Annotated in this window: 203 protein-coding genes, 4 tRNA genes and 4 pseudogenes (1 of these 211 cut by a window edge); 129 read left to right on the top strand and 82 right to left on the bottom strand. The window is 52.0% G+C overall.

The window, feature by feature from the left end:
- The 3 genes from METMA_RS0104785 to METMA_RS0104775 all read right to left on the bottom strand — a co-directional run.
- Nucleotides 1-97, bottom strand: partial view of a complement resistance protein TraT gene (locus METMA_RS0104785; protein WP_020157931.1) — the 5' end (the start) only. The gene continues 668 nt to the left of window position 1, outside the view; 97 of the gene's 765 nt are visible here — the first part of the coding sequence; the start codon lies at nt 95-97; the stop codon falls past the left edge of the window.
- 230 nt (nt 98-327) lie between these two features.
- Nucleotides 328-666 (bottom strand): hypothetical protein, encoded by a 339-nt coding sequence (locus METMA_RS23955; protein ID WP_020157930.1) that lies wholly within the window; start codon nt 664-666, stop codon nt 328-330.
- Nucleotides 667-1,146: 480 nt separating this feature from the next.
- Entirely contained in the window at nt 1,147-1,443 is a 297-nt protein-coding gene (locus METMA_RS0104775) for a DUF2288 domain-containing protein (protein WP_020157929.1), read from the bottom strand.
- A gap of 126 nt (nt 1,444-1,569) precedes the next feature.
- On the opposite strand from METMA_RS0104775, the gene METMA_RS23950 reads away from it, so the two are divergent.
- Nucleotides 1,570-2,355 carry a Tom20 family protein gene (locus METMA_RS23950; protein ID WP_020157928.1) on the top strand — a complete coding sequence of 262 codons (786 nt, stop codon included), beginning with the start codon at nt 1,570-1,572 and terminating at the stop codon, nt 2,353-2,355.
- 78 nt (nt 2,356-2,433) lie between these two features.
- On the opposite strand, the gene METMA_RS0104765 is transcribed toward METMA_RS23950, so the two are convergent.
- Nucleotides 2,434-2,994: a DUF1415 domain-containing protein gene (locus METMA_RS0104765; RefSeq protein WP_020157927.1), complete on the bottom strand. Its 561-nt coding sequence runs from the start codon at nt 2,992-2,994 to the stop codon at nt 2,434-2,436.
- Between the two features lie 319 nt (nt 2,995-3,313).
- Here METMA_RS0104765 and adk point away from each other — a divergent pair, with 319 nt between their 5' ends.
- From adk to METMA_RS0104735, 6 genes are all read left to right on the top strand, one after another.
- Nucleotides 3,314-3,952 carry an adenylate kinase gene (gene adk / locus METMA_RS0104760; RefSeq protein ID WP_027147044.1) on the top strand — a complete coding sequence of 213 codons (639 nt, stop codon included), beginning with the start codon at nt 3,314-3,316 and terminating at the stop codon, nt 3,950-3,952.
- Between the two features lie 63 nt (nt 3,953-4,015).
- Nucleotides 4,016-5,428: a 3-isopropylmalate dehydratase large subunit gene (gene leuC, locus METMA_RS0104755; RefSeq protein ID WP_020157925.1), complete on the top strand. Its 1,413-nt coding sequence runs from the start codon at nt 4,016-4,018 to the stop codon at nt 5,426-5,428.
- A 1-nt stretch (nt 5,429) separates the two neighbouring features.
- Complete coding sequence (leuD, locus tag METMA_RS0104750) at nt 5,430-6,065, top strand: 3-isopropylmalate dehydratase small subunit (protein ID WP_020157924.1); 636 nt, start codon at nt 5,430-5,432, stop codon at nt 6,063-6,065.
- A 34-nt stretch (nt 6,066-6,099) separates the two neighbouring features.
- Complete coding sequence (gene leuB / locus METMA_RS0104745) at nt 6,100-7,185, top strand: 3-isopropylmalate dehydrogenase (protein WP_020157923.1); 1,086 nt, start codon at nt 6,100-6,102, stop codon at nt 7,183-7,185.
- A complete protein-coding gene (locus tag METMA_RS0104740) occupies nt 7,186-8,208 on the top strand; it encodes an aspartate-semialdehyde dehydrogenase (RefSeq protein WP_020157922.1) in 1,023 nt (340 codons plus the stop codon).
- A gap of 68 nt (nt 8,209-8,276) precedes the next feature.
- Complete coding sequence (locus METMA_RS0104735) at nt 8,277-11,165, top strand: FimV/HubP family polar landmark protein (protein WP_232216324.1); 2,889 nt, start codon at nt 8,277-8,279, stop codon at nt 11,163-11,165.
- 307 nt (nt 11,166-11,472) lie between these two features.
- Here METMA_RS0104735 and METMA_RS0104730 read toward each other — a convergent pair whose 3' ends face one another.
- The 8 genes from METMA_RS0104730 to METMA_RS0104695 all read right to left on the bottom strand — a co-directional run bounded on the left by METMA_RS0104730 (nt 11,473) and on the right by METMA_RS0104695 (nt 20,921).
- On the bottom strand, nt 11,473-14,727 hold the full coding sequence (locus METMA_RS0104730; protein WP_020157920.1) for an efflux RND transporter permease subunit: 3,255 nt from the start codon (nt 14,725-14,727) through the stop codon (nt 11,473-11,475).
- A complete protein-coding gene (locus METMA_RS0104725) occupies nt 14,721-16,247 on the bottom strand; it encodes an efflux RND transporter periplasmic adaptor subunit (protein WP_020157919.1) in 1,527 nt (508 codons plus the stop codon). Before METMA_RS0104725 ends, METMA_RS0104730 begins: the two co-directional genes overlap by 7 nt.
- A gap of 2 nt (nt 16,248-16,249) precedes the next feature.
- Nucleotides 16,250-17,617 carry a TolC family protein gene (locus tag METMA_RS23945; protein WP_051114327.1) on the bottom strand — a complete coding sequence of 456 codons (1,368 nt, stop codon included), beginning with the start codon at nt 17,615-17,617 and terminating at the stop codon, nt 16,250-16,252.
- Between the two features lie 196 nt (nt 17,618-17,813).
- Nucleotides 17,814-18,257 (bottom strand): hypothetical protein, encoded by a 444-nt coding sequence (locus tag METMA_RS23940; protein WP_020157917.1) that lies wholly within the window; start codon nt 18,255-18,257, stop codon nt 17,814-17,816.
- Nucleotides 18,258-18,585: 328 nt separating this feature from the next.
- On the bottom strand, nt 18,586-18,786 hold the full coding sequence (locus METMA_RS27410) for a hypothetical protein (RefSeq protein WP_027147041.1): 201 nt from the start codon (nt 18,784-18,786) through the stop codon (nt 18,586-18,588).
- A gap of 646 nt (nt 18,787-19,432) precedes the next feature.
- A complete protein-coding gene (locus METMA_RS0104705) occupies nt 19,433-19,831 on the bottom strand; it encodes an acyl-CoA thioesterase (RefSeq protein WP_020157916.1) in 399 nt (132 codons plus the stop codon).
- A 100-nt stretch (nt 19,832-19,931) separates the two neighbouring features.
- The gene (grxC, locus tag METMA_RS0104700; RefSeq protein WP_020157915.1) at nt 19,932-20,192 is read right to left on the bottom strand and encodes a glutaredoxin 3; all 261 of its coding nucleotides are present in this window, start codon (nt 20,190-20,192) and stop codon (nt 19,932-19,934) included.
- Between the two features lie 36 nt (nt 20,193-20,228).
- Nucleotides 20,229-20,921, bottom strand: coding sequence for a class II aldolase/adducin family protein (locus METMA_RS0104695; RefSeq protein ID WP_232216323.1), 693 nt, complete (start codon nt 20,919-20,921; stop codon nt 20,229-20,231).
- Nucleotides 20,922-21,056: 135 nt separating this feature from the next.
- Here METMA_RS0104695 and nrdR point away from each other — a divergent pair, with 135 nt between their 5' ends.
- The 21 genes from nrdR (at nt 21,057) to zapE (ending at nt 40,900) form a co-directional block, all read left to right on the top strand.
- The gene (gene nrdR / locus METMA_RS0104690) at nt 21,057-21,509 is read left to right on the top strand and encodes a transcriptional regulator NrdR (protein ID WP_020157913.1); all 453 of its coding nucleotides are present in this window, start codon (nt 21,057-21,059) and stop codon (nt 21,507-21,509) included.
- Between the two features lie 3 nt (nt 21,510-21,512).
- Complete coding sequence (gene ribD / locus METMA_RS0104685) at nt 21,513-22,601, top strand: bifunctional diaminohydroxyphosphoribosylaminopyrimidine deaminase/5-amino-6-(5-phosphoribosylamino)uracil reductase RibD (protein WP_036297206.1); 1,089 nt, start codon at nt 21,513-21,515, stop codon at nt 22,599-22,601.
- 15 nt (nt 22,602-22,616) lie between these two features.
- The gene (locus METMA_RS0104680; protein ID WP_020157911.1) at nt 22,617-23,273 is read left to right on the top strand and encodes a riboflavin synthase; all 657 of its coding nucleotides are present in this window, start codon (nt 22,617-22,619) and stop codon (nt 23,271-23,273) included.
- A gap of 8 nt (nt 23,274-23,281) precedes the next feature.
- Entirely contained in the window at nt 23,282-24,397 is a 1,116-nt protein-coding gene (gene ribBA / locus METMA_RS0104675) for a bifunctional 3,4-dihydroxy-2-butanone-4-phosphate synthase/GTP cyclohydrolase II (protein ID WP_020157910.1), read from the top strand.
- Nucleotides 24,398-24,445: 48 nt separating this feature from the next.
- Nucleotides 24,446-24,922 carry a 6,7-dimethyl-8-ribityllumazine synthase gene (ribH, locus tag METMA_RS0104670; RefSeq protein WP_020157909.1) on the top strand — a complete coding sequence of 159 codons (477 nt, stop codon included), beginning with the start codon at nt 24,446-24,448 and terminating at the stop codon, nt 24,920-24,922.
- Nucleotides 24,922-25,365: a transcription antitermination factor NusB gene (nusB, locus tag METMA_RS0104665; protein ID WP_020157908.1), complete on the top strand. Its 444-nt coding sequence runs from the start codon at nt 24,922-24,924 to the stop codon at nt 25,363-25,365. The genes ribH and nusB overlap by 1 nt, the downstream gene beginning before the upstream one ends.
- A gap of 89 nt (nt 25,366-25,454) precedes the next feature.
- Nucleotides 25,455-26,396: a thiamine-phosphate kinase gene (thiL, locus tag METMA_RS0104660; RefSeq protein WP_020157907.1), complete on the top strand. Its 942-nt coding sequence runs from the start codon at nt 25,455-25,457 to the stop codon at nt 26,394-26,396.
- Nucleotides 26,380-26,892: a phosphatidylglycerophosphatase A family protein gene (locus METMA_RS0104655; RefSeq protein ID WP_020157906.1), complete on the top strand. Its 513-nt coding sequence runs from the start codon at nt 26,380-26,382 to the stop codon at nt 26,890-26,892. Before thiL ends, METMA_RS0104655 begins: the two co-directional genes overlap by 17 nt.
- Nucleotides 26,893-27,008: 116 nt before the next feature.
- Nucleotides 27,009-27,085 (top strand) — tRNA-Met (locus METMA_RS0104650).
- Nucleotides 27,086-27,211: 126 nt separating this feature from the next.
- Nucleotides 27,212-27,697, top strand: coding sequence for a ribosome maturation factor RimP (rimP, locus tag METMA_RS0104645; protein WP_027147039.1), 486 nt, complete (start codon nt 27,212-27,214; stop codon nt 27,695-27,697).
- Complete coding sequence (gene nusA / locus METMA_RS0104640; protein WP_020157904.1) at nt 27,687-29,204, top strand: transcription termination factor NusA; 1,518 nt, start codon at nt 27,687-27,689, stop codon at nt 29,202-29,204. The genes rimP and nusA overlap by 11 nt, the downstream gene beginning before the upstream one ends.
- 14 nt (nt 29,205-29,218) lie before the next feature.
- Complete coding sequence (gene infB, locus METMA_RS0104635; protein WP_020157903.1) at nt 29,219-31,885, top strand: translation initiation factor IF-2; 2,667 nt, start codon at nt 29,219-29,221, stop codon at nt 31,883-31,885.
- Between the two features lie 5 nt (nt 31,886-31,890).
- Nucleotides 31,891-32,253 carry a 30S ribosome-binding factor RbfA gene (gene rbfA / locus METMA_RS0104630; RefSeq protein WP_027147038.1) on the top strand — a complete coding sequence of 121 codons (363 nt, stop codon included), beginning with the start codon at nt 31,891-31,893 and terminating at the stop codon, nt 32,251-32,253.
- 6 nt (nt 32,254-32,259) lie between these two features.
- The gene (gene truB, locus METMA_RS0104625; protein ID WP_020157901.1) at nt 32,260-33,171 is read left to right on the top strand and encodes a tRNA pseudouridine(55) synthase TruB; all 912 of its coding nucleotides are present in this window, start codon (nt 32,260-32,262) and stop codon (nt 33,169-33,171) included.
- A gap of 119 nt (nt 33,172-33,290) precedes the next feature.
- Nucleotides 33,291-33,560: a 30S ribosomal protein S15 gene (gene rpsO, locus METMA_RS0104620; RefSeq protein WP_020157900.1), complete on the top strand. Its 270-nt coding sequence runs from the start codon at nt 33,291-33,293 to the stop codon at nt 33,558-33,560.
- 99 nt (nt 33,561-33,659) lie between these two features.
- The gene (gene pnp / locus METMA_RS0104615) at nt 33,660-35,738 is read left to right on the top strand and encodes a polyribonucleotide nucleotidyltransferase (RefSeq protein WP_027147037.1); all 2,079 of its coding nucleotides are present in this window, start codon (nt 33,660-33,662) and stop codon (nt 35,736-35,738) included.
- A gap of 47 nt (nt 35,739-35,785) precedes the next feature.
- Nucleotides 35,786-36,430: a uracil-DNA glycosylase gene (locus METMA_RS0104610; protein WP_020157898.1), complete on the top strand. Its 645-nt coding sequence runs from the start codon at nt 35,786-35,788 to the stop codon at nt 36,428-36,430.
- Nucleotides 36,427-38,268 (top strand): excinuclease ABC subunit UvrC, encoded by a 1,842-nt coding sequence (uvrC, locus tag METMA_RS0104605; RefSeq protein WP_020157897.1) that lies wholly within the window; start codon nt 36,427-36,429, stop codon nt 38,266-38,268. The genes METMA_RS0104610 and uvrC overlap by 4 nt, the downstream gene beginning before the upstream one ends.
- Nucleotides 38,258-38,821, top strand: a complete 564-nt coding sequence (gene pgsA, locus METMA_RS0104600; RefSeq protein WP_027147036.1) for a CDP-diacylglycerol--glycerol-3-phosphate 3-phosphatidyltransferase — start codon at nt 38,258-38,260, stop codon at nt 38,819-38,821. Before uvrC ends, pgsA begins: the two co-directional genes overlap by 11 nt.
- 81 nt (nt 38,822-38,902) lie before the next feature.
- Nucleotides 38,903-39,502 carry a TetR/AcrR family transcriptional regulator gene (locus tag METMA_RS0104595; protein ID WP_020157895.1) on the top strand — a complete coding sequence of 200 codons (600 nt, stop codon included), beginning with the start codon at nt 38,903-38,905 and terminating at the stop codon, nt 39,500-39,502.
- Nucleotides 39,503-39,775: 273 nt separating this feature from the next.
- Complete coding sequence (gene zapE / locus METMA_RS0104585) at nt 39,776-40,900, top strand: cell division protein ZapE (protein ID WP_232216322.1); 1,125 nt, start codon at nt 39,776-39,778, stop codon at nt 40,898-40,900.
- Between the two features lie 326 nt (nt 40,901-41,226).
- Here zapE and METMA_RS23935 read toward each other — a convergent pair.
- The 3 genes and pseudogenes from METMA_RS23935 to METMA_RS0104570 all read right to left on the bottom strand — a co-directional run bounded on the left by METMA_RS23935 (nt 41,227) and on the right by METMA_RS0104570 (nt 50,263).
- Nucleotides 41,227-42,730, bottom strand: a pseudogene (locus tag METMA_RS23935) (IS1182 family transposase).
- A gap of 222 nt (nt 42,731-42,952) precedes the next feature.
- Nucleotides 42,953-44,698, bottom strand: coding sequence for a sulfite reductase subunit alpha (locus tag METMA_RS0104575; protein WP_020157891.1), 1,746 nt, complete (start codon nt 44,696-44,698; stop codon nt 42,953-42,955).
- A gap of 81 nt (nt 44,699-44,779) precedes the next feature.
- The gene (locus METMA_RS0104570) at nt 44,780-50,263 is read right to left on the bottom strand and encodes a glutamate synthase-related protein (RefSeq protein ID WP_020157890.1); all 5,484 of its coding nucleotides are present in this window, start codon (nt 50,261-50,263) and stop codon (nt 44,780-44,782) included.
- Nucleotides 50,264-50,514: 251 nt separating this feature from the next.
- On the opposite strand from METMA_RS0104570, the gene METMA_RS0104565 reads away from it, so the two are divergent.
- Nucleotides 50,515-51,741, top strand: coding sequence for an FAD-dependent monooxygenase (locus METMA_RS0104565; RefSeq protein ID WP_020157889.1), 1,227 nt, complete (start codon nt 50,515-50,517; stop codon nt 51,739-51,741).
- Between the two features lie 261 nt (nt 51,742-52,002).
- A complete protein-coding gene (locus METMA_RS0104560; protein ID WP_020157888.1) occupies nt 52,003-52,395 on the top strand; it encodes a hypothetical protein in 393 nt (130 codons plus the stop codon).
- Between the two features lie 17 nt (nt 52,396-52,412).
- On the opposite strand, the gene glnD is transcribed toward METMA_RS0104560, so the two are convergent.
- Nucleotides 52,413-55,058: a [protein-PII] uridylyltransferase gene (glnD, locus tag METMA_RS0104555; RefSeq protein ID WP_020157887.1), complete on the bottom strand. Its 2,646-nt coding sequence runs from the start codon at nt 55,056-55,058 to the stop codon at nt 52,413-52,415.
- On the bottom strand, nt 55,055-55,819 hold the full coding sequence (gene map, locus METMA_RS0104550) for a type I methionyl aminopeptidase (protein WP_020157886.1): 765 nt from the start codon (nt 55,817-55,819) through the stop codon (nt 55,055-55,057). Before map ends, glnD begins: the two co-directional genes overlap by 4 nt.
- A gap of 293 nt (nt 55,820-56,112) precedes the next feature.
- On the opposite strand from map, the gene rpsB reads away from it, so the two are divergent.
- The 9 genes from rpsB to METMA_RS0104505 all read left to right on the top strand — a co-directional run bounded on the left by rpsB (nt 56,113) and on the right by METMA_RS0104505 (nt 64,318).
- Nucleotides 56,113-56,856 carry a 30S ribosomal protein S2 gene (gene rpsB / locus METMA_RS0104545; RefSeq protein WP_027147035.1) on the top strand — a complete coding sequence of 248 codons (744 nt, stop codon included), beginning with the start codon at nt 56,113-56,115 and terminating at the stop codon, nt 56,854-56,856.
- Nucleotides 56,857-56,969: 113 nt separating this feature from the next.
- A complete protein-coding gene (tsf, locus tag METMA_RS0104540; protein ID WP_027147034.1) occupies nt 56,970-57,851 on the top strand; it encodes a translation elongation factor Ts in 882 nt (293 codons plus the stop codon).
- A 62-nt stretch (nt 57,852-57,913) separates the two neighbouring features.
- Nucleotides 57,914-58,645 (top strand): UMP kinase, encoded by a 732-nt coding sequence (pyrH, locus tag METMA_RS0104535; protein ID WP_027147033.1) that lies wholly within the window; start codon nt 57,914-57,916, stop codon nt 58,643-58,645.
- Nucleotides 58,638-59,195 (top strand): ribosome recycling factor, encoded by a 558-nt coding sequence (frr, locus tag METMA_RS0104530; RefSeq protein WP_020157882.1) that lies wholly within the window; start codon nt 58,638-58,640, stop codon nt 59,193-59,195. The genes pyrH and frr overlap by 8 nt, the downstream gene beginning before the upstream one ends.
- 13 nt (nt 59,196-59,208) lie before the next feature.
- A complete protein-coding gene (locus METMA_RS0104525) occupies nt 59,209-59,976 on the top strand; it encodes an isoprenyl transferase (protein WP_020157881.1) in 768 nt (255 codons plus the stop codon).
- A gap of 28 nt (nt 59,977-60,004) precedes the next feature.
- Entirely contained in the window at nt 60,005-60,877 is an 873-nt protein-coding gene (locus METMA_RS0104520; RefSeq protein ID WP_027147032.1) for a phosphatidate cytidylyltransferase, read from the top strand.
- On the top strand, nt 60,874-62,061 hold the full coding sequence (gene ispC, locus METMA_RS0104515; RefSeq protein WP_020157879.1) for a 1-deoxy-D-xylulose-5-phosphate reductoisomerase: 1,188 nt from the start codon (nt 60,874-60,876) through the stop codon (nt 62,059-62,061). The genes METMA_RS0104520 and ispC overlap by 4 nt, the downstream gene beginning before the upstream one ends.
- A gap of 8 nt (nt 62,062-62,069) precedes the next feature.
- Nucleotides 62,070-63,425, top strand: coding sequence for an RIP metalloprotease RseP (gene rseP, locus METMA_RS0104510; protein WP_020157878.1), 1,356 nt, complete (start codon nt 62,070-62,072; stop codon nt 63,423-63,425).
- Between the two features lie 170 nt (nt 63,426-63,595).
- Nucleotides 63,596-64,318 carry a DsbC family protein gene (locus METMA_RS0104505; RefSeq protein ID WP_027147031.1) on the top strand — a complete coding sequence of 241 codons (723 nt, stop codon included), beginning with the start codon at nt 63,596-63,598 and terminating at the stop codon, nt 64,316-64,318.
- Nucleotides 64,319-64,692: 374 nt separating this feature from the next.
- Here METMA_RS0104505 and mutS read toward each other — a convergent pair whose 3' ends face one another.
- Nucleotides 64,693-67,260, bottom strand: coding sequence for a DNA mismatch repair protein MutS (gene mutS / locus METMA_RS0104500; protein WP_027147030.1), 2,568 nt, complete (start codon nt 67,258-67,260; stop codon nt 64,693-64,695).
- 36 nt (nt 67,261-67,296) lie between these two features.
- On the opposite strand from mutS, the gene METMA_RS0104495 reads away from it, so the two are divergent.
- Nucleotides 67,297-67,773 carry a CinA family protein gene (locus METMA_RS0104495; RefSeq protein ID WP_027147029.1) on the top strand — a complete coding sequence of 159 codons (477 nt, stop codon included), beginning with the start codon at nt 67,297-67,299 and terminating at the stop codon, nt 67,771-67,773.
- Nucleotides 67,774-67,815: 42 nt separating this feature from the next.
- On the opposite strand, the gene METMA_RS0104490 is transcribed toward METMA_RS0104495, so the two are convergent.
- Entirely contained in the window at nt 67,816-69,324 is a 1,509-nt protein-coding gene (locus METMA_RS0104490; protein WP_198014462.1) for a hypothetical protein, read from the bottom strand.
- Nucleotides 69,325-69,552: 228 nt separating this feature from the next.
- Nucleotides 69,553-70,317 (bottom strand): annotated as a pseudogene (locus tag METMA_RS28310) (IS982 family transposase); the annotation flags it as partial.
- 888 nt (nt 70,318-71,205) lie between these two features.
- Between METMA_RS28310 and METMA_RS28180 the strand changes: the two are divergent.
- Both METMA_RS28180 and METMA_RS26265 read left to right on the top strand, forming a co-directional pair.
- Nucleotides 71,206-71,352, top strand: a pseudogene (locus tag METMA_RS28180) (DapH/DapD/GlmU-related protein); the annotation flags it as partial.
- A 17-nt stretch (nt 71,353-71,369) separates the two neighbouring features.
- The gene (locus METMA_RS26265) at nt 71,370-72,281 is read left to right on the top strand and encodes a lysylphosphatidylglycerol synthase transmembrane domain-containing protein (RefSeq protein WP_084254085.1); all 912 of its coding nucleotides are present in this window, start codon (nt 71,370-71,372) and stop codon (nt 72,279-72,281) included.
- A 9-nt stretch (nt 72,282-72,290) separates the two neighbouring features.
- On the opposite strand, the gene METMA_RS0104470 is transcribed toward METMA_RS26265, so the two are convergent.
- From METMA_RS0104470 to METMA_RS26260, 3 genes are read right to left on the bottom strand one after another with little or no spacing between them, the layout of a single operon-like run.
- The gene (locus tag METMA_RS0104470) at nt 72,291-73,379 is read right to left on the bottom strand and encodes a radical SAM/SPASM domain-containing protein (RefSeq protein WP_084254084.1); all 1,089 of its coding nucleotides are present in this window, start codon (nt 73,377-73,379) and stop codon (nt 72,291-72,293) included.
- Nucleotides 73,380-73,386: 7 nt separating this feature from the next.
- Nucleotides 73,387-74,142: a class I SAM-dependent methyltransferase gene (locus METMA_RS23925; protein WP_051114326.1), complete on the bottom strand. Its 756-nt coding sequence runs from the start codon at nt 74,140-74,142 to the stop codon at nt 73,387-73,389.
- A 2-nt stretch (nt 74,143-74,144) separates the two neighbouring features.
- Nucleotides 74,145-75,275 (bottom strand): asparagine synthetase B family protein, encoded by a 1,131-nt coding sequence (locus METMA_RS26260; RefSeq protein ID WP_269634232.1) that lies wholly within the window; start codon nt 75,273-75,275, stop codon nt 74,145-74,147.
- A gap of 168 nt (nt 75,276-75,443) precedes the next feature.
- Between METMA_RS26260 and METMA_RS0104455 the strand changes: the two genes are divergently transcribed.
- Nucleotides 75,444-76,939, top strand: a protein-coding gene (locus METMA_RS0104455) for an ISNCY family transposase (RefSeq protein WP_156830454.1) whose coding sequence is annotated in 2 segments (ribosomal slippage) — nt 75,444-75,921 and nt 75,921-76,939 — 1,497 coding nt in all. Because the reading frame shifts where the segments join, the coding sequence is not laid out codon by codon here.
- Between the two features lie 171 nt (nt 76,940-77,110).
- Here the strand turns inward: METMA_RS0104455 and METMA_RS26255 are convergent.
- From METMA_RS26255 to METMA_RS0104415, 8 genes are all read right to left on the bottom strand, one after another.
- Complete coding sequence (locus METMA_RS26255) at nt 77,111-77,839, bottom strand: class II glutamine amidotransferase domain-containing protein (protein ID WP_040590978.1); 729 nt, start codon at nt 77,837-77,839, stop codon at nt 77,111-77,113.
- On the bottom strand, nt 77,839-78,522 hold the full coding sequence (locus tag METMA_RS26250) for a glycosyltransferase family 4 protein (RefSeq protein WP_198014461.1): 684 nt from the start codon (nt 78,520-78,522) through the stop codon (nt 77,839-77,841). Before METMA_RS26250 ends, METMA_RS26255 begins: the two co-directional genes overlap by 1 nt.
- 35 nt (nt 78,523-78,557) lie before the next feature.
- The gene (locus tag METMA_RS26895; protein WP_156830453.1) at nt 78,558-79,025 is read right to left on the bottom strand and encodes a glycosyltransferase family protein; all 468 of its coding nucleotides are present in this window, start codon (nt 79,023-79,025) and stop codon (nt 78,558-78,560) included.
- 3 nt (nt 79,026-79,028) lie between these two features.
- On the bottom strand, nt 79,029-79,757 hold the full coding sequence (locus METMA_RS26245) for a class I SAM-dependent methyltransferase (RefSeq protein WP_084254081.1): 729 nt from the start codon (nt 79,755-79,757) through the stop codon (nt 79,029-79,031).
- A 188-nt stretch (nt 79,758-79,945) separates the two neighbouring features.
- Nucleotides 79,946-80,827, bottom strand: a complete 882-nt coding sequence (locus tag METMA_RS0104430; protein WP_020157865.1) for a glycosyltransferase family 2 protein — start codon at nt 80,825-80,827, stop codon at nt 79,946-79,948.
- A 57-nt stretch (nt 80,828-80,884) separates the two neighbouring features.
- The gene (locus METMA_RS0104425; protein WP_020157864.1) at nt 80,885-82,948 is read right to left on the bottom strand and encodes a tetratricopeptide repeat protein; all 2,064 of its coding nucleotides are present in this window, start codon (nt 82,946-82,948) and stop codon (nt 80,885-80,887) included.
- Between the two features lie 332 nt (nt 82,949-83,280).
- Nucleotides 83,281-83,733, bottom strand: a complete 453-nt coding sequence (locus METMA_RS0104420; protein WP_020157863.1) for a pilin — start codon at nt 83,731-83,733, stop codon at nt 83,281-83,283.
- Between the two features lie 447 nt (nt 83,734-84,180).
- Nucleotides 84,181-84,552: a DUF1264 domain-containing protein gene (locus METMA_RS0104415; RefSeq protein ID WP_020157862.1), complete on the bottom strand. Its 372-nt coding sequence runs from the start codon at nt 84,550-84,552 to the stop codon at nt 84,181-84,183.
- A 353-nt stretch (nt 84,553-84,905) separates the two neighbouring features.
- Between METMA_RS0104415 and METMA_RS0104410 the strand changes: the two genes are divergently transcribed.
- A complete protein-coding gene (locus METMA_RS0104410) occupies nt 84,906-85,343 on the top strand; it encodes a hypothetical protein (protein ID WP_020157861.1) in 438 nt (145 codons plus the stop codon).
- A 435-nt stretch (nt 85,344-85,778) separates the two neighbouring features.
- Here the strand turns inward: METMA_RS0104410 and METMA_RS0104405 are convergent, their stop codons facing one another.
- The gene (locus tag METMA_RS0104405) at nt 85,779-86,327 is read right to left on the bottom strand and encodes a hypothetical protein (protein WP_036297235.1); all 549 of its coding nucleotides are present in this window, start codon (nt 86,325-86,327) and stop codon (nt 85,779-85,781) included.
- Between the two features lie 168 nt (nt 86,328-86,495).
- Between METMA_RS0104405 and METMA_RS0104400 the strand changes: the two genes are divergently transcribed.
- The 6 genes from METMA_RS0104400 to METMA_RS0104375 all read left to right on the top strand — a co-directional run bounded on the left by METMA_RS0104400 (nt 86,496) and on the right by METMA_RS0104375 (nt 93,368).
- Nucleotides 86,496-86,687, top strand: a complete 192-nt coding sequence (locus METMA_RS0104400) for a hypothetical protein (RefSeq protein WP_020157859.1) — start codon at nt 86,496-86,498, stop codon at nt 86,685-86,687.
- Nucleotides 86,688-87,386, top strand: coding sequence for an ABC transporter ATP-binding protein (locus METMA_RS0104395; protein ID WP_020157858.1), 699 nt, complete (start codon nt 86,688-86,690; stop codon nt 87,384-87,386). It abuts the gene before it with no gap.
- Nucleotides 87,370-89,901: an FtsX-like permease family protein gene (locus METMA_RS0104390; RefSeq protein ID WP_020157857.1), complete on the top strand. Its 2,532-nt coding sequence runs from the start codon at nt 87,370-87,372 to the stop codon at nt 89,899-89,901. The genes METMA_RS0104395 and METMA_RS0104390 overlap by 17 nt, the downstream gene beginning before the upstream one ends.
- Nucleotides 89,901-91,082 (top strand): lipocalin-like domain-containing protein, encoded by a 1,182-nt coding sequence (locus METMA_RS0104385; RefSeq protein ID WP_020157856.1) that lies wholly within the window; start codon nt 89,901-89,903, stop codon nt 91,080-91,082. Before METMA_RS0104390 ends, METMA_RS0104385 begins: the two co-directional genes overlap by 1 nt.
- A 95-nt stretch (nt 91,083-91,177) precedes the next feature.
- Nucleotides 91,178-92,134, top strand: coding sequence for an L-threonine 3-dehydrogenase (locus tag METMA_RS0104380; protein ID WP_020157855.1), 957 nt, complete (start codon nt 91,178-91,180; stop codon nt 92,132-92,134).
- A 10-nt stretch (nt 92,135-92,144) separates the two neighbouring features.
- On the top strand, nt 92,145-93,368 hold the full coding sequence (locus METMA_RS0104375; RefSeq protein ID WP_020157854.1) for an aminotransferase class I/II-fold pyridoxal phosphate-dependent enzyme: 1,224 nt from the start codon (nt 92,145-92,147) through the stop codon (nt 93,366-93,368).
- A gap of 124 nt (nt 93,369-93,492) precedes the next feature.
- Here the strand turns inward: METMA_RS0104375 and METMA_RS0104370 are convergent, their stop codons facing one another.
- Together METMA_RS0104370 and METMA_RS0104365 are read right to left on the bottom strand one after the other, a co-directional pair.
- Entirely contained in the window at nt 93,493-93,888 is a 396-nt protein-coding gene (locus tag METMA_RS0104370) for a cupin domain-containing protein (protein WP_020157853.1), read from the bottom strand.
- A gap of 64 nt (nt 93,889-93,952) precedes the next feature.
- Nucleotides 93,953-94,216 (bottom strand): PilZ domain-containing protein, encoded by a 264-nt coding sequence (locus METMA_RS0104365; RefSeq protein WP_020157852.1) that lies wholly within the window; start codon nt 94,214-94,216, stop codon nt 93,953-93,955.
- Nucleotides 94,217-94,783: 567 nt separating this feature from the next.
- Between METMA_RS0104365 and METMA_RS0104360 the strand changes: the two genes are divergently transcribed.
- Nucleotides 94,784-95,428, top strand: a complete 645-nt coding sequence (locus METMA_RS0104360) for a response regulator (RefSeq protein WP_020157851.1) — start codon at nt 94,784-94,786, stop codon at nt 95,426-95,428.
- A 67-nt stretch (nt 95,429-95,495) separates the two neighbouring features.
- On the opposite strand, the gene METMA_RS0104355 is transcribed toward METMA_RS0104360, so the two are convergent.
- Together METMA_RS0104355 and METMA_RS0104350 are read right to left on the bottom strand one after the other, a co-directional pair.
- On the bottom strand, nt 95,496-96,401 hold the full coding sequence (locus METMA_RS0104355; RefSeq protein WP_020157850.1) for an NAD(P)-dependent methylenetetrahydromethanopterin dehydrogenase: 906 nt from the start codon (nt 96,399-96,401) through the stop codon (nt 95,496-95,498).
- 50 nt (nt 96,402-96,451) lie between these two features.
- Nucleotides 96,452-97,360 carry an NAD(P)-dependent methylenetetrahydromethanopterin dehydrogenase gene (locus METMA_RS0104350; protein ID WP_020157849.1) on the bottom strand — a complete coding sequence of 303 codons (909 nt, stop codon included), beginning with the start codon at nt 97,358-97,360 and terminating at the stop codon, nt 96,452-96,454.
- Between the two features lie 136 nt (nt 97,361-97,496).
- Between METMA_RS0104350 and METMA_RS0104345 the strand changes: the two genes are divergently transcribed.
- From METMA_RS0104345 to METMA_RS0104250, 18 genes are all read left to right on the top strand, one after another.
- The gene (locus METMA_RS0104345) at nt 97,497-98,507 is read left to right on the top strand and encodes an isocitrate/isopropylmalate dehydrogenase family protein (protein WP_020157848.1); all 1,011 of its coding nucleotides are present in this window, start codon (nt 97,497-97,499) and stop codon (nt 98,505-98,507) included.
- A 52-nt stretch (nt 98,508-98,559) separates the two neighbouring features.
- The gene (locus METMA_RS0104340; protein ID WP_020157847.1) at nt 98,560-99,168 is read left to right on the top strand and encodes a 5-formyltetrahydrofolate cyclo-ligase; all 609 of its coding nucleotides are present in this window, start codon (nt 98,560-98,562) and stop codon (nt 99,166-99,168) included.
- Complete coding sequence (locus tag METMA_RS0104335; RefSeq protein ID WP_020157846.1) at nt 99,168-100,322, top strand: type III PLP-dependent enzyme domain-containing protein; 1,155 nt, start codon at nt 99,168-99,170, stop codon at nt 100,320-100,322. The genes METMA_RS0104340 and METMA_RS0104335 overlap by 1 nt, the downstream gene beginning before the upstream one ends.
- Before the next feature lie 107 nt (nt 100,323-100,429).
- Nucleotides 100,430-101,422 carry a zinc-dependent alcohol dehydrogenase family protein gene (locus METMA_RS0104330; protein ID WP_027147025.1) on the top strand — a complete coding sequence of 331 codons (993 nt, stop codon included), beginning with the start codon at nt 100,430-100,432 and terminating at the stop codon, nt 101,420-101,422.
- Between the two features lie 299 nt (nt 101,423-101,721).
- A complete protein-coding gene (locus METMA_RS0104320) occupies nt 101,722-103,536 on the top strand; it encodes an EAL domain-containing protein (RefSeq protein WP_020157843.1) in 1,815 nt (604 codons plus the stop codon).
- A 296-nt stretch (nt 103,537-103,832) separates the two neighbouring features.
- Nucleotides 103,833-106,169: a penicillin-binding protein 1B gene (mrcB, locus tag METMA_RS0104315; RefSeq protein WP_020157842.1), complete on the top strand. Its 2,337-nt coding sequence runs from the start codon at nt 103,833-103,835 to the stop codon at nt 106,167-106,169.
- A 12-nt stretch (nt 106,170-106,181) separates the two neighbouring features.
- Complete coding sequence (lolA, locus tag METMA_RS0104310; protein ID WP_020157841.1) at nt 106,182-106,811, top strand: outer membrane lipoprotein chaperone LolA; 630 nt, start codon at nt 106,182-106,184, stop codon at nt 106,809-106,811.
- A gap of 162 nt (nt 106,812-106,973) precedes the next feature.
- Nucleotides 106,974-108,278, top strand: a complete 1,305-nt coding sequence (locus METMA_RS0104305) for a replication-associated recombination protein A (RefSeq protein ID WP_020157840.1) — start codon at nt 106,974-106,976, stop codon at nt 108,276-108,278.
- A gap of 501 nt (nt 108,279-108,779) precedes the next feature.
- Nucleotides 108,780-109,745 carry an acetyl-CoA carboxylase carboxyl transferase subunit alpha gene (gene accA, locus METMA_RS0104300; RefSeq protein ID WP_020157839.1) on the top strand — a complete coding sequence of 322 codons (966 nt, stop codon included), beginning with the start codon at nt 108,780-108,782 and terminating at the stop codon, nt 109,743-109,745.
- A gap of 81 nt (nt 109,746-109,826) precedes the next feature.
- On the top strand, nt 109,827-111,146 hold the full coding sequence (gene tilS, locus METMA_RS0104295) for a tRNA lysidine(34) synthetase TilS (RefSeq protein ID WP_020157838.1): 1,320 nt from the start codon (nt 109,827-109,829) through the stop codon (nt 111,144-111,146).
- A gap of 259 nt (nt 111,147-111,405) precedes the next feature.
- Nucleotides 111,406-113,037, top strand: coding sequence for a CTP synthase (locus tag METMA_RS0104285; protein ID WP_020157836.1), 1,632 nt, complete (start codon nt 111,406-111,408; stop codon nt 113,035-113,037).
- Entirely contained in the window at nt 113,037-113,870 is an 834-nt protein-coding gene (gene kdsA, locus METMA_RS0104280) for a 3-deoxy-8-phosphooctulonate synthase (protein ID WP_020157835.1), read from the top strand. The genes METMA_RS0104285 and kdsA overlap by 1 nt, the downstream gene beginning before the upstream one ends.
- A gap of 23 nt (nt 113,871-113,893) precedes the next feature.
- A complete protein-coding gene (gene eno, locus METMA_RS0104275) occupies nt 113,894-115,174 on the top strand; it encodes a phosphopyruvate hydratase (RefSeq protein WP_020157834.1) in 1,281 nt (426 codons plus the stop codon).
- A 75-nt stretch (nt 115,175-115,249) separates the two neighbouring features.
- The gene (gene ftsB, locus METMA_RS0104270) at nt 115,250-115,519 is read left to right on the top strand and encodes a cell division protein FtsB (RefSeq protein ID WP_027147024.1); all 270 of its coding nucleotides are present in this window, start codon (nt 115,250-115,252) and stop codon (nt 115,517-115,519) included.
- A 136-nt stretch (nt 115,520-115,655) separates the two neighbouring features.
- Nucleotides 115,656-116,348, top strand: a complete 693-nt coding sequence (gene ispD, locus METMA_RS0104265; RefSeq protein WP_020157832.1) for a 2-C-methyl-D-erythritol 4-phosphate cytidylyltransferase — start codon at nt 115,656-115,658, stop codon at nt 116,346-116,348.
- Nucleotides 116,345-116,818, top strand: coding sequence for a 2-C-methyl-D-erythritol 2,4-cyclodiphosphate synthase (ispF, locus tag METMA_RS0104260; protein ID WP_020157831.1), 474 nt, complete (start codon nt 116,345-116,347; stop codon nt 116,816-116,818). The genes ispD and ispF overlap by 4 nt, the downstream gene beginning before the upstream one ends.
- 204 nt (nt 116,819-117,022) lie before the next feature.
- Nucleotides 117,023-118,048: a tRNA pseudouridine(13) synthase TruD gene (truD, locus tag METMA_RS0104255; protein ID WP_152565006.1), complete on the top strand. Its 1,026-nt coding sequence runs from the start codon at nt 117,023-117,025 to the stop codon at nt 118,046-118,048.
- 16 nt (nt 118,049-118,064) lie between these two features.
- Entirely contained in the window at nt 118,065-118,892 is an 828-nt protein-coding gene (locus METMA_RS0104250; protein WP_020157829.1) for an undecaprenyl-diphosphate phosphatase, read from the top strand.
- Here the strand turns inward: METMA_RS0104250 and METMA_RS0104245 are convergent.
- Nucleotides 118,889-119,455: a Smr/MutS family protein gene (locus METMA_RS0104245; protein ID WP_020157828.1), complete on the bottom strand. Its 567-nt coding sequence runs from the start codon at nt 119,453-119,455 to the stop codon at nt 118,889-118,891. The genes METMA_RS0104250 and METMA_RS0104245 overlap by 4 nt on opposite strands.
- 74 nt (nt 119,456-119,529) lie before the next feature.
- Here METMA_RS0104245 and surE point away from each other — a divergent pair, with 74 nt between their 5' ends.
- Genes surE through METMA_RS0104230 form a run of 3 tightly spaced genes read left to right on the top strand, consistent with a single transcriptional unit; the run spans nt 119,530 to nt 121,528 of the window.
- On the top strand, nt 119,530-120,285 hold the full coding sequence (gene surE, locus METMA_RS0104240; RefSeq protein WP_027147023.1) for a 5'/3'-nucleotidase SurE: 756 nt from the start codon (nt 119,530-119,532) through the stop codon (nt 120,283-120,285).
- Complete coding sequence (locus tag METMA_RS0104235) at nt 120,282-120,944, top strand: protein-L-isoaspartate(D-aspartate) O-methyltransferase (RefSeq protein WP_020157826.1); 663 nt, start codon at nt 120,282-120,284, stop codon at nt 120,942-120,944. The genes surE and METMA_RS0104235 overlap by 4 nt, the downstream gene beginning before the upstream one ends.
- Nucleotides 120,941-121,528 (top strand): YqaA family protein, encoded by a 588-nt coding sequence (locus tag METMA_RS0104230; protein ID WP_020157825.1) that lies wholly within the window; start codon nt 120,941-120,943, stop codon nt 121,526-121,528. The genes METMA_RS0104235 and METMA_RS0104230 overlap by 4 nt, the downstream gene beginning before the upstream one ends.
- Nucleotides 121,529-121,997: 469 nt before the next feature.
- Here METMA_RS0104230 and METMA_RS28175 read toward each other — a convergent pair whose 3' ends face one another.
- Nucleotides 121,998-122,219, bottom strand: coding sequence for a tyrosine-type recombinase/integrase (locus METMA_RS28175; protein WP_408605829.1), 222 nt, complete (start codon nt 122,217-122,219; stop codon nt 121,998-122,000).
- A gap of 53 nt (nt 122,220-122,272) precedes the next feature.
- A complete protein-coding gene (locus tag METMA_RS27395) occupies nt 122,273-122,428 on the bottom strand; it encodes a hypothetical protein (RefSeq protein WP_020157822.1) in 156 nt (51 codons plus the stop codon).
- On the opposite strand from METMA_RS27395, the gene METMA_RS23905 reads away from it, so the two are divergent.
- Nucleotides 122,427-122,816, top strand: coding sequence for a GNAT family N-acetyltransferase (locus tag METMA_RS23905; RefSeq protein ID WP_020157821.1), 390 nt, complete (start codon nt 122,427-122,429; stop codon nt 122,814-122,816). The two genes, METMA_RS27395 and METMA_RS23905, sit on opposite strands and share 2 nt — an antisense overlap.
- Nucleotides 122,817-123,069: 253 nt before the next feature.
- On the opposite strand, the pseudogene METMA_RS0104205 reads toward METMA_RS23905, so the two are convergent.
- From METMA_RS0104205 to glgB, 4 genes and pseudogenes are all read right to left on the bottom strand, one after another.
- Nucleotides 123,070-123,354: pseudogene (locus METMA_RS0104205) on the bottom strand (transposase); the annotation flags it as partial.
- Between the two features lie 201 nt (nt 123,355-123,555).
- Nucleotides 123,556-124,365, bottom strand: coding sequence for a hypothetical protein (locus tag METMA_RS0104200; RefSeq protein ID WP_232216321.1), 810 nt, complete (start codon nt 124,363-124,365; stop codon nt 123,556-123,558).
- Nucleotides 124,366-124,428: 63 nt separating this feature from the next.
- Nucleotides 124,429-125,862, bottom strand: coding sequence for a glycogen synthase GlgA (gene glgA, locus METMA_RS0104195; RefSeq protein ID WP_020157818.1), 1,434 nt, complete (start codon nt 125,860-125,862; stop codon nt 124,429-124,431).
- A 19-nt stretch (nt 125,863-125,881) separates the two neighbouring features.
- On the bottom strand, nt 125,882-128,056 hold the full coding sequence (gene glgB, locus METMA_RS0104190) for a 1,4-alpha-glucan branching protein GlgB (protein ID WP_020157817.1): 2,175 nt from the start codon (nt 128,054-128,056) through the stop codon (nt 125,882-125,884).
- A gap of 92 nt (nt 128,057-128,148) precedes the next feature.
- Here glgB and glgC point away from each other — a divergent pair, with 92 nt between their 5' ends.
- The 3 genes from glgC to malQ all read left to right on the top strand — a co-directional run bounded on the left by glgC (nt 128,149) and on the right by malQ (nt 132,707).
- Nucleotides 128,149-129,429 (top strand): glucose-1-phosphate adenylyltransferase, encoded by a 1,281-nt coding sequence (glgC, locus tag METMA_RS0104185; protein ID WP_027147022.1) that lies wholly within the window; start codon nt 128,149-128,151, stop codon nt 129,427-129,429.
- A gap of 98 nt (nt 129,430-129,527) precedes the next feature.
- Nucleotides 129,528-131,219: a glycoside hydrolase family 57 protein gene (locus METMA_RS0104180; RefSeq protein ID WP_036248948.1), complete on the top strand. Its 1,692-nt coding sequence runs from the start codon at nt 129,528-129,530 to the stop codon at nt 131,217-131,219.
- 18 nt (nt 131,220-131,237) lie between these two features.
- On the top strand, nt 131,238-132,707 hold the full coding sequence (gene malQ / locus METMA_RS0104175) for a 4-alpha-glucanotransferase (protein ID WP_020157814.1): 1,470 nt from the start codon (nt 131,238-131,240) through the stop codon (nt 132,705-132,707).
- A 50-nt stretch (nt 132,708-132,757) separates the two neighbouring features.
- Here malQ and METMA_RS0104170 read toward each other — a convergent pair whose 3' ends face one another.
- The 5 genes from METMA_RS0104170 to METMA_RS0104150 form a co-directional block, all read right to left on the bottom strand.
- On the bottom strand, nt 132,758-133,627 hold the full coding sequence (locus METMA_RS0104170) for a quinoprotein dehydrogenase-associated putative ABC transporter substrate-binding protein (protein WP_020157813.1): 870 nt from the start codon (nt 133,625-133,627) through the stop codon (nt 132,758-132,760).
- Between the two features lie 75 nt (nt 133,628-133,702).
- The gene (locus METMA_RS0104165; RefSeq protein WP_198014458.1) at nt 133,703-134,167 is read right to left on the bottom strand and encodes a tellurite resistance TerB family protein; all 465 of its coding nucleotides are present in this window, start codon (nt 134,165-134,167) and stop codon (nt 133,703-133,705) included.
- A gap of 181 nt (nt 134,168-134,348) precedes the next feature.
- Nucleotides 134,349-136,202, bottom strand: coding sequence for a methanol/ethanol family PQQ-dependent dehydrogenase (locus tag METMA_RS0104160; RefSeq protein WP_027147021.1), 1,854 nt, complete (start codon nt 136,200-136,202; stop codon nt 134,349-134,351).
- A 470-nt stretch (nt 136,203-136,672) separates the two neighbouring features.
- Nucleotides 136,673-137,398: a UDP-2,3-diacylglucosamine diphosphatase gene (lpxH, locus tag METMA_RS0104155; RefSeq protein ID WP_020157810.1), complete on the bottom strand. Its 726-nt coding sequence runs from the start codon at nt 137,396-137,398 to the stop codon at nt 136,673-136,675.
- A gap of 90 nt (nt 137,399-137,488) precedes the next feature.
- Nucleotides 137,489-138,070 (bottom strand): peptidylprolyl isomerase, encoded by a 582-nt coding sequence (locus METMA_RS0104150; RefSeq protein WP_020157809.1) that lies wholly within the window; start codon nt 138,068-138,070, stop codon nt 137,489-137,491.
- A gap of 199 nt (nt 138,071-138,269) precedes the next feature.
- Here METMA_RS0104150 and cysS point away from each other — a divergent pair, with 199 nt between their 5' ends.
- From cysS to METMA_RS0104125, 5 genes are all read left to right on the top strand, one after another.
- Nucleotides 138,270-139,667 (top strand): cysteine--tRNA ligase, encoded by a 1,398-nt coding sequence (gene cysS, locus METMA_RS0104145; protein WP_020157808.1) that lies wholly within the window; start codon nt 138,270-138,272, stop codon nt 139,665-139,667.
- A gap of 113 nt (nt 139,668-139,780) precedes the next feature.
- Nucleotides 139,781-140,410: a methenyltetrahydrofolate cyclohydrolase gene (gene fchA, locus METMA_RS0104140; protein ID WP_020157807.1), complete on the top strand. Its 630-nt coding sequence runs from the start codon at nt 139,781-139,783 to the stop codon at nt 140,408-140,410.
- A gap of 204 nt (nt 140,411-140,614) precedes the next feature.
- Nucleotides 140,615-140,691: transfer RNA gene (locus METMA_RS0104135), tRNA-Pro, on the top strand.
- A 4-nt stretch (nt 140,692-140,695) separates the two neighbouring features.
- A tRNA-Arg gene (locus METMA_RS0104130) sits at nt 140,696-140,772 on the top strand.
- A 23-nt stretch (nt 140,773-140,795) separates the two neighbouring features.
- Nucleotides 140,796-140,871, top strand: a tRNA-His gene (locus METMA_RS0104125).
- A 185-nt stretch (nt 140,872-141,056) separates the two neighbouring features.
- On the opposite strand, the gene trxC is transcribed toward METMA_RS0104125, so the two are convergent.
- Nucleotides 141,057-141,488 (bottom strand): thioredoxin TrxC, encoded by a 432-nt coding sequence (trxC, locus tag METMA_RS0104120; protein WP_020157806.1) that lies wholly within the window; start codon nt 141,486-141,488, stop codon nt 141,057-141,059.
- A gap of 57 nt (nt 141,489-141,545) precedes the next feature.
- Nucleotides 141,546-142,067 (bottom strand): HugZ family pyridoxamine 5'-phosphate oxidase, encoded by a 522-nt coding sequence (locus tag METMA_RS23900; protein ID WP_020157805.1) that lies wholly within the window; start codon nt 142,065-142,067, stop codon nt 141,546-141,548.
- 253 nt (nt 142,068-142,320) lie between these two features.
- On the opposite strand from METMA_RS23900, the gene trhA reads away from it, so the two are divergent.
- From trhA to METMA_RS0104100, 3 genes are all read left to right on the top strand, one after another.
- A complete protein-coding gene (trhA, locus tag METMA_RS0104110; RefSeq protein WP_020157804.1) occupies nt 142,321-142,938 on the top strand; it encodes a PAQR family membrane homeostasis protein TrhA in 618 nt (205 codons plus the stop codon).
- 211 nt (nt 142,939-143,149) lie between these two features.
- A complete protein-coding gene (locus METMA_RS0104105) occupies nt 143,150-143,656 on the top strand; it encodes a C40 family peptidase (protein WP_020157803.1) in 507 nt (168 codons plus the stop codon).
- Nucleotides 143,657-143,686: 30 nt separating this feature from the next.
- Nucleotides 143,687-144,982 (top strand): dicarboxylate/amino acid:cation symporter, encoded by a 1,296-nt coding sequence (locus METMA_RS0104100; RefSeq protein WP_020157802.1) that lies wholly within the window; start codon nt 143,687-143,689, stop codon nt 144,980-144,982.
- Between the two features lie 34 nt (nt 144,983-145,016).
- On the opposite strand, the gene METMA_RS0104095 is transcribed toward METMA_RS0104100, so the two are convergent.
- Nucleotides 145,017-146,177, bottom strand: coding sequence for a PQQ-dependent sugar dehydrogenase (locus tag METMA_RS0104095; RefSeq protein WP_020157801.1), 1,161 nt, complete (start codon nt 146,175-146,177; stop codon nt 145,017-145,019).
- A 138-nt stretch (nt 146,178-146,315) separates the two neighbouring features.
- On the opposite strand from METMA_RS0104095, the gene METMA_RS0104085 reads away from it, so the two are divergent.
- The 4 genes from METMA_RS0104085 (at nt 146,316) to METMA_RS0104065 (ending at nt 149,142) form a co-directional block, all read left to right on the top strand.
- Nucleotides 146,316-146,759, top strand: a complete 444-nt coding sequence (locus METMA_RS0104085; RefSeq protein WP_027147020.1) for a ferritin-like domain-containing protein — start codon at nt 146,316-146,318, stop codon at nt 146,757-146,759.
- Between the two features lie 66 nt (nt 146,760-146,825).
- Complete coding sequence (locus METMA_RS0104080) at nt 146,826-147,134, top strand: (2Fe-2S) ferredoxin domain-containing protein (protein WP_020157798.1); 309 nt, start codon at nt 146,826-146,828, stop codon at nt 147,132-147,134.
- Nucleotides 147,135-147,377: 243 nt separating this feature from the next.
- The gene (gene efpL / locus METMA_RS0104070) at nt 147,378-147,944 is read left to right on the top strand and encodes an elongation factor P-like protein EfpL (RefSeq protein WP_020157796.1); all 567 of its coding nucleotides are present in this window, start codon (nt 147,378-147,380) and stop codon (nt 147,942-147,944) included.
- A 40-nt stretch (nt 147,945-147,984) separates the two neighbouring features.
- Nucleotides 147,985-149,142, top strand: coding sequence for a methyltransferase (locus METMA_RS0104065; RefSeq protein ID WP_020157795.1), 1,158 nt, complete (start codon nt 147,985-147,987; stop codon nt 149,140-149,142).
- Between the two features lie 911 nt (nt 149,143-150,053).
- Here the strand turns inward: METMA_RS0104065 and METMA_RS0104055 are convergent.
- A complete protein-coding gene (locus METMA_RS0104055) occupies nt 150,054-150,461 on the bottom strand; it encodes a CoA-binding protein (protein WP_081917772.1) in 408 nt (135 codons plus the stop codon).
- A 113-nt stretch (nt 150,462-150,574) separates the two neighbouring features.
- Here METMA_RS0104055 and METMA_RS0104050 point away from each other — a divergent pair, with 113 nt between their 5' ends.
- Nucleotides 150,575-151,270, top strand: coding sequence for a metal-dependent hydrolase (locus METMA_RS0104050; protein WP_020157792.1), 696 nt, complete (start codon nt 150,575-150,577; stop codon nt 151,268-151,270).
- A gap of 293 nt (nt 151,271-151,563) precedes the next feature.
- The gene (locus METMA_RS0104045; protein WP_020157791.1) at nt 151,564-152,079 is read left to right on the top strand and encodes a YcbK family protein; all 516 of its coding nucleotides are present in this window, start codon (nt 151,564-151,566) and stop codon (nt 152,077-152,079) included.
- 21 nt (nt 152,080-152,100) lie between these two features.
- Here METMA_RS0104045 and METMA_RS23895 read toward each other — a convergent pair whose 3' ends face one another.
- The 8 genes from METMA_RS23895 to gdhA all read right to left on the bottom strand — a co-directional run bounded on the left by METMA_RS23895 (nt 152,101) and on the right by gdhA (nt 161,088).
- On the bottom strand, nt 152,101-153,768 hold the full coding sequence (locus METMA_RS23895; protein ID WP_198014457.1) for a L,D-transpeptidase family protein: 1,668 nt from the start codon (nt 153,766-153,768) through the stop codon (nt 152,101-152,103).
- Between the two features lie 177 nt (nt 153,769-153,945).
- Nucleotides 153,946-154,275, bottom strand: coding sequence for an ASCH domain-containing protein (locus METMA_RS0104035; RefSeq protein WP_020157789.1), 330 nt, complete (start codon nt 154,273-154,275; stop codon nt 153,946-153,948).
- A 137-nt stretch (nt 154,276-154,412) separates the two neighbouring features.
- Nucleotides 154,413-154,796, bottom strand: coding sequence for a hypothetical protein (locus tag METMA_RS27390; RefSeq protein WP_020157788.1), 384 nt, complete (start codon nt 154,794-154,796; stop codon nt 154,413-154,415).
- A gap of 112 nt (nt 154,797-154,908) precedes the next feature.
- Nucleotides 154,909-155,565, bottom strand: a complete 657-nt coding sequence (locus METMA_RS0104025; protein ID WP_020157787.1) for a pyridoxamine 5'-phosphate oxidase family protein — start codon at nt 155,563-155,565, stop codon at nt 154,909-154,911.
- 335 nt (nt 155,566-155,900) lie between these two features.
- Nucleotides 155,901-156,659, bottom strand: coding sequence for a DUF4410 domain-containing protein (locus METMA_RS0104020; protein WP_020157786.1), 759 nt, complete (start codon nt 156,657-156,659; stop codon nt 155,901-155,903).
- Nucleotides 156,660-156,882: 223 nt separating this feature from the next.
- Complete coding sequence (locus METMA_RS0104015; protein WP_020157785.1) at nt 156,883-157,644, bottom strand: glycerophosphodiester phosphodiesterase; 762 nt, start codon at nt 157,642-157,644, stop codon at nt 156,883-156,885.
- A gap of 107 nt (nt 157,645-157,751) precedes the next feature.
- Nucleotides 157,752-159,302, bottom strand: coding sequence for a coiled-coil domain-containing protein (locus METMA_RS0104010; protein ID WP_020157784.1), 1,551 nt, complete (start codon nt 159,300-159,302; stop codon nt 157,752-157,754).
- Between the two features lie 442 nt (nt 159,303-159,744).
- Nucleotides 159,745-161,088: an NADP-specific glutamate dehydrogenase gene (gene gdhA, locus METMA_RS0104005; RefSeq protein ID WP_020157783.1), complete on the bottom strand. Its 1,344-nt coding sequence runs from the start codon at nt 161,086-161,088 to the stop codon at nt 159,745-159,747.
- Between the two features lie 37 nt (nt 161,089-161,125).
- Here gdhA and METMA_RS27710 point away from each other — a divergent pair, with 37 nt between their 5' ends.
- Together METMA_RS27710 and METMA_RS0103995 are read left to right on the top strand one after the other, a co-directional pair.
- Nucleotides 161,126-161,566, top strand: coding sequence for a DUF504 domain-containing protein (locus METMA_RS27710; RefSeq protein WP_020157782.1), 441 nt, complete (start codon nt 161,126-161,128; stop codon nt 161,564-161,566).
- Nucleotides 161,563-162,540, top strand: coding sequence for a hypothetical protein (locus tag METMA_RS0103995; protein WP_020157781.1), 978 nt, complete (start codon nt 161,563-161,565; stop codon nt 162,538-162,540). The genes METMA_RS27710 and METMA_RS0103995 overlap by 4 nt, the downstream gene beginning before the upstream one ends.
- An 81-nt stretch (nt 162,541-162,621) precedes the next feature.
- Here METMA_RS0103995 and METMA_RS0103990 read toward each other — a convergent pair whose 3' ends face one another.
- Nucleotides 162,622-163,068, bottom strand: coding sequence for a PA2169 family four-helix-bundle protein (locus tag METMA_RS0103990; RefSeq protein WP_020157780.1), 447 nt, complete (start codon nt 163,066-163,068; stop codon nt 162,622-162,624).
- Nucleotides 163,069-163,301: 233 nt separating this feature from the next.
- Between METMA_RS0103990 and METMA_RS0103985 the strand changes: the two genes are divergently transcribed.
- A complete protein-coding gene (locus METMA_RS0103985; RefSeq protein WP_020157779.1) occupies nt 163,302-163,766 on the top strand; it encodes a CreA family protein in 465 nt (154 codons plus the stop codon).
- Between the two features lie 9 nt (nt 163,767-163,775).
- Here METMA_RS0103985 and METMA_RS0103980 read toward each other — a convergent pair whose 3' ends face one another.
- Complete coding sequence (locus tag METMA_RS0103980; protein ID WP_020157778.1) at nt 163,776-164,144, bottom strand: DUF4870 family protein; 369 nt, start codon at nt 164,142-164,144, stop codon at nt 163,776-163,778.
- Between the two features lie 194 nt (nt 164,145-164,338).
- On the opposite strand from METMA_RS0103980, the gene METMA_RS0103975 reads away from it, so the two are divergent.
- The 5 genes from METMA_RS0103975 (at nt 164,339) to METMA_RS25675 (ending at nt 170,428) form a co-directional block, all read left to right on the top strand.
- Entirely contained in the window at nt 164,339-164,665 is a 327-nt protein-coding gene (locus METMA_RS0103975) for a DUF1840 domain-containing protein (RefSeq protein ID WP_332248850.1), read from the top strand.
- Between the two features lie 92 nt (nt 164,666-164,757).
- Nucleotides 164,758-165,390, top strand: a complete 633-nt coding sequence (locus METMA_RS0103970) for a LemA family protein (protein ID WP_027147015.1) — start codon at nt 164,758-164,760, stop codon at nt 165,388-165,390.
- A gap of 4 nt (nt 165,391-165,394) precedes the next feature.
- Nucleotides 165,395-166,333: a TPM domain-containing protein gene (locus tag METMA_RS27980; protein WP_269634172.1), complete on the top strand. Its 939-nt coding sequence runs from the start codon at nt 165,395-165,397 to the stop codon at nt 166,331-166,333.
- Nucleotides 166,323-166,820, top strand: coding sequence for a TPM domain-containing protein (locus tag METMA_RS0103960; RefSeq protein WP_020157774.1), 498 nt, complete (start codon nt 166,323-166,325; stop codon nt 166,818-166,820). Before METMA_RS27980 ends, METMA_RS0103960 begins: the two co-directional genes overlap by 11 nt.
- Nucleotides 166,821-167,056: 236 nt before the next feature.
- Nucleotides 167,057-170,428, top strand: coding sequence for a hybrid sensor histidine kinase/response regulator (locus METMA_RS25675; RefSeq protein ID WP_156830451.1), 3,372 nt, complete (start codon nt 167,057-167,059; stop codon nt 170,426-170,428).
- A gap of 119 nt (nt 170,429-170,547) precedes the next feature.
- Here the strand turns inward: METMA_RS25675 and METMA_RS0103950 are convergent, their stop codons facing one another.
- Nucleotides 170,548-170,754, bottom strand: a complete 207-nt coding sequence (locus METMA_RS0103950) for a cold-shock protein (RefSeq protein ID WP_020157772.1) — start codon at nt 170,752-170,754, stop codon at nt 170,548-170,550.
- Nucleotides 170,755-171,102: 348 nt separating this feature from the next.
- Between METMA_RS0103950 and rpiA the strand changes: the two genes are divergently transcribed.
- The 4 genes from rpiA (at nt 171,103) to METMA_RS0103930 (ending at nt 174,669) form a co-directional block, all read left to right on the top strand.
- Nucleotides 171,103-171,789 (top strand): ribose-5-phosphate isomerase RpiA, encoded by a 687-nt coding sequence (gene rpiA, locus METMA_RS0103945; RefSeq protein WP_020157771.1) that lies wholly within the window; start codon nt 171,103-171,105, stop codon nt 171,787-171,789.
- A gap of 54 nt (nt 171,790-171,843) precedes the next feature.
- Entirely contained in the window at nt 171,844-172,338 is a 495-nt protein-coding gene (locus METMA_RS0103940; protein ID WP_020157770.1) for a peroxiredoxin, read from the top strand.
- Between the two features lie 277 nt (nt 172,339-172,615).
- Nucleotides 172,616-173,899 carry a serine hydroxymethyltransferase gene (gene glyA, locus METMA_RS0103935; RefSeq protein WP_020157769.1) on the top strand — a complete coding sequence of 428 codons (1,284 nt, stop codon included), beginning with the start codon at nt 172,616-172,618 and terminating at the stop codon, nt 173,897-173,899.
- A 143-nt stretch (nt 173,900-174,042) separates the two neighbouring features.
- The gene (locus METMA_RS0103930) at nt 174,043-174,669 is read left to right on the top strand and encodes an SGNH/GDSL hydrolase family protein (RefSeq protein WP_020157768.1); all 627 of its coding nucleotides are present in this window, start codon (nt 174,043-174,045) and stop codon (nt 174,667-174,669) included.
- Nucleotides 174,670-174,708: 39 nt separating this feature from the next.
- Here METMA_RS0103930 and METMA_RS0103925 read toward each other — a convergent pair whose 3' ends face one another.
- Nucleotides 174,709-175,335, bottom strand: a complete 627-nt coding sequence (locus METMA_RS0103925) for a hypothetical protein (RefSeq protein WP_020157767.1) — start codon at nt 175,333-175,335, stop codon at nt 174,709-174,711.
- 99 nt (nt 175,336-175,434) lie between these two features.
- On the opposite strand from METMA_RS0103925, the gene tnpA (METMA_RS0103920) reads away from it, so the two are divergent.
- The 5 genes from tnpA (METMA_RS0103920) (at nt 175,435) to METMA_RS23885 (ending at nt 182,721) form a co-directional block, all read left to right on the top strand.
- Nucleotides 175,435-175,866 carry an IS200/IS605 family transposase gene (gene tnpA / locus METMA_RS0103920; protein WP_020157762.1) on the top strand — a complete coding sequence of 144 codons (432 nt, stop codon included), beginning with the start codon at nt 175,435-175,437 and terminating at the stop codon, nt 175,864-175,866.
- A 242-nt stretch (nt 175,867-176,108) separates the two neighbouring features.
- The gene (ppnN, locus tag METMA_RS0103915; RefSeq protein ID WP_020157766.1) at nt 176,109-177,479 is read left to right on the top strand and encodes a nucleotide 5'-monophosphate nucleosidase PpnN; all 1,371 of its coding nucleotides are present in this window, start codon (nt 176,109-176,111) and stop codon (nt 177,477-177,479) included.
- A 47-nt stretch (nt 177,480-177,526) separates the two neighbouring features.
- Nucleotides 177,527-179,860: a type IA DNA topoisomerase gene (locus tag METMA_RS0103910; protein ID WP_020157765.1), complete on the top strand. Its 2,334-nt coding sequence runs from the start codon at nt 177,527-177,529 to the stop codon at nt 179,858-179,860.
- Between the two features lie 43 nt (nt 179,861-179,903).
- Complete coding sequence (locus tag METMA_RS0103905; RefSeq protein WP_020157764.1) at nt 179,904-180,362, top strand: single-stranded DNA-binding protein; 459 nt, start codon at nt 179,904-179,906, stop codon at nt 180,360-180,362.
- Nucleotides 180,363-180,885: 523 nt separating this feature from the next.
- Complete coding sequence (locus METMA_RS23885) at nt 180,886-182,721, top strand: ABC transporter ATP-binding protein (protein ID WP_020157763.1); 1,836 nt, start codon at nt 180,886-180,888, stop codon at nt 182,719-182,721.
- A gap of 281 nt (nt 182,722-183,002) precedes the next feature.
- On the opposite strand, the gene tnpA (METMA_RS0103895) is transcribed toward METMA_RS23885, so the two are convergent.
- From tnpA (METMA_RS0103895) to METMA_RS0103880, 4 genes are all read right to left on the bottom strand, one after another.
- On the bottom strand, nt 183,003-183,434 hold the full coding sequence (gene tnpA, locus METMA_RS0103895) for an IS200/IS605 family transposase (protein WP_020157762.1): 432 nt from the start codon (nt 183,432-183,434) through the stop codon (nt 183,003-183,005).
- Nucleotides 183,435-183,526: 92 nt separating this feature from the next.
- Nucleotides 183,527-184,249: a M23 family metallopeptidase gene (locus tag METMA_RS23880; RefSeq protein ID WP_020157761.1), complete on the bottom strand. Its 723-nt coding sequence runs from the start codon at nt 184,247-184,249 to the stop codon at nt 183,527-183,529.
- 319 nt (nt 184,250-184,568) lie between these two features.
- Nucleotides 184,569-185,882: a hypothetical protein gene (locus METMA_RS0103885; RefSeq protein ID WP_020157760.1), complete on the bottom strand. Its 1,314-nt coding sequence runs from the start codon at nt 185,880-185,882 to the stop codon at nt 184,569-184,571.
- A gap of 414 nt (nt 185,883-186,296) precedes the next feature.
- A complete protein-coding gene (locus METMA_RS0103880; protein ID WP_020157759.1) occupies nt 186,297-186,965 on the bottom strand; it encodes an NUDIX hydrolase in 669 nt (222 codons plus the stop codon).
- Between the two features lie 155 nt (nt 186,966-187,120).
- Between METMA_RS0103880 and METMA_RS0103875 the strand changes: the two genes are divergently transcribed.
- From METMA_RS0103875 to METMA_RS0103810, 15 genes are all read left to right on the top strand, one after another.
- Nucleotides 187,121-187,981, top strand: coding sequence for a cysteine hydrolase family protein (locus tag METMA_RS0103875; RefSeq protein WP_020157758.1), 861 nt, complete (start codon nt 187,121-187,123; stop codon nt 187,979-187,981).
- A 20-nt stretch (nt 187,982-188,001) separates the two neighbouring features.
- The gene (pncB, locus tag METMA_RS0103870; protein WP_020157757.1) at nt 188,002-189,177 is read left to right on the top strand and encodes a nicotinate phosphoribosyltransferase; all 1,176 of its coding nucleotides are present in this window, start codon (nt 188,002-188,004) and stop codon (nt 189,175-189,177) included.
- Between the two features lie 15 nt (nt 189,178-189,192).
- Nucleotides 189,193-190,872 (top strand): NAD+ synthase, encoded by a 1,680-nt coding sequence (locus tag METMA_RS0103865; RefSeq protein WP_020157756.1) that lies wholly within the window; start codon nt 189,193-189,195, stop codon nt 190,870-190,872.
- Nucleotides 190,873-190,890: 18 nt separating this feature from the next.
- On the top strand, nt 190,891-191,922 hold the full coding sequence (locus tag METMA_RS0103860) for an NUDIX domain-containing protein (protein WP_020157755.1): 1,032 nt from the start codon (nt 190,891-190,893) through the stop codon (nt 191,920-191,922).
- 355 nt (nt 191,923-192,277) lie between these two features.
- Entirely contained in the window at nt 192,278-192,577 is a 300-nt protein-coding gene (locus METMA_RS0103855) for a DUF3144 domain-containing protein (RefSeq protein WP_020157754.1), read from the top strand.
- Nucleotides 192,578-192,650: 73 nt separating this feature from the next.
- Nucleotides 192,651-193,451: a helix-turn-helix domain-containing protein gene (locus tag METMA_RS23875; protein ID WP_084254079.1), complete on the top strand. Its 801-nt coding sequence runs from the start codon at nt 192,651-192,653 to the stop codon at nt 193,449-193,451.
- A gap of 48 nt (nt 193,452-193,499) precedes the next feature.
- A complete protein-coding gene (gene fabA, locus METMA_RS0103850) occupies nt 193,500-193,988 on the top strand; it encodes a bifunctional 3-hydroxydecanoyl-ACP dehydratase/trans-2-decenoyl-ACP isomerase (protein ID WP_020157752.1) in 489 nt (162 codons plus the stop codon).
- Between the two features lie 299 nt (nt 193,989-194,287).
- A complete protein-coding gene (locus METMA_RS0103845; RefSeq protein ID WP_156830450.1) occupies nt 194,288-194,812 on the top strand; it encodes a DUF6985 domain-containing protein in 525 nt (174 codons plus the stop codon).
- A 120-nt stretch (nt 194,813-194,932) separates the two neighbouring features.
- Nucleotides 194,933-195,355, top strand: coding sequence for a Tse2 family ADP-ribosyltransferase toxin (locus tag METMA_RS0103840; protein WP_020157750.1), 423 nt, complete (start codon nt 194,933-194,935; stop codon nt 195,353-195,355).
- A gap of 264 nt (nt 195,356-195,619) precedes the next feature.
- A complete protein-coding gene (locus tag METMA_RS0103830; protein WP_020157748.1) occupies nt 195,620-196,042 on the top strand; it encodes a DUF4442 domain-containing protein in 423 nt (140 codons plus the stop codon).
- 74 nt (nt 196,043-196,116) lie between these two features.
- Nucleotides 196,117-196,458: a YciI family protein gene (locus METMA_RS0103825; RefSeq protein ID WP_020157747.1), complete on the top strand. Its 342-nt coding sequence runs from the start codon at nt 196,117-196,119 to the stop codon at nt 196,456-196,458.
- 68 nt (nt 196,459-196,526) lie between these two features.
- On the top strand, nt 196,527-196,979 hold the full coding sequence (locus METMA_RS0103820; protein WP_020157746.1) for a YybH family protein: 453 nt from the start codon (nt 196,527-196,529) through the stop codon (nt 196,977-196,979).
- A gap of 673 nt (nt 196,980-197,652) precedes the next feature.
- Nucleotides 197,653-197,862: a type II toxin-antitoxin system HicB family antitoxin gene (locus tag METMA_RS0103815; protein ID WP_020157745.1), complete on the top strand. Its 210-nt coding sequence runs from the start codon at nt 197,653-197,655 to the stop codon at nt 197,860-197,862.
- A 2-nt stretch (nt 197,863-197,864) separates the two neighbouring features.
- Nucleotides 197,865-198,092: a type II toxin-antitoxin system HicA family toxin gene (locus METMA_RS26235; protein WP_084254078.1), complete on the top strand. Its 228-nt coding sequence runs from the start codon at nt 197,865-197,867 to the stop codon at nt 198,090-198,092.
- Nucleotides 198,093-198,201: 109 nt separating this feature from the next.
- On the top strand, nt 198,202-198,570 hold the full coding sequence (locus tag METMA_RS0103810; protein ID WP_020157744.1) for a calcium-binding protein: 369 nt from the start codon (nt 198,202-198,204) through the stop codon (nt 198,568-198,570).
- 471 nt (nt 198,571-199,041) lie between these two features.
- Here the strand turns inward: METMA_RS0103810 and METMA_RS0103800 are convergent, their stop codons facing one another.
- The 3 genes from METMA_RS0103800 to METMA_RS23870 form a co-directional block, all read right to left on the bottom strand.
- On the bottom strand, nt 199,042-200,667 hold the full coding sequence (locus METMA_RS0103800) for a DHA2 family efflux MFS transporter permease subunit (protein WP_020157742.1): 1,626 nt from the start codon (nt 200,665-200,667) through the stop codon (nt 199,042-199,044).
- A gap of 6 nt (nt 200,668-200,673) precedes the next feature.
- Entirely contained in the window at nt 200,674-201,627 is a 954-nt protein-coding gene (locus tag METMA_RS0103795) for an HlyD family secretion protein (protein ID WP_020157741.1), read from the bottom strand.
- A 454-nt stretch (nt 201,628-202,081) separates the two neighbouring features.
- Nucleotides 202,082-203,062 (bottom strand): hypothetical protein, encoded by a 981-nt coding sequence (locus METMA_RS23870; RefSeq protein ID WP_020157740.1) that lies wholly within the window; start codon nt 203,060-203,062, stop codon nt 202,082-202,084.
- A gap of 900 nt (nt 203,063-203,962) precedes the next feature.
- On the opposite strand from METMA_RS23870, the gene METMA_RS0103780 reads away from it, so the two are divergent.
- The 6 genes from METMA_RS0103780 (at nt 203,963) to METMA_RS0103755 (ending at nt 215,609) form a co-directional block, all read left to right on the top strand.
- The gene (locus METMA_RS0103780; protein WP_198014456.1) at nt 203,963-205,552 is read left to right on the top strand and encodes a fatty acid--CoA ligase; all 1,590 of its coding nucleotides are present in this window, start codon (nt 203,963-203,965) and stop codon (nt 205,550-205,552) included.
- 167 nt (nt 205,553-205,719) lie between these two features.
- Nucleotides 205,720-206,622 (top strand): TauD/TfdA dioxygenase family protein, encoded by a 903-nt coding sequence (locus METMA_RS0103775; protein ID WP_020157738.1) that lies wholly within the window; start codon nt 205,720-205,722, stop codon nt 206,620-206,622.
- Entirely contained in the window at nt 206,622-207,164 is a 543-nt protein-coding gene (locus METMA_RS0103770) for an FcoT family thioesterase (RefSeq protein WP_027147012.1), read from the top strand. The genes METMA_RS0103775 and METMA_RS0103770 overlap by 1 nt, the downstream gene beginning before the upstream one ends.
- A 258-nt stretch (nt 207,165-207,422) precedes the next feature.
- A complete protein-coding gene (locus METMA_RS0103765) occupies nt 207,423-213,242 on the top strand; it encodes a non-ribosomal peptide synthetase (protein ID WP_198014455.1) in 5,820 nt (1,939 codons plus the stop codon).
- Nucleotides 213,232-214,674 carry an efflux transporter outer membrane subunit gene (locus tag METMA_RS0103760; RefSeq protein WP_020157735.1) on the top strand — a complete coding sequence of 481 codons (1,443 nt, stop codon included), beginning with the start codon at nt 213,232-213,234 and terminating at the stop codon, nt 214,672-214,674. The genes METMA_RS0103765 and METMA_RS0103760 overlap by 11 nt, the downstream gene beginning before the upstream one ends.
- Before the next feature lie 494 nt (nt 214,675-215,168).
- Nucleotides 215,169-215,609, top strand: coding sequence for a hypothetical protein (locus tag METMA_RS0103755; RefSeq protein WP_020157734.1), 441 nt, complete (start codon nt 215,169-215,171; stop codon nt 215,607-215,609).
- 67 nt (nt 215,610-215,676) lie between these two features.
- On the opposite strand, the gene METMA_RS0103750 is transcribed toward METMA_RS0103755, so the two are convergent.
- From METMA_RS0103750 to METMA_RS0103690, 11 genes are all read right to left on the bottom strand, one after another.
- Nucleotides 215,677-216,429 (bottom strand): type II secretion system protein, encoded by a 753-nt coding sequence (locus METMA_RS0103750; protein ID WP_036297354.1) that lies wholly within the window; start codon nt 216,427-216,429, stop codon nt 215,677-215,679.
- 287 nt (nt 216,430-216,716) lie between these two features.
- Nucleotides 216,717-217,148, bottom strand: a complete 432-nt coding sequence (locus tag METMA_RS0103745; protein ID WP_020157732.1) for an REP-associated tyrosine transposase — start codon at nt 217,146-217,148, stop codon at nt 216,717-216,719.
- A 149-nt stretch (nt 217,149-217,297) separates the two neighbouring features.
- Nucleotides 217,298-218,758, bottom strand: a complete 1,461-nt coding sequence (locus METMA_RS26230; RefSeq protein WP_036297355.1) for a prepilin-type N-terminal cleavage/methylation domain-containing protein — start codon at nt 218,756-218,758, stop codon at nt 217,298-217,300.
- A 38-nt stretch (nt 218,759-218,796) separates the two neighbouring features.
- On the bottom strand, nt 218,797-219,966 hold the full coding sequence (locus METMA_RS23865; protein WP_020157730.1) for a hypothetical protein: 1,170 nt from the start codon (nt 219,964-219,966) through the stop codon (nt 218,797-218,799).
- 24 nt (nt 219,967-219,990) lie between these two features.
- Nucleotides 219,991-222,351 carry a DUF3438 family protein gene (locus tag METMA_RS0103730; protein ID WP_020157729.1) on the bottom strand — a complete coding sequence of 787 codons (2,361 nt, stop codon included), beginning with the start codon at nt 222,349-222,351 and terminating at the stop codon, nt 219,991-219,993.
- Nucleotides 222,352-222,419: 68 nt separating this feature from the next.
- The gene (locus tag METMA_RS0103725) at nt 222,420-222,944 is read right to left on the bottom strand and encodes a hypothetical protein (RefSeq protein WP_020157728.1); all 525 of its coding nucleotides are present in this window, start codon (nt 222,942-222,944) and stop codon (nt 222,420-222,422) included.
- Nucleotides 222,941-224,161 (bottom strand): type II secretion system F family protein, encoded by a 1,221-nt coding sequence (locus tag METMA_RS0103720; RefSeq protein WP_020157727.1) that lies wholly within the window; start codon nt 224,159-224,161, stop codon nt 222,941-222,943. Before METMA_RS0103720 ends, METMA_RS0103725 begins: the two co-directional genes overlap by 4 nt.
- 49 nt (nt 224,162-224,210) lie before the next feature.
- Nucleotides 224,211-225,998 (bottom strand): ATPase, T2SS/T4P/T4SS family, encoded by a 1,788-nt coding sequence (locus METMA_RS25670; protein ID WP_020157726.1) that lies wholly within the window; start codon nt 225,996-225,998, stop codon nt 224,211-224,213.
- Between the two features lie 217 nt (nt 225,999-226,215).
- Nucleotides 226,216-226,908, bottom strand: a complete 693-nt coding sequence (locus METMA_RS0103710) for a hypothetical protein (RefSeq protein WP_020157725.1) — start codon at nt 226,906-226,908, stop codon at nt 226,216-226,218.
- Nucleotides 226,909-226,940: 32 nt separating this feature from the next.
- On the bottom strand, nt 226,941-228,326 hold the full coding sequence (locus METMA_RS0103705) for a hypothetical protein (protein ID WP_020157724.1): 1,386 nt from the start codon (nt 228,324-228,326) through the stop codon (nt 226,941-226,943).
- A gap of 441 nt (nt 228,327-228,767) precedes the next feature.
- The gene (locus METMA_RS0103690) at nt 228,768-229,664 is read right to left on the bottom strand and encodes a type II secretion system protein (RefSeq protein WP_020157721.1); all 897 of its coding nucleotides are present in this window, start codon (nt 229,662-229,664) and stop codon (nt 228,768-228,770) included.
- 766 nt (nt 229,665-230,430) lie between these two features.
- Between METMA_RS0103690 and METMA_RS23855 the strand changes: the two genes are divergently transcribed.
- The coding region (locus METMA_RS23855; protein ID WP_040590364.1) for a transposase at nt 230,431-230,686 on the top strand (256 nt) is incomplete at its 3' end.

Raw genomic sequence — 230,686 nt, 5'->3', positions numbered from 1 at the left:
CAATTGATGTATGCACGGCGGAACACCCGTTTAATAAGCCCAGGAGCGCTACCACCGCAGTAAGTTTGGTAATGGTTCTGCCTTGAATATTTTCCATTTATTTCCCCCCAATTTTTGATATTTTTAAATGACTGTAAAAAATCCGGATCGCGCGGTAATGGACTCGATAAAAATTATTTTTTTTAGATTTTAAAATCCATAGGTTCGAGCGGGCACGGAATAATTGATGGTTAAGTTGATACGGTAAGAAAGCCTCTTAAAGAATAGTATTGTTTTTATTATGTTCTGATTCTATTTTTGAAAATACCGGACAAGGCCGATCGAATTTTAGAAAGGCCAATAACGCCCGTAATAACGGTAGTAATAGCTGCAATCGCGATAGTCGAGCCACGAATATCTTCTTAAATCACGGCAGGTATAGCCTCGCCGCCAATATTTGCTGGGCGTTGACCGGGGCGGCTTGCCCCTTTCCGTGGCATCCTTGATATAAGCTTCCAGTTTTGCATCGTCCTCCACGCTGAAAGGACTGGAAAGCACTTGTTCGTTCAGGCTTTTCTGGATTTCAATCCGGCTTTTTTCCGACACGGCATCCGCCCATGCGTTGCTATAACCCAGCGTATAGCCAAGCAGCAAGGTATATAAAGCCATGTTATGCAGATTTATCATCACTTTCCCCCTTTGTTTACGGTCATTAACCTTGGTTCAGAGCCTTTTGGGATAGAGGACTGATATCAAAGCTCCTGTTAGTCAGGCCAAAACACGCTTTTGGAATCAACCAATGGTGGCCGCGCAAGCTTACAAATAGGTAGTATTGATTGTTATAAGACCGCATGAAAATGGACATGCATGACCTGGTTTAGCTGGCAGGGCCGATTGATTGTAGCTTTCAGGATTTGTTATTTCAATCGGTTTTGGCTTGAAGCTAATGCGCGGTTTATGATTTGGCTAAAAATGACTTCCTGAAACTGGAATCCTGCATAGGATGGGCTGAGCGCAGCTCGCGAATGGCGCTGTCTATCGTCGGCGTTAAACAGGGAAATTATTGACGCCCCAATCCTTTAAACTAAGGAGCAATACCGGAATTAATTATTTATAACGAGTGAAAATATTATCTCCGGTTATCATAAATATATATGAACGGTTCGTTCAGGGTTGAACCAGTATCCAGGGCTTGACCACTACGGCCCATACCTGGGCGTCTGCTTCAAGCCAGTCGATGGCCCGCCGATCCGATACCAGGCCCAGTTGGCCGTTTTGCATCCATTGCTCGACCAGGGCTTTATTATCCATTGAAAACTGATAAGCGACTTCAACCAGGTCCAGGTCTGGCGCGACATAGACGGCTGTGCCGCTGGCAAAAAAACGCTGCAGTTCTTTCCAGGCTATTTGTGAGGTTTCCAGGTTGACTTTTTCTCTGATCAGATCAATTTCAGCTTGACTCATTAATAATGTTCTCTTGGTTACGTGTCGGTAATGTGTTTATTGACACATTGAATCCGGTGATTAGAATGTGAGGCTGCTAATATTCAGCAAGATAATTATAACCCACTAGATGAAGGAGACAGGTGCATGTCGTTATTCGGGGCGTTTACCAAGAGAGCGAAACTGAATTCAGCCATTAAACAAACAGCCGAGGCGCGTAAAAGCGAAGCCGGCAAGGCCGATCAATTGTTTAAAAGAGTCTATCAGGGCTATGCCGATGTCGTAAGCGATAATCCCATGCTTGCTGAAGCTTTGTATAATTGGGGCTTTGCGTTATTGCACCACGCAAAACTCAAGTCGGGCGAAGAAGCGGCCGGTATTTATCAGGAGGCCATAGCGAAATTCGCTTTTTGTCTGACCATAGACCCCAATTATCTGGGCGCGGCCATAGACGGCGGCGTGGCTTATATGGATCTGGCTCGGGCTAAAGGCGCCAAGCCCGAGGATCACTTGTATGACATGGCCGAGGAGCAGTTCGAGAAAGCCAATGCCATTCAAGCCGGAGCCGCTTCCTACAATCTGGCCTGTATTTATGCTTTGCGCGGCGATGAAACCGCATGCCTGAATGCATTGGAATATGCCCGGGATAAGGGCATCATACCTGATCCCGAGGCTATTGTTGATGATCCTGATATTGCGGCTGTTAAACAGCAGGGCTGGTTCGTTGAGTTTATAGACGCATTAAAGCGGAAAAAAGAGGCCGTGACTGAAGAAACCGCGGAACTCGAGGCTCAAGAAGAAGTCAACGAAGAGCTTCCGGTTGAAGAAGAGGTTCGTATTGAGGGCGATACGCCTCCGGCCAAGGAAGAAACGCCCGCGGAAGAGGAAGCGCGCAAGGAAGACGCCTCGGATGCCGGGGAAAGCGCTAAATAATTTTCAGCTCCCGCATAAGGCGTGGACGGCAGGCCGGCGCCTTATGTGTTTTCTTTTTATGCCCGCACGGCCGGCGCTTTATTGACCGGTCTGATAACAGGCCGCCAGTAAGGCTTGCATTTTGGCCAGGCCTAAGGCGCGCGTTAGCTCAATATTGCGCTCCGGGATGTTTTCGGGATGCGGGTAGGCGGCCACGGCCCGCTCGATGCTCGCTTCGCGCAGCAGGTGTAGCATCGGATAGGGCGATCGGTTGGTATAATTGGCCGGATCATCCAATGCCGCGCCTTCAAAGCAGTATTCGGGATGGAAGCTTGCCAGCTGGTAAATGCCTTCGTAACCTTGCTCGATCAATAACTGCTCGGCAATGTTCAGATAGTTCAGGTAATCATCGAATGCCGCGAAAGCATCCGGATAAATCAGCAAGGTGGTTTCAATGCCGTCGTCGCTGTCCAGTCGCTCGCATTCCTGTATCAGATGTTCCAGGCAGATCTCAATATCCGTCTGGCGGCTGACGGTGAAATAAATGCTGCCGCGGTCCCATTCGCGTTTTGCAAAAGGGCAGATGTTGTAGCCGATGATGACCGATGTTAACCAGGCTTGCGTTGCGTTGAGGATTTGTGGGTCGGTGAATGTGGACATAAGCGGTGCGGTTGCCGGTAAATCCGGAAAAACCTCTAAAAGAGGGGCTTTCCAGGGAATTGCTGTGCCAGTTCTAATCAAAAGCAAGAGCAATATCAGGAAAAATCGCTATCGATCAGATCATGTTGTCAAACGATAAGCGTTAATGCGTCAATAGGTCCGAATTTCCTTCTAAAGCCCAGGGAGCCGGACAAGAATAAGTAAACAGACGTATTTTTACAAGAGATTAAATAGGTTGTGTTATAAAATAGGCGGTTCAATTTTTTATGCGGCCACAAAATTATTCTTAGATTTTCTGGCGCCACACTTGGAGTATTTTATGCGCATCATCCTTTTAGGAAGTCCCGGTTCAGGGAAAGGAACTCAAGCTCAGTTTATCACTGAAAAATACGGCATTCCGCAGATTTCCACCGGCGATATGCTCAGGGCGGCAGTAAGGATGGGCACGCCGCTGGGCGTGGAAGCCAAAAAAGTCATGGATGCCGGCGGCCTGGTATCCGACGACATCATTCTGGGGTTGATCAAGGAACGCATCGCCCAGCCTGACTGTGCCAACGGTTTCCTGCTGGACGGTTTTCCCCGTACGATCGCCCAGGCAGAGGGCCTGGAGGCCATGGGCGTGACGATCGATACCGTTATTGAAATCGTCGTCGCCGATGAGGAAATCGTCAAGCGCATGGCCGGCCGGCGCGTGCATCTGCCTTCGGGCCGCACCTATCATATCGAATTCAATCCGCCCAAAGTCGATAGTGTCGATGACGTTACCGGCGAAGCCTTGATTCAGCGCGACGACGACAAGGAAGAAACCGTGCGCAAGCGCCTCAGCGTCTATCACGAACAGACCAAACCGCTGGTCGGCTATTATTCCGCCGAAGGCCGTCCGGTCAAGTTCGCATCGATCAGCGGCGTCGGTCCGGTCGAGGAAATCACGGCCAAGGTTTTCGCCATTTTAGGCTGAACAGTCAGAACAATTCACACTTAAATGATTGCCGCCCGAGCGGCCTAACCCTACCAAAGAGCTATGTCAGGTAAAACTTTATATGACAAATTATGGGAAGATCACGTCGTTTATACCGAAGACGACGGCTCTTCGCTGATCTATATCGATCGCCATTTAGTGCACGAGGTCACCTCGCCGCAAGCTTTTGAAGGCCTGCGGCTGGCAGGCAGAAAGCCGTGGCGGCAGTCCCGCAATCTCGCCGTGGCCGATCATAACGTGCCGACAACCGACCGTGATCAAGGCATCGCCGATCCGGTTTCGCGTCTGCAGGTGGACACACTGGATCAAAACTGTGCCGAGTTCGGCATCACCGAATTTGATATGGGCGACGTGCGCCAGGGCATTGTGCATGTGGTCGGTCCCGAGCAAGGCGCGACCTTGCCCGGCATGACCGTGGTCTGCGGCGATTCTCACACCTCCACGCACGGCGCTTCCGGCGCGCTGGCGTTCGGCATCGGCACATCGGAAGTCGAGCATGTGCTGGCCACACAATGCCTGATGCAGAAAAAAGCCAAAAACATGCTGATCAACGTCAACGGTCAAACCGGCCCCGGCGTGACGGCCAAAGACATCGTGCTGGCGATTATCGGCAAAATCGGCACGGCCGGAGGCACCGGCTATACGATCGAATTTGCCGGCAGCGCCATACGCTCCCTGTCGATGGAAGGCCGCATGACGGTCTGCAATATGGCCATAGAAGCCGGCGCCCGTGCCGGTCTGATTGCCGTCGATGAGGTCACGATTGATTACTACCGAGACCGTCCTTATTCGCCCAAGGGCGAGGACTGGTTCATGGCCGAGCGCCTGTGGCAGCGGCTGCATTCCGATGCCGATGCCGTGTTCGACAAAGTGATCGAAGTCGATGCGACGGCTATCAAGCCGCAGGTAACCTGGGGCACATCTCCGGAACTGGTCGTCGCGGTCGACCAGCACATCCCCGACCCGGCGCTGGAAACCGATCCGGTCAAGCAAAAGAGCATGCTCCGGGCGCTTGACTACATGGACCTAAAGGCCGGCCAGGCGATTACCGATATCTGGCTGGACAAGGTCTTTATCGGCTCCTGCACCAATTCGCGCATTGAGGATTTGCGCGCCGCCGCGGCCATCGCCAAGGGCCGGAAAGTGGCCGCCAACATCAAACAGGCGCTGGTAGTGCCGGGTTCGGGGCTGATAAAAAGCCAAGCGGAAGCCGAAGGCCTGGACAAGATCTTTATCGAGGCCGGCTTTGAATGGCGCGATCCGGGCTGTTCCATGTGTCTGGCCATGAACGCCGACCGGCTGGAGCCGGGCGAGCGCTGTGCGTCGACGTCGAACCGCAATTTCGAAGGCCGGCAGGGCTACGGCGGCCGCACGCATCTGGTCAGCCCCGCCATGGCCGCGGCCGCAGCGGTTGCCGGCCATTTTGTCGATATCAGCACCTGGGAGGGTCAGTGATATGAAAGCCTTTACTAAAGTTACGGCTTTGGTCGCACCGTTGGATCGAGCCAATGTCGATACCGATGCGATTATTCCGAAGCAGTTTTTAAAATCGATACGCCGTGCCGGTTTCGGCCCGTATCTGTTCGACGAGTGGCGTTATCTGGATCATGGCGAGCCGGATATGGACTGCTCGGATCGGCCGCTCAATCCGGATTTCGTCCTGAACAAACCTGAATACCAGGGGGCCGAGATTTTGCTGACGCGCGAGAATTTCGGTTGCGGCTCTTCGCGCGAACACGCACCCTGGGCGCTGGAGGATTACGGCTTCAGAGCCATCATCGCGCCCAGCTTCGCCGATATTTTTTATAACAACTGTTTTAAAAACGGCTTGTTGCCGATCGCCCTGCCGGCCGACGTGGTCGACAGCCTGTTCAAGGAATTGACGGAGGGCTATCAATTGACCATTGATCTGGCCCTGCAAAAAATCACCACGCCCTCCGGCCGGGAAATTGGTTTCGATGTCGATGAAAACCGCAAATACCGCCTGCTGAATGGGCTCGATGACATCGGCCTGACGTTGCAGCATGCCGATGAGATTAAAGCTTACGAGGCCGCGCGCGCGAAACGGGCGCCCTGGCTGTTCGCTGATTAATTATCAATATTAAAAGAAAAAGGTTTTAGATTTAATGACAAAAAAAATTGCAGTGTTGCCCGGCGACGGTATCGGTCCTGAGATCGTCGCGGAAGCGATTAAAGTGCTGGACTGCCTGAACGCCGAAATGAATCTGGGTCTGGTTTTTGAAAACGGTCTGATCGGCGGCGCCGCCTATGATGTGCACGGCACGCCTTTTCCGCAGCAGACTATCGACCTGGTCAAACAGGCTGATGCCGTGCTGCTGGGCGCGGTCGGCGGACCGAAATGGGAATCGCTGGATATCTCGGTACGCCCCGAAAAAGGCCTGCTGGGCTTGCGCTCTGAGCTGGAGCTGTTCTCGAACCTGCGGCCGGCCATTCTGTACCCGCAGCTGGCTGATGCCTCTACCCTGAAGCCGGACGTCGTGGCTGGCCTCGATATCATGATCGTGCGCGAGCTGACCGGCGGCATTTATTTCGGTCAGCCGCGCGGTATCCGGGTTCTGGAGAACGGCGAGCGCCAAGGCTTCAACACGCTGGTCTACAGCGAATCGGAAATCCGGCGCATAGCTCATTCCGCGTTCCGGATTGCACAGAAAAGAAACCGCCGTCTGTGCTCGGTCGACAAGGCCAACGTGCTCGAATGCACCGAATTATGGCGCGAAGTCGTGACCGAGGTCGGCAAGCAATACCCGGACGTCGAACTCAGCCATATGTATGTCGATAATGCGGCCATGCAGCTGGTGCGTGCGCCCAAGCAGTTCGACGTGATGGTGACGACCAACATGTTCGGCGACATCCTGTCCGATGCGGCCTCCATGCTGACCGGTTCCATCGGCATGTTGCCATCCGCATCGCTCGATGCGAACGGTAAAGGCATGTACGAGCCGATTCACGGTTCGGCGCCTGACATTGCCGGCAAGGGCATTGCCAATCCGTTGGCGACTATCCTGTCGGCAGCGATGATGTTGCGTTACACCTTCAATCAGGCCGAAGCGGCCGACCGTATCGAAAAAGCGGTCAATGCGGCGCTGGATGCCAAGGTGCGTACCGCCGATATTTACTCCGAGGGTATGCAAAAAATCGGCACGGCGCAGATGGGCGATGCCGTGGTTTCAGCTTTAAAATCGGAGGTCTAAATGAGCAAACTTTATAACGTTGCAGTCGTGGGCGCGACCGGTGCGGTCGGCGAGGCGATGCTGGCCATCCTGGAAGAGCGTAATTTTCCGGTCGGCGAGGTCTATGCCCTGGCGAGCAGCAATTCAGTCGGCAAGCGGATTCCCTTCAAGGGCGGCACTTTGAAAGTGCAGGATCTGGCCGAATTTGATTTCTCGAAGGCGCAGATCGGCCTGTTTTCGCCCGGCGCTTCGGTTTCGGCCATCTATGCGCCGAAAGCGGCCGCCGCGGGCTGCATCGTGATCGATAACACGTCGCAGTTCCGTTACGACGACGATATTCCGCTGGTCGTGCCCGAAGTCAACCCTGAAAAGATCGCCGAGTACAAGAATCACGGCATCATCGCCAATCCGAATTGCTCGACAATCCAGATGCTGGTGGCTTTAAAGCCGATTTATGACGCGGCCGGCATCGACCGGATCAACGTCTGCACGTATCAGGCCGTCTCCGGCACCGGCAAGGACGCGATTGAGGAACTGGCCCGGCAGACCGCGCAACTGCTGAACGGCAAGCCTGCGGAAGCCAGCGTGTACCCGAAACAGATCGCCTTCAATGTGTTGCCGCAAATCGATGTTTTCCAGGACAACGGCTATACCAAGGAAGAGATGAAAATGGTCTGGGAAACCCGCAAGATCCTCGGCGACGATAGCATCAAGGTTAACGCCACGGCGGTAAGGGTGCCGGTTTTTTACGGCCATTCAGAAGCCGTGCATGTTGAAACGCGCAAAAAAATCGACGTCGCGGCAGTCAAGGCGCTACTCGAAAAAGCTCCCGGCATCAGGGTGATCGATGAGCGCAAGGATGGCAGCTATCCTACCGCGGTTACCGAGTCATCAGGCCACGATGAAGTGTTTGTCGGGCGCATCCGGGAAGACATTTCACATCCTCAGGGAATCGATCTATGGGTCGTCGGCGATAATGTTCGCAAAGGCGCCGCATTAAATAGCGTGCAAATAGCCGAAGTGCTGGTAAAAAATCACATCTAGACTAAGCTTATCTGTGATTTAACTGTTCACGGTAAGAGACTGTGGTAAATATTTGTGGAGGAGGCAACGTGCGCAATTTAACAAGAACTTTAGCGGTTGTATCGTTACTGGCACCTGCTAGTGCTTATCCGTTAGGGATTGGCGATATTAAATTGCACTCGGCCCTTAATCAGAACCTGAATGCCGAGATTCCTTTGGTTGTTTCGGCAGGTGAGAATGTTGCCGATATCAAGGTCAGCCTGGCGCCGCCTGACAAATTTGATGAGGCGGGAGTACCGTGGTCGTATTTCCTGTCGAAAATCAAGTTTGAGCCGGTTGTCGGGCATAACGGTTCGGTGGTCATCAAGCTCAGCTCAAGAGAGGCATTAAAAGAGCCGGTCCTGGATCTGCTGCTTGAAGTGAGCTGGCCTAAAGGCAATCTATACCGTGAATTTACCGTTCTGGTGGATCCTCCCGCCACTTATAGCCAAGCCACGCTTCCTGTTCCGGTCAGCATTGAAAGCCATGTGCCGGAGCAGGATTCCATGCCGCAACGTCAACCGGCGCCTACTCCGCAGACAAGGCCTCAGCCTGTCGCGGGTGCGAATAAAGGCTATGTTGTTGTCAAGAAGAATGACTCGCTCTGGCAGGTTGCCCAGCGCGTGAACAGCGATTCTGACGTGTCCATGGAACAGATGATGATGGCGCTCTATCAGCAAAATCCTGGCGCATTCTATAAACAGAATGTGAATGCCTTGATGGCGGGAAAGAAACTGAAAATTCCGGAAAAAGAGGCTGTTCTAAAATTACCCAAGAAGGAAGCGCTGGCTGAATTTAACCGGCAAACTGAAGACTGGAAAAAGTCTGCCGTCAAGCCTGCCGCCGAAAAACCGGCGCCAGTCGAGAAGCTCGCGGCTGTCGATAAACCGGCGCTAGTCGAGAAGCCCGCTGCGGCCGATAAACCGGTGCCAGTCGAGAAGCCCGCTACGGCCGACAAACCGGCGCCAGTCGAGAAGCCCGCTGCGGTCGACAAGCCGGCGCCTGCCGAGAAGCCCGCGGCTGTCGAGAAGCCAGCACCTGTCGAGAAGCCGGCTCCCATCGGTGCTGAAACCGCCAGGCAAGAGCCGGTCGACAATCATTTAAAACTGATTGCGCCGACTGAGGCCACAGTGACGGAAAATGTAGCCGTAGCGACAAAGACTGATCAGGCCACAGCTGAAAAGCCCAAGGCTGACGCACAGCAAATGAACGCCGAAGCCGCGACCGGAGACGCAAGTTCGGACAGCGCAGCATTGACGGATGCGGCTTTGCAAAAGAAATTGGCGGAACTCGAGCATCAGCTGGCCGCGATGCAAAGGTTGCTCGCTCTCAAAGATGAACAGCTGACCGCTTTACAGCATCATGCGGAGACTGCCGCCGCGCAGCCGCCGGCCGCCGTCGAGAAAGCCAAGCCAGCGGCAAGAGCGCCGGAACCGGCATCCGATAATTTGTATTATCTGGGAGTTGGCGGCGCGGGTATCGGCGTTTTATCCCTGCTGGGCTGGTTATGGTGGCGGAAACGCAAGGTTGATCGTGAAACCAATGCCGACAGCATGTTCGCCTCCTCCAGTTGGAAGCAGAAAGCCGAGGCAAACGAAAGTCTTTCCATGCCGATCGTTGAGGAGAATGCGTCTTATAATGTCGGCACAGTCGGTGAAAGTTCTTTCTTGAGTGAATTTACGCCTAGCGATTTTGGTGCGTTCGACACGGAGCAGAGTGAAATCGATCCGATTTCCGAAGCCGATGTCTACCTGGCGTATGGCCGCTATCAACAGGCGGAAGAGCTTATGCGGCACGCCATCAATGATCAGCCGGATCGTGATGAATGCAAGTTGAAACTGCTGGAAATTTTCTACGCTAACGAAAATAAGCAAGCCTTTGAGAGTTACGCAGGCGAGTTAGCCGCCGAAGGTAAAAAAGTTGAGCCGGATTTCTGGGCCAAAGTCATCGAGATGGGCAGCGAAATCTGCCCGGATTCGGCGCTGTTTTCTTCCCAGATTGCGGCGCATGAGAGTGCGGCCGCCAAATCAAACAGTCCTGCCGATTTAAACGATGAGTCAAATATTGGCGCCGGTGACACGGACGATGCCAATGAGATGGATTTCGACATGTCCGCCTTTGAAACCCCGTCGGATTTTGATGCCTCATCAGGTCAGGATACTATCGAACCGGAAGATAACGGACTGGATTTTGAAAAGGCGGCTATTGAAGCGCCATCAGATCAGGAGACAGTCGATCAGGAAGAGAATGTGCTGGATTTCGAAAAGGCCACTTACGAAGCGCCTTCAGATCAGGCGCCCCTCGAGCCGGAAGAGAGTGCGCTGGATTTTGATATGGAGGTCTTTGAAGCATCGTCAGACCTTGAGCAAGCCGAGTCAAAGGATGCCGAACCGGATCTTGATTTGACCGCTTTTGAAGCTGAAGTCGATGATGACAAGAATAATGGCAGCCTTGATTTTGATCTAAACCTGTTGGCGGAAGATTCAACCGAAGATGAGTCGACCCTCGAGAGCGCCGATGACGGAAGCGAACAGGACATCGAAACCTATGATTTCGGTTTGAATGAAACTGAAACAGAAGCAAAAGAAATCGGTGAGTTTGATTTAAGTACTTTGGAAGATACCGCTGATGATTTTGATTTTTCTGATAACACTTCATCGGGTTTGAATAGCGGTCTCGATAAGGATGCCTTTGACGGTGATTTTGAGTTTAATTTTGATCTGGATATGGCAACTGCCGCTTCGGAAGATCAGGATGCCGAGGACGGTATTGCCGATCTGACCGATATGGACGAATGGGAAACGAAACTGGATCTGGCGAAAGCTTATATTGATATGGGTGATGCCGAAGCAGCCAAGGATATTGCTGATGAGGTGTACGAAAAAGGCTCATCGGAGCAAAGAAAGATGGCCATGGAACTGCTTGAAGATTTGAAATAACAGTAGCGGCTCAGAATAATAAAAAAGTCCGTTCAGTGTAGCGGTTCGCATTTGAAAGCGGCTTGCCCTGATCAGTTCCGGGTGTGGTGTCAGGTTTGTTGAAGTGGTTCAGCGCTCGATATAGGGTGGCGGACGTATGCAATCGCCCGGGCTTATTAATGAGCATGCAATAAATCAGGGAATTGCAGGTGCCCGAGAGGGCATTCGCACTTTGCGGATACCAACGGAAGGCGCTTCGTCTATAGCGCCTTCCGTTGACAGACGAGTCCATACCTGCAACGGAAAATCAACCGCACACTTGATGACGTTATTTTATTTTCCGGCCCTTCCAATATGAATAAATCGCTGGATAAACAATAAGCACCATAACCAATGTTGAGATAATTCCACCTACCATCGGTGCGGCGATCCGTTTCATTACATCCGCGCCGCTTCCAGTACTCCACAGAATCGGAGTCAGGCCTATCAATGTCGTCATTCCGGTCATCAGTTTCGGGCGTATGCGACGTGCAGCGCCTTCAACAATCGCTTCAGTGAGGTCCTGACGGGACTGCAAGCGGTTTTCCGCGCTATGCTGCCGATAGCTCAAGTCCAGATAGAGCAGCATTAAAACACCCATTTCGGCAGCAAGACCGGCAAGCGCAATCATGCCGACCCAGACCGCGATGCTTAGATTGTATTCAAGCAAATGCAGAAGCCATACGGCGCCTATGAGTGAAAACGGAATGCTCAGTAGAATAATTAAGGTTTCACCGATTGAGCCGTGGTTAAGAAACAGCATCAGAAACACAAGCGCCAGCGTTAAAGGAACCAGTACCTTGAGTTTGGCCTCGACCCGCTCAAAGTATTTGAACTGTCCAGCCCATTCTAGCCTGACGCCTTGCGGGATAGCGGCCTTTTCATGGACTACCTGTCGCGCCAGATTCACATAATCGGCGACGCCGATGTCCTTGACGTCCAGCAGCACAAAGGAGACCATAAAACCGTCTTCATTGCGCAGCATGGGCGGTCCGGTGATAAATTCAAGCGTGGCCAACTGGCTGATGGGGATTTGCATGCCGTCGGGTGTCGGCACTAATATCCGGCTCAAGGCTTCAGGGTTGTCGCGAAAGTCGCGGGCATAACGTAAATTAAGGGCATAACGTTCACGTCCCTCGATGGTTTGAGACACCGTCAGTCCACCGACGGCAATGCTGATGACTTCCTCCACGTCGTCTACGGTCAGGCCATAGCGGGCGATTTTGTCCCTGTCTATCGTGAAATCGAGATAGTAACCGCCGGTCAGGCGTTCGGCAAAGGCGCTACGGGTAAAGGGGCGGGTGCGTGCATCATCCTGAAGTGCATGTTCGATGCGCAGGGCGGCAGACTCAATCGTGGCCAGGTCATCGCCGAAAACCTTAATGCCGAGGCTCGCGCGAATGCCGGTTGCCAGCATCTCGATACGGGTCTGGATGGGCATCCACCAGATATTGGGCATGCCGGGATAGCGCATTGTGTCGTCCATTTCGGTAATCAGGTCATCCCAAGTCATGCCCTTGCGCCATTGATCCATCGGTTTCAGGGTAATGACGGTTTCCACCATCGACAAGGGCGCCGAATCGGTGGGACTGGTGGAACGGCCAATCTTGCCGAACACCCGTTCCACTTCCGGAAAAGACTTAAGTCGCTTATCCATGGACTGGATGATTTTTGCCGCTTCGGTGATGGACATTCCCGGCAGCGCCGTGGGCATATACAAAATACTGCCTTCGTTGAGCGGCGGCATAAACTCATTACCCAGTTTGAAAAAAACCGGAACGGTCAGGAGCAGGGACAGTACCGAAATCCCGATTACCCCTAAACGAAAACGTAGCGCCAAGCGGACTATCGGACTATATAACTCAATCATAATCCGGGTGAGCCTGCTTTTATCGCAACGTATTTTACCTCGAATCAATAGCACGGCCAGAGCAGGAATCAGGGTAATGGCCAGTACGGCGGCAAACCCCATGGAATAGGTTTTGGTGAATGCCAGGGGTTTGAAGAGTCTGCCTTCCGCGCCTTCCAGTGCGAATACCGGCAGAAAGGAGACGGTAATAATCAGCAAGGCGAAGAAGATGCTCGGCCCCACTTCCTGCATGGCCTGAATAATCACAGCACGACTGTCAGGGATGGCGGCCGAGGCTGCCCCCGACAGTTCTAGAGGCTTGCTCTCTCCATGGCGGTCAGACGTGTCGCAATCGGTACGGAACCGATGCGACCGGCGATCGGCAGCGGCGTTATCGTCCCCGCTTTCCAGTCGTTTGTGGATGTTCTCGATAAGGGTGATGGCCGCATCGACCATAGCGCCGATAGCGATGGCAATGCCGCCCAGTGACATGATATTGGCGGTCATATGCTGCATTGACATAGGAATAAAAGCCATCAGGATGGCGATGGGCAAGGTTAGAATGGCGACCAGGGACGAGCGAAAATGCAATAAAAACGCCATGATGACCAATGAGACGACGATCATCTCTTCAATCAGGGTATTCCTGAGTGTTGAGATCGCCCGTTCGATCAAATCCGAACGATCGTACGCAGTAACAATCTCAACCCCATGCGGCAAAGATTCTTTAATCTCAGCAAGACGTTGTTTGACCCGTTCGATGACATTGAACGCATCTTCGCCGTAGCGCATGATGACAATGCCGCCCACCGTTTCGCCTTCACCGTCCAGCTCTGCCAAGCCTCGCCGCAATGCCGGGCCAAGGCTGACGTTGGCTACATTGCCGACCGTGACGGGAACGCCTGACTTGTTTACGCCCAGAGCGATGCGCTTGATGTCGGCAACGGTGTGGATATAACCGCGTCCGCGTATCATATGTTCATGCCCCGCAATTTCCAATACCCGTCCTCCGACATCGTTATTGGAACGGCGAATGGCCTGCGCGACCTGGTTTATAGCTATGCCATAATTGGCTAATTTGCCGGGATCCACAGTGATCTGGTATTCCTTCTCAAAGCCGCCTATGGAGGCGACTTCCGCCACGCCTTCAACCGATTCCAGCCAATAACGCAGTTTAAAGTCCTGCAGACTGCGAAGCTGCGCAAGGTCATTATGGCCGGATTTATCCACCAGCGCATATTCAAATACCCAACCCACGCCGGTGGCATCCGGCCCCAACGTCGGCCGCACGGCTTCGGGCAGTTTGGCCGCCGCGGCATTAAGGTATTCAATCACCCGCGAACGCGCCCAATAGATGTCTGTGCCTTCTTCAAAAATGACATAAACAAAACTCAGCCCCATAAAGCTTTGACCGCGCACAAACTGGACTTTGGGCGCGGCCAGCAGCGTGGTGGTGAGCGGATAAGTAATCTGATCCTCGACCAGGTCAGGGCTCCGCCCGGGCCAGTCCGTGTAGATAATGACCTGGACATCGGACAGATCAGGGATAGCGTCCAACGGCGTGTTGATTAAGGCCCGGTAACCCCAAATGGCACAGATTGCGACCACTAGCAGGGTGACGAACGCATTGCGTGCGCAGTAGGCAATCACGCGTTGAATAGGGCCGGCGCAGACCGTGTTATGTTCGTTCACCATTGTTCTAGCCCCGATCTGAGCTTGCTTTCCGAGGCAATCAGGAAATTACCGGAAGTGATAATCACGTCTCCGGACGTCAAACCGTCAAGCACTTCGATAAAGTCATCGTTTCTCAGTCCTGTCTTGATTTTTTTGGCTTGCAAGCGCCCGTTACCCTGGTCCAGAAAGACGATACGGCTTTCGCCTGTGTATATAACGGCCTGTTCCGGCACGACCAGACGCTCCCCCAGATCAACCCGCAGATTCAATCGGGCATAACGGTCGGGACGTAGCGCGCCGTCTGGATTGGGCAATTCCACGCGCACACGCGCCGCGCGGGTCTTATTGTCCACAGTCGGATCGATAAAAGTGATTTTGCCAGGCAACGGGTAATCCGGCGCATCTTCCAGCACGACCTGGGCCGCCATGCCCATCTTGACCCAGGGCAGTTCGGATTCATAGACCTGACCTTCCACCCAGACCGTGGACAAGTCGGCAATACGCAACAGCGTTGAACGCGCCTTGAAGGCCGTGCCGGACACAATGTGCTTTTCGATGACGGAGCCGCTGACCGGCGACCGAATGGGTACGTACTCCGCCGCCTTTCCGCGCCGCTCCAGAGCCTGGATCTGAGCGGCATCAATGCCCCAAAGGGTCAGCCGGCGATAGGCCGCGGCTGTAAGGCTGCCTGGACCGGTACGGTTGCGCCGCATGCTGTCCAGGTACTCATCCTGGGTCGAGACCAGTTCCGGGCTGTAAACGGTGAATAGCGTTTGCCCTATAGTGACCGGCTTACCCACATAATCCGCGTTAAGCTGGCCAATCCAGCCATCAAATTTAAGGCTGATGTCGGTAAGACGGGTTTCGTCATAGGTGATCCGGGCGGGAGAGTGGATCGTTTTAATGAGCTTCCGGTACATCGCCTTGCCGGTGGTGACGCCGATCAACTGGCGACGGTAAGCATCCACAGTGAATGTTGCGGGTTGCAGGGATGTGCCGGTGGCTTTACCGTTTTGCCCCGGCGCAATTTCGCCGGGCGTTGCGGACGTCAAAGACACGCCTTTCCGGCCTGTGCTCATATCGAAAGTAAGCCGTGCTTGCCCCTTGGTGCCGGAAATTACTGTCAACGTCAATGGCCAAGCGCCATCCATCGGCAGTTCGAATCGGCCCTGATAAAGCCCCGGTTTCATGTTTTCAATTTCGATGGGTATGGCCATGGCGGCCATGGCGCCCATGGCCGGCATTTCAGCGACCGCCAGAATGGCGGCATCGGCAACTGGCCGGTTATTATCGTCATGGACAATAAGGGTTATCTGGTTATTGCCGATTCTGGGTTTTTCAGGATCTAGCGCCACCTGTACCTTAAAAGGCCCGGCCGGATGAATCACGTCTCGTTCCAGCGCCTCCGAACGGGAACTCAGGCCGGTGTGGGCTCTCGCGTCCGTGCTTGGGAACCCGATAAAATAAATCAGTCCAATACCGGACAAGGCAATCAGGCTGATCACCAGTGCTAACAAGCGGATTTTATTGACTGGTATCATGATTACAACGCCTCTGCCTGGTCCACTGCGGACAAGGGCTCAAGGTTGCCCGCTGCGCGCTCAAGCTCGGCAAGATGCCGATGCGTATCAGCCAGTGCCTGCTCAGCTTGCAACTGGGTCTGCATGCGGTTTTTCTCGCTACTGATCAGCGTCAGAAAATCGCCTCTGCCTGCCCGGTAATCCGCTATTGCGGCTTCGAGGTTTTCGTCAGCCAAAGGTAACAGTTTATTTTGATACAACTGGAACACATGGATGCTTTCATCAGTACGTTCGTATGCGATCTGCACCTCTTCCCTGATTTTAGCGATCTGATCAATGCGGTTCCACTCGTCCTGTTTCATCCTGGCCTGCGCTTCTCTTTCGGCGGCGCGGCGTTTGCTTTGATCCAGCGGAAGATTGACGCCAATACCGATGGTGACACGCTTATTATCGTTGTCCCACAAACTGTTATAACCCGCCGTCAGGTTTATATCAGGATAGAACGTCTTGGTCGCCAGTTCGGTTTTGGCTCTGGCAGCCTGAATGCGCGCAATCAGCTGTTTAAGTTCAGGGCGTGATTGCAGGGCGTTGTTATGCAATGAGTGTGCATCGGGTAGAGAGCTGATCTCGGGCAGCTTTGAAGGAGGCGGAAGGGACTCATCGGGTGGGCGATTCAGCAGCGTATTAAGACGGGCAAGAATCGTCCGCCGTTCGCGTTCGCGCACAATAGCCTGATGCTCAAGCAGTGCAAGTTCCACATCGGCATGCAGAGCGTCCTGTTTGCTGGCCTGGCCGGTGCTGTAGCGGCTAACGGCAATGTTCCGAAATTGTTTCAATAACGCCCGGTTAATCCGGTTGATCCCGATGGCCTGATGAATGTAATACCAGTCAGCAAAAAGCGTTTTGGCTGTAGCTGCTATGAACAGCCTTAATGCATCTATGTTTTCGCTGGCTGCTTGGGCTTCATGAGTCGCGGCTTCCTCGCGCAATCGTAATTTCCCCGGCCAGGGTATTTTCTGCGAAATTTCAATGCGCTGTCCGAAGGCAGTCTGCGGACTGCCCACTGTCTGGGGCGCCATGCTATAGGCAAGCATCGGGTCATCCAATGCTGATTGTTGGTCAATGCGCGCAACGGAGGCCTGCCAAATCGCCCGGACAACTTCCAGTTGAGGATTCGCAGCCAGTACGGCAGATATCAATTGGGTTGATGACAAGACCAAATCCGCCTGAAGCGGATTTGCACGCGAAGCGCCCGAAAGAGGACGGGCAGGGATAGCCGGGAATGATTCGCCGCCCTGATTAAAAATGGCTTCAGCGGCTAGTGGGTTTGTGGTCCTGCTTAGGGCTAGAACCAGTAACATCAAACGAACAGGATGATAGTTGGATTTCATGGGAGTCTCTTTAACAATAAAGCAATTCAGATGTAAGCCAACTCTGCAAATAGGAATACGGTCCTTCGCTGCAATACAATCCGGTGGGCTGTAGGCACAAAAAGGAATTACGTGTGTAACAGAAGGCGTGTTACATCTGACTCACACCCGCTTAAAATCGCGGGCGAACAGATGCGTATCAGAAAGAGAATCCGGTTTATATCCGAAGACGACGGGTGAGCAGATACGTGTATTTGTCACTGCTCAGCAGCAGCGGTGCATACGGTGGGATTGCAAGTCTGAGATCGGCTTGCAAGGACGCGGGCAAAATATCCTGATATTCAATGAGCGGTGGAGGTTGTGGTCCGTCCAGCAACAAGGTCAGAAAATCAACCGTCGAGGAGTTGGGTGCCGTGGCAACATCTGTCAATGAATCCTGGCTGACGTCACAGCAATGGCCTTGATCCATATTTTCCTGAATGGCGAAGGCCTCACTCATCGAACAAGCATCAGGCATGGACTCCCCGCAACAGCAAACCAGCTTCGGTTTACCATCCATCAGTTCGCAGGCAAACAGTATCTGTGTTTGTGACAGTAGCGCAGTACACAAAAAGATCAAACTCAATACGCGCTGAAATGTTAAGTTGCGGAATATAGCCATGCTGCAATTTTAATCGAATGCATTTGGCAGGCAAAAATTATTTCGGCAAAACGTAAAAAGCATCAAAAAACGGTGTAGTGCGATAACGTCAAGTTTCGCCCCCAGAATGAAGGTCTGATCATCAGCCTGCTGATCCGGGGCGATTCAGTACTAGCGAGACCGCTGTGGTTTCGTGTCGGAAAAACCTTATCCGGATGTGCATGGATATCACGTTGGCCCGATGGCAGTAAACCAGGCGTCATGCTCGTTCGGTTCGAGGGCCGCTGTTAGATAGTAGATTTGAACGCTGATGTGGTTGCCATGTCGGGTCAGCAAGGGTTCCAGGTCATCAATCTGGCGGGATAAAAACGGATTTCACGGCTTCAACAGGAATGGGCCAGTCGCCAGCCCGATAGCCGGCTTCGAGCGACAGGGTCGGGTGGAGTTGGATTTGTAGGGGAGTGCGCAGTTTGGCGCCGGCAGATCCATGGTATCGGCTTTGCAGGCGGGTATTCATCACTTGCTTGGCCTCTGTTCGGTCATCTTCCATATTTTTTTGGCGAAATCAGTGTGTACTTTGTCCTCCCGCAAGGCTTTTTCGACTCCCGGACGCAAATTGATTTATCCCTGTGCGGTCTTAAATCGCGTTGCGATCTTAAGAAAGTTCGGCCTAAAAGTCTTGAATGCACTATTTCGGTGCGTTATGAGCGAAAAACAGTTCTTTGTTTGGTGCAAGAAAAGTACTGGCATCGAGCGATAAAAACGTACTGATGATAACTGACTGAATACTGGACTATTTGGATGTTGGCATTATTAATGCTAGAGAATAAATAAACGTGATTGCTTCATCCTCCTTAAGTTTGTACCTTCTGGCGTCCTATATCTCGGATAGGGCGCTTTTTTTTGCTCAAAAGAAGGTGGCCGCATCGAAAAGTGATGCGCTTTAAGCTGAATAAATCGCTTCAGTTTGCGCGGTGACCATTTGACAGGCTATTGCACAAAGCCTTATTCAATGGCATATAACCGCTTTTTCGAGCGACAAAATCCATTTTGTTGTCGACTTTGCTACAATTTTCGAGCGTTGCTTGCATGAGCGGCGGAAGGTCTGATTGGCGTGCAAGAAAATTTTAAAGTGAGCTGAGCACCGTTGGCTTGACGATAGCGTGTCGGGTTTGCGTTTGCGAATGCTGGCCGGATTAAGGAATGATGGTTCCTGGATCGGCCTGCAAGTCAGGGCCGCTTTTATTAATCGGCTTCTTCCTGCCGTTCTTGTCGATGCTGACGAACGTGATGTTGGTTTCAAACACCTGGGCGATGCTGCCAGTATCGCGATCCTCGCATGATACCTTGACGTTATAGGTTGCCGACGTCTTGCCGAGCCTGATCAGATTCGATTCAAACTTCAGGATGGAGCCGAGCTTGATGCTCTGTTTGAACACCACGTTATCAAGTCCAATCGTGACGAATTCATGGCCCGGAAACTGTAGATTGGCGGCGATATAGCCGATTTCATCTATCCACTGCAGCAGATTGCCGCCGAATAAATAGCCGTAATGATTCAGATGTTCGGGTAAAACCAGTTTGTAGTGATCCATCGTACGCCTCGTGTTTATAAGAATGTCTGAAAATTGGCTTGCTTCGGTGCCGGGTGAGTATTAACAGACGACAGCGATTAATGCGGGAAAGTTATTGTGGTTAAAGGGCGTCCGCCAGCATGGCATCCAGTTTCTTTTGCTGTTCCAGAGCGTACAGATCATCAAAGCCGCCGACATGATGTTCGCCGATATAAATCTGGGGCACGGTCCGGCGCCTGGTTTTGCGCATCATTTCCTCTCTCAGGCCGGGTTGGCTGTCGACATTAAGCTCGGTATAGCGGGCGCCTTTTTTGTCGAGCAGGCGCTTTGCCATAATGCAGTAGGGGCAAAGGTTGGATGTATAGATCAGTATCTCGGGCATGTGTTTATTAATAAGGGCTAATATATGACGGCTATTCTATTCATTATTGGATTGCTGTTCAATGCCGATGGCCAATGATAATTGTTTAATCAATTCCCAGGCCGCCGACTGCGGCGTGTTGCCGAAAGACACCACGCCGTCTTCATGGCCGAGCATGGTAAATATTGAGGCATGCCGCATATTTCCGGATTGAAACAGTTGCTTGACCGCTATTGCCATTTCCACTGTGCCGTAGGGGATATCAGGCGGAGTATGGGGCAGGTTGAGTGCTTGGGTCTGGCGCCAGATTTCAGGGCTGTGCACGTGTATGACTGCTTGTATGGCTGGGCTCCGGGCATAGACGCAGGCATGTGTCAGGGATTCGGAGGAGGGTTTGCAAAGGCCGAGGGACTGAATCCGGTTTTTTTCGGGTTCGGCTTTAACGACAAGGCAGTAATGTTCGGGTTTTAATTGCTCGATATGCCCGGTTTGCGTGCCGCTGACGATGAACTGGTGACTGCCGGGCTCCAGTCGCTGGCTGATATTGCCGAATCCGATGTTGTCGTATCTATCGACGCATTGTCCGATAAGGCCGAGCCGGAAAAACACGGTGCGCCAGGCATTGAGCCCGGTTAATGGGGACGCGGGATTGAACGATTGCTGCCTGTGGTCCAGACGATACTTGATGACGCCTTCCTGTTCTCTCATCTTGTCGGGTTGGTGGTTGTTCGAGCATGACACTATATCCATTTGCAGCTGTGATTTGAATAGCGTGATCTTATGGATTAGAAAAATAAAACACGGAGATCGGGCATTGTGTTATAAAATTGGCAATTTTGAATTTGAAGACCGGATTGCCGGTCCACGAGACAAGTGGCTTAAGTTATGCGATGTCCGTTCTGCGGAGCACAAGATACGCGCGTTATCGATTCGCGACTGGCGAATGAAGGCGATCAGGTTCGTCGTCGGCGCGAATGTATCGCCTGTAAAGAAAGATTTACGACATATGAGGCGGCCGAATTAACGTTGCCGCGCATTGTCAAGCGCAATGGCATTCGCGAGCCGTTCGAGGAAAATAAACTGCGTTCGGGCATGTTGCGGGCCCTGGAAAAACGCCCGGTCGGCAGCGATGATATCGAGGCGGCCATTAATCGCATCAAAAGAGAGCTGATGGCCAAAGGCGAACGCGAGATATCGGCGCAGGAACTGGGCGAGAAGGTCATGAGGGAATTGAGTGTGCTGGATCATGTTGCGTTTGTGCGTTTTGCCTCGGTTTATCGCAGTTTCCAGGATGTCAGTGAATTCACCGACATGATTGAGCATTTACAGAAAAAATAGCTGATGCAGTCAACACAGCAAGATGCCGTTTACATGGCGAGAGCTATTATGCTGGCTAAAAGAGGCCGCTATACGACCGATCCGAATCCGCGTGTCGGCTGTGTATTAGTCCGGGAGGGCACCGTGATAGGCGAAGGCTGGCATGCTAAAGCCGGCCAGGGGCATGCGGAAGTCGAGGCCTTGAAAACCGTGGCCGATGCCAGGGGCGCGACAGCCTATGTGACATTGGAGCCTTGCAGTCATCACGGCAAAACCCCGCCTTGCTGCGATGCGCTGATACAGGCCGGCGTCAGCCGGGTCGTGGCGGCGATGCAGGATCCGAATCCGTTAGTGGCCGGCCGCGGTCTGGAAAAGCTGAAAGCGGCCGGCGTTGAAGTCAGTTGCGGCGTATTGGAACAGGATGCCCGGGCATTAAACCCAGGGTTTGTCAAAAGAATGGCCGAGAATCGCCCTTTCGTGCGCAGCAAGCTGGCGATGAGCCTGGACGGCAGGACTGCCATGGCATCGGGCGAAAGCAAATGGATTACCTCAGCCGAGGCCAGGGCCGACGTCCATAAGTTAAGGGCGCAAAGTTCGGCGATCCTGACCGGGATTAATACCGTGCTGGCCGACGATCCGGCGCTGAATGCGCGCCTGGATGACGAGGTCGTGCAGCCGCTCAGGGTCGTGCTGGACTCGCATCTGAGGATGCCGGTGACGGCGCGTATGGCAAGCTTGCCGGGGCGCAGCCTGATTTTAACCTGTTCGCAGGATGAGAAACGGTGGCAGCCGCTGCTGCAGGCCGGCTTTGAAGTTTACGGTCTGGCCGGCCGCCGCGATCGGCTTGATCTGAATAAGGTCCTGGATTTTTTGGCCGAGCAGCAGATCAATGAGGTATTGGTGGAAGCGGGTGCCATTCTGAATGGGGCCTTGCTGGCTGAAAACCGGGTCGATGAATGGATAGTCTATATGGCGCCCTGCGTTCTGGGCGATCAAGGGCGCGGATTATTTACCGTGCCGGGCATGCGGCATATGAGCGACAAGAAAAATTTTCATTTACGCGATGTCAGACAGATAGGTCCGGATTTAAAATTCACACTTACATCGCGGTAATCAAGGGTACTTTCCATGTTTACAGGCATCATACTGGCTATCGGGACAATAACGGCCATCGAACATCGCGCTGGTGATTGCCGGTTCAAAATTAACACCGGCAAGTTGCCGCTTAATGACGTCGCCCTCGGCGACAGCATCGCCGTTAACGGCGTCTGCCTGACGGCGGTCGAACTGGGCAAGGATTATTTTTGCGCCGACGTGTCCAATGAGACGCTGTCCCGAACCTTGCTAAGCGAAGCGGTTGTCGGGACGTCGGTTAATCTGGAACTGGCTTTGACGCCTTCCACGCGCATGGGCGGGCACATCGTCAGCGGGCATGTGGATGGCATCGGTATGGTGGTCGAAAAAAAACCGGATGGCCGCTCTTTTCGGTTTAAATTCAAGGCGCCCGATAGCCTGGCCAAATATATCGCCGAAAAAGGGTCCATTTGCATCAATGGCATCAGTCTGACCGTCAACGATGTGGATGGCGCCGTGTTCAGCGTCAATATCGTGCCGCATACGCTGAAGGAAACGACGCTGGGCGAGGCTGTGCCCGGGACCCGGGTTAATCTGGAAGTCGATTTGCTGGCTCGCTACATGGAGCGCTTGATGAAGGGCGAGGCGGCGGCCTGTGCGCAAGGCGGCGTGACCGAGTCTTTATTGCAACAAGCCGGTTTTTTGGGTTAGAGGCATCAGTGAATACGATTGAAGAAATTATAGAAGATCTGCGACAGGGCAGAATGGTTATCATCATGGATGATGAAGACCGTGAGAACGAGGGCGATCTGCTCATGGCGGCGCCATTTACGCGTCCCGAGGATATTAACTTCATGGCCCGCTACGGCCGCGGCCTGATTTGCCTGACCCTGACCAGCGAACGTTGCCAGCAGTTGCGATTACCGTTGATGGTCAATGAAAATAAAACCGCGCATTCGACCAATTTTACCGTGTCGATTGAAGCGGCGACGGGCGTTACAACCGGTATTTCCGCGGCCGACCGGGCGCGTACCGTGCAAGCCGCGGTCGCCCCCGATGCGAAGGCCGAGGATCTGGTGCAGCCCGGTCATATTTTCCCGCTAATGGCCAAGCCCGGCGGCGTCTTGAACCGTGCCGGGCATACCGAGGCGGGCTGTGATCTGGCGCGTCTGGCCGGCGTTGAGCCTGCTGCCGTTATCGTCGAGATTCTTAATGAAGACGGCTCGATGGCCAGACGGCCCGATCTGGAGGTTTTTGCCCAGGAACACAATCTTAAAATTGGCACTATCGCCGATTTGATCCATTATCGTATTCAGCATGAAAATACCCTCGAACGTATCAGCGAATGCGCTTTGCCGACGGAATTCGGCGATTTCAGGCTTTTCGCCTACCAGGACCGCAATGACAATAATCTGCACCTGGCGCTGGTGATGGGGCGGATTTCGGGCGATGAGCCGGTCTTGGTCCGGGTGCACGCGCGCAATCTGCTGGACGATTTGTTTGCATCCCGGCGCAGCGGCGGCAGCGTTTCGATCCGCGAAGCCATGCAAAAAATAGCCGAGGAAGGGCGAGGCGTACTGGTGATCATCAGGCAGAGCGAAGACAATAAGTCTCTGATAGAACTGATTCATCATTACCAGCTGGAGGATCATGGCATCTCCGATCCGGTTCAGGCCGTGGAGCCAATGGACTGGCGCACGACGGGGACCGGCTCGCGGATCCTGGCTGACCTCGGGGTGCGCAAATTGAAAGTGCTGGGGACTCAAAAAAGATATGTCGGTTTGTCCGGATTTGATCTGGAAGTGGCCGGGCATGTCGGTATCGATGCCAGCTAGGGTGTCGTTTCGGAAAATAATATTAGTAATTTAAGTTGAGAAGCAAAAATGTCGGCAATAAAAACTTATGAAGGAAATTTATCAGCCCAGGACGGCAGATTTTGTATCGTTGCATCCCGTTTTAACAGTTTTATCGTCGAGCAGCTGGAAGCGGGCGCTATTGATGCGCTGGTGCGCCACGGCGCTGCCAAGGCCGATATTAATCTGGTTAAAGCACCCGGTGCATTTGAACTGCCCATGGTGGTTCAGCGTGTAGCCGCCGCCAAAAAATACGATGCGATTATCGCGATAGGCGCGGTGATTCGGGGCGGCACGCCGCATTTTGAATATGTGGCCGGCGAATGCGTCAAAGGCTTGGCCAATGTCTCTTTGCAATACGATGTGCCGGTCAGTTTCGGCGTGCTGACTGTCGATACGATCGAGCAGGCGATAGAGCGCGCGGGCACGAAAGCAGGCAATAAAGGCGCGGAAGCCGCCCTGTCAGCCATCGAGATGGTCAGTCTGTTCAAGAATCTGGAAGTCTGATGAGTCAAGCGCGTACCAATGCCCGAAGAAGTGCTGTGCAGGCGTTGTATCAATGGCAGATGACCGGGCAGAATCTCAGTGAGATCGAACGGCAATTCCTGGAGGAAGAGCGGCTGAAAAATGCGCAAAAAAGCTATTTCACCGAGCTGTTTTATGGAATCCCTAAAAATCTCGTCGCCATTGATGAGGCTTTGTCAGAATTTGTCGACCGTCCGGTTGAGAAGATCGATCCGGTCGAAAGAGCCATTTTACGTATCGGCGTGTATGAATTGATGCACCGGCTGGATATGCCGTACCGGGTCGTTCTGAATGAAGGCATCAACCTCGCGAAGGATTTTGGCGCCGACGGCAGCCATAGATACATTAACGGTATTCTCGACAAGGTGGCTCAAAAACAAAGAGCGCTGGAAATCAAGGCCAAATCAGAAGGTAACAAGCCGTAGTGCCGGCTTTAGTCATTCCAGGTATCAGTCTGTCCGCGGCAGTCAACCGTCAGGCAAGGCGGAAATATCGGCTTGGCAGGGAGCGTTAAATGGCTGCGCAGTCGTCTGAATTTGCCCTGATCAAGCGGTTTTTCACGCGTCAGCCCATCAAAAACCCGAGCACGCGTTTGGGTGTTGGCGATGATTGTGCGTTGATGGCTGTTCCCGATGGTTATGAGCTGGCTATAACCACCGACACGATGGTCGAAAACGTGCATTTTTTTGCCGGAACCGACCCCGAACAACTGGGGCATAAATTGTTGGCCGTTAACTTGAGCGATCTGGCCAGCATGGGGGCCAGACCAGTCTCCGTGACCTTGGCTTTAACCTTGCCTGGTGTTGACGACGATTGGCTGGCGGCTTTTGCCAAGGGGTTTCTGGCATTGGCCGAGCGCTATTCGGTGGACTTGATCGGCGGCGATACGACATCGGGTCCTTTGACAATGACCGTTCAGGCCATGGGGCTGGTGCCGCGGGGGCAGGCGCTATTGCGTTCAACAGCCAAGCCGGGCGATTTCATTTATATGACCGGCTGCCTGGGCGATGCCGGACTGGGGTTGAAAATAAAACAAGGCTATAACTGCGCAAATCCCGGTGCGGCCTTAAAGCGATTCAATACGCCCGATCCCGCTTGTGAGGCTGGGCAAGCCTTAATCGGCACGGCCAATGCCTGCATCGACCTGTCGGACGGTCTGGCCGGGGATTTGGGGCATATCCTGGCGCAGAGCAAGGTGGGAGCCTGTTTGGATTGGGATGATCTGCCGCTGTCGGCAGACGTACTGCGCTATATAAAAGAGACGGGCGATTGGCGGATGCCTCTTTGTGCCGGGGATGATTATGAATTATGTTTTACCGTTAGCCCTGAGAAGGCAGGCCAGTTGTCCATGGATTGCAGTAAAATTGGCGTCATTGAGTCTCAGCCTGGGCTGCGGCTTAATAAATCAGGCGGCATTCAATCATTACAGGTAAAAGGTTTTGAGCATTTTTCTTAATACGCAGCTGGGCAAAAATAAATTGACACCGAGACAGATACTGAAGGATCCGGTTCTGTTTCTGGCTTTCGGTTTCGGTTCTGGATTGGCGAAAAAAGCCCCGGGAACCTTTGGTACCCTGGCGGCCGTGCCTGTTTATTGGCTGTTTGCCCAGGCCGATATCGTTGTTTATAGCGTATTGACACTGATCGTGACGATTGTCGGCATCGGCATATGCGGACAGGCTGCCAAAACACTGGGCGAGCATGATTTCGGCGGCATAGTCTGGGATGAAATCGCGGGTTACCTGATTACGATGTGGCTGGTGCCGTTGGCATGGCAAACCCTGGTGCTGGGCTTTGTCTTGTTCAGGGTGTTCGATATCCTCAAGCCATGGCCCATCCGATGGGTGGACCGGCATGTAGGCGGTGGTCTGGGCATCATGCTGGATGATGTTTTAGCGGGTGTATTTGCGGCTATCGTGTTATTGTCGGCAGTCAATTGGAATTGGATTTAGCCGGTGGCCCTCGACGGATTGACAAACTGTGTTCCGTCCATATGCGGCGAAGATGCTGTAAAATATAAAAAATAGTTTGCCAAATGGCAAAAAGTCTTTATAATACAAACATCAATCGCGGGGTGGAGCAGCTTGGTAGCTCGTCGGGCTCATAACCCGAAGGTCGTAGGTTCAAATCCTGCCCCCGCTACCACATTTTAGGAACCCCATTCATGGGGTTTTTTATTTTCTGGGCTTCGATAATCTGGAAGCCCGCCATTGATTGTTTATGGAAGAGCCTTTGGCTCTTTTTTTATGTGCGAAAGTAAGCGAGGAAAAAATGAAACAGGCTCCTGAGCATTTGGTTAATCTAATCGAGCCAATTGTTGAAGGTTTAGGTTATGAGTGTGTAGGCATTGAATATAATCCGCACCCTAAGCATGGTCTGTTAAGAATCTACATTGATAGTGAAAATGGCATTCTGTTGGATGACTGTACGCGCGTCAGTCATCAAATCAGCGGCGTCCTGGATGTCGAGGATCCCATACAAGGCAATTATCAATTGGAAATTTCTTCGCCAGGCGAGGACAGGCCATTTTTTAAATTAAGTCAGTTCGAACGGTTTATCGGTAGCACGGTATTAGTGAATTTGTTTAAACCCTTGGCTGGGCGTAGAAAAATTACCGGTCGGATTGAAAAAGTCATCGGCGATATTGTTACGCTTCAGGAAGGTGATGAGGTTTTTGAGGTGCCGTTTAGCGCAATGAGCAAAGCGCGTTTGGTGCCTGACTATTTAATTGAAAAAGGTGGGCGCAGTGGCAAATAAAGAAATTTTATTGGTAGTTGATGTTTTTTCTAATGAAAGGGATATTGAAAAAGAAATTGTTTTTCAAGCGATAGAATCGGCATTGGAAGCGGCCACTGTCAAGCGCCATGCCAATCAGATCAAAGCCCGTGTGCAGATTGACCGGAAAACCGGCGATTATGTCACATACCGGTGCTGGGAAGTTGTCGATGCCAATCCTAACATCGACGGTGATGTGGAATTTCCGGAAACACAAGTTCTTTTGGAGGTCGCCCGGCTGGATAACCCTGATGTACAGGTAGGCGATATCATTGAAGAGGAAATTGAGTCGGTCGATTTCGGGCGTATCGCCGCGCAGACGGCTAAACAGGTCATTATCCACAAGGTCAGGGAAGCCGAGCGCCGGAAAATTGTTGAAGCCTACAAGGGCCGGGTCGGCGAACTGATTACCGGGATTGTCAAACGCATTGAAAAAGGCAGCGTTTATCTGGACCTGGGCGGACATATTGAAGCTTATATTGCCAAGGAAGACATGATTCCGCGCGAGTCCGTCCGTATCGGCGACAGGATCAGAGGCTATCTGAAAGACGTGCGTTCAGAGCCGCGTGGACCTCAATTATTCGTTAGCCGGACGGCGCCTGAATTGCTGATTGCATTATTCCGGCTGGAAGTGCCTGAAGTGGGCGAGGGGTTGATTGAAGTATTGGCGGCAGCGCGTGATCCGGGTTCCAGGGCTAAAGTAGCGGTAAAAAGCAATGATCCGCGGTTGGATCCGGTCGGTGCATGCGTGGGCATGAGAGGTTCCCGGGTACAGTCGGTTTCCAATGAGTTGGCAGGCGAGCGCGTTGATATCATTCTTTGGAATCAAAGTGAGGCTCAATACGTCATTAATGCCATGTCGCCGGCTGAAATTCAGTCCATCGTCATAGATGAAGACAAGCACAGCATGGATCTGGCTGTCAGCTCGGATAATTTGTCCCAGGCCATCGGCCGCGGCGGCCAGAATGTCCGGCTGGCGACACAGTTGACCGGCTGGGAGTTGAACGTTATCGACGCTTCTAAAGCCGAGGAAAGCAGTGAGGCTGAAGCGGGTGAAATAAAGCGTTTGTTTATCGAGCAGCTGGATATCGACGAAGAGATTGCGGCCGTTCTGGTCGAGGAAGGCTTTAATACGATTGAAGAGGTAGCCTATGTTCCGGTCAGCGAAATGCTGGAAATCGAAGGCTTTGATGAAGATCTCGTTAATGAACTCAGAAGTCGGGCCAAGGATGCCTTATTGATTAGCGCCATTGCCTCGGAAGAAATACTGGAAACCGCTGAGCCAGCGCAGGACTTGCTGGAAATGGAAGGCATGAACAGGGATCTGGCCTATGAAATGGCCAGTCAGGGTATTATTACGATGGATGACTTGGCGGAACAGTCGGTGGACGACTTGATGAAGTTTTCCGGAATAGATGAAGATCGGGCGGCAAAATTAATTATGAAGGCACGTGAGCCTTGGTTTGCCGAGGAACAGGTGAGTAAGTAAGGGGTGAGTAGGAAATGAGCGAAAAAACAGTACGGCAATTGGCGGAGGTTGTAAAAATACCTCTGGAACGATTATTAGAGCAGTTGAAAGAAGCGGGATTATCCGCTAGCGCCCCTGATGATGTAATCAATGAAGATGAAAAAATGCAGTTGCTGGCGCATTTGCGCAAGCGTCATGGCAAGGGCGATGGCGCCGACGAGGGCACGCCCAAGCGCGTGACTTTAAAGCGCAGGAAAGTCAGTGAACTTAAGCAGGCCAGTGTGCCCGGTAATGCGACTAAAACAATCAGCGTTGAAGTGCGCAAAAAAAAGACTTATATCAAGCGTACCGAGATCAGCGAGTCGGAAGAGCAAAAGGAGTTGGAACAGGCCAGGCAGGCGGCTCTGGAAGAGCGGCAAAGACAGCTTGAGCGGGAAGAGGAAGAGCGTCGTAAACAGGAAGAAGAGCGCTTGAAGCAAGAAGAGCTTCTCGAAAAGGCCGGGGAACAGGTCGAAGCGGCTAAGGCGGAGGTTGAAGCGATTGAGCCTGAGCCGGAAATTCAACCTGAGGCAGCTCCCGAGCCTAAAGCTGAAGTTGAGCCTGAAGTCGAGCTCGAGGATGAATATGAGACCTTGAAAATCAAGGAAGAAAAGAAAATCAAGCACGACAAAACCAATAAATCCAAAGAGGCCGAGGAAGTCAAAAAGAAACAGGAAGAAAAGGAGCGGCGTCTTGAAGAATCCATTAAAAGAAATGCTGAAAAAGTAAGGCAGCAGGCGGCAGCGAAACAGGAAATGCTGCAGAAGAAAAAATTGCAGGAAGAAGGCGCGCGCGCGGGCGGAAAAGAATCCAGACGAGGCAAGAAAAAAGGCGGCAGACAAGCGGAGCGTGTCAGTGCGCAGCCTGAAAGCAGACATCAGTTTGAGATGCCGGTCGCGCCTATCGTGAAAGAGGTCACGATACCTGAATCGATCATCGTTTCCGACCTCGCCCAGAAAATGAGCGTGAAGGCGGCCGAAGTCATCAAGCATCTGATGAAGCTGGGTATCATGGCGACGATCAACCAAGGCATCGACCAGGAAACCGCCGCTATTCTGGTTGAGGAAATGGGCCATAAAGCGATCATGCAAAGTGAGGATGACCTCGAGCAGGAAATGTTGTCTGAAGCCAAGGCCGATGATAATCGCGAGGCACTGCCACGGGCGCCTATCGTCACAATCATGGGGCATGTCGACCATGGGAAAACATCGCTGCTGGATTATATTCGCAAGACGCGCGTGGCAGCCGGCGAGGCCGGCGGCATTACGCAGCATATCGGTGCGTATCAGGTGAAAACTGATCACGGCTCGGTGACTTTTTTAGATACTCCGGGACATGCCGCGTTCACGGCCATGCGTGCGCGGGGCGCCGATGTGACTGACGTTGTTATTGTCGTTGTCGCCGCTGATGATGGCGTGATGCCGCAGACGAAAGAAGCTGTGGAACACGCTCGGGCGGCCAATGTGCCGATTATCGTCGCGATCAATAAAATCGATAAGCCCGATGCCAATCCCGAGAAGGTCATGCAGGAGTTGTCCGCCATTAACGTCATGCCCGAAGAATGGGGTGGCGATGTGCAATTCCTGAAAATTTCGGCCAAGACCGGTGAAGGTATTGATGATTTAATCGAAGCTCTGATCCTGCAGGCGGAAATTCTGGAATTGAAAGCACCGGTCGAGGGCGCCGCATCCGGCATTGTTATTGAGTCAAGACTGGATAAAGGTCGTGGCGCCGTGGCAACAGTGCTGGTGCAAAAAGGCACGTTGGAAAAAGGCCAGATAGTCTTGTGCGGCCATGAGTTCGGCCGTGTCAGGGCCATGTTCAACGAGAACGGTAAAGCCATCAAGGAAGTGATTCCGAGCACACCGGTGGAAATCCTCGGCTTGTCCGGTACACCGAATGCCGGCGATGAATTTTTAGTGGTGCAAAGTGAACGAATCGCCAGAGAATTGGCCGAACACCGGGAAGACAGGAGCAAAACCAGTCGCCATGCCGCGCAACAGGCTTCGAAGCTCGATGAAGTGTTCTCGAAAATGACCAGCGGCGAAACCGCGAGCTTGAATCTGGTTATCAAGACCGATGTTCAGGGCAGCCTGGAAGCGTTACGCGAGTCTCTGGTCAGTCTGTCCACCGAAGAAGTCGAGGTGAAAGTCGTTTATGGCGGCGTCGGCGGTATTAATGAAGGCGATGCCAACCTGGCGCTGGCTTCGGGTGCCATTCTGATGGGCTTTAATGTCCGTGCCGATGCGACGGCTCGGAAGTTAATCGAAGAGAAAGGCATCGATCTGCATTATTACAGTGTCATTTATGATGCGATTGATGAGGTTAAAAAATCCATCAGCGGTATGCTGGCACCTGAAATCAAGGAGCAGATTGTCGGTCTTGCTGAAGTTCGGGATGTCTTCCGGTCACCTAAGTTCGGCGCTATCGCCGGCTGTATGGTCATCGACGGCTATGTCAAGAGAAATCTGCCGATACGCGTACTGCGTAATAACGTGGTTATCTATGAAGGCCAGTTGGAATCGTTGCGTCGATTTAAAGAAGACGCGACCGAAGTCAAGATGGGCATGGAATGCGGTATCGGCGTGAAAAACTACAATGATGTCAGAGTCGGCGATCAGATCGAGGTGTTTGAACGTATAGAAGTTAAACGGGAACTGTAACCCTTATGGCTAAAGAATTCGGTCGTAGTGCACGTGTTTCGTCGCAGATGCAGAAAGAGCTTTCCCTGATTCTGCAACGGGATATTAATGATTCCAGACTGGGCTTTATCACTATCAATGACGTTGAAGTCAGTAAGGATCTTGCCGTGGCAAAAGTTTACGTCACGGTTCTGAACGTCGATGAGCAGGGCAAGCGGAACAATGTCAAGTGGCTGAACGAGCTGGCGCCTGTCATCCGGCATGAGCTGGCCAAAAGGATGCGCCTAAGGCATATGTCCGAGTTGCGTTTCTATTACGACGATTCGTTTGATACCGGCATGCGCGTATCTGAGCTTTTGAGTGGTCTGGATAAGAAAGACAAGGATTAGCCGGGTATGAGTAAACGCAAATCCGGGCGTAACGTCCACGGCATTCTGTTGCTGGATAAGCGCCTGGGAGTCTCGTCAAACAAGGCTTTGCAGGAAGTGAGGCGTTTGTTTGATGCCAATAAGGCCGGGCATACCGGCAGTCTGGATCCGTTGGCGACCGGTCTGTTGCCGTTGTGTTTCGGCGAGGCGACCAAGGTTTCGGCGCTAATGCTCGATGACGACAAGCGCTACCAGGTGCTGGTTCAGCTCGGGGTGATGACGGATACAGGCGATGCCGAGGGTAAAATTCTAAAGGTCCGTCCGGTGCCAGATTTGAGCATTGATGAGATCGTCGCCTGTCTGAAAAAATTTACCGGCGAGATCGACCAAGTGCCGCCGATGTATTCGGCCTTAAAGCATCATGGCAAAAAACTTTACGAGTTGGCTCGCGCCGGTGAAACAGTCGAGCGAAAAGCCCGGCGCATCACGATATACGATCTGCAATTGCTGGATTTTTCCAAGGACCGGCTGACGCTGGATGTGCGCTGTTCAAAAGGGACTTATATCCGATCGCTGGCGGAGGATATCGGGCATGAGCTCGGCTGCGGCGGAACGGTAAAACAGTTGCGCCGGCTGGCAGCCGGTCAATTCAGCATCGACCATGCCAAAACCTTTGAGCAGCTGGCTGAAATGGATGAGCAGGCGCTGCGTCAATGTCTGATTAATGTTGATAAACCCTTAGAATCCCTTCCCGCCGTACAGCTGTCAGAGAGCGAGGCAACCCGCATAAAATACGGGCAGGCACTTAGCGTCGAAAAGCCTTTGCAAGGTATGGTACGCATGTATCATGCCAATGTTTTTTTGGGCTTGGGAGAAATGCTATTGGATGATAAACTAGCGCCGAAAAAATTGTTCAATCTGGACAACGAGCCTGCGTGATGAAGAGTCCTCAGGCTGAAAATTACAACTGCTTCTACCCCCTATCGTGGAAACAGTGTATTCGATAGTCGTCATAGACGGCTTTACTTTTAATTTTTTAATCTTAATAGGGATTATAAATGCCATTCACTGCAGAACAGAAAAAAGCAGTCATAGAAGCCTATAGACTGTCAGATACCGATACCGGCTCACCCGAAGTACAAATTGCTTTATTGACTGCCCACATTACCCATTTAACGCCCCATTTTGCAACACACAAAAAAGACAACCATTCACGTCGCGGTTTGTTGCGCATGGTTAACCAGCGTCGCAAGTTGCTGGATTATTTAAAAAATAAAGACGGTAATCGTTATCGTTCATTAATTGAGCGTCTAGGCTTACGCAAATAAAAAGCACAAATGAAACGGCACGTATTCGTGCCGTTTCTGCTTTAGCTAGTCATGGATTGAATAAACCTTCAAATAACCTTTACACAAAGGAACCTTATAGTGAATCCTATTAGGAAAGAATTTCAGTACGGCGATCGGCTCGTTACATTAGAAACCGGTGAAATAGCCCGTCAAGCAGACGGCGCTGTTATGATCGATGTTGATGGCACCTCACTGCTGGTCACAGTCGTTGGTAAAAAAGAAGCTAATGGCGGCGATTTTTTTCCATTGACTGTTAATTATCAGGAAAAAACTTACGCTGCAGGTAAAATCCCCGGCGGTTTTTTCAAAAGAGAAGGACGCCCCAGCGAAAAAGAGACATTAACGTCTCGTTTAATTGACAGACCTATCCGTCCTCTTTTTCCGGAGGGTTACACGAACGAAGTTCAGATTATCGCTACCGTCGTGTCATTGAATCCGGATGTTGATCCCGACATTCCTGCGCTGTTGGGCACTTCTGCCGCGTTGGCGGTTTCAGGACTGCCTTTTAATGGCCCGGTAGGCGCGGCTTGCGTCGGTTACAAAGACGGCGCCTATTTATTAAACCCGTCGCCGACAGCATTGCAGGACTCTCAGCTGGAATTGGTCGTTGCCGGTACTGCGCATGCCGTTTTAATGGTTGAATCGGAAGCGCACGGTTTGTCCGAAGAGGTCATGCTGGGAGCAGTTTTGTTCGGCCACGAGCAAATGCAGACCGCCATTAATGCCATTAATGAATTCGCTCAACAGGCCGGTACCGGAACGGTTGAGTGGGTGGCACCCGAAATGGATGCCGAACTGGAAAAACTGGTAACTGCGGAAGTTGAGGCAGGCATTAAAGCGGCTTATCAAGTGCCTGAAAAACTGGTCAGACAAGAGCAGTTGAAAGCGATCAGAAATGCAGTTGTTGAAAAACTGACAGCCGATGAACAATATGCGGAACAGGATATTCGCACCATTATCGAGCATCTGGAAAAGAAGATAGTTCGCAGTTCCATTCTGAATGAAGGTAAACGCATCGACGGTCGTGATCTGGATTCAATCAGGCCCATTACGATCAGAACCGGCGTATTGCCCAGAACTCACGGTTCCGCCCTGTTTACCCGCGGTGAAACGCAGGCACTGGTAGTCGCGACGCTTGGTACGCAACGCGATGCGCAAATTATCGATGCGTTGTCCGGCGAATACAAAGAACCTTTCATGTTGCATTACAACTTCCCTCCGTTCAGCGTCGGCGAAACCGGTTTTGTCGGCTCGCCAAAGCGTCGTGAAATCGGTCATGGCCGCTTAGCGAAGCGCGGCGTTCAGGCGGTTTTGCCTAATATGGATGAATTTCCGTATGTGATTCGCGTTGTGTCTGAAATCACCGAGTCGAACGGTTCGAGTTCCATGGCTTCCGTGTGCGGCAGCAGTCTGGCGCTGATGGATGCGGGCGTGCCTATTTCATCACCGGTAGCCGGCATTGCCATGGGTCTGATCAAGGAAGGCGACAGCTTTGCGGTATTGTCGGACATCATGGGCGATGAAGATCATCTGGGCGATATGGATTTTAAAGTGGCCGGTTCCGAACAGGGTATCACGGCGCTGCAAATGGATATCAAGATCGACGGCATCACCGCCGAAATCATGAAGACAGCGCTGGAGCAGGCAAAACGTGGCCGTCTGCATATCCTGGGCGAAATGAACAAGGCATTGTCCACAACGCGCGAGCACATGTCTGATTATGCGCCGCGCATCATTACCTTCAAAATCGATCCGAGCAAGATCCGTGAGGTGATTGGTAAAGGCGGCGCGACTATTCGCGGCATTACCGAGCAAACCGGTGCCAGCATTGATTTGACCGATGACGGTCTGGTTAAAATTGCCTCTGTCGATAAGGCGGCCGGCGAGGAAGCGCGTCATCTGATCGAGGAAATCACGGCCGAAGTGGAAGTAGGTAAGGTCTATGAGGGTAAAGTTGTCCGGTTAATGGACTTCGGCGCATTCGTCACGATTCTTCCCGGTAAGGACGGCCTGGTGCACATTTCGCAAATTTCCGATGAACATGTCGACAAAGTCAGCGACAAGTTGTCTGAAGGCGAAGTAGTCAGAGTGAAAGTGCTCGAAATTGACCGTCAAGGCAGAGTCAGGCTGAGTATGAAAGAAGCGGAAAAAGAATAATAACGCTGTTAAGAGAGAAAGGGCCGTTAAGGCCCTTTTTTGTGAGCATGAAGTTAACAGAAATATTCGATCAAGATTGCCGGCAGTGCAAAAGGCTGGATGAATTTCTACAGGAAGTCAAACAGAACCATCCGGATTATCACGCCCGCCCGGTGGCCCCTTTTGGCGATCCTCATGCCCGGTTGCTGGTTGTCGGTCTGGCACCCGGCATGCATGGCGCCAATGCCACCGGCCGGCCGTTTACGGGCGATTATGCGGGGTTACTGCTGTACGAGGCGCTGTATGAATTCGGTTACAGCAACCAACCGACATCCACATCATTAACCGACGGTTTGGTACTCAAGAATTGCCGCATCACCAATGCGGTAAAATGCCTGCCGCCCCAAAACAAGCCGACAGGCAGTGAAATCGCCTTATGCAACAGCTTTCTGGCGGCCGAGTTAACGGCATTGCCGCCAGGCGCAGTCATACTGGCATTGGGAACTATTGCGCACCAGGCAGTATTAAAAGCCTTTGGATTGAAACTGGGCAGCGCTAAATTTGGTCATAATCAATTGCACGATTTGCCAAATGGCCGGCGGCTGATCGATTCATACCATACCAGTCGCTATAACGTGCAGACCAACAGGCTGACAAAAGATATGTTTGCCGATGTTTTTCGTACTATTGGGACCGTATTGGATCAAGTGTGAATGCCGATATTTCAGAAAATGCTTTTGATGTAAAAGCATTTTTAAAAAACCTGACCACCCGCCCGGGCATTTATAGAATGCTCAATGAAAAAGGCGAGATAATTTATATCGGGAAGGCTAAAAATCTGAAAAACCGCGTTTCCAGTTACTTCAAGCCGCAAACGGCCTCGCCTAAGCAACAGGCCATGGTCGCCAAAGTGACCGGCATCGAAGTGACCGTCACGCATACCGAAGGTGAGGCTTTACTGCTGGAATGCCAGCAAATCAAGCGTTATAAGCCCCGTTATAATATCTGTCTGAGGGACGACAAATCCTATCCTTATATTTTCCTTTCCAGTGAACAGGATTTCCCGCGCGTCACCCTGCATCGCGGCGCAAAGAACAAGCGCGGCCGCTATTTCGGCCCTTATCCCAGCGCCGGCGCCGTCAGGGAAACGCTGAAGCTGCTGCAAAAGATATTCCCGGTCCGGCAGTGTGAGGATTCCGTTTATAACAACCGCACCCGGCCTTGCCTGCAGTATCAGATTGAACGCTGCACCGGTCCGTGCGTGGGGCTGATTGATAAAGCCGGCTATGCCCAGGACGTGGACAGCACGATCCTGTTTCTGGAAGGCAAGGGCAGTCTGCTGATCGACCAGTTGGTTGTTAAGATGGAGAAAGCAGCGGCTGATCTTGATTATGAGCAGGCTGCCATTTACAGAGATCAGATCTTGAAATTGCGTTCCGTGCTGGAAAAGAACTTCGTTCATGGCGAGCGCGGCGATGTGGATATTATCGCCTGTGCCGCTAAGGCTGGCGTGGCCAGCATTCAGGTCTTCTTTATCCGAAACGGGCAGCATCTTGGCAACAAGCTGTATTTCCCTAAAATGACTGATGAGCATGATCCGGCCAATATTCTGCAGGCATTTATTCCGCAATATTATCTGGACAGACAAGCGCCTCATGAATTAATCGTCAGTCATGAGCTGGAGGAAACCGAACTGCTGGCGGAAGTCCTGGCCAATCAGGCCAAACACGCCGTTAATATTTCTCCCAGAGTCAGAGGAGAGCGATTAAAATGGCTGCAAATGGCCTGCACGAATGCGGAAAACGCTCTACTGAGCAAATTATCGGACAAACAGGGGCTCTATGCCCGGTTTCTCAGTCTGCAGGAAGAACTGGGTTGCAAGGAACTGCCCAAACGCCTGGAATGCTTTGATATCAGTCATACCCAGGGCGATCAGACGGTTGCATCCTGCGTTGTTTTTGATAGGGAAGGTCCGGTAAAATCAGCTTATCGTCGCTTTAATATTGAGGGAATAACCGGAGGCGATGATTATGCGGCGATTCATCAGGCCGTGTTCAGGCGTTTTAAGCGCCTTAAGCAGGGCGAGCATGCCGCGCCCGACATATTATTGATCGACGGCGGTAAAGGTCAGGTTCATGCCGCCCAAAAGGCATTAGCGGAATTGGACATAAACAATGTTATGATAGTGGGCGTTTCGAAAGGGCCGGACAGAAAGCCCGGCATGGAAAAGCTGATTCTGGTGGAGCAGGATCAACCCATTGATGTAACGCCGGGGGCCAGCGGTTTATTGCTGATTCAGCATATCCGCGATGAAGCGCACCGGTTTGCGATAACAGGGCACAGGCAGCGGCGCGGTAAGACGAAAAAACAATCGGTATTGGAAACCATTCCGGGGCTGGGGCCAAAGCGGCGGCAGATTTTATTGAAACAGTTTGGGGGGTTGCAAGGTATTTCACGGGCTGGCGTGGATGCTCTTTGCAGTGTAGACGGTATAAGCCGACAAATAGCGCAACGAATTTACGAACAATTCCATCATCAAGATGACACTTGAATTTAATTTACCCACAATGTTAACGCTGTTAAGGATTGTATTAATTCCTTTATTAACAGTGATTTTTTATTTGCCCTGGCAATATTCCAATCTAGCCTGTACCTTGATTTTTATTATCGCGGCCGTTACCGATTGGCTGGATGGTTACTTGGCCAGAAAAATGGAGCAGGAAACGCCGTTTGGTGCATTTTTGGATCCGGTGGCCGATAAATTGATGGTGGCCATCGTCCTGGTGCTGATTGTTCAGCAACAGCCAAATCCTTATATGGCTGTTGCCGCTGCTGTTATTATCGGTCGGGAAATAACCATCGCTTCACTGAGAGAATGGATGGCGGAAATCGGCAAGCGCGCAAAAGTCAAGGTTTCTCAATTGGGTAAGTGGAAAACGACTGCGCAAATGCTGGCCATTACGCTGTTGTTGTATCGCGAGGACCTGGCCGGCATCCCGGTTAACGTCGTGGGGTATGTCCTTTTGTATATTGCCGCCTTATTAACATTATGGTCTATGGTCAATTACCTCAGGGCGGCGTTGACAGCGATCACGGAACAATAACCACCAGCCGATCCGGGTAAGTTTCCGGGATTTTATTAACATATGAGATACAGCACATTGAATTGGCTGTGAAAGAAGAAAATGGATAAGGAAAAAGAAAACATACAGATAAAATCTGAAACACAGGATGAGATATTACTAGCGGCTTTAAAATTATTTGCCGAAAAAGGTTATTTCAACACCTCGTTAGCGGATATCAAAGATGCGGCGGGCATAAAAACCACGAGTGGCATTTATCAGCATTTTAAAAACAAACAGATGATAGCCTCGGCGTTATATGCCAACATTTTCGATAGCTTGAACATATCCATCGACGATATCCGGCGCAGAAATAAAAAAGCATCGGAGCAATTACGTGAAATTGTCGATTTGTTATTCAGGCTGACCAGTGAGGCGCCCGATGTCATGCGATTTTTACTGATTTTGAAAATCCATGAGTTTTTGCCGGAAGAAAAGCCCTTGCTGGAAACGGCGCCTTTCGTAAAAATTATCAAAATCATTCAGGCCGGCATGAAGGCCGGAGAAATACGCACTATGGACCCGGTTCTCGGATACGCGTATTTTTTCGGCATCATCAATCAGACCTTGTGTCTGCTGTTGACCGGCGCTCTGGATAAGAAAGCCGAGGTCTATCAATCGCAGGCCTGGCTCGCGGCATGGAACGCAATCGTCAAAAGGTAATCCAATTTATTATTTTTTAACATAAAAATATGGGTGATATTGTTCAGTTTAAACGACCGAAAATATCGGAACGGCATAAAGGCAATACTTTATGCCGCAGCGGCTTTCATAAATGGGAAGTACTCAAGGAAAAACAGTTCGATGTCAAGCAGGGGAAGCTGATTACTGTTTATCAATGCGGGCGGTGCGCAAAAATCAAATCCAAAGCTCTTTAAGGACTCCGGTAAACGGCCCACCATGTTCAAGCCTTTTCTCCGACAATACGAATATATAGTGCCAGATCATCCGGCGACGGATAATGGCATACTGGAAAAGCATTACCGTGAACTCGTCGTCAAACGCCATATCCAGAATGATGCCGCTCAGGTGGAAGTGCTGGGGCATCTGCAGCAACTGCTGGATGTGATTTCTGAAAAAGCCGATTACGATAGCAAACTGGCATTAGGCAAACTACTCTCGGCCAGACCCGAAAAGAGTAAAAGTCTTTATATATTCGGTGATGTCGGCCGGGGTAAATCCATGCTGATGGATTTCTTTTTTCAGGCCTGTCCGATCAAGCAGAAACGGCGTGTGCATTTTCACGTTTTCATGCTGGAAATCCATGCCTTTATTCATCAATGGCGAAAATCCCGCAAAGGCGACCCGATTCCCGCGTTGGCGAAGCATATTCGAAAATCCACCCTGTTGTTATGTTTCGATGAGTTTAATGTCAGCGATATTGCCGACGCCATGATATTGGCGCGTTTGTTCAAACAGTTGTTTGAAAAGGGCATTATTATGGTCGCCACCTCTAACTATCATCCCGATGCGCTTTATCAAGACGGTTTGCAGCGGGAATTGTTTCTGCCGTTTATCGCGCTACTGAAACAATCCGCTGAAATTCTGGAACTGGTGGCCAAGGAAGATTACCGGTTGATTCATCTTAAGGCATTGTCGACGACTTTCCATGCGCCGCTTGACGAGTGGGGTAAAGCGTTCCTGCGCCAAAGCTACAATGACCTTACCAATAGCGGCGCGACGGAATCAGTGGTTCTGCAAGTGCAGGGCCGGCACGTTCATTTTGCGGCGGCGCATGGCGATATCCTGTTTACTTCATTTAATGAACTTTGCGGCAGGGCTCTGGGAGCGGCCGATTATCTGGTTATTGCCCGGGAATTCAATACGTTGCTGGTCGCGGATATCCCCAAATTTTCCTTTGAAAACAGGGACGAAGCGCAACGATTTGTCACTTTGATTGATGTCCTTTATGAGCATAACGTAAAACTGATTTGTACGGCCGAGGCGCCCGCCGATCAGCTTTATACGGATAAAAGGCCTTTTGAATTCAAGCGAACACAATCAAGACTGATCGAAATGCAGTCAGAAAAGTATCTGGGCAAAAAGCATGCGCCTGCTTAAGGATTCGGCTAGAGCGTTTATTTATTAGCCGGAAACATTACCTTCAGACATGCGTCGCCATGAAAAACAAGCCATTCACTGACCGACAGGGCGCCAGAGGTTTTCATAAATCCGGTAGGGTACGCATCGCGTACCTTTTGGGATGACTTTCACCGGAACCGCTGGAAAAGGTACGCAATGCGTACGAGACTGTGAAAGAATTCAGAAACGAGTATGGCTCTACTGGGTGAATACCGCTATTTTCATTAGCGAATTTTCATAAGGTATGAAAATTCCACCTCTTGGCAGCGCGGAATTCGCCAATTAAGCCGGGTTTTTCAGCCATTTTAGGCAAAAACCTGGTTTGTTTCGCTATTCCCTAAGCGCTGGGCGCAGTAATCCCTAAAGGCCGCCACACCGAGTATATTCAGCACTCGGGTAAAGTTGTAACACAAGGCCATTAAGCTAAATTCGCCCCGGCATTTCTCAAGCCCGCGCATCAGAAAATGGTGCATACCGGCTCGATGCTTGAGGGTGCCGAAGGGATGTTCAACATAACTGCTGCGATTGATCATCATCGGCCGGGTGCCTTTCATGTGCTCCCGGTGCTGATCAACCAGGGCTTCATGTTCCCAGCGCTCGAGTTTTTTGTAGGTTGCATTTTCCTTTAAACACTGCGGGCGTAACGGACAGTTTTTGCAGGCGGACTTTTTACTTTTGTAAACCGAGACGTTCCGCTTACCTTGCGGGCGAAGTTTGCCGCAGCGGGCAATCTGTTCGCCTTGCGGACACCGATAGCAATCATTTTCGCCATCGTAGGTAAATCGGTCTCGGGTGAATCGGCCTTCTTTCCCAGCCCTGCCTTTTTTGTTGGGAACCGGCACATAAAGCTGAATGCCTTGCTCGTGGGCCTGCTTGATCTGTTCGCCGCTGTAATAACCGGAATCGGCCAATCCGGTTAGCTGTTCCGATTGCAATACCGCTTGCGCCTTCTCCAGCATCGGCATGAGTTGCTGAGTATCGTTACCATCCTGAGTCACCTCTACGGCTACCAACAGTTTGTGTTGACTGTCTACCGCAATCTGGACGTTGTAACCGGCCGTGGTTTGACCGCGCTTGGTCAGCAAGCGGGCATCCGAGTCAACCGTTGAAATTTGGCTGTCTGACGAGGCGTTTAGCTGATTCTGTAAGGCTTTTTTCTCGGCTTGCTTCGCTTTAATACGGGCAATTTTGTCGGCTAAGCCCGGGTCGTCAACCAAACTGCCAAGACCTGCTTTGGCGTCAGTGGCGTCTTGTTCCGCCAATTGTTGCTGGTAGGCCTCGATTTTCTTGTCCAGTTCCGCCAGTTGTTGTTCCAGTTTTTTAGCGGTATAGATGCTGTCTTTATTGGCATCGGCCTTAAAGAAACTACCGTCGACAGCGACTTCGTCCCCCCCAAACAAGTTGAGCTGTTTACAGAGCAGAATAAAATCTTTGTTGATCGCCTTTAAGGCGGCGCTGTTGTCTTTCCGAAAGTTAGCGATGGTTTTATAACTGGGCCGTAGGCTATCAACCAACCAGATCACCTCAAGATTACGGGCCGCCTCGCGCTCCAGCTTGCGGCTACTGCGTATCCCATTCATATAGCCGTAAAGATAGAGCTTGATCAGCAGGCTTGGATGATAGGCCGGTTGCCCGGCTGTCAGACCTGAGCTGCACTTTTGGATTTTCAGGCGCACTAAATCAAGGGTGGTCACGTATGCATCAATCGCGCGTACCGGATTATTCTCGGATACATACTCATCCACGCGGGGGGGGCAGCAACGATGACTGGTAGCGATCTTGACCCACTTTATAGTTCTTGGCAGTCATTTATTCTTTTTATATCAATGGAATAATAAATAATATTATACCATTGAGGAGTCTTGAATACTTTCACAGTCTCGTACCCTACTGTATTTTTCAGGCTGGCCTGTCAATAACAATAGTCAATTTTTACAACAGCCGTTGCTTTCAGGTAACGGCTGATTGCTCTAATAAGGAAACATCCTTTCGGCCTGAAGGTCGAGATCTAAAACCAGAAAGGAATATTGATTAATAAACGTCCCTGACGTAGCGTTTGTCTTTTTTCAGCTGATTGACGTAATCAATGGCTTGCTGTTCCGAGAGGTTGCCGTGTTCGGCAATCACGTCGTGCAGAGCCTTGTCGACATCCTTGGCCATGTGGTAGGCATCGCCGCAAACGAAGAAATAACCGCCCTGTTCCAGCCAGGCGAACAGTTCGGCACCGTTTTCACGCATGCGGTCCTGTACATAAATCTTTTCCTCTTGATCTCTGGAGAAGGCCAGATCCAGTCGGGTCAGCAGGCCTTTTTGCCGCATGACTTCCAGTTCCTCGCGGTAGATAAAATCAGTCGCCGAGTTGCGGTCGCCGAAGAACAGCCAGTTTTTACCTGGTGCATTCCGGTACTCGCGTTCCTGCAGGAAGGCGCGAAACGGCGCGATGCCGGTGCCGGGGCCGACCATGATCATCGGCAGGCTGTTGTCGTCGGGAACTCTGAAGACCTTGTTGGGCGTGAAGAAGACGCGTACATCGGTTTCGTCGTCGACCAGGTCGGCCAGAAAAGTCGAGCAGACGCCTTTGTGCAGACGGTTATAGCTCTCATAACGCACGCTGGCCACGGTTAAATGAACGGTGTCCGGATGCATTTTGCCGCTGGAGGAAATCGAGTAGGCGCGATGCTGCAAGGGTTTCAGCAGGCTGATGAATTCAGCGGCCGAGAATTCCACTTGCGGGAATTGCCGTAGCAAATCCAGCGTGTCGCGGCCCCATAAATAATCCGCCAGTTTGTCCTTGTCGCCCGATTCCAGAATGCCGTTGAGCTCCTGGTCCCCTGAGCGGCTGGCGATTTCCTCGATCAATTCCTTGCTGGGCAGCTTGATTTCAAATTGTGTGCGCAAGGCTTCGTGTAACGCGATCGACTCGCCGTTGACCGGTTCGTCTTCATCGCCTTTGCAGCCGATGGCTTCAAGGATATCGGCGACCAGTTTGGGGCAGTTGGTCGGCATCACGCACAGGGCGTCGCCGGCTTCATAGCTTAATCCGGAACCGGTAATGGCAATTTCATAATGCCGTGTTTCCTTTGACGACGATTCGGCGGTCAGAAGCCGGTTCGCGACCATTTTGGCCGGGAACGGGTTCTTGCGGTTGTATTGGGGTTTTTCGGCCTGAGCGGCTGCCTCGATGTCGACAATGACCGTGGTCGACGCGCCTTCAGCCATGTGCGGAATGACGGCACTGATCCAGCTCGCCGCCGGTTCTTCAAAATCGACGTCACAGTCAGTACGGTCGTAAATTCGCGTGGCGCCCAGTTCAGCCAGTCTTTGGTCCCAGTCTATGCCCGCTTTGCAGAATAAGTCATAGCTGGTGTCGCCTAATGCCAGTACGGAGAATTTGATGTTTTTGAGATCGGGCGCCGAGTCGGATGCTACGGCCTCCCACAGCATTTGGGCATTATCGGGCATTTCCCCTTCGCCGTATGTACTGGTGATGACCAGCAAGTATTCCATGGCGGCAAGTTGATCGATTTCGACCTCATCCATGCTTTTTACCAGCGGTTTCAAGCCGTGTGTTTTCGCCACGCTGGCGGCGTCATGAGCGATGGACTCGGCATTGCCGGTTTGGCTGCCGTACAGAATGTGGATGACGCGGGCATCCACTTGATTAACAGAGCCGGCACTTTGAATCATATGCGTATGCATGCCGGCAAAGAAGCCGTTTAGCCATGCGCGCTGACTTTCGCTGTAGGGAGCGTCGAATGGGATATGAGGTGTTTTCATTTGAGTTACTAACAAATCAATGTCTGTGCATCCGCCTCCTGGTATTTAACCCGAGGAGGCTGATGTGTTAAAAAGGTTAGGTTAAGCCGCCTGCTCGCTCATCATGTCCTGGACAATGCCCAATCCGACGAGCCCGGCCAGATATTCCTCGATACAAGGAATGCCGGCCAGGGCTTCTCTATTAATATTTTCCTGCTCAATGATCCAGGCGGTGGAGCCTATCGAGTAAATGCTTTGCACGTCGCGCTTGATCAGTGCTTTTTTGTAGTCGTTGAGGCGTTTAACCGCGAGCAGACAGGCAAGCTGATCATCGCTGTAATTGCTGTAAGCTTCGCGCGTGTTTTTAACCAGGGCTTCCTGCAATTTGCGCGGGCGCTCCATGATTAATTTCCGCGCCGCCTGCTCGATCTGGCTTTGAGTTTGCAACGCTTCAGGCAAGTGCTTCAGCATGTCGCGAGCACAAGACCGGGCTTTCTCGAATACTGCAAAGCTGTTGACCAGTCTGAACATCAGGACCGTATCGGTCGTGCCGTAATCCGGAATCGCGCCCCCGAACAACGGTTGCGTTGTCTGGTAGGCCTCCCTGACCTGTTCAATTTGCGCGGCAGCCAGTTCCAGCGACAATTCCTCGATCATTTCCTTGCGATCCAGTGCTTGCTGCAAGTACTTGGCCGTCTGTGTCTTGTAAAGCCATAACGGCAGCGCAAATTTGAAATGAACGCGCTCGGTAGCCCAGTTATCGAGCAATCGTCTGGCTTTGCTTGAGTTGGCATAGTCGGCATGCTGCTCGAGCATATACAGAATGAATTGTTCGTGGGCGCAGGCCGTATCGGTGTCTTCAGTCAGGCGATGCAGTTCCACGGACGACTTGTCATACAGGTTTTCCAGCCGGTCTTCCGGGTCGTATTGATAAGCATTGCCGCCGGACATGCCATTGCAGAAGCCCTTGCCGAACCGGCCTAAATTCAATACGGCGCCGTTGGTCATGTATTCGCAGGCAAAATCGCCGACGCCTTCAACAACCGCCATGGCGCCAGAGTTCCTGACCGCGAAACGGTCGCCGGCCTCGCCGTTGATGAAGGCTTTACCGCCGCTGGCTCCGAATAGGGCAAAGTTGCCGATCAGCACGTTGTTGCCCGGTGTTTTGGTGCCGCCGCCTGGCGACTCGACGATCAGCGTACCGCCGCAGGCCGATTTGCCGACGCCGTCATTACAGGTGCCGGTATGTTCCATGCGCATACCGTCATTCATGAACGCGGCATAGCTCTGTCCGGCCGAGCCGTGCGTGCGGATAATCACGCTGTCCGGTGCCAGATAGCGACGGCCGTGCTGGTTGGTATAAATGATTCTGGAGGCGGCCGCCTGCTCATCGCTGAGCTCATAGGCCAACATGCGCTCGATATCGATCGCCGTCTGACCGCCAACGGTTTTGTTACGGTTGTTCAGCTTGAAATCGTCGCCTTCGATAATGAGCTGTTGTTTGTTGCCGTCAATAATATCGGCTTTAAACCGTTTGATAATGGCATCGTCAATGCTGAAGTCGGCTTCCAGGTAGATCGGTTTTTCAACTTTCACTTCGCTCACCTGAGCAAGCAGGCGCGTCAAATCCAATTGGCCGATCATGGATTCGTGATTGATCAAATGCAACAATTCGGTTTTGCCGCGTATCTCGCGCAGGCTGCGGTAGCCTAATACCGCCAGTATTTCCCTGACTTCGTGAGCCAGATTCATGAAATATTGCGCCAGTACGCGCGCATCGCCTTTAAACTCTTCATGCGCGGTGGTCAGACCGGCCGGGCATTTGATGTTGCAGTTTTTGGCCATGACGCAGCGCAGCATCATTAAAGCGGTGGTGCCGAATTCAAATGAGTCGGCACCCAAAATAGCCGACTTAACGACATCGAGCCCGCTCTGATGTGCGGCACTGCAACGCAACACGACTTTGTCGCGCAGGCCGTTGGTGGCCAATGCCTGATGCACCTCGGCAATACCGATTTCAGGTGAGCGGCCGGTGTTTTTCAGGCTGGTCACGGCCGCGGCTCCAGTACCGCCGGTATTGCCGGCCACGTTGATCACGTCGGCCCCGGCTTTGGCGACGCCGACGGCAATCGTGCCGATACCTTCCGATGACACCAGTTTGACGCCGACTTTTACGCGCGCGGCTTTGGCATCGTGGATCAACTGCCCCAAATCCTCGATCGAGTAGGTATCATGATGCGGCGGCGGACTGACCAGCTCCACCTTGGGCGTGCCGCCCCGCAAGGCGGCAATTTCGACCGAGACTTTGGGCGCCGGTAATTGGCCGCCTTCGCCGGGTTTTGCGCCCTGGGCGATCTTGATTTCGATTTCCTGGATATTCAGGTCGGCCAGATAGCCGGCCCAGACACCGAAACGTCCAGACGCGAATTGCTTGATTTTGCTTGAACGCAGCGTGTTGAAACGGCTGGAGTGCTCGCCGCCTTCGCCGGAGTTGCTGAGCGCACCGACGATATTCGTGCCCTGGGCGACCGCTTCGTGCGCTTCCGCCAGCAGCGCGCCATGGCTCATCGCGCCGGAAGCCAGTACCGTGGTGATTTCATGGGCCGGCTGTACGTCGGCCAAGGCAAGCGGGTCGCGCGCAGGCTGGATGGATGATAAATAGCCGGCCAAAAGGCTGCCGGCATCGGCGACATTGACGGTTAATGCATCGCCAGCTACAGCCAAGCTGAACTCGGTATCGGCGAAGCGTTTTTTTAGATGCTGTGCCAGTTGATCCAGGCGCGCTTCGGATGAGTTTTCGGTAAAGCCGATGCTGAACGTCGCAGCGCCGGTTTGCGTGGTCTTCAGGCCTCGGATCAGATAGTTGTTATTGCCGTACAGATTCTGTTTGCCAAGGATGCGGTCGAAGTCGGCAACCGTTTCGGCGCTGCTGATATCGGCCGGAAAATCCATGATGTCGCGCAAGGCCGCCGGTCTGGAGTCGCGTTCCAGGTACAGGTTTTTGGTAAAACTGCGATAGGCCGGGGTAATGCCGAAGGCATCGATTTGTTCCGGCGTGCGTTTTTCATAGCCGAAATCGACGTAGGCCGTATCGCTGGCCACGGGTGATTTATCCTGAGGAAGATACAGAATCTCCTCATCGGTCATATTGATATATTCCCGGACCGCGGTATTGCCGAAAGTGTGGCCTGCACCCTCCTGACGTTCCTTGAACAGGCCCAGGAACGGAATGTCTTTTTCCTCGCGCACGGCCAGGGCTTTTTGATGCCATTCCGTTGCGCTGGCGGCGATGTCGGCATAACGCGCGCCGCCGACCGAGGCATGGATGTTAGGGAAATAAGGGCTTAACTTCGGCTCGTCGGTATCGAGATAATTGGACTCGAAGAACTCCCCGCCGATATAGCTTTCCACGGTACACAGGCCGAATTTGCCCATGGTTTTCATGAGCGATTTTTCAGCCGCTTTCTGGAAGTTCTGTAATATTTTCGGCTGTTCGCTAACCGGATAATGGCTGATAACGCGGTTGTGTACGCTGACAGGGCAGATCGCTGATGCGCCGAAGCCTAAAATCGTGGCGATATCATGCGGGCTGGCCGCTTGTCCGGTTTCCGCAATTAAGGAGGAATTGAAGCGCAGACCTTGTTTAACCAGATGCTGGTTGGCGGCCGCGATCATCAGCAGTGCCGGAATGGCGGCTTTTTCCTCGCTGATATTGATGTCGCTCAGGATGATGATGCCGGTGTTTTTGCGGGCGGCTTTCTCAACCTGCTCGCAGACGTCCAGCAATGCGGCCTCCAGCGCGTCTTCGTTGCGTTTCGGATCGTTAAAATCGGGCGAATACAGCATATCCAGCGTAACAACGCTGACGGCCGATTGTTTGCGGATCTGCTCCAGTTGGGTGCGCTGCAGAATCGGCGAGTCGATGACCAGTTGTTTGCTGTATTCGTCGGAAAAGGTCGGCTTGGCGCCCAGGGCGACGCGCAAGGTCATGCCGTCGCTTTCCCGAAGCGAGTCGAGCGGCGGATTGGTCACCTGGGCAAAACGCTGGCTGAAATAGCGCGACATGCCGCCTTCGGTGCCGGACAACGCATTAGGCGCGATGCCGTAGCCCATGGCCGAGACTTTTTCCATGCCGGTTGCCAGCATGGGATCGAGCAGGAATCTGAAGCTTTCCTGGTTGAGTGAGTATGCGGTATGGCGCTGGTCTATCGTGAATACGTGTTTGTTGTCGATCTCGGACAGGCCGACTTCCGGCAGTGCCGACATATGGATGCAGCTTTTCGCCAGTAACGCCTGATAGTCTTGTTCCTGCGCCAGTCGCTCCATGACTTGGAGGCTGTTATAGGCTTCACCGGTTTCGTGATCGAAATAAAGCATGCCGCCGGCTTCGATGCGGCCGCGCTTCAGGACATCCTGAGCGGGGAAATCGATTTGACCGGCTTCGGACATGACGGCCAGGTAATCTTCGGTTTCCACTGAGCGCAGCGGACGCAGGCCAAGGCGGTCCAGGCGCGCGCCGACGCGTATGCCGTCATTGAAAATCAACGCGGCCGGTCCGTCGTTCTTTTCTTCGTACAGGCTGAAATATTCCAGCATGGCGCGCACTTGCGGCGACAATGTCGTGTCGTTTTCCCAGGCCGGCGGCATCATCGCCAGCACGGCCGTGACGATATCGAGATTGTCTTCGTTGATGCGGCGGGTCAGGGTTTGGTCGAGGCGGCCGGAGTCCGATTGTCCGCACGGAAAGACGATGTGCTTGTTGTGCTGGCGCGCGATGGCGTTTTCGCTCAAGCGGTTTTTCTTATCGGTGTTCAATTCGCCGTTGTGCGCCATGTAACGGAACGGCTGCGCCATCATCGTGGCCGGGGCCGTGTTGGTTGAAAACCGGGTATGGAAAAACAGCGTGTTGATCTCGTGGTCTTTGTCGTACAGGTCCATGAAGTATGGAATGACTTCAAAGGAGTTGAGCCGGCCTTTGTAAACCTGCGTGCGCGAACTCATCGACAACGGATAGAAGCCGTTCAGTTCGGGGCGCGAAAAGCCTTCAACTTCAATAGTCAGCAAGGTAGCCTGAATATGCTTTTCAAACTGTTCGTGCGTCGCGGTCTTCAAGTTGTCCGGGCGCCCGAATATGACCTGCTTGATAGGCAGCTGCGCCTTGACAGCCGCAGGATTGAGTACGGATTTGTCGACCGGTATGTTGCGCCATTGAATAACCGGCAGGCCGGCCTCTTTAAAATGGCGCTCGACCAGTTCTTTCGCGGTGGAATCGTAATGGTCGTGATCTTCAGGGAAAAAGAAGTTCGCCACGCCGAATTGACCCAGTTCCAGGCTGTCGATACCGGTGATCTTGCGAAAGAACTTTAGGGATAAATCAATGTTAACGCCAGCGCCGTCGCCAATTCCTTCGGCACTCATGCCGCCACGGTGGGGAATGGTGCAGAGCGCTTCGTGGGATTTAACCAACAGATCATGAGTTTGTATACTCTTTTTGTGAGTAATAAAACCCACGCCGCAGCTGTCCTGCGATAATTCAGCGTTATACAGCATTTGTTCTTTATTACCTAATCGGGGATTTTTAATCATTTTCCAGCCCGTTCTAATCATGCCGTCGAGAGGCGGCGTTTATAGTTCGTTTTTTGTTTCAATGCGTGTTAGAGTCGAATAATTAAGCATTAATTCAGGCAAGCACATCAAAGTCGCTACGAAATCTTTCAGATAAATTTCATCTGGTGAAACTTGCTAATAATACCACGATGCAGGTTGTCTGTCATTTATGTGCTAGTGTTTTGTTTTATCAGACCGTAAAAATATAGGTTGCCTTATAATTGATTGATATGAAAGAGAATTTTGATGTTGTGATCGTGGGTGGCGGTATGGTGGGCGCGGCTGTGGCTTGCAGTCTGGGTGGCAGTAGGTTGAAAGTGGCGGTTATCGAGAGTTCGCTGCCTCAGTCTTTCTCCGCCGATCAGCCGCATGATTTGAGGGTTTCGGCGCTCAGTATCGCGTCAAAAAACATTCTTGAGACCGTCGGCGCCTGGCCGGGGATTATCGGTCGCAGATTTTGCCCGTTTCGGCGCATGCGCGTTTGGGAAACGGCCGGGGATACCGAATTTCGCAGCGATGACATTGGTCACGCGGAGCTAGGCTATATCGTTGAGAATCGTGTAACGCAACTGGCTTTATTGGATCGTTTGTCTGATTTCGATAACGTCGAACTGATCTGTCCGGCTATGATTAATAAAATCCGTTATTCGGTTGCGCATCAAGGCGATCATTCCACGCTGGAATTAAGCGATGGCCGCCAGTTGTCGGCGAAAGTGCTGGTTGCCGCCGATGGCGGTCAATCAAGGGTCAGGCAGGCGGTAGGCTTGGGGGTGACGAGTTGGGATTATAAGCAGCATGCCCTGGTTATTTATATCGAGACGGATTATGGGCAACAGGATATCACCTGGCAACGTTTTGTCCCTAGCGGTCCGCAGGCCTTTTTGCCGTTAACGGGGCATTATGGTTCCATCGTCTGGTATAACTCGCCGGATGAGGTCTCGCGGTTAAAGGCATTACCTGAAGCGGAATTGATGGCGGAATTGATGACCGCTTTTCCTGACTGTCTGGGCAAGGTCAAGGGTATTCTCGGTACCGCCAGTTTCCCTTTAAAACGGCAGCATGCGCAGGATTATGTCAAACCCGGTGTTGTGCTGGTCGGCGACGCGGCGCATATGATCAATCCTCTGGCGGGGCAGGGCGTGAACATCGGCTTGCTGGATGCGGCAACCCTGGGTGAGGTCTTGATAGAGGCCCGGAACCATGGGCAGGCTATCGACGATATAGCCGTTTTGAAACGCTACGAAAAATTGCGTCGTAATGAAAACCTGAAAATGATGACGGTAATGGATGTCTTTTACCGTGTATTTAGTAATGAGGTGTTACCGGTCAAGTTTTTGCGTAATCTGGGCTTGGGATTGGCCGAACGTCTTGTGCCGGCAAAAAATAAGGTCATGCGTATGGCCATGGGGTTGGACGGTAATTTGCCCAAACTCGCCAGGGGGGAGCCCATTGTTTGAGCGGGCGGGATTTGTCTCTCGCATAGGGTGTGCCGGCAATGCGTCGATTGTCTTGGTGCGTTGCCTTGGGATATTAGCGTCTTTTTGCCGGATGGCGAGTTTTAAAATCTCTTTATCGGCAGTGCATTACCCTAAAATTATAAATTAATGTGATCGGGTTCATGTTTTGGTGAAAAAAATTAATTACGTCTTCGTTTCAGCTTAAGCCGGTATTTTTTTGGGCTAGAATTGCTAGCAACCAATTTGTTGAGAACCGAAGCAATGCATAAAAAATTTTATCCCAAAATTTCAAAGCAACTTTCAGCGGTTGTCGCCAACGAGGATGGTGTGCAGTTAAATGTCTTAGCGGTGGATACCAATGGCGCGGAGGTCTGTATTCAGTGTGATATGAGGCAACGCAACGTGATGACGCCGGGCGGCAGTTACGTGCGCGGCGGCAGGCCGGTAGAGTGGTCCATCAGTCTGGAGTTGCCTGATGAGGATGGGAGGATATCGCCTGTCGCGGCGCGCTGCCATATTTCCTATTCACGGCGTATCTCCAGCGATCTCTGTAAGATCGGCATGCGCTATGTCGATATGGGAAGGAGTGACTACAACCGGTTGGTCCGGTTTATCGAAAAAACCCTGGCGTCAAACGATGGCTTTGCCTTTTGACCGGCATGGCGGCTATTTCAGTTACCGCCGACTTCCAGCATTTTAAGGATTTCATCGCGTATCCGTTCTTGCTTGGCCGTGTCGTGGATGGGCTGCAACCGCGAGTCGGTAATATAAAACATGTCTTCGGCGCGACTGCCGATCGTGGTGATTTTCGCGCTGTGCAGATGGATGTTCTGCTGCATGAAGGCTTGGCCGATTTTGGATAGAAGGCCGGCATGGTCGGTCGTGATCAGTTCTATGATGGTGTGCCTGTTTAAAGGGTCGGTATGAAATTGAATGCTGGTCGGGATGGGGAAATGCTTGGCCTGTCTTGATTGGCGATGAATATTTTTATGGGCTTTTACTTCCCGGTGCAGCAGGTTGTGGCGCAGGGTCGTGCAGATATGGACTTCCCTGAACAGTTCATTGATGGGTTCACCTGACTGTTCCAGTACCTGGAAACTATTGAGCACATAATTATCCAGCGTAGTCATGATTCTGGCGTCCAGAATCGTAAGCCCTAGCTGGTCCAGGGTGGCCGTGCTGATGGAAAAAACAGCCTCTTCATTTTGGGTATAAATAAACACTTCGGCGCTGCCCCGCTGGGTTTGAGGGCGCAGCAGAACCAGGGGCAGGTCGTCCTCGCTGGAAGAGGCGATGGCGATCGTGTGCCAGGCTATTTCATCGGCCGAATATCTGAGGAAGTAATCATCGCTGGCATGTTGCCAGGACTTGTGAATCGCCGGTTCTGATATGCCAAGCTTGAGTAGTTCGTCTTCCGCTTCTTTTTTGTTTTCGAGTATCCGGTCCTCCAGCGCTACCGGATTCTCCAGGCCTCTGTGCAGGGCGCTGTGCGTGACCGAGTAAAGCTCTTGCAGTAAGGCGTCTTTCCAGGAATTCCACAGTTCCGGATTGGTGGCGCGAATATCGGCCACGGTCAGTAAATACAGATAATTCAGGTATTCGATGCTGCCTACTTGCTGGGCGAATTCATGGATGACATCGGGGTCGCCGATGTCTTTGCGTTGGGCGGTCATCGACATGATCAGGTGGTTGCGGACCAGCCAGGTGATTAGCTTGGTGTCGTGCGGCGACAGGTCGTGCTGAACGCAGAAGCGTTTGGCGATTTCCTCGCCTATCGTGGAATGGTCGCCGTTTCGGCCTTTGGCAATGTCGTGAAACAGGGCGGCAATATATAGAATCTCCGGTTTGGCGATCAGGAGAAAAATATCATTGCAAAAAGGCAGTTCATTAATATGTTTTTCCAGTGCAAACCGGCGCAGGTTGCCGATTACGAAAATCGTATGTTCATCCACGGTATAGATATGGAATAAATCATATTGCATGCGCGCGACGATATTGGCGAAGCCGGGTATATAGGCGGCCAGCACGCCGTAACGGTTCATGCGCCTTAGTTGGTGGGTAATGCCTCGCGGTTGACGAAATATTTCCATGAACAGGCGGTTGGCCGTTTTATTCTGGCGGAACCCGTCGTCGATCAGGTACAGGTTCTTGCGGATCAGGCGAATGGTCGTGGCTCTGATTCCTTTGAGCGAGGAGTTTTGTTGCAGGATTAAAAAGATTTCCAGTAAAGCGGTCGGTTCCTGCTCGAAAATGCTGTCCTCGGTTGCTTCAAGATAGCCATTGATAACGGAAAATTTAGCGTTAAAAGGCAATGGTCTGTAGACGCCTTCGCCGCAGACGAAGCGTTCGTTGAATAGTTGCAGCAGCATTTCATTAAGGCGCTCGAGTCCGAGTACCGTTTTAAAATAAAACTGCATAAACTGCTCGACGTCCTGATTGTAAGCCTGGTCCTCCGTGCTGAAACCGAATTGCTCGGCAAGATCGCGCTGGTAATCAAAAATCAGCCGGTCCTCGGCTCGATTGGTCAGCAGGTGCAGCGCATAGCGAATGCGCCAGAGCACGTCCAGGGCTGAAACCAGTTGCAAATATTCCGATTCCGGCAGAAAGCCGTATTTGATCAGTTCCTTGAGCGTGGAGGAATTGTAATGGCGTTTGAATACCCAAGCGATAATCTGCATGTCGCGCAGTCCGCCCGGGCCTTCCTTGATATTGGGTTCCAGATTGTAGGCCGTGCAGTGGAATTTGGCGTATCGCTGCCGCTGTTCTTCCATTTTGGCAATAAAAAACTGATCGGAAGGCCAGATTTTATCTGGCGTGGTAGCCTGTTTAAGTGTTTCATAAAGCGCGGTGTTGCCGGTGATCAGGCGCATTTCCATCAGGCTGGTCATAATTGTCTGATCGTCTTGCGCGGCTTTGATGCATTCCTCGATAGTGCGCACGCTTTGCCCGGGCTTTAGTCCGATATCCCATAGGAATATGGAAAAATTCGTCAATGATTCCTGGTAAGGGGTGGTGTCGTTGGAATCAAGCAAGATAACGATATCGATATCGGAATAGGGAAACAATTCCCTGCGGCCATAGCCCCCCACGGCAATCAGGCTCAGCGATTGGGCGTGATCACCGAGATAGTGTTGCCAGCAGCGGCTCAGGATTTCATCGATGAAATCGGACTTTTCCTCAAGTAGTCCGGAAACCGAGCTGTGCGGATCGAATTTTTGCCGCAGGTCGTCGTCTTTCTGCTTCAGTAGTTGTTTGTATTGCAGCAAGCTGTCTTTTCCGGCGAGGGTCGCAGGCTTGGGGGAACTCAAGTCGATCACATTTCTTCCTGGCGCAGGGTTAGGATTTCATAACCGTCGGCCGTGACAAGAATAGTATGTTCCCACTGAGCGGACAGGGTCCGGTCCTTGGTGACCGCGGTCCAGCCGTCGGCCAATACTTTGACATGGCGCTTGCCGAGGTTAAGCATGGGTTCGATGGTTAAAATCATGCCGGCTTTCAACACTTCACCGGTGCCGGCTTTGCCATAGTGCAGAACCTGGGGTTCTTCATGGAATTTCTTGCCGATGCCATGGCCGCAAAATTCCCTGACCACGGAGTATCGGTTGGCCTCGGCATGCTTCTGTATGGCGTGGCCGATATCGCCCAGGGTGGCTCCGGGTTTGACTTGTTCGATGCCGAGGAACATGGCTTCGCGGGTGACGTTGACCAGTCTCTTGGCGTGCGGGCTGACTTCTCCTACGCAGAACATTTTGCTGGTATCCCCATGGTACTCATCTTTAATAACCGTAATATCGATATTGACGATGTCGCCCGATTTAAGTTTCTTTTCACTGGGGATGCCATGGCAGACCTGATGATTGATGGAGGTGCATATGGATTTGGGAAAACCGTGATAATTAAGCGGCGCCGGTATGGCCTTCTGCACGTTGACAATATAATCATGGCAGATTTTATCGAGTTGATCAGTGGTAACTCCCGGAACCACATGGGGCGCAATCATTTCCAAAACTTCGGCGGCCAGTCTTCCGGCGATACGCATTTTTTCGATTTCATTTTCGGTTTTGATGATTATGCTCATGGAGATTCTTACTTGTTTAGGGTTATTTGTGACGGATGACAGGCGCGACAAGATAACTGTCTGGTTTTGAAAGTTGGTCAGTATATGACATGGGACAGAGTTTAACAGAGATTATCTTGTTGTAAAAAACTAATTATGGTATAAAGCTAAGTTCATTTTTGTATTAATACTCACGCTTATCGTCACGTCTGGCAGGGTGCTGGCCTGATTTATCGGACTGGTTTCCAGGCGGGATAGGTGGAGGCGTAACCCAGCTCGGACAAGCGTCCGATTTTTAATCTTAGGAGAAATTAATGGCAGCAGTATCCATGCGTCAAATGCTTGAGGCGGGTGTTCATTTTGGACACCAAACCCGTTACTGGAACCCGAAAATGGCTAACTACCTGTTCGGCGCGCGTAACAAAATCCATATCATCGATTTGGAAAAAACGCTTCCGTTGTTTAATGATGCAATGAATTATCTGGGTCAAATGTCGGCAAACAAAGGTACCATCCTGTTTGTCGGTACTAAAAAAGCAGCACGCAAAGTGGTTGCGGAAGAAGCGAAACGTTGTGGCATGCCTTATGTCAATCATCGCTGGTTAGGCGGCATGCTGACCAACTTCAAAACCATCAAGAAATCAATCAATCGTCTTAAAGAACTGGAAGCCATGAAAGCTGACGGCACGCTTTATCAACGATTCAGCAAGAAAGAAGCGCTGGGCATGGAGCGCGAACTCGAAAAACTCGAGCGCAGCCTGGGCGGCATTAAAGATATGAAAGGCATTCCTGATGTGATTTTCGTACTGGATGTCGGGTATGAGAAAAATGCGATCAGCGAAGCGAAGAAATTAGGCATTCCGGTAGTCGGCGTTGTTGACTCCAACAACTCTCCGGAAAGAATCGATTACGTTATTCCGGGTAATGACGACTCAATTCGAGCGGTTTCATTATATTGTCAAAGTGTTTCCGCGGCTGTAATGGAAGCTAAATCGGCAAGTCTGGAACTGTCGGCAAAAACCGATGACTTCGTTGAAGAATCCGCGGCAACAGAATAATTTGCGCCCTTGATTTTTAGCAGGCAGGGTCCTGTGAGGAGTTAGGGTTTAGATCAAGAAAAAACGCCTCCTCACGGGGGCGTTTTTATAGTACGAACAGTGAGGAAAAAAGAATGAGTATTACTGCAGCAATGGTTAAGGAACTGCGTGAAAGAACCGGTTCCGGCATGATGGAATGCAAAAAAGCGCTGGTTGAGACCAATGGCGACCTGGAACTGGCTATTGAAAACATGCGTAAATCCGGCCTGGCCAAAGCCGATAAAAAATCAGGCCGTACTGCCGCCGAAGGCGTTATCGGCGCTAAAATCAGCGATGATGCGAAAACAGCAGTGATCGTCGATATTAACTGTGAAACTGATTTTGTTGCCAAGGGTGATGATTTCGTTGCTTTCGTTAATAATGTAACGGCTGCTTTGCTGGTTTCAGATATTGACACAGAAGAGCAATTACTGGCTATGAAATTGGCCGACGGCAATACCGTTGATGATGTCCGTCGTGGTCTGATTGCAAAACTGGGCGAGAATATTACTATTAGACGTTTTGCAAAGTACCATACCGCGGAAGGCGGCACCGCCTGCTATCTGCATGGCAGCAAAATCGGCGTTATCGTCGAATTGGCCAAAGCGGACAGCGAACTGGGCAAGGATATCGCGATGCACATTGCCGCGAGCAAGCCTGAATGTGTTTCCGAAGATCAAGTTCCCGCGGAACTGATTGAGAAAGAGAAGGAAATCTTCTCGGCGCAAGCGGCGGAAAGCGGAAAGCCTGCGGAAATTATCGAGAAAATGATTGCCGGCCGGATCAGCAAGTTCCTGGCCGAAATTACCTTGCTGGGTCAACCTTTTGTTAAAGACGACAAAATCAGCGTCGGCAAACTGGTGGCTTCAAAAGGTAACAGTGTTGTTCGTTTCACACGCTATGAAGTGGGCGAGGGCATTGAAAAGAAAGAAGAAAACTTTGCCGAAGAGGTTATGGCTCAAGTTAGAGGCAGTTAAGAAAACTCCCCGGCCGCCGGCCGGGGAACCTTGTGCTAATGAATACCGGTCCCCGATTGAATATGACTAAGCTGATTTGCCAGAGAATTTTACTTAAGTTAAGCGGTGAGGCTCTAATGAGTGAGGCAGGCGGCAGTATCGATTCCGATATTGTTAAACGTCTCGCCATGGAAATTAAAGATTTATGTGATGTGGGTATCCAGATCGGACTGGTTATCGGTGGCGGTAATATCCTGCGTGGCGCGGAAAAAGCCTCGGAAGGTCTGGATCGCGTAACCAGTGACCAGATGGGCATGCTGGCCACGGTCATCAATGCCTTGGCCATGCAGGACGCGCTGGAACATTTAGGCCTGCAGGTCAGGGTGATGTCCGCCCTGAAAATCAATCAGGTGTGCGAAGATTACATACGGCGCCGTGCCGTCAGGCATCTGGAAAAAGGTCGCGTAGTCATTTTCGCGGCCGGAACGGGCAATCCTTTTTTTACAACCGATTCGGCAGCCAGTCTTAGAGCGATTGAAATCAATGCAGAGTTGATGATTAAGGCGACGAAGGTCAAGGGTGTCTATTCGGCGGACCCCGAAAAAGTAAAGGATGCAGTATTTTATTCACGATTGACTTATGATGAGGCGCTGGATCAACGTTTGAATGTCATGGATGCAACCGCACTGGTATTATGCAGGGACAATAATTTACCCATGCGGGTCATGAATATTTTTGAGAAAGGCGCGGTAATGAAACTGATGATGGGCGAAGAGATCGGCTCCCTTATTCAACGAGGAACACATAATGATTAGTGATATCCACCAAAGTGCTGCCACCCGCATGGGCAAAAGCATAGAAGCGTTAAAACATGAATTTTCAAAAATAAGAACGGGCAGGGCGCATCCGAGCTTATTGGATCAAATAACTGTTTCCTACTACGGTACTGAATCGTCGCTGTCGCAGGTGGCCAATGTGGCTGTTGAAGATGCGCGTACTTTGACCATCACTCCGTGGGAGAAGGGCATGGTACAGGCGATCGAAAAAGCGATTATGAAGTCGGATCTGGGATTGAATCCGGCTACCAACGGCATGACTATCCGCATTCCATTGCCGCCGCTGACTGAAGAGCGTCGCCGCGATCTGGTGAAGGTGGTCAGGCATGAGGCAGAGAATGGCCGTGTGGCGATCAGAAATATTCGCCGCGATGCCAACTCGGAAATAAAGGAGGCGTTGAAGGAAAAAATGATTTCCGAGGACGAAGCACGTGCTGCCGAGGAAAAAATCCAGAAATTGACCGATCAATATGTCAAGGAAGTGGAGAAATTATTGGAAGCCAAAGAGGCGGATCTGCTGTCAATTTAACTGAGATTTAACAATGTCAGATGATGATTCCATCAGTTTAGAATCAGATAATAACAAGCCGCGCCATATTGCCATTATCATGGATGGCAATGGCCGCTGGGCGCAAAAACGTTTTATGCCGCGCCCGATGGGGCATCAGGCCGGGGTCAAAGCTGTCAGAAAGGTTGTCGAATACTGCGCAAAGCAGGAGATCGAGGTCTTGTCATTGTTCGCTTTTAGCAGTGAGAACTGGCGACGTCCGCAGGAAGAGGTCTCCATGTTGATGAGCTTGTTTATCACAACCTTGCAACGAGAAATCGACAAACTGCACCGTAACGATATCCGCTTGCGATTTATCGGCGACAGGACGGCGTTTCCAGATAAATTACAGGCTAAGATTGCCGAAGGAGAGGCGAGGACAAAGGATAACAAGGGCTTAACCCTTGTTGTGGCGGCAAATTATGGAGGTCGCTGGGATATGTGTCAGGCTTTCCGGAAAATCGCTGAAAAAATGGCGGCCGGAGAGTTGGAAAACCAGGAAATCAGTGAAAAGTTGATCGAACGGTATTTATCCACCGCTGACCTGCCCGAGCCGGACCTGTTCATCAGAACAGGCGGCGAGCAACGCGTGAGTAATTTTCTGCTCTGGCAATTAGCCTATACAGAGCTGTACTTTACATCAACGCTCTGGCCGGATTTCGACCAGAATTCAATTGAAGACGCTATTAAGAGCTTTAAAAGCCGGCAGCGGCGCTTTGGCCATACCGGAGAGCAGGTGCTTAATAAAGCTGTCACCCTCTAAAACCTTAATAATCACAATAATTAATATAATGTTACTTCAGCGAATTATAACGGCCTCAATATTGGCTCCTTTGGTCATACTGGCTGTGTTCCAGTTGTCCTCGACATATTTTTCATTAGTTTTTGGGTTGATCATTCTAGTTGCGGCATGGGAATGGGGCAATCTGGCAGGCATCAGTTCGCCGGTAAAGCGGAGCCTGTTATTGCTGGCATTGGTTCTGCCGATGCTGGGCGTGCATTTCTGGACCCAACTGCTGGAGATTGTGGCGCAGGCCTTCGATTGGCCCGATGTCAGGGATTATTCAGGCGCATTGGACTGGCTGGTGATCATCCCGGTGTTATTCTGGATACTGGTCATGATATTGATCAGAAACACGCCATCCGGATTGCTGAAACTGGAGTTGAAAACGCGTTATAAAGCGTTGATCGGCTGGTTTGTGTTATTGTCGGCCTGGATGTTCTTTAGCCGGCTGAGAGCTTTTTACGATGTGGAAATGGCTTTTTATTTCCTGATCCTGATCTGGGCGGCCGATATTGTCGCCTATTTTGTCGGCAAAAAATACGGACAAACCCAACTGGCGCCTGAAATCAGCCCCGGCAAAACATTGGCCGGCATGTATGGTGCATTAATAGCCGGCTTGGTTTGCGCTGTTGCTTTGAGCCTGATCTATGGTTTTGACTTGATGATCGCATCGGACTTTGTCCTGCTGTCGGTCTTGACCGTACTGCTTTCTATTTATGGCGACCTGTTTTTCAGTCTGGTTAAGCGCCAGCGCGGCGTAAAAGACAGTGGATCCATTCTGCCCGGACACGGTGGCATTCTGGATCGCATCGACAGCCTGATTGCCGCGGCACCGTTTTTCTATGCCGGTATATTCCTGATTTACAGGCTAGTGTCATGAAGAAGGGCATTTGCATACTCGGAGCGACCGGCTCGATTGGCGTCAGTACGTTGGATGTGGCGGCCAGACATGCCCATCTTTACGAGGTTGTCGCGTTAACGGCCAATACCAACATCGATGCGTTATACGAACAATGTCTGGCGCATCATCCTGAATACGCCGTTGTTGTCGATGAAAGCAAGGTTCACGCATTCAAGGACAAGCTGAAAAATTCACCGGTGGCGGATATCAAGATCCTGTCCGGCGTCCATGCGTTGGAGCATGTCGCCACACTCGATAACGTCGATTCAGTCATGGCGGCTATCGTCGGCGCGGCAGGCCTGCTGCCCAGTCTGGCCGCGGCAAAAGCCGGAAAAACCGTATTGCTGGCGAATAAAGAAGCGCTGGTCATGTCCGGCGATATTTTCATGCGGACGGTAGCCGATTCAGGAGCGCAGTTGCTGCCGATCGACAGCGAGCATAACGCCATATTTCAATGCATGCCGGCCGGCTATAAAACCGGCGTACGGGCAACACAGGCCAGACGCATTCTGCTGACCGCTTCGGGCGGACCGTTCCGCGAGATGCCATTAGAGCAAATGCCGCATGTGACCCCGGCTCAGGCGGTCGCCCATCCTAACTGGGATATGGGCCGGAAAATTTCGGTCGATTCCGCCACGATGATGAACAAGGGCCTGGAAATGATCGAAGCCTGTCTTTTGTTCAATATGACGCCGGACCAGATACAGGTCGTCATCCATCCGCAAAGCGTCATCCATTCGATGGTCGATTACGTGGACGGGACCGTGCTGGCGCAGATGGGCAACCCGGATATGCGCATTCCCATCGCTCATTCCATGGCTTGGCCGGAACGGTTCGATTCCGGCGTCGAACCGCTGAATATTTTCGACGTCGGGCGCATGGATTTTCAAGAGCCGAATCTTGAGCGCTTCCCCTGCCTTCGTCTGGCTTATGAAGCCATCAATGCCGGCGGCATCATGCCGACCGTCTTGAATGCCGCCAATGAAATAGCGGTGGACGCCTTTTTGAATGAGCGCGTGCGCTTTACCGATATCCCGGTCATTATTGAGCGTTGCATGAAGGAATTCGATGCCAAACCGGCCGATAGCCTGGAAATTATTCTAGACGTGGATAAACAAGCCAGAAAGTTGTCTAACCAAATTATTGACGAGCTTACTGGTTGACAATTTTCATGCATACTCTGTTTTATTTCATCATTGCTATCGGTATCCTGGTTTCATTTCATGAATTCGGGCACTTTTGGGTAGCCCGTAGAGCCGGGGTCAAAGTGCTCAGGTTTTCCGTGGGCTTCGGCAAAGTGTTGTGGTCCTATCAGAAAAATCCTGACTCAACAGAGTATGTCATATCGGCTATCCCGCTGGGCGGCTATGTCAAAATGGTCGATGAGCGCGAAGGCGAGGTCAAAAAAGAGGATCTGCCTTATGCTTTTAATCGGCAATCCTTGCTGGCAAAATCGGCGATCGTGGCGGCAGGTCCTATATTCAACCTGGTGCTTGCCATTGCCCTGTTCTGGAGCGTGCTGGTCATAGGCGAGATGGGCATCAAGCCGATACTCGGTCCGGTCGAGCAGGGCACTTTAGCGGCGGAGGCCGGTTTTGCCGAAGGTGATGAGATCATCGCCGTCAATGATAAATCGACGCCAACCTGGGCTGAAGCTATGGGTGTCTTAATCGCTTCCGCGCTCGATAGCGAGCAGCAAATAAAAGTCAAAGTCAGAAATTTTGCGGATCAGCAAAGTACCAAAGTCCTGCACATTTCCGAACCGGACAGCCATGACCCCGAGGTTTTGTATAAACGGTTGGGTTTTAAACCCTGGACACCGGACCTGAAGCCGGTCATAGGGCAAGTGCTTACCGACGGCGCGGCCGCGGAAGCCGGTTTGCAGTCGGGGGATCTGATCATCAGCGCCGACGGTAATGAAATCAATAACTGGGTACAGTGGGTGGACTATGTGAAAGAGCATCCCGGCATCGAGATCAAGCTGATTATCGAACGAGATGACAGACGTTTGCCGATTGCGCTGACGCCTAAGCGCGTCATATCCGAACAAAAGCCCGAGGGAAAAATCGGGGCATCCGTTCATGTGCCGGAAGATTTGATGGAATCCATGCGTGTCGAGTATGCCTTAGGGCCGCTGGAGGCGGTGCCCGCCGCTCTGGAAAAGACTTATGGTTATTCCGTATCAACCCTGAAAATGATGGGCAAAATGCTGATCGGCCAAGCTTCCGTGGAAAATTTAAGCGGTCCAATCAGCATCGCCCAGTTTGCAGGGCAGTCAGCCACAATGGGCTTGACCCATTTCCTGAAATTTCTTGCCCTGGTCAGCGTCAGTCTGGGCGTGCTCAATTTATTGCCTATACCAGTGCTGGATGGCGGGCATTTGGTGTTTTTCGCCATTGAAGCGGTTAAGGGCAGTCCCGTTTCAGAAAAAATGCAACTTTTCTTCCAGCAGATCGGTATCGCCTTGCTGGTGTTTTTGATGGCATTGGCCATGGTGCTGGATATTGAGCGATTATTTCAGGGTTAGGTCTGCTGTTTAATCACTGATGTTATGCATTCAGTTTACCTGTCCGGCCAAGTCACGTAGGGCACGCATCGTGTACCTCCTTAATATAAATGTTTCGGATGAGTTCCGGGTGAGTCACAATAAAGGTACGCAATGCGTACCCTACAATGCAAAGGAAAAACGAGAAAACCATGAAAAAAGTTATTAGAATTGCCGCGCTATCCCTGTTCGGCCTGGCCTTGTCCGCCGCTCATGCGGATGAAGACGCTATCCGGCAGGCGTTCTCCAAATCCATGCCGGAAGTAAAAATCGACTCCATCAAACCTTCCGAAATCAACGGGCTTTATGAGGTCGCCATCGGCGCGAATATCTATTATGTATCCGATGACGGTAAATATTTGCTGCAGGGCCATTTAATCGATGTGGCGGCGCGTACCGATTTAACGGAGGAAAAATTAAACGGCACACGCAAACTGGCTCTCGAAAAAGTCGGCCAGGATAAAATGATCGTGTTTAAGCCGAAGGTAAGCAAATATAAGGTTTCCGTGTTTACCGATATCGATTGCGGCTATTGCCGCAAACTGCATTCGGAACTCGATCAATACATGGCCGAAGGCATTACCATCCAGTATTTGTTCTTCCCGAGAGCCGGAAAAGGTTCCGATTCCTACAACAAGGCGGTTTCCGTCTGGTGCGCCGACGACCGCAATGCGGCCTTAACAGCGGCTAAAAAAGGCGAAAGCCCGAAAGCCAAAACCTGTGACAATCCGGTTGACGAGCACATGCAACTCGGCGCGGAATTTGAAGCAAGAGGCACACCGATGATCGTGACTGAAAACGGCGCGATTTATCCGGGCTATCTGCCGGCCAAACAGTTGGTTGAAGTTCTGGAAAACGAAAAAGCCGCGAAATAAACCCTGTGAGGGCGACCGGTTGGTCGCCCTTCTTGAAAAATGCTGAACTTATAAATGCCGGGTTTATCGTCCTGGTGCTCGGTCAATTTAATTATGGCGGGTAAATTGTAGGTGCGAATTCATTCGCACTATGAATACTCTGCAAAATTTACTCGTCAGAGCAAGACTGACTAAGTCTGGAGCGTTTGCTTGTCGGCCGGAAACATTGCCTACAGGCTCCATCGCCATGAAAACAATCCATATTCACTGGCTGGCAAGGCGCCAGAGGTTTTCATAAATCCTACTGTCTTTTTCAGGCAGGCCTGTCAATAACAATACTCAATTTTCACAACAGCCGTTGCCTTCAAGTAACGGCTGATTGCTAGCTTACTCTTCTAAACCATCCCCTTAAGCCGGTAGAGCAAATCTAAAGCCTCACGGGGGCTGACCTCATCCGGATTCATTTCCTCCAATAAACACACGGCAGGATGACATTCCTTGGCTAAGAATAAATCCAGTTGATTAGTCCCGGCTTCCGCCTGCTGCTCGATATAAGCATTGTTTTCCAGATGCTCTAATTTGGCTTTGGCCTTGTCGATCACGGAGCGCGGTACGCCGGCCAGCGAGGCCACTTGCAGTCCGTAACTCTGATTGGCCGGCCCTTCCTTGACGGCGTGCAGGAAAATAATCCGGTCTCCATGCTCCATGGCATCCAGATGCACGTTATGAATGGAGGCCTGCTCATCGGCCAGGGTCGTTAGCTCGAAATAATGCGTGGCGAACAAGGTAAACGCCTGGGTCTCCTTGGCCAGATAATCGGCGCAGGCCCAGGCCAGCGACAGGCCGTCGAAGGTGCTCGTGCCCCGGCCGATCTCATCCATTAAAATCAGGCTTTGCGAAGTCGCGTTGTGCAAAATATTAGCGGTTTCGGACATTTCCACCATAAACGTCGACCGTCCGCTGGCCAGGTCGTCGGATGCGCCTATGCGCGTGAAAATCTTGTCCACGGGGCCGCAGGTCAGCGCTTTGGCCGGCACATAACAGCCGATATGCGCGATCAGCACAATCAACGCCGCCTGGCGCATGTACGTGGATTTGCCGCCCATATTCGGGCCGGTGATGATCAGCATGCGGCGCTGGCTGGAAAAGGACAGGTCATTGGGCACGAACGGAATATCGGACACCTGCTCAACCACCAGATGCCGGCCCGCCTCGATCTCGATGCCGGGCTCGTCAACCAGCGTCGGAGCCGACAGATTCAGCGTATCGGCGCGTTCGGCGAAATTGACCAGGACATCGAGCTCAGCCAGCGCGGCGGCGCATTCCTGCAGCGGGATCAGGGACGCGGCGATGATCGTCAGCAGTTCCTCATACAGGGATTTTTCGAACGCCAGCGATTTCTCGCGCGCGCTGAGGACTTTATCCTCAAACGATTTCAGCTCTTCGGTAATATAACGCTCGACGCCTTTCAGGGTCTGTTTGCGGATGTAATGGCCGGGCACTTTCTCCGCTTGCAGGCGCGATATCTCGATATAGTAGCCCTGCACACGGTTGTAATTGACCTTGAGATTAGTAATGCCGGTCACGGCTTTTTCCCGGTTTTCCATGTCGATCAGAAACTGGTCGGCATTCTGGCTCAGGTTGCGCAACTCATCGAGCGTCTGACTGTAGCCCGGCGCAATGACACCGCCGTCGCGGATCAGCACGGGCGGATTATCGATGATGGCTTTCTCAAGCAATGCCAGCATCACCGGCTGCTCGCCGATTCTGGTGCTTAACTGCGCCAGCTGCGCATTTTCACTGGCTCCGAGCACCTGCTGCAAGGCCGGCAGAACCGCCAGCGTATTGCGCAGCACCAGCAAGTCCCGAGGCCGCGCCGATTTTAACGCAATACGCGAGCTGATCCGTTCAATATCGCCGACCTGCCGCAGTTGGGTCTGCACCTCGCGGTACAGATGGCCGTTCAGTAAGGTATCGACACAGGCATAGCGATCGTTCAGCACGGCACGATCCCGCAACGGCCGGTTGATCCAGCGCCGCAGGCAGCGGCTGCCCATGGCCGTGGCGGTTTTGTCCAGCACGCCGAACAAGGTGTATTGCAGTTGCCCGGACGGATGCGTGTCCAGCTCAAGATTACGGCGGCTGGCCGCATCGAGCACGATGCTGTCGTCGCTGTTTTCAATGCGTATGCCCTGAATGTGCGGCAGTGCGCTTTGCTGCGTATCTTTCACGTATTGCAGCAGGGCGCCGGCGGCGGCGACGGCGGCCGGCATGTGCTCGCAGCCGAAGCCCTTCAGGTCATGCGTATTGAATTGCTTTAACACCAGTTGCCTGGCGCTTTCGGTCTCGAAATGCCAGGGCGGACGGCGGCACAGGCCGCTGCGTTGCTTGATGGCGGCCGGCATCGCCCAGTCTTCGCTGAACAGCAGTTCGGCGGGGTTGAGGCGGCCGATTTCGCTGAGCAACTGGTCTTCGGATTCGACCTGTTGCAGGATAAAACGGCCGCTGGTCAAGTCTAAGGTTGCGATGCCGTGCTGCTGGTTCAGGACGCAGACAGCGATCAGCAGATTATCCTTCCGGTCTTCAAGCAGGGCCTCGTCCGTGACCGTGCCAGGTGTTACGATGCGCACCACCTTGCGTTCGACAGGGCCTTTTGAAGTCGCCGGATCGCCGATTTGCTCGCAAATCGCGACGGACTCGCCCTGTCTTAACAGTCTGGCAATATAACCTTCGGCCGCATGATAAGGAATGCCGGCCATGGCAATCGGCATGCCGGCCGAGTGGCCGCGGCTGGTCAAGGTAATATCCAGCAGTTGCGCCGCTTTCTTGGCATCGTCAAAGAACAGTTCGTAAAAATCCCCCATGCGGTAAAAGACCAGTGTATCGGGGTGGTTGGACTTGATGCGCAAATATTGCCGCATCATCGGTGTGTGTGGGGTAGTGGAATTTTGTTTTATACTCATACGCCTATTTTATCCGAAGTCGCGGGAGTCACCATCATGGATAATGAAATATTTGAACGAGCCGAGCAGTTGGGAGGCTTGCTAAAAGCCAGAGGCAAGAAAATAGCTACAGCTGAATCGTGTACCGGCGGCTGGATCGCGCAAGCGATTACCGAAGTTCCGGGCAGCTCGGCATGGTTTGATCGGGGCTTTGTGACTTACAGCAATGCCGCCAAAGTACAAATGTTGGGCGTCAAGCAAGACACGCTGGAACAATACGGCGCCGTCAGCGCCGAGACGGCAATGGAAATGGCGGCTGGAGCCCTGGAAAACAGCGATGCGGATTGCGCCTGCGCCGTTACCGGCATAGCCGGGCCCGATGGCGGTACGCCGGAAAAGCCGGTCGGTACGGTTTTTATCGCCTGGCAATGCAAAAACGGCGGCTCCGAAGTCATAAGAAAACAATTTGCCGGAAACCGGCGGCAAATCAGGAAACAAACCGTAAAAACGGCCCTGGAAGGGGTTGTATTATAGCGGCCGGGTTTGCAGGTTGGGGGGGCGCGGCTAATCCGACAATCAGTCGATAACGCGGCTCACCTGATAGCGCATAAAGTGCGCGGTCGATTCAATGAATTTATCCAGACGAAAAGTTCCGCTTATCAAACCTTTATCGATAAAAAACTCGGTTCCAGTCGCATGGTTATCCGGGGTCAGAATCACTTCGGTTGTTCCGGCCGGATACTTAATGATGAATCCTTCTTTTTCATTGCGCTCTATCGGATAAACATCGCCGTCCAGAATCTCCAGCAGTATGTTTTTCATGTTGACCACGGGCTCGATACGCAGATGCCGGATAATGGCCAGTAACGGCCTTTTATTCTCGCGTATGAAAACCAGCGGTTCCCCGATGGCGCAATCCTGGCTGATTTTTGCCATGTAAAAATAAGGGCTATGGGTTTTAAAGGCTCGGGTATTGATGATAAATGCCGGTTTTTCATCCTTCAAAAGCTTGGCTGTAAGCAAACTGAAGGTGTTTTTTTCATGTTCCATGGGCTCTAGTTCCAGTTTTGCAGGCTGTGCTTGCTCTTCCATGACCCCGCTCAGCTCAAGGATGCGATATTTGTTGATCAGCATTGTCAGGAATTGAGTCGTCTTAGCGGTTCCTATCGCTATGTTGCATTCGACAGGATTCAATGGATCGGTCGATTCCCTGATTGTTTCAAAAGCGTTCAGCCGGTTCAATGTCGACAGGAAGGTTCTGTAATGCTGCCGAGGCGCGGTATTTGCCTGAAAGTAAACCGTCAGTTTCGAGGTATTGATATACAGCGTTCCTTCTTCCGCTCTATCAGGATCGGCATACCTCGGAGCTGTCAGCGACTCAGGATGCCAGCAGAAAAATGATGATTCCGACGGGCTCGGGTCCAGTTCCAGCAAATGGCAGAGCCTGCCCGTCGCGGAAAAAATATCATCGATTTCCAATGCGGAATATCGATAGGCGTTACAAATGGAAAACAACAGCGTTTGCTTCAGAACCGCTTCAATAGTAGGGTGCCGAGCCAGACCGGGAACAACGTCTTGGATAGCGTGGTTTAGAACATCAAGCGACTGGGCATGCAAATAAAGCTCGCTGATTCTTGCCCAGAGCGTAGAGTCAGGGGCCTGATAAAAAACAGCGCCGCGCCTTGTCAATAAACTGGCCAATTGCATCGCTTTATAAACGATCGAGGCTTGCTGTGATTTAGTCAGCGCCTTGTCATTGCTGATAGTGCAATAAGCGAAGAAAAGAGTTCTGGTAAGTTGGATGGCGAAGCTAATTAACTTCTTTGTTTTATCGGCAGAATAGGGGCGAGGTTGGTTATTGGTCGCCATCTGTTCAAGACTGCTGGACGTCATCAAAATAGCTGGCGCCAATTGATCTAAAACAGAGCAGAGTGCAGGCGCTTCAATAGCTGTGGTGCTGAGGTGTTTAATAACTGAATATAGCTGATTGATTCTATCGTTAACCGATAAATTCTCCAATGAGACGAGCCAGTCTTTTACGGATTCGGAATCCGGCTTAAAGGGAAAAGCGTAGGAATCAGCCATAAGTGTACACAGAGATTATTGTTGGGTTTGAGGTTATAATTTTATACCCATCCGAAGAAAATTGTATTTATAAACTGATATTTCGCAGACAATTGACTCAGGCACCTAAAAATTCGGCTAAAAATAACCTCTCCAAATCCCTTCAGGTTAAGGCCGTCCCCGTGGGAGCGAAGCCTCATCGCGACTGGCCGGACGACTTTAAATCGCGCTGTAGGCATCGCTCCCATCATAGTCAAATAATGCTTCAATCGGTTGTCGGGCACGAGAAACCGCTGTGTACAGCCGTTGATCCTGGGGCTCCAGATAGCGTTGGCCTTTTTGTTTTTTAACCGGTGTCAGGTCAGTCAGATTCTGGGCTTGCCTGACGGCTTCGGCATCGGGCCGCTGATAAGCTTTATCGCCGTACAGTTCTTGGTCATGCAAGTACGGACGAATCTGATCCAGCACCTTGCCATCATGAACGCTGGCGCCTGTCACCCAATATATTCAGGTGCGGGCAAGCTACCCGGTTGACGGCTGCCGATCACATGCATACGCACGCTATAATAGTACAGCTTCTTGGTGGCACAATAGCCTGAGTCCGCTAGCTCTTTCGCAACACAGGCTTTAAAACGATGCCCCTGCTTGGCCAAGGTCACGGGAAAGGAATCGATCAGCCGGGCTTGGTGACGGCTTGCAGGCACGAGTTCTTATTGAATGGTTTTCCAGCAAAGGCGTAAACACCTCGGCTACCCGATTCAAGCGCTGAACATAGGCCACATAACTCGGAAGTCGCGGAAATTAAGGGGGCAAATGCCGATCCGCAGAGCCATAAATATTCTTGTTCGCTCTATGCTTGTCCAGCACGCCGAACAGGTAAAGAGTGATGACTTTTTCATCGCTAAAGCTTAAATCCGCGTAATGGCTCATTCTTTGGCTGTAAATCCACAGCTTGTCCTGATAATGCTTGCAAACATAGAGATAAATCGTTATTAATCGGTCTTGCCAGTTCATGCGTTACTTTAGATGGATTGAGGGTGAGTGGTGTTTTCCTCAATAGTTTAACGTTATCGCTGAACTGGCTCTATTCAGCACTTAATTCGCATAAGAAGTTAGTTTGTAGTATGTTTTTATCTAAATGATAACTGCTCTAGGCATAAGGCCTGATATAAATTATAAAGTATAGTATTAGCACAATTAAACAGTAGTTTTGTAGTCTACTCATTGACGTCTTTTATATAAGGAATCCAGATTTATTGTATGTCTAATTGCTGTGTACTATATTTAAAACGCTTTTCATAAATTCACTTATGCAGTTCGATGCAAAAAAAAGAAAGGATCTATAATTTAAAACAAATTTATGCTGATGAGACTATGCTACAAAGATATATTCGCCTAACAGTAGGGGAAGGGGCTGGTTTTTTTAGTTTGTTGTGGCATGAATTACTTTTAAGCTTTTGTTTTTATATACCCGGTTTGGCTGGGTTAGCAATTCGTAATTTTTTTTACTCACTTTGTTTTCCCTATTTCAGTCGAAAGGCTTATATAGGAAGGCAGGTGGTTTTACGATGTCCTAGACAGATTCAACTTGAACCTAAAGTAATTATCGATGATGATGTTCAGTTAATAGCAAGCTCAAGAGTACGTTTTGCAATTAAAATTGGCGAAGGTAGTTTTCTAAGAAGTCATGTCATGTTAAATGCAGGATCTCCTGATGGATATATTAATATTGGTAAGAACAGTAGTATTGGACAAGCCACTATTATTTATGGCAATGGAGGTGTTGTAATTGGCCATGATGTATTAATTGCTGGACAATGTTTTATTGTAGCTTCATCTCATGTTTATTCGGCAAAAGATAAACCCGTTAATGAACAAGGGTATTCAGCAAAAGGGATTGAAATTGGCAATAACGTGTGGATTGGAGCCGGTGTAAAAATACTTGATGGTGTTAGGATCGGCGATGGTGCGATTATAGGCGCCAACAGTGTGGTCAATAAGTCTGTAGCGCCATATACAACAGTTGCGGGTGTTCCGGCACGTATAATCAGAAGAGAAGCGAAATAGTGAAGATATTACAACGGGTGGTTATAGTAGCTATTTTATGTTATATGGGGCGGTTGTTATATTATCAATGGACACAGATCGAAGAAATTGATTTTAGTTTTTCCCCATGGATGATGCTCTTATCTCATATTTCTCTAACACTGCTTTTTATTATAGATGCGCTAGGCTGGCATCTAATACTAAGATCACTAAATCATAAGCCTCTTACTTTGGATAGTATTCGAATCTGGATGTTATCATCGCTTGCGAGATATGTTCCAGGAGGAGTTTGGTCTTATGCTTCTCGTGCTGAAATGGCACGTCGAATTGATATTGGTTTTGCTGTATCAGGAGTTAGTTTATATTTGGAAACTCTTATGCTTGCAATGTCATCATTAGTAATAGGTATACCTTCCTGGATATTTATTGATGATCAAAATATACAACTTTGGCATATTGCATTGTTTTGTCTTTTACTAGGGTTAGGAATGCACCCTAATGTCCTCAAGTTACTGCGCTATCTTCCTGGAAAAATTGGCATAGCTTTTTCCAAAGTTGAACTTCCTTCTATATGGTACATTTTTAGTATATTTTTATTTTATATTGTTTTTTGGTGTTTATTTGGAATTTGTTTTGTTTTTTTTGTATCGTTACTTTGCCCTGTCTCAAAAGATTTATGGCTCCCTATTGCTTCCAGTATATCACTTAGCTTTTTTGTCGGTTTTGTTATTATTTTTATTCCAGGTGGGGTAGGAATTAGAGAGTCTGTTTTATATTTTATATTGGTTCCATATATTCAAGAAATATCTGCTTTGTTAATTGCTATTAGTAGTCGCATTTGGATAATGACAGGTGAATTTGGAGCAGTTTGTCTTATAGAATTTACTTATCGATTATCAAGGAAATTAAAATTAACTTGGAGTAGAAAATAGTTTGATATGCTAAGCATTTTCATTAGATATTTCGATAAATGAAGGACGGACACCTGTTTTCATGCAGTTGTAACATGCAATTTCAGACTGTTCAAGCGGTGTTTTCTTTCGGGATTGCCATATTATACGGCGTGATTGTTGAAATTTTTCATTATTCCATATTTGGTGGAAACTATGATCAACGAAGCTACTAAAATCATCTTTTTTAAAAAAAGTGTAACAACAGGACGCTACGCCTCCGTCTGCTCTAACATTTAAGTGTGACCATGGTCTGTCACAATTAAATAAACGTTCAGGATTGCCTAAATCTGTCCGATATTCAGGGTTTTCAGGCAACCAATCTTTATTTTCTACATAAGCAGGCAAAGGTGTAAATTTGTTGATTCCTATTTCATATGCCATTTTTTCAGTTGTTTTTATTTCGTGTTCATTATGACGAAAAACAATATATTGCCATTCAATAAAAGGGGTGTTAGTTGCTTGGTGTTTACATTGACTGAGAAGGTCATTTACATTTGCTAATACTTTATTGAAATCGCCACCACGGCGATACTGCTTGTAAGTATTTTCACTTCCTCCATCGATTGCTAACATAATGTAATCAATTCCTGCTTCTAATAAACTTTTATTATATTCATGGGTCATTGCTGTAGCATTTGTGGAAAGCATGACATAAATATTTTTTTGTTTTGCATATTTGATGATTTTAATTAAATCTTTGTTAAGAAGGGGTTCGCCCCATGTATATACTTGTAGAAAATAAAGATAAGGTCCAACTTCATCAAGAATTTTTTTTGCTTCTTCAAATTTCATATGGCGAACTTCACGGTTGCCAGATATTCCTTTTCCTGTTAGACAAAAAGGACATTTAAGATTGCATACATTTGTCACTTCTAGAACGAAAAGATAAGGGTGGCATGTGACAATAGAATGTCCTTGATGCATACTCCAGTGCACATGGAGAAAATTAAAAAACTTTTTGAATGAGTTGTTAAATAAAAAAGCTTGGATATGGGAAAAACTGAGGCGGCTGGCAAAAAAATGTCTAGAAACCCAGTTTAAAATTCTGAAAATTTGTCTGCGAATAATTATATTCATAATATATTTAGTGCTTTCTGAGTATAAATATGTATGTCGGCAATATTTTATATAATGTTTTCCAGATAAACATAGGGATGATACTTAATATCCCATTTTTGGGAAGCAAATCTCTTGCATGAAATGAATCGGGATCAGCTATTATTTTTAAAGTAAAGTCATCTATAGAAAATCCAGATATTAGTTTTTTAATACCGTTAAGAGTTCGAAGATTTTCGTAATAATAGTCGCCTTTATTGAATATGCGCATATAAAGATGAGCTATCTTTTTCGGAAGCCAAGATAAGAAAGGTAAATGATAGTGTGGTTCAATTATAGTGAGTCTGGAAGCTGCACCCAGATAACAGACGCCATTTTTTTTTAGGACACGATGAATATCACGGAACATTTTTGCGGGGTCAGGAACATGTTCGTACACATGATTGCAAATCACTAAATCTACTGAGTCATCTGGAAAAGGTATATTTAAGGAGTCTCCGGCTATATAAGTTATATTTTTTTTGGTTTTGGCTTTTTCAGCTAATTTTAAAGCATTCATATCTATATCCAAACCAATAACGTTGTCAAAATAAGGAGCAATTGCCGTCGTAAAAAAACCTCCTGAACAACCGATATCAAGTGCAAGGGATTTTACAGAGCCATTAATTACTCCGGCCAAATTTAAAATAGACAGCATTTTCATGATTTTAGGACGTTTATAGTCATAGTCCAACAGAATTGGAGATTGCAGGGAAAGATTGTGCTGATATTCTGATTTTTTCATGACTATAACGGTTGGTTTATTTCCCAGCGACAGAATGTGTAAATAGTCCACAATTTAAAACTGTGATCTTTACGGCCGGTCTGATGTTCTTTCCATAGTTGAAGAATCTCATTCCGGTTTAGCATCAAATGAGAGTGATCAAAAACAGTACTTTGAAATGGATGTTTTAAAATACTTTTGAACCAATCACCTATCGGGACAGAAAAGCCATGCTTTTGGCCAGTGAGAACTCTTCTAGGCAATTTATCTGTATAGCACTTTCTCAAAAGGAATTTCTGTATATTTCCTCTCAGTTTATACTCTATCGGTAAGCGACAAATAAAATCTATAACCCTGTGGTCAAGAAAAGGACTGCGTACTTCAAGTCCATGACGCATGCTCATTCTGTCAATTTTAGTGAGGATATCCTCAGGTAAATAGGTAAGTTGATCAGTTGACATCATCGCAGTAATAGGATCAACTTTGTTCAGATTATATTTTTCAATATAGTTAAATCTATAAGTTTCTACAAGTGAATAATCAAATAAACGCTGTCTCTCCGTTAATGTAAAGGTTTGTGCTAGGGGATCCTCTGGCGATTCCTCAATTTTACGTATAAAAGCATGTAATAATTTTAATTTTTTTATTGTGCTCTTGCCATAATAAGATGTTGATTCTGGAAGGTTATTGATAAAGTATCCAAGTAGTTTTATTTTTAACCATTTTGGCAGTGGAGATAAGTATTCAGAAAGGTTACGAGCTCGGTATCTACTATAGCCAGCGAATAGTTCATCTACTCCATCGCCAGATAACGCTACCGTAATTTTATTTGTGGCATATTGGCATAATAGCCAGGTGGGCAAAGCTGATGGATCGGCAAAAGGTTCGTCAAATGAGTCTAGGCAAGATTCTAATTCATCTAATATTGATGTTTCAATATATTTGGAATGATGCAAAGTATTAAAATGTTTGGCAACAGAAGCAGCATTTTTAGTTTCATCGAAAGTTTTTTGCTTAAATCCAATAGTATATGTTGATAAGGGATAGCCGAGTTCTTTTATATGATGCACAACTATTGAAGAATCAATCCCTCCACTAAGAAAAGCGCCTAATGGTACATCACTGCGTAATCTAATGCGAATTGCTTCATGGATTAAACTATATAGTGTTTGAATGAAAATTAATTAATCTCATATTCATCAATAGGTTATAATGATTTTCCAACACGAAGATGTGTTGCCCTGACCCCGGTTTTGTCTTATTTCCAGCGAAAATCGGCCCGTAACCGCCTAAAAGCCAAAATCTTCATCCCTCGAATTCGCATGCGCACCGTCATTCAGCCTCAACTCAAATTCGGTGAAACCGATATTGCCGCCATTGTCATTGATCCTAAATCACGTGATGACATTCCCCAACTACTGCGTGGACTGCAATACATTTATACCGAGGTCAGCTTGCGTCAGCGGATATTTGCCATTCTGGAAGAGGTCATGCCCGAACGGGCAGGCGGAAAAGGCAAAGCCAGCAATAAAACCGGGCGACCCGGTATGGAGCAGTGGAAGATACTGGTGTTGGGCGTACTGCGGTTAGGGCTTGATGTGGATTACGACCGGATTCAAGAGTTGGCCAACCAACACAAGACGATCCGGCAGATGCTGGGGCATAGCGACTGGCTGGACGAACACCGTTATGAATTGCCAACCATCCGGGACAACGTCAGTTTGTTCACGCCCGAGATTCTGGATCGCATCAACCAGGAAGTGGTGCATGCGGGACACCAGGCGTTAAAAAAAACGCCGAAGAAAGCCTGAAGACCCGCGCTGATTCCTTTGTGGTCAAAACCCACGTGCATTTTCCCACCGACACCAACTTGCTGTGGGATGCCATCCGCAAAACGGTGCACACCTGCGCCGCACTCTGCGACGCCCTGAATTTGACCGAATGGCGCCAAAGCGCCTATCACTTGCGTTGTTTCAAGAAAAGTTACCGGCTGATTCAAAAGCTCAAGCATTCCACCTCGCAAGATGAAGCCAAACGTCAGGCCAAGCAAGAGCAAATCGAAGCCGCTTATCAGACCTACCTCGACCAAGCCCAAGTCTATGTGCAACGGGCATACGCCACTCGGCAGCGCCTGAACCAAGCGCATGGCATATCGGCAGCGATGTTGGCAGATCTCGATGCCTACCTGGCGCATGCCGAGCGGCAGATCGACCAGATTCGTCGTCGGGTCCTGCAAGGTGAAACCATTCCGCATGCCGAGAAAGTCTTTTCCATTTTTCAACCCCATACCGAATGGATCAGTAAAGGCAAGGCCGGCGTACCGGTCGAGTTGGGATTGAGGGTGGCTATCGTCGAAGATCAACACCGTTTTATCCTGCACCATCAGGTCATGGCAAAAACCACGGACGATCAAATCGCCGTGACCTTGGTCGAACAAACCCAAACCCGCTTTCCCGCGGCAAAAGCCATGAGCTTTGATAAGGGCTTTCACAGCCCAAGGAATCAAGCAGAGCTCAAACAACGCCTGGATAACGTGATATTGCCGAAAAAAGGCCGGCTATCGGAAGCCGACAAAGCCCGCGAATCCGCCCCGGAGTTTGTCCGCCTGCGCCGCCAACATTCAGCGGTTGAATCGGCGATCAATGCGCTGGGCGTTCATGGGTTGAACAAATGCCCCGATCATGGCATGGATGGTTTCAAGCGCTACGTGGCCCTCGCCATCGTGGCACGCAATATTCAGCGTTTGGGCGCCATGCTCCGCGAGCAAGAACAACAAGAAGCCGCTCGACGACGAGGCCCTTACAAAAAAGCGGCCTAAAGGCACGACTGATGACGGAAAAAAGGACGAAACACGGGAGAGGTGCCGCCAAAATTCGCCCGGAATGGCGGTTGAGCACTTCCAAAAGAGGAAATTGGCTGGCCTGCGCCGAAAAACGGCTGGAGTTATGCCCAGTGAGTCGGCAGAATCATGAAAAAAGTGAGTTTTCTTTCAGGCACTATATAATTCTTTTGAAAGATATTCTTCATCATAGTTAGTTGCTATGGGAAGTGGAGGTATCCAATACCGTCTAATGGAAATTTTATTATTTTGAAAAAATAAACTATGGGCGGGAGGGAGTTTTTTTACTTCTGAATAAATAGTGCGGTCTTCGCCGATAAATTGATGTGCGAAAAAATCGTTAACAGCGAGCATATCAATTCCATTTGATATGAACTTAAATCCTGAAAGCGCTTTTAACTCAGAAGCAAAAACAAGGCCTTCTTTTTGTTGCGAATAATAAAGGGGTTTTTTTCCGATCCTATCGCGAGCGATAAATAAAGATTGATCTTTCTCATCCCACACTGCAAAAGCAAACATTCCATTAAGTTGATCTAAGCAATGTGGGCCGTATGCAATATATAGATTAAGTAAAACCTCGGTATCTCCATGACTACGAAATTCATATCCTTTATGCCCAAGTTCTGACCGTAGCTCCAGGTAATTGTATATTTCGCCATTAAAAACAATATGATAACGTCCACAGTTGGATGTCCATGGTTGTGAACTACCTTCAAGGTCAATAATGCTTAGGCGTCGATGGCTCAAGCAGGCTTGTCGTAAATTAATGATGCCTGAGCCATTGGGCCCTCTGTGTTGTAATAGATTGCAGCCATGCCTAACTGCTGCCTGATCGGGAATTAGTCCGAGTGGTGCAATGTGACCAATTATTCCACACATTAAATCTTCTCAAAAATTAAGTTATTATAAATTTGCTTGTAATGTATAGCTGTTCTCTCCCATGTCAGACCTTGCTCTATAATTGCTGAGCGCGCTGCTTCGCCCATTTTTCTTTGCATGGAAGGATTATTAATTAAATAATCAATATTTTCAGAAAGCTGTTTTCTGCTCCCGGCTTCAAAAAGAAGTCCAGTTTTGTTAGGGATTACGAGTTCGTTGACGCCTTCAATATTTGTAGCAATAACAGGCATATTGGCGGCCATAGCTTCAAGAATGACATTTGGACGCCCTTCGCTGTAACTGGCAAGTAAAAATACATCATGATTAGCAAGGAGTTGTGGAATTTCACTGGGCTTCACTCCACCCGTAAAGCTGATTTGGTTGATGTTTTCAAAAGATCGAGATAGAACCAACAGATTGTCCTTTTCAGGTCCATCACCAACAATAGTTAAGTAAACTTGTTTTGTAGCTGAACAGTTTTTCAGGGCATGCAGAATAGTATCTACCCCTTTTCGAGGTATGAGACTACCAATAGTGATAAATCTTAAAGTTTCAGATTTAGATTGTTTTGGAGTTCGAGTGATGTTAAGAAAGACCTCGTCTACACCATTTTCAATAAGACTTATTTTGTGAAAATAATTTGGATTTGACTTGCAAAGTTCAGAAACAATAGCATTGCTCACGCCAACTATCTTAGAGCAAAGTTGAATACATCTATTTAAAATAAAGCGATCAAGCTTATTTTTTTAGCTCTTGTGAAGTCTTCGCCTCGTAAAGTAGTGATAACAGGCTTATTTATTATAACTCCGGCTAATCCAGCAATGAGACCACAAATTGCCCAGTTGGCGTGGAATATGTCATTATGCTTACCATAACGTAAACAATAAAAAAACATACCACTTATGAAAAAAGGTAATAGCAAGTAAAGGTAAGGATTTCGCTTGATTGCAGCAGGTATTCCGCCAGGAGAATGGGCTAATATTTGAAGTTTTCGCGGCGCATATTTGAAAGGGATGATAGTAATGTTTCCATTACGGGTTATAGGACGCTTGATAGTGTCGCCCGGCGTGAGTACTGTTATCTTGTGGTGAATACTTAGTTTTTCTACAAGTCGTGCGATGAAAATACCGCTTGGAGAAGCCGAATCAAGAGGGTAGGATGAAGTAACAAAAAGTATGCGAGACATGCTTTATTTTTTTTCGCAAACTAGAAAATGGCCGAAAACACCGGCCTTATTCGCTTGTAGATGAATAAAAGGTAAGGAAATAATATTATTGATCAAACAGAATGGATATATAGATACCCCAATAACTACGCCAGACAATGTTGATATATCCCAAGTTTTTTTTGTCCATTCTAATAATGCAAGATTCATCATTTGTAATGCTATCACTAAAGTGTTTCCGTGCTGTCTTTCTATGATTATATTGAAGCCAGCTTTATTTAATTCGTTTCTTAAACCATACAGAGTGTATCGATGAAAATCATATGGTACATCATGGGCTGGATAAATGAACGGTGCTGAAATATAGAGATGCCCTCCATGTTTTAATGCTCGATAGGCTTCTTTCAGGGTTGCTTGATAGTCTGCAATGTGTTCTATAACCTCGAGTAATAAAACAGAATCAACACTAGACGAGGCTAATGGTAGATTGCATGCATCTGCAAAAATATCGGGTAATCGGTCATATCGACAATTGGTTCCTGGATAATCGATGCGAAAAACTTGCGCTGATGAACTGATTAATTTTGAATGGTTACTGTTACCGCTGCCGATATCGATTGTAATACCTCCAGTGATATTTTTGAGGAGTTTCCGTGAACTTAGGTGATAGCGATCAGACAACCATTGCGGATGTAGTAATGTGCCCTTTAGACAGCCAATTATAATTTTTATTGTCTCTTTTTTGAGTAGCATAGGGCGAATCCAAATTATTTAGCACGTCTAATCGAGATAAGTGTGTTTATCTGATGTGGTCCGTTGTGGTCCGGAAGTCATATCTGCAAGCAAAATTTTGTCACTCAAAACTCATTTATCGGTTAAGGTAATGCATAACTTGAAATTGTAATAATTTCTTAATGACATGGCTGTTGTATTTCTTTTGATTATTCTTTTGAATTAATTGATTCCATGCCTTTATAGTGCAATGATGATACTTGCTCGGAAATTAATCCCATCAAGAAAGTAATCAGTGAAAAATTGAAAAGCAAAGCGGTCATATTGGTAAAACGACCGCTAATAAAAAAAGTATAGCCATAATAGCCAAGCCCAGTAAAAAATAATGCAGCGCTAATTGGGAGAAAAAGTCGCATTGGCGAAAATAAAGCGCCAATTTTTAGAATAATAATAAAAAAACGAGTGCCGTCTTTAAGAAGCTTAATGTGGCTTTTACCCTCACGCTTTCCTGCGTGGATTGGTATATAAGCGACTGGGAAGCCGGATCGGAAGAAAGCCATGGTGCTGGTGGTTGGATATGAAAAACCATTGGGCAGGAGGTATAAAAATTTTCTAAATTTGTTGGCTTTAACAGCACGAAAACCGGAGGTCAAGTCTTCGATTTTGTGGCCAGTCATAACCGATGCTAGCCGGTTATAAAAAGCATTGGCAAAGCGTCTGAATAGGCTGGCATGAGTGCTGGCTTTTCTTGCTCCTACAACCATGTCGTAACCTTCATTTAACTTGTCAATTAATACGGGAATATCCTGTGGGTCATGCTGACCGTCAGCATCCATGAAAACAAGAATATCGCCGGTTGCGTTTCTAGCGCCGGTTTTAATGGCTGCGCCATTACCCTGACTGTAAGGGTGAGTGATCACTTTCGCGCCTAAATTTTTAGCGATTTCGGCGGTATTGTCTGTTGAGCCATCGTTGATTACCATAATCTCGACATTTAGATTAATAGATTTTAGTTTGGGTAATAAGTCGACCAGATTCTTAGCTTCATTTTTGGCAGGGAGAATAATATTAATGGAGCTATGGTTTTTCATAAGTGATTTTTATCTTTTATTTAGACGCTTTGAGTTTTTGACTTATCTAATTATTTTCTAGTTTATCTCATTGGTAACAGATGCCTTTTCTACTTCGGCTTTTCTATCCTCAAGCATTTTTATTGAAATATTGAGTTGCTTCATATCAAAACCTGAAAATCTGCCATGATGTGCGATGGCATCATTTATTACTTCTTCGGCTTGGCCAAATTGATTTAACAAGGTATGGAGATTTGCTTTCTCGGCATAATAATACATTTCATTTGGTGCTAATTGGATGGCCATTGAAATATCGGCTAATGCTTTTTCTAAGTCACCCAGATAGAAAAATATTTTTGCTCGTATGGTATAAATCAGAGACATTTCCGGGAAATCAGGATGGACCAGTACCGCATCGGTCCATTCTAAAATGTTAGTTGCACTGTTGATACAGTCGGGCCGTGCGTTGAGCAAACAGGTTGCTGCAATGCGTAATGATATTGCTGTGTGTAAAGGATTGGATTTATGAGTTAAGCGCCGAATAATTTCCTTATGTATTAGGGCTTTTATTGCCTGTACATAGTATGTGTTGAGGATCAATTTTTCATCGTAATGTTCCGGCAATGAAATTTGAGTTTCTTCGCTTAATACATTGGGGATAAGTACGAGTTGCTGTAAATTAAAAAACATCTCGATAAGCTCGGATACTTCATGTTCATCAAGTTGCGCCGCAATGCGGTGATGTTCGTAAACCTCGGTAATCGGCCCGTTGTGAACCTCGATATTCTTTGCATAAGTGCTGTGAGCGCGTACTGAAAGAGGGTGGTTGCGCACTTCAAAATGCACATAACTGTTAAATCCAGACCAAATGACGGAGCGGGTAAAGCTCGCAAAGGCAAGACTGATGATCATGATACCGTACAGTAGATTTAGTAATGCTTTTTTTTCCAGCTTTGCATAAAGTGGGTGGATCAGGGCTATCGTTCCTATAATAATGCCTATGCTCGGTACATAATTTCGATGTTCATAGATCATTTCCAGTGGAAAAATGGTTGATTCCATGCTCTGGGCGGTAAAAAACCACAATACAGCAAAACTGTAAAAAGGGGCTTTATTACGTATGCAGTTTACGATAGCTACGGTAAGTAGAATTACGATAAAAAGGATGGCGGGAAAGGTTGTCAATGGGTCGAACAGTGATCGGCTCACTGTAAAATCATCATGTGACAGACTTAATTGGGTATTGTCAGGATAGAACAACAAGCCCAGATAATAGAGTAAGGCTCGAGCTTGTGTCATAAGCCGCTCAACAAGCGTAAATTCACGATTAATATAGCCATTCATAAATATTTGCGGATGGCTTGTCATATAACCGATGGCGATTATTGCTGGGATAATAGCTGTGACACAATAAAAAAAATAAAGCTTGTTTCGGGCAGTGCTGGCGGGTACCTTACGTAATAAGGTGATTTCGGTAATGAGCATTAAATAAGGCAATAACAAGGCGTTTTCTTTGCTCAAGCCGCCCAATGAAATTCCAAACAAACAGCCGGCATACATTAACGTTATGCTGCCCGGTTTTTTTATTTGTATTCTCCCTTTTAAAAAGATTAAAAACCCCCCGAGCATAAAGAGGCAAGCCAAACTGGTCATTCGCTGCACGACATAAAGAACGGATGTTAAATGCAGAGGATGTACCGCCCAAATCAAAGCGCAAATATACGCCAGTTTTTGTGCTGGATATTGTGTTGAAGAAATAGAAAACAATATCCGGCTAATGAAGAAAACCAACAAGCTGTTGATGATGTGAAAAACTATATTGGTTAGTTTAAAGTGGACTGGGTCAAACTGCTGGCCAGCAAAGAGATAATTTAATGCGAAGCTTAGACTGGGGATGTGTCTGCCAAGAAAACCGCTGCGATTTGCGCTCCAGGCTGAGGATAATTCTGCAGCGGTTAGGTTATGAATTTGGATGCCAGCATTTTCGATAATATTAGGGTAGTCGTCGGCAAGAAAGGGGCCACTTTTGCCAGGGTAATAAATACAAAAAATTAGTAAAGTCAGCGCCAGCAGGCTTGTCCAGGTGGCAACTCGAGAAGACTTGAGCAAAGGGTGAAATGCAGATTTGATGGCTAATTGCATTGTATTTTGTATGTCTATAGTTATGGCAAAGAATGACGATATGACCGCCAATATTCAGTATATGAAAATATGATGTCTGGGAATCTTAAAACGAGGCTGTATAAATATATTATAGGCTACTCTGCTTATCCGTTTTTAGTTGTTAGAAAAATCTTGTTTCGGTGTTTATGTGATTTCCGAAATCCAGTGCCTATGGGTAAGCGAGGCTTAAGGGTTGGAGCTTAATTACTTGTTATAAGATCGGGGTAATTACCTGGTCATGGCTTCCATGCAAAAAAATAAGTGGGAGGAGATTGTCTCTCCTCCCGCTTTGATCACAAATTCGATACTAGTTAGGTTCTTGGCCAGTATTTAGGGGAGACACTACCAGTTACCGTCCATTTCATGCCGCCTACATTACATAGACCATTATAACGGATGGTTTGGTTAGCTGAGACTTGGGTTCCGATAGCAGTGTAAGTGATTAATACGTTGGCAGCTGATGCACTGGTCGCAGCAAAAGTTACGCTTCTTACATATTGCCCAGTGATCGATGCTGCTGGAGGTAGACCAACTATTGTGGATGTATTAGCCAGGCCGTTAACCAAGGTGGCTTCACTGCACAAAACCCCTGCTTGTGTCAGTGCAGGTGAAGCCAAGCTTGGACCTTCCTGTACTTTTGCTCTCACAGTGTAATCCTGATAGGCCGGAATCGCGATGGCCGCCAGGATGCCGATGATTGCGACCACGATCATTAATTCGATCAAAGTAAAACCTTGTTGAACTTTTTTCATTTGCATATTCATGTGAGTATTCTCATTGTTGTTAGTAAAAATGCAATATCAATATAGCACTGTTTGTGCCAATTACCAGGAAAGCGGCTAAAACAGGCGAGGTGTGGGCATGCTTGGGATAACGTGCGGGCTTTGATGAGTGGTATTTATTGGTTTTTTATGACAGTAATCGGGCGTAACTGACAATTTTTGTCAGTATGCGTCCGTGTTTTGCGCCTGCGCGATTAAACGCCCGAGCCGGCAATCTCCTGTCCGGGCTTCGAGGGCTTTAAGATTTGATTATAAAGAGGAAGGGGAACTGCATCAGCCTCTATCCGGCACCTCAAGCTTGTCCACAGGCTTGTGACTGACGGCGGTCGGAAATGTCACCTCGCCGTTCGGCAATTTGGCGCCTACGGGCCATAGATGGAAGATGATTCCGTCGGTTTTGGCAGCCGCATCGGCAATTTCCTTGGCTTTCTAGGGCGGCACATCGTGTACTTGCACGCGGCCGGAGGCGATTTCCACCTTGTGGTCGTGGAAATGCTTGTTCCATTGTTCCAACGTTACGCTGGTGCGCGCGAGCTTCTGGTCAATAAAGTATTCGATCTCAATGAGCTCGGCATTGGGATCGTCCGATAAAAAGATCATGCATTGCAGGATCTCGGGTTTGATCGGCTTGCAGTAATGGTGATAGGGGCCGTGCACGGAGCCATCTTCATGGCGATGCGGCGCGGTGACATGGATATTGTAGCCTTCGGCAGGGGTTTTGGGTTGTTCCTCGGCATTCAGATGGTTGGATGCGAAGAGGGTTGCTATCGATGTCATCATGAGAAAAAACCACGTTTTCATGGGTAATCTCCTTAACTGACTGATTTCAGTAAAATCTGATGGAAACAGGGCATAAAAATCCATACTCCGGGATTAATCGCTTGCATTCATTAATAAAAAATAGGACTGACGGGAACTATTTTCGTTCAAGGTTACGGCATCGGGACTGGCGCGCCGCGAAGGGCGGATAATAGACGGCGGGATTGAATAACCCGGCCTTTCAAAGTCCGCCGGATCACGCACAGTCCAATCCGATCTGTCGGAGACACTGCTTTGGATTTTTTTATCCTGATATTTGTCATATTTTAGTGCGGTTCACAGATATAACATAATCATTCTGGATGTATGACTTTATGGCTGAAGTGGAATAGACGATGAGAAATTACAGCATAGCGTTATTGAATCTTATGATGGGCTTCTGCCTTTTTTTATATGGATATGCAGCCGTTGCCGATACCGACGTGGAAAAAACCAGCGTATCCGTTAGCGCGGAACAGGATCAGACCGAAAACAAAACACTAGCCGGGCGAAAGAATCTCCCCGTTGCGAAAGACGCGCCCGCACTGGACGCGGACAATGCCGACCAGACAACTCAACTTCCAAAACCGCTCGATCTCTCCATTCCATTTGAAGTGGGTGAAAACGCCGGGCAGAAGAGCAAGTCAAATGCCGCCTCGCAGGATCTGTTTTCGACTAAAAAGCAACGAACGCTGGAATTAAGCGGTAGCGCGGTCATGACGCAAGAGGTGGAGGGAGAAAAACAGCCGTCGGTCGATGGTGCCGGCATTGTTTTGAATCTGAAAGCGCCATAGAGCCTGTCTTCAGGCAGGGATATAACGCCAGTGCTTGATGACTCTGTAAATCAACAAGAGAATAGGCGCTGTATTATGAAAAATTTGTATAATTTTCTACTGGTTATCGGGGGCGTAGTACTTCTTTACGCTATTTTGGTGCTTATGCCCATGCTCTTTACTTATATGTCTTCAGGGGATCTTAGGCCCTGAGCCAATCATTGACCTTCCGTGGGAGCGATGCCCACATCGCGATTTAAAATCAACCGGCCCGTCGCGATGTATACCCAAAGGGCATAAAGGCATCGCGCTCACCGCTGGACCTGCATTGACAACCCGGCCGGCATACCCATCTGTCTGTACATAACGTCAGTTAAAAAACAGAGATAAAAATTGTTCAACTTCGGTAATTAAATTCCATAGGTTGGGTTGCCGGAAAAACCAACCCAACCATCTCTAATTTTTGATGTTCAATTCGATATAGGGACAGCAGCGGTATTTCGGGTCATAGGACATCAGCAGGAAAGCCCGGTCTATAACCGAGTAATAGCGGAACGGATAGTCCGACAGGATCGGAAACGTGTAATCAAAGTTGAGGATAGGCTCGTCCGTATGGATGATCACCATATAGATATCGTACGGGCCGCCCTTGATGTTCTTGGCGATATCCTTGGCTTTGAGGCGTTGCGTGATCGAGTTTATCAGCTTGTCCTCGTCCCATTCGGCCCATTGCGTGAGGGCGCCGTTTTTGTGAGCCATGATGGCCTCAGGGTCGACCAGTTCCGTCACTTCAACGCCCAGTCTCCTGCCATCCAGCAGCAGGGCTTCGCAATCGGGCGGATCATTGCCGCGGCCGCGGGTGCTGGCCTGGTCAAAAAATGCGACATTGGTAATTTCCAGCGATTCCTTCAGCGAATGAACGATTCTTAATTCCTCGAGCTCCCGGTCTTCAGGGTAAGCAAAGAAATCGCTGTATCGGCGTGATTTTTTGATAACTTCCGGCATTAGGCCTGCTATTTCTTTTTCCTTGTTCATACCTGTTTCGACTTGTCAAGGTTTTTCTAAGTTTATGATTCTAACGCTATAAGTTTGTATTAATCAAAATAATCTTGAATTCTTTGATTAAAATCAGTTCTATAAAATGGCTTGATGGGGCTTTTAAAGGGGAATTTCATGGAAATTTTCGATACATTAAATGTTTATCTACACAGTCATCCGACGCTACTCGCGCAGATGGTATTCCTGTTTCGCATTAAAGCCTGGATTCTTTTCGGGCTTGCGCTTTATTTCGTAGTTCTGATGCATCGGACCGATAAGAAAGAAAAAGCCGAACTCGCCAAAAGAGACGATAATTTTCTTGCCTAGATGTCAAAAGAAGCGGCTATTGCAATACACCAACTGGGCAAAAGCTATGAGGAGTCGGGCAGGCGGCATCGGATTTTCAGCGGCCTGAACCTGCATGTAAACCGTGGCGAGTTTCTCGTGCTACTCGGCCGCAGCGGTTCCGGCAAATCGACATTGCTGAATCTGATCAGCGGCATCGACCTTCCGGACAGCGGCAGCGTCATCGTCAACGGCACCGAGATCACGGCGCTTTCCGAGCATAACCGCACGTTGTTCCGCCGCCATAACCTGGGCTTTATCTTCCAGTCCTACAATCTTATCCCTACCTTGTCCGTGGGCGAAAACCTGCTGTTGCCGCTGGAGCTGGTCAAGCCCCTGACACGAGCGGATCGCGATGCAGTCGCGGCATTACTGGACAAGCTCGGTCTCGCGGATCGTTACGATACCTATCCTGATCGCCTGTCGGGCGGCGAACAGCAACGCGTCGCCATCGCCCGGGCTTTGATTCATGAGCCTGATCTGATCCTTGCCGATGAGCCGACCGGCAATCTGGATCTGGAGACCGGCCGGCTGGTGCTGGAAATGCTCGATACGCTGGTCAAGAAAGCTGGCAAGACCTTAATCATGGCGACCCACAGCCGGGAGGTCATAGGCCAGGCCGACCGCATTGTTTCCATCCGCGACAGATCATTGGTTTCGGCTGATGCGTTCGGTTCTTAGCCGCGCCAGCCGCAATTTCCTGTGGCGGCATCCCTGGCAACTGGCCCTGGCGCTGCTGGGCATTGCCCTGGGCGTCGCGGTCGTGATCGCTATCGAGCTGGCCATGGAAAGCGCGCTGACAGCCTTCGATCAGACGCGCAAGGCCTTTTCGGGAACGGCAACGCACAGAATTCTTGCCGGCAACGGCGGGCTCGACGAAAAACTCTACACCCGGCTGCGCGTGGAGCAGGGCATACAGCAGTTATCGCCGATCGTGAGCGGTTACGTAGGCTTGCCCAATGACGACAGGTTCAGGCTGGTCGGCGTCGACCCGTTCGTGGAAAAATCCTTTCGATCGGCCTGGCAAGAAGAAAACAGCGACACGGATTATTTTGCGCGCCTGATCACCGAGCCCGGTACCGCGCTGATCAGCGAGCAAACAGCCGCGCGCCTGAATCTGAAAGTCGATGACGAAATCATGGTCACGACCGGTAACGGCGAACAGCGGTTAAAAATCATCGCCCTGCTATCGCCGTCCCATGCCATTTCGGAGCAGGCGTTATCGGGCTTGATCGTTACCGATATCGCCACGGCTCAGGAGACGCTAGGCCTGTTCGGCAGGCTCAGTTCCATCGACGCGCTAATCGATGACGAGGCGTCCGAAACGCTGGCTCAAATACGCCGGGTATTGCCGTCCGATGCCCTGCTGCTGTCGGCCGGCGAACAGTCGGAGGCCATGCGCGAGATGACGCGCGCGTTTTCGATCAATTTAAAAGCCCTGGGGCTGCTTTCGTTAATGGTTGGCCTGTTTCTGATCTACAACACGATGACGTTTTTGGTCGTGCAGCGCCGGCAACTGATCGGCAGCTTGCGTGCCATGGGCGTCACGCGCCGGCAGGTTTTTCAGTTGATTATCGGCGAGGCTTTCTGGCTGGCCGTGGCCGGCACGACCATTGGAGTCGTGCTCGGCATGGCGCTGGCTCAGGGCCTGCTGCATCTGATCTCGGGCACTATCGACGCGTTTTATTTCCGGATCGATGCGGCCGCATTGAGGGTGACGCCCGTACAACTCGGTAAGGGCATTTTGCTGGGCCTGGGCGCGACATTGCTGGCCGTGTTGCCGCCGGCCCTGGAGGCGACGCGTCTGCCGCCCATGACGGTGCTGGTCAGATCGCGGCTGGAATCGGGCGTGCGGCGCCTGGTCAGGATAACGGGGCTGGCGGGCGGGCTGTTGATACCGGCGGGACTGGCTCTGGCATTGTTATCCGGTAAAAGCGTCATGCCGGGGCTGCTCGGCATTTTCCTGTTGTTGTTCGGCTTCGCCTTGTTGACGCCGGTTTTCACGCTGCTGGCCATGACCCTGATCGAACGCGTGTTCGGGCGTTTTTTAGGGATTTTGGGGCGTCTGCCGGCGCGGATGGTGTCGGCCGAGATCAGCCGCACCGGTATCGCCATCGCGGCGCTGATGATGGCCGTCGCGGCGACCATCGGCATGGATCTGATGATCGGCAGTTTTCGCCAGACCGTGCAGGAATGGCTGCAAGGTACGTTGCGCGCCGACCTGTATGTGTCATTGCCGGGCGAGAAGAAATCGATTGCCGGAGCGGCCGGGGATCGGCAGCTAAAAGCGAGGCTGGCCGCTCATGCCGGCGTGCAAATGCTGAGCAGCGTGCTGACCACGCACATCATCGCCGATGAGGCGCTTACCAAAGTCTCGGTGTTTGATCTGAATGCGCGGGCCCGGCGCGGTTTTACTTTCAAGCAGGCGGCGCCCGGCGGGGTCTGGGACCGGTTCGAGCGCGAACAGACGGTCATCGTCACGGAGCCTTATGCGTATCATCATGACGTTAAAGTCGGCCAGACGATCATGATGCGCACGGAACAAGGCAAGCAGCCTTTTGAAGTGCTGGCGGTTTATGCCGATTACAGCGACCAGGGGCATCTGGCCATGAGCCGGCGGAATTATCAGCGCTACTGGCCCGACCTGGGCTATTCGGGCATCGGTATTTACGCCAAGCCTGGCGTGGACTTAAAGCAGCTGGAAGACCAGCTTGGACAGAGCCTGAAGGCGCCGCGGTCGATACGATCCAGTCAGGCGATTTATCAGGCTTCGATGGACCTGTTCGAGCAGACGTTCACGGTTACGGAAACCTTGCGCTGGCTGTCGGCGATTATCGCGTTTGTCGGCGTTTTCAGCGCCCTGATGGCCTTGCAGTTCGAGCGGACGCGACAGCTGGGCGTATTGCGGGCCATAGGCATCACGCCGATACAGTTGACGGCGCTGATTACCGGCGAGACCGGACTGATGGGACTGGCGGCAGGCCTGTTTGCCGTGCCGGTCGGCTATATCGTCGCGTATGTGCTGATTTTTGTCATCTACCTGCGTTCGTTCGGCTGGACCATGGCGTTTCATGTTAATGTAGCCATTATTTGTCAGGGGCTGGCGCTGGCGTTTGGCGCGGCTTTATTCGCCGGTGTCCTGCCTGCGTTGAAAATGGCGCGGACCCGACCTGTTGAAGCACTACGGAATGAATAATGGCGAAGTGGATTTTTGTTGCCGCACTCATACTGATGATTGTTTTATTGGCGATTTTCTGGTGGCCGCCGGTCAAGCTTCCGTTCGATGTCAAGCCTGATGCGGACCGGTCTTTCAGCAAGACCGCGTCGGAAAAAGACACCGCCTTCGGCGAACTGTTATCGAAAGACGACGGAGGGTTTGCTCGAGCCCTGAAACCGCGCAGGTTCTCATTCCCTCAAGATCATGGCCCGCACAACCAATACCGGGCCGAGTGGTGGTATTTCACCGGCAACCTGCGCAATGCCCAGGGCCGCCGGTTCGGTTATGAATTGACGTTTTTCCGTTTCGCATTGAATCCCGACGCGCCGGAATCGAAGTCGGCCTGGCGGACTAATCAAATGTATATGGCTCATTTGACCCTGACCGATGTCGAGAACAAACGCTTTTATACCGATGAGCGATTCAGCCGGGCCGGCAATGGACTGGCCGGCGCTTCCGGTCTGCGGTATCAGGTCTGGCTGTATGACTGGTCGGCATCAGCCCAGGGCAGTGCCGATTTTCCGCTGCGCCTGTCGGCAAAAAGCGGCGAATTTGCCGTCGATCTCGTGCTGGAAACACAGAAGGGGCCGGTTTTTCAAGGCGAGGACGGCTTGAGCCGGAAAAGCGATGAGCCGGGCAACGCGTCGTATTATTATTCCTATACGCGCTTGATGACCGAGGGCAATGTCCGCATCGGCGGTATGGCGTTTCCGGTAACGGGCCATAGCTGGATGGATCGGGAATGGAGCACCAGTTCCCTGTCTGAGGAACAGGTCGGTTGGGACTGGTTTGCACTGCAGCTCTCCGATAACAGTGAGCTGATGTTTTATCAGCTCAGGCGCAAGGACGGCAGGATAGACAGCAACAGCTCCGGTTCCATCGTTCAGGCCGACAATGCTAAAGTGCCGCTTAAGGCGCGGGATGCCAAGGTCAGGGTTGTGGACAGCTGGACCAGTCCGCATTCCAGCATCCGTTATCCGTCATCGTGGCGCTTGAGCGTACCCGATCAGAAGCTTGAGCTTGATATTGTGCCGCTGATCAACGATCAGGAGCTCAATGTCAGTTACCGGTATTGGGAAGGCGCGGTCAGCGTCAAGGGAACAAAAAACGGCAGGCCGATTTCAGGCCAGGGCTATGTCGAGCTGACCGGGTATCAATGAGGAATGAAATAACACACAGGGCGACATCGAATGCTGGGCTTACCAGCCCAACTGCCCGCTAATGAGTAAAAAACATAAAAGCAGCGAGTACGGCTATGGAAAAGATTTTAGTGACGGGGGCAACGGGCCAGATAGGCTCCGAATTGACAATGGCTCTGCGCAACCGGTTCGGCGCGGCCAATGTTGTGGCGGCCGGGCACAGCCGGCCGCCGCTCAGTCACTTGCGGCAGTCGGGGCCTTATTGCCGTCTCGATGTGCGAGATGCCGAGGCCGTGCGCCAACTGGTCGAAGATTATCAAATCGATACGATTTTTCATTTGGCGTCGCTGTTGTCCGCCGTCGCGGAAGAAAAGCCACGGCAAGCCTGGGATATCAATATGAACGGCTTGCTCAATGTGTTGGAGGTCGCGCGCGTGCATGACTGTGCCGTGTTTTTTCCCAGCTCCATTGGCGCTTTCGGTCCCGGCACGCCGGCGATGGACACGCCGCAGGACACGATTCAGCGGCCGTCCACGTTGTACGGCATTACCAAGGTCTCAGGGGAGCTGTTGTGTGATTATTATTACCATCATTTCGGCGTCGATACGCGCGGTGTGCGCTATCCGGGGCTGATCTCGAACATTGCGCTGCCGGGCGGCGGAACGACGGATTATGCCGTGGATATTTTCTACGAGGCCGTCAAAAACGGGCATTACGACTGTTTTCTGGACGCCGACACGCAACTGGACATGATGTATATGCCCGATGCCATCGAGGCCGCGATTCAATTGATGACGGCGGACAGCCAAAAGCTGCGCCATCGCAATGCTTTCAATATCACGGCCATGAGTTTTACCCCCGGGCAATTGGCCAGGGAAATTCAAAAGCATCTGCCCGGTTTCACAATCAGTTATCGCGTCGATCCGGTGCGCCAGGTGATCGCCGATTCCTGGCCCCGGCACATGGACGACAGTGCCGCGCGCGCGGAATGGGGCTGGCGGCCGTGTTTCGGTCTGCCGGAGATGGTCAAGGATATGCTGGAGAAGATAGCGGTCAAACTGGACAAAAGCTGAGGAGACGTTTATGTCGCTGACAAAAATAGAGCCGTTATTCAAGGCCCGATTAACCGAGCTGCAACAGCAGGGTATGCGCAAAGGCGATGAGAAAATCGTTACCGGCAGGCAGGCGCCGGCGGACGGTTTCGGCCCGCGCTATTTTCTGGAGGGTCATGGCGATCAGGCGTTCTTGCGCATGAACTCGAATTCTTATCTGGGATTAAGCGGGCATCCTCGGGTGATCAAGGCCGAAGCCGAAGCCGCTGAGCAATTCGGCACGGGGCCGGGAGCGGTGCGCTTTATCAGCGGGACCTACCGGCCGCACGTAGCGCTGGAGCAAAGACTGGCCGCCTTTCACGGGCGCGAGGCGGCGATGACCATGAGCGCGGCTTACGCGACCATGATGGGTGTTCTGCCGCAGTTGATCTCGGACCAGACGCTGGTTGTCAGCGACGCCCTGAACCATAACTGCATCATCAATGCGATCCGCCTGTCGCATCCGGTCAGGAAGGAAGTCTATGCGCATGCCGATATCGATGCGCTGGAGCGCCTTCTTGATGCCAATAAGGGCCAGGCCAGGCGCGTCTGCGTGGTGACGGACGGCATTTTCAGCATGCGCGGCGATCATGCGCCGCTCGATAGGCTCAACGCGTGCTGCCGGCGCCATGAAGCCGGCTATGAAGAGGGCATTATCACGGTGGTCGATGATTCGCACGGGGTCGGCGTCTTCGGCCGGAGCGGACGCGGCACCGAGGAATATACCGGCAGTCAGGCCGACATTCTGATCGGCACGCTCGGCAAGGCTTTCGGCGTCAACGGCGGCTATGTGGCGGCGAGTTCGACCGTCATTGCTTATTTGCGCGAGACGGCGCCATTATATATTTATTCGAATCCAATCACGCCGGCCGAAGCGGCCGCGGCTATGGCGGCGGTCGATATTGTCGACAGCCGGGAGGGCTTGGAAATGCTGGAGCGATTGCGCGGACTGAGTGCCCGGCTCAGATTCGGGGTGGAGCGGCTGGATTTTGAAATCTTGCCGGGCGAGCATCCTATCGTGCCAGTTCTGATCAGGGACACGGAAAAAACCTCGGCTTTGGTGGCGCATTTATTCGCGCACCGGATTCTGGCCACGGGGCTTAATTATCCGGTCGTGCCGAAAGGCGAGCAGGAAATCAGATTCCAGGTTGCGGCCGATCATACCGAAAAAGATCTGGACTATTTACTGGCCGTGCTGGCCGATTTCAATCAGTAGCTCTTCGGTATGGGGTGCAGGCCGGGTTGGCCAGGCCGGCAATTTTAAAGCCGGCCGTGCCGACTATCCGCAAAGTTCCGGCCCCAGTCTGCGCGTTGTAAAAGTGGTATCCTCTCGCGGTTATTTAATCGGCCGGCGTCAATTCGAAAATGATCAGTTCGGCCGGCCCTTTTCCAACATTTTCCACCGACATCAATTCGCCGGATTCCCAGAATACATCGCCAGCGGAATAAATATGGGTTCTACCTTTCTCGATCACTTTCAATTTGCCCTTGACGATATAGCGAGGCCCGGGGCCTTCATGCGTATGTTCGGGGGTTTTAAAGGCGGGCGGGAAGGTTATACGTATCACTTGGGTATTGATATGTTTACCGGGCGATGCTACTTGGTTTTCCAACAGAACGGTCCTGCCTAACGCCGGTTTTTCTTCCGCCGAGGCGGTGTTTATATGGCCGGCGAGTATCGTTGCAACTATTGCCGGCAGCAATAGCGCGGATTTTATAACTTGGGTTTTAATCATGAGCTTGCCTCGTTTTTATGGCTTAAGGGATCGGTTATGTTGATGCGAATCTGGACGGGTTGGTTTATATGAATTCCACGCCTACGCCGGTCCCCGGTTCAATGTGCTTGACGATAACCGGCTTAGGCAGGGCATCTTCAATATCCAGCGCCAGAACTTCCAATATGTCGCCGATAGCAAGGGGGGGGCTGAAGGTTGCAAATACAAACAATCCGCTGTCGGACAGATTTTTGGTATAGCCAATAACAGATTCGCCAGCGCTGCTTAACTGGATTTTTGCGCGATGTATCAAGCGCGTATGGCGACGGTTATTTTCTGTATTTGACATGCTTTAATATCCTGAGTCAGGAAGATAATATTCAAGAGTATAAGCTTTATTTATGAATTTTTTAAGCACTCGCCGCCATTATGAGTGAGGGATTTTCTTGATATGATCGTCTATACTAATAAGGGGATTTATTTGTTGATGATCAGGTGACTGCAATTGTGTCATTAACACCCTGTTCTTCTGCTTTTTATATTAAAAAATGAGCTTGATCAATTTAATATGGCTTAAACAGTTTACTATTTTGAAAAGCAACTGAAAAAAGCCCTTGTTTGCAGGTATGATGATAAAAACATGAATGGCAAATGCCTATGAGAGCAGGCGATATATGGTTTTTGTCAAGCAAGTGGTATTTTTCATCATTTTGTAATAATGCTGCTTTACAGTCATACGATGATTGATTTGTAAGAAACTGGGAATAAATTGAGTAAGAGATATATTATCCGGATCTAGGTAAAGTTACGTATGTATATTGCCTGTTTACTATCCTATAATATTTCATTATTTAAAGTAGGGCATTTTTATTGTTCAAGTGCTTGGTTTGTAACTAATTGAAAAACAAGAAAAAGTATGATTAGTGTTTTGCTTGTTGATGATCATGAGCTTGTCCGGACCGGTATCGAAGCATTGTTGAATGCAGCGGATGATATTAAAGTTGTCGGTGTAGCCAAATCCGGTGAAGAGGCGGTCGATGCGGTCGTTGGTTTGTCTCCGGATGTCGTGTTGATGGACGTGAATATGCCGGGGATAGGTGGCGTGGAAGCCTGTCGTAGAATTTTGCAGCATGATGCTAAAGTCAAAATCATTGCGTTATCGGTTCATAATGACGGGCCCATTCCGCGCCAGTTACTCAAGCTGGGCGTTCTGGGATTTATTTCCAAGGGGTCTTCGGCTGAGGAGATGGTGAGCGCAATTCGCAAGGTCATGGAAGGCAAGCGCTATCTGTGCGCGGAAGTTGCCAATAATCTGGCTTTTCAGGGGTTGTCCGGCAATAGTGAATCGCCATTTTCAAAATTGTCTCAGCGAGAGGCGGAGGTGGTGACTTTAATTCTTCAGGGAAAAACCATCAAGGAGATGGCGGATATGCTGATATTGAGCGACAAGACCGTCAATACTTACCGCTATCGTCTTTACGACAAACTTCACATAAAAAATGACGTTGAATTGACCCGCCTGGCGGTTAAATTCGGCCACATTGATTCCGCGTTGATTTAAACGCAAACAAAACAGTTGGTAGGGAAAAAGGGCTCCACCATGCCAGGCATGGGGAACCCCGGGCTGATTACAAAAGCTCTCTGGCCTTGTTAAACGCATCCCTGAAATCAAGATACAAGGGCTTATCGGTTTCCAGCATCGATTTTAATAATTCATGCTGTAGCTGATATTTAATATCGCCGACAGCCAGTGCCCCGACGCCTACCGCCCCCGGTGCATTGACGGCATGGACCAGCGGCGCTCCCATGTCTTTCAGCTTGATGCCTTCTATGCCTAAAGGCGGAACAGCATTCACATCCCCCGCCACTTTTAATCGTTTCGCTTCATTCAAAACGTCAGCACTTAAGACCTGAATGCCGGCTTTTGCGGTACAAAAGATGATATCGGCATTGGCCACCAACCGGGCCTTGTCGGCTTCTGAACTGGCGCAGGTGCCTCTAAGGTTGCAGCCAAAACGGCGGTTGTATTCCTTGGATATATCGAGGGCCGTATCGATTGACAGATGATCGATCAAGGCCGTGTCGGCGCCGGCCAGGGATGCGATGACGCCTGTGGCAACGCCAACCGGACCGGTTCCGCCAAAGACGATGGCATTGCAGTCTTTCAATTCCTTGCCATGTTTTGCCTTCAGTTCTTTTTCCACGCAAGCCACCAATGCGGCCGCTGTCGTAAAAGCGCCGCTGGGGTCGGCGAGAACGGACACTTCAAAAGGCGGGACCATGGCCTGTTTGCAGGTGTCCAGCATGTCCATGGCCAGGCCCAAATCGCGGCCACCGATAAAAATGCCCGTGCGTCTAACCCCTGACGGACTGCGCGAGAATATGGCGTCTTGAGTCAGGCCATAAACTCTGTCCAGTTTGACGTTACTATAGGGCACAAGCACATCAAATCCGGCATCCAGTGCCATGTTAACATCGAAGGGACTGTTATTTGGCATGGGGTCCAGCATGTGAATGATGCTGCGTTTCTCCATTAGAGATCCTCTTTCATTAGGGCGGGTCAAGTTAAGGTTTAACCGGCTTATTAAGTTTTAGATTTAATGTACTCTCTGGCAACTTCAAAGGCGTGCTCGAAATGCAGATACACAGGTTTTTCGGTGCTGATCATTTTTTTCAGCAAGCGGTTTTGAGCCTGGTATTTAATATTGCCGATGGCCAGCGCGCCAATGCCGACAGCACCGCTGCTTGATCCCTGGATGGGCGCGCCGTCATGGAACGCATCAACGCCGGCGATGCCTGAGGGCGGCACGGCATTGACATCGGCGGCCACTTTCAGTTGTGGGGCCGAGGCAATCAGTTCCGCGCTTAATAATTCAATGCCGGCGGCACCGGTTGCAAAGACGACGTCCGCGGTTTTGATATATTCGGCTTTATCGGCGTCGGCGCCGGCTTCGACGGTGATTTTACCGTCGCCGAACTCGTTGCTGCACATATCGGCGACCCGTTGCGCTTTGTCCAGCTGGCGGCCGATAATTCTTACATGGGCCCCGGCCTGAGCGGCGATGACGGCGGCTGCCTGGCCGACCGGACCGGTTCCGCCGAGCGCCAGAATGTTTTTATCCGCCAGCGTGGTGTTGAATTTTGTCATGAGTTCGCGCTCGACGGCGGCAACCATGCCGGCCGCGGTCGTGAATGCGCCGCTGGGATCGGCGAAAACGGAGACTTCAAAGGGTGGTACCATGGCATGTTTGGCCGCTCGCAGCATGTCCATGGCTTGTTTGGTATCGCGGCCGCCGATGAAAATAGCGGTTCTTTTCAGGTTTTTCTGGCTGCGTGAGAAAATGGCGTCCTGTACCAGTCCCTGAACTTCGCTGGGTTCGACATTGATATATGGGACTGCCGAAACCCAACCGGCATCCATCGCCATGTTGACGTCAAACGGGCTGAGGTTTTTGGCAGTGGTCAGCATGTGTAAAATGAATGGTTTTTCCATGATATCCCCTTTATGTGTTTAGCTCGCAAGTATAAAAGAAAAAGTATCAGAATAACACCGCCTCAGGCTTTTTGGATTTTAAAAACTCGGCGAATCTGTGTATTATCAGGCCTATTTTATTTGTTCGGAGAAATGAATGCACAACGTGACGTTGATTAAAGGTGATGGAATCGGTCCTTCCATTATGGAGGCCGCGGTCAAGATTATTGATGCGTCCGGCGCCAAGATAAATTGGGAAGAAGCCGATGCCGGCATGGCCGCGTTTGATAAGCACGGCACGCCGATTCCCGATGCAACCTTGGCCTCGATAGAAAAAAACCGCGTGGCTTTCAAGGGGCCTTTGACGACACCGGTCGGCAAAGGTTTCAGGAGCATCAATGTCGCCTTGCGTCAGCAATATGATCTTTATGCCAATGTCCGCCCGGCCAAAACCTGGAAAGGCGCGCAAACCCGTTTTGAAGATGTCGATATCGTCGTTGTCAGGGAGAACACGGAAGGCCTGTATGCGGGGCTGGAGCACTTTCTGACCCGCAAGAAGGATATAGCCGAAAGCCTGGCCGTTGTGACCCGTGAAGGCTCTGAACGTATCGTTGAGTATGCTTTCAAATACGCGCGCGAAAACGGCCGCAAAAAAGTCACGATCTGCCATAAAGCCAATATTCTCAAGTACACCTCGGGTTTGTTTCTGGATGTGGCCAGGGAAGTGGCGGCGCGTTACCCGGATATCGAATGCGACGAGAAAATCGTCGATGCCATCTGTATGCACATGGTCATGGACCCGTCTCAGTTCGACGTGGTCGTGACGACCAACATGTTCGGCGACATTCTCTCTGATCTGACGGCCGGTCTGGTCGGCGGCCTGGGGCTGATTCCGGGTGCCAATATCGGCAGCGACGCGGCCTTGTTTGAGGCCGTGCACGGCAGCGCGCCGGATATCGCCGGCAAAAACATCGCGAACCCGACCGCAGTGATCATGGCGGGCGTCATGATGCTGAATTATCTGGGTGAGCATGAGGCCGCGAATCGCATCAAGGCCGCGACTGAAAAAGTCATCGGCGATGGCGAGTTTGTTACGCCGGATTTGAACCGGAATTCGAAAGCCGGCACCACCGAAATGCGCGATGCCATTATTGCCGCCATGCAATAAATTCTTAACCAATGCGGGGGCGGCCTGAGGTCGCCCCTGTCAGTCAAATACGATGAATGATCTAAAAGCCCAGCAACGCCGCAAAGCTTACGATGCACGCAACGCCCAGGCGGACAAGGAGGCAGTCAGCCGGATCATTTGTGACCAAGTCATGGCGCAGCCGGCTTATCGTCAGGCAGAAACCGTGATGTGGTACATCCACTGCCGATCGGAAGTCAGGACCGAACCGGCCGTCTTGCATGAAATCTCAACCGGTAAACATATCGTCATTCCCTACTGTACTAAGGATGAACAGGGCCATAATAAACTGGGCCTGTGGCGGCTGGAACATTTTACCGAGCTGGTGCCCGGCATGTGGGGGATTCTGGAGCCGCCCAGATCACGATGGGGTGAGGCGGGCAGGGAAGTTGCGCCGGAACAGCTCGATTGCATTATCGTGCCGGGCGTGGCGTTTGACCGTCATGGCGGACGCCTCGGCAACGGCGCGGGTTATTATGACCGCTTATTGCGATCGGTCAGAGCGGATACCGTCTTGGTCGGGGTGTGTTACGAATCCCAGTTATTGGATCGGATCGCCATGGAAGCCCATGATGTGGCCATGGATTTCGTGATTACGGAAAAAGCGATTTATACCGCTCCTGCCCGGTCGTCGTCACGCTAATGGATGTTCAGACGCTAAAAAACAGCGTTGCCTCTTCGCCGGCTTTTGTTCTGGATGCCGCCGAGATCATTGATACCTTGAAAGTATTGGATGCATTGCGCCGCCAGTGCGGCTGCAAGGTCTTATATTCGATCAAGGCCCTGCCTTTTTCCGCTATTCTTGAGCTGGCAAAACCGTTTGTAGACGGCTTTTCGGTCAGTTCCCTGTTTGAGGCGCGGCTCGCCGATGAGGTTTTGGCGGGGCGGGGCAGCCTGCATTTGACCACGCCCGGCATCAGGCCGGATGAGGTCGGCGAGCTGGCCGGCCTGTGTTCGCATATCAGCTTCAATTCTTTAAATCAGTATCAGCGCTTTGGCGCGGCGGCCAGCGCCCAGGCTTCGGTCGGTCTCAGGCTGAACCCCAAGCTGTCGTTTCTTGAGGACGCGCGTTTCGATCCCTGCCGGCCGTATTCAAAACTGGGCGTCGATATCGAGGCGTTATGCCATTCCGCTTGTCTCGAGCAGATCAGCGGACTGCACTTCCATACCGTTTTTTCGGCGCTGGATTTCGCGCCGTTAATTAAAACGATAGAAAAACTTCAGTCCTGTTTGGGCTCAAGATTCGCCAGACTCGAGTGGTTGAATTTGGGCGGCGGCTATTTGTTCGGCCAGATGGAAGATCATAGCCGGTTTGTTCAGTTGGTCCGCTCGCTGAAAAGCGATTTCGGCATCGAAGTCTATATTGAACCGGGCAAGGCGGTCGTAGGGCGCGCGGGATATCTGATCGCCACCGTGACCGATACCTTTGTCAGCGACGGCAAAGCCATCGCCGTGCTCGATACGTCGGTCAATCATAATCCGGAAGTGTTTGAATATCAGCGCCGGCCCGAGTTGCACGAGCATGCGCCGGATGGCGGGCATGCGGCGATGCTGGTGGGCTGCACCTGCCTGGCCGGCGATGTATTCGGCGATTACCGCTTTAATGAGCCGTTGACAGTGGGCGACCGCGTGGTTTTTAAACATGTCGGGGCCTACAGCCTGATTAAAGCCAATCGCTTTAACGGATATGACTTGCCTGATGTCTATGGCGTTTTGCAAGAAAGCGTCACTTTATTGAAACACTATGGTTATCAGGACTACCGCAACCAATGGCTCAGTGATGAGCTTGTTTCATGATGACAGTTTGCCTTGAATAAGCCAGTCGGTTATAAGCGATGCGAGCAGGCGCGAGAAAACAGACAATAGTTTTTTAGATTTTAATTTTAACCAGCGGGGTTATGACAATGAAAGCAGTGTTAATGACCGAAGTGGGCGGGCCTGAAGTTCTGCATTTACAGGACATGGCAGAGCCTGAAATAACAAATCCGGCACAAGTCAAAATCCGCCTTAAAGCCGCCGGCATCAATCCCATTGATACCAAGGTCAGGGCTAACGGGCTTTTTTACCCGGATGCACTGCCTGCGGTATTAGGTTGCGATGGCGCCGGCACTATCGTTGCTGTCGGCGATGAGGTTACGGGCTTTAAGCCCGGTGATGAAGTCTGGTTCTGCAATGGCGGCCTGGGAAAAGAACAGGGCAATTATGCCGAATATACGGTGATCGACAACCGTTGGCTGGCTTTGAAACCCAAGACCGCTTCTTTTACGGAAGCGGCGGCTTTGCCGTTGGTTTTGATTACGGCATGGGGCGCCCTGTTCGAGCGCGGCGGCTTGCAGTCGGGGCAAACGGTTTTGATTCATGCCGGCGCCGGCGGCGTGGGGCATGTGGCGATACAGTTGGCCAAGCAAAAAGGCGCGCGTGTCATCACGACGGTCAGTTCTGAGGAAAAAGCCGATTTTGTGCGGCGCCTGGGCGCCGATGACGTTATTTTTTACCGGCATGAGGATCTGCTGGAGCGCGTCAACAACCTGACCGAGGACCATGGCGCTGACCTGGTTTTTGATACGGTCGGCCCTGAGGCCTTTAAAGCCAGCATAGAAGCGACGGCCCATTTCGGCTCGATTGTGACCTTGCTGGATCCCGGGGCGATCAGTCTGGCCGAGGCGCGCATGCGTAACTTGAAGATCGGTTTTGAATTGATGCTAACACCCATGCTAAGAGGCCTGGACGACGCGCGGAAAAAACACGTGGACATTTTAAAGCGCTGTGCCGAACTGTTCGACCAGGGTGTTTTGCAGGTCAACGTCAGTCATCTTTTAAGACTTGAGCAAGCATCGGAAGCGCACCATTTGATCGGGGCAGGGCATATAACCGGAAAAATTGTACTCGAGATATAACCGATTTGATTAAAGGATCAAAGCCGAACAGATTTATCGATTGTTAATTAAGCGCCAGTTGAATAATGGGTATTGTCAGTTGTAAAGGGTCATAAAAAACCGGCAATGAATATCAGTATAAATGAGCAATATCATGGGAATTCCAGGTTTCTTATTTATACTGAAAAATATTCTTGATATTAATTTTTACAATAGCGGCAGTCAGGCTTTTTGATTATTTCAATCGTCTTAACTTCATCTGTTGTAAATATATTAAATATTAAGAAGAAAAAGTTAACTCTGTGTTAAGGCAGGTAAAAATGTTGAGCAGTTTACAAAAACAACAAAAGATTATTATTGCTGATGCAGACCCTGACTCACGAGCCGAAACCGTGGAATGTTTGCAAGCGAGAGGATTTCATAATCTGACTGTTGTCATTGACGGCAACAGGATTTATGAAATGCTGCGCGCTTATCAATATGAGCCTGAGCAATTGGGATTGATGATTATTGATGAAAAACTGCCCCAGTTTCGGAGCGAGGAATTGCGCAAATACCTGTCGAACGAGAACGAAGCGGTTTTCTTGCCTGTCATTGTGCTCGTCAGCGATCGGTCAAAAAATAGTGATCTTGCGTCAGTAAAAAACCAATGCCAGTTCTACATGCTTGCCCGCCCCTTCCTGCCGACCGAATTGCTTATTCTGGTTGAGTTTCTTTTGGTCTTGAAGAATGAGCGTTTCCTGCGTCATAAGCAGAAAGAAGAACTGATTACCGAACTGACCACGCGCAAACTGCTCGATGCAAGATTGAAATATCTGGTCGTTCATGATGATCTGACCGGTTTGCTAAACCGGCGCAATCTTGAGCAGCATCTTTATCTGGTGCTGCATAAACACGCCAAATTTCAGCAAAATGGCGTGCTGCTGTTTATCGATCTGGACCGGTTTGGATTGATCAATGATCTGGAGGGGTTTGAGGCCGCGGACCGGCTTCTTATTGAAGTGGTTAACATGATCAGAACGGCCACTTGCGAAAAAGGCCTGTTCGCCCGCGTCGGCTCCGACGAACTGTGTCTGTATCTGGAAAATACCACTATTGAAAACGCAAGTATTATCGCGGAACACATTTGTAAAAGACTGGATGAGTTTCGCTTTATCATGGCCAATGCCTGCTATCACATTACAGCCTCTATCGGCATTGCCTCGTTAAAATCCTTTCAAATTGTCAAGCATCCCGGTGAATTGATTTCAAGAGCGCACCAGGCTTGCGCGATAGCCAAGAGCAAGGGCCGTAACAGGGTATGGCAATATTGCGAGGACGATCAGGCTTTCAAGGAAAGGCAGCGCGATATTTATTGGGTCCCCTTGATCAGGGATGCCTTGTTAAACGACAAGTTCTTTCTTGTTTTTCAGCCGATAGTCGGTTTATTGGACGGCGAAATATCCCATTACGAAGTCCTGATCAGAATGAGGGATGGCGGCGAGCGCGTTATCAGTCCGGGCGAGTTTATTCCGGTGGCGGAAAGAATGGGGCTTATCCATGGCATTGATGCCTGGGTGGTCGATAAAGCCATCGATTTCTTATCCTCGCTGCCGCCGGAGTTTTCGCATATCCGCCTGGCGATAAACCTGTCCTGCATGGCCTTTCAAGATGATTCGATAGCGGCTTTTATCCGGCAAAAACTGGATATGTCCTGGGTCAGCGGCGACCGTCTCACGTTTGAAATCACCGAAACGGCGGCAGTGGATAATTTTGAACAGACCCGATCCCTGATTGATCAGATCCGGGCATTAGGTTGTCATATCGCATTAGATGATTTCGGCGCCGGTTTCTGTTCGTTTAACTATTTAAAAATATTCCCTGTTGAGTATGTGAAAATCGACGGCCAGTTTATACAAAATCTGGTCAATGATGAAACGGACCAAATGCTGGTGCGCTCGATGCAGCAGATTGCCCGGAAACTGGGTAAAAAAACCATTGCCGAATATGTTGAATGTCCGCAGACTATCAGAATTTTGAGGGAAATCGGTATCAATTACGGCCAAGGCAGCATTTTTGGCCAACCTCTCGAGCAACTGTCGGCTCAGAGCGCCTTTCAGACGCATGATTTGGCCGAGAACCACTGTTTTAGCTAATCCCATCCAGTATTTGCGCAACAAATTTCCCTGAGCCGGTTATCAGGGCGGGCCATGTTGCCGGTTAACTGGCAGTCAGGCCGCTATATAGGGAAATGCTGTCGCTCACTCTAACCTGACGATAATTTTAGCTGCCTGCATTTAATCGTTTTTTAAAGGCCGGACGGTATTATTCATTTATTGTTCATGTTATACGGATAGATTGGGGCTTGCTGATTCAGGTATTCCTATTTATGTATAATACAGGGTGCTGTCAGGGATGATACTTAATGAAATGATGAATGTAGTATGAGGCTATGGTAGAAAAAACAAGAAAGCGCGGTGTTCGGTATGTCCAGAAAAAAAAGCCAAAGAAACCTGATTCTCACTGGGTTAGAAATACAGTCTGGATTATTGTTGCTGGATTTACATTCGTTTTACTGAGCTATATCGGTTATCTGGATTACAACGTACGCGAGAAGTTTGAAGGCAATCGTTGGGCGATTCCCGCCCGGGTCTACGCCAGTCCGGTTGAGCTTTATGCCGGCTATGGTATTTCCGCCGCCAAGTTTGAAGAGTTACTGCAGAGGCTGCATTATCGTCAGGATGCCCGGCTATTGTCGGAAGGCTCCTATTTCAGACAGGGACAATCGATTAGCTTGAAAACCCGTAATTTTGCCTTCTGGGATCAGCCTCAACCCGCCAGCCTGATCCGTCTGAATTTTTCCGGCTCGACCGTAGCCGGCATCGTTGATCTGGCGGAGTCTAAGGAAGTCGCCATCGTGCGCATGGATCCCGTGCAAATCGGCAGCTTTTATCCGACTATCAAAGAAGACCGGATATTAATCAAATGGCAGGATGCGCCCGACGCGCTGGTCAAAGGCTTGCTGGCGACCGAGGACCGGGATTTTTACGACCATTTCGGTATCTCATTGAAGGCCATTGCCAGGGCCATGTGGGCCAATTTTCGCGCCGGCGGCATCGTCCAGGGTGGCAGCACCATCACTCAGCAGTTGGTCAAAAACTTTTATCTGACCTCTGAGCGCAGCCTGTGGCGTAAGATCAATGAAGTCTTCATGTCGTTGATACTGGAGGCCCGGTTCAGTAAGAACGCCATTCTTGAAGCTTATTTAAATGAGGTTTTTCTCGGCCAGGACGGCGGCAGCGCCGTGCATGGCTTTGCCCTGGCCAGCGAATTTTATTTTGGCAGCAATTTAAAAGACCTGCCGCTGGAACAGATTGCCTCGCTGGTCGCCCTGGTGCGCGGGCCTTCTTACTATGATCCCCGGCGCTACCCCGATCGCGCCCTGCAGCGGCGTAACCTGGTCCTGAGCGAGATGGCCGCCGAGGGCTATATCACGGACCGGCAGGCGGAAGAGGCAAAGGCAAAACCGCTGAATGTCGTTGCGCGCACCCATCGCTCGGCCAACCGCTATCCTGCTTTTCTCGACCTGGTCAAGCGGCAATTAAAACAGGAATACCGCGAGGAAGATTTGACGTCCGAGGGGTTGAGGATTTTCACGACGCTGGATACCCTGGCTCAAGATGCATTGGAGCAATCCATTACCACTAAGCTGAATCAGCTGGAAAAACGGCCTAAGGCCAAAAAGCTGGAAACGGCTGTTGTAGTGACCCGTAGAGATAGCGGTGAAATTGTTGCGCTGGCCGGCGGTCGGCAACACACGGCGGCAGGATTCAACCGTGCCCTGGATGCGGTCCGGCCGATCGGTTCCCTGATCAAGCCGGTCATTTACCTGACCGCGCTGGAGTATCCGGACAAGTATACGATTACCACCCCGATAAGCGATACCGCCATCCATATCAAGGGCGCCAATGGTAAGGTCTGGGCGCCTAGAAATTACGACCACAGGGAGCACGGCAATGTCGGACTGCATACAGCCCTGACGCATTCTTATAATCTGGCGACGGTACGCATAGGCATGGATGTCGGTATTGCCAGAACGGCCAAGACCTTGAGAAACATGGGCGTTACCCGGCCTGTTGACCTGTTTCCGTCATTCTTGCTGGGGGCCGCGGAGTTAACTCCCATGGAAGTCACGCAGATGTATCAGACGTTGGCCGGCGACGGTTTTTCAACGCCGATACGCGGCATCAGAGCCGTGGTCGCGGCCAATGGCGAGCATCTGCAAAGTTATCCGTTCATCGTCCGGCAGGCGGTCGATCCTGCCGCCACGTATATCGTTAATACCATCCTGCAGGAAGTCATGCATAAGGGAACAGGGCGTTCAGCCTATTCGGCATTTCCTGGCGATTATGGCCTGGTCGGCAAGACCGGCACGACCAATGATTCCAAAGACAGCTGGTTTGCCGGCTATACCGGTGATTATTTATCGGTGGTCTGGGTGGGACGCGATGATAACAAACCGGTCGGTTTAACGGGCTCAAGCGGAGCCTTGCAGGTCTGGATATCACTGATGCGGCAGATATCGACGCAACCGGTAAACCTGATTCCTCCGGATAATATCCAAATGGCTTGGGTCGATCCTTATAGCGGCTTATTGGCGAATGAAGCCTGCGAGGGCGCGCGCGAGTATCCTTATATCGCCGGTTCCGCGCCAGTTGAATACGCGGCATGCGTCGATGCGCCTGTCAATGAGTTTAATACATTTTTCAAGAGTATTTTTCCGCAATAATTTAAGGTATCTATGAACAAAGTTAGTTATTTTCACTTGATTTTGCTGGCATTCGCCTTTTTTAGCGCCGCCGGCCATGCGGAAGACAGGCCGGCCCGGGAACTGAAAGCGTTTCTGGATACGACAAAGACTCTGACAGCCGATTTTAAACAGGTGCTGATCAATGAGGCCGGCGATCCGGTGCAAACCAGTTATGGCATTTTTTATCTGCAACGGCCCGGTAAATTTCGTTGGGATTATCAAAGACCTTTTCAACAGCAAATCATAGCCAATTCCGGCAAGGTCTGGTTTTATGACACGGATCTGGAGCAAGTCACCATTAAAAAGCTTGATGAGTCACTGGGCTCCACGCCGGCACTGCTGTTAAGCGGCGAGGTATCCCTGGAGGATAATTTTATTATGGAGCAACAGGGCGAGGATGAGGGGCTGCTTTGGGTAAAATTACTGCCTAAAAACGAAGAAAGCGGATTTAAATATGTTTTGATCGGTTTGAACAGCGGGATATTGGGCGGCATGGAATTAAGCGATAACTTCGGCCAGCTGACGCGCATTTATTTTTCCAATGTCAGGATCAATCAGGCAATCAGGCCGGATTTGTTTCAATTTCGCGCACCCAAGGGTGTCGATATTTTTTCTGAATAGTCGATCGCCATTGCGCGAGACATAAACACCAAACAGGATACGAAGCAAATATAACCCTGAATGAGCGTCACGGTAAAAATCTCAGTTATAGCGATGCAGCAATAATCAGGAAAAACTGTCCGAACGGGTGTATCTTTAGCCTTTTATCTTCTCGACCTTTGTATGTTTGAAGACTTGACCCAACCCTTGGCCGACAGGATGCGGCCTGCAACATTGGATGATTACGTCGGCCAGCAGCATGTTTTGAAGCCCGGCAAGCCCTTGTATGAATCCATCGTTTCAGGCCGACTGCATTCGATGATCTTCTGGGGACCGCCGGGCACTGGCAAAACAACGCTGGCGCGTCTTGTCGCCCATCAATCCGATGCCGAATTCATGCCCATTTCCGCCGTGCTGGCCGGCGTCAAGGAGATCCGTGCGGCTGTCGCCGAGGCCCGGAAGATCCAGCAGCAACAGCACAGGCGCACGATTCTATTCGTCGATGAAGTCCATCGCTTCAATAAATCGCAGCAGGACGCTTTCCTGCCGCATGTGGAAGACGGCACGGTTTATTTTGTCGGCGCGACGACTGAAAATCCGTCTTTTGCGCTTAACAATGCGTTATTGTCGCGGGCTCGCGTTTATGTCCTCAATGCGTTGACGCCCGACGATCTGCTGGGCGTATTGAACAAGGCATTAACGGACCCGGATCGAGGACTGGGCAAGCGGGCTGTCGAAATGGACGACAGCATTAAACAGCAATTTGCCCAGGCGGCCGATGGCGATGCCAGGCGCTTGCTGAATCTGCTCGAAATCGCTGTGGAACTGGCCGCCGCCAACGACAGCCGGGTCCTTGATGAGAAAATCGCCAGGGAAGTGCTGACCGGCGGCGTGCGGCGGTTCGATAATCAGGGCGAGGAATTTTACAATCAAATCTCAGCCTTGCATAAATCGGTGCGCGGCAGTTCTCCCGATGCCTCGCTTTACTGGCTCTGCCGGATGATCGATGCCGGCTGCGACTTGACTTATCTGTCCAGGCGCATCGTCCGGATGGCTTCGGAAGACATCGGCAATGCCGATCCCCGGGCGCTGCAGATTGCCGTTAACGCCTGGGAAACGCAGGAGCGGCTAGGCAGTCCCGAGGGCGAACTGGCATTGGCCCAGGCCGTCGTTTATCTGGCCTGCGCGCCTAAAAGCAATGCCGTGTACATGGCTTATAACGCGGCCATGCGCGATGTCAGGTCGAGCGGCAGCCTGGGCGTACCCGTGCATTTGCGCAATGCGCCGACCAAGTTGATGAAGTCGCTCGATTACGGCAAGGCATACCGTTATGCCCATGATGAGCCGGAAGCCTACGCGGCCGGCGAGAACTATTTTCCCGATAAATTGGCGGGAACCCGGTATTACCAGCCTGTGGATCGGGGACTGGAGATTAAAATCAAGGAAAAGCTGAGGCATTTGCAAGAGCTCGACCGGCGCTCAAAGTGACCTTGTTTTTACGCTTCATTCAATCAATTCAAGGATGCATGCAGAAGGCGGATAGAAAAACTGCTCCTGCGTTTTCGACATTCGCCGCATCCTTGTGGCTTAGGATTTGGTCGTCAATAATGTCCCTGTCTAAACATAGGATGTGCCGATGACAGGAGGCGCATCGTTTGCGAGCTTTTGGTCAGCACATCCTATGCAAGATTCCAGTTTCAGGAAGTCATTTTTCAGCCAAATCCTTAGCGGGTAGCTTAGCGGGTAGGCAGGGTTGGAGCTTTGCGGAAACCCAGCATAAGGGGCTTCGAAATGCTGGGTTTATCAACCCAGCATTTACACACTGTGAGAATGCCAGTTAAAAACCTTGCGCCCTTCATTGAGCACTAATAATTTGCCCAGACTGATTGAAAATGCCGGGCTTCTTTAAACAAACGGGAAATTTTTTAGAATTAAATATGGTTTTTCTATAAAATTCCCTTTTCAGCAAAATTTAACAGCCAAGTCTCCATGGATCTAAAATTCCTCGATTTTGAACAACCCATCGCTGAATTAGAAGCGAAAATTGAAGAGCTCCGCAATGTGGAGTTTGATAATAATATTAATATTTCAGATGCGCTTAAGCAGCTTGAAGACAGAAGCCTTTCCTTAACCGAGTCGATTTTTTCAGATCTTTCCGACTGGCAGATTTCCCAATTATCAAGACATCCCGGTCGCCCGTATACGCTGGATTACATTGAACACATGTTTACCGATTTCCATGAGTTGCATGGCGATCGCTCCTATGCCGATGATCCCGCTATCGTTTGCGGCCTGGCCCGGCTGGAAGGTCAACCGGTGATGGTTATCGGTCATCAAAAGGGGCGCGATACGAAGGAAAAGATCTATCGCAATTTCGGCATGCCGCGTCCCGAGGGGTACCGCAAGGCCCTGCGGGTCATGAAGATGGCCGAGCGCTTTAAAATGCCGGTCATTTGCCTGATCGACACCCCGGGCGCTTACCCGGGCATCGGTGCCGAAGAACGCGGCCAGAGCGAGGCTATTGCCAGAAACCTGTTTGAAATGGCGAAACTGAGAACTCCCATTATCTGCACGATTATCGGCGAAGGCGGCTCCGGCGGCGCGCTGGCAATCGGTGTAGGCGACCGGCTGATCATGCTCGAATACAGCACCTACTCGGTTATCTCGCCGGAAGGCTGTGCATCCATTCTATGGAAAAGCGCCGATAAATCGCAATTGGCGGCGGAAGCGATGGGCATTACTTCCGATCGTATTCGCGAGCAGGGGCTTCTGGATGAAGTGGTCAGGGAGCCATTAGGCGGCGGGCACAGGAATTTTCAGACGATTGCCTTGAATTTAAGGGAAGCGTTGATTCGCCATATGGATGAATTGAAAGGACAGCCTATTGAAGCCATACTGGAAAATCGATATCAGCGGATTATGAGCTTCGGCGCCTTTATGGAGGAAGGCCGATAAATTTCGGTTAATTATTCGATCTTCAGGCCGGCATTTGCCGGCCTTTTGTTTTTCTTATCCCTGCCTTTCAGGCCATACCGCATGCTGTCATCATCAATCATAGAATCGGCGCTGGATCAGGTTAAACCGAACGCGCGTCTTTATATTGCCTACAGCGGCGGTGTCGATTCTCATGTGTTGCTGCATCTGTGTGCGTCAATAGCAGGCCTCGGCGATAAAATGACCGCGGTTTACGTCCATCACGGCCTGCAGGCGGAAGCCGGAGTCTGGGCCGAGCATTGCCGCAAAACCGCTGAAGCGCTCGGTATTCAGTTCAGGGCCTTGCGGGTCAATGCCGTTGCAGGGCCTGGCGAAAGTCCCGAGGAGGCGGCAAGAAACGCGCGCTATAATGCGTTAAGAGCGTTGATCGGCGCTAATGACGTACTGCTGGTGGCGCAGCACCGGGAAGACCAGCTGGAAACGGTGCTGTTGCAGCTGTTCCGCGGCAGCGGCCTGCGTGGATTGTCCGGCATGCCCGAATGCATGGCTTTCGGCCGGGGCGTCATGCTCAGGCCGTTGCTTAATGTATCCAGGCAGGCGATAAGGCATTATGCCGAATCGCATGCACTAAGCTGGGTGGAAGATCCCAGCAATCTGCATAATGATTACGACCGTAATTACCTGCGCAATACCGTCGTGCCGCTAATTAAACAGCGCTGGCCGGCTTGCGATAAAACAGTCGCCCGTTCGGCAAGGCATTGCGCCGAGGCGCAGGCCGTGATGTCGGTCATTGCCGATGATTTATTCCATGCCGTTTTCAATGAAGCCGACAAGACCTTGTCGATCAGCCGGTTGAAGCAATTAAACAAGCACAGGCAGCAACTGGTCATCAGACACTGGTTTCAGACATTGGGCCTGAAAATGCCGGCCCAGGGGTTTGTTGAGCGGATTCTCACCCAGGTCGTCGCGGCAAGCAGGGAGAGCCATCCTGTGCTGTCCGGGCAGGGCCATAATATACGGCGCTACCGCGACAAGCTGTACTGCCTGAGGCACGCGCCAAAAGCGACTTTGCAGGATATTGACTGGCCCGCCGGGCAGGCCTCGGTAAAACTGGCCGATGATCAGTATCTGCTTTGCCAGCCTTCATCGGCCGGAATAGCGCGTGAGCGGTGGCGGCGCGGCAGGGTGGTTGTCAGATTCCGGCGCGGCGGTGAAAAGATTCTGCTGCCGGGCCGTGAGGGGCATCATGTCCTTAAAAACCTGTTTCAGGAGGCGGGCATTCCGCCCTGGGAAAGACAGGGCATGCCTTTGGTTTATCTGGATGATCAGCTCGCGGCTGTCGGCGATAAATGGATCAGCGCAGAATTTTATAGCGAAGAAACAGACGCTTGCGTCAGGTTGTATCGGAAAAGCCAAGAATAAAACCTGAAAGACAATGACGAATTTGGCATTGTCGATTAAAATGCACCTGTTTTGCGGCTCCATGGACGGGGATAGGGCGATGCAGGGGACGATTGCTTGCAACTGCTGCATAGAGGCGATATTTGCTGCTGCAATTTCGGCAGGCATCACATCCGCGTGGCTTATGCAGGAGCTACACCCTCCGGGGTACAAGGAGCAATGCAGGAAGCAATTGCCGGCATCACTTCATCAGTTACCATCTGAAGTCTAAAAATTCTACATGACAAAATACATTTTCATTACCGGCGGCGTTGTATCATCTCTTGGCAAGGGCATTGCCGCTTCTTCGCTGGCTGCTATTCTTGAGGCCCGCGGCCTCAAAGTCACCATGACCAAACTGGATCCTTATATCAATGTGGATCCGGGCACGATGAGTCCTTTTCAGCACGGCGAGGTGTTCGTTACCGAGGACGGCGCCGAAACAGACCTGGACTTGGGCCATTACGAGCGGTTTCTTAAAACCACAATGACCAAGAAGAACAATTTCACCACCGGCCAGATCTACGAAAGCGTACTGCGCCGGGAGCGCAAGGGCGAATATCTGGGGGCTACGGTTCAGGTCATTCCGCATATCACCGACGAGATAAAACGCCGCGTTTACAAGAGCGCCGAGGGCATGGATGTGGCACTGATCGAGGTCGGCGGCACGGTCGGCGATATCGAGTCGCTGCCCTTTCTGGAAGCCATCCGCCAGTTACGCGTTGAATTGGGCGCCGATAGGTCGCTGTTTATTCATTTAACGCTGGTCCCGTATATCCGTTCCGCCGGCGAACTGAAAACCAAGCCGACCCAGCATTCGGTCAAGGAATTGCGCACTATCGGCATCCAGCCCGATATCCTGATCTGCCGTTCCGAACAGCCGGTGCCGATCAGCGAGCGGCGTAAAATCGCCTTGTTTACTAATGTCGAGGAAAAAGCGGTCATTACCGCCGTCGATGCCGATTCGATCTATCGCATCCCGCTGTTGCTGCATGACCAGGGGCTGGACGATATCGTCGTGCATAAACTGAGGCTTGACGTGCCGCCGGCCGATTTAACCGAATGGCAAAATGTGGTCGAAGCGCTGACTCATCCGATTGATGAGGTCAATATTGCCATCGTCGGCAAGTATGTCGATCATACCGATGCGTACAAATCGTTGAATGAAGCCTTGATTCACGCCGGCATCCGGACGCGCCACAAGGTCAATATCCATTATATCGATTCGGAAATCATCGAAGACGAGGGCGTGGCCGGACTGAAAGGCATCGACGCCATTCTGGTGCCGGGCGGCTTTGGCGAGCGCGGCGTGGAGGGCAAAATCGCCACGGTTAAATACGCGCGCGAAAACAAAGTGCCTTATTTGGGCATTTGCCTGGGCATGCAGGTTGCCGTGATCGAGTATGCGCGTGATGTGGCCGGACTGGAGGGCGCGCATAGTACGGAGTTTTTGCCTAAATCACCGCATCCGGTTATCGGCTTGATTACCGAATGGATGGATGAAGGCGGTCAGATCGAAACGCGCGATGCCAACTCCGACTTGGGCGGAACCATGCGTCTGGGCGGCCAGCAATGCGTGCTGCAGCCTGATTCGCTGGCTTTCCAGCTTTATCATAAAGATGTGATTACCGAAAGACATCGCCATCGTTACGAATTCAATAATCAGTATTTTGCAAAACTCGAAAAAGCAGGCCTGCGCTTTTCGGGCAAATCGATCGACGGCCGTCTGGTCGAAGTCATTGAAATTCCGGAGCACCCCTGGTTTCTGGCGTGCCAGTTCCATCCCGAATTCACCTCGACGCCCAGAAAAGGACATCCCCTGTTTTCAGGATTCGTCGTTGCCGCCGCCAAGCATAAAAAGGAAACCGTATAATGAAATTGTGCCATTTTGAAGCCGGTCTGGATCAGCCGTTTTTTTTGATCGCCGGTACCTGCGTCATTGAAAGCGAGCAAATGGCGCTGGATACGGCGGGCTATCTCAAGGAAGTCACCTCGGCATTGAATATTCCGTTTATCTACAAGTCATCCTTCGACAAGGCCAACCGGTCCTCGCATGAAAGCTACCGCGGACCCGGCGTGGAACAGGGACTGAAAATCCTGGAAAAGGTCAAACAGCAAATCCGCGTGCCGGTCTTGACCGATGTGCATGAAGACACGCCGCTGGCCGAAGTGGCTTCGGTTGTCGATGTCATGCAGACGCCGGCCTTTTTGTGCCGGCAGACCAACTTCATCCAGAGCGTCGCCGCTCAGGGAATCCCGGTCAATATCAAGAAAGGCCAGTTCCTGGCGCCCTGGGATATGCTCCATGTCGCCAATAAAGCCAAGGCCACTGGCAACCAGCAGATCATGGTCTGCGAGCGCGGTGTGTCGTTCGGCTATAACAATCTGGTGTCCGATATGCGTTCATTGGCCGTCATGAGAGATACCGACTGCCCCGTCGTTTACGATGCGACGCATTCGGTGCAGTTGCCGGGCGGGCAGGGCACGTCTTCGGGCGGTCAGCGCGAATTTGTGCCGGTATTGGCCAGGGCGGCCATGGCCGTCGGCATTGCCGGACTTTTCATGGAAACGCATCCGAATCCGGCCGAGGCGTTAAGTGATGGTCCGAATTCCTGGCCATTGCACAGGATGAAGGAATTATTGGAAACATTGGCCACGATCGACCGGGCCGTCAAATCAACTCAGCTAATAGAAACAACCATATAACTTAAATAATAATAGGAGTCATCATGGCTAAAATAGTCGATATTCACGCTAGAGAAATTCTTGATTCGCGGGGTAATCCAACCGTTGAAGCCGATGTTGTTTTAGCTTCCGGCGTGACCGGCAGCGCCATGGTGCCTTCCGGGGCCTCGACTGGTGAGCGCGAAGCGATAGAACTGCGCGACGGTGATAAAAGCCGGTATTTGGGCAAAGGCGTATTGAAGGCCGTGGCCAATGTCAATGACGAAATTCGTGCCGCGATTATCGGCATGGATGCGTCCGACCAGGCCGCGATCGATCAGAAAATGATCGAACTGGACGGTACCGACAACAAGGGGCGCTTAGGCGCCAATGCCATTTTATCGGTCTCCATGGCGGCGGCCCACGCGGCAGCCAGGGAGGCAGGCATGCCGTTATACCGGCATTTGAACAAAAGCGGCGAGTTCATCATGCCGGTGCCGATGATGAATATCATCAACGGCGGCTCGCATGCCGATAACAGCGTTGACCTTCAGGAATTCATGATCTTACCGGTAGGCGCGCCGTCTTTCCGGGAAGCGATCCGTTATGGCGCCGAGGTATTTCATCATCTGAAAAAAGTGTTAACGGCAAAAGGCCTGGCCACGACCGTCGGCGACGAGGGCGGATTCGCGCCGAATCTCAGTTCCAACGAAGAAGCGATTTCCGTCATCATCGAAGCCATCGAAAAGGCCGGTTACAAGCCGGGAGTCGATATCTGCCTGGGTCTGGACGCGGCCAGTTCCGAGTATTTCAAGAACGGGCGGTATGAATTGTCGGCGGAAGGCAAAAGTTTCGATTCGGCGCAGATGACCGATTTCTTTATGGATTGGGTCTCAAAGTATCCCATTATTTCCATTGAAGATGGCCTGGATCAGAATGATTGGGCCGGCTGGAAAGTACTGACCGAAAAACTGGGCGACAAGATCCAACTGGTCGGCGATGATCTGTTTGTCACCAATCCGGCCACCCTGAAAGAGGGCATCGATAAAAACATCGCCAATTCCATTCTGATCAAGCTCAACCAGATCGGCACCTTGTCGGAAACGCTGGACGCGATCAATACCGCGCACGCCGGCGGTTATTCGGCGGTTATGTCGCATCGTTCCGGCGAAACCGAAGACACCACGATTGCCGATCTGGCCGTGGCCACCGGTACCGGGCAAATCAAGACCGGCTCTTTAAGCCGTTCCGATCGCGTTGCCAAATATAACCGGCTGATGAAAATCGAGGATGAACTTGGCGACCTGGCTAAATACGCAGGCCGCAGTGCGTTCAGAATGCTGTAATCGCAGGTGATGATTTTCGGATAATCGCAGGGGCGGCCGGCAGGCCGCCCGCTATCTCGTTCCGAGGGCAGACCAATAAAAAATCTTATAATAATTATCATCTTGCTGATCGTTCATCTTCAATACCGGTTATGGTTCGGCGATGGCAGCATTCGGGAGATTCAAGCGTATCAACAACGTCTCGATGACTTGAAGGAACGCGTGGAAGAAAAAAAGGTGCGCAATGAAGCGCTTTACGCCGAAGTGCTGGACTTGAGAAGAGGACAAGCGGCCATAGAGGAAAGAGCCCGGTATGAGTTGGGGATGATTAAGGAAGATGAGACTTTCTTCCAGGTTTTGGAATAATAATCAGCTTATAGTGATGGGCGCGGTGTTGCCTGTCCAAGATAGCGGGGGCGGATGGCTTGATCGTTTGTCCGTCTTTTTACCGATAAAGCGGTGAGCGGCACAGCGTGCCATCACACTATTCGATTAGTAATAAATGACCGAGACTACAAAATTCTGGGGTATTGTGCCCGCGGCCGGTGTCGGCAAGCGCATGCAGGCGGACCGGCCCAAGCAATACCTTGAACTGGCCGGCAAGCCCGTGATCGAGCAGACCTTGTCGCGCCTGCTGCAGGCCAATGTGTTTGAAGCCGTCGCGGTGGCCGTATCCAGGGAAGATCCTTACTGGCCCGATCTGGCCATAGCGCGGCATGAGCGGATTCTGACCGCCCCGGGCGGCAAAGAGCGGGCTGATTCGGTGCTTTCGGCGTTAAAGTCGATAAGGGATAAGGCATCGGATACCGATTGGGTTCTGGTGCATGACGCGGCCCGCCCATGTATCACGGCTGGCGACATTCATCATCTGATCGCCTGTCTGATCCATGACGACGTGGGCGGCATACTGGCCCTGTCTTCGCACGACACCTTGAAAAATGTCCAGGATGGCCGTATTGCCGGCACGCTGGATCGGAACCATATCTGGCGGGCGTTGACGCCGCAGATGTTCCGTTACGGCATGTTAAAAAACGCCCTGGAAGAGGCCGAGGGCAATCCGGCCATCACCGACGAGGCCAGTGCGCTGGAATTGAAAGGGTTGCGGCCGAAAATCGTCGAAGGCCGCCCGGACAATATAAAAATCACACGGCCGGAAGATTTACCGTTAGCACAATTTTATATGGAACAACAATGATCAGAGTTGGACAAGGTTATGACGTGCATCGCTTCAAAGAGGACGGCGACGTCATTTTAGGCGGCGTAAAGATAGATTATGAAAAAGGCCTGGAAGCGCATTCCGACGGCGATGTCGTGCTGCATGCGTTAAGCGATGCCCTGCTGGGCGCGGCGGCTTTAGGCGATATCGGCAAGCATTTCCCCGATACCGATCCCGAATTTAAAGGCGCCGACAGCCGCGTTCTGCTGCGCCATGTGTACGGCATCGTGCAGGAAAAAGGCTACAGCCTGGTCAATGCCGATATCACGATCATCGCCCAGGCGCCTAAAATGGCGCCCTACATCAGTGCGATGTGCCGCAATATCGCCGATGACCTGAAAGTCGATGTCGATTGCATCAATGTCAAGGCGACCACGACGGAAAAACTCGGCTTTGAAGGGCGCAAAGAGGGCATCGCCGTTCAGGCCGTCGTCTTGATAGAAAAATAACAGTGACGTGACTAAATAAGGGACATGACATAAATCAGGGAGTGTCGATGCGGATTCACTTGTGCCTTAGAAGGTATGGGACCTTGCGAATGAATTCGCACCTACATCGGAGATCATCCGCACCCTTGATGACGTTATTTTATGCCTGTCCCTAAGCAAGCCATCATATCGCTACCCAGCCCCTATTAACCAGCCGAGCCGAACTTGACACAATCGATTGAACTACCCGAGTGGCCCTGTGTGTATGGCGGTCCCGCCGGCCGCGGCAAAATCCGCACGTTGCCGGAAGACTTTGTTGTCGACGAACATCTTGCCTTTGAACCGTCGGGCGCCGGCGAGCATGTGTTCCTGCACATCGAAAAAAAGGATGAAAACACCGATTACGTGGCCAGGCAGCTGGCCCGGTTTGCCGATGTCAGGCAGCGGGATGTCAGCTATGCCGGCCTGAAAGACCGTCATGCCGTTACAACGCAGTGGTTCAGTGTCTGGCTGCCGGGCAAGGAAGATCCCGACTGGAAGCAATTTGAATCCGACAACGTCAAGGTGCTTACCGCTGTCCGCCACGCCAGAAAATTAAAACGCGGGGTTTTATCCGGCAACAGCTTCAAGCTTGTCGTGCGGGACTGGCAGGGCGATCAGGAACAGACCATCGCTCGTCTGGAAGCCATGAAAGCAGGCGGCATCGCCAATTATTTCGGCCCCCAGCGTTTCGGCCATGAAGGGCGCAATGTCAGCCATGCATTGGCATTATTTCAGGGTGTGAAAGTCAAACGCGAGCAGCGCGGCATTTATTTATCGGCGGCCCGGTCTTATCTGTTCAACCAGATTTTAGCCAGCCGTGTCGCGCAACAAACCTGGAATCGGGCGGTTGCCGGCGATACCTATATGTTTGATCAGTCGCACAGCTGTTTTAAATCGGATCAGCCCGAGCAGGACATCGTCCAGCGGTTACAGAGTCATGACATACATCCGACCGGCGCATTGTGGGGCAAGGGCGAACCAGGCGTATCGGCCGATGCCCTGGCGATTGAGCAAGCGGTTATCGAGCAATACGAGCCTCTGGCCCGGGGACTGATCAATACCGGTATCGAGATGGACAGGCGCGCGTTAAGGGTGAATGTCCGCAATCTGCTATGGCAGTTTATCAGCGATCAGGTGTTAGTGCTTAGTTTTACCTTACCGGCCGGCAGCTATGCGACGGCGGTATTACGCGAAATCATCGAAGTATAAACAGAGAGACTACAGAATGGATTTAATAATCGCATTAAAAGCCTTTATCCTGGGGGTTGTTGAAGGATTGACCGAATTTTTACCTATTTCCAGTACCGGGCATTTAATTCTGGTCGGCGATTTGCTGGATTTTAATGATGAAACCGGCAAGGTTTTTGAAATAGTGATCCAGACCGGCGCCATTCTGGCGATCTGCTGGGAGTACCGGGTCAAGATCGGGGCCATCATCGCGGGTCTGTTAAAATGGCAGCCTGCCGCTTTAAAGTTCACCATTAACCTGGCGATCGCCTTTATGCCGCTGGCGATTCTGGGTCTGTCATTCGGCAGCCTGATCAAAGCGCACTTATTTAAGCCGATTCCCGTCGCGTCAGCGTTTATTATCGGCGCGTTTATTATTTTCTGGGCGGAAAAAAGAGAACATAAAATCCGCATTCATGAGGTTGAGGATTTGACCGCGCTGGATGCGTTAAAGCTCGGCTTTGCGCAGGCGCTGGCGCTGATACCGGGTACGTCCCGCTCCGGTTCGACCATCATCGGCGGCTTGCTGTTCGGATTGTCGCGCAAGGCGGCAACGGAGTTTTCTTTCTTCCTGGCTATACCGACGTTGATTATCGCCAGTATTTACGATTTGTATAAGCACCGCGAATTGCTGCACAGCACGGATTTGCCGGTATTTGCGATAGGCCTGGTCGCGGCGTTTTTCAGTGCCCTGCTAGCCGTGCGCGCCTTGCTGCGCTATATCAGCCATCACGATTTTACCGTGTTTGCCTGGTATCGCATCATATTCGGCGTACTGGTCATCGGTACCGCCTATAGCGGCCTGGTGCAATGGACCGTGGATTAAAAATCATCGCGTTCGTCCCGGTATTTCTCGGAGACGTGCAGCAGCACAAAAACCGCGCCGGCGCCGCCGTTTTTCTGCGATGCCGAGCAAAAGGCCAGAACCTCCTTGTGTTGTCTGAGCCATAAGTTGAGATTATTTTTCAGGACAGGATGGTTATCGGGTGAGCGATAGCCCTTGCCGTGCACGATATGGACACATTGGCAGCCGTCCTCTATGCACATGTGCAGAAATTTTAGCAGCTGGCGTTTGGCTTCGTGGCTGTTCAGTCCGTGCAGATCGATTTCGGCATCGAGCCCGAAATAGCCGCGGCGCAGCTTTTTTAAGACGTTTTTTTGCACGCCGGGCGCGAGAAAGCTCAGTGTGTCTTCCGGCGTCACGCTTTCAATATCAGTTTCAGCCGTATCGACTAAGTATTCCTCCATGTCGGGCGACGCGCGCCTGGGAATGGGTTTGGTTTTTTTTTCTTTTGTTAACAGTACCTTATCGCTCTTGATGGCGGATACTTTGCCGATGGTTTTGCGGAACAAATGACTGTCTTCTGAGGTGAGATTTTTTTTTGCCACGAAAGCTGATTTTGTCGAGTATTGTTGCTAATATGTTTGATTTTATAGCTTATTTTGCTTCAGGGCGACTGATAATGCACATTTTGTTAAGTAATGATGACGGGTACTTGGCTGAAGGGCTTTCCGCACTTGCGGATGCATTGCGCGGACATGCCGACATATCAGTGGTCGCGCCGGATAGAAACCGTAGCGCTGCAAGCAACTCACTGACACTGGAAAGGCCCTTGCGCATGTCTGTAGGGGAGAACGATTTTGTCAGAGTGGACGGTACACCGACTGATTGCGTGCATCTGGCCATAACGGGGCTGCTGGATACAGAGCCCGATATGGTTTTTGCCGGCATTAACCACGGCTCAAACCTGGGGGACGATGTGCTGTATTCGGGAACCGTTGCCGCTGCGACCGAAGGCCGTTTTCTGGGCCTGCCCGCCATCGCCATTTCCCTGGCATCAAGCAACCCCACCCATTTTGAAACAGCCGCGCATGTGGCTGTAACGTTATTGCAGCAATTGATCAAGTATCCTTTACCGCAAGATACGATTCTGAACGTCAATGTCCCCGACGTCACAATTAATGATTTAAAAGGCTATCAGGCTACGCGACTGGGTCAGCGACATAAAGCCGAACCGGTAGTCAAGAGCACCGATCCGCGCGGGCGCATTATTTACTGGGTGGGGCCGCCCGGGACCGAACAGGATGCAGGTCCCGGAACTGATTTTCACGCCATCAACACGGGTTATGTGTCGGTTACGCCTCTGCAGGTCGATTTAACCTGGTATGAACGCATCAATGGATTAAAGGCCTGGCTGCCTGAGGAGAAAAATTTATGATGCGAAGTCTGCAAGGAATAGGCATGACGTCCCGGCGTACCCGGGAGCGCATGATCAACCGGCTGGCCCAGCAGGGCATTAGCAACAATAAAATTCTTGACGCCATGCGCGATACGCCGCGGCATATTTTCATGGACGAAGCGCTGGCGAGCAGGGCGTATGAAGATGTCGCCTTGCCGATTGGTTACAATCAGACGATTTCCCAGCCTTATATCGTCGCCAAAATGACGGAGTTACTGCTCGAGTTCGGCCGCCTGGCGAAAGTGCTTGAGATTGGAACCGGTTGCGGTTATCAGACCGCCATTCTGGCGCAGCTGGTAGATCATGTGTATACCATGGAAAGAATCTGGCCTTTGCAGAAAAAAGCGAAAAACCATTTATGGGATTTAAAGCTCAAGAACGTCAGTTATCAGCATAACGATGGCATTTTGGGCTGGCCGGAACAGGCACCGTTCGACGGCATTCTGGTATCTGCCGCGCCGTCGGAAATTCCGGAAACGCTGCTGCGGCAGATGGCGCTGGGCGGGATTATGATCATTCCGGTCGGCAAAAGCGGAAATCAGACATTACAACGGGTTGTCCGTACCCAGGGCGGGTTTGAAGTTGAAGAACTGGAACCGGTCAGCTTTGTACCTTTTTTATCAGGGAGAGAACTATGATGTTTCAAAAATTATATGACAAGGCGTTGTCATGGTCTAAACACAGGCATGCGGTGAAATATTTATGCACGCTAAGTTTCGCCGAGTCCTCGTTTTTTCCGGTACCGCCCGACGTCATGCTGGCGCCGATGGCGTTATCGCAGCCCGATAAGGCCTTCCGGCTGGCGACATTTACCACGATCGCCTCGGTTCTGGGCGGCATGCTGGGCTATGCGATCGGCTATTTCATGTTCGATAGTCTCAGGCCCTGGCTGGAGACGACGCATTATTGGGACAGTTATTTGCTGGCGAGGACCTGGTTTGAGCAGTGGGGTTTCTGGGCGATCTTCATCGCGGGGTTTTCACCGATTCCCTACAAGGTTTTCACGATCGCGGCCGGCACGCTCAATATGGTGTTTCTGCCTTTTGTATTGGCTTCATTCATTGGCCGCGGCGCGCGCTTTTTTCTGGTGGCCATGCTGCTGGCGGCCGGCGGAGCAAAGCTGGAGTCGAAATTGCGCGAATACATGGACCGGCTGGGCTGGGCGACTGTCGCTTTAGTGATTGTCGGCGCTGGCATCTATAAGCTGTGGCAGCCGGGATGATGCTTGCGGAGACCAAAACGCTGAGCCTGATCCGACAGTTTCCGGGGGTAGTCTCAACTGCATCAGGCATTGACCTCAAATCGACCTTGAGGCGCCAATCAATCAGGGTTTCCGAAGGGCTACTGTCAGCGGCAAAGCAGAAAACCATTTAAAAACAAGGCAACTTGATTGAATGCAAAAACTTTGTTTTCGTTGTATTTTTTTAATTGGGATTGGGATCAAAATCCAGAGGACTTTGTGCCTGTTTAATCGCTTTCTGCACCACTGATTCATGAATGTGGTAACGCCTGCGTTCCTGTTTTTCCGTTATCAGCGTCAGCGATTGGGCCGGAAAAAACCATTGCCAGATAAGTTCTTTCGCGGCGTTCTTATCTTTTCGATCTAGTAGTCAGTCCATTTAATTATGGCGGTTAAATTGTAGGTGCGAATTTATTCGCACTATTCGCACGCCATGAATGCTCTGTAAATTTTACTCGTCAGAACAAGGCTGACTAAGTACTAGTTGATCCGGTAAAAACGTACCGGTGTATTTCGCCTTCAAGTCCGCTTCATGCAAGTCGATCACCCTCTGTAATTGCTGTTTTAACGCCGGAACAAGCGATTGCGGCAGTGGCACCGTTCGGTCTTTTTTACCTTTGCCATCATGGACCGTCAAAATACCGGCATCAAGATTGAAACACTGTACGCGCAGATTCAGGCATTCAAACAGCCGTAAACCGCAACCGTAAAAGTTTGGCGACCAGGTTAACGGGGGTCTTCGAGGTGATCGAAAATCAAATCGATTTCTTCGCGGGAGAGTACCACGGGGATATCAGGCTTGCGCTTTGCCTTGGCCACGCCTTTGATTTCGCCAAACTCTTTTTTTAGCACCTGTTTGTATAAAAACTGGACTGGTGGCATGTTAACGGAGGATTTCATAGATCACGTCGAGAAACATTTCTACGTGGCGAAATATCACCACCAAGTGGTTGGCACGGGCACGATCAATATCGACACCGGAAAAATTGACGCCATATTTGTCCATCCAAACCACATGAGAAAGGGCATAGGAAGAGGGATTATCGCATTCCTTGAGGAGATCGCCTTAAGCCGTGGGTTAGAGACATTAAATTTGGAGTCGACGTTAAACGCCGCGGCATTTTATCGAGCATGTGGTTTTAAAGGCGATGAGATTGCTACCTATGTCTCACCGCGAGGTATATCACTAGACTGCATCCGTATGATTAAGGATATCTCGCCCAACAACCGCTTCCAGCCGACGTCACCGCTGACGCGGCGCCGCTACTGAAGCAAGGCTTTAGATGCAATGAATAGTCTTGTGCTGATATTGATTGTGGTCGTAGTGGTACTTAATGCTTATGCTACATGGCGCATCCTGCGATCAGATGACCTGGAACGCTTACAAAAGTATGCGCAGGGAGTTATTGTCTGGTTGCTTCCACTCTTGGGTAGCATGTTGGTCATCTATTTCCTTAATAATGCATATAGGATGCCTTCACCGCCAAAGTCTCCCTTTGGAGGCGGAGCAAATGACAGCATGCCTGGAGGAGTTCAGTAGCCACTTTTTTTAGCAAACCGCGCTCCTCAGTGAGTCGGGCGACCTTTTTCTTCAACCGCTTTAATTCATCGTAAAGATGTTCGTCAGTTCGCACGGCTTTATCGCTGGTTTTGGGCCGGCTGTATTTGCTGATCCAGGTATGCAAAGTATTGGCATTGATACCGAGATCCTTGGCTGTCTGAGCAATCGATTGATCTGATTCGGTCGCCAGTTTAACGGCTGACGCTCTGAGTTCCGCACTATAGACTTTTTGTTTTTCTTGGTTCAATTTGGGGCACACGTTCTCTGGTCACGTTATTTTAGATTGTGTGTCCGGTTTAGTGTAGCCATATCAAATCTCAAATACCCTAAAGGGCATACATGCGTATCCAACCGGGTTTATGAAAACCTCTGGCGCCCTTCGGCCAGTGAATGGCTTGTTTTCATGGCGTCGCATGCCCCTGAAGGTAATGTTTCCGAGCCGCTCTTTCTAATCGATTTTATCGACCTTAACCAAAATACGCAGCTTGCTCTGGCTGGTTTGCCGAAGCCGGGCCAGCGTTCCGCTGTCGCTGCGTCGACTGTCTTCATCGATACCGCCCAACTCCACCCACTCGCCGAGCTTCACCCGGATCGTGGATTGGGCTTGCTGGGTTTCAATCTGACCGCGCGCGTTGAGTTTGTCGGCCCACGGCGAAACCTCGAGGATGGCGTGCTCGCCTGCCAGCCTGGGCGTGACGGCAAAGCCCGCCGTCGCATCGATAAAGGTGGTCGTGCTGGACGCTGTCGGGCCATAGCCCGAATCATAAATCTGTAGGGTTTCTGTCGGATACGTGCTGCCGGCCTGAATATAGGCCGTATTGCCTTCCAGGGAGCGGATGGTTTGCGTGCTTTCATTGGCGTACTGGTCCTGGGTTCGATAATAATGGCCGTACGCGCTGGCGCGGGCTCTGGATAAATCATCGATTGGGCCACGGACCCTGACCCTGGCGGCGGCATTGAGTTCGTCGGCGGTCAGATGCCGGCTCTGCATGACTGTAATCACCACATTGTTCAGGCGGGTATCCAGCTTGTTGACGAGCGTTTTGATTTCAGTCAGTCGCTCAGGCGTGGTCTTGATCACCAAGTTGGAGCCGTCGGCAATCGCGTGATCGGCATAATCCAGCAGGGGCTCGAGCAAGGGCTGTATTTCGGAAGCGGGCCGGTTTGCAAGCGGGATGACTTCAATTACGGTTTGCCCTGCAAAGGCTACGTTGCCGAACAAGACCATGAACATCAATGACAGAAGTGTTTTATTCAACGCAAACTCCACGGGCAACGTTTGGGCATGGGCGACTTGTCCAGTCGCCCGTTCAGACCGGGGTTACATGCCCTGATACAGTTCCAGATACTGCTCGGCACTGTGTTGCCATGAAAAATCTTTTTTCATGCCATTAATCTGCACTTTCTTCCAGGTCTCTGGCATGCTGTATAAAATCAGCGCACGCTTGACCGCTTCCATTAAGGAGCCGGAAGTGGCGTCATTGAAGACGATGCCGGTAGCGGTATTATTACTGATGGTTTCAGGCAAGGCGTCAACGACGCTATCGGCCAGGCCGCCGGTTTTGCGAACGATCGGCAGGGTGCCGTAGCGTTGGCTGTACATTTGATTCAAGCCGCAGGGTTCAAACCGCGACGGCATTAAAAAAATATCGGCGCCGGCCTCGATAAGATGGGCCAGCGATTCGTCATAGCCGATAGTGATCGCTATTTTCTCGGGATATAACTGCGCAAAATCCAGCAGTTTTTGTTCGAAGGTCTTGTCGCCGCTGCCGAGCAGTACAAATTGCATGGGCATGGCGGCCATTTCGGACAGGCAGTCTATCAGCAGGTCTATGCCTTTTTGCTCGACCAGCCGGCTGATCAGTCCGATGACCGGTATCTTCTTGTCGGCCGGCAATGATAGCTTTTTCTGCAGGGCCGTCTTGTTAAGTTGCTTGTCCTTAAGCGATTCCGCATTATAGCTTCGCTCAATATAAGGGTCGGTTGCAGGGTTCCACAATTCGGTATCTATGCCGTTTATGATGCCGCTTAGGACGTCCTTGCGGTACGTCAACAGGCCCTCCAGGCCGTAACCCAAAGCCGGCGTTTGAATTTCCCGCGCATAAGTCGGGCTGACCGTGGTGATGCGGTCGGCATAAACCAGCCCCCCTTTAATGAACGACAACATGTTATGGAATTCCAGTCCATAAGGCTGCCATAACTGTCCCGGTATGTTTAATGTGACTGTGCTGGAGGCCGGAAACAGGCCTTGATAGGCCATGTTGTGTATCGTGAATACGGTTGCGGGCCGGTCGTGCTCTAGCGATAACAAGGCCGGGACCAGACCGCTTTGCCAGTCATTGCAGTGCACGATATCGGCTTTCCAGTTCTGCTGTGCCCGATCCATGGCGATTTCGGCGGCGATGCGGCAGAACAGAGCGAAACGTTCGGCATTGTTGGGCCAGTCGTTGCCGTGCTCGTCATGGTAGGGGTTGCCGGGGAAACTGAAAAATTCGGGATAATCGACCAGCCAGACGATAACGGCGCTATCCGGCATGCGGGTTTCAAGGATATTGACATCACGGTTGTCGACGCGCACGGAACAGAGAAAACGGACGTCGCCATGGATTCTCAGGGCCTGATAATTCGGCATGACCAGACGTACATCTTGCGATAATTCAGCCAGGGCCTTGGGCAGACTGCCTGAAACATCAGCGAGGCCTCCGGTTTTGATCAGGGGGTGTGCTTCGCTGGTGACAAAAAGTATTTTTTTCATATATCTCGTTTTGCAGTTCTTATAGCTTTAGGATTACGGCTCCTAAGGGGGGCAAGGTAAGACTGATGGAGTGAGGCTGATTCATCCAGGCAACAGGTTCCGATTGAACCCGGTCATTGCCGATGTTGCCGCCGTCATAATAAGCGGAATCGGAGTTGAAGATTTCAGTATAGGTGCCGGCTTCCGGAACGCCGATCCGGTAGTGTTCCCGGGTGACCGGCGTAAAGTTAAGAATGATGAATAAATCCTCGTGCTTGTTTTTTCGGCGGTAACTGATGATGGACTGCTGCACATCATGGCAGTCGATCCATTCAAATCCGTGATGGTCGAAATCGTGCGAATATAGGGCCGGATGCGTTTTATAAAGGTTGTTCAAGTCTTTGATCAGTTTTTGCACGCCGCGATGGTGTGCATAATCCAGGACGTACCAGTCCAGGGCCCGGTTGAAATTCCATTCAGTGCCTTGTCCGAATTCGCAGCCCATAAACAGCAGCTTTTTACCCGGATAGGTGTACATATAGGTGTATAACAGCCGCAAATTGGCAAAGCGTTGCCATTCGTCGCCAGGCATTTTATTGACTAACGAGCCTTTGCCATGCACGACCTCGTCATGTGAGAAGGGCAGGGTAAAGTTTTCGGTAAAGGCATAGAGCATGCCGAAGGTTAGCTGATCATGATGGTACTTGCGATGGATGGGTTCCTGGCTCATATACGCGAGGGTATCGTGCATCCAGCCCATGTTCCATTTCATGGAGAAACCCAGTCCGCCGGTCCAGGTCGGCCGCGTTACCTGCGGCCATGATGTGGATTCCTCGGCCATGATGACGGTGCCGGGATGCTGGTTGTGCGTGACCGTGTTGAGCTCCTTCAGAAAGTCGATGGCTTCTAGGTTCTCGTTGCCGCCATACATGTTCGGAATCCAGTCATTCGGCCCGCGCGAATAGTCCAGATAGAGCATTGAGGCCACGGCATCCACTCTCAGGCCGTCAAGATGGAATTCTTCCAGCCAGAAAATGGCGCTGGACAGCAAAAAGTTTTTCACTTCGTTGCGGCCGTAGTTGTAAATCAGCGTGCCCCAGTCGCGGTGCTCGCCTTTACGCGGATCTTCATGCTCGTAAAGCGCGCTGCCGTCAAAACGGGCCAAAGCAAAATAATCCTTGGGAAAATGCGCCGGTACCCAGTCCAGAATGACACCTATGTCATTTTGATGGCAGGTATCGATAAAATAACGGAATTCATCCGGGGTTCCGTAGCGGCTGGTCGGGGCGAAGTAACCGGTAGTCTGGTAGCCCCATGAGGCATCCAGCGGATGTTCGGTCACGGGCAGCAACTCGATATGGGTAAAGCCCATTTCTTTCACGTAGTCGATAAGTTGCGTGGCCAGTGCCCGGTAATTGAGAAAATTGCCCTGGGCATCGCGTTTCCATGAGCCTAGATGGGCTTCATAGATAGACATCGGCTCATGCAGCCAATCGTGGCTGGCTCGGCGGCTCATCCAGCGATGGTCCTGCCATTTGTAGCTGTCTTTATCAACCACGATGGAGGATGTTTTCGGGCGAAATTCAAACTGTTGTCCGTAAGGGTCGGTCTTGATCAGGACCTCATTGCTTTCCCGGTTCAGTATTTCAAATTTATATAACGAGCCGACTTTCAATCCCGGGATGAAAAGCTCCCAGATGCCGCCGCTCCCGAGATTTCGCATCGGATGGCAACGCCCGTCCCAGAGATTGAAGTCGCCGATTACGCTAACCCGGCCGGCATTGGGCGCCCAGACCGCGAATAACACGCCTTCAATGTCATCAACGCTATGCAGATGAGCGCCCAGTTTTTGGTAGATGTGCCAGTGGCGGCCTTCTCCGAATAAATGCCGGTCGAATTCCGATAACTGCACCGGAAAATCGTACGGATCATAATTCTCATGCGGCTGGCCGTCTTTATCTATCCAGGAGAGCTTATAATGTTTTGGCAATTCTCCATTTTCGGCGGTATATTCAAAAAAGTCCGTACCGGTAATTCTCTGGAATGGTTGATCGGTCTTTTCCAGGAAAACGGATTCAGCGTAAGGCATATAAACTTTGATCTGAGTCAGCTTGTTCTTCTGATGGCGACCCAAAATTGAAAAAGGATCATGGTGCCTGGCTTCTATAATTTTAATAGAATCGGAGTCAAGCGTATTGGTCGACTGCTTTTTCACTTTGAATGCCCTCGGTTTAGTAAGATAATGACTTTGCAAATATTACCAAAATTAAACAACAGTTGTGAGCCTATTCCACATGGAGATCAAAAATGTCAGCATCCAGTAATCAGCATCATGATCGTTTTGTCAGTCATTTAACACGTAACACAATTGCTTTAATACTAGCCGGTGGGCGTGGCTCGCGTCTGGAGAATATGACGGATTGGCGGGCCAAGCCCGCTGTTCCTTTCGGCGGCAAGTTCAGGATTATTGATTTTCCGCTATCCAACTGCATCAATTCCGGCATCCGCAAAATAGGCGTTCTTACCCAATATAAAGCTGACTCGCTGATTCGCCATATTCAGCAGGGATGGGGATTTTTACGCGGCGAATTTGGTGAATATGTTGATTTAATGCCGGCCCAGCAAAGGCACGCCGAAGGATCCTGGTACGAAGGGACGGCTGATGCAGTTTATCAAAATATCGATATTCTGCGCAGCCGCAACCCGGAATTCATTCTGGTGCTGGCCGGTGACCACATCTATAAGATGGATTACGGCCCCATGCTGGCCGACCATGTCGAAAGAAATGCCGATTTAACGGTTGGTTGTATAGAGGTCTCGCTGCAGGATGCAACAGCCTTCGGCGTTATCGATGTCGATGAAAACCGGCGCGTCAAGTCCTTCATTGAAAAGCCGGCAAATCCGCCGATCATGCCGGGCAGAACCAATACGGCATTGGCGTCCATGGGCATTTATATTTTCAACGCGGGGTTCTTGTATGAGCAATTGATTAAAGATGCCGATACGCCGGGCTCGCAGCGCGATTTCGGCAAGGACATTATTCCTTCCATTATTGATAAATATGTGGTGAATGCCTATCCATTTTTGGATTTGCAAAGCGGTGAGCAAAGTTACTGGCGCGATGTAGGTACTATCGATGCTTACTGGTCCGCTAATATGGAATTGATTGGCGTTAAGCCGGATCTGAACCTCTATGATAAAACCTGGCCGATCTGGACGTATCAGGTACAGGCGCCTCCGGCCAAGTTTGTTTTCGATAATGACAAACGGCGGGGGTTGGCTGTCGATTCCATGGTATCGGGAGGCTGCGTGATTTCCGGATCAAAGGTCCGGCATTCCTTATTGTTCTCTAATGTCAGGGTTAATTCTTATACAACTTTGCAGGATACCATCGTTCTGCCTGAAGTTAATATCGCGCGCCACTGCCGCATCACCAAAGCTATTATAGAAAAAGGTTGCGAGATTCCGGAAGGTACGGTTATCGGCGAAAACAGGGAGGAAGATGAAAAGAGATTCTATGTCAGCCCCGGCGGAGTTGTATTGGTCACCCCCGATATGTTGGGGTACAGAAGGCATTATGTCAGATAACAGGCGGGGCGGTTCGGGTTTGGAAAGAAAGGTTTCATGTTAATCCAGATGAGGTGGTTTCATTACGCCGGATGGGTAAGGACAAAGCAGACGACATTATGTTAAAAAAGAAATTGAAGTTAGTATTGTGCTGGCACATGCATCAGCCGGAATATAGAGATTTACAGGTAGGCGAGTATAAACTGCCGTGGACGTATCTGCATGTGATTAAAGACTACGTCGACATGGCGGCGCATCTGGAAGCGGTGCCGAAAGCCAAGGCGGTCGTAAACTTTGCGCCGATTTTGCTGGAGCAGATAGAGGATTATGCCAAGCAGGTCAATAGCTATTTGCATGATGGCATTTCAATTACCGACCCGCTTCTGGCCGCATTGGTTGAACCGAGCATTCCTGCCGATCCCGATGATCGTCTGAAGTTGATTAAGGACTGTATGCGCGCCAACCATGAAAGGCAAATAAATCGTTATCCCGCGTTTAAAAAACTGGTGGAGATGGCCGAATGGCTTGAACATCATCATGAGTCTTTAAATTACGTTAATTCCCAGTTTATCAGCGATATCCTGGTCTGGTATCACCTGGCCTGGATGGGCGAAACCATCAAGATTACAGACAGCAGAATAAAACGCTTAATAGAGAAAGGCTTCGGTTATACCCTGCATGAAAGGCTGGAAATCATAGAGATTATCGGTGAGCAACTGGCCAGCGTGATTCTCAGATATAAGGTGCTGGCCAGAAAAGGTCAAATTGAATTGTCGGTTACGCCCTATGCGCATCCTATCATGCCGCTTTTATTGGATTTGAACTCTACGCATGAGGCCATGCCGGATGCGCCTCTGCCGGAGTTGGACGCTTATCCGGGCGGAGAGGAGCGGGTCAGATGGCATCTTGAAAAAGGCGTGCAGACGTTTAAGCGCTTTTTTGGCTACAAGCCTAAAGGATGCTGGCCTTCGGAAGGCAGCATCAGCGAGCCGACCTTGAGACTGCTGGATGATTTTGGATTTGAATGGGCGGCAAGCGGTGGTTCAGTGCTGCATAACAGTTTAAATCTGATTGAAAATGCGGAAAAGCCAAGCTCGCATCATCCGTTTAGACTTAAAAATACCGATATCGCCTGTTTTTTTCGCGATGACGGATTATCCGACTTGATCGGTTTTGAGTATTCCAAATGGCACGCTGATGATGCAGTCAGTGATTTGATTCATCATCTGGAAAATATCGCCATGCATGAGCCGGGCGATGCGCTGGTTTCCATCATCATGGATGGTGAAAACGCCTGGGAGTATTTTCCAGCTAACGGGTATTACTTCCTTAGCGCTTTATACAAACGACTGGCCAGTCACCCGGATATTGAATTAACGACTTTTTCAGAAGCCTTGAAACATAAAGTGGAAGTTAAATCCTTGCCCAGATTGGTTGCCGGCAGTTGGGTTTATGGCACTTTTTCAACCTGGATAGGCGATGCCGATAAAAACCGCGGATGGGATATGCTCGGTGACGCGAAATGGGCCTTCGACAAAGTCATATCCACAGGGCGCTTGACTGATGAGCAAGTGCATAAAGCAGAGTTACAGTTGGCGGTTTGTGAGGGTTCCGACTGGTTTTGGTGGTTTGGCGATTACAATCCCGGTGAGGCGGTCAGTAACTTTGAAAAACAATTCCGTCTTAATTTAGCTAATTTGTATAGATTATTAGGGGAAGAACCTCCTGCTTATCTAGCCATGTCGTTTACACAGGGTTCGGGTGCTCCAGCGATGGGCGGCGCAATGCGGCCCGGCATCGAACATATATAATCTCTAAGCAGGAATAACATGTTAAACAAGCGCCGTGCCGGTATTTTATTGCATATCTCATCGTTGCCGGGAGCCGGCAGCCACGGGGATTTGGGTCAGGAAGCGTATCATTTTGTAAATTTTCTCGCCGATACCGGTATCACTGTGTGGCAAACACTGCCCTTGGGCATGACTCATGCGGATGCATCGCCTTATCAATGTTTATCCGCTCACGCAGGTAATCCGGCGTTCATTAATATCGGCTGGCTGGTTCAAAAAGGCTGGCTGCACCCGCCCGGAAGCGGCCTGGATTACCGAAATGTTTCGAACTCGGATAAAAGCAGCTTGATAGCCGAGGCTTTCCAGGGGTTTTTAGATCATGCCGAGTCACAGGATAAGGCGCTGTTTGCGCAATTCCGCGAGGAGAAAGGGTTCTGGCTGGACGATTTCGCCGTATTTATTGCGCTCCGGAATGAGTTTAATCAGCTTTGCTGGAATCAATGGCCGGAGCATTTCAAGGAAAGGGATGTAAAAGCGATTAAAGAAGCGCGGCGCCGTTTAAAATCGGAAATCGAGAGAATTGAATTCGAACAGTATGTCTTTTTCAGACAATGGCTGGAATTAAAAGCCTATGCTAAACAGCATGGCGTGCTGCTATTCGGCGATATTCCTATTTTCGTATCATACGACAGCGCTGACGTGTGGGCTAACCGTCAGGTTTTCAAGCTGGACGAGACTGGTCAAATGTCCGTCGTCGCAGGTGTGCCGCCTGATTATTTCTCCGCTACGGGCCAGCGTTGGGGAAACCCTCATTATGACTGGGAATATCTGGAGCATACCGGGTTTCGCTGGTGGGTTGAACGCATGCATACGCAGCTCGAACTGTTCGATATTTTACGCATAGACCATTTTCGAGGGCTTGAGGCGGCGTGGGAGATACCGGCCGATGAAGAGACGGCGGTTAATGGGGAGTGGGTTAAAGCGCCCGGCAAGGCCTTGCTGAATGCCATAAAAGCCGAACATGGATCGATTCCCCTGGTTGCCGAGGACCTGGGGGTCATTACCCCTGAAGTCGTGGAATTGCGAGACGAATTTGATTTGCCGGGCATGAAGATTTTGCAGTTCGCTTTCGGCAGCGGCCCCGATAATCCCTATTTGCCGAACAATTACGTGAAAAATTGCGTGGTTTATACCGGTACTCATGACAATGATACGACTTTGGGCTGGTCTCAAGCATTGAGTGAGGAGGAAAAAAAGTTCGTTTACGAATATCTTGGCAACCCGTCTCTGCCCTTGCACTGCGCTCTGATACAAGCGGCCTTGGCATCGGTTGCGAATCTGGCGGTGATCCCCATGCAGGATATTCTGGAATTGGATAGCCATCATCGAATGAACACACCCGGCACAATTGAAGGTAATTGGCAGTGGCGCTTCCAATGGGAGCAATTATCACATGAGCGGGCTGTCAGGTTAGGCCATCTGGTGAAAATGTTTAACCGCATTCAATAATTAAAGAGCAGGCTGGGCGGCCTTGGCGAGGCCGCCCAGGGAAGAACGACTTAATCGTCGTCCTCGTGTTTGACCTGTTCCGGTATCGGTAATAAAGGAACGTTATAGCTTTTAATGATTGCTCGTATCTGATCGGCTTTAGCGGCAATCAGTTTGTTGAGCATTTCCTGTCTTGCCTTGTCGCCGTAGCGCACCCCCATCGCTATTGAAAAATCAAATTTCATGCCGTGGGTCGATTGCATCGGAATCATTGTAATACTGTCTTTCGGACTTTCGGAGACGACGTAGCCGGCCATCGGTCCCCAAAGAATAACCATGTCGATTTTTTTCGCCTGCAAATCCTCCAATATCTGCATGGCCACGTTGTGTTTATCATCGCCCGACATGCTCTGGTAAGGAATGCCCTGATCGAGCAGGCCATTTTTTTGCAGCCAGGCTGTTCCGGGGCCGCGGTCAAACATGGCGATTTTCAGTGCCTCCTGGCGTTCCAGCGGCAGTTCGGCCAATTGCGCGAGATCCTTTATATCGTCCCAGCCCCGCCCCTTGGCAATGAGCAGAACATAAGTCGAATGATAATACGGCGATGTCGTCAGTGTGAGGTCATAATCGGCAGGTACGCCCATGATGACGTCACACTTATACTCTTCACTTTCCACATCCGTATCTTTTAATGGCGCCTTCAAGGTGTTGCGAACAAAGCCCAATCGTTGAGGAAACCAGGTGTATTCAAGTGTCTGTCCGAGTTCCTTGGCAAACAGCTCGGCTATTTTATTTTCAAAGCCGTCTTGGTTTTTTGTTGAATAAGGTGGGTTCAAGGGATCTGCGCAGACTTTGAATTTTTCTTCCGCCATGGCTGAAAATGTTACTGCGGTCAGAAATAACCCGGCAAGTATTTTTTGAATCTGATGCGAAGCCCGCATTAAGTTCTCCTTGGTAAATTGAACAAGTTAGAACAACTAGTTTACTGCATAACGAGTTGTTTTTTAAATTAGAAGTTAATTCAAGGCGGGTGGGCGGGGGAATTCGGGCAGCACCATGTCCGGCGCGATTTTAAGTTCCACGAAGATTTTTGTTAATAGCTTTTTTTCTTCATCAATAATTCTATCCCTTAATCCATAGGGATACTGGGTGGTGCAGGCGGCGGCAATATCCAGACAATATTCAAAAACGGTAGAGCGTCTCGGCTCGGATAATGACGTAGAGGCAATGGCCCTTAATTCCTGCAACAATCGGCCGGAAGGCCGGTTATGGGCAAAACGATCAAGGAAGGCATTGGCATCATCAATGCTGACGGCCTGAATGCCGGCTACGCGATCCAGAAAAGCAATATGCTCGATAAGGAAGTGATAAAGAATTCGCAACTCGCCGGGCTGATTTTGGCCATCGGCCCATATGATTTCAATTAAGGGAATTAAATCCAGAAAATAAAAATCGGCCGGACGCAGGTTGAATTCAGCCATTAATCGATCGAATGCATGTTGCGGCGACATGGTGTGGTGTTTCGGATAAGTGAAAAATTTAACTATAGCCTAGGTTGATGTTATGTCCAGTTTCAGGGTATTAAACGCTAAAAAAAAGCCCTGGCCGATGATAAATTCGGTCAGGGCTTTTTAGAACCAATCTAAAAATCAGATCGATTTATTAATTAGGTAATGCGAATACAGTTAATGTACCACCTAATTTAGTGAAAGAGCTCAAGCTTCTGTATGCGCCAACAGCACCTAAACCTTCAGAGTTTGAATCTGCTTCACCGGAGTCAAGACCTGCAGCGATACCGATACCAGCCCAGCCGCCGATACCTGAAAGAACGCCAACGTATTGTTTGCCGTTGTATTCCCAGGTATTAACGTTGCCGATGATGCCGGAAGGTGTCTTGAATCTGTACAACTCCTTACCGGTTTTAGCATCAACTGCTTTCAGGTAGCCTTCCAGAGTGCCGTAGAATACGACGCCGCCGGCTGTGGCAACAGAACCTGACCATACAGAGAATTGTTCTTTGTTGGACCAGACAATTTTGCCGGTTTTAGCGTCAAACGCTGTAAACTGGCCCAGGTTGGTTGTATTGTCAGGCTTGCCGGTCATAACGTCCGCGCCAGCAGGCTGCATGGTCAGGGTGGCGCCTACATAAGGCTGGCCGGCTGTGTATGAAACTTCGAATGGTTCGTAGTTCATGCACAAGTGGTTGCCAGAGATATAGAACAGGCCTGTGTCAGGAGAGTAGGAAACAGGAGCCATGTTTTTAGCACCTAGCGCCGCAGGGCAAACGCCTTCAGTGTTAACGTCTTCACCGTTGTGTTCGGTAGAGTATTCAGGAACAACTTGAGGACGGCCAGTTTTCATGTCAACGTGAGTAGCCCAGTTGACAGATTTGTCAAATTTCTCGGCAACCAGCAATTCACCCGTTTCACGATCCAAGGTATAGCCAAAACCGTTACGGTCGAAATGCACGATAGTTTTGTGCATTTTGCCTTTGACTTCCTGGTCAACCAGAACAGTTTCGTTGATACCGTCGAAATCCCATTCATCGTGAGGCGTCATTTGGTAAACCCATTTGACTTCCCCGGTGTCAGCATCACGAGCCCATAATGACATGGACCATTTGTTGTCGCCAGGACGTTGAGTAGGATTCCATGTGGACGGGTTGCCTGATCCGTAATAAACCAGGTTCAGTTTAGGGTCATAGCTGTACCAGCCCCAGGTTGTACCGCCGCCGATTTTCCATTGGTCGCCTTCCCAGGTGCTTAAGCTGGAGTTTTCGCCAACTGGAGTAACTTTGCCGTTTTTCCAGGTAGTTGTCTTTTTAGGATCGATCAGCGTGTCGCCGTCTGGACCCATGCTGTAGCCTTTCCAGGCCAGTTCGCCGGTTCTGATGTCATAAGCGGCCAGGAAGCCGCGAACCCCGAATTCACCGCCGGAAATACCGGTCAGCACTTTGTCTTTAACGACTACTGGCGCTTGAGTGTTGGTCATGCCCAGTTTCGGGTCGCCGTTTTGTACGCTCCATACGCGTTTGCCGGTTTTAGCGTCTAAAGCGGTTAAAACGGTATCGGATTGTTGCAGGAAGATTTTGCCATCGCCGTAAGCCAAGCCGCGGTTGACAGTGTCGCAGCACATAACCGGAATAGTAACGTCAGCGTCTTGTGTTGGTGTGAATTCCCAGATTACGGATTGCGTTTTTTGATCAATCGCGTAAACAGTGTTGGGGAATGGGGTATGGATGTAAAGAACATCGTTTACCACCAATGGGCCGCCTTCATGACCACGTAACACACCAGTAGAGAAAGACCATGCCGGTTGTAGGTTTTTCACATTGTTTGCGTTGATTTGGTCCAGTTTGCTGTAACGAGTACCGGCGTAGTTACCACCCCAAGTAGCCCAGTTAGCTGGGTTTTGAGTCAGTTTCTCTACTTCGCTGTTAGCAGTTGAAACCGCTGGCGCAGCCAGAATTGCAGCCACACTTGAAGCAAGCAGCCAACTTTTTAAAGGCTTCTTCATATATATTTCTCCTGATATTCTGCTAATTAGACAGAATACTGATTATGTTTTTTTAAGACTAATATTAGTTCTAAAGCTTTTGGGTGACTTTTTCTGTTTCGTTAAAAGGAATTTTTCCTGGTCACTCCAGACGCCTAAATTTAATGATTTTGCCCCAAAAGTCAACTCTTAAGGTAGTTATAAGATCTTTCTGGGGTCTTGGGTCAAGGTAAAATACAGTTGCGAATCGATATTAATTTCTTAAAGTAAAACACATACTTCAACATAATGTCGTAGGATTTTGCTGATTGTTTTTAATTTTCCGGCGCTGGCATCGAAGGCGGCAAGCGAGGGTCCGGAATATGGCTCCTTGAGCGTAAGGCGACTTATGCCAAAGGGTTGAACTTATGCTTCCTTAGTCTTTTGATTAAGGTGTTGGTTCCCGTTTCATTCGCGATAAATGCCTATCAGGCCGGAATTCGCTCAGCCGGTTAAAGAGTTTCAACACGGTAACCGTTACGATTCCAGCACAGAATTTCGCCCGCATCTTTTTTCCAGGCGGCGAGCACAAGACGCTGGCCGGGTTGGCCGTCTATTTCAAAGTGATGAATGCCCGGGCGGTGGGTATGGCCGTGAATCAGGCGTAGACAGTTATGTTCGCGCATAACCGTTATTACTGTGTTTTGATTGACATCCATAATTTCCTGCGTTTTTTTGCGATTATGAAAGTGGCTGCGAAAGCGGTACCAGCGCGCCATCAGCAGGCGCAGAAGCAGCGGTTTCGATAAGACATAGCGCTTCCATTCCGGAGTATGTGATTTTGCTCTAAAAGCCTGATAGGGCAGGTCGTCGGTACAGAGCAAATCGCCGTGCGTGAGCAGGGTAGGTATGCCATAAAGATCAATGACCACATAATCATCGATCAGGATCACGCCGGTTTCCTGGCGGAACCTGTCACCCAGCAGGAAATCGCGGTTACCTTGCTGCAGATAAACTTTTGTGCCTGCGTCGGTCAATTGTTTCAGATGTTTTTTAATCTTACGATTGGGAGGCGTGGGGTCATCGTCGCCTATCCAGGCATCAAAAAGATCGCCCAGGATATAAACGGCCGCGGCCTCGGGCGCGCGCTTGTCAAGAAAGTCAATAAATCGACGCGTGATTTCAGGTTTGTCCAGGGAAATGTGCAGATCTGAAATAAAAAGAATGTCTTTATTCATGGAGGATATAGGTGCAAAATCCGTGGCGGAACAGTGGGTTTCCGCCACGGATTTCAGGTGCTCGTCTTCGGCTGTTTTATGCCGGGGCGCTTATTCGATAACTTCGGCTTTTTCGATGACGATGTCGGTTTTGGGAACGTCCTGGTGCGGGCCGCGATTGCCTGTCGGTTGCTTGGCCATGGCATCAACTATGTCCATGCCTTCAATCACTTCGCCAAAAACGGCATAACCCCAGCCATTCGGTGTCGGGCTGGTATGGTTCAGGAATGAGTTGTCCTTGTAGTTGATGAAAAACTGCGCGGTTGCGGAATCGGGGTCCGGCGTGCGGGCCATGGCGATAGTGCCGCGACTGTTGGGCAGGCCGTTATTGGCTTCGTTTTTGATGGGGTCATGCACGGCTTTTTGGTTGAAGCTTGTGTCGAAGCCGCCGCCTTGCGCCATGAAGCCGGGAATGACGCGATGGAAAATAGTGCCGTTATAAAAACCTTCGTTAACATACGTCAGAAAATTTGCCGATGAAATGGGCGCTTTTTCAGGGTTTAGCTGGACAATGATTTCACCGAGCGTCGTCGTTAATTTAACTTTTGTTTGAGTATCAGACATTTTGTTTTCCGTTGCAAAAGAGAAAGTTGTTGTTAAAAACAGCATCAGGGAAAGAACGAGGATGCGCATGGGTTTCCTTTGTAAGTGATACAAAGGGCAGATTCTATGTGTTTTTATCTTGAAAGAGAAGTATGCGCTTGGTAAATTGTGCGGTTTTGTTTATATACTTACACACCCATTTCATCTGACAGCCTGTTTTGCAAAAGTCGGTTACGGGCGCTGAGCAGCGGATTTTTTTAACTGTAATGACACGGCAATTAATAACTCAATGCTGAAAATATATAACACCCTGACTCGGAAAAAAGAACTGTTTCAACCGCGCGAGGCCGGCAAAGTCGGCATGTATGTCTGCGGTATGACGGTCTATGATTACTGCCATATCGGTCATGCCCGCGTCATGGTCGTGTTTGACACGGTCGCGCGCTATTTTCGTTATCTGGGGTACGAGTTGACATACGTGCGCAATGTCACGGATATCGATGACAAGATCATTCAGCGGGCTAATGAAAACGGCGAAGACTTCGGCAAACTGACCGAGCGTTTTATCGAGGCCATGCATGAGGATGAGCGCGCGCTGTCGGTGCTGCCGCCCGATATCGAACCCAGGGCCACGCAGTCCATCGCACAGATTATTGCCATGATTGAGTCTTTGATGGCCAAGGGATTGGCTTATGTCGGCGGCAATGGCGATGTATTTTATTCGGTGGACAAGTTTAAAAACTACGGCCAGCTGTCGGGGAAGAACCTGGATGATCTGCAGGCCGGCGAACGCGTTGACGTGGACCTGGCCAAGCAGAACCCGATGGACTTCGTATTATGGAAAATGGCCAAGCCCAATGAACCGGCCTGGGAGTCGCCCTGGGGGGAGGGGCGCCCCGGCTGGCATATCGAATGCTCGGCCATGTCGACCTGTTGCCTGGGCAACCATTTCGATATTCATGGCGGCGGCATGGATCTGCAGTTTCCCCATCATGAAAATGAAATCGCCCAGTCGGAAGGCGCAACCGGCGAAAAATTCGTTAATTTATGGATGCATAATGGCTTTGTGCGCATCAATGAAGAGAAAATGTCCAAATCATTGGGCAACTTCTTTACGGTTAGGGAAGTGCTGCAGCGTTACCGGCCGGAAATCATCCGGTTCTTTATTCTTTCCAGCCATTACCGCAGCCCGTTAAATTACTCCGATGAACATCTGAATGAGGCCGGAGCGGCTCTGACGCGGCTTTATACGGCATTGCGCGGCGTCGACGTTGTGCAGGCAACCCTGGAAAACGAGTTCAAAACACGCTTTGAGCAGGCCATGGATGACGACTTTAACACGCCTGTGGCCTTGTCCGTCATATTTGATCTGGCCAGGGAGCTGAATAAAGTCAAGGAAAACGATAGGGAAAAAGCCGGGCAACTGGCGGCTACATTAAAATATTTAGGCGGCCTGCTGGGTCTCTTGCAAGATGATCCCGATACTTTTCTTAAAGGTCGAGCCATGGCTGGTTCAGATACCGGTTCGGGTTTATCCGATGTTCAGATTGAGCAGCAAATCCAGGCGCGTCTTGATGCCAAAAAAGCTAAAAACTGGACCTTGGCCGATCAAATCCGTGATGGACTAAAACAGCAAGGCGTTATTCTGGAAGATGTGCCGGGCGGCACGAATTGGCGCCGGGAATAAATTACAATAAACATTCAAGCTCCCGCACAGGTAAAGCCAATATATGATCTCAGAGCAAGCTGTGTGCGAATTTGTCTGCGAGAATAGAATTAATGATTAAGTGAAGGGTAGTAATGAGCGAAATTAAAGATAAATCAGTCCAGGTGTTCCTTGATGAACTGGCCAGTAAAGCGCCTACGCCTGGCGGTGGCAGCGCCGCGGCCGTCATGGGGGCGCAATCGGCCGCTTTGACCAGCATGGTGTGCAACCTGACCATCGGCAAGCCTAAATACGCCGAGGTCGAAGCTGAAATGCGGGCATTGCTGGAAAAATCGGAAGCCCTGCGGGAAAAACTGATCGGCATGATCAAAGCCGATGTGGATGTCTTTGATCGCCTGATGGCTACTTACGGCCTGCCGAAAGAAACCGAAGAGGAAAAAACGGCGCGCAGTGCGGCGATTCAGGCGGTATTGAAAGAAGCGACCGATGTGCCCTTGGCTTGTGCCCGTGCTTGCGCGGAAGCGATTGAACTAAGCCGCATTGCAGCGGATAAGGGTAATCTGGGCGTGATCAGCGATGCGGGCGTGGCCGCGATGGCCGGTTACAGCGCTTTAAAAAGCGCAGCGTTGAATGTGTATATCAACGCCGGGGGGCTTAAGGACAGAGACTTCGCCGAGGCGAAGCTGGCGGAACTGGAGCAGGTCATGCAAGGCGCGGATACTGCCGCGGAAGCGGTTTATCAAGTCGTTAAGGCCAAGTTGTAGGCGGCAGTTTCTGGTGTCGAATGAGGCGCGGGATCTGTTTGGTCGTGGCACGAAATGGCATGATTTCAATGACTTATGTTTTGTTTGAAAAATAACTATAAAATTAATAAAAAAAGAGTTGACGACGAGGAGGCGCATCGCTATCATAGTCAGCTCTTCAAGGGTGGTTGAGAAGTTTAACAAGCCATTAGTTAAGAAGATTGTCGGGGTATAGCGCAGTTTGGTAGCGCGCCTGCTTTGGGAGCAGGATGTCGGGGGTTCGAATCCCTCTACCCCGACCAATTTGCGCTTGTAGCTCAACCGGATAGAGCACCGGCCTTCTAAGCCGGGGGTCGCAGGTTCGAGTCCTGCCAAGCGCGCCATTTCTTGAGAAGTCCCTATTATGGTGAGCGTAGCTCAGTTGGTAGAGCCCCGGATTGTGATTCCGGTTGTCGTGGGTTCGAGCCCCATCGTTCACCCCATTCATTTCAATTGCCATTGTCGCTTTTGAACCCTCCTACAGTAGGGTTTAAGTCTTCTTTTCAGCAACCATGCTGAGTATCAAGTCGCAATCCTGACATCGCGGAAGCTATTCTATCAATAAGCCGTCTTGCATGGCGTAGATTCTGATCCTGTTTTCATGCCCGAGATAAGCGGGTTTTGGTGTTTACAAATGACTGCTGATCCAGCGCACGATATCCGCGGCACTCATGGCCCCTGATTGACGGGCGATTTCCCGGCCGGCTTTGAAGATGATCATGGTAGGAATGCTGCGAATGTTAAATTGCGCGGCGAGACCTTGTTCCTGTTCCGTATTAAGCTTGGCCAGACGCACCTTGGGCTCAAGATGGACCGCGGCCTGGGCGTAAGCCGGCGCCATCATTTTGCAAGGTCCGCACCAGGGAGCCCAGAAATCGACAACAACAGGCATATCATTACGCGAAATATGACGTTGAAACTGGCTGCTGTCTAATTCCAGAGGCTGTCCCGTAAATAAAGCCTGTTTACAGTTGCCGCAATGGGGCCGGTCGTCCAGACGGTCGGATGGAATTCGGTTAATGGTATGGCACAAAGGGCAAACAATATGCAAGGAGCTCATTTGAGAATATTTTTAAAGTTCAGGTAAGCTTTGATATAAGGTCATCAAGTTTAAAAATCAATATGCCTCATCCTGAATTACGTTTTTTGGTTTAACAGGATGCACGCTTCCGTCTCTCATACCAATGGTATAGGTACGACCGAAACCGACGACGTATCGTCCGCTTTCAGGTTGTAAAGCAAATAAATGAAAATCCGATAAAGACCGAAGCAGGCTGACGACTTTGCCGAATTTCGTCCCCAGCGCGTGCAACTGAACGTTGTAATCTTCATCATCCTGCAAAATTTCCTTGACCTTACAACTGAATACAACCCGTTCGCGCGCAAACAGGTTAAGTGATTCGGATTCCGGCCGGACAAACATGACCGAAGCCTGCGGATTCTGCAACAAATTAACCGTGTGGCTGGCCAGCTCGCTGACAAAGATATAAAAGCATCCTGATGGGGTCTGTACAAAGGGGGCGTAACTGATATCGGGAATACCGTTTCCTGTAGCGGTCGATAGCAATAATGTCTGTTGCGAGGCTATCAGTTTACGATAATTCAAGGTTATGTCGTCGAGATCTTCGATTTCGTTCATTTTATGCGAACTCCTCGTGCGTAAAGTCGTTATGGGATATTTTTCCCCTTACTCAATTTCAAGGCTTTTTTGATCAGACCAGTTTAGGGGCAAAATTACGCCCGGCATTGGGTTCATTTTCGCCGTTTCAGGCGGGTAATATTGATTATCAAACGATGCCGCGTTTAAAATTGATAAAATGGCTTAAATAACAATTAAATCCTGTCTCAAACTCGGGTCTTATTTCATTCCCGTTCCTTAGAAGGTGGCGCGAATGCATGATGGAGAACGGTTCAATGTCATCAGCCATTTGCTGGGCGCGCTAGCTGCGTGCGTCGGACTGATTGTGCTGGTCGTGCTGGCCGTACGGCAGGGCGATATGTGGAAAATTGTCAGCTTTAGCGTCTATGGGACGTCCCTGGTGTTAGCTTATACGTTTTCCACGCTCTATCACGGCTTGCAGGGCAAAGCCAAGGAAGTGTTCGCCGAACTCGACCATCATGCGATCTATCTCTTGATTGCCGGCACTTATACGCCTTTTACGCTGGTAACGCTGCACGGCAGTTGGGGTTGGTCAATATTCGGAATCGTCTGGAGTCTGGCGGTGCTGGGGAGTTTGCTGGAGTTGCTGTCCAGAAAAGAGCAGCGTGTTCTGCCGGTGGTGATTTATCTCCTGATGGGCTGGATTATACTGATCGCGATCAGACCCTTGCTGCGGGTCATGCCGATGGAAGGTTTTTTCTGGCTCTTGTCGGGAGGGCTGTTTTATAGCATAGGCGTGGTGTTTTATGCGCTGGATGACAGAGTCAGGTATTTTCATAATATATGGCATATTTTCGTATTGGCGGGCAGTGCCAGCCATTATATTGCGGTGCTGTTATTTGTCGCTTGATGCCTGCTCTGACCGATGACTTAACCGCTGGTATCGTGCTAGCGCAGGCACTTTGATAATCCGGACCGTTTGCAGCGGTTCAGGCGCTTGAAGGTTGTCCGCCGTTTCCCAAGCCGACTATGTGCGCTTGTATTCGGATTCGGATATGATAGCCTAATCATCTATTTATAAGCCGTTTTTGTTGGTAATCCTTAACTGTGGTTTTAACGCATTGAAAAACTCCGCTGGCTTAGACAATCTGCATTTTTTTATCCGGCTTGCCTTGCCGCTAGTGACCGTTTTGTCCGCCGGGTGTTCTCATGAGCCTAAAATCCGTCCGGTCTGGCCTGCACAGTCGCAACTGCCGCCGGTGGTCAATTATGCCCTGAGCCTGCAGGGTGTTCCTTATCGCTACGGCAAGGCCTCGCCGCGGGAAGGCTTCGATTGCAGCGGTTTTATCAAACATGTTTATGAACACCAGGGCATCGCCTTGCCGCGCACCACGCGCGAAATGGCTCAGGTTCTGCCGCCAGTCTCGATACATCAACTTAATTCCGGCGATCTGGTTTTTTTTAATACCAATGGCTATCCTTTTTCCCATGTCGGCCTGTATATCAGCGATAATAACTTCATTCACGCCCCTAGCCAGCGTACCGGCAAGGTCCTGGTGTCCAGCCTTAACAATCAATACTGGCGGCAACATTTAATCGGCGCGCGCCGGCCCGGGCAGTGGCATTAACGGAAATTCGTTCTCCTGAGAAAGCTATTCATGCAAGCGGCACCCCCTCGGACAAAAATCCATCAACAGCTTTATTTTCAAGTACTGACGGCTATCGTCCTGGCTATTTTGCTCGGCCATTTCCTTCCTGAAACCGGCGTCGCCATGAAGCCTCTAGGCGACGGCTTTATCAAGCTGATCAAGATGATCATCACACCGATCATTTTCTGCACCGTGGTCACGGGTATCGCCGGCATGCGCGATATGAACAAGGTCGGGCGCGTCGGCATCAGGGCGCTGGTTTATTTCGAAGTCGTCAGTACATTGGCGCTGGCTATCGGGCTGGTTGTCGTGCATGTCATCGAGCCCGGCGCGGGCATGAATATCGACGCCAGTGCGCTCGATGCGAGAAGCCTGTCCGCCTATACCACGGCGGCGAAATCGGGGGGCGCGGTGGAATTTCTGCTCAACATCATTCCCACCAGTGTCGTTGATGCCTTCGCCAAGGGCAACATCCTGCAGGTGCTGCTGTTTGCATTATTATTCGGTTTCTCCCTGGCGGCGTTGGGAAAGCTGGGCGAAGACGTCACGGTGTTCATCGACAAGATTTCGCAGGTGCTGTTCGGCATTGTGGCGACGATCATGAAGCTGGCGCCGATCGGCGCTTTCGGCGCCATGGCCTTTACCATCGGCAAATATGGCATTGCCTCGCTGGCGCCGCTGGCGAAATTGATGGGCAGCTTTTATCTGACCTGCCTGCTGTTTGTTTTTATCGTGCTGGGGCTGATCGCGCGATTGACGGGATTCAGCATCCTGAAGTTCATCCGCTATATCAAGGAAGAACTGCTGATCGTGCTGGGCACGTCTTCCTCGGAATCGGTACTGCCGCGCATCATGCTGAAAATGGAGAAACTGGGCTGCTCGAAATCGGTGGTGGGGCTGGTGATTCCGACCGGGTACTCGTTCAACCTGGACGGCACATCCATTTACCTGACCATGGCTGCGATCTTCGTCGCACAGGCTACTAATACGCCGCTGACGCTGAGCCAGGAATTGACCATACTCGGCGTTCTGCTGCTGACCTCGAAAGGCGCATCGGGCGTGGCCGGCAGCGGTTTTATCATCCTGGCCGCGACGCTTTCGGCCATCCCGACCATTCCGCTGGCGGGACTGGCGCTGATTCTCGGCATAGACCGCTTTATGTCCGAGGCTCGCGCGCTGACCAATCTCGTCGGCAACGGCGTCGCGACCGTGGTTGCCGCCAAATGGGAAAATGAACTGGACGAACGGCAGCTTGATGCAGCGCTTAACGGGGCTGGTGAGGCGGCAGAGTTGCCGGAGGCTTGACCCGACAGCCGATTACATTGCTACAACTGTATTCTCAAGGCCAGGAAACCCGATAGATGCTGCCGGTAAAATCATCCGAGACATAAATGGCGCCGTCCGGTCCTTCGGCAACATCGACAGGCCGGGCTATGACATCGCCCTGAAACTCAAAGCCGCTGATAAAGTCGCGCTCCGTAATCGTGCCCTTGGGCCCGAAATGCAGCGATACGACCTTATAGCCAGTTTTCTCGGTGCGGTTCCAGGAACCGTGCAGTGCCACCAGGGCCGAATTTTTGAATTCCGGCGGCAAATTTTTATTGCGCAGGAAAGTCATTCCAAGAGGCGCGGTATGGGCGGCGAATTCGTGGACGGGGGGCAGGCTGTTGCGGATTTGTTCCTCATGGCCGGCGCCCAGATCGGGATCAGGGATTTTATTGCCGTTGGCATAAGGCCAGCCGTAAAATTTGCCTTGCTCGATCCGGTTAAGTTCTTCGGGCGGAAAATCATCGCCCAGAAAATCCCGGCCGTTATCGACGCCGAACAGTTCATGGGTATCGGGATGCCAGTCAAAGCCGACCGTATTGCGCAACCCTGTGGCAAACAGTTCGTCCTGACCGCCATCCGGGTTATAGCGCAGCATGGCCGCCCGTTTCGGGTTTTTTTCCTCGCAGACATTGCAGCTCGATCCGACCGAAACATACATCAGGCCATCCGGGCCGAAGCGTAACGTGCGGGTCCAGTGGTTGCTGCCGCCCGGGATGCCGGTGACGACCTGCTCGTATTCGCCTTGTGTCTTGCGCGTTTTGGGATTAAAGGCAATGCGGCCGATTGCATCGGTTTCGGCAACATACAATCGGCCCTGATAATAATCCATGCCATGCGGCCGGTTCAGTCCGGTCACCAGATCGCTTCTGCCGTCCGGCGCGCCGTCATTGTCGGCATCCCGCTCAAGCAAGACGATCCGGCCTTCATTTGGCAGGCTCGCCAGCAGATCGCCCGCTTCGGTAAAACGCAACATGCGGACATCGGGTAAATCTTTCGCATAGACCGAAATCGAAAAGCCCGGCGGCAGGTGTATGCGCGCGTTTAACATTTCCTCGGAAGGCGGATTTTTCTTCATCAAAGGCGTGTTAATGCCGAACCAGCGGGACATCAGGAACCCTAAAATGCCACCTATAATAAAAATACGCGCCAATGCCCAAAGAAAAGTATGCATGGGAGATAACCTGTCGAATATCGAAAGTTTTTTCGTGAATCTGTTAAGTCAGCATTTTTTGACTTTTGAACGGGCACCAATCAGGAAGTTTCTTTTCAAATGAATAAAGCGTTCGTCAATTTTTTATTGGAGGCTCTCATGACTGACACCGGAATCGATAATGACGCAGTGGTTAGCGTGCTCAATAAAGTCCTGGAAATCGAATTGGCCGGCGTGGTGTGTTATACGCACTATGCCTTGATGATCTATGGCTACAACCGCATCCCCATCATTTCGTGGATGCGCGGCCAGGCAACCGAATCCTTGACCCATGCCAACGAAGCAGGCGAATTGATCACGCATCTGGGCGGTCATCCTTCCCTAGGCATCGGCCCGTTGCTGGAAACGCACCGTCATGATATCGGCGATATTCTCAGGGAGTCGCTGGAGCATGAAATGCAGGCTTTGACGGCTTATTATGATCTTCTGCAACTGGTGAAAGACCGCAACGTGATGCTGGAGGACTATGCCCGGCGCCTGATCGCACAGGAGGAAACGCATCTGGGCGAAGTACGCAAGATGCTCAGGAAACCCGGCCAGTAAAGAAAGCTGTGTAAATGCCCGGGCCGCGATAAAATGGCCGGCCAAAAGATTATGAAGTGAATTTCCATGAGCTATTACAAATACCACGTATTCTTCTGTACCCACCAACGCGAAAACGGCAGCGCCTGTTGCGCGAACCATGGCGCCAAGATTGTGCGCGATTACGCCAAGGAGCAGGTTAAAAAATTGCATCTGAACGGCCCTGGAAAGTGCCGCATCAACAACGCCGGTTGCATGGACCGCTGCAGCGAGGGGCCGGTAATGGCGGTTTATCCGGAAGGGGTTTGGTACACCTATCACGATAAAGACGATATCGACGAAATTATCGAGGAGCATCTGCGGCATGGGCGGATTGTCGAGCGTTTGAAAATCTAGGCGCATGACGGCCCCCGTCCCCGGTCCGGCCGTAAAAGCGCAAACCTTGAGGGGCTCGTCTCAGCTTCCATGATGATGAATGTTGATCCTGTCCGTTCTCCGGTCAGCGGGCTGCTTTCGGCGGAATTTCCGCGATATAATGGCCGGCTCAAAACAGCCGCCGACGTTATCGGTTGCGCTGGCGTTAATCATTAATCCAAAACCTTGTCACATGGCGGCAGGGATTATCGTAAGGAGAGTTGTGTGGCAAAGGCCAGTGAGTTAAAGAAAGGCATGGTCGTCGAGATAAACGGCGTTCCGCATGTGGTCAAGCAGGTTGAAGTCAGAAGCCCGTCATCTCGCGGGGCATCGACATTGTATAAAGTCCGTTTTAACAATCTCAAGACAGGGCAAAAGCTGGACGAGTCCTTAAAGGGCGACGATTTTTTCAAGGATGCCGACTGCGTGCGCGCCAAAGTGCAGTTTTCCTATGTCGATGGCGACAATTACATCTTCATGGATATGGAAGATTACAGCCAGTACAGCATCAGTGGGGATGATCTGGAGGGGCAGAAGGAATATCTGACCGAAGGGCTCGAAGGCATCGTGGCCTTGCTGATAGACGATGCCTTGCTGGCCATCGAACTGCCGGGCTCCGTCGTGCTCGGGATTGTGGAAACGGCGCCCGGTATCAAAGGCGCGACAGCGACAGGCCGCACCAAGCCGGCGCGCCTGACCACCGGTCTGGAAGTTCAGGTGCCTGAATACCTGGAAACCGATGAGCTGATCAGGATCAATACCGCGACCGGCAAGTTCATGTCGCGCGCTTAACACTTTAAACTATCAACAGGGCGGCCGCTCGGCCGTCCTTATGGCGGGGTCTGGCTTGGACAATCTTTTAACCGTACCTCAGGGCGAGTTTAAACTGGATCGCCTGCCGTTGCGCGCACGTGAGTTGCTGCGCGCCTGGGATGCGGCCGATGAATACCTGCTCGATTATCTGGCCGAAGACGGGAATCTGCCGGCTGGTGCACGGATATTAATCCTGAATGACACGTTTGGCGCTCTAGCCGTGGCGCTGAGCGGTTTTCGGCCGCAGGCGATCTCCGACTCCTATCTGTCGCAGCAGGCGACGCGCATGAATCTGGCCGGCAACGGCCTGAACGAGGACAGCGTCAGACTGCTGAACAGCCTGGAGGCACCGGACGGCGCTTCTGACCTGGTTCTGATCAAAGTGCCAAAGACATTGGCTTTACTGGAAGATCAGTTGCTGCGCCTGCAACCGCATTTGCAGGCATCGACGCGGATTATCGTCGGCGGCATGATTAAGGCCATGCCGGCTTCAGTCTGGAAAATACTGGAGCGCCTGGTCGGGCCGACGACCACATCTCTAGCGCGTAAAAAGGCGCGCCTGATTTTCGCCGAGCCTGATCCGAAACGGAAGGTGCCGGCCAATCCTTATCCGGTCCGCTATCGGCTTGAGGGTACCGATTACCTGATCACTAATCACGCCAATGTGTTCTCGCGCGACAGTCTCGATATCGGTACGCGTTTTTTTCTTCAGCATCTGCCCGTCAACCCCGAAGTGCGCGATATTGTCGATCTGGGCTGCGGCAATGGTGTAGTGGGTTTGATGGCTGCCGTGCGCAATCCGCGGGCGACCGTTCATTTTGTCGATGAGTCTTTCATGGCCGTGGCTTCCGCCAGGGAGAATTTTAGCCGCGCGCTAGGGGTGGAGCGGCAGGCAATATTCCGCGTTGGCGATGGCCTGACGGAGTTTGAGCCGGATTCGGCCGACTTGATTCTTTGCAATCCGCCTTTTCATCAGCAGCATGCCGTAGGTGATCAGATCGCCACCAGTATGTTTAAACACGCCCACAGGATACTGCGGACAGGCGGGGAGCTATGGGTGATCGGCAATCGCCATCTGGGCTATCATGTGGCGCTTAGGCGTCTTTTCGAGGCCTGTTCGGTCGTCGCTGCCAATTCAAAATTTGTGATCCTGCGAGCACGCGCCAAAAGGCACTAATTCCCCGGGCAAAAAAAACTCCCAGTGCAAAAGGGCATTGGGAGTATGAGGGGCAAACAGGACAATCAATCGTCACTGTTTGGTGTGCAATACCAGGAGATGGTAAAAAATTAGCCGTGCAGTCTGCGATTGAAGAATATATTACTAAAAATAGCCGCTGCTGCAAACAGAACAGTCGAGACGATAAACTCGCCTGAAATAAACACAAAAATGCCAGTGATAAACATCAACCCGATTAAAATATCTCTTTGAAAATCAGTCATTTTGAAGACCCGTTAGTAAATGGAAAATAAGAAAAAAGGAATTGAGGCATACTATACACATGCGCTTATTTGTTTACAACAGCGATAATTATTGATTAATAGTTTCTTATTTTGAAATAATCATGGAGGTCAAGCTGTAGCTTTTCAAGATGCATTTGATTCAGTCAACAAAAAAGCAAAGACTGCCCATTTTGGACCAGGAGCCGAAATCGGCGATAACCGCTCTCCGGTAAAAACCACGCAAGACCAGCGTCCGTGAACAGGCGACAGGTTGCCATTTTACAAGCAGTCGCTGTTGTAATAGGGCAACGTTAAATCAATTGATTCGTTAGATGGAATGCTGTTGGGCTGCGGTTAATTGAAAAAAAATATAAATCGAAGATCATGAAGTTATCCACATTTTCTGTGGATAACTCTGTTAATAACTTGAAAATAAATCCGCTAACCTGCCACTTTTAAAGTCTTTTTGTTAAATTGCCCAGCTTTTGAACAGTTGTACGGAGTTTGGTTTATTATCTTTATTTATCAAATGGATAACAAACCCAGAAGGGCGATGTGGCGGGTTAAAAACGCTCGATAAAAGACGTGCTTGGAAACGAGCAATGCCCAAGCGCCTGCTGTGGGAAAACTAACTTTGACAACAGTTTGTCAAGTTTTATTTCGTGCGATAAAACGGGTTTTCACCATAATGCAGGCGGTTAGATAATTGAAGTTGTTTTGTTGCAGGAAGTCCATTACTGCCGGGCTGGTGGTTCCCGGCTGCAGCCAGACATTCATCAACCCCAAGTCGAGGCATTGCCTTAGCGATGCGAGGGTGACTGCCGGCGGGACCACAAAGTCGACGATCGTCGGTTTCTGGGGTATTTCCGCCAGTGACGGATAGGCTTGGTCTTGCTCTACTATCTTCCTGTGCGGGTTGACCGGAAACAAACGGAAGCCTTTACGTTTTAAGTCCTTGTAAATGATATTGCCGAATTTGGCGGTATTATCCGTGGCGCCAACAATGGCGACCGTCGTCTCGGGGTGTTCCAGTAGCGAAATCAGATCCTCAGGCATAAGCTTTCCAAAAAAAGTCAGGGTTACGGGAATATTAGCCAATTTGCTATGTATCTAGACATGTGATCTCATATGCGCCTTTTTGTTCTGACTTCAGGAGATGATTGTTCAGTATGGCGAATTTTAAAGCCCACGTATCCATCGCCGCCGCCGTCAGCAGCGTTGCGGCGCTGGTTGCCGTTGACGCGCGGCTGATTGATGGCGCCGATGCGCCCTGGCTTATCTTTTTAGGGACCATCGGGGGCATGTTGCCGGATATCGACGCCAATAATTCCAAACCGGTCAAGCTGTTGTTTAATGCACTGGCCTTGCTGGGCGTGTCCGCCGTATGGGTGATATTTAGGAACAGCTATGCGCAACAGTCGCTATTGCTGGGAGCCACGGCTACTTATGTAGGGATACGCTATGGGCTGTTTAATCTGTTTAACAGTTTTACCGAGCATCGCGGTGTGTTTCACTCATTATTGGCAGCTGTATTTTTCGCCTGTTTAATGACCTGTATCAGTTTTTATTTCCTGCAATGGGATATCTTGCATGCATGGTTGAATGGTTTGTTTGTGGCCATCGGCTTTGTTGTGCATTTGTTGCTGGATGAGTTGTATAGCGTCGATTTATCAAATACCAGGATGAAAAAATCGTTTGGCACGGCATTGAAATTATTCAGCTATAGAAATATTCCGGCTTCTGCGCTAATGACAGTTTGCACGATAGCGCTTTATTGGCTTGCACCGCCACCGACGCCTTTGTTGAAGGTATGGCAGGCGGCGCATTGGGATCAGTATCTGTCGCAAGCGAAGCTCTGCCAGTAAAATATAAATGTCTTTAATTTTTAATTGTAAATATACTGATAAATAATAACTTATTGCCTTATGATGCCTAAAAAATAGCGGTTCGGGTTGAGGCTTGATTTTCAGATAAGAGCCAAATGCACTAGAATGAACCGCTTTTTGTAGTAACCCCCGGCAATTTTGGTTTGAAATGCCGTTAGCGGATCAGGGCTGCTCAGTCCGGTAATAACCGGTCCGCACAAGAGGAATCAGTAAATAATATGTCAACTATCGATAAAATTCAGAGTCAAATTAACCGGCGAAGATTTTTACAGATGTTAGCTTGTGGGTCATTAGCGGCAGGTTTTCCCGGTCTCACTGAGGCTTCAGTAAAAAGACCTTATCAATCCGCCCGAAAGCTGGCTTTTTTAAACACCCATACCGGCGAAAGCTTAGCATTAACCTATTTCGAAAAAGGCCGGTATCTTTCAGATGCGCTGCAGGAAGTAAATTATCTGCTGCGGGATCACAGAACCGACGATGTATACGACATTGACACGGCGCTACTGGATCAGCTTTATAACCTGCGAGTCATGCTGGGTATAAATAAACCGTTCCAGATCATTTCCGGTTACCGTTCGCCCTATACGAACGCGCTGTTGCATGATCAGAGCGATGGCGTTGCCACTAAAAGCCTGCATATGCAGGGTCGGGCTATCGATATTCGCATTGAAAGGTTTAATACCAAACGCTTGCGCAACGCCGCTATCGCCATGCATGCCGGCGGCGTAGGCTATTACCGGAACTCAAATTTCGTACATCTCGATACAGGCCGGTTCAGAACCTGGTAACGTCTGGGTTTGGCGCCTGTTTCATTCTGCCTGGCTGGTGACGGTATCGGGGGCTTTCTTCTGCAGCGGTCTCGACAGGGCCTGAAGCAAGGGATTATCGAGATTGTATATATCATCGAAAAATAGCACCTGGTCAGCAGTGGCCATTGCCGTGGTGTAGAACATAATCACCGGGATCGGTTTTTCCAGCGAGACATGCTTGGGGTTCTCCCGGCGCATTGCGTTGCGGATTTTTTGCCGGTCCCAGCCTTGTTTCGATTTCAGCACGAATTCAGCTAACGCTTCAGGGTCTTCGACCCGAACGCATCCATGGCTGAAGTCCCGTCTTGTGCGTTTAAACAGGTTGGGGGTGGGCGTGTCGTGCAGATAGACATTGTAAGCGTTTGGGAACATGAACTTCACGCTGCCTAGCGCGTTCAGGCGACCCGGAAGCTGACGGATTTTCGCGCGGCCACGGCTCAAAAGAGTCATCGTCTCATCGTTAACCGGCAGCACGGTTGCATTCGGGCCGAAGCGGTTGACCAGTTCCATGTTCTGGCCGGCTAGATAAGACGGGTTCCGGCGCAGTTTGGGCAGCAGTTCTTCCCTGACGATGCTTTGCGGCACGTTCCAGTAGGGCCTGAACTGAAGAAAGTACATGTTGGCCATGAACACGGGCGTCTGCTTGTTTATTGATTTGCCGACGATCACCTTCATGTTCAACGGCGGCTCGGTTTCTTCAGCGATCGAATCATACGCCCATAACTGAAAAGCGGGAATATTGACGATAATCAGCGATCCCTCTTTTAGCCTGGGCAACCAGCGAAAGCGTTCCATGGACAATTCGATTTGCCAGATTCGGTCGGCGAGAGGAACATTGAGCGCGGCCACTGTTTTTTTGCCTATCACACCGTCACTTCCCAGGCCGTGCCTTGACTGAAAATTTTTTACGCCTTCGACCAGGGCGGCGTCATAAAGAGTGGCTTCGCTTTGGGTCTCGGCATCGGTTTCCTCTGGCTGAGGCATATCGCCTAAAGTCGTCAGAAATCGGCGTAACGGTTCCATTTGCGGGTCATGGTCGCCCGGACGCAAGGTTCTTGAGAAGGCGAACCGAGGAGTATCGTGCATTTGGGCCAGTTGGCGGTACCTGGATAAAGCTTGTTTTAAATGCCGGTAGACAGGCATGACAGGCTCAACCCGGGCAACGAGTTCAGACGGTTTTTTTTCAGCGGCGGCTTCTACAATCAGGCGGACAAGATTGATCGGTTCCAGGATTATGTCGTCGGCCAGTTTGACATTTTGAGCCTTGATCTGACCGTAATGCAGATCGGAAAGATAACGCAGCAGGGCAATATTCAATGCCGTATCGTATAGCGCTCGCGCCTGCGGCGATTCTTCCTGACCGGTCTTGATTTGCAGCCATTTCCGGGCGAGATGGTCGCTGTCGTAGTTTTGCGCGTTCAGGCCGTTTTTTTCCGCGCTTGCCAGCAGCGCTAGCACATCCTCCACCTGGCGGTTGGAATCATCTTCGTTTAACCAGACAAATTGGTAACGGTTCAACTGGTACAGTGCCTGAATGTCCTCGTGCTGGTCATAAATGTCGTCATGCGGCAGGTAAGGGTGCCGATTTGAAGTCATCAGGGAGTTGATGACTTCAACCAGCGTGGCATCGGTCGGGTATTCAGCCGAATGCGATAAAGGGGCTGCCATCAGCCCCCCGATAAGCCAAATAATGGCTATCCATTTTCTATAAACGCTCAAATTGGCTTTATGAATCATGCATAATGACATTTATATGGCAAACTCCATTAAGATTGGGCACAAGGTTCAGTCGGTTCGGTTATCGCTATTGAGTTGCATATAAATATGGAAATGCCGACTGCCGACTTAATCGTTGCGTTTAAAGAAATGGACCCAGACCTGGCTGTCATTGTTCCAGGCCATGCCGGCGTGCATTCTCAGGATCAATTCCTTATAGGCATCGAGATTCGGGTAGCCTTCCGCTTTCGCATCGGCATCAGTCATATCGCCCAGGCTTTGTTGTTCCAGAGCGGTAACGGTAAATGTCGTGCCTTCCAGTTCAAAGGTCTCTCCCGGGTAACCGTAGACTCCGTTCCGGCGTTGCTGCGTTTTTTGTCCGCTCAAGGCGGCGGCAACCAATTTGGGATGGCAAACGAGGCGGTCAATTTGGCAAGTTTTTTCAGGATAATTATTCATCAGGTAATCCTTTGCGTAAAAAGAGTCATACGATAACTCAACCTGACGATAATGAGAAATAGTTAGGAGCGGGTTTTAGGCATGGAAGTCAATGGCTGTGATATCGCCCGGCGGCGTATAGGCCGCCTTCGATAACGTTATTGATCGCTTTTTGATCCCGGTTGCATCATTTTTTGACGTTCCTTTTTCCCTTGCTGGCGATGCTCCATCTTTTGACTATGATGCGCTTTTAGCAGATCCAATTGTTGTTTTTTCAGTTCTTCTTTTTTTGCGGGATCTTTCTCTGCCAGAATCTGATTGGAAAGATCATGGATACGCAACATATGCTCCTGCATGGCACGCATATGCTGTTCTTTTTGCTCTTCGGTCATGCCGCCCATGCCTCCCATGCCGCCCATACCGCCACCCATTCTGTTCATGCCTTTGGATTCGGGTGAGGACGTGGACTCGCCGGCGAAACCGGCCATGCTGAAAGAAAGCAACAGGGAAAAAGCAATCGTGAGTTGATTAAGATGTTTCATTGATAGTCCCCTTGGTATTATTAGCGGATTGGTTTAAACATCAAACTTACAAAAAATTAGAAAATGTGCGGAAATCAAAAGTTCCTGTCGGAAAGATGGCCGAAATTATATCTCAGGCTTCTCCTTTCATGAGCAGGGCGGTGTATTCTTCCGGGGTAATCGTGCCGCCCAGTTGTTCCGCGATATTTTTATCCCGTTCCGGCAGGGCTTCCTGTAATGCATCGATGCGCTTCCACTGCGGCGGCGGAGTTGGCTGGCCGTCCTGAGGAGCATATCGGGAGGTCTGCACGCGCTGATACTTGTGGATATAGCGCGGGCAATTGACAAAAATCTCGGTAATCGTGACCCGTACGATCATTTCCGCGCCTTGAATCTCGCCGAGTAATGGGTCGTTGCGATCGATAGATGCCGTCCCGTGAGCGCGTACGCGGTGCGGCATTTCAAAGTCGATGAATAGCAAGCCGACTTTGTTGTTGGCGGTAATATTGCCCGTGGACAGAAACATGCCATTGCCGTCGTAGCTGGGGAAAGCCAGGGTCTTGTTGTCGACGACTTTTACAAATCCCGGTGCGCCCCCCTTGTAGGAGCAGGTAGGGTAGCCACGGTGATTGATCGTGGTCAGGAAGAACATGTCACGGGTTTCGATAAAGTGCTTATGGTCATCGGCAATTTCTGACTGGACAATGATCTGGCCGACACTGTCAGCCAGGCTGCGAGTGTCGAAAGCATCCTGCATGGCCAGGTGCTGGTCTCCGTATATGCTGCTCATTATGCCTCCGGGAAATGAAGTAATTGCGGCATAGAGTAAGGCGCTAGCCCATGAATTGCAATAAATTAGGCATCGAACAGAGCGCCTGAAGCGCTCTAGCGTACAGGAATGGCGGCTTTTTAGCGTGTAAAGCCGGTTGTATCCACGTGGCTCCCGAGCTGCAAACAAACAGATCCGCTCGAGCATTTGCAAGATGCCTGACTGGCTATCGCTTCTACGTCTGCTGTCATGGTTTGAAAACTTGTGCTGACTGCAATCCGGCGTTCCAAGGAAGTTCGGAGTCGCTCCAGGCAGCGCGCTAATGAGCGGTTATAGCGGACGAATACCAGGTCAGCTTATTCGGTCGGCTTGTTCGTTTCGGTCTGTTCCTTGAATTTATGCGTATATTTCAGAATCTCGTCGACAATCTGCCCGGCGGTTGCCTCGATATCCTTTTGCGTCGCATTTTTTTCCATGACGAATTTGGCGGCGGCGACATAGGGGTTTAAGGTTGCGGCAGCGCCCGGCGTTTTTTGGGGATCCTTGATGGTGCCGAAGACGATAAAAGGCGTTTGTGGCTCTGCGCTGGTCAGATCGCTGACGCCGACCTGGACGTTCATGCGCGTTGCGCCGCGGCCAAAGCCGATCACGGCACGTTTTATACGGTTGCCTTCATCAACTTCGGTAAAAATGCCCTGTAGCAGCCAGCCGTCGCGCGGCATAGTCGTCTGTGGGCCGGACAGCCGCCGGGCATCGAAGCCTTTATCCCTAAGGCGCTTGACCAGGCTCCGGCTCATGATATCAACAATTTCCCTGGCCCGTGCTTCAGGATCGGCCGGCGACAGCGGGTTCGGCAATCGCTGTCCGATCGGCCCTAAACGCCTTTCGGGCAAAATGCCGTGATCGCCTTCGATGCGTTGCGCCTCAAGGGTAAAATCGCTGACATAAACCGTGCCGGGCAGGTCGGCTGGCCTGGTGTCCTTGATCTGCTCATCACGGATTTCAACAGCGCCCAGCAGACTACGGGAGTCGGTGCCGCGGCTCTGACAGCCCGTATTCAATGCCATACAAACCATCAGGCCGATAAGGTACACATTGGAATCGCGGATTACCATAGCATTATCCCGTTAATTAAATATTTAAGTGTAAGGCTATAAGCAGTCTTTAAGCATAGTATGGATCCGTTCAAAAATCCATGAACCAGAGGGCGGCCGGGTGTCATGCACGGTGACCAATGGATCGCTTCTGGCCGGGTGTGGCTCCAGCTTTCAGCAACTGTTCATGGACTGCGATTGACGCGCGATTTTGTACAAAAGAAGGGTGGCGTTCACGCTGGCATCAATGCGAAATCCAGTCAGGCCAATTAACCGTAATGCCATCGCAATCGGCAGCGAGGGTCTTTTGAATCAATGCCAAAACGTCCTCGCGTTTTCCGTTGATGCCCCAGGCTCTGACTTCCGGCACGATTGAATGGGCAAGGCGGACGGCTTGTTGTGTGAGCCGGTCTGCCCGAGGGCAAAGCTGAAATAATTCAAGCGCTTTGGCTTTGGCAAGCACCTTCTTATCGATGTCCCGCACCAGCCAGCCTAAACGCAAATAAGGTGCAATGGCCCTGACTTGCATCAGGATTTCATATGAAAAACAGGTGATGACGATGTGGTCGCGTAAATTATAAGCCTCGATAACGCGGCAGACTTGATGTGGGAGTTGTGGAGCAGTGCCTTTTAGCTCTATATGATAGGTGAGTTCGGCGTCGTATTCCTTGAACAGGTCCTGTAGCCTTAACAACTTTTCGCCCTGAAACAGGTAGGGCGAGAACCAGGACCCCATATCCAGTTGCGATAGTTCCGGCCAGCTCATGGCTTCGACATAGCCGGTAATCCCATAGCGGGTCAACGATAAATCATGGCATATCACCGCCTCGCCGTCCGATGACAGCTGAACGTCGAGTTCGATGTCTGTGACGCCCATGTCCGTGGCCAGCTTAAAAGCGGCCATTGTGTTTTCGGGCGCATAGGCGGACGCGCCGCGATGGGCGATGATCCGGAATGGACGTTTAACGGTGACAGGTAAAGCTATGGGTTTGTTTGCTTTTGCCATATGACGAGGGCGGGGCATGGGCCTGTTCGCGAGTGGTCAAAATATTCAAGTCGTGATTTTGACCACTCGCGAACAGGCCGGAAACAGGAATTGGCTTCCTTTAACGTTTAGGCATTGGGCTGGAATTTGCGCAGCAGGCTTTTGAGCCGGGTTGGAATTTTTTTGCCTGTTCCGGCAATGCTATCAAGCTCGTGGTCAGCCAACGGTTGCACCGATTCCTGCAGTGACAGAATGGCCGGCTCATCCTGTTCCGCCGGCGTGGTTTGTATAGCGGCCCGAGGCGACTTGCGGGTGCCGAGCAGGTTGCGGATTTTTCCGGTTACGCTATCGGATTGTTTGCTGACGGCAGCGGATGGCTGCTGCTCCGTGCCTGATGGCTCAGGTTGAATATCGCTGTTATCTGCTTCTATTGCGGCAGATCGGGACGTTTCGGCCGTTTTATCGGCAGTGGTTGTCTCGCCGGCCATTTTTTCATCAAATTTCGCTATCTGTTGCCGGGCACTGTCAAATATCTGTTTGATTTTGCCGGCCAGCTTGGGGGCTTTATTCTCAAGCGGCTGCGGTTCCGGGCTGGCGGGTTGGGCCTGAATCGCTTCCATACTGTTTTCGGCCGGGGCAGGGCGGATCTCTTCGGCAGGGTTGTCGGTGACAGGCGCTGCATTGGCCGTTTTTTCATCCTGTTCCGTTGCCTGCTGCCTGGCGCCAAAGATGTGTTTGATTTTATCGCTGACATCATTGATGCGATGCTCGGCGGGCACCTGTGGGGGCTGTTCCATTACAACGGATGCGGCAAGCTCTTCGGCCACAACCTTTTCAGGTTCAGTCGGAGCCTGTGGCTGCTGCTCGATAACAGCGGCCTGAATTTGCCCGGCTTGTTGCAATTGCTCGATACGGATATTCCGCGCATGGATGGTTTCTTCCATTTGCAATTGCTGCGTTTTCGTTTGCGCCCATTCAGTCGCCAGTTGCTCGAGTTCCGCAAGGCGCGCCAGATCGGCCTGCTGTTTTTGCGCGCTGTCCGCGATTTGCTGTTGCAGCAGGGTGTTGTGCTCTTCCAGTTGGACAAGTTGCTGGCTTTGGGCGTTCAGGCGGGCCTGCAGCGCTTCAAGCAGCGTTTCCTTTTCGGCCAGCTTGGCCGCTTCCGCCTGACAGGCCTGCCGCAGGTCGGTTTTGGTTTGCAGCTCGGTGCGCAAGCGTTCGGTTAATTGCGCAAGGGCGGCGCTGTATTGCCGCCACAAGCCTTCCCCGTCAAGATCATCGCCAGCCGCTAAGGCTTGCCTGTCCAGGTTGAAGCTGACCGTTAAAGCCTGAAGGCTGTCGGTCAACTGCATGTTGCGCTCGGTGATGCGTCTTTCCAGATCCAGCGCGCGTTGGGTCGCCTTGTTGGCGGCGATCTCCGATTCTTCCATGCGCGCGGTATTGGCGGTTAATTCTTCTTGCAGCTTTTGTGTCTGCTGCTGCGCGGCATCGATGTTATCCTGGGCTTCTTTCGCCCTGGCGCGATTTTTTCTGTTTATTAAGCCAATCCGTATTCTGTAGAACAAGGCCGTCAGTAACCAGACAGATACCGCCAAAGCCGCGGCGTACACTGCATTATCAAGGGTAAGTTGATACCATTGGGTAAGCAGATCTTGAATAATCGGTAAATAGGCTTGCATGGGAATGATCCTTGATCAAGATAATTGAAATGAACAAATGATAACCGTAAACGATAACCTGTACGGAGAGCAAACGCCAGTCTGACATTAATGGATCATCGGCCGGGCTGACGCAATTTGCCTTCAGCCGCCGCGCTGGCGGGAGAAAGGTTATAGACCGAGATAGTGGGAGCGATGCCTTTATGCCCTTTGGGTATATATCGCGACTTGCAGGGCGATTGTCTGCGTAACATCAGTTATAGAGACTTGACGGTGAGTAAATATGATTTAAAAAAAGCTGTTTTAGAACCTGTGAGGGTGATGCCAGCCACTCCACGTTGATCGATGGTGAGCATCCGCCAGCCTGTTATTGCACAGAGAAATCCGCTGCTCACTTCCATGCTGTTCGCCGTGGAGCAGGGCTGCTATTGCGGTCCGGGCATGAAACCGCCGTCGCTGATTCTTACAGAACGCCCTGCGCCAGCATGGCATCGGCTACTTTGACAAAGCCGGCGACGTTGGCGCCGTCCACATAACTGAAACTGCCGTCCTCGCGTTCACCGTACTGCACGCAGGCCTGATGAATGCCGCACATGATTTCCCGCAGGCGTTGCTCGACTTCTTCGCGAGTCCACGACAGGCGCATGGCATTCTGGCTCATTTCCAGGCCGGAAGTGGCCACGCCGCCGGCATTGCTCGCTTTGCCCGGCGCATAGAGCACCTTATTGGCCTCAAACAGTCTGGCGGCTTCGGTGGTGGTCGGCATATTGGCGCCTTCGGCCACGCAGAGTACGCCGTTTTTGATCAGTGTCGATGCATCCACGATATCCAGCTCGTTTTGCGTGGCGCAGGGCAATGCCACGTCAACAGGGACATTCCAGGGGCGAGTGCCTTCATGGAATTCGCTGCCCGTGCGTTGGGCATAGTCACTGACGCGGCCATAGAGATGATTTTTAATGTCCCTCAACTCCGCCAGTTTTTCAGGAGTGAAACCGTCATTATCAACGATAGTGCCGCTGGTATCGGAGACGGTGACGACTTTGGCGCCCAGTTCCATGGCTTTTTCCACGGCGTGCTGGGCCACATTGCCGGAGCCCGACACGCTGACGCGCAGGCCATCGAACGAGAGGCCTTTTCGTTTGAGCACCTCCTGGGCAAAATACACGGTGCCGTAGCCGGTCGCTTCAGGCCGGATCAGGGAGCCGCCAAAGCTCAGGCCCTTGCCGGTAAACACGCAGTCGGCCCGGTTGGTCAGCTTCTTCATCATGCCGGACAGGAAGCCGATTTCACGCCCGCCCACGCCAATATCGCCGGCAGGCACGTCAGTTTCGGCGCCAACGTGGCGGAACAGTTCGGTCATGAATACCTGGCAGAAACGCATGACTTCATTGGGGCTTTTGCCTTTGGGGTCGAAGTCGGAGCCGCCTTTGCCGCCGCCCATGGGCAATGTGGTCAGCGCATTTTTGAAAGTCTGTTCAAAGGCTAAAAATTTCAGGATGGACAAATTGACCGAGGGGTGGAAACGCAGTCCGCCCTTGTAGGGGCCGATGGCCAGGCTGTGCTGAACGCGATAGCCGCGGTTGACTTGCACGGAGCCATGGTCATCAATCCAGGCGATGCGGAACATGATGACGCGCTCAGGTTCGACCAGCCGGTCCAGCAAGCCATGCTCAGCGTATTTGGGAAAACGCGCAATGTAAGGCCACAGGCTTTCCATCACATCTGTTACTGCCTGCAGGTATTCATGCTGGCCGGGATTCAGTTGAGCCACATGGGCCAGAAATTCATTGCAGCTTTTATATTTCATTAATTGCATGCCTCAAATTGGTACGCGTGTAAAAAGGATGACAATCATTTCGCATAAGCGTCTCAATTTTTCCATTATTGATGGCCGCAAATTGACGCTGGAATCGAAAGCGCATGGCGCAGCTTGCTTGGCAGGCCGGCGCTGGAATTTCTTGCCGAAGGCGCGGCACAAACCGCCCGGATATTGGTCGAAAAACCATGATGATAATGCCAAGCTTTCGATCATGATGCCCATTCAAGACCTGCTCAATCGCATACGCTGGGACGAGGAATTCGGCCGCGCGCAATTTCAGATCGGCTATTATGATCGCATCGCGCATGCGCTGGTGCTGAAGGCGCTTGCCGACATCACGTTTCCCAAAGACAGCCGCGGCATTTTCGAATGGAATGACGCTGAGGGCGTGACCCATACTGTGCCGCTGCATCGCATTAAGCAGGTATTTCGCAACGGTAAACTGATCTGGCAGCGGAGTCATTGACTTCCGACATAAAGGAGCGTTTCGATTTGACAACTCCGGCCACGAAGCCAGCGCATAAAGATCACGGCTTTCACGCCGCCTATCTGAACCTGCTTGAAAGCGGCGAATTGGCGCGGCGTGCCGGCATCGCCCGCCAGCATCTGCAAGCTTGCGATCTTTGCGCGCGCTATTGTCGGGTCGATCGCCTGCGGACCCTGCAGGGCGCGGTATGCCGGATCGGAGAGCACACCGTCGTTTACAGTTACGGCGCCCATCACGGCGAAGAAGACGTACTGCGCGGCCGGAACGGCTCGGGAACGATTTTCTTCAGCGGCCGCAATCTGCGCTGCGAGTTTTGCCAGAACTGGCAGATCAGCCAGAAAAGGGCGAGACACCAGGCGACAACGGAGGAACTGGCGGCCATGATGCTGGATTTGCAAACCCAAGGCTGCCATAACATTAATTTTGTCAGCCCCAGCCATGTGGTGGCGCAGATTCTTGAAGCGACGCTGATCGCGGCCCGCCAGGGGCTCAGGCTGCCTCTGGTGTACAATACCGGCGGCTACGACAGTCCCGAGGCCCTCGCCTTGCTGGATGGCGTCATTGATATCTACATGCCGGACATGAAATACGGCGACTCCGCGATAGCTCGCCGCTATTCCCATGTGCGCGATTATTGGGAAGTCAACCGGGCAGCGGTCAGGGAAATGTACCGCCAGGTCGGTGATCTGCAATTGGGCGAGAATGGCCTGGCTTACCGCGGCCTATTGGTTCGGCACCTGGTCCTGCCGAACGGGTTGGCCGGGACTGAAAAGGTTCCGGCGTTCATTGCCCGGGAGATTTCCACGAATACCTATCTCAATCTGATGGATCAGTATTATCCTTGCTATCGAGCCGGCGAAATTCCGGAATTGTCTCGCCCGGTCAGCGCGGCGGAATATCGGGAGGCTCTGGACATCGCCCGGCGGCTCGGCCTGGCCCGGCTGTCCGGTTGATGGCCGCCGTGGCGATGGAGGCGGGTGCCGAAAGTGGGTGTTTCAGGCGCAGCCGCCTCCGAATTAAAGAGAAGACGCGGGTTAATGCCTCTGGCTTTCCAATAACGTATGCACACGCTCCATATTGGCTACAACGCCATGGTGTTGCATTTCGACCATTTCGCGAATATCGGGAGGCAGGTCTTCCTGCAAGGCTTTTTCATAAGCCTCCACGGCATACTGTTCGCCACGCTCGCATTCTTCCAGTATTGAGCTTTTGTCGACGCCGGCTATTGCCGCCTTCAAATTTGCCCAAACGCGATGAGCGGCGCCTGCAAAACTGCCTTCGGTTTCCGGTTCGCCGCCCAGGCGGCGTACTTCTTCTTGCAGCATCGCGGCGCCTTCGGCGCACCGTTGAGACGTTTTAGTGAAAAAATTCAAGAGTTCCGGATCGGTGACTTCCTCCGCGCAATCGTGGAATTCCCGCTCGCCGTCTTTGGATACTTCGATCAGATCGTTAAGGACGGAAATTGTTTCTTCGTTAGTCATGGGAATACTCCTCGGAAATATTTCTCTACAGGGAGTGTTACCGGATATGTCAGTTTGAGTGATGTTTTCGATAACAACCAATTCGACTTGGCAGCCTCGGGGAAAGTTCAGGCAAACCGTTAATGCGCAAGGGTGCCGGCGCGTGGCCGGGCTTTTTCAGCCGGCGAAGCTACCGGCTTTGAATTGCTACTGTTACAATCGATTTAACGATAAAGCCAGCCAGAGGATTTGATATGAAACAAAGATTGATATACGGAGCCTTGTTTTTCAGTATTTGCATGCCCGCGGCACACGCCGAGGACATCGGTTGCGTGACCACCGCCTGGAAACTGATCGGCGCCAACCACAAGGTGTGCGTGCAGGCTTTCGATGATCCCAAAGTGCAGGGCGTCACTTGCCATATCAGCCAGGCCAAGACCGGCGGTATTGCCGGCACGTTCGGCGTTGCCGAAGACCCGTCCCAGTTTTCGATCGCCTGCCGACAGGTCGGCCCGATCATTATCAATGGCAAATTGCCGAAAGAGGAGACCGCTTTCACCGAAGGTACCTCGCTGTTTTTCAAGGAAACACGCGTTTCCCGTCTGTTTGATGTCAAACGTAACACGCTGATTTATCTCGCCATCAGCCGCAAGCTGATCGAAGGCGCGCCTGCCAGCAGTATCTCCACCGTACCCATCATGCCGTGGGGCGGCCAGTAATGTCGCCGGCTACAGCAGATTTTCACCAATGGGTTTGTTGGCATATAGAGCATACCAACCGAAAGCGATGCGATAAACCAGCCATAATACGGCCAACAGCAGCACGTAACCGCCGCCCATGAATAATGTCAGCCCGCTGAGCGCGAATAACGCTAAAGCGACCCAGACGGTTTTGATTTGCCAGTCGAAATGGGATTCCAGCCATGTGCCCACGACTTCTTTCCGTTTCACCAGATTGATGATGACGCCTATCAGCAATGGCAGGCCCGCCAGCGCAAATGCCAATACTTGACACAGATAGACAACTGCGGTAATGGTTTTTAATTTGTTCAGTTTTTCATTATTTTCAGGTTCCGTCTGAGTAGTATTGTTAGTCATGATCAACCTCCAAAATGGTTGCATTAATCTATTCTTAACTTTGGACAGCTATTTTTTAAGACTATCCCAACAAAAAGAGCGGCCTTGTTAATATAAGGAAAACATTTGCTTATGTTTGCTAGCGCACTGAATAGTTTGAAAAAATAAGATATTAATTAATATTTGATATAACCTCGGCGAGCTTTGTCTCGCTCATGGAGGAGATGTGTATGTTGGTAAAGTTCATGACTAGATCGCATGCTGATATCATTCTGTTTGGCGACATCGCGCAACGGTTACTGAAAATGATGGGACACAGCGGAGCCGTGCCCGGCGCCATTTCGATCGATGAAGTTCCCGCGGCGCTTGATCGTTTGAAAAACGCGGTTCAGGCGGAAGCGGCGTCTGCCGAAATGCCGGAAAATGCCCGGGGCGACGACAATGAACCGGTTGTCAGCCTTAAACATCGGGCTTTGCCGTTAATTGAATTGTTTACCGCCGCGGCGCGGGACAACAGTTATGTGATGTGGCAAAAAATGTAGCGACCAGAGACGAGCCTGCCTTGGCGATACACTACGCCGCTCATAAGCCGCATAGCAGTTTAAGCGGAAAATTAAATTAAATGGAGAATGCCATGCGCAAACATGTATTTTTAATAGGACTCATGCTGATGGGTTTTTCTCTATCGGGGTGTGGCTATAATGAGCTTCAGACCACGGACGAGCAGATCGCCGCCAGTTGGAGCGAGGTGCTGAACCAGTATCAGCGGCGCGCCGATCTGGTGCCGAACCTGGTCAATGTGGTAAAAGGCTATGCCAGTCATGAAAGCGAGGTATTGACCCGGGTCACGGAAGCCAGGGCCAGAGTCGGCTCAATCCAGGCGACGCCCGATTTGATCAATGATAATGAGGCTTTTACCCGATTTCAGGACGCACAGGGCGAACTGTCCGCCGCATTGACGCGCCTGGTGGCGGTGGCCGAAAATTATCCGCAGTTGAAAGCCGACGGCCTGTTCCGGGATTTGCAGGCGCAGCTGGAAGGCACGGAAAACCGCATTGCCGTCGCGCGTAATCGTTATATTAACGCCGTACGGGAATACAATGTGACCGTGCGTTCTTTCCCGACCAATCTAACTGCGATGATGTTCGGATATAAGACCAAGCCTTCGTTGATAGTGGAAAATGCTCAGCAGATCACTACGCCGCCGAAAGTCGATTTTAACGCCAGACCACCGGGTATGCCGGATCCTGCTGCCGGCGGAAACTAAGGTCGTGGCGCCACGCTTGATGATTATTGCCGTGCTTTTGCTGGCGGCAGGTTTTGCCGTGGCCGAGGTGCCGGTTCCCGCCCTGCAGGCGCGGGTCACCGATTTGACCGGTACGCTTTCTCCGGCGCAACAAAGCAAGCTTGAGCAGGTATTAACGAATTTCGAGGCGCGCAAGGGCAGCCAGATCGCCGTATTGATCATTCCGACGACACAGCCGGAGGCCATTGAACAATATGCCATGCGCGTGGTGGAAGCATGGCAGCTCGGCAGGGAAGGTGTGGACGACGGCGTGTTGCTGCTGGTCGCGAAGGAGGACCGGGCGCTGCGTATCGAAGTCGGGTACGGACTGGAAGGCGTCATTCCCGATGCCGTGGCCAAGCGCGTGATCAGCGAGATCATCATTCCCTACTTTAAGCGCAACGATTATTTCGGCGGTATCGAAGCCGGTGTCAATCGCCTGATCCGCCTGATCGACGGCGAACCTTTGCCGCCGCCGAGACAGAAGGATGTGTCCTGGTCCGGTTTCGAGGACTTTCTGCCGGTCGGATTTCTCGTGGTTTTGGTCGGAGCCGGCGTGCTGCGCATGATTTTCGGCCGCTTGCTGGGAGCATCTATCGTGGGCGGTCTGGTGGGCATTTTGTTCTGGATTATCGTAGGCTCCTTGCTAGGCGCCGTGATCGCGGGTCTGTTCGGCTTCCTGTTTTCCCTGGGCGGCATGCGTACCGGCGGCTATTGGCCCGGCGGTGGCGGTTTTGGCGGTGGCCGTGGCGGCGGATTCGGTGGCGGCGGTGGCGGCTTTGGCGGCGGCGGCGCGTCAGGTCACTGGCGGATCGCTTTGGCCGGAGACTGCGGCAGGGTTTTTTATTATGGAAAGCGGCTCGGGAAAGCAGGTGCTTTAGGCGAAGTCGTCCGGGTTGACAGAGACAGAATCCATGAACCTTAAGCGCATTATCAGACATCTGTGCACTGACCGCTGGATGGTCAGGCGGGCTTTGCCGGCCCATGCCATGCAGGCCATTGAGGCCGCGATTGGTCAGGCCGAAGCCGGCCATCAAGGGCAAATTCGTTTCGCTGTTGAAACGTCGCTGGACTGGGAAGCGCTATTAAAAGACCAGACAGCGCGCGAGCGGGCCATTGATGTCTTTTCTCAATTGCGTGTCTGGGATACCGCCCAGAATAACGGCGTGCTGATTTATTTGTTATTCGCGGACCATGATGTCGAAATCGTTGCGGACCGGGGCATAGATCGCTGTGTGGGATCGCAGGGATGGGAAACGATCTGTCAGGACATGGAATCGGCATTCAGGCACAAGCAGTTTGAAGCGGGCGTTATCTGCGGTATCAAGGCTGTCAGCGGGCATCTGGCCCGGCATTATCCGGGGCAGGGCGATCAGGGTAATGAATTGCCTGATCGGCCGGTTCATTTGTAGAAAACAGAAAAATTCGGCCTGTGTGCGGCAGGAATGCCGCAAGTATGTTGTTTTATTTCTTGCGGCTGAGTTTTTATGTAGGATAATTGACTCGTCCACAGCAGGTTACCGCCGGTATGCTGGGTTAAGCGCCAGTCGAAACGGTATAGAGTTCATTCTGACAACTAGAAAAGAAATGTACATTCTATATTTCAGGCCCGTAATCGGAGGGCCGAATCAAATCCTTGGACCATGCAGTGCCTGAGTCAATCTATTTAAAGCACGAGCGATTTTTTGCGGGCCGGGCGGCTTGGCTGCCGATTCCCGTTCTGTTTGCCGCGATTATCATGTTATGGGCGCTGGACTTGCAAGTATCGGTTGAATTGCCTTACCTGCAGATTGGGTTGTATTTCTGCCTGTCGACGCTGGTGTCGTTGCTTATCGCTTACCTGATCGGCTGTAGCTTTATGAACTGCGGCTTGCCGGGATTATTGTTACTGGTCTGCGGCGCCCTGTTCTGGGGGGCGGCCGGATTTCTGACCGGCATCGCCATGTTGACAAGCGATGGCTTCGAGCCTGTTGATTTGAATACCCAAGTGACGATTAATAATATCTGTGTCTGGATATCGTCCCTGTGTCATTTGGCGGGGGCGGCCTTTTCACTGCGGTGGAAACTCACCTTGCGCCCATCGTACCTCTGGCTCGTGGCGGGCTATATGGCAGTTTTTGGCGTTGTAGGGCTAGTCGTTTGGGCCGCGTTCTCGGGTTGGACGCCGGTTTTCTTCGTGCAGGGCCAGGGCGGGACGCCGGTGCGGCAATTCGTGCTGGGTTCCGGCATTGCCATGTTCGTGTTCACGGTTTTCCTGCTGCGCTCGATGAGCCAGTTAAGTTCGTCCTTTTCCATGTACGGATATTCCCTCGCATTGCTGCTGCTTGCGGACGGGCTATTCGGCATTATGATCAAATCTGTCTACGCCAGTCCGCTGTGCTGGGCGGCGCTTGCGGCGCAATTGCTAGGCAGTGTCTATATGCTGGTCGCGGCTTTCGTATTGATACATGAATCTGGCATGCTTGCAATCCGGCTGGAGCGGCCGACAAACTGTAGCCAATATTATTACGGCGTGACTATTGCGATAGTCACGGTCGCCGCTATCGTGCGCCTGGTGTTCTTTCAGGAACTGGGGATGCGCGTCGCCTTTATAACATTTTTTCCGGCCGTGATGATCGCCGCGCTCTACGGCGGCCTGCGCGCGGGCTTTTTGGCTATTGTGCTCTCGAGCTTGTTGGCGGATTACTTCTGGATTGGGCAGGCGTGGCGATTTTCAATTGAAGAACCGGGTGATTGGCTGGGTATCGCGGTTTTCATCGCCAGTGGCATCATGATTTCCTGGATCACGGAAGCCATGCATCGCGCTCAGGCGCGGGTCGCCGTGGCCGAGACCGAAGCCCGGTTTGTGGCTGAACGCAAGAGCAAGGAAGCCGAGCTTCAGAAGTTGAACCGGACGCTCAGCATCATCATGCGCAGCAGCCAGATCATGATGCGCGCTACTGATGAAATGGCGTATCTGAATGAGCTATGCCGGATCATTGCTGAAGACTGCGAGCACACGATGGTATGGATAGGCTATGCGGATCATGATGAAAACAAGACTGTCCGGCCGGTTGCCCACGCCGGTTTCGAGAAAAGTTATCTCGAACGTTTGAACATTTCCTGGGCGGATAACGAGCGAGGACGCGGCCCTACGGGGGCCTGCATCCGTACCGGCAAGCCCAATATCTGTCGCAATACATTGGCCAATCCCCATTTCAAGTCCTGGCGCGAAGAGGCGTTAAAGAAGGGATATCCCTCGTCTCTGGTGTTCCCCCTGTTTGCCGATGCCGGCTACCAGCTCGATTTTTTTCTTACGAAAGGCTACGCCTCGGCGCTGGCCTTTCCCTTGTTTGCCGATAATGCCGTCTTCGGCGCCATCACTATCTATTCCACGGAACCGGAACTCTTCTCCGAAGATGAAATTAAACTGCTTGCCGAGTTGGCGGACGATCTCAGCTTTGGCATTACGGCGCTCAGGCTGCGCGAGGAGAATAAACAGGCCGAGGCAGCGCTGCAGCGCAGTGAAGAACGGTACCGCACACTCTTCGAGACGATGACCGAGGGGCTCTCGTTCGATGAAATCATCTGTGATGATGCGGGAAAGCCTTGCGATTTGCGCGTCCTGGAAGTCAATCCGGCGTTTGAGCATCAGACGGGGTTGAAGGCTGGCGATATCGTTGGCCGGACCATTCTCGATGTGTTCCCGGAAACCCGGTCCTCATGGTTCGAGATTTATGGCAAAGTGGCTCTGACCGGTGAGCCTGCGCATTTTGAAATGTGGGCCGGCGCCCTGGGGCGATGTTTTGAAATCAGCGCGTTCCAGACCGAGCCGGGCCGGCTGGGGGTTATATTTTTCGATGTGACCGACCGTAAGCGTGCCGCGGAAGCATTGCAGGAAGCCCATCGCCGCAAGGATCAGTTTCTTGCCATGCTCGCTCACGAGCTGCGCAACCCGCTGGGGCCCATCTGTAATGCCGTGCGGGTGCTGAGAAAAATTGATCATCCCCATCCTACGGTCGAGTGGGGATACGATGTTATCGACCGGCAAGTGCAGCATATGGCCCGACTGCTGGATGATCTGCTCGATACCGCCCGTATCATGCAGGGCAAGATTATATTGCAGAATCAGCGTATCAATCTGGACGATGTGATCGCCTGCGCCGTAGAAAGCTGCCGCCCGTTCCTCGAGTCCAAAAATCACCGTCTCGCGCTGTCTCTGCCGACGGAACCGCGATGGCTGGAAGGCGATGCGATGCGTCTGGAACAAGTTATGATGAACCTGCTGAACAATGCGATCAAGTACACGCCGGAGGGCGGCGACATCAAACTGAACGTTGTGGAGAAAAACGGTTGGGCGGTGATCCGGGTTCAGGATACCGGTATTGGTATCGAGCCGAAATTGCTGCCGCATGTGTTCGATATTTTTATCCAGGCGGATTGCTCGCTTGCCCACTCTCAAGGCGGCTTGGGACTGGGCCTGAACCTGGTGCAGCGTCTGGTCGAGCTACATGGCGGCTCGGTCACGGCCGCCAGCGCGGGCCTTGACCAGGGCAGTGAATTCACCGTCAGGCTGCCGCTTCTGCCGGTTGAGCATGTGACTATCGCATCGACATCCGAGCCGGTCTTGGCCAACGCTTGTGACGCAGCCCCGAAATTCCGGATTTTGGTGGTCGATGACAATATTGATGGCGCTGAAAGCCTTGCCGTTCTGCTGCGTATGTCTGGGCATGAGGTGATAACCGTGGCTTGCGGCGCTGATGCGCTGACATGCTCGACTGATTTTCGACCTCAAATCGTTATACTCGATATCGGGCTGCCTGACATGGACGGCTACGAGGTTGCCCAGCGGTTACGTCAGTCGCCGGAAAGCCGGTACGCGAAGCTGATCGCCGTAACCGGGTACGGACAGGATGAGGATAGACAGTTTTCGCGGCAGGCCGGTTTCGATTACCATTTTCTTAAGCCGGTCGATTTTCATGCGATCAACGAGATTTTGATGACGGTTTCCAGCGGCACTGTGCCGTCGTTGCCGTCTTAATGAAGCGGGAATAACCAGGCTAACTCTCAAGATGAGTCGCCTATATTTGAACAATGTCAATTGTGCATAAATGCAAACGGCAACACAATTGCTTGTGTTGCCGTTTGTCAAAATGCGTTTTAGATGATGACGCTTACATCATCAGCCTGCGGGCCTTTTTGGCCTTGCGAGATGCTGAATTGTACTTTTTGTCCTTCATCCAGTGAACGGTAACCGCCTGAACTCAGGATACTTTTGAAATGTACGAAAACATCAGGGCCTGATTTTTGTTCGATAAAGCCGAAACCTTTTTCAGAGTTAAACCATTTAACGATGCCGGTAGTCATTGTAGACATAATAAGTCCTATAGATATATTTAATTAAAGCCTGTATAGGCTGGTAGAGCTGGTAAATTTGGAAATTACAAATGAAGTACAGGACGAGAAACTAAATGAAGAGACGTCGAAATGGAAAACAAAGGGTAAATCATATTTTCTAGCTGACGCCCATTGTAGGCGTTATTCCGGAGGTGTCAAACTTTATTTTTGCAAGCGCCGGATTTTATCCGGGGTGAAGCGCTGTTGATCGGCGTCTGTTTTCAGGATCGTTGTTTTTGAAAATACCGGTGGTCATCTCACCGCCAGCGGATGTACTATCTGGCTAAAAGATAGCTTGAATCAGCCCAGGAGCACACCATGAACGATAAAGAATGGGTCGCCCGGCATGCGGTCCAGCAGGTTGAGGATGGCATGATCGTCGGTCTCGGCACCGGTTCGACCGCCAATTATTTTATTGATGAACTTGCGCGGCGCTGCGCCGAGGAAGGCCTGCAGGTGACCGCGGCGGCCAGTTCCGTGGTCAGCACGATCAGGGCCCGGGAGCGCGGGCTGCCGCTGACGGCGCTGGAGCATCTGAGCCGGCTCGATCTCTATGTCGACGGCGCCGATGAAGTGACGCCGGACATGACGCTGCTGAAGGGCCGCGGCTACGATCTGGTGCGGGAAAAGCTGCTGGCCAGGGCCAGCGATGTGTTCCTCGTGCTGGTCGACCGGAGCAAACAGGTAGGCCGTATCGGCGAGCATTTCCCTGTGCCGGTCGAGGTCATGCCGTTCGCCTGGCAACTGGTCAAAAAGCGGCTCGAAGCGCTGGGCGGGCGCGGCGATCTGCGCCGGAATGCCGCTAATGACGGGCTGGTCGTGACCTCACACGGCAGTCTGGTGCTGGATATGGTTTTCGATCCGGCGTTCGAGATTGAAGCGCTGGACGCCGCCCTGAACGATACGCCGGGCGTCGTCGAGCACGGCATTTTTCGCGGGCTGGCCAGCGCCGTGTTTATCGCGGCCGAAGGGCAGATACAGGAATACTGGGCTACGCAGTGTTAGCGGTGCGTGCTTGGTGGCATGATTTTTCACTGTAGGTTTATTTAAGGAGTCATTATGATAGAGAAAGACCAAGAAGCACCTTTTTTCCGGGCGATGGACCAGAACAACAAACTGGTATACTTATCGGAGTTCTTTGGCAAGAATGTCGTGCTGTATTTCTATCCGAAAGACGATACGCCCGGCTGCACGATAGAAGCCAACGACTTTACCTCGCTGGCCCAGGATTTCGCCGATCTCGATACCGTCGTGATCGGCGTCAGCAAAGATACCTGCGAATGCCACAGGGCTTTTATCGACAAATACAACCTGAACATACCGTTGCTGGCCGACACCTCGGGTGACTTGTGCAACAAGTACGGCGTCTGGCAGGAAGTTGAAAAGGAAGGCGAAAAGAAGATGAAAATCGTGCGTTCGACGTTCATCATCAACAAGGACGGCAAGGTGGAAGAGGCCATGTACAACGTTAATCCCGAAGGACACGCGCAAGAAGTATTGGAGAAGGTCAGGCGGTTAGCGCCCAAAACCGAAAGCGAAGAAGCTGCCGGCTGATTGCTGAAACAGTAACCACAGAGGGCACGGAGCGTCCGAAATAATTTTATCTGCGCTTTCTGTGGCAATTATGATCCATCTTCAAATGGTCAGGACTTACACAAACCTGTGGGGCGACTTCGCCTAAAGCGCCTACTGTTGGCAGTCGCCTCTTGGGTCTGAAATGGGCGACTGAAGTCGCCCCCACAGGTTTTAGAACCGCTTGTTTCGACGGTTGAACAGGCAAACTGCGTAAGTCCTGACCCTATCAGTTACCAATCACTATCCCAACCCGACAATGACCAAACCCAGGCACGATTTTTTTTCCACAGGACTCAACGAATCCGATCCCGAAATAGGACAAGCCATTGCCAGCGAATTAAATCGTCAGTACGACCAGATCGAACTGATTGCGTCGGAGAATTTTGTCAGCCGCGCGGTATTGCAGGCGCAGGGCTCCATCCTGACCAACAAGACCGTCGAAGGCTATCCGGGGGCGCGCTATTACGGCGGCGCCGAATTCGCCGATCGCGTCGAACAGCTGGCGATTGACCGGGCCTGCCGTCTGTTCAACTGCCGCTACGCCAACGTACAGCCGCATTCGGGCAGCAATGCCAACCAGGCGGCTTTCCTGGCCCTGCTCGGCTACGGCGATACCATCCTGTCCATGGATTTGGCGGCAGGCGGTCATATCAGCCACGGCCATCCGGCAACCCAGACCGGGCGGCGCTACCGCATCGCCAGCTATGGCGTGAGCCGTGAGGACGAATGCATCGATTATGCCGACGTGCGCCGGCTCGCGCAGGCACACAGACCCAAGCTGATCATTGCCGGCGGCTCGGCCTACAGCCGGATCATTGATTTTCCTTATTTAAAAAAGATCGCCGATGAAGTCGGGGCTTACCTGCTGGTCGATATGGCGCATTTCGCCGGCCTGGTCGCGACCGGTTATTATCCCGATCCGTTTCCGCACGCCCACGTCGTGACCACGACCACCTACAAGAGCTTGCGCGGCGCGCGCGGCGGCCTGATTCTGACCAATGACGAGGCTATCGCCCGGAAAATCGCGGCGGCGGTTTTTCCCGGCGTGCAGGGCTCGGTGCTGCTGCATGCGATCGCCGGCAGGGCCGTGTGTCTGGGCGAAGCGCTGCAGCCCGAATTCAAGTCTTATAATGCCCAGGTGCTGGCCAACGCCAGAATCCTGGCCGAGGGACTGGCGAAGGCGGGGTACCGCATCGTGTCCGGGCAAACCGATACCGGACTCATGCTGGTCGATTTGACGGCCAAGGGACTTGACGGCGCCCGGGCCGTGGCCGCGCTGGAAAAGGCGGGGCTGACCTGCAACAAGAACCTGATTCCGTTCGATCCGCTGCCGGCCGAGACCGCCTCGGGAATCCGGCTGTCGGCCAATGCCGGTACGACGCGCGGCTTCGGCACGTCCGAGTTTGCGCAAATCGCCGGTTGGATCGCCGAAGTACTGGACGGGCTGGTTGAAAATGCCGGTCATGCGGCTGTGCAAGCCCGTATCCGCGAGCAGGTTTCAGCCTTGTGCCGGGCTTTTCCGATTTATCCTGAAAGCTGATGTGATGCCTGCGGCGTGCTAACCACGAAGGTCATGAGCATTCTTTGAGGACTGTGAACCTTCGTGTTCTTCGTGGCAAAAATTCCCGGGTTTGCCTAATATTTGCTGAAATTTAACCATTGCATTTCTAAAAGGCTAAGCGCATGAAAACGATACTGTGTTATGGCGATTCCAACACCTGGGGCTATATCCCGGGCCAGGGCCGGCGCTATGCGCCTGACATACGCTGGCCCGGCATTCTGAGCCGCGAACTCGGCGATGATTATCGTATTGTCGAGGAGGGCCTCAGCGGGCGCTATACGGTCTGGGACGAGCCGTTCCGGCCCGGCCGCAACGGCGCGGCACTGCTGCTGCCGCTGCTGCAATCGCACGCGCCGCTGGACCTGGTAATCCTGATGCTGGGCACGAATGACGTGCTGCATTTCAGGGAGAATACGGCGTTCGACGCGGCGCGCGGCGCGGAAATATTGGTCGATATCGTGCAAAGAAGCAGCTGCGGCGTGGATGATTTGCCGCCTGATGTGCTATTGGTCAGTCCGCCCAAAATCACCCGGCTCTCCGCCGAACTGAGCCTGAAGTGCCATGGCGAGCCTGATAAGTCGGCCGAGTTCGTGCAATATTACGCCGCTGTCGCCAGCGCCGCTGGATGTTATTTCATCGATGCCGCCGAGTATTGCAATCCGAGCCCCGTCGATGGCGTGCATCTGGATGAAGCCGGGCATTTGGCGTTGGGTTTGGCGATGGCCGCAAAAGTGCAGGCCTGTGTATAAGCAGACCGAATAAGAGAAGCGTTTTCGTCAGAGCAATTGTTACCGGTTTCCCTGGCGCGGGTGTTCATGCGGGTTGCCGCGGTCGGGACGCTGTCTTCGGTCTTGTCTTGGCGCCGCCATTTTTCTGCCATTTTCCCGATTCCCGTTATGTTGGCGATTATTATTCCAGGATCTTTGTTGCCCGGTACGGTTCGGCATGCGGCGTTGTTCCCGGCGCGGGTTAGGATTTTCGTTTTTTCTGCCGTTGAATTGCCCGCGATCAGGGCGGCCGGTTACAGGTGCTATATAATTGCGCCGCGGTTTTCCTCCCTGCCAATTGTCCTCCCGGAAGCGCTGGTGCTGATCATGATTCGGTTTTCCGTGATTTTCCTTGCGGGACCGGTCGATTCTGTGTTCCCAGCGCGGATTGCCCCACTGAGGTGTGTTTTTTAGCTTGCGATCGGAATGGTAATGGTTGCCAAGCTCAGGAGACGGCGGCCTGCGGTGATCGGCCTGCCAACGCGGACGGTAGTGATCATGAAGATGATTGATGCCGGGGGTATAGTAACTGTAACCCGGCCCGCCTTGATAATAAGATCGTTGGACAACCGTGTAACCGCCGCCATAAGATGCGTCGCCAGGATAATACGGTTGAGAATAATGGGCACAGCCATTCAGCAGCAACAAACTGATAAAAAATACCTTTTTAATTTTCCATCATAAGGTTTAAACCACCGGCTTTAGCCGGTCAGCTTTAGCTGCGATAATCTGGCCAAGGAGGTGGCAATGGACTATAGATACGGCAGCCATACGGTTTACCAAATTGAGTACCATTTTGTTTGGGTAACGAAGTATCGTTATAAAGTTCTGAAAGGTGAAATAGCCGAACGAGTGAGAGACTTGGTGCGGCAGACGTGTGAAGCCTTTGAGATACGGATCATCAAAGGCGTGGTGAGCAAAGATCATGTGCACATCTTGGTGAGTGCACCGCCGAATATGGCTCCCAGTGAAATCATGAGGCGAATTAAGGGACGAACATCGAGCTATCTGCTCGAAGAGTTTCCGCACTTGAAAAAGCGATATTGGGGAAGGCATTTTTGGGCGCGCGGATATTTTTGCGCCACCGTTGGCCAGATGACGGATGAAATGATCAAACAGTATTTGGAGCATCATTTTGAACCTAATCCCAATGACAATTTTAAGATGGAACCCGATTAAGACGCGTCGTTTAGTCGACGCGTATCCGGACTTTCAGTCCGTTATTCGAACCCACCCGCTTGAGCGGGTGGTTGTTTAGTAATGCATTCATTTGTTATATCCTTCGATATACGGGGCTGGGCTAGACAATAGAAGAAGGAGGCTGAATGAGAGATGAACTGACCACACGGATCGTTTTGCCGATAAACAAAATGTAAAACGGCAGGCATTTACACATAATACCGATATTGATAAGGAATAAGATGAAACATAAAGTAGTCGATGCACTCATTTCCCCCGAAGGCCGTCTCGACGTGCTGTCCAAGGTTGAAGTCAGCAAACTGCTGGATACCAGCCAGGGCGGACTCTACCAGGTATTCCGCAACTGTTCGCTGGCGGTGCTGAACTGCGGCAGCGCCATGGATGACGGCAAGGAACTGCTGGAACGGTACGCGTCTTTTGATATTCACGTGGTTCAGGAAGAGCGCGGCATCAAACTGGAATTGACCGGCGCGCCCGCGCACGCCTTTGTCGACGGCAAGATGATTAAAGGCATCAATGAACACCTGTTCGCCGTGCTGCGCGACATTGTTTATATCAGCGACGAGATTAACGACAATCCGAAAATCAACCTGGAAACTACGGACGGCATCACCAATGCCGTTTTTCATATCCTGCGCAACGCCAACATCCTGCGTCCGATGACCAACCCGAACCTGGTCGTGTGCTGGGGCGGACACTCGATCGACCGCATAGAATACGATTACTCCAAACAGGTCGGGCATGAAATGGGCCTGCGCGGCCTGGACATCTGCACCGGCTGCGGGCCGGGCGCGATGAAAGGGCCGATGAAGGGCGCCGCCGTCGGCCACTCCAAGCAGCGCATCAAGAACGGCCAGTATCTGGGCATCTCGGAGCCGGGCATTATTGCGGCCGAATCGCCGAATCCGATCGTGAACGATCTGGTGATCATGCCGGATATCGAAAAGCGTCTGGAAGCCTTCGTGCGCACCGGGCATGGTATCATCGTATTCCCTGGCGGCGCCGGCACGGCCGAGGAAATCCTTTATATCCTGGGTGTCCTGCTGCATCCCGATAATGAAGACATGCCGTTTCCGCTGATCTTTACCGGCCCCGACAGCGCCATAGACTATTTCGATGAAATCGACCGTTTTATCGCCGGCACGCTGGGCCCTAAAGCGCGGCAGCGTTATCAGATTATTGTCGACAATCCTGTGCAGGTCGCGCGCGAAATGCATGAGGGCATCAAACAGGTGCGCAGTTTCCGTAAGGAAAAAGGCGATGCCTATTATTTCAACTGGTCATTGAAAGTTGATCCGGCCTTCCAGCAGCCGTTTATTCCCACGCATGAAAACATGCGCAACCTGGCGCTGCACAGGAACCAGGAACCGCATGTGCTGGCCGCCAACCTGCGCCGGGCTTTCTCGGGCATCGTCGCCGGCAACGTCAAGGCCGACGGTATTCGTACGGTCGAGCAATACGGTCATTTCGAAATTCGCGGCGACGCCGGCATCATGACACTGATGGATTCCCTGCTGGCGTCGTTCGTCGCGCAACAGCGCATGAAATTGCCCGGCAAGGCCTATACGCCCTGTTATCGCGTCATTAAATAAGGGCATTTGGTACAATGGGCAGGACTCAGTCTTGCCCCCTTTGTTTTATGAAAGTCATCTTAACGGAAAAGCCGTCCGTCGCCCGCGACATAGCCCGCTGCCTGAATATCCGCGCCAAGCGCGACGGCTATTTCGAGGGCAACGGCTACCGGATCACCTGGGCGTTCGGGCATCTGGTCGAACTGAAAGAACCGGACGACTATCACAAGGAATGGAAGCGCTGGTCTTTGGAATCGCTGCCCATCATCCCGGAAAAATTCGGCCTGAAGGCGCGCGGCGACGCCTCGGCCAAAAAACAGCTCAATACCATCAAGCAATTGTTCAAGGCGGCCGATGAAATCATCTGCGCGACCGACGCGGGAAGGGAAGGCGAGCTGATCTTCCGCTACATCCTGTCCTGGAGCCAGTGCCTGAGCAAGCCATTCAAACGCCTGTGGATCAGCTCTTTGACGGATGATGCCATACGCAAAGGCTTCGCCCAGTTGCAGGACGGCAGGCTTTACGACAATCTCTACCGTGCCGCCAAATGCCGCAGCGAATCCGACTGGATCGTCGGCCTGAACGCCACGCGGCTTTATACGCTGAAATTCGGCCAGAAGGGCACGCTGTGGACCATCGGCCGCGTGCAGACGCCCGTACTGGCGCTGATCGTGCAGCGCGATGCGGAGATCGCCAATTTCATCCCCAAGGACTTCTGGGAATTGCAGACGCTGTACCGCGAGGCGGTTTTCCAGTACGTCGGCGGACGTTTCGACCGGCAGGCCGATGCCGAAGCGCTGCTGAGCCGGATCGACGGGCACGAATTCCGGATTACCGACGTCAAGGGCAAAAAGGAGACGGTCAACCCGCCCTTGCTGTACGATCTGACCGATCTGCAAAAAGACATGAGCATCCGTCATGGTTTCACGGCTGACCGTACCCTGACCTGCGCGCAGCAGTTGTACGAGAAAAAGCACATCACCTATCCGCGCACGGACAGTCGTTATTTAACTAATGACATGAAAGCCGGCATGAAGCCGCTGCTGGAGAAACTGCGCGGGCCGTTCGGGCCGCAGATAGCGCCGCTCGACCTGGACAAATTGGCGCTGAGCGCGCGTTATTTCAATAATGCCAAGGTCACCGATCACCACGCCATCATCCCGACCACGACGCTGCCCGGCACGCTGTCCCACGATGAGGAAAAACTCTACCAGGCCATCGCCATACGCTTCATCGCCGCCTTTTACCCGCCCTGCCTCAAGCAGGTCACGACGGTGCAGGGCGAGACCAACCAGGTGAAATTCAAGGCCATCGGCACGGTGATCGTGTCGCCGGGCTGGCAGGCGCTGTACAAAAACGACGGCAAAAAGGACAAGGAGCAAAAGATTCTGCCCGAATTCACGCAGGGCGAGACGGGGCCGCATCAGCCCTCGGTCAGCCAGGGCAAGACCACGCCGCCCAAGCCGTACACCGAAGCGACCTTGTTGAGCATCATGGAATCAGCCGGCAAGACCTGCGACGATGAAACGCTCAAGGAAGCGCTGAAGGAAAAAGGCCTCGGAACACCGGCGACCCGAGCTGCCATCATTGAAACGCTGATCAGGCGCCGCTACATCGAACGGCAGAAGAAAAACCTGCTCAGCACCGAGTTGGGCCGCCATCTGATCGGTCTCATCGCCGATGACCGGCTGAAATCGGCGGCCATGACCGGCGAATGGGAATCCAAACTCAAGCAGATAGAACAGAGCGCTTATGATCCCGACCGGTTCATGGCCGAGATCATCCAGTTCACGCAAAAAATCAAGGACGAATCGACCCGGCCGCTTTACGATGCGGGCAGGCTGGGCGATTGCCCGCTGTGCCATAAGTCGGTCATTGAAGGCCGGAAAGGCTACGGTTGCAGCGGCTGGAAAGACGGTTGCCAATTCGTGCTATGGAAACAGACATATGGCGTGCCGATCACGCATGATCTGGCCAGTCAGTTGCTACAGCTTGGCCGGACCCTGCAGGCTGTCGCCGTTCATGTCGACGATACCGTCTTCAATGCTCAACTGACCCTGAACGGGCAGGGCGAGACCGGCTATATCAAGGCCACAGTCCAGATGCAGCCGGCCGGAAGGGAAGCCATTGCCGCCTGCCCGTTATGCAGCGGCCGCATCATCGAAACGGCCAAGGCTTACAGTTGCAGCGAATGGCGCAACGGCTGCAAGGCCGTGATCTGGAAAACCATCGCGCATAAAAAAATTACGGTCGCGATGGCGAAAAAAATGCTCAATACCGGTCAGACAGGCGTGTTGAAAGGCTTTAAATCGGCCAAGGGCACGGCTTTCGATGCCAACCTGAAATTCGTCGACGGCAAGGTTCAGATGGATTTTGCCAGCCGGCCAAGCAAACCGGTTTGAGGTTTCGGTATAATAGTCACTTAAATCAATCACGAGAGAAACAATGAGCAACGTATTCAGTTTTACAGGCACTGTCGGCCGGGACGCGGAAGTCCGGTATCTACCATCGGGCCAAGCCGTGTTGAATGTCACGGTAGCCAACAATATCGGTTTCGGCGACAAGCAGCAGACGCTGTGGGTGCGAGTGGCATTATGGGGCAAGCGTGCCGAAGGCCAACTGCAGAATTATCTGAAAAAAGGCCAGCATGTGTTCGTCTCCGGCGAACTGACTCAGAGGGAATATCAGGCCAATGACGGCTCAACCAGGACCAGCCTGGAAGTGAACGCCAATATTCTGGATCTGGTCGGCGGCCGTAATGCCGAAAGCAGGCAAAGCGAGCCGCAGTACCAGCAAGGGGGCAGACAAAATTCGTCATCGAGCGTGCGCGAACCCGCATCGCCTCAACAGGGCGGCGGTTATGACAATTTCGACGCGCCGTATGATGACGATATTCCTTTTTAGAGGATACCTGAGACTGGTTTTGTAAATAATACAAATAAGCCCCTGATTAAAGGGGCTTTTTTTGTGCTAAAGAAAATTAATGTTCAGTTTCTCTATGGCCTTATTCAGAACGTTTACCTGTTATGTAGACGCATGGGCAGAATTTTTAAAGACATTCCGGCATTCATCGGCATCAATTCCACAGCCATATACTAAGATTGGATCGTCAATCATGTCCCTGTTTAAACATAGGATGTGCCGACGCGAGCGATGCATTTCACCGCGTCGCCTGGAACGCCTGTTTTTGGCTGATGCATCCTATGCAGGATTCTAATTTCAGGCAGTCATTTTTAGCCGAATCCTAAGCGTACTTTAATCTCGCCAATATATCCTGATTAAGTTCGCATCCTCTGAAGCAGCATGTCTTGGCATTGCGTCATCATGGCTGGAAAGGCGACCGCGCCAATCTGTCCCGCTAACTGAAACTACAGCAGTACAGTTTTACCCTTTTCAAAATCCCTGACAAGAAGTTATTTGTCCCTTTATGAAAAATCCTCATTCGAAAGTTAAATTGCTGCCCAGCAAGCCGCTGGCCTTTCTCTGGCATTATATCGGTGCACGCCCCTGGCATTTTGGTGGTCTGATGATCATTATCTTTGGTGCCGCAAGCTGCGCGATCGCAGTTCAGTACGGCATGAAGCTGCTGGTTGACGCCATGGCCGGCGGCGATCGCGTCCATACTGCCGTCTGGTACGCCTTGGGGCTATTGATCGGCCTGATCGTCATCGAGAACACCCTTCTGCGTCTAAGCGGCTGGCTCGGCTGCCGCACAATCCTGGCCAGTTGCGTGGACATGCGCATTGACTTGTTCAAATACCTGACCGGCCACTCGATGCGCTACTTCCATGAGCATCCGAGCGGGTCATTGGGTAATCGCATCTCCTCGATCGCCGGTGCGGTCGAGGCGGTCTACGGAGGGCTGATCTGGAGGATCATGCCGCCCATCGTCGATTTCCTCGGCGCCATGGTTGTGCTGTTCAGTGTCGACCAGCGCATGGCGTTGACGCTGTTCGGCTTCGCGATCACGGTCTCCGCGCTGATCACCGGCCTCGGCATCCGTGGCCGTGCAAAACACCAACACTATGCGACTCAGGCCTCAAGGGTCGGCGGCGAACTGGTGGATGCCGTGTCCAACGCCTGGACCATCAAGGCCTTTTCGGCGCGCAGCCGCGAAAGCGAACGCCTCGCTCAGTTGTTTGGCGAAGAAGCGCACGCCCATCGGCGCAGCTGGATGCATGTGGAGCTGGCACGGGTAATACATGATATCTGCCTGTCGCTGATGGCCGGCGGCATGCTGGTATGGGCCATCAATTTGTGGCTGGCCGGCGCCGTCACCACCGGTGATGTGGTCATGGTCAGCGCGCTGAGCTTCCGCATCCTGCACGGCTCGCGGGATTTGGCCCTGGCGCTGGTGGACAGTACGCAGAAGATCGGCGCTATTGCCGATACCCTGCGCATCATCAACCAGCCGCACGACCTGGAAGATCCCGTGCCTCGGCTGGCCCTGAACCAAGGCCGCATCGACTTTGAGAATATCCGCTTCATCTATCGGGGCCGCCGCGAGGTATTCAAGGATTTCAGTCTGCACATTCCAGCCGGACAGAAGGTCGGTATTGTCGGCTCATCCGGTGCCGGCAAGTCCACTTTGATCAGCCTGATCCAGCGCCTTGATGATGTACAGGACGGGCATATCCTGATCGACGGGCAGGATATCCGCAGCGTCAGTCAGGACAGCCTGCGCGAGAAAATCGCCGTGGTGCCGCAGGAGACCGCGCTGTTCAACCGCAGCATCCTCGAGAACATCCGCTACGGCCGTCCCGATGCGAGCGATGAAGAAGTCTATGAAGCGGCGCGGCACGCCTTCTGCGACGGATTCATCCGCGAACTGCCGAACGGGTATCGGACCGTGGTCGGCGAACGCGGCGTGATGCTGTCCGGCGGCCAGCGCCAGCGTCTGGGGATTGCCCGCGCTTTCCTGAAGGATGCGCCGATCCTGATCCTGGATGAAGCCACTTCGGCGCTGGATACCCAGTCCGAGGCGGAAATCCAGGCGGCGCTGAGCGAACTGATGCAGGGCCGCACGGTGCTGGCGGTGGCGCACCGTCTATCGACGCTGTCCGGCTTCGACCATATCGTCGTGCTTCATCAGGGGCGCATCATCGAATGCGGGTCGCCTCATGAGCTACGCCAGAGTGGCGGCGCATTTGACACGCTCTGGCGCCTGCAGGCGGAAGGCTTCAACAGGGAGCCGGATATTCACCTGAAACCGAAAAAGAAAGGATCCGACAATATACGGTCGTTGAGTTACGACACCGAGTAGATGCCAGGACGGCATTTACAACGCTCTAAGTGGGAGCGATGCCTTTATGCCCTTTAGGGTACACATCGCGACTTGTCAGAGTGAACCATGTTCTGCCAAGCGCGGCTGTTATATGCGCAGGTGAGAATAGTGCGAATACCCTGAAGGGCACAAGTACCCATAGGGCATAAACGCATTCGCACTTACAATTTACCTAACCATACTAAACAACCACCCGCTCAAGCGGGTGGGTTCGAATAACGGACTGAAAGTCCGGATACGCGTCGACTAAACGACGCGTCTTAATCGGGTTCCATCTTAAAATTGTCATTGGGATTAGGTTCAAAATGATGCTCCAAATACTGTTTGATCATTTCATCCGTCATCTGGCCAACGGTGGCGCAAAAATATCCGCGCGCCCAAAAATGCCTTCCCCAATATCGCTTTTTCAAGTGCGGAAACTCTTCGAGCAGATAGCTCGATGTTCGTCCCTTAATTCGCCTCATGATTTCACTGGGAGCCATATTCGGCGGTGCACTCACCAAGATGTGCACATGATCTTTGCTCACCACGCCTTTGATGATCCGTATCTCAAAGGCTTCACACGTCTGCCGCACCAAGTCTCTCACTCGTTCGGCTATTTCACCTTTCAGAACTTTATAACGATACTTCGTTACCCAAACAAAATGGTACTCAATTTGGTAAACCGTATGGCTGCCGTATCTATAGTCCATTGCCACCTCCTTGGCCAGATTATCGCAGCTAAAGCTGACCGGCTAAAGCCGGTGGTTTAAACCTTATGATGGAAAATTAAATTGACTGGCTGCTAGCTTACAGCCGAAGGTTCGCCATATCGGATGAACTCTCGCTTCCCGGGGATTCCTTCGGTAACCACCTTCCACACATCGCCATCAAGTGCCTGGTATTCCCGGAAACTGCACGGCACGCCTTGCGCCTCTATGATATTCGCCCTGTCCATGAGGTGGAAATGAAGATGGGGCGCCGTCGAGTTGCCGGAGTGACCGACATCAGCAAGATGTTGGCCAGCCGTTACCTGATCGCCTTCGTGAACCTGCACGGAACCGCACCGCGCATGGGCAAAGAAAGCGTAAATTTCCTCGTCCTTCATTTTCAAGGTTATGTGGTTCCCCAGGACAGACCTGAGATCTTTCGTCTTCTCCGGATCGAAGAACAGCGTATTCTTCAGGACCAGTGCAAAATCCGTCAGCAGGTGTAGCCGCTTTCTTTCCGCCCAACCGTCTTTCGCCGTCACGATCGTGCCGTCAAAGGGAGCATGAATTGGTTCGCCCCAACCATAGCAGTCTTCAAGACGGATACCGAACAGCACATAGGCGGTGAGCGAAGGACGGAAGAATTTCCAGTCATCCCCCTCTCTTTCAATCCGCACAAAGTCATACGCGAATCGCTGGCCGAGCCGATTGCTGCCGTGGCTCGGTATCCGCTCCGCCGGCGTGCTCCCGGCTACCCATTCCCCACGCAATGGGAAATCTACAATTACGCTTTCAGGTTCTGCACTCAAGATTGTCAAGGATTACACTCCAGCGTTAGGTTTTCTATACAGCATAACCAACATTTCATGCATGATAAACGGGCCGGGATTATTCCAAAAGACTTATTTCTAATGGCTGGAATACGGCTCTCGTCCGACATTTAAGATGATTCAAAGGCTGATTTGGGCTGGGAACGGCCAATCCTGTCAATATTCAAGTATAAGGGCCTCGCGCTGCCGTGGCGTATGTCGGCGCAGTCAGACGATGCAGCGCCAATCTTCCGCCCACACTTTGGTTTGGTAATCAAAGTCAGGCGGATGGTTCCATTGTTTGTGTCACCCGACAAAAAATTACATTTCACCGGCCGCCGCGCTCGGGGATGCTGAGATCGGGTGGCGGCAGAACAAGGAATCCCTCCGGCACCAGAGCGGTCGCCAACATCACTTCATTGATGTCGCGATGCTCGGACCAGGTCTGGGTCCGTCTCTGCTCAGGGGCGCGCCAGAAAGATTCGATCCTTTCGCCAACGGGCACATACTGCGTCAGCTCACGCAGCCGCAGGCGCACGAGTTCATACAGCCGCCGGTTCAGATCATCGTTCATGTGGAATTTAATCGGATCGCGGTTGGCCGCTTCCGCCATCAATCGCACCGCTTGCAGCCCGATGGCCAGGCCGAGTTCGCGAAAGGCGAGCCGATATTCCGCCGGAAGTTGCAGTTCGCTACCCGCTGTGTAGGAGCGCAGCCCCGCGAGCGATGCCTCGAGCATGACCTCAAGAAGATGCAGGTCCGCCATGCTCCCTTGCCGCAGCAACTGCTCCAGGCGGTAGGCGTCCATCAGCAGGCCGCCGATCCCGAGCGGATCGGCTGTTGTTAAATCATCCATGGCAATCATGGCTTTAGCCTGCCGGATCTCATCGCTGAGCCAGGGGCCGGCATTCTCTCGCGGAAACTCGGCAGCGGCAGCATGCAGCTGAACATAGGTGATGTAACTGTCCAGCGGATCGTGCTGGCCCATGGAGACGACGAGCGGCCGCTTCAGGTCGATACTCATTTTCCAATGCATCCGTCGCGGGCCGCCCGCCGGGGGAAGGTAGGTGAACGCATGGTGCGCGGTTTCGGCGAGTTCCCGCGCCCAGGCATTGAACCGAGGCTGCCCCGTCGAACGCGACAACCGGTCGAGCGCGTGCATCCATTTGGTCAGGTAGTGAAAGTACTGGCCGTCGCGATCCCACTCCAGGCGCTCGTCGAAGACCTGACCGGACTTGCGCTCGGGGAGGCTTTTGCCGATTCGAAGCCCGCCACGGGTCGGGTGCTGCTCTCCCTCTTGCTCGCTCAGTCCGCTGATCCATCCCGTGCGCGAATCGTCGCCACGATGTCGCCCCAGCGTGTGATGCACGCGGTCAACCAGGCGCAGAGCCAGTTCCGTGTAACGCTGTTTCCCGGTCGCGCGCGACAGGCCGAGAAAGTTGCAGACCGCGAAGGCATCCGTCCACAGGTAGCGCTGCTGGGGACGCTTGGAACTCAGTCCGGTGCGTTCCGCAAAGCCGGTCATCAGCTCGACAGCTTCTCGTACACGGGAATCCGGCATGGTTCTAATCTCCTCTTGCGGCCCCGCAACCGCCGTCGCGAGTGAAAGAAATAAAATTATCAGATAGGCAAAACTGCGCATCGGCGAGGCATTCCTATGAGATAGGCTTGATAACGTTTCTTAACGGCACATAAAAAAAGCTCCCGATTAACGGGAGCGAGGTGGTTGCTATGGTACTGCTATGATCAAGTTTCTTACCCTACTGACATCATGGAACTGTTTGCGTTTCGTCAAGCTGTAGCTGATGCGGTTAAAAAAGTGCGGATACCCTGAAGGGCGCAAGTACCCATAGGCATAAATAAATCCGCACCTACACCGGAAATTCATCCGCGCACTTGAGGACGTTATTTTATGCGCGTTCCTAAGTACTTGGTCATGGCAGAGGAGTGATCGCCCGTGTTTGAAAACAGTCAGGCTACACGGGTCATTGCGAAAAAAGCGGGCCCCGGTTGATGGCGGCTCGATGAAGCGGGCGGCGATCAGGCGCCGGTTCGATCATAATCCGCTTTCGAGCGTTTTTAATTTCTCAAGGTAATACGGTTTTAATTTATAAATCTTGGCGGGCCGGGAGGCGCCTTGCCTTGATAATGCCCCCGCTATTTCTTCAATCACATCCATTTCCGCTATCTTCCGCCGGAAAGACACTTTATTCAGTGTGTCGCCAAGACAGATTTCATAGATTTTTTGCAACGTCGGCAAGGTAAAAGTCTCGCCTGCCAAAAAGCAGGGCAGGGAAGAATATTGCGCTTTATTCCTGATACGGTTGACCGTCGTCTTTATAATGTTCAGGTGGTCGAAAGGCAGGTCTTTCAAGTCATCAATGTCGACCAGCGACACCTGGGGATTGTTCGCCGCTTCGATCACGTCCAATGACACCAGGGCAAAATACACCACGGACACCGACCAGCCTCTCGGATCCCGGAATTTGCCCGAAAAAGTCTCCAGCTGCTCCAGATAAGGCGGACGTATGCCCGTTTTAGTCTTTAACACCCGCAGAGCGCTGTCCAGGCAGTCGTTATCTTCCTGTTCATGCACATAGCCGCCAGGCAACGCATCATAACCTTGAAAGGGCGGGGTTTCGCGTTTCACCAGCGCCACATGCAGCTTGTCATTCTTGATAGTCAACAGGACCACATCAATGGTTTGGATAATGGGTGAGGTCATAATAAAAGCCTAGTTAGTTACATTTTTATACTAAAGAAAAGGCAATGATTGTCAAGACAAGAAAAAGCGCTGATTTTTTATTGAATATATAGTTGCAAATTGAAACTAAGTAAACTATGCTTAATCCCAACTTCTAAAGGAATCAGGGAGACTCAATGAAAAAGCACATTCAACTGGTTATTATCGACGCGCAAAATGATTTTTGCGATTTGCCGGCCGCCTATTGCCCAACGGTCCAGGGCGTCGGCTACAAGCCTGCATTGCCGGTATCCGGCGCGCATCAGGACTGCCTGAGAATAGCCAGGCTGATCAATGAGGGCGGCGCCGGAATTACCACGATCGAGGCCTTCATGGATACGCACCAGTACCTGGACATAGGGCACGTGTCTTTCTGGATGGACGCCGATGGCCAGACATTGACCGAGGCGTCCAGGATCACCTTGAATGAGATTATGGAAAAAAAATACCGCCCGCGCATGGCCGGGGTGACGGAACAGCTCATAGCCTATTTCGGACAGCTTGAACAGGCAGGGCTCGATGCCATTTATGCATGGCCGGTCCATTGCCAGATTGGGTCATTCGGCCACAACATGCATGCCGATATTCTGACCGCGTGCACGGGATGGGAAAGGCAGCAGTTAAAGCATGTCGAGTATATTCAAAAGGGCGAGGATCCCTGGTCGGAACACTATTCGGCGCTGCAGGCGGAAGTGGCTGACCCGGACAAGCCTTCCACTTTACTGAGACAGGCTTCCATCGATAAGTACCAGTCGGCGGATCTGGTGCTTTTTGCCGGGGAGGCGAGCAGTCATTGCGTCAGCAAGACCCTTTTGGATGCGGTGAATAACCTTGGCATTGAGTGCCGGGAAAAGCTGGTGGTGCTGACCGATTGCATGAGCGCAATCCCCGGTTACGAAGCAAAAACCCGGGATATTTTTAACGAAATGGCGGCGATGGGGCTTCGGATGACGACTTCGGAAGCGATTCTGCCGGAATTAATGGCAAACACACAATAAGGACACAGGGAGACAGACCGATGATCGTGAAAAGTTTACTGGAAAACGATATGTACAAGTTCACCATGTGGCAGGCGATGCTGCATAACAATCCCGGCGCCATGGCTGAATACAGGTTCTTGTGCCGGAGCACGCCGGAGTATCCGTTATCGCAACTGGCCGGCGATCTCAATAACGAACTGGACCATTTGTGCACGCTGTCTTTTCAACAGGATGAACTGGACTACCTGAAATCCTTGCAACTGTTCAGCGCTGATTTTATCGCCTTCCTCGCCATTTTCAGATTTCAAAGGGATTTCATCAGGGTGGCGGTTGAAAAAGACAGCTTGATGATCGAAGCCGAAGGTCCGCAAATTCATGTCATGGGCTTTGAAATATTTTGTTTATATCTGGTATCCGAGCTGTATTTCCGGCGCTTTGACCAGGCGGCACTGCTCCGGGAAAGCCGCAGCCGGCTGCGGCAGAAAATCGGGCTGATCAAGCAGTATCAGTTCAACAGAAAACATCCCTTCGAGTTTTTCGATTTCGGCTTGAGAAGGCGCTGGTCAGGCGCGTGGCAGGATGAGACGGTCCAGACCTTGAAAGCTGAACTGCCGGCCTGTTTTAAAGGCACCTCCAACGTTTATCTGGCAAAAAAATACAATCTCACACCGACGGGCACGATGGCGCATGAATACCTGCAATCCTATCAGGCGAGTGGGTACAACCTGCGTGATTTCCAGAAAAAGGCCCTGACGGATTGGCTGAAGGAGTTTAACGGCAGCCTGGCGATCGCCTTGACCGATACGATCAGCATGGATGCTTTCCTGAATGATTTTGACCGGCCGCTTGCCAGTTTGTACGAAGGCATGCGCCATGATTCCTCCTGTCCTTTTACCTGGGGCGAAAAAGCGCTGGCGCATTATGCGAAATTGAATATCGATGCCGACACCAAGCGCCTGGTTTTTTCCGATGGCCTGGATTTTCCGCTGGCTTTGAAGTTATACGAGCACTTTGCCGACCGCATTAAAGTCGGCCACGGCATCGGCACTCATCTCACCAATGATGCAGGGATCAAACCGTTAAATATCGTCATGAAACTGATGAATCTAAACGGCCGGCCCGTCGCCAAGCTTTCCGATGCGCCCGGGAAAACGCTCTGCGAGGATGACGTTTATGTGGCTTATCTGAAACAGATTTTTAACTACGCCGCATAAACAGGGATAAATGGCATGATCAAAATTGCAATCAACCAAATGAATTCAACCGTTGCTGATTTTCAAGGCAATGCGGCAACCATGAAGGACGCCATGAAACAGGCGGCTCAAAACAGTTCGGATTTACTGGTGTTTCCGGAACTGTCGCTTTGCGGCTATTACCCTTATGACCTGATCGACGAACCTTTCTTTCTGAAACAGGCCGATCATACCTTGATGGATCTGCTGGCGTTTTCAAAACAGATCCCGTCGTTGACAGCCATTATCGGCACGGTCCGTCACAACCCGGGCCAGGGCAAGCCTTTTCATAACGCCCTGGTGGTAATCAGCAACGGGGCCATTGTGACCGAGTATTACAAGCAATTGTTGCCCACCTATAACGTCTTTGATGAAAGACGGCATTTCGAGCCCGGCCCCGTATCGCCCTGTGTCATCACGATTGGCGCCGCCAAAATAGGACTGATCATCTGTGAAGACGGCTGGAACGACAGCGAAACCGAATACAGGGAAAACCCCTTCAGGCAGTTGATGGCGCAAAAGCCCGATCTGGTGGTGAGTATCAACGCCAGCCCGTCCAACATCGGCAAACGCGAGCAGCGCCACGACATCATGTCCAGTGTCGCCGCGCGTTACCAGCGGCCCTTGCTGTATGTGAACTCGGTGGGCGGACAGGATAGCCTGGTGTTCGACGGGGCGTCATTCGCCATGGATAGGAACGGGACGCTGATTTTCGAAGCGGCGCGTTTTGGCGCCAGCCAGGAATACCTGGCGTTTGATGCCAGGGAAACGGGCTTTCAATCGCGCGCCGGCACTATTGACGCCATGTCCGACAATGAACTGGCTTTCAGTCAGATTGTATTGGGGCTAAGGGATTACGCGCGCCGCTGCGGGTTCAGGAAAGCGGTGGTCGGATCATCGGGCGGCATCGACTCGGCCTTGACGCTGGCCCTGGCGACGGAAGCATTAGGCGCGGAGAATGTGACAGCGATCACCATGCCCTCGGTTTTTTCCAGCGAGGGCTCGGTAACGGACTCCGAAGCGCTGTGCAACAACCTGGGGATTGAACTGATCCGCCATCCTATCAAGGCCCTGGTGGAGCAATATGCCAGGGATTTCGGTTCGGCTTTTGACAGAACCTTGAAAGGCCTGACTTTGGAAAACCTGCAAGCCCGTATTCGCGGCACGATTTTGATGGAGTATTCCAATGAGTTCGGAGCATTGTTATTATCGACAGGCAATAAGTCCGAGATATCCGTCGGTTATTGCACGTTGTATGGCGATACCAACGGCGGTTTGAATCTGATCGGGGATCTTTATAAAACCGAAGTTTATCGTTTGTCCCGATATATCAATGACCGGGCCGGGCGGGAACTGATTCCTTCGGACATCATCAGCAAGGAACCTTCCGCGGAGCTGGCGCCCGATCAGAAAGATACGGACAGCCTGCCTCCCTATGAAGTACTGGATGAAATCCTGAAATATGTCATCGAAGGCAAGCAATTATCCCAGGCTGAATACCAGCGGGTGAAAGCTTATGTGGGGCGGGTCAATGAAACCAGCCACGGACTGGTCGACAGAATCATAAAAATGATTGCCCGCAATGAGTACAAACGCTGCCAGGCGCCGCCGATTATCAGGATTCGGGCAAGAGCGTTCGGTAATGGCAGGCAAATGCCGATCACGGCAAAATATTAAGGTAGAAGAAAAACGCGCATGAACAAGAAATTCAACGTAGCCGTCGTCATCGGCCGCCACCAGATTTCCCATGTCGGGCATGAACTGTTAAAGCGCAAGGCGCTGGATATCGCCGAGCGGGTGGTCATTATTATCGGCTCATCCTTTCAATCGCGGAATCCGAGAAATCCGTTCAAATGGACCGAGCGCCGGGATATGATTCTTTCGACGCTGTCGGAGGAAGACCGGATGCGCACTGCCTGCGTCCCGATCCGCGATTACTACAATGACGACCGCTGGAACGCGGAAGTCAAAAGGATTGTCGGCGAGTACGCCAGCCAGGATATTGCGCTCGTGGGGCATAAAAAAGAACGGGACATCGACACCTACTATCTGGATGACTTTAAGGAATGGAGCTACATACCGGTTGAATCGAATACCAAAATAGACGCCTCGGAGCTGAGATCCGTCTATTTTGAAGCGGAGGATGTGGACGTCTCGCTTTCGGCAATAGCCGACTGGATACTGCCGCCTGTCAAACAGTATTTGAAAGCCTGGTCATTGCGCGCCGAATACCGCGAGCTGGTAAGAGAATATAGAAAAGTGAAGCAGGAACAGGACATGTGGAAAGGAAGCCCTTATCCGGTCATTTTCAGTACGGCCGATGCGGTCGTGAAAATAAACAATTCCGTGCTGCTGGGCAAAAGAAAGAATTATCCGGGCAAGGGATTGTGGGCGCTGCCCGGCGGCTTTGTCGAAACCGGTGAACGTGTTTTTACCGCGGCCCTGAGAGAGCTGAAGGAAGAGACCCAGATAGGCCTGATGCCGGTATCGCTGATCAACGACTTCAAAGCCGTTAAAGTGTTTGACCATCCCAAACGCTCCTGTCGCGGCCGCGTGATTACCCATGTCCATTTTTTTGAGTTGAGAGGCGTCAAATTTCCGGCCATTCAAGCCGCCGATGACCTGGAAGAGGTGGCATGGATAGCGATTGACCGGCTCAACGACATGGAAGAGCTGTTTTTTGAGGATCACTTTCATATCCTTAATGAGTTTTTGGGCTTGCGTTGAAAAACAAGTGTGCTGACCCGGATATTTCATAAAGTGTAAAAGCCTGAATTTGATCCGACAACTTACAAAATCAGTCTTAACTGCACATGATATTGAATGGTTTAAATCGCCCCATTGCACTTTTTCACTCGAATTTTTGAATGGCGTTAATTAGCATTATAGCGGCCAGTTGTTGAATTGCCTGGGCGAGTCGGTTGTAAAAAGTATTGAAGCTATCTGGATCTGTTTATCGTAAAAATGACGTATGTTATCCCGCTTAGAACTGCAGCGTTTTCAGGAAAAATGTTTTGATGCTGTGGTCCGGTGTGTAATATATGCAGATCTTGAGAATCACTTGTTATGAGTATAAAAACCAATGAGTGACAATAAGCCAGATAAGGATTTTTGGGATAGAGCAGATGAAATAATCGATCTTGCCAATAAACAATGTGACAGCGCTTCAAATGGTAAAGTCAGCTCATCTCTGCTTTATGCGGCAGCTCGATTTAATGCTTTTATTGTTGCATCCTCAGCAAAAGACTCTGAAGAATTGAAAAATGATAAAGAGCGAGCTGTAAAGTACTTCACGGAACAATACAAAAAGATGCTTGTTGAAAATATTGATGAACATATTAAAAACTATGAGAAAAACATTGAAAAGCAAAGAAACTCATAACGAATAAGGTTAGATTGTGGTTCGCTTTGCTCACACAATCTAACCTTATTCGTTAGGCTTTACAGAGAACAAAATGGAAAATCCATATCAACCATTTCAGCCAACTTTGACAAAATCAGGCTTAAACACTTTTGGCCTTTATCTTAAGTCTACGAATGCATGTATTTATTTACGAGGGATAGTTCATTCGTATCTGCAAATTGAAGCAACAATGCCCACTCGTTATCCCATTATTCCAGATGGCACTCAAGCGATATTTATTTCTCCTAATGGATCGCTACTCAGTGGGTCCCGGTTACAAGCCTGCGATCTACAAATTCTCGATGCCGGAGAGTATTTTGGCATTTGGTTTTATCCTGGGGGGTTGCGTCATTTTGTTAACTTAAATGTTTCGGAAATAAAAGATCAGTTTGTGGATGATAGTTGTCTTTCATGGAGTGGCTTTGATGATCTTTATAAGCGCATTTATCAAAACAACAACTTCCTCGATCGAGCGAACGTCTGTGAGCAATGGCTGTTAAGTAACCTCAATAAACTTCCAATAAATCAATTCGATCACGCATTGAGCCTGATATATCAATCGTTTGGCAATATAAGAATTAGTGGGTTAAGCAAATTAGTAGGATGGAGTGATCGCCATCTAAATCGGTTATTCCACCGAAACACGGGGTTGAGCACAAAAGAATTCGCACAGACTATTCGCATTCAACATGCATGCAGGCAGATGTATTCGGTACAAGCTTCTTCATCAAATACGCATCATGACCTTGGATATTTTGATCAATCCCACCTGATAAAGAACTGGAACAAGTTCTTGCTTTCAAGCCCGAGCACCTTTTGGGAGCGATTCAAGTCCGATTTTTACAATAGCTGATCTCTGGAATTTGAAAAAATTACGTTTTTTGCGCACTCGGAGGCCAGGATGCGGTTTTCAAATACAGAGATTTTGGAAATGACTAAAGGAAAATTTTTTGGTGAGGGCAATGCCCAGCTACCGAATTCCTTTATGTTGATGATCGATGAGATTACAAACATTACTAACGATGGAGGAATTTATGATAAGGGCCAACTTGATGCCAACCTGAAAATTCTGCCGGAGCATTGGTTTTTTAGTTGCCACTTTCAGGGGGACCCCGTCATGCCCGGCTGCTTAGGTCTTGATGTATTGTGGCAATTGCTTGGGGTATATCTCGGGTGGTCCGGCTTACAGGGTAAAGGGAGGGCTTTGGGTGTCGGCAAGGTCAAATTTACGGGCCAAATATACCCTGATGCCGGGTCCATTCAATATCGATTACATATAAAACGTATTTTTAAGAAACCAATGCCGATAGGTATTGCAGATGGTATTGTTGTACACAAAGGTAAGACTATATATCAGGCTGAAGACCTTCGAGTAGGACTAATAAGTTGATATTTATAATATTTCGCCTAACGAATCGCTCAAGAGGGACGGTCGCTATCGCGCCCGCCCCTTAAGGCCATAAGATGCGCTAGGCATAGGATGTGCTGAGGAACGAAGCGCATCTCTCGCGATTGATGCGCCTCCTTTCGTCGGCACATCCTATGGCTCTATCTGGATCTGTTTATCGTGAAAATGACGTATGTTATCCCGTTTAGAACTGCAGCGTTTTCAGGAAAAATGTTTTGATGCTGTGGTCCGGTGTGTAATATATGCAGATCTTGAGAATCACTTGTTATCCGGAGAAGAAAATGACCATTGAACCTTTGGGACAGTTACAGCGAGATCCTAACATTGAAGAGTGGCTTGTGAGCAGGGATGTGTCGATCCCATATCTTGATGGTCAGAGCCTGCAGTTCATCATCGAATGCATCGAAGACGACGAGACCCCCGAGGATTTTGAACAGGCGATCAGAAACTTCTTATCACTAACTGCAGATGATCGACATGAAGCTACGCCGTATGTCTTTCAGAACTATCGTCAGTTCGTGGAGGCGGTCGGGGAGGATGAGTTCGATTTCACAATCCCTTCGGCGTCAAAGGTCTGGGAGCATGTCCAAATGACTGCAATTCATGTTTCTCGTAGGACATATGCGGAAAAGGACGTGTATGTGCAGATTACCGGGAACTGCGATTGGGAACAAGAGCATGGGCTACAGGTAGTCCTTCGGAGAGGCAACATCCTTGCTCGAGTGAGTGACCAAGATGGACACCTTACAACAGCAGATGCCTATGCGCTCTCTGAAGAGCAGAATACAATCATATATGAAGGATAACAATGCCATGCACACGGATGGGAATTTCGCTGCGCTTCATTCCCGCCGGTGATGGCTACGTTAGTAGAATATTACTCATGTTGAGCGGTTGTTGTAGAAAATGGAAAAGGAGAATAAAAAATGATAGCAACGGAAAATTTGTACATCATGGATGTGGCCGAATTTACAAAGGACCTTTATAGGATGGGCAACGCCACGTGGCCTGCGTTCACGGAAGAGAGGGCGCGCGTCGACGTCGTTCTTGTCAAACAGGATGGCATTGAAATGGTTGTCGCCAATGGCAACGGCTTTTCTGCTTTTGACCATCTTACAAAAATCATGAGGAAGCCGGGCAAGAAAGTCTGGCGCATCAAAAAGGGCGCGTCTTTGCCGCCGGAGCTTCGTTTAGTCAAGGATAAGAGGCCGGGCCATGAGGGACACTACATGATCGCACCATCGAAAACTATGCCATTAAAAAAGTATCTTGGAGCTCTCGAAGAGCTTGGACTAGATAGGTCGCGGGTTGAGTTAGTTGTTGCTGGAGGGATTGCTAATGTCGGCTAAAGGCATAACACCAATTATCAGTGAGTACCGTATTCTATGGGAGGCGTTGAAGCAATACGAGGAGCGACTCGAGAAGCTGTCGTCTATGTCAACCGATGAGGATCAGCAGCTTAAGTATGACGAGAAGCTTCAAGACCTTGAGGGCCTTCTTCGCTCAGTCAAGATTGCTGCGCAATCTGACTACCAACTAGAACTCGAGTGAGAGGCGCTAACCAGTAGGTCGAGCCAACGGGCTGACGCTCGCTGCTCACCTTCAGGTTAAAAATGGACGTCTCAGATTTACCTTTTAATAAACTCATTGGGCTGCAATTGGCGTCAGACGAAAGCGGTTTTCAAACCTGCTTGCCTGACGGGCAGCAGTACACTAACCATCTCGGCACGGTTCATGCCAGTGCCATGCTAGCTGTCGCCGAGGCCGGCTCAGGGGCTTTTCTAGTTCGGGAGTTATCGGGGTATGCTAGCGTCGTCCCTGTTGTCAGGCGACTTGAAGCAAAGTTTCGTAAACCAGGCGTTGGACAAGTATCGGCAAGATGCGGCGTTGCGCCGGACACGCTTTCAAAGTGGACTGCCGGGCTTAATGAGCGCGGGAGGCTTTCTGCGCCAATTCCCGTCGAGGTGGTTGACGCCACAGGCAATGTGGTTCTGTCAGCTACGGTCGAATGGTTCATTTCCAATGTGCCAGCCTGACCCGGCGTGCAAAGGGACGCTTCGCTGCTCCATGCGCCCCTTAACTCAGCATTATGCCCTTAAGGAGGAATGACATGCGGTACCTGCTCATTATCAGCCATGATGACTCTTTTACTCCGACTGAAACCTTGATAAGGGACATCGGTTCCTGGATAAAAGAGATGGAGCGCCGGGGAGTTCGAATGTATGGCAATCCACTGCGGCCCGCCGGTGACGCCACAACCGTCCGAGTGCGAGAAGGCAAGGTAGTACTAAAGAAAGGGCCATTCACCGACTCAATGGAAAAAATGTGCGCCTATGAGTTGATTGAATGTTCGGGCGATGAGGAAGCGATCGAAGTAGCGTCATCGCATCCAATGGCAAAGGTTGCAACGATTGAAGTAAGAGCGGTTTGGAATGAACTGGCCGGTCGGTAGCGCCAGATGAAATCCCCGTAGCACGTCATAGCATGAGTACGTCCCTCGATCTGAATAGGAGATATTAAGTGAACAATATTAAGCAGTCGACGTTGCAGGTCATTGATGCCTACAAAACGGCGGTTTTTGAGAAAAATATCGACGCATTCATAAATTTATATAGCAAAGATGTATGGGTGTTCGACGCATGGAGCGCCTGGTCCTACGATAGTTTGGAATCCTGGCGGAAAATGGTTGATGAATGGTTTATATCGCTAGGGAACGAACGCGTTAAGGTGAGCTTCGAGGAAGTGCGAGCCATAGATGAGCAGGAACTGACAATAGTCACGTCCATAGTCACCTATGCGGGTTATTCCGCTGAGGGTGAGAAGCTGCACGCCTTGCAAAACCGACTTACTTGGACGCTCAAGTCCGAGGGAAACGCTGTGAGGATCGTTCATGAACATACATCGGTGCCTGTAGGCTTTAATGACAAAAAGGCGATCCTTCTGCGCGAGACTCAATCATGCCCTGCCAAATAACGCATCTTTTTGTTCGAGGGGATGCTCCGCCTTCGTCGCGCTGCTTTCTGCTGCCGGTGATGCGAGGCGTTATGCCTGGCCGTGAACGCACGCCTTCAAATGATCACAAATGATCAACCCAATAAGGCCATAAAATGCGCCAGGCATAGGATGTGCTGAGGAACGAAGCGCATCTCTCGCGATTGATGCGCCTCCTTTCGTCGGCACATCCTATGGCTCTGTATATGGCGTTAGGCAAAGAGGCGAGCGAGCGGCAAGCCAGATATCGGGAGTTATTCACGCGGCATATCGATGGAAATTATTGGAAGAGATTCGTCAAAGGAAATTTGAGTTTCCTTTAAAAGTTAAAGAATTACGTTCGGGGAACTCAAAACATTATCCAGCCCTCCAATTCGCCAGACCTTATAGTTGGGGCAACGAGATATTATTATTCGGCATTCTTTCGTAATGAAGATGATCAGTTTGCGAGTAAGCTTAAAGATGCCGGAATTGAGCGCTTCGTATTTGGAACTATTGGTCCGCAAGATTTAGAATATTTTATACCAGACGATTTGAAAACCAGCGATACTGATATAAACCCTGCCGATTACATGACACAATTCTGTTCATAAAAACGCAGCAGGGAGAAATACAATTTGGTTTCCAATCACTACTTGAATTAGGTTATGTCAATATGAAAATTTACACGGCGATTATTGAAAAATGTCACGACACTGGTTTATATGTGGGTTTCATTCCTGGATTTGCAGGCGCACATAGCCAAGCGGAATCATTGGATGAGCTTAATCAAAATCTTCGGGAAGTCATTGAAATGTTGCTTGAGGATGGTGAGCCAATACTGGAAGCCGAGTTTGTTGGAACTCAAAATGTGGTCATCGCTTAAGCATGGGAAACGTACCTGTTCTTAAACCTCGCGAAGTTGTCGCTTTGCTTGAAATATTAGGATTTACAGAAATCCGGCAACGCGGTTCACATAAACAATTCCGCCATCCTGACGGCAGATGCACAACAGTGCCATTTCATGCCGGACGTGATATTTCCCCAATTTTACTTCGGCAAATCGCTAAAGATATCGGCTTGACAGTTGAAGAGTTACTTAAATTTCAAGCCTAACCCAACGCTCCAGAGGACTCCTCTAACGCTACTCCGCTGAGCTTTACGTTATATGGTTCTGAGCGCTCGACTCATATCACACTCACAATTCTAATGGAGGTATCGTCCAATGGCGAACCGGCAGAAAGACGAAGAACGCGAGTATCGCATCATGATGGAGGCTGTCGTTGACGCTTACTGTCCAGAAGAGCAAGCGATGGGATGGTACTGCTATCTTCAAGACAGAATCGCCTTCCCTTTCAAGGCCCGCTGCATACGAGAACGTTCAATTTCGCCGCTGCGCAAAGGTGAGGAGGTCATAGCTGAGAGTATGGCGTCAGAGGACGATTGTATGCATGAGATGTTCGTTATGGTGAAGTGGAAGGGGCGCTCGATGGGTCTTCCATTGGCGCAACTTGAACCGATTAGTGCGGATGAGGACACAATAGAAGCTGTCGATGATTGGCGTTACTGGGTAGATCGGGGATACGAGCTTTGAGGACGAAGAGCCGTATAATTCTTCATTCAAAGCGGATCCGCCTACGTCGATGGCCGATTTGAAGGTGGCGGTTTCGTTTAAGGCCATTAAATGCGCCAGGCATAGGATGTGCTGAGGAACGAAGCGCATCTCTCGCGATTGATGCGCCTCCTTTCGTCGGCGCATCCTATGGCTCTGCAATTGTTTTCTAATAATTTCAGCAGCTTGTGATGCGGCTCATGCAAATCAAAGGGGACGCCTGAATCATACGGATGCATTGTAGGGGCGGACCTGCGTGTCCGCCCTGTTTCCGGTGCACGATGGATTATCGGAGAGCCATTGGCCGAGGGTGAACCGTTGGGCAAGGGCGAACACACAGGTTCAGCCCTGCGTGTCCGCCCTGTTTCAAGTGCTGTCATTCACATTCGCAACATAACAGTCCGCAATTGGCCGGTACCGCCCAGTCACGGACCGTCTGATTCACTATCGATATCAGCCGCCTGTTTTGCCGGAAGCGGGCGGCGCTATTCTCACCAGCGGCAGCAGCAGCAATGCTAGGAAAAAAACCAGAGCGAGAAGTTGGAACATGGAGTTGATAGTGAGCACTTCCGCTTCGCGCCTGGCCATGCCATAGATCTGCTTCAGCGCGGCCAGATCGCCGTCCTGCAACGAGGCAGTGCTGAAGCGGTTCTGTAGTCCGCCCAGCCAGGCTTGCGTGGTCGCCGAACCGGGCCTCACCGCCTCGCGCAATATCGCGTAATGCTCCTTGTTCAGCCGGATCATCAGGGTATTGGAGACGGCCAGGCCAATGGCGCCGCCCAGATTACGCATGAGATTGTACAGTCCGCTGGCGTTTTTCACTTCCTCCGGCGGCAGCGTGCCAAAGGTCAGGTAATTGATGGGCAGGAAGCAGAACATCAAGCAGAAGCCCCGGAGCGCCTGCGGCCAGAAGAATTCCCAGTAACCGGCCTCATGGGTCAGATTGCCGTTCATCAAGGTCCCGAGGCCGAAGCCGAACAGCCCCAGGCCCAGCGTCAGGCGCGGACCCAGCTTTCTGGCGACCCGTCCGGCAATGAAGGCGGAGGCGAACTGAAACAGGCCGGTGACCATGATGTACTGGCCGATCTGCAGGCTGTTCAGGCCTTTGACGGTGGCCAGATAGGTCGGCATCAGGAAGATGATCGAGTAAAGCCCGATGCCGAGAATGAAGCTGAACAGGCAGCCAATGGCGAAATTGCGGTTGCGGAACGCCCACAGGTCCACGATCGGGTGCTCGATGGTCAGCTCGCGATAGAACATGGCGATGCCGGAAGTCACTGCGATCAGAGTGAAGAACACGATCTCGCGGCTGTCGAACCATTCCTCGCGCACGCCTTCTTCCAGCACGAATTCCGTGCTCCCGAGAAACACCACGATATACACGATGCCGCGGAAATCGATCCGCTTAAGCAAGGCCCAGTCCGGCTCGTCCAGCCGCAGAAACAGCGCGGTGGCGATGGTGACCAGCGTGCCCGGCACCAGGTTGATCAGGAACATGGTGTTCCAGGAGGCCGTCTCGGTGAGATAGCCGCCCAGCACCGGGCCCGCCGTGGGCGCGACCGTCACCACCATGGCGACGACGACCGTCATGGTCGGCTGAAGATGGCGCGGGAACAACGTGTAGGTCACGGCGAATACCGACGGGATCATCGCGCCGCCGAAAAATCCCTGGAAGGCGCGAAAGGTCACCATGGACGGCAGGTTCCAGGCGAGCGCGCACAGCAGGCTCATCACGGTGAAGCCGCCGCAGGACAGGGCGAACAGGTAGCGCATGGACAGCGCCCGTCCAAGCCAGCCGGACAGGGGAATGATCGCCACTTCCGCGATCAGATAAGCGGTCTGCACCCAGGTGATTTCGTCCTGGGTCGCCGACAGCGCGGCCTGGATCTGCTCCAGGGAACTGGCGACGATCTGGATGTCGAGGACCGCCAGAAACATCCCCAGGACCATGGCAAAAAACCCGATCCATTGCCGGGGGCTGACCGTCTTTTCGGCAGCGTCGTTCGAGGCCGGGATTTCGGACGGCTTTTCGCTGGCGGCTGACGGCCGGGGCGAGTCGGGCTTTACTACCGCTGCCATACCGGACTACCCGACCCTGACCTTGACCACCGTGGACAAACCCGGCTTCAGGCGTCTCAGGTCGGTACCGGGCCGGAACCGGATCTTCACCGGCACGCGCCGCACGATCTTGGTGAAGTTGCCGGTGGCGTTTTCCGGCGGCAGCAGGCTGAATTCGGAACCGGAAGCGGGCGAGAAGCTGTCCACCGTGCCTTCGAACCGGTTGCCGGGATAAGCATCGATCAGGATATCCACCGGCTGTCCCGGCCGCATCCGGTCGATCTGGGTTTCTTTGAAGTTCGCCTCCACGAACAGGCCATCGGTCGGGATCAGGTAGGCCAACACGCTGCCGGGCTTGACCAGCTGACCCACCTGCACGCTGCGATTGCCGATGACGCCGGCGATAGGCGCCACAATGCGCGTGTTCTCCAGATCGATGCGGGTCAGTTCCAGGACAGACTGGGCCGCCTTCAGCCGGGCCCGGGTCTCGCCGATCCGGGCATCCAGGGAGGCCAGTTCGCTTTCCGCGGCCTGCCGCGCCGAGCGGGTTTTCTCGACGCTGGCGGCCGCCTGCTTGAGGGCGGATTCGGCGGCATCGCGGGTCTGGGCCGAAATGGCTCCTTCCGCCGCCAGATTGGCGAAACGTTTGGTATCTTTCGCGGCCCGTTCCAGGTCGGCTTGCGCGGCGGCGATATTGGCTTCTTCCTGATGAATTTTGGCGCGCTGCGTGACTTTGTCGGTTTCCAGCGTATGGATGTGCGCCGTTTCTATCAGGACCTGCGCTTCCGCCTGGGCGACCCTGGCCCTGAAATCATGGTCGTCGATGACGACGAGCAGATCGCCCGGCATCACCTTCTGATTGTCCTCGAACAGCACTTCCTTGACGTAGCCCGTTTCCTTGGGGCTGATCAGGCTCAGGTGCGATTTGAGATAGGTATTGTCGGTCGTCTCGAAGGGATGAATCTCTTTAAGCCAGTACACGATGCCTGCGGCTATCGCCGATGAGAGTATTAGAAGGATCAGGATGGTTTTTGGAGAAAAGGAGAGACGCATGTTTGTTGTTAATGCCTTATCAAACGGTATAGTTTAATTTAAAAAAACGGTAATTGGTCATTTGTTCATGTGCTTGCCCTTGACTTCCAATACCGGATCGGGCACGCATAGGCCTTCCAGCGTTGGTTAAGGCACGGGAAGGCCTATGCGTCCTGGCGTCGTTACTGCAGACCCAGTCGCCCGCGATGTCCGGCTTCGATACGGTATTGGATCGAGGCCGGCCGGTCACAATGTTGGCGGGATTGAACGGAATTGACCGCAGTGATGGTTTTGCGGGCCGACGAGGATACTTTGTCCGGCCGCGCCGTGTGTCAGCGACAAAATCAAGCCGGACAACAGTCCGAATTGCCTAATCCTGCCGGATTACGAAAAACGACTTGTTTCATCCATTTTTGCCCCTGGCTCTACCCAATAATCCGAGTCCGGCCAATCCCGACATGAACAACCACGCGGCGGCCGGAACAGGCACCAGACTGGTTTGAAAGCTGAAATTGCCGACTATCGCATTGGTCGAGCCCCCCAAATGATTGAAACTGCTGCCCAATCCCAGATCGCCGGAAAGAAGCAGCGAAGCGGTGGTCAGATCGGTGACGACATTGAACAGATAAAATGCATCGGCCCGGTAATACAAATGGTTATAGAGCGTCCAACCGGAGCGGCCCGTGCTTGGATCGATGTTGGCAGCGTCGTACTCCAACGTATAGTCGCCCGACAGGACCCTGTTGCCCTGTGTTCCGGTATCGATTCGAAAACGGGCGGCGCCGCCGAAACCGACCGCACCAGTGACGCTGCCTGCCAAATCGTCAGGATTGAAACTTAGCGTGGTCGGCTGGCTGTTCCGGCCCTGCGGGTTGCTGACCGTAGGGCCGTTGACAGCAAATTCAAGGCCTGTGGCCTGAATTTCATCGACACCCGCTACCAGATGGTCTTCCAGAAGCTGTTTATTGGTGCGAGTAGCGGCGGCCTCCGCATCAAAAAATTCTTCCAGGTAAATGGAAGGCGCGGCAGTCGCATCCAAGGCGATTGAAGCCGCTAGCGCGTCCCGGTCCAGATTCAGGATCAATGATCCGCCGGAGACTTTGGCGGCTGTCGCCGTTGCCGGCATGAATGCCGCCAGAGCAGCCAGCAAGGTCAAATACCCGCCGGCTGTTTTTGCCAACGGTGACAGGGAATGTGCGGTCGTAACGATAAGCCAGTTCAAGATTGAAATGGGGTTTTGCAGAATGGTCAATGCCGGCAAACGGAGGCTAGGGCGGCTAAAACATCCGAGCCGCCGGCCGTTATCCGGCGCGATAAAAAGGACCAAGCCGCCTGCGGCAAATGGTCTGCCGGATCCGTATTTTTTCAATTCAATTTTTTGCATGATTGTTTCCTGCGTTTTGAGAAATATAAGTTGTTAAACACACTATTCGAAGCCCTCGAATAACTCTCACGGGAAAGACGTTCAGGCTGTCTTGAAGCCAAAGGCCACGGTTTTTTCCAGTCCGCCTTACAGCGCATGTGGCGAAGATGACTCTTTATTTACGATCGATAGCATCCTGGGACAGTCGGCCGGCAGGCTATCAATCGAATTATGACAGCAAATGTCATGCCATCTAACGCATCGGATCCGGCTGTAAATTCCGGCTGTGAAAATAAACAAGCGCATAGGGAAACGATTCGGCATTCAACCGGCCAAGCATGCGAATCCGCTGGCCGTCGGGAGGGATAGACGACGAGTATCCATGTCTTAATATACTAAGGAACGCGCATAGAATAACGTCCTCAAGTGCGCGGATGCATTTCCGGTGTAGGTGCGAATTCATTCGCATCTACAATTCCCTGATTTATTCCATGCCCATTACTAAGCTTCGTTGGAGACGGGCTTCGGGCACCTGGATCAGGTAAGACTTAAATACAGTCCAACTTATTTACTAAGCGAGTCATATGACACAGTGTCAAGCTCTAGCATAAATACAAGTTATTGTTTATAAAGATATAAAAAATAAATCAGCCATATCCCATAGCCCCGATGCGGTATATAACATAATTATTTTATCGAAATCGATAAATACCAATGGAAATCCGCGAATACGCCAAAATCTGCTGAATAATGTTTCACAACTCCTGCTCTAGCTGAACCTTTAAAAATCGTCTCAAGCCCGGCCAAACCTGATCTCAACGGGTTCTTACGCCTGAACAGCCGAGGCCGGTTTATCGCTTGGCACAGCTATTGCTGACAGGCTTGGAAATAGTTGTTTTCCGCCCGTACGGGCCAATAAGAATGAGTCTTTCCACCATGACATCCAGTGAATTCCAGACCCTTGCCGAGATGTGCATCCGCCAGGCCCAGCTGCGGCCGGATGCCGTTGCCTTTATAGTGGACAACCAGCAGCAGACATTTGCGCAACTCGATCTAAGCAGCAATCAGGTCGCCCACGGCTTGACCGCGGCCGGCGTCAAGTCCGGCTCCAGGGTGGCGATACTCGGCAAGGACACGATTGCCCATTATGAGATTCTGTTCGGTTGCGCCAAGATCAAGGCCGTGCTGGTCGACCTGAACTGGCGGCTGGCCCCGCCCGAGATACTTTATATCCTGAACGACAGCGAAACCGAAGTGCTGTTTGTGGCGCCGGAGTTTTTGCCGCTGGCGCAGTCCCTGTTTTCGCAACTGATCACTGTCCGTACGATTATCGCCCTGGATGGCGCGCATGCGGACTGGCCGCTCTACGAGGACTGGAAAACCGAGAATCCGGCCACCCCGATCGCCTGCGAATACAATCCCGAAGACGTCGCCGTGCAGATGTACTCCAGCGGCACCACGGGGCGGCCGAAGGGCGTACAGCTCGCCAACTACAGCTTTTTCAGACTGATGCAGGGCATGCGCGCGGCCGGCGATGCCTGGATGTCGCTGAATCCGGACGATACCTTGCTGCTGGCGCTGCCGCAGTTTCACATCGGCGGGCTCTGGTGGGCCATTCAGGGTTATGCGGTCGGCGCCGCCGGCGTCATCGTCGACACCTTCGTCGCCTGGCAGGCCCTGCAGTTGATCGAGCGGCACCAGGTCACCAAAGCCGTGCTGGTGCCGTCGATGATCCAGCTGATGCTGGAAGAACCCGCCTGCGCGCAGACCGATCTGTCGTCGTTCAAGGGACTGCTCTACGGCGGCTCGCCGATCGCGCCGCCGCTGCTGCGCAAGGCCATGGAAATCTTCGGCTGCGACTTCTTCCAGATCTACGGCCTGACCGAAACCGGCAATATGGCCGTGTGCTTGCGGCCCGCCGATCACAGTCCGGAAGGCAGTCCGAGAATGAAAGCCGCAGGCAGGCCCTTGCCCGGCGTCGAGGTCAAGGTCATTGACGCGAAGGGCCGGACATTGCCGGCGGGCCGCAGCGGCGAAATCTGCATTAAATCGCCCAGCAACATGCTGGGCTATTGGAAGAATGAATCCGCCACCGAACAGACGCTGGTCGGTGGCTGGGTACATACCGGCGACGTGGGTTACAAGGATGAGGAGGGCTACGTCTATGTCTGCGACAGAATCAAGGACATGATCATCTACGCGGGAGAAAACCTGTTTCCCGCCGAGATTGAGGCCGTACTGAGCGAACATGACGCGGTTGCCGAAGTCGCTGTCATAGGGATCCCCGATGAAAAATGGGGTGAAGTCGTAAAAGCCTTTGTCGTGCCGCGCCAGGGCGGCGAAATCAAGCAACGGGAGTTGATCGATTTCGCCAGAAGCCGTATCGCGGATTTCAAAGTGCCCAAATCGGTAACGTTTGTCGATGCCTTGCCGAGAAACCCGAGCGGCAAAGTCCTTAAGCGGGTATTGAGGGCGCCGTTCTGGCAGGACCAGGACAGACAGGTTAGTTAAACAGTCAGGATTCGGTTATCAATCATTTCCCGTTTAAACATAGGATGTGCCGACGCCAGGAGGCGCACTTGTGCCCTTTAGGGTATCGTTCGCGAGCTAATTTCAGGAAGTCATTTTTAGCCGAATCCTTAGTCAATTCACAATCTAGAGCAAAGGAATAATAAATCATGAATGCAGTGGTATCAGAAGATCAAGTATCCATCATCGAGGCAGCACCCGGAAAAATCGGTGCCGAGGTGCACGGTTGGGACGTAACGACCTTCACCCCGGGTTGCCCCGAAGCGGAGATGCTCAGGCAATTACTCTACCGGAATAAACTGGTCGTCATGCGCGGCCAGCGTCTTGACATGACCGAACAGCAACAAGTCGACTTCACCAGAGCGGTAGGCCGGCCTCAGGTTTATTTTCAACCGAATTATCACCACCCTGACCACCCTGAAATTTTCGTTTCCAACAACCTCAACGAAGACGGCAAAAAATTCGGTGTTTCCGGTACAGGCCGCTACTGGCATACCGATTGCTCTTTCGAGAAACATCCTTTGTCCTTTACCTCGGTACGTCCTATCTTCTTCCCCAAATCGGCCAGGGACACCTCCTACATCGACATGACCCGCGTCTACCGCGAACTCCCAGACGATCTGAGACGTTATGTGGACGGCCGGATGGCCATGCAGGAAGCCTGGCCGCGCTATAAAGTACAACCGTGCGACATCGACCGTTCGATTGAGGAACTCATCGAGAACTTCAAAGCCGAATGTCCGCCACAAGCCCATCCCGCCGTCATTGAGCATCCGGTGACCGGTGAAAAAATCCTTTATATCAGCAGCGGTTTCACCAGCGGACTGGTCGGCCTGTCCTATGAGGAAAATCAGCGGGTGATGAAGGCCCTGTTCGAATTCGTCGAGCAGCCTAAATTCATTCACACGCATACCTGGGAGGAAGGCGACATGATTATCTGGGAAAACCGGACATTGATTCATAAAGGCTCCAAGGCCAAGCCGGGCGAATACAGCAGAATGTACCGCATCGGCATTTACGACGATTTACCGTTTTATGTGGGGATTGAATAATGAGTCTGCTAAGGATGGTTGACCCGCTGGAGAACGTCATCGTTTCCGATATCGACAATGGTTTTATGAACGAGGTGCTGAAACCTTATTTCAGCCACAGCCGTTATCTGAAACAGGCCTGGTTCCAGCAGTCGGAAGATCTTGATCCGCAAAGCCTGATCATGAACGGCGAATTCTCGATACCTGAGTCCTGCTATATCGACGACACCGGGCACTTCAATGCCGTGGAATACAACATCTGCTTCAACCAGATTTGTTACGTGCATTTGGCGCATTGCATCAAACACGCCTTGATACCGGAGTTATCGGAAGATTACGACATGGACACGTTTTTCGAGAAACAGCTTCCGAACGTCTTGATTGCAAAGCTCGCCTCGAGCTATCAAAGCCAGCTGAACGCCAAGCATTTTTACGGCACTTACGGCATCAAGAGTATCAAGAAGACCTCGACATGCACCTTCATCAAGACCTATTGCAATTTTCACGATGACGCCAAAGGCAAAAGCAAAGGAGAAGTGACGCTCGCGGTATTGGCGCCATAAAGACCGAAACCTCGCCCTTTTTCCGCGAAATCCGGAATACCGTTTGGTGTCCGGCGTGGAAAACGGGCGACGGTTTTGCCTGGCGGCCCGCGTTCGTGCCGAGCCTCCCGAAAGCTGTCCGCTCGCGCTCCGGCGCCCGGCCTCCCGTGCCCCGACGCTTTAGATTTTCACTACCACAAGCCCGCAACCGTTATGTACGCCAGCTCGACGATCATCAACACCTTACAACAAGCCCGGCCGGCCCAAAGGAAGCCGATATTGAACGCCTACATTCGCGAATTACTGGCGAATTTCATCGGCATGGACAGTCCGGAAGACATAACGCCCGATCAGAACTTTATCGACCTGGGCACCGATTCCCTGCAAGCGGTCGGATTCAAGTCCACACTGGAAACGAATCTGGCCTGCTCGCTGCGCACGACTTTATTGTTCGACCATCCCCGGATGGATCTGCTGGTCGATTACCTGATCGACGAGGTATTGCCGCTCAACCCGGCGCCGCCCGAAGAAACGCCGGATGCCGCCGCCGTCACGCCGCCGCGCGAGGACGGCGCGCTATCCGCCTCTGCGCAGCCGATCGCAATCATCGGTCTGGCCGGCCTGTTTCCCGGCGTCGATGACGCGGAATCGCTCTGGGAAAAAGCTCTGGCCGGCGACTGCCTGCAGCCGGACCCGTGCGCGCCGGCCGTGGCGTTCGGCTACGGCCGTCTCGGCGAAAGCGGTCAGGGCGATACCCCCGACCTTGCCGATCGCCAGCTGCAACTGCTGAACGGTCTTCTTGCACAGGCACAGAACGACTACGAAATTGCCGGGCCGATGCTCTCGGAGCCCATGACCGGCGTTTTCATCGCCGCCCAATCGTTCGTCGACCGCCTGGGCTGCTGCGATAACGGCGGCCAGCCGTACCGGGTGCCCATCGCCAACGAGCTGTCCTTTCAGTTCGACCTGAAAGGCCCGAGCGAAGTCATCAATACCTTCTGCACCAGTGTCCACGTCGCGCTGCACCGCGCCGTGCAGAGCATCCGCGCCGGCGAATGCGAACAGGCCGTGGTCGGCGCCGTCAACCTCATCGATGGCGACGAATTCGCGTCCATGGCCATGCATGGCCTTTACGACCAGCTGCTGAGCAGCCGCAACCGGACGCGCAGCTTCGGCGAGGACGCCGACGGCTTCGTGCGCAGCGAAGGCGCGGGCGTCATCATCATCAAGCCGTTGGCGCAGGCCCTGGCGGACGGCAACCGGATTCTGGCGCTCGTCAAGGGCAGCGCCGTGCATCACGGCGGCCGCGGTTATTCGCTGGAAGCGCCCAACGTGCAGGGGTTGAGGCACGCCATCGCCGCCAGCCTCGCCCAGGCCGGCGTCAGCACCGATACCATCGATTACGTGGAAGCCCACGGCATCGGCAACACGCTGGCCGACGCCCTGGAATTGACCGCCATCAGCGACGCTTACCGGCAGCTGAGCGCGGATGCCGGCAAAAACTGGTTCGTCAGCAGTATCAAGCCCAGTATCGGCCATCCGGAGGTCGCCTCGGGCATGGCGTCGCTGATCAAGGCCGTCAAAGCCCTGGAGCACCGGGCCATACCGGGCATAGCGGGGCTCGGCGAACTCAATCGCGAACTGCCGGCCGATCATGCCCTGATCCTGCAAAACCAGGCCACCGCCTGGCAAAACGGCGCCGGCCCGCGCCGGGCGGCGCTCAACAGTTACGCGATCGGCGGCGTCAACGCGCACATCGTGCTGGAAGAGTATTGCGGACAGGCGGCAGCCGATGCCGGCGCGGTTTTCAGCCAGCCGTCGGGCCAGGCGGCAACCGCTCAGGCAACGCAAGCCGCTTTGACCGACGATGCCGAGGCGGCGCTGGCGAGCGTGACCGCCGAGGTGTTCGGTAAGGAACTGTCGGCCATCGACCGTTCGCTGTCGCCTGTGCATTACGGCTTCGATTCGATCCAGGTGGTGCAGTTCATCAAGCGCCTGAACGAGCGGCTGGGCCTGAACATCAAGGTCGCCCAGGCGATGGGCGCCAAAAACTTCGGCGAATTTTTCGCCCTGCTGGCGCAGCAAGCACGCAGCGCGGACAAGGTCGTGCCCGAACCGGCGCAAACGGCGGCGAGCGCGTTGGCGGCGCCGCAGCCCTTGTCGGAAACCCAGAAAGGCCTGTGGTATATCCAGGAAACTTTTCCCGACTCCACCGGCTTCAACGTGCCGCTGATTTTCCGGCTCCAGGCCCCGGCGGACCGCGATTGTCTGCGACAGGCGCTGCTCGCGGTGCTGGAAGAGCGGCCGCTGCTGCGCTGCCGCTATACAAAGGACGCGGCGGGCGAAGATATCGCTCAGATGGCAGGCAGCGCCGCCGACAACCTGGCGATCGAGCATCTTACCCTGCCGGAAAGCGAACCGACGGCGCCGTTTCTGCGCCGGTTGCTGCAGCGGCCGTTCAATCTGAAAACCGATCCGCCGCTGCGGCTGTATACCGTGGAATGCCCGGCGGACCGGCGATTCTACGTGTTCTTCGTCATCCATCACATCGTCATCGACGGCTTTTCCGGCATGCTGCTCGCCAACGAGTTCTGGGACAAATACCAGGTTCTGGCCGGCGGCGGCCAGCCGGCCGCGCAAGCGCCCGACACGGCCTTTTTCGACTTCATCGCCTGGGAGCGCGCCTACCTGAACTGCGCGCGCGCCGAAGACGATCTGGCCTGGTGGAAGAACTATCTGGACGGCGTACCGGCGACCATCGCCCTGCCTTACGATACCCTGCCGCAGCCCGGCCTGCCAGACCTGGGCATGGGCTGCGAAACGCTGACCCTGAACAGCGCCACGCTGTCGGCGCTGAAATATCTCGGTTCCATGCTGAACCAGAACCTGTCGTCGCTGTTGCTGGGCGTGTTCAATATCCTGATCCACCGGCTGAGCGCGGAAGACGATATCGCCGTGAACATGCCGGTGGCCGGCAGGCCCTTGCAGCGCCATGAAAACACGGTCGGCTGCTACATCAACCTGATGATCGTCAGGAACCAGCTCCGCCCGGACGAGACCTTTCTACAACTGGTCAAACAGATCGGCGCCAATCTCGCCGAAGCGCTCGACCACGCCCATTTCCCGTTCATCCGATTGATGCGCGAGCTGAAACTGACGCTGCTCAACCCGAGCGAAGTGCCGTTTTCGGTATCGTTCACCTACCAGAACATCTTCGACGGCGTACTCGGCGCCGATGAGCGGCTGGGCGGCGCCGAGCTGTGCTACGACGTGTATCAGGAAACCATGGACAGCTACATGCTGGAAGTCTACGACTTCCGCGACAAGGTGGAGCTGCACCTGAAATACCAGCGCAATCTGTTCGAGGCCGACACGATCCGCCGCCATCTCGGCTATCTGGAAATGCTGCTGGGCGATATCCTGGAAGATCCCGGCAAACGCATCGACGAATACGACTGCCTGCCGGCGCAGGAGGTGAGCCTGTTGCTGGACGGTTTCAACGACACCGCCAGCGAATTCCCGAGCCAGCACTGCGCTCATGAGCTGTTCGAAGCCCGGGCGGCGCGGACGCCGGACAGCACGGCGCTGATTTTCGCCGGCCGGCCCATGTCCTACGGCGCCCTGTTGGAGCGCAGCCGGCGCCTGGCGATTTATCTACAAGCCCAGGGACTGGGGCCGGATCAATTGGTCGCGGTGTGCATGGACCGATCGGCGGACATGATCGTCGCGGTGCTGGGCGTGCTGGCTTCCGGCGCCGCTTATCTGCCCATCGATCCGCACAACGGCGAGGACAGAATCCGCTACATGCTCAGCGACGGCGGCGTCAGCCTGCTGCTGACCCAGTCCCATTTGCAGGCGCGCCTGTCCAGCCTGTCGGCCGACTGCCGGACGCTGGCCGTGGACGATCCGGCCTGGACTGACGAGGTGCCCCATAACGCCGGACTGCGCCGCGAGGCCGGCCCGCAGCATCCGGCCTATGTGATCTACACCTCCGGCAGCACCGGCAACCCGAAAGGCGTGGCCATCGCCCACCGGTCGCTGGTGAATCTGTGCCAGGCGATGACGGTGAAATACGGCATTACCGAACAGGACAGGATCCTGCAGTTCGCCTCGTTGAGCTTCGACATGTCGGTGGAGGAAATCTTCCCCTACCTGCTGGCCGGCGCCGGCATCGTGATCCGCCAGGACGCCGATATCGAAGTGGACAATTTCTACCGGGTCGTCGTCGACAACGGCGTCACGATACTCAATCTCCCGCCGCAGTTCCACAGCGTGATCGCCGCGCTGGAGCCGGAGCGGCAAGCGCGCCTGTTCGGCCAGCTGCGCCTGATTTCCTTCGGCGGCGAGGCCCTGCCGGAGACCACGCTGCAAGCCGTGCAGGACCGCGGCGTCAGAATCTTCAACGCCTACGGCCCGACCGAATACACCGTCAATGCCGCGATCGCCGAGCTCGATGCCGGGCAGCGCCTGACCATCGGCAAGCCGATCGCCAACACCCGCCTGTATGTGCTGGGCCAATACCTCGAACTGCTGCCGATAGGCATCGCGGGCGAGCTGCATATCGCCGGGGAAGGGCTGGCGCTGGGTTATCTGAACAATCCGGAGCTGACTGCCGAGAAATTTATCGACAACCCTTATGCGCCCGGCAAGCTGTACAAAACCGGCGACCTGGCACGCTGGCTGCCGGACGGCACGCTCGCCTATGTCGGCAGAACCGATCATCAGGTCAAAATCCGCGGCTTCCGGGTCGAGCTGGGCGAGATCGAAAATGCGCTGACCGCGCTGCCGGGCGTGACCGGCGCCGCCGCGATAGTGGCAAAGTCTCACGGCGGCGAGCGCCTGGCGGCCTATTACACGGCCGATGCCGAGGGTATCGACGCCGACGGACTGCGCGAGCAATTGCGCCGCCGTCTGCCCGATTACATGGTGCCGGCCGCCTTCGTCCGCCTGGACAGTCTGCCGCTGACATCCAATGGCAAGATCGACCGCAAGCGCCTGGAGCAGACGCCGGTGGAATTCGACGCCGGCGAGCATTATGTCGCGCCGCAAACCCCGGTCGAACGGCAACTGGCCGGCATCTGGGAAGACGTGCTGGGCCTTGCGCGCGTCGGGCTCAACGACAACTTTTTCGAACTCGGCGGCCATTCCCTGCTGTCGATACAGCTGGCGAACAAAATCAACCAGCAGCTGCCGTCCGCGCAGATCGGCATCGCCGACATCATCCAGTGCCCGACCGTGCGGGAACTGGCCGAGCGCATCGGCGACGCCGGCGAAAAGCCGGCCGGCTCGCCCTATGTCGCCAGACTGCGCGACAGCGTTCCGACCTTCATCATTCCGGGCATGCCGGGGCTGAGCGACGGCTACCACCAGCTGGCGGCCCGAATCGGCGACGGCGGTCCGGTGTACGGCCTGCAGATGAAAGGCTACGCCGGCAGCGCCCCGGCCGCATCGGTCGAGGACATGGCCGCCCACAACATCGAGCAGATCCGGGGCATCAAGGCGCGCGGCGCGATCCGGCTCTACGCCCATAGCTACGGCGGCACCGTGCTCTATGAAATGCTCAAGCAACTGCAGGACAGCGGGATCGAGGTCGAGGACATGGTGCTGATAGACAGCGGCGTCGCCAACTGGCCGAAGCGGATGGACAAGCGCTCGGTCATCGCCTTCTGCACCATGATCCTCGAAAACGCCGGCATCGATCCGGCCGGGCAGGAAGCGGCCATCGCCGGCATTCTGGAAGACAATCCCTATCCGGCCTGGAAGACCGGCTTGGCGGAACAGCTGCAGGCGGCGATGGGCATCGACCCCGGTTATTTCCTGGATTTGTGGCAGGTGGTCGAGACGTCGCTGGCCGTCGATTACCGCTATCCGCACGGCAGACTGCCGCACCGGGCGGCGCTGGTCATCGCTGAGGAGAGCAGGGGCTGGCTGGCGCCGGACTGCTGGGACGAGTACTACGACGAGGTCAGGGTCGTGCATGCCGGCGGCGGCCATTATTCCGTCGTGGCCGAGCCTTATTGCTCGCAATGGCTGAAAGACCTGAAGCCCGTCCACCGCTCCGGTGCGGAACTGCCGGAAGGACACTACTATGGCGCCTAAGGCAGGCTATCTGTTGCTGCTGTGTAGTCTGGCCGGATGCACCATGGGGCCCGATTACCGGGAACCCTTGCTGGCGCTCCCGGGCAACTGGCTGGCTGAAAAGGACGCCGGCCCGGACCGGCAACCCGTGACGCCGGAGGAACTGAGGAACTGGTGGAAGAATTTCGGCGATCCGGAACTGAATCGCCTGATGGAACTGGCGCTGACCGACAATCTGGACCTCAAGATAGCCCTGACGCGCATCGATCAGGCGCGCGCCGATCGCCGTTCGGTCCGGGCCGAGCTGTTTCCACAGATCGATATCAAGGCAGGCGGCCAGCGCCACCAGAACCTTTCGCCCATTTATGCGAAAGGCGTCCGTTTCAACCTGTTCGAGCTCGGTTTCGACGCCATCTGGGAACTCGACCTGTTCGGCCGCCTGCAGCGCCGGCTGGAGTCAGCCAGCGCCGATCTGGATGCGGCGAAGGAAGAGCACGCCCAGGCGCTGGTGACGCTGACGGCGGAACTGGCGCGCGCTTACGTGGAATACCGCAATCTGCAGAACCAGCTGCGGATCACGCGCTCGAACCTGGAAGCGCAGCGCTACACCCTGAGGCTGACCGAACGGCTGTTCAACGAGGGCGTCGGCACCCGGCACGACGTGGTGCGGGCAAGGGCGCAGGCCAAGAACACCGAAGCGCAGGTTCCGGCTCTGGAAGCCGGAGTCACCGTCACGCTCAGACAGCTGGAGGTACTGATCGGCCGGCAGCCCGGCGCACTGGACGGCGAGTTGCAGGCGACGGCCGCGCTGCCCATGGCGCTGGCGCAGCAATTGCTGACTTCGCCGGCCGAGACCATACGCTGGCGGCCCGACATCCACGTCGCCGAACGCCGGCTCGCGGCCGCGACCGCCATGCAGGGCGCCGCGATCGCCGAACTGTTTCCGAAAATCTCGCTGTCGGCCTTTCTGGGGCTGCGCAACACCGACATCGAAAGCCTGTTCAAGTCGGCGGCCTTTTCCTACAGCACGGCCGCCAACCTGCTGCAGCCGCTGCTCAATTTCGGCCGCATCCAGGCCGGCATCGATCTGACCGAGGCGCAGCAAAAGGAAGCTTATCTGACCTATGAAAAGGCGGTGCTGGAAGCGCTGCGCGAGACCGAAACCTCCCTGACCCGCTACCTGAAGGAAGAAGTGCGGCGGCAAACCCTGGCCCACGCCGTGGAAGACCAGCGCGAATCGGTCAGATTGTCCCAGCTGCGCTACAAGGAAGGCGTCATCACCTTCCTGGACGTGCTGGACGCCCAGCGTGCCCTGTATGCCGCCGAAATCGAGCTGGCCCGCTCCGAGGCGGAGGCGTCCACGAACCTGATCGCCTTTTACAAGGCGCTGGGCGGCGGCGCGAACGCCCTGACGCCGGAAGTCGCCCAGGAGACATCGGGGAAGGCATCATAAGCCAGGTGGCCCTGTCCCGCCCGTGAACAAGCGGGCCGGGGTTTGCAACCCCGGCCTAACGTTTCCATGATGTCTGAGATAAGTGGCTGCTCTTGACCAGAGTCAAACGTTTCGTATGGGGCAATATGCTCCGCCGGCTCATGGGCCTGCACCTGACAGCCGTAGGGTATGCAGTGCGTACCTTTTGGGGCTTGAATTAAGGATGCGGCAATTAATAACTTCCCTGAATCTTGATAAATAAATAATACCTTTGTGGGGGCGATTTCGCCTAGAGCGCCTACTGTTGGAAGTCGCCCGGGGCGAATACCTAAAGTGCACAAGTACCCAAAGGGCATAAATAAATTCGCCCTACATAACGGTTAATTACACCCGCAAACCACGGCCAAATCCTAAGAGAATTTTTTCCTCGTGCCTTCGATTGCTGTTCCAGACGCCATTCTGCCTTCCCGTAGTGGTTTATAATGCACAGGAAAAATTAATCGACTGGTTACAGGATGGATAAAAAACAGAACCCCCCCGAATCAAATCGGCCGACAGCCGCGATCCAGGAAATGGGCCTGGTCTTGCGGCCGGGCGGCAGCAAAAAACTGGCTGAGATACGCCGCAAGGCCCAGACGGGCCAAACGAGCCCGCCGCCCGTTGAACCGGCCCATACTGATCATGATATTCCAAAAGACTTGAAACCCGATGTGGCCGCGGAGCTGAAGAAAGCCCGCGGGCTCATCGATGCAAGAATCGCGGAGATTATGAGCCGTTTTCCCGCCGGCAAGCAGAACAAGCTGTTCGGCTTCAGATACGGCTCCGCCGACGCCATAAAACACATGGCTATGAACGACGCGTTCAAACGGTTGGGCATGCCGGACAATCAGGTCAGGATGAGGCTGATTGCCGGGCTGGATTATTATGGTAATGAGGCGGGGATTGGGGAAGATTAATACTCCTCCGACCGTTGAGTGATTTGTTTATCGCAGTATTCTCGCACTGGGGCTAGCTTGGCGTTTATCACTCATCACAAGGCTTGTTCCTGCCAAGGTCGGGGCCGTTCAGAAATAAAACGCGGTCATCGTCGCGATCGGAGGCGTCTTTGGATTGGATGGTTGTATCAATTGCCGCCTCGTAAGATCTGAGACCGCTGCCGGGGCCAGCGGAGATCAGTCGAGCATTTTCCGGGTGATACCTGGCGATATCATCGGACCCCTCGCCATCAGCATCATAATAAGGTATTTGCAATACAATCGGCCGATGCCAGGCATCAAAAACCTGCGAACCGGTATCAGTCGTTATATTGACATGTACATGAGCAGGGATAGCAATTGCTTCGGGAGAGCTGGAATCAAATACTGTTCCGAAACTATTATGGAGGAGAATTTCGTTAACGAGGCCGCCCGTTGATAAATACGGACCGTGCCAGCCTATGCCGGTTTTGGGATTGTAGGCGGGCCAATCCGGGATTGAATCATCTTCGTCTTTATCGCCAGCGATAAATAAATATTTCAAGTTATAGTCAATATCGCCCCGATCCGCAGGATAATTTCCCAGTGTGTCAGCATAATACCCAGGTCCCGCCTTGCCGCCCATGATCGCCTGCTTGACAGCCTGCAGAGTCGCATCGGTTGCCTGGCACGTAGCCGAGCCGCTTGTGATATTGACATAAGGCACAACCATTCCGGCCAGTGCGATCAGTATCAGCAACACCACCGTTATTTCCATCAGTGTCATGCCTGATTGCATCGTTTTGTGAAACCGTTTCATCATATTGCTCTTCATGTTGTCGTTATGTTTCGGGTCGAATTAATTCGACCCTACAGAATAGGCCGGAGGCACGGATAATCCACGTAGGTGCGAATTCATTCGCACTTATTTGTTGATGTAGATCGATTCTCGCCGAACAGTTATGTATCGCGCCAAATGTCCTGTGACAGAGTGTTTCGGCCGGCGACATGGTAGGTGCGAATTCACTTGTGCCCTATGGGTATATATCAATGCCGACGTCCAGCGCTGTCTGGGGTCGAATGAATTCGACCCTACAACCATACCGCATCTCACAAGGCATAGTCGCCGATGTGTTCGACCAAACCCGTGCGCAGGGGATTGGCCACGATATAACGCGCGACTTTTTTAATATCCTCGTCGTCGCGCAGGGCATGATCGTAATAAGCCCTTTGCCAGAGTGATCCGCATCGCTGCAAGCGATCATTGACGCGGCGCGCTGACGATGCCTTGAAAATTTTGACCGATGCCGATAATCCGGCGTCGCTCCCTAACGCTACCAGCCAATGCAGATGATCTGGCATCAATACCCAGGCCAATGTGGTCAGACGGCCTTCAATTTCGCTGCGGCGCATTTCATCGATTACCAGACGGCCCGTGTACAGACACCTGAACAACGACTCCCGGTTGGCCGTTACCGTGGTGATGAAATAAATCTGGCCCGGGATGCTGACCCGGCCTTTACGCAAATCGTCATAGACCATAGCGTTCCTCCTTGTTCGAATCGGTTGGGTTTCGGGTCGAATGAATTCGACCCTACAGCACACATGCCTTACGGCATGTGCGTCCCATACCATGTAGGTGCGAATTCATTCGCACTAAAATGTATAAATAAAGACCAATTCTGACATTTTTACCAATTGATGACCGGCAAACCAGCGCGCGGGTGGAAATCTACCTGGATTGGGTTTTGGCGGTCGGCGGGGTAATGTGTATCGGTGCAGATTGTTCCATCATGTTTATATATACCTATAGCGTTGGTTCCAATCGGTATCTCTTTAACTAAGCTATTGCTGCTTGAGTCTCTAAGGTTTGCAAATCTGATTGTTTGAAAACTGCCATCTGCAATAATTGATTTGGAATCATAATTCACAGTTGTGGCGTCATTAGTTATATCTTCATCACTAATCAGTACTCCGATAGAAGAATCTGATTTTCTGTAAAAAATTTTCATACAAATTCGTAAATCGGATGAGGTATTAATAGAAAAAATATTGTTTCCATACCATATTTGATCAGCGCTTAAACATTCGTTTTCAGTTGTTATTGTTCCGTCATCGGTGCAACTGCGCCAAGTACCTGTACACAATGCTTTGTTAGACTTGGATTGATCAGAACAACCAAAACCTTCGCCATACCATATATTACCTGCTAGTTCACAAGTCGACCTGGGCATGTTGGTTCCATCTGAACAAGAAAACCAATTTCCAGATGACGGCGCACCTGTGCAACTATCTTTATTGTAATAACCTGCTTGATCACAACCTCCATGCCAGATTCCACCCACTAGTTCGCAGGCTGATTTAGTTGATTTTGTAGGGTCTGAACAAAGCGAAATGGGTGGCAATTTTTCAGTTGACTTTATGAAATTGACATTAATTCCTCCGGAAATATTTGCTCGCCAATCCTGTTGATGCACAACAGGATTTGGATAATAAACGGTTCCACTTAAGTTATGATTGGAAGGATAATCGTCCTCATAATCCACTGTTGTTGGGATAGAGTTGTCCTTTTCTTGATTTTTACCAAAGCTTTGAATAATCATGTTGCCTCTGTCTAATTCGTTGCTTGTAAGATCGAACAAATCAAAAAACCACCAGCCATAATTTTGATCAGTCTTTGCCGCCGCTTCATTTCCCCAACCATCAACAAAAGCATCTTCGGCCAATGCGCTGCCGGAAATATTCAGATATGGTCCTCGCCATCCAGACCACAGACCGCTTGCGGCATGAGGTTGCCAACTTGGCTGGGTTTTCCACAATTTGTCAGCCGCTTCACAAGTTGTTTGAGTTGAATACGTTCGATCAGAACAAAAATGTTGCTCCAGCAACTCATGCAAATTCTTCGGCAACCGCCCCATATCCGCCACAAACCCGCTAACCGCCTGCTGGCCGTTGATGATCTGCCGGGGATTGCCGAGGATGGCTTCTCGGATGCGCTCCAGGCGCTCCCGGGTCTGCTCGTAGCGGACCTGAAAACTCAAGCCGTTGGTTTCGCGGATGGCGACGCTGGCCAGTAAGGTCATCAGCAGCAGCACGACCGTCATTTCAAGCAGTGTGAAGCCGCGGGTCTGGGGGAGGGATGATGTGTTCATAAGCCGGTAAGTATCCGATTGTCAGTTGCTTGATGCTGTCAAAACCTGTAAGCCATGCCCAGATTGAAACCGAAGGAATCCCAGTTCACGCCGTTGAACCGTGTCTCTCCGACCGTACCGTCGGCACCATAGAACGTGTCGATGCCTTTGTTGTTGGCTTTCCATTTCTGATAGTCGGCCGACAGACTGACCGTCCAGGCCGGATTGATCCGGTAGCGTCCGCCGGCCGAGGCGACGATGCCTTCGCCTTCCGCTTCATGCGTGAAGCTTTTGGGGTGCTGGAAATCGTCGCGCAGGTTCCAGTTGCCGGTACCTTCATAGTCCGCCCAGTGATATTCGATCGAACTTTGCAGGGACAGGCGGTCGGTCAGGAACAGTTGTGTTTCCAGGCCGCCCCAGGGGCCGAAAAAGGTCGCTTCGTAGGTGCTGTCCAAGCCGCCGAAATGGCCCCAGGCCGGTATGGTCTGAAAGCCGTTGGTGATGTTGAACTGCTGGGTGTGATAGGCGTAGCCGACTTTGGGCGTCAGGCGCAGGCGGGGCGCAAAGCGCTTGCCGGCGATGTCGAAGTGATAGCCGAGCGCGCCTGACACTTCGATCGTCGCGCCGTCGTCGGCGACATTGTTGGAGCGCGAGAATTCGGCTTGGCGATTGTCCTGCAGGTAATCGGAATCCTGATTGCGGCCGTCGACAATCCCGCCGTAAGCGAACTTGCCTTCCGCATGCCAATGGCCGGCATAGGTCATGTCGATGCCGGTCTCGACCATGGCGCTTTCCACGTCTTGCCATTGCAGCTCGGACAGGACATCGGGCGATCCTGACGGCGCGGCGATGGTCCAGTCCAGATCATCCTGCCGATAGCCGCCTTCAATATAATAATCAAACTGGAATTCCGGTTCGGCGTCGTAACGCTCCGGTTCCCGGTAATTTTCAGCGACAGCCGGGCGGTCGGCGGCAAGGCTGACGGTCGGGCCGCGTTCGGCGGTTGCAGGCCCGCCCGAAGGCGGCTGGCCAAAGATGACCATGTGCATGGGCCTGTCGCGGCCGATTTCGTGCTCGCGCCTGTCGGGCAACGGTTCGTAGTCGGACGTTTCAAACACATGCATTTTCATGTCCGGCACGGCGCCCGAGGCGATGCCCGTCGCCTGCGCCGCCAGAGGACAGCAGACGAGCAAGGGGCCGAGCCTTATCAAGCGGTATTTCTTAGCCATGATTTTCCTTGTCTGTCCGGCGCATCAACGGGTCGCAGGGGCTACAATTTCCTCGAACGGCTGGGAGGAAATCAGGTACAGATAGGTCGTCGCATGGCTTTGCTCGCTTTGTCCTTCCAGCGTCTCGTTTTCGATCGTGGACGCCAGCCAGCGGCCTTTCAGTTGGCGGTAATCGACCGTCACCCGATCGTTCGAGACATTGTGCAGTTCCACGGCCGTGACATAAATGCCGCCCTGGCGCCAGCCGGCGATCGGCAACGCCTTGATTCTGGAATCGTAGGTCAGGTCGACCGGTGCGAAGTCGGTCATCCTGACCAGCGTGATTTTGGGATCGATCCTGCGCTGGTCGGGCGGCAGCCGGATGGCTTCCGACGCGTAGCGGGTCAGGTCCACGTAAATCTGCTGGGCGGGCGAGGGCGCCGCTGCCGCCCGGCGATTTTTCGGGAATTCCCGCGAATCGCCGCGACCGCGGTATTTATCGAAGCTGTCCTGCTTGCTGTATTGCTTGTACGGCTGTTCCAGCACGTAGCCTTTATGACGCCTGTCCGGGTTCGAATAGACGTCCAGCGCGCCGGCATCGAGCGCGTTCGGATGAATGCTGTTTTCCCGTAACACCTCGTGACTGACGCCGGCCGCTTCCGTCGGCGTCTCCATGATATGCGGCTTGATGATGATGACCAGTTCCCGGCGCGTGCGCGACTGGCCGTCGTCCCGGAAAAAGAAGCCCAGGCCCGGGATGTCGCCCAGGATGGGCACTTTTTTCTCGCTGTTGCTGGCCGCTTCCTGGATCAGGCCGCCGACGGCGACCGCGGTCGAATCCTTGGCGACGATCGTGCCGCTGAACGTGCGTTCCTGCACCAGATCGATATTGGCATCCTGGAGCTTGTCGCCGATCTGTACCGGAATCGTGCCTTTGCCGGCCGACAAGGTGGATTGCTCGACCAGGATCTGGATGCCGACCGTCCGGTCCGAATTGATGTTGGGCGTCAGCAGCAGGGTGGTGCCGATGGCGCGCAGGTCGGTCTCCGGGACCAGAATCGGCTGTTGCACGACGGTTCCCGTGCCGAGCCCGACGCCGCCGGCCACGGTGGACGATGCCGAGTAGCCGCTGATGATGGGCCTTTCCTCGCCGACAAACACGCGGCTGACTTCCTGATTGGTGGTCATCAGCATGGGCGTGGCCAGTTCCGTGACCCGGCCTTCCCGTTCCAGCAATTGCAGGCGCGCCTCGAAATTGTTGCTGACCACGGTCGCCAGCAGGGACGGATCGAAAGCCGCCGACGCGGCCCGCAGGCCGGTGTCGAAAATTTCCTGGGCGCCGATGCTGTTGACGGCGTCCAGCGTGGACAGATTGGCGTTATTGGTTTTGAGCTTGAAATCGAACAGCGAGTTATAGCCGTCCGACAGATCGATGGACAGGACTTTGACTTCCATCAGCAGCATGGAACTGTCGGTGTCCAGCTTCTTGTACAGCTGGCGGATTTCATCCATCGCATCCTGGTCGCGCGTACGGACCAGCACCCGGTTCTGGTGCTTGATGACGCCGACATAAATGGGCGCCTGGTGGCGGATGGTCTGATCCAGCAGTCCGCTGCTCTGGGCGGCATCGCCGGTCATCAAGCCCTGCATGCTGTCTTTGGCTTCGGCGATTTTGCGCAAAATCTCGGTGCCGACCCGCAGCTGTTCGTCCATTTCAATTTGCCGGTTGCTGTGTTCCTGTCCTTCGACGGAAACGCCCATCTGGTTGCCAAGCATGCCGCCGCTGCCGGCACTGATACTGGTCGAGTTATTGCTGCCTCCGCCGCCACCGCCTCCGCCGGAGCCGCCCCGCGCCGATGTCAGGGTCGAACGGCCGTCGATCATGTTAAAGCGCTGAAAGCGCTGGGACAGGTCCGTCATGATTTCCCGCTCGTTTTTTCCGTAACTCAACTGTACGCGCTCGGAGAACAGGTTTTTAACCGTCTCGGCCAGATCCAGCGCATTCTTGGCGTTCTTCATGGTGAAGATTTCCGTCTCCTCCTTTTTGAATTCGACCTGTTCCAGCCGGTATTCCTTGACCGTGTAGATGCGCACGATATTGGAATTCCAGTCGCGCTGATACCAGAGGTTGTAGGTTTTGGCGATGGCCTCGATGACTTCCAGGGAGGTCACGCGGCGCAGGAACATGGTGACGTGTATCTCGGCGGCTTCCTTGGAGGCGATGATGTTCAGGTCGGATTGTTCCGACAGGATGCGCAAAGCATCGCCGACGGTGATGTCGCGGAACTCGATCTGCTCGATGACCCGTTCGGGATTGTCAGGCGCGGCCGTGAGCATGGACGGTTGCAGCAGCGATAAAGCCAATAGAGCGGCGGTCAAACGGGATTTTGAAAAAAAAATGGACATATGTAATTAATTCTGGCGTTGCGGCACGGCTGATTGGCATCAGGCCGCTCTCATGCCGCAATGCGTCATCAGCGTAAAATAATGGTCTCGTTGCTCGGGTAGATCCTTACCTGCACATGGTTTTTTTGTATTTCCAACACGTGGATTTCTATCAACTGGTTTTTTTCGATATAGGTAATCCTGTCGTTGACGCTCACCATCTCGGTCTTGCCGTTAATGCGCAGCATGGCGTGGTTCTGGCCCTTATGCATGTTGCAGGCGCTGGCGGCCAGGGAGATGTCGGGCAGGTTCGGGGCGGCGGAAACGGTCGTTTCGCCGCCCGCCACGGCTGAACGGCGGGTGACGTGTTTTAACGCATCCCTGAAGTTGTCGTTCATGCGGGTCGGGTCCGGAAATTCCTCCTTTGACTTTTTTCGACCGGCACCGGATTCCTGGTCCGGGCCTCTCAGCCGTTGTTCGAATTGCCGGGTCATGACCGTCGGGTCGGCCAGGACATCGGCCGCCGGATCGGGCGCGGCGTTATCCTGCCCCACGGACAGGGAAGGGCAGAACAACAGCCATAGCGCCGTCCGTTTAAGCGATTGCATATTCATGAAGGGCTTCCTCCCGCGGCGGAAAACATGGCCACCAGGAAAGCGGCGTAAACAAAGCCGACGACGCCGCCGACGAAAATGGTCATGAGCGGCGCGATCATGCCGGTCAGCGTGGCGATGGCCTGTTGCAGCAGTTCATCGTGGTATTCGGTCATTTCAAACAGGATGTCGTCGAGCATGCCGGAGTTTTCGCCGACACGCGTCATTTGCAGTAATAACGGCATATAGCCGGATTCGGTTTCCAGGGGCTCGGCCAGCGACGAGCCTTGCAGCACGCGGCCGCGCGCAAAGGCGATGCGGCTGGCCATGTATTTGTTGACATGCAGTTTTTCCATCGTCGCCAGGGCATCGACCATGACCACGCCGCTGCGCAGCAACAGGCCCATCGCCCGGGAGAACAGCACGGTGCCGGACAGGCGCAGGACATAGCCGAACAGCGGCAGTTTCAGCGCCCACTTGTCTATCCACCAGCGGCTGGGCGGCCAGTTGTAAAGGACTATGAACGTCACGGCCAAAGCGGCTGCGAAAACGGCGATGGCCGGACCATTGGCCAGCATCCAGTCGGAGGTGTCGATCAGGGCCTGCGTTACCGGCGGCATCGGTTTGCCCATGATCTGCAGCAGTTTCTTGATTTCGGGAATGATGCTGGTCAGCATGAAGATCACCAGGCCGATCGCGAACAGCAGCGTGAAGGCCGGGTAGCGCAAGGCCGAGACAATCTGTTTTTTGAGTTTGCGGCTGGATTTGACCTCCTTGGCCGCCTCGTCCATGACCGTGTCCAGATGGCCGGTCTGCTCGCCGACGTGGATCAGCTGGATGGTGAATTCGCTGAAGGCTTTGTGTTCGGCCAAAGCGTCCTTGAACGAGCTGCCTTGCTGGATGCGTTTGGCCAGTCTTTCCCAGGTCGGGCGCGCGCCGGGCCGGCAATGGGTAAGGGTCAGGTTCAAGGCATCGAGCAGGCTGATTCCGCTGCGCAACATGACCGCGATCTGGTGAAATTCATGCTCAATGTCGGAGGCATTGAAGGCGCGGTAAGCCAGCGGGTTCAGGCTGTAGGATTTAAGCGCGGTGTCGGCTTTTTTCAGCTCTTCGATTTTAAGCGGCAGCAGGCCCTGTTCGCGCAACGCCAGAATCGCCGATTCGCGGGTCGCGCTTTCGATGGCGTCAGTCAGTTGCTGGCCGCTGCGGTCGCGGGCGAGATAGGTGAATACAGGCATTAGCGGGCAGACGAATGGTTAAACAAGTACAGGATTTCGGTCATCGGCTTTACCATGACGAGGCGATCTGGATGACTTCGTAGACCGACGTGACGCCGGCGATCAGTTTGGCCACGGCATCGTCCAGCAGGCTCTTGATGCCGGACGCGCGCATTTTGACCACCAGATCCGACTCGCCTTCGCCTTCGGCGACGGCGCGCGCCCAGTCCTCGCGCAGCTCCAGCAGTTCGTAAAGCCCGATACGGCCCGAATAGCCCTTGCCGCCGCAGTAAATGCAGCCGGACGGGTCGTGGATGATCTCGCCGGCCAGTTCCGGATGACCGATCGACATGGCTTCAAGCTCGGTCATCGGCCTGGGGATGCGGCAATACCGGCACAGGCGCCTGAGCAGGCGCTGGGCCACGGCAAGCCGCAGCGCGGCCGCGACCAGATACGGTTCGACGCCCATGTCGGTCAGACGCGTGACGGTCGCTGCGGCCGAGTTGGTGTGCAGCGTGCCCAGCACCATGTGGCCCGTGAGCGCCGCCTTGATGGCGATGTCGGCGGTTTCCCTGTCCCTGATCTCGCCGACCATGATCACGTCGGGGTCGTGGCGCAGCACGCTGCGCAGGGCCTTGGCGAAGCTGACCTTGTCGGCGGCATCGACCTCGACCTGCGCGACGCCGCCGATTTCGTATTCGATCGGGTCCTCGATGGTGATGATGTTGACGTGGCGCTCTTCCAGCAGCATGCGGATGGCCGCGTACAGTGTCGTGGTTTTGCCGCTGCCGGTCGGTCCGGTCATGATCATCATGCCCTGGGTGCGGCGCAGGAAGCCTTCGATCTTGTCCTGGTGATCCGGCTCGAAGCCGAGGTGCTCCAGGGTCAGCGAGTCGGTCTGCACGGCCAGCAGACGCATCGTGACGCGCTCGCCGTACTTGGTCGGCAGGGTCGCCACGCGCACGTCGATGCGCCGCCCGCCGGACACGAACTGGTGCGAGAAACGGCCGTCCTGGGGCTGGCGTTTCTCGGCGATATCCAGATAGGCCATGACTTTCAGCCGGCTGACCAGCTCGGTGTAGATGTTGGCGTTGATCTGGCTGTACTGCTCCAGCTGGCCATCGACGCGGAAGCGTATGGTCGCGCCGTTAAAGCCGGGATCAATATGGATATCGGACGCCTGGCGCATGTAGGCGGCATAGAGCAGCTCGTCGCCGGTACTGACGGCGTTGGAACTGATCTCGGCCGCTTTCGGCAAGGCCTGGACCTGGTGGCGGTTGTCGCCGTAGACCTGCCTGAGTTTTATGTCCAGCAAAGCCTCGTCGCCGGCCCACAACTGCACGGGCATTTTCAGCAGCCGTTCCAGCAGGTTGGCCAGCGTCGGATTTTCAATGTCCTGGCAGATGACATGGATAACGCCGTTGAACTCGATAAAGGGCAGGGCTTTTTGCCGCAGCGCGATATTGGCGGGCAGCTTCAGCGCGCAGGCCGGGTCGATGCGCGTCAGGCTGATATCGAGCAGGTGGGTCTGGGGATTGAGGCCGACATGGTCGATGTATTCCACGGCCACATGCAGTTCATCGCCATCGGCCTGGGCCCGGCACACCCTGGCCTTGCGGGTAAAGCGCCGGTGTTGGGCCTCGATGCTGACCGTGATCGCCTGGTCATGCCTGACCAGACCGGGCTGACCCGCGATAACCAGGCCGGCGCCGCTGTCGGAGGCGTCCTTGACGTCGGCATGGCTGAACGTGAGGCTGTCTTCGATGAACACGGTCGCGCGCCAGCCGCTGACGGGTTGGCGATCGGCGCTTCTTTGCTCGGCAGCGGGCCGTTCAGGACTTGAGGATTTTTGTCTCATGTTTTTATAGTTATTATCATCGCGTGGAAAGCGCTCTGGTGTTTTCCACGCCTGTTTATTATTTCGTCAGGTTTTTTGTGGGGGGGCGACTTCGCCTAAAGAGCCTGCTGTTGGTCGTCGCTCAGATCAGTATGTAGGGGCGAATTGATTCGCCCAGGGCGACTGAAGTCGCCCCCACAGACCATAGGCGTTTATAAAAAGCGTGCGCCCAATACGCTTACAGCCACAGTTTCAACAGCCATTCCTGTTTGCCGGCCCCCTTGTCATAGGCTTTCATCGCCAGGGACACCGGCAGCGCTTTAATGTTGCTGTCGGCCAATGTTGCCAGTGCCCGGTAAGTATCCACATAAGTGCCGGCAAAACGGATTTTTCTAATGTTTAAAGCAAGGTCTTTGGCGTTTTTATCGTCAGTGGCGGCCGGCTTTTTAGCTTTGGACGCTTTGGCTTTGGGATCGGGGGTCTCTTCCGGTGCCAGCAGCTCCTTGAGCCAGTTTTGCGTGTCCTGTAATGATTTGGACAGGTTTTTCTCGATTGACTGCTCATTGGGCGTCTCTTCAAGTACCTGTAAATGGTTGTCGGCCAGGATAACGGTAATGCGGTCTATGGCGTCATTGGTCGAACTTTCGAGCGACAGAAAACCACTCTCGGCCGCCATGGCGGCATGGATGGACTTGGTTTCCTGTTCAAGCTTGATAACTTCTTCCTTTAACCGGCTTTTCTCCTGTTCCATGCCCGGTATCGCATCCGGGTTGATGCCTTTGCTGACCATCTGTACATATTGTTCCTCGGCTTTTGCTGACTTGTCCGTGATAAAGCCGCTGATGATGGCGAAATAAACCACCAGCACGCCCAGTGCCGGCAGGATGCGTTTAAGCAGTTGCTCTCGTTGTTGTTCGGGTGTCATCGTCATTCGGGCGTCATTTCATTAAAGGGAGGCTGGCGCTATTTTTTTTGCGGTTCATGATGAAATCCTTCAATGCCTTTATCGCGCAGGGCGATTTCAAATTCCCAGGGGCCGCCGTCTTCAAACAGGTTCATGTTCTTTTTGGTCGGGGCCGCGATTTCCCAGCCCAGATCCGCCAGTTTCAGTTCCAGATAACCGGCCAGTTTGTTGGTTGAAACCGCATCCAGACTGATGCCGCGGATTTTTATGTCGTCGTTTTCGGCGACGATTTCCTCCAACAGCAGATTCTCGGGACGGCCCGAGGCGATGGCGGCCAATAATCGCGAGGGACGGTGCTGCAGCGCGTTGATCATCTGCGGCAAGGTGTCCGAGTCGCCTTTGAGCTTGTCGAGTGTTGTTTTCAGCTTGTCGCGTTTGTCGCGATCGTCGGTTGTGGATTTGCGCAAGGCCGTCAGCGACGTTTCGACTTTTTTCAGGGCTTCGGCTTCATAGGTGAACTGCCGGGCTTGATACAGATGCCAGCTTAAATGAACGACACAGATCAGCACGGCCGCCGAGCCGCCGGAGGCCATTAGCAGCAGGTCCTTGTTGAGCCTGGATTGATGGCGCAGCATCGGGACCGGGGGCGGCGATTTTTGGGTCAGCGCGCCGGCCCACAAGGCCAGCCATTCCGGTATCCGTTCGGTATTGCCTAAATGCACCCTATAAGCGGTTTCAGGCAATAACTCGATTTTATTGTTCAGCAGGGTTTCGGTATGCGGGACCGCGCCTTGCTCGTTCAGCCATTGCTCCAGCTGCGTCTGCCAATGGCGATAGTCAAAAGAGAATTGTTGCATGGCAAGGCCGCTGTCGGGATGGCGCCGCAACGCGACCAGCTGGTTGGACCAGCACTCCAGTCTCAGCCAGTCCTCATGCTCCGGGTTGGCCAGCGATTGCGGCATGCCGGCCGGATGCAGCAGGCCGCCCAGCTGGCTGCCGGCTTTTTTCACGGCTTTGTGGAGGTCCTCGAAATGCAGTTGGTTGATCTGGCTCACCCAGTAGGTGCTCATCTCGTCCCTGTTGCTGAGCAGGTGATAAGCCAGCTGCATGTCCAGCGAGGACTGGCCGGTCAGCCCTTCCAGTTCGAATTGCAAAGCCTGTAGCAGCGTGGTCTCGTCGACGCCTTCCACCTGCATGGAGGGAATGCTCAACAGGGCGATCGGCAGGCGTATGTACAGCAGCCAGACCTTGCGTCCCAGTGGTTTGCCGGCGGCGATCTGTCCGACGCACTCGGCCAGTTTCGCCGTCGTCGGACAGCTGATGTCTGTCGTGCTCATCTCGCCGGTCAGCACGCCTGACTTGTCGAAATCGGCGCGAAAGGTTTTGGCCTCGGTGATGAACAGCAGACTGTGAGCCGGGCGTTTTTTGAATAAGGGGATTTTCATGGTTTTTTAAACTACAAATAAAACCTGGGTTCGTTATAGCGTTAAAGAGGCGCGGCCGTGACAACCGGGCGTCTTAATGCCCATACCGCTGCATTCTTTGGAAAAACGCAGGGGTATGAGGTGGATGAGGAGGTCTCCGTATCCTCTTCATCCGTCATCCGTGAGAAACATCTCCTTTGGTATTTTTCCGTCATCCCTTGCGGAAACCGCCGGGCATCGGTGGGGTGCCTGGAGCCCGGGTTAGCGGAGTTGTTTCTGTATGAGAGGATGGCCATTGCTGTTGCGGACATCCTGTTAAGCTGATGCAGGGCGGGCACGAGAGGTCCATGTCCGCGCTGCATGGTTTTTGCAACGGTGGCGGATTCGCTGGATCGCTGATCCGCCTTGTAATTAATATTGGGTTGCCGGACAGCATGGCAACCCGAACTGAGCGGCTAGGGATTAGTTAGCGGCTCTGTTTTCCCAGCCTTTAGCCAGCAGGGTATTTGCGCCAACCAGAGTAGTTGATTCAGACGCTGGCACGTTAGCTACAACGCCCAGAAATTTAGCTGGTTCGATCACAGCAGAGCAACCAGCGGTGGTGTTATCTTTATGTACCTGTAAGATTGCAATGAAGTGGCCATAAGCTTTTGCTGGGCCATATTCGGCATCCTGAGGGAAGAACACAGGTGCGGCTGCCATTGTGGATTGAATCAATTCATTGTTATCGCCAATACCAACCCCGATGTAGTCATAGCAGGTGTCATTGTAGACCATCGGGTCGCGGCCTAATGCTTTTGCCAAGTGTTTTTCGACACCTGAAGACATCATATCTGTCACTAAACCAGCGTCCGCAACACTTGCAAATGCTGTCGTATCAAAATCAGTAGAAGCTGGATCATCAAGCATATACATGCCTGTGCTGGTGCCAAACGTCCTGTTTGCGACATTCGGGTCATTGCCTACCGCCATGTTGATTCCGGATTTTACCAGCGATTGTGCTGCAACACTGTTAGCGCCGTAGACAGCTGGTGTAAACATGGCAGGATTCGCCAAACCGCAATAGATGTCCCATTGCACGGCAGCTGAACAGGTTCCTCCAGCAGTACCTGCGTCAGCTAAACCGTTGGTTAGTGTGTCTACATGCGGGGGGATTCTGTTTTTCTCATTTACATAACGGCCCATCGCATTATTCAGCTGAGTTACGTTATTGGAGTTGGTGCTGTCATGGGTAGTCTGGGTAAAGCTGCCGACATAGGGCACCAGCAAGCCTGCCAATCCGATCAGAATCAACAGTACCACGGTTAATTCGATTAAAGTCATACCCGCCTGGCGAGCCATGTTGTTATAATGCTTCATGAAGGGTTACTCCCTATTTTTCTAGTTAATGATTAAGTTAAAGTTGCCATTAACAAAGTTGTTGGCGGCAGAGCTCGACCCTCTGCCGCCAACCGGGGGTAGCCTTTCCCCCACACTCCTGAAATTCCTTTAGTTCACCATCCCGGCTCTGCCCATCCTGGAACGAATTAACTCGCATGGTCGAAATAGATATAGCAAAGGTTGTGCCAGAGTTGTAAGCAATGGATTACCAAGTAATTATTCTTCCTGAATGCCAAGTGGTCTGTAAAACTGCGTGAAATGCCGCGTTTTTACGGGTTATATGCGGCATATGACTTAATTTATCGTGCAAGTATTTGATATAAAAAGATTAATATTTCATTTTGGCCGGTTTGTAGTTTGAAAATAAATATGTGAAATGCGTCACTTTTATTTAGGCTTAAATGTGGTATTAGCCTGTAATCCTTTGATTACAAGGTGATAATTGCTTCTATTGAGTCACGCCTTAACAAACTGCGTCAAATAATATACTTTTTATAAGGTAGTTGTTTATATGGGGTATTTTTGTCACTAGCAGTCAGCCATTACTTAAAAGCAATGGCTGTTGTGAAAATTGAGTATTGACAGGCGGGCTTGCCTGAAAAATACAGTAGGGTACGCATCGCGTACCTTTTCCAGCGGTTCCGGCCATCCCAAAAGGTACGCGATGCGTACGAGACTGTGAAAGTATTCAAGACTCCTCAATGGTATAATATTATTTATTATTCCATTGATATAAAAAGAATAAATGACTGCCAAGAACTATAAAGTGGGTCAGGATCGCTACCAGTCATCGTTACTGCCCCCCCGCGTGGATGAGTATGTATCCGAGAATAATCCGGTACGCGCGATTGATGCATACGTGACCACCCTTGATTTAGTGAGCTTGAAAATCCAAAAGTGCAGCTCAGGTCTGACAGCCGGGCAACCGGCCTATCATCCAAGCCTGCTGATCAAGCTCTATCTTTACGGCTATATGAATGGGATACGCAGTAGCCGCAAGC

This window comes from Methylobacter marinus A45 (assembly GCF_000383855.1).
Taxonomy (GTDB): Bacteria; Pseudomonadota; Gammaproteobacteria; order Methylococcales; family Methylomonadaceae; genus Methylobacter; species Methylobacter marinus.
The sequence above is the reverse complement of the archived record's forward strand: the minus strand, read 5'-3'. Positions and strand labels throughout refer to the sequence as shown.

Excerpts from the sequence above, each read along its gene's own strand:
- METMA_RS23955 (WP_020157930.1), bottom strand. The coding sequence starts at position 666 with ATGATAAATCTGCATAACATGGCTTTATATACCTTGCTGCTTGGCTAT.
- METMA_RS0104775 (WP_020157929.1), bottom strand. The coding sequence starts at position 1,443 with ATGAGTCAAGCTGAAATTGATCTGATCAGAGAAAAAGTCAACCTGGAA.
- METMA_RS23950 (WP_020157928.1), top strand. The coding sequence starts at position 1,570 with ATGTCGTTATTCGGGGCGTTTACCAAGAGAGCGAAACTGAATTCAGCC.
- METMA_RS0104765 (WP_020157927.1), bottom strand. The coding sequence starts at position 2,994 with ATGTCCACATTCACCGACCCACAAATCCTCAACGCAACGCAAGCCTGG.
- adk (WP_027147044.1), top strand. The coding sequence starts at position 3,314 with ATGCGCATCATCCTTTTAGGAAGTCCCGGTTCAGGGAAAGGAACTCAA.
- leuC (WP_020157925.1), top strand. The coding sequence starts at position 4,016 with ATGTCAGGTAAAACTTTATATGACAAATTATGGGAAGATCACGTCGTT.
- leuD (WP_020157924.1), top strand. The coding sequence starts at position 5,430 with ATGAAAGCCTTTACTAAAGTTACGGCTTTGGTCGCACCGTTGGATCGA.
- leuB (WP_020157923.1), top strand. The coding sequence starts at position 6,100 with ATGACAAAAAAAATTGCAGTGTTGCCCGGCGACGGTATCGGTCCTGAG.
- METMA_RS0104740 (WP_020157922.1), top strand. The coding sequence starts at position 7,186 with ATGAGCAAACTTTATAACGTTGCAGTCGTGGGCGCGACCGGTGCGGTC.
- METMA_RS0104730 (WP_020157920.1), bottom strand. The coding sequence starts at position 14,727 with ATGGTGAACGAACATAACACGGTCTGCGCCGGCCCTATTCAACGCGTG.
- METMA_RS0104725 (WP_020157919.1), bottom strand. The coding sequence starts at position 16,247 with ATGATACCAGTCAATAAAATCCGCTTGTTAGCACTGGTGATCAGCCTG.
- METMA_RS23945 (WP_051114327.1), bottom strand. The coding sequence starts at position 17,617 with ATGAAATCCAACTATCATCCTGTTCGTTTGATGTTACTGGTTCTAGCC.
- METMA_RS23940 (WP_020157917.1), bottom strand. The coding sequence starts at position 18,257 with ATGGCTATATTCCGCAACTTAACATTTCAGCGCGTATTGAGTTTGATC.
- METMA_RS27410 (WP_027147041.1), bottom strand. The coding sequence starts at position 18,786 with ATGGAAGATGACCGAACAGAGGCCAAGCAAGTGATGAATACCCGCCTG.
- METMA_RS0104705 (WP_020157916.1), bottom strand. The coding sequence starts at position 19,831 with ATGGATCACTACAAACTGGTTTTACCCGAACATCTGAATCATTACGGC.
- grxC (WP_020157915.1), bottom strand. The coding sequence starts at position 20,192 with ATGCCCGAGATACTGATCTATACATCCAACCTTTGCCCCTACTGCATT.
- METMA_RS0104695 (WP_232216323.1), bottom strand. The coding sequence starts at position 20,921 with ATGGATATAGTGTCATGCTCGAACAACCACCAACCCGACAAGATGAGA.
- nrdR (WP_020157913.1), top strand. The coding sequence starts at position 21,057 with ATGCGATGTCCGTTCTGCGGAGCACAAGATACGCGCGTTATCGATTCG.
- ribD (WP_036297206.1), top strand. The coding sequence starts at position 21,513 with ATGCAGTCAACACAGCAAGATGCCGTTTACATGGCGAGAGCTATTATG.
- METMA_RS0104680 (WP_020157911.1), top strand. The coding sequence starts at position 22,617 with ATGTTTACAGGCATCATACTGGCTATCGGGACAATAACGGCCATCGAA.
- ribH (WP_020157909.1), top strand. The coding sequence starts at position 24,446 with ATGTCGGCAATAAAAACTTATGAAGGAAATTTATCAGCCCAGGACGGC.
- nusB (WP_020157908.1), top strand. The coding sequence starts at position 24,922 with ATGAGTCAAGCGCGTACCAATGCCCGAAGAAGTGCTGTGCAGGCGTTG.
- thiL (WP_020157907.1), top strand. The coding sequence starts at position 25,455 with ATGGCTGCGCAGTCGTCTGAATTTGCCCTGATCAAGCGGTTTTTCACG.
- rimP (WP_027147039.1), top strand. The coding sequence starts at position 27,212 with ATGAAACAGGCTCCTGAGCATTTGGTTAATCTAATCGAGCCAATTGTT.
- infB (WP_020157903.1), top strand. The coding sequence starts at position 29,219 with ATGAGCGAAAAAACAGTACGGCAATTGGCGGAGGTTGTAAAAATACCT.
- rbfA (WP_027147038.1), top strand. The coding sequence starts at position 31,891 with ATGGCTAAAGAATTCGGTCGTAGTGCACGTGTTTCGTCGCAGATGCAG.
- truB (WP_020157901.1), top strand. The coding sequence starts at position 32,260 with ATGAGTAAACGCAAATCCGGGCGTAACGTCCACGGCATTCTGTTGCTG.
- rpsO (WP_020157900.1), top strand. The coding sequence starts at position 33,291 with ATGCCATTCACTGCAGAACAGAAAAAAGCAGTCATAGAAGCCTATAGA.
- METMA_RS0104610 (WP_020157898.1), top strand. The coding sequence starts at position 35,786 with ATGAAGTTAACAGAAATATTCGATCAAGATTGCCGGCAGTGCAAAAGG.
- pgsA (WP_027147036.1), top strand. The coding sequence starts at position 38,258 with ATGACACTTGAATTTAATTTACCCACAATGTTAACGCTGTTAAGGATT.
- METMA_RS0104595 (WP_020157895.1), top strand. The coding sequence starts at position 38,903 with ATGGATAAGGAAAAAGAAAACATACAGATAAAATCTGAAACACAGGAT.
- METMA_RS0104575 (WP_020157891.1), bottom strand. The coding sequence starts at position 44,698 with ATGAAAACACCTCATATCCCATTCGACGCTCCCTACAGCGAAAGTCAG.
- METMA_RS0104570 (WP_020157890.1), bottom strand. The coding sequence starts at position 50,263 with ATGATTAAAAATCCCCGATTAGGTAATAAAGAACAAATGCTGTATAAC.
- METMA_RS0104565 (WP_020157889.1), top strand. The coding sequence starts at position 50,515 with ATGAAAGAGAATTTTGATGTTGTGATCGTGGGTGGCGGTATGGTGGGC.
- METMA_RS0104560 (WP_020157888.1), top strand. The coding sequence starts at position 52,003 with ATGCATAAAAAATTTTATCCCAAAATTTCAAAGCAACTTTCAGCGGTT.
- map (WP_020157886.1), bottom strand. The coding sequence starts at position 55,819 with ATGAGCATAATCATCAAAACCGAAAATGAAATCGAAAAAATGCGTATC.
- rpsB (WP_027147035.1), top strand. The coding sequence starts at position 56,113 with ATGGCAGCAGTATCCATGCGTCAAATGCTTGAGGCGGGTGTTCATTTT.
- tsf (WP_027147034.1), top strand. The coding sequence starts at position 56,970 with ATGAGTATTACTGCAGCAATGGTTAAGGAACTGCGTGAAAGAACCGGT.
- pyrH (WP_027147033.1), top strand. The coding sequence starts at position 57,914 with ATGACTAAGCTGATTTGCCAGAGAATTTTACTTAAGTTAAGCGGTGAG.
- frr (WP_020157882.1), top strand. The coding sequence starts at position 58,638 with ATGATTAGTGATATCCACCAAAGTGCTGCCACCCGCATGGGCAAAAGC.
- METMA_RS0104525 (WP_020157881.1), top strand. The coding sequence starts at position 59,209 with ATGTCAGATGATGATTCCATCAGTTTAGAATCAGATAATAACAAGCCG.
- METMA_RS0104520 (WP_027147032.1), top strand. The coding sequence starts at position 60,005 with ATGTTACTTCAGCGAATTATAACGGCCTCAATATTGGCTCCTTTGGTC.
- ispC (WP_020157879.1), top strand. The coding sequence starts at position 60,874 with ATGAAGAAGGGCATTTGCATACTCGGAGCGACCGGCTCGATTGGCGTC.
- rseP (WP_020157878.1), top strand. The coding sequence starts at position 62,070 with ATGCATACTCTGTTTTATTTCATCATTGCTATCGGTATCCTGGTTTCA.
- METMA_RS0104505 (WP_027147031.1), top strand. The coding sequence starts at position 63,596 with ATGAAAAAAGTTATTAGAATTGCCGCGCTATCCCTGTTCGGCCTGGCC.
- mutS (WP_027147030.1), bottom strand. The coding sequence starts at position 67,260 with ATGAGTATAAAACAAAATTCCACTACCCCACACACACCGATGATGCGG.
- METMA_RS0104495 (WP_027147029.1), top strand. The coding sequence starts at position 67,297 with ATGGATAATGAAATATTTGAACGAGCCGAGCAGTTGGGAGGCTTGCTA.
- METMA_RS0104490 (WP_198014462.1), bottom strand. The coding sequence starts at position 69,324 with ATGGCTGATTCCTACGCTTTTCCCTTTAAGCCGGATTCCGAATCCGTA.
- METMA_RS0104470 (WP_084254084.1), bottom strand. The coding sequence starts at position 73,379 with ATGAATATAATTATTCGCAGACAAATTTTCAGAATTTTAAACTGGGTT.
- METMA_RS23925 (WP_051114326.1), bottom strand. The coding sequence starts at position 74,142 with ATGAAAAAATCAGAATATCAGCACAATCTTTCCCTGCAATCTCCAATT.
- METMA_RS26255 (WP_040590978.1), bottom strand. The coding sequence starts at position 77,839 with ATGTGTGGAATAATTGGTCACATTGCACCACTCGGACTAATTCCCGAT.
- METMA_RS26895 (WP_156830453.1), bottom strand. The coding sequence starts at position 79,025 with ATGTCTCGCATACTTTTTGTTACTTCATCCTACCCTCTTGATTCGGCT.
- METMA_RS26245 (WP_084254081.1), bottom strand. The coding sequence starts at position 79,757 with ATGCTACTCAAAAAAGAGACAATAAAAATTATAATTGGCTGTCTAAAG.
- METMA_RS0104430 (WP_020157865.1), bottom strand. The coding sequence starts at position 80,827 with ATGAAAAACCATAGCTCCATTAATATTATTCTCCCTGCCAAAAATGAA.
- METMA_RS0104425 (WP_020157864.1), bottom strand. The coding sequence starts at position 82,948 with ATGCAATTAGCCATCAAATCTGCATTTCACCCTTTGCTCAAGTCTTCT.
- METMA_RS0104420 (WP_020157863.1), bottom strand. The coding sequence starts at position 83,733 with ATGAATATGCAAATGAAAAAAGTTCAACAAGGTTTTACTTTGATCGAA.
- METMA_RS0104415 (WP_020157862.1), bottom strand. The coding sequence starts at position 84,552 with ATGAAAACGTGGTTTTTTCTCATGATGACATCGATAGCAACCCTCTTC.
- METMA_RS0104410 (WP_020157861.1), top strand. The coding sequence starts at position 84,906 with ATGAGAAATTACAGCATAGCGTTATTGAATCTTATGATGGGCTTCTGC.
- METMA_RS0104405 (WP_036297235.1), bottom strand. The coding sequence starts at position 86,327 with ATGCCGGAAGTTATCAAAAAATCACGCCGATACAGCGATTTCTTTGCT.
- METMA_RS0104400 (WP_020157859.1), top strand. The coding sequence starts at position 86,496 with ATGGAAATTTTCGATACATTAAATGTTTATCTACACAGTCATCCGACG.
- METMA_RS0104395 (WP_020157858.1), top strand. The coding sequence starts at position 86,688 with ATGTCAAAAGAAGCGGCTATTGCAATACACCAACTGGGCAAAAGCTAT.
- METMA_RS0104390 (WP_020157857.1), top strand. The coding sequence starts at position 87,370 with ATGCGTTCGGTTCTTAGCCGCGCCAGCCGCAATTTCCTGTGGCGGCAT.
- METMA_RS0104385 (WP_020157856.1), top strand. The coding sequence starts at position 89,901 with ATGGCGAAGTGGATTTTTGTTGCCGCACTCATACTGATGATTGTTTTA.
- METMA_RS0104380 (WP_020157855.1), top strand. The coding sequence starts at position 91,178 with ATGGAAAAGATTTTAGTGACGGGGGCAACGGGCCAGATAGGCTCCGAA.
- METMA_RS0104375 (WP_020157854.1), top strand. The coding sequence starts at position 92,145 with ATGTCGCTGACAAAAATAGAGCCGTTATTCAAGGCCCGATTAACCGAG.
- METMA_RS0104370 (WP_020157853.1), bottom strand. The coding sequence starts at position 93,888 with ATGATTAAAACCCAAGTTATAAAATCCGCGCTATTGCTGCCGGCAATA.
- METMA_RS0104365 (WP_020157852.1), bottom strand. The coding sequence starts at position 94,216 with ATGTCAAATACAGAAAATAACCGTCGCCATACGCGCTTGATACATCGC.
- METMA_RS0104360 (WP_020157851.1), top strand. The coding sequence starts at position 94,784 with ATGATTAGTGTTTTGCTTGTTGATGATCATGAGCTTGTCCGGACCGGT.
- METMA_RS0104355 (WP_020157850.1), bottom strand. The coding sequence starts at position 96,401 with ATGGAGAAACGCAGCATCATTCACATGCTGGACCCCATGCCAAATAAC.
- METMA_RS0104350 (WP_020157849.1), bottom strand. The coding sequence starts at position 97,360 with ATGGAAAAACCATTCATTTTACACATGCTGACCACTGCCAAAAACCTC.
- METMA_RS0104345 (WP_020157848.1), top strand. The coding sequence starts at position 97,497 with ATGCACAACGTGACGTTGATTAAAGGTGATGGAATCGGTCCTTCCATT.
- METMA_RS0104340 (WP_020157847.1), top strand. The coding sequence starts at position 98,560 with ATGAATGATCTAAAAGCCCAGCAACGCCGCAAAGCTTACGATGCACGC.
- METMA_RS0104335 (WP_020157846.1), top strand. The coding sequence starts at position 99,168 with ATGGATGTTCAGACGCTAAAAAACAGCGTTGCCTCTTCGCCGGCTTTT.
- METMA_RS0104330 (WP_027147025.1), top strand. The coding sequence starts at position 100,430 with ATGAAAGCAGTGTTAATGACCGAAGTGGGCGGGCCTGAAGTTCTGCAT.
- METMA_RS0104320 (WP_020157843.1), top strand. The coding sequence starts at position 101,722 with ATGTTGAGCAGTTTACAAAAACAACAAAAGATTATTATTGCTGATGCA.
- mrcB (WP_020157842.1), top strand. The coding sequence starts at position 103,833 with ATGGTAGAAAAAACAAGAAAGCGCGGTGTTCGGTATGTCCAGAAAAAA.
- lolA (WP_020157841.1), top strand. The coding sequence starts at position 106,182 with ATGAACAAAGTTAGTTATTTTCACTTGATTTTGCTGGCATTCGCCTTT.
- METMA_RS0104305 (WP_020157840.1), top strand. The coding sequence starts at position 106,974 with ATGTTTGAAGACTTGACCCAACCCTTGGCCGACAGGATGCGGCCTGCA.
- accA (WP_020157839.1), top strand. The coding sequence starts at position 108,780 with ATGGATCTAAAATTCCTCGATTTTGAACAACCCATCGCTGAATTAGAA.
- tilS (WP_020157838.1), top strand. The coding sequence starts at position 109,827 with ATGCTGTCATCATCAATCATAGAATCGGCGCTGGATCAGGTTAAACCG.
- METMA_RS0104285 (WP_020157836.1), top strand. The coding sequence starts at position 111,406 with ATGACAAAATACATTTTCATTACCGGCGGCGTTGTATCATCTCTTGGC.
- kdsA (WP_020157835.1), top strand. The coding sequence starts at position 113,037 with ATGAAATTGTGCCATTTTGAAGCCGGTCTGGATCAGCCGTTTTTTTTG.
- eno (WP_020157834.1), top strand. The coding sequence starts at position 113,894 with ATGGCTAAAATAGTCGATATTCACGCTAGAGAAATTCTTGATTCGCGG.
- ispD (WP_020157832.1), top strand. The coding sequence starts at position 115,656 with ATGACCGAGACTACAAAATTCTGGGGTATTGTGCCCGCGGCCGGTGTC.
- ispF (WP_020157831.1), top strand. The coding sequence starts at position 116,345 with ATGATCAGAGTTGGACAAGGTTATGACGTGCATCGCTTCAAAGAGGAC.
- METMA_RS0104250 (WP_020157829.1), top strand. The coding sequence starts at position 118,065 with ATGGATTTAATAATCGCATTAAAAGCCTTTATCCTGGGGGTTGTTGAA.
- surE (WP_027147023.1), top strand. The coding sequence starts at position 119,530 with ATGCACATTTTGTTAAGTAATGATGACGGGTACTTGGCTGAAGGGCTT.
- METMA_RS0104235 (WP_020157826.1), top strand. The coding sequence starts at position 120,282 with ATGATGCGAAGTCTGCAAGGAATAGGCATGACGTCCCGGCGTACCCGG.
- METMA_RS0104230 (WP_020157825.1), top strand. The coding sequence starts at position 120,941 with ATGATGTTTCAAAAATTATATGACAAGGCGTTGTCATGGTCTAAACAC.
- METMA_RS23905 (WP_020157821.1), top strand. The coding sequence starts at position 122,427 with ATGTTAACGGAGGATTTCATAGATCACGTCGAGAAACATTTCTACGTG.
- METMA_RS27395 (WP_020157822.1), bottom strand. The coding sequence starts at position 122,428 with ATGCCACCAGTCCAGTTTTTATACAAACAGGTGCTAAAAAAAGAGTTT.
- glgA (WP_020157818.1), bottom strand. The coding sequence starts at position 125,862 with ATGAAAAAAATACTTTTTGTCACCAGCGAAGCACACCCCCTGATCAAA.
- glgC (WP_027147022.1), top strand. The coding sequence starts at position 128,149 with ATGTCAGCATCCAGTAATCAGCATCATGATCGTTTTGTCAGTCATTTA.
- METMA_RS0104180 (WP_036248948.1), top strand. The coding sequence starts at position 129,528 with ATGTTAAAAAAGAAATTGAAGTTAGTATTGTGCTGGCACATGCATCAG.
- malQ (WP_020157814.1), top strand. The coding sequence starts at position 131,238 with ATGTTAAACAAGCGCCGTGCCGGTATTTTATTGCATATCTCATCGTTG.
- METMA_RS0104170 (WP_020157813.1), bottom strand. The coding sequence starts at position 133,627 with ATGCGGGCTTCGCATCAGATTCAAAAAATACTTGCCGGGTTATTTCTG.
- METMA_RS0104165 (WP_198014458.1), bottom strand. The coding sequence starts at position 134,167 with ATGGCTGAATTCAACCTGCGTCCGGCCGATTTTTATTTTCTGGATTTA.
- METMA_RS0104160 (WP_027147021.1), bottom strand. The coding sequence starts at position 136,202 with ATGAAGAAGCCTTTAAAAAGTTGGCTGCTTGCTTCAAGTGTGGCTGCA.
- lpxH (WP_020157810.1), bottom strand. The coding sequence starts at position 137,398 with ATGAATAAAGACATTCTTTTTATTTCAGATCTGCACATTTCCCTGGAC.
- METMA_RS0104150 (WP_020157809.1), bottom strand. The coding sequence starts at position 138,070 with ATGCGCATCCTCGTTCTTTCCCTGATGCTGTTTTTAACAACAACTTTC.
- cysS (WP_020157808.1), top strand. The coding sequence starts at position 138,270 with ATGCTGAAAATATATAACACCCTGACTCGGAAAAAAGAACTGTTTCAA.
- fchA (WP_020157807.1), top strand. The coding sequence starts at position 139,781 with ATGAGCGAAATTAAAGATAAATCAGTCCAGGTGTTCCTTGATGAACTG.
- trxC (WP_020157806.1), bottom strand. The coding sequence starts at position 141,488 with ATGAGCTCCTTGCATATTGTTTGCCCTTTGTGCCATACCATTAACCGA.
- METMA_RS23900 (WP_020157805.1), bottom strand. The coding sequence starts at position 142,067 with ATGAACGAAATCGAAGATCTCGACGACATAACCTTGAATTATCGTAAA.
- trhA (WP_020157804.1), top strand. The coding sequence starts at position 142,321 with ATGCATGATGGAGAACGGTTCAATGTCATCAGCCATTTGCTGGGCGCG.
- METMA_RS0104100 (WP_020157802.1), top strand. The coding sequence starts at position 143,687 with ATGCAAGCGGCACCCCCTCGGACAAAAATCCATCAACAGCTTTATTTT.
- METMA_RS0104095 (WP_020157801.1), bottom strand. The coding sequence starts at position 146,177 with ATGCATACTTTTCTTTGGGCATTGGCGCGTATTTTTATTATAGGTGGC.
- METMA_RS0104085 (WP_027147020.1), top strand. The coding sequence starts at position 146,316 with ATGACTGACACCGGAATCGATAATGACGCAGTGGTTAGCGTGCTCAAT.
- METMA_RS0104080 (WP_020157798.1), top strand. The coding sequence starts at position 146,826 with ATGAGCTATTACAAATACCACGTATTCTTCTGTACCCACCAACGCGAA.
- METMA_RS0104065 (WP_020157795.1), top strand. The coding sequence starts at position 147,985 with ATGGCGGGGTCTGGCTTGGACAATCTTTTAACCGTACCTCAGGGCGAG.
- METMA_RS0104055 (WP_081917772.1), bottom strand. The coding sequence starts at position 150,461 with ATGCCTGAGGATCTGATTTCGCTACTGGAACACCCCGAGACGACGGTC.
- METMA_RS0104050 (WP_020157792.1), top strand. The coding sequence starts at position 150,575 with ATGGCGAATTTTAAAGCCCACGTATCCATCGCCGCCGCCGTCAGCAGC.
- METMA_RS0104045 (WP_020157791.1), top strand. The coding sequence starts at position 151,564 with ATGTTAGCTTGTGGGTCATTAGCGGCAGGTTTTCCCGGTCTCACTGAG.
- METMA_RS23895 (WP_198014457.1), bottom strand. The coding sequence starts at position 153,768 with ATGGCAGCCCCTTTATCGCATTCGGCTGAATACCCGACCGATGCCACG.
- METMA_RS0104035 (WP_020157789.1), bottom strand. The coding sequence starts at position 154,275 with ATGAATAATTATCCTGAAAAAACTTGCCAAATTGACCGCCTCGTTTGC.
- METMA_RS27390 (WP_020157788.1), bottom strand. The coding sequence starts at position 154,796 with ATGAAACATCTTAATCAACTCACGATTGCTTTTTCCCTGTTGCTTTCT.
- METMA_RS0104025 (WP_020157787.1), bottom strand. The coding sequence starts at position 155,565 with ATGAGCAGCATATACGGAGACCAGCACCTGGCCATGCAGGATGCTTTC.
- METMA_RS0104020 (WP_020157786.1), bottom strand. The coding sequence starts at position 156,659 with ATGGTAATCCGCGATTCCAATGTGTACCTTATCGGCCTGATGGTTTGT.
- METMA_RS0104015 (WP_020157785.1), bottom strand. The coding sequence starts at position 157,644 with ATGGCAAAAGCAAACAAACCCATAGCTTTACCTGTCACCGTTAAACGT.
- METMA_RS0104010 (WP_020157784.1), bottom strand. The coding sequence starts at position 159,302 with ATGCAAGCCTATTTACCGATTATTCAAGATCTGCTTACCCAATGGTAT.
- gdhA (WP_020157783.1), bottom strand. The coding sequence starts at position 161,088 with ATGAAATATAAAAGCTGCAATGAATTTCTGGCCCATGTGGCTCAACTG.
- METMA_RS27710 (WP_020157782.1), top strand. The coding sequence starts at position 161,126 with ATGACAATCATTTCGCATAAGCGTCTCAATTTTTCCATTATTGATGGC.
- METMA_RS0103990 (WP_020157780.1), bottom strand. The coding sequence starts at position 163,068 with ATGACTAACGAAGAAACAATTTCCGTCCTTAACGATCTGATCGAAGTA.
- METMA_RS0103985 (WP_020157779.1), top strand. The coding sequence starts at position 163,302 with ATGAAACAAAGATTGATATACGGAGCCTTGTTTTTCAGTATTTGCATG.
- METMA_RS0103980 (WP_020157778.1), bottom strand. The coding sequence starts at position 164,144 with ATGACTAACAATACTACTCAGACGGAACCTGAAAATAATGAAAAACTG.
- METMA_RS0103975 (WP_332248850.1), top strand. The coding sequence starts at position 164,339 with ATGGAGGAGATGTGTATGTTGGTAAAGTTCATGACTAGATCGCATGCT.
- METMA_RS0103970 (WP_027147015.1), top strand. The coding sequence starts at position 164,758 with ATGCGCAAACATGTATTTTTAATAGGACTCATGCTGATGGGTTTTTCT.
- METMA_RS0103960 (WP_020157774.1), top strand. The coding sequence starts at position 166,323 with ATGAACCTTAAGCGCATTATCAGACATCTGTGCACTGACCGCTGGATG.
- METMA_RS0103950 (WP_020157772.1), bottom strand. The coding sequence starts at position 170,754 with ATGACTACCGGCATCGTTAAATGGTTTAACTCTGAAAAAGGTTTCGGC.
- rpiA (WP_020157771.1), top strand. The coding sequence starts at position 171,103 with ATGAACGATAAAGAATGGGTCGCCCGGCATGCGGTCCAGCAGGTTGAG.
- METMA_RS0103940 (WP_020157770.1), top strand. The coding sequence starts at position 171,844 with ATGATAGAGAAAGACCAAGAAGCACCTTTTTTCCGGGCGATGGACCAG.
- glyA (WP_020157769.1), top strand. The coding sequence starts at position 172,616 with ATGACCAAACCCAGGCACGATTTTTTTTCCACAGGACTCAACGAATCC.
- METMA_RS0103930 (WP_020157768.1), top strand. The coding sequence starts at position 174,043 with ATGAAAACGATACTGTGTTATGGCGATTCCAACACCTGGGGCTATATC.
- tnpA (WP_020157762.1), top strand. The coding sequence starts at position 175,435 with ATGGACTATAGATACGGCAGCCATACGGTTTACCAAATTGAGTACCAT.
- ppnN (WP_020157766.1), top strand. The coding sequence starts at position 176,109 with ATGAAACATAAAGTAGTCGATGCACTCATTTCCCCCGAAGGCCGTCTC.
- METMA_RS0103910 (WP_020157765.1), top strand. The coding sequence starts at position 177,527 with ATGAAAGTCATCTTAACGGAAAAGCCGTCCGTCGCCCGCGACATAGCC.
- METMA_RS0103905 (WP_020157764.1), top strand. The coding sequence starts at position 179,904 with ATGAGCAACGTATTCAGTTTTACAGGCACTGTCGGCCGGGACGCGGAA.
- METMA_RS23885 (WP_020157763.1), top strand. The coding sequence starts at position 180,886 with ATGAAAAATCCTCATTCGAAAGTTAAATTGCTGCCCAGCAAGCCGCTG.
- tnpA (WP_020157762.1), bottom strand. The coding sequence starts at position 183,434 with ATGGACTATAGATACGGCAGCCATACGGTTTACCAAATTGAGTACCAT.
- METMA_RS0103885 (WP_020157760.1), bottom strand. The coding sequence starts at position 185,882 with ATGCGCAGTTTTGCCTATCTGATAATTTTATTTCTTTCACTCGCGACG.
- METMA_RS0103880 (WP_020157759.1), bottom strand. The coding sequence starts at position 186,965 with ATGACCTCACCCATTATCCAAACCATTGATGTGGTCCTGTTGACTATC.
- METMA_RS0103875 (WP_020157758.1), top strand. The coding sequence starts at position 187,121 with ATGAAAAAGCACATTCAACTGGTTATTATCGACGCGCAAAATGATTTT.
- pncB (WP_020157757.1), top strand. The coding sequence starts at position 188,002 with ATGATCGTGAAAAGTTTACTGGAAAACGATATGTACAAGTTCACCATG.
- METMA_RS0103865 (WP_020157756.1), top strand. The coding sequence starts at position 189,193 with ATGATCAAAATTGCAATCAACCAAATGAATTCAACCGTTGCTGATTTT.
- METMA_RS0103860 (WP_020157755.1), top strand. The coding sequence starts at position 190,891 with ATGAACAAGAAATTCAACGTAGCCGTCGTCATCGGCCGCCACCAGATT.
- METMA_RS0103855 (WP_020157754.1), top strand. The coding sequence starts at position 192,278 with ATGAGTGACAATAAGCCAGATAAGGATTTTTGGGATAGAGCAGATGAA.
- METMA_RS23875 (WP_084254079.1), top strand. The coding sequence starts at position 192,651 with ATGGAAAATCCATATCAACCATTTCAGCCAACTTTGACAAAATCAGGC.
- fabA (WP_020157752.1), top strand. The coding sequence starts at position 193,500 with ATGCGGTTTTCAAATACAGAGATTTTGGAAATGACTAAAGGAAAATTT.
- METMA_RS0103845 (WP_156830450.1), top strand. The coding sequence starts at position 194,288 with ATGACCATTGAACCTTTGGGACAGTTACAGCGAGATCCTAACATTGAA.
- METMA_RS0103840 (WP_020157750.1), top strand. The coding sequence starts at position 194,933 with ATGATAGCAACGGAAAATTTGTACATCATGGATGTGGCCGAATTTACA.
- METMA_RS0103830 (WP_020157748.1), top strand. The coding sequence starts at position 195,620 with ATGGACGTCTCAGATTTACCTTTTAATAAACTCATTGGGCTGCAATTG.
- METMA_RS0103825 (WP_020157747.1), top strand. The coding sequence starts at position 196,117 with ATGCGGTACCTGCTCATTATCAGCCATGATGACTCTTTTACTCCGACT.
- METMA_RS0103815 (WP_020157745.1), top strand. The coding sequence starts at position 197,653 with ATGAAAATTTACACGGCGATTATTGAAAAATGTCACGACACTGGTTTA.
- METMA_RS26235 (WP_084254078.1), top strand. The coding sequence starts at position 197,865 with ATGGGAAACGTACCTGTTCTTAAACCTCGCGAAGTTGTCGCTTTGCTT.
- METMA_RS0103810 (WP_020157744.1), top strand. The coding sequence starts at position 198,202 with ATGGCGAACCGGCAGAAAGACGAAGAACGCGAGTATCGCATCATGATG.
- METMA_RS0103800 (WP_020157742.1), bottom strand. The coding sequence starts at position 200,667 with ATGGCAGCGGTAGTAAAGCCCGACTCGCCCCGGCCGTCAGCCGCCAGC.
- METMA_RS23870 (WP_020157740.1), bottom strand. The coding sequence starts at position 203,062 with ATGCAAAAAATTGAATTGAAAAAATACGGATCCGGCAGACCATTTGCC.
- METMA_RS0103780 (WP_198014456.1), top strand. The coding sequence starts at position 203,963 with ATGAGTCTTTCCACCATGACATCCAGTGAATTCCAGACCCTTGCCGAG.
- METMA_RS0103775 (WP_020157738.1), top strand. The coding sequence starts at position 205,720 with ATGAATGCAGTGGTATCAGAAGATCAAGTATCCATCATCGAGGCAGCA.
- METMA_RS0103770 (WP_027147012.1), top strand. The coding sequence starts at position 206,622 with ATGAGTCTGCTAAGGATGGTTGACCCGCTGGAGAACGTCATCGTTTCC.
- METMA_RS0103760 (WP_020157735.1), top strand. The coding sequence starts at position 213,232 with ATGGCGCCTAAGGCAGGCTATCTGTTGCTGCTGTGTAGTCTGGCCGGA.
- METMA_RS0103755 (WP_020157734.1), top strand. The coding sequence starts at position 215,169 with ATGGATAAAAAACAGAACCCCCCCGAATCAAATCGGCCGACAGCCGCG.
- METMA_RS0103750 (WP_036297354.1), bottom strand. The coding sequence starts at position 216,429 with ATGATGAAACGGTTTCACAAAACGATGCAATCAGGCATGACACTGATG.
- METMA_RS0103745 (WP_020157732.1), bottom strand. The coding sequence starts at position 217,148 with ATGGTCTATGACGATTTGCGTAAAGGCCGGGTCAGCATCCCGGGCCAG.
- METMA_RS26230 (WP_036297355.1), bottom strand. The coding sequence starts at position 218,758 with ATGAACACATCATCCCTCCCCCAGACCCGCGGCTTCACACTGCTTGAA.
- METMA_RS23865 (WP_020157730.1), bottom strand. The coding sequence starts at position 219,966 with ATGGCTAAGAAATACCGCTTGATAAGGCTCGGCCCCTTGCTCGTCTGC.
- METMA_RS0103730 (WP_020157729.1), bottom strand. The coding sequence starts at position 222,351 with ATGTCCATTTTTTTTTCAAAATCCCGTTTGACCGCCGCTCTATTGGCT.
- METMA_RS0103725 (WP_020157728.1), bottom strand. The coding sequence starts at position 222,944 with ATGAATATGCAATCGCTTAAACGGACGGCGCTATGGCTGTTGTTCTGC.
- METMA_RS0103720 (WP_020157727.1), bottom strand. The coding sequence starts at position 224,161 with ATGCCTGTATTCACCTATCTCGCCCGCGACCGCAGCGGCCAGCAACTG.
- METMA_RS25670 (WP_020157726.1), bottom strand. The coding sequence starts at position 225,998 with ATGAGACAAAAATCCTCAAGTCCTGAACGGCCCGCTGCCGAGCAAAGA.
- METMA_RS0103710 (WP_020157725.1), bottom strand. The coding sequence starts at position 226,908 with ATGACGATGACACCCGAACAACAACGAGAGCAACTGCTTAAACGCATC.
- METMA_RS0103705 (WP_020157724.1), bottom strand. The coding sequence starts at position 228,326 with ATGAAAATCCCCTTATTCAAAAAACGCCCGGCTCACAGTCTGCTGTTC.
- METMA_RS0103690 (WP_020157721.1), bottom strand. The coding sequence starts at position 229,664 with ATGAAGCATTATAACAACATGGCTCGCCAGGCGGGTATGACTTTAATC.